The sequence below is a fragment of the Pseudonocardia cypriaca genome, assembly GCF_006717045.1.
Lineage (GTDB): Bacteria > Actinomycetota > Actinomycetes > Mycobacteriales > Pseudonocardiaceae > Pseudonocardia > Pseudonocardia cypriaca.
The window spans coordinates 57278-283070 of sequence record NZ_VFPH01000003.1 but is presented as its reverse complement, the minus strand read 5'-3'; the positions used below and the strand labels follow the sequence as shown (position 1 = coordinate 283070).

At 72.7% G+C, this 225793-nt stretch carries 223 protein-coding genes, 3 tRNA genes and 2 pseudogenes (2 of these 228 cut by a window edge); 159 read left to right on the top strand and 69 right to left on the bottom strand.

Annotated features, from left to right (window positions below):
• The 7 genes from rpsN to FB388_RS33265 all read left to right on the top strand — a co-directional run.
• Positions 1 to 236, top strand: the 3' portion of a protein-coding gene (rpsN, locus tag FB388_RS33295; protein ID WP_142106669.1) for a 30S ribosomal protein S14. 70 nt of this gene lie to the left of the window's left edge; 236 of the gene's 306 nt are visible here — the last part of the coding sequence; its start codon lies beyond the left edge, outside the window; it ends in the stop codon at positions 234 to 236.
• 83 nt (positions 237 to 319) lie between these two features.
• A tRNA-Thr gene (locus tag FB388_RS33290) sits at positions 320 to 392 on the top strand.
• Between the two features lie 29 nt (positions 393 to 421).
• Positions 422 to 494, top strand: a tRNA-Met gene (locus tag FB388_RS33285).
• Positions 495 to 541: 47 nt separating this feature from the next.
• Positions 542 to 709: a 50S ribosomal protein L33 gene (gene rpmG / locus FB388_RS33280; protein ID WP_028929141.1), complete on the top strand. Its 168-nt coding sequence runs from the start codon at positions 542 to 544 to the stop codon at positions 707 to 709.
• Positions 710 to 711: 2 nt separating this feature from the next.
• Positions 712 to 1161, top strand: coding sequence for an FAS1-like dehydratase domain-containing protein (locus FB388_RS33275; RefSeq protein ID WP_211362405.1), 450 nt, complete (start codon positions 712 to 714; stop codon positions 1159 to 1161).
• The gene (locus tag FB388_RS33270; protein ID WP_142106668.1) at positions 1158 to 1580 is read left to right on the top strand and encodes a MaoC family dehydratase; all 423 of its coding nucleotides are present in this window, start codon (positions 1158 to 1160) and stop codon (positions 1578 to 1580) included. Before FB388_RS33275 ends, FB388_RS33270 begins: the two co-directional genes overlap by 4 nt.
• A 79-nt stretch (positions 1581 to 1659) precedes the next feature.
• Positions 1660 to 1869, top strand: a complete 210-nt coding sequence (locus FB388_RS33265; RefSeq protein WP_142106667.1) for a hypothetical protein — start codon at positions 1660 to 1662, stop codon at positions 1867 to 1869.
• Between the two features lie 37 nt (positions 1870 to 1906).
• On the opposite strand, the gene FB388_RS33260 is transcribed toward FB388_RS33265, so the two are convergent.
• A complete protein-coding gene (locus FB388_RS33260; protein ID WP_142106666.1) occupies positions 1907 to 3142 on the bottom strand; it encodes a pyridoxal phosphate-dependent aminotransferase in 1236 nt (411 codons plus the stop codon).
• A 153-nt stretch (positions 3143 to 3295) separates the two neighbouring features.
• Here FB388_RS33260 and FB388_RS33255 point away from each other — a divergent pair.
• From FB388_RS33255 to rplA, 5 genes are all read left to right on the top strand, one after another.
• Positions 3296 to 3371 (top strand) — tRNA-Trp (locus tag FB388_RS33255).
• 71 nt (positions 3372 to 3442) lie between these two features.
• The gene (gene secE, locus FB388_RS33250; RefSeq protein WP_142106665.1) at positions 3443 to 3781 is read left to right on the top strand and encodes a preprotein translocase subunit SecE; all 339 of its coding nucleotides are present in this window, start codon (positions 3443 to 3445) and stop codon (positions 3779 to 3781) included.
• Positions 3782 to 3828: 47 nt separating this feature from the next.
• Positions 3829 to 4653, top strand: a complete 825-nt coding sequence (nusG, locus tag FB388_RS33245) for a transcription termination/antitermination protein NusG (protein ID WP_142106664.1) — start codon at positions 3829 to 3831, stop codon at positions 4651 to 4653.
• Between the two features lie 57 nt (positions 4654 to 4710).
• Entirely contained in the window at positions 4711 to 5145 is a 435-nt protein-coding gene (gene rplK / locus FB388_RS33240) for a 50S ribosomal protein L11 (protein ID WP_142106663.1), read from the top strand.
• A 76-nt stretch (positions 5146 to 5221) separates the two neighbouring features.
• Complete coding sequence (rplA, locus tag FB388_RS33235; RefSeq protein WP_142106662.1) at positions 5222 to 5944, top strand: 50S ribosomal protein L1; 723 nt, start codon at positions 5222 to 5224, stop codon at positions 5942 to 5944.
• 115 nt (positions 5945 to 6059) lie between these two features.
• On the opposite strand, the gene FB388_RS33230 is transcribed toward rplA, so the two are convergent.
• The 5 genes from FB388_RS33230 to FB388_RS33210 form a co-directional block, all read right to left on the bottom strand.
• Positions 6060 to 7157 (bottom strand): CaiB/BaiF CoA transferase family protein, encoded by a 1098-nt coding sequence (locus FB388_RS33230; RefSeq protein WP_142106661.1) that lies wholly within the window; start codon positions 7155 to 7157, stop codon positions 6060 to 6062.
• Between the two features lie 143 nt (positions 7158 to 7300).
• Positions 7301 to 8782 (bottom strand): MocR-like transcription factor YczR, encoded by a 1482-nt coding sequence (gene yczR, locus FB388_RS33225; RefSeq protein ID WP_246122665.1) that lies wholly within the window; start codon positions 8780 to 8782, stop codon positions 7301 to 7303.
• Between the two features lie 59 nt (positions 8783 to 8841).
• Positions 8842 to 9111 carry a hypothetical protein gene (locus tag FB388_RS33220; protein WP_142106660.1) on the bottom strand — a complete coding sequence of 90 codons (270 nt, stop codon included), beginning with the start codon at positions 9109 to 9111 and terminating at the stop codon, positions 8842 to 8844.
• 63 nt (positions 9112 to 9174) lie between these two features.
• The gene (locus tag FB388_RS33215; protein WP_142106659.1) at positions 9175 to 9585 is read right to left on the bottom strand and encodes a sterol carrier protein; all 411 of its coding nucleotides are present in this window, start codon (positions 9583 to 9585) and stop codon (positions 9175 to 9177) included.
• 173 nt (positions 9586 to 9758) lie between these two features.
• Positions 9759 to 10427 (bottom strand): response regulator transcription factor, encoded by a 669-nt coding sequence (locus tag FB388_RS33210; RefSeq protein ID WP_142106658.1) that lies wholly within the window; start codon positions 10425 to 10427, stop codon positions 9759 to 9761.
• Between the two features lie 103 nt (positions 10428 to 10530).
• Between FB388_RS33210 and FB388_RS33205 the strand changes: the two genes are divergently transcribed.
• Both FB388_RS33205 and FB388_RS33200 read left to right on the top strand, forming a co-directional pair.
• Positions 10531 to 11811 carry a sensor histidine kinase gene (locus FB388_RS33205; protein ID WP_142106657.1) on the top strand — a complete coding sequence of 427 codons (1281 nt, stop codon included), beginning with the start codon at positions 10531 to 10533 and terminating at the stop codon, positions 11809 to 11811.
• A 185-nt stretch (positions 11812 to 11996) separates the two neighbouring features.
• Positions 11997 to 14765 (top strand): SdrD B-like domain-containing protein, encoded by a 2769-nt coding sequence (locus FB388_RS33200; protein ID WP_170225960.1) that lies wholly within the window; start codon positions 11997 to 11999, stop codon positions 14763 to 14765.
• A 171-nt stretch (positions 14766 to 14936) separates the two neighbouring features.
• On the opposite strand, the gene FB388_RS33195 is transcribed toward FB388_RS33200, so the two are convergent.
• Both FB388_RS33195 and FB388_RS33190 read right to left on the bottom strand, forming a co-directional pair.
• The gene (locus FB388_RS33195) at positions 14937 to 15539 is read right to left on the bottom strand and encodes a TetR/AcrR family transcriptional regulator (RefSeq protein WP_142106655.1); all 603 of its coding nucleotides are present in this window, start codon (positions 15537 to 15539) and stop codon (positions 14937 to 14939) included.
• Between the two features lie 159 nt (positions 15540 to 15698).
• Entirely contained in the window at positions 15699 to 16067 is a 369-nt protein-coding gene (locus tag FB388_RS33190; RefSeq protein WP_170225959.1) for an MmoB/DmpM family protein, read from the bottom strand.
• 250 nt (positions 16068 to 16317) lie between these two features.
• Between FB388_RS33190 and FB388_RS33185 the strand changes: the two genes are divergently transcribed.
• Both FB388_RS33185 and FB388_RS33180 read left to right on the top strand, forming a co-directional pair.
• The gene (locus tag FB388_RS33185; RefSeq protein WP_142106653.1) at positions 16318 to 17424 is read left to right on the top strand and encodes an NDMA-dependent alcohol dehydrogenase; all 1107 of its coding nucleotides are present in this window, start codon (positions 16318 to 16320) and stop codon (positions 17422 to 17424) included.
• An 11-nt stretch (positions 17425 to 17435) separates the two neighbouring features.
• Entirely contained in the window at positions 17436 to 18392 is a 957-nt protein-coding gene (locus FB388_RS33180) for a R2-like ligand-binding oxidase (RefSeq protein WP_142106652.1), read from the top strand.
• Between the two features lie 6 nt (positions 18393 to 18398).
• On the opposite strand, the gene FB388_RS33175 is transcribed toward FB388_RS33180, so the two are convergent.
• On the bottom strand, positions 18399 to 19727 hold the full coding sequence (locus FB388_RS33175; RefSeq protein ID WP_142106651.1) for an FAD-binding oxidoreductase: 1329 nt from the start codon (positions 19725 to 19727) through the stop codon (positions 18399 to 18401).
• A gap of 70 nt (positions 19728 to 19797) precedes the next feature.
• On the opposite strand from FB388_RS33175, the gene FB388_RS33170 reads away from it, so the two are divergent.
• A complete protein-coding gene (locus FB388_RS33170) occupies positions 19798 to 20631 on the top strand; it encodes a LysR family transcriptional regulator (protein WP_142106650.1) in 834 nt (277 codons plus the stop codon).
• Positions 20632 to 21418: 787 nt separating this feature from the next.
• Here FB388_RS33170 and FB388_RS33165 read toward each other — a convergent pair.
• Positions 21419 to 21922: an SRPBCC family protein gene (locus tag FB388_RS33165; RefSeq protein ID WP_142106649.1), complete on the bottom strand. Its 504-nt coding sequence runs from the start codon at positions 21920 to 21922 to the stop codon at positions 21419 to 21421.
• The gene (locus FB388_RS33160) at positions 21915 to 22229 is read right to left on the bottom strand and encodes an ArsR/SmtB family transcription factor (RefSeq protein WP_142106648.1); all 315 of its coding nucleotides are present in this window, start codon (positions 22227 to 22229) and stop codon (positions 21915 to 21917) included. The genes FB388_RS33165 and FB388_RS33160 overlap by 8 nt, the downstream gene beginning before the upstream one ends.
• Before the next feature lie 269 nt (positions 22230 to 22498).
• Here FB388_RS33160 and FB388_RS33155 point away from each other — a divergent pair, with 269 nt between their 5' ends.
• From FB388_RS33155 to rplL, 13 genes are all read left to right on the top strand, one after another.
• Positions 22499 to 23620 (top strand): ABC transporter ATP-binding protein, encoded by a 1122-nt coding sequence (locus tag FB388_RS33155; protein WP_281290515.1) that lies wholly within the window; start codon positions 22499 to 22501, stop codon positions 23618 to 23620.
• Between the two features lie 8 nt (positions 23621 to 23628).
• Positions 23629 to 24408, top strand: a complete 780-nt coding sequence (locus FB388_RS33150) for an MlaE family ABC transporter permease (protein WP_142106647.1) — start codon at positions 23629 to 23631, stop codon at positions 24406 to 24408.
• A gap of 2 nt (positions 24409 to 24410) precedes the next feature.
• Positions 24411 to 25250, top strand: a complete 840-nt coding sequence (locus FB388_RS33145) for an MlaE family ABC transporter permease (RefSeq protein ID WP_142107675.1) — start codon at positions 24411 to 24413, stop codon at positions 25248 to 25250.
• A complete protein-coding gene (locus FB388_RS33140) occupies positions 25247 to 26554 on the top strand; it encodes an MCE family protein (RefSeq protein ID WP_142106646.1) in 1308 nt (435 codons plus the stop codon). The genes FB388_RS33145 and FB388_RS33140 overlap by 4 nt, the downstream gene beginning before the upstream one ends.
• Complete coding sequence (locus tag FB388_RS33135) at positions 26551 to 27753, top strand: MCE family protein (RefSeq protein ID WP_142106645.1); 1203 nt, start codon at positions 26551 to 26553, stop codon at positions 27751 to 27753. Before FB388_RS33140 ends, FB388_RS33135 begins: the two co-directional genes overlap by 4 nt.
• On the top strand, positions 27753 to 28718 hold the full coding sequence (locus tag FB388_RS33130) for an MCE family protein (protein WP_142106644.1): 966 nt from the start codon (positions 27753 to 27755) through the stop codon (positions 28716 to 28718). The genes FB388_RS33135 and FB388_RS33130 overlap by 1 nt, the downstream gene beginning before the upstream one ends.
• Entirely contained in the window at positions 28718 to 30106 is a 1389-nt protein-coding gene (locus FB388_RS33125; RefSeq protein WP_142106643.1) for an MCE family protein, read from the top strand. The genes FB388_RS33130 and FB388_RS33125 overlap by 1 nt, the downstream gene beginning before the upstream one ends.
• A complete protein-coding gene (locus FB388_RS33120; protein ID WP_142106642.1) occupies positions 30103 to 31356 on the top strand; it encodes an MCE family protein in 1254 nt (417 codons plus the stop codon). The genes FB388_RS33125 and FB388_RS33120 overlap by 4 nt, the downstream gene beginning before the upstream one ends.
• On the top strand, positions 31353 to 32594 hold the full coding sequence (locus FB388_RS33115; protein WP_142106641.1) for an MCE family protein: 1242 nt from the start codon (positions 31353 to 31355) through the stop codon (positions 32592 to 32594). The genes FB388_RS33120 and FB388_RS33115 overlap by 4 nt, the downstream gene beginning before the upstream one ends.
• Positions 32595 to 32637: 43 nt before the next feature.
• Entirely contained in the window at positions 32638 to 33207 is a 570-nt protein-coding gene (locus FB388_RS33110; RefSeq protein WP_142106640.1) for a hypothetical protein, read from the top strand.
• A gap of 71 nt (positions 33208 to 33278) precedes the next feature.
• Positions 33279 to 34193 (top strand): hypothetical protein, encoded by a 915-nt coding sequence (locus FB388_RS33105; protein ID WP_142106639.1) that lies wholly within the window; start codon positions 33279 to 33281, stop codon positions 34191 to 34193.
• Between the two features lie 276 nt (positions 34194 to 34469).
• Complete coding sequence (rplJ, locus tag FB388_RS33100) at positions 34470 to 35030, top strand: 50S ribosomal protein L10 (RefSeq protein WP_142106638.1); 561 nt, start codon at positions 34470 to 34472, stop codon at positions 35028 to 35030.
• A gap of 39 nt (positions 35031 to 35069) precedes the next feature.
• A complete protein-coding gene (gene rplL / locus FB388_RS33095; RefSeq protein ID WP_142106637.1) occupies positions 35070 to 35459 on the top strand; it encodes a 50S ribosomal protein L7/L12 in 390 nt (129 codons plus the stop codon).
• 61 nt (positions 35460 to 35520) lie between these two features.
• On the opposite strand, the gene FB388_RS33090 is transcribed toward rplL, so the two are convergent.
• Positions 35521 to 37200, bottom strand: coding sequence for a long-chain-fatty-acid--CoA ligase (locus tag FB388_RS33090; RefSeq protein WP_142106636.1), 1680 nt, complete (start codon positions 37198 to 37200; stop codon positions 35521 to 35523).
• Positions 37201 to 37800: 600 nt separating this feature from the next.
• On the opposite strand from FB388_RS33090, the gene rpoB reads away from it, so the two are divergent.
• Positions 37801 to 41319 (top strand): DNA-directed RNA polymerase subunit beta, encoded by a 3519-nt coding sequence (rpoB, locus tag FB388_RS33085; RefSeq protein WP_142106635.1) that lies wholly within the window; start codon positions 37801 to 37803, stop codon positions 41317 to 41319.
• A gap of 38 nt (positions 41320 to 41357) precedes the next feature.
• Positions 41358 to 45281 (top strand): DNA-directed RNA polymerase subunit beta', encoded by a 3924-nt coding sequence (locus tag FB388_RS33080; RefSeq protein ID WP_142106634.1) that lies wholly within the window; start codon positions 41358 to 41360, stop codon positions 45279 to 45281.
• 309 nt (positions 45282 to 45590) lie between these two features.
• Here FB388_RS33080 and FB388_RS41105 read toward each other — a convergent pair whose 3' ends face one another.
• A complete protein-coding gene (locus FB388_RS41105; protein ID WP_142106633.1) occupies positions 45591 to 47990 on the bottom strand; it encodes an alpha/beta hydrolase fold domain-containing protein in 2400 nt (799 codons plus the stop codon).
• 422 nt (positions 47991 to 48412) lie between these two features.
• On the opposite strand from FB388_RS41105, the gene rpsL reads away from it, so the two are divergent.
• The 31 genes from rpsL (at position 48413) to FB388_RS32920 (ending at position 68780) form a co-directional block, all read left to right on the top strand.
• Positions 48413 to 48787, top strand: coding sequence for a 30S ribosomal protein S12 (rpsL, locus tag FB388_RS33070; RefSeq protein ID WP_094926672.1), 375 nt, complete (start codon positions 48413 to 48415; stop codon positions 48785 to 48787).
• Positions 48787 to 49257, top strand: coding sequence for a 30S ribosomal protein S7 (gene rpsG, locus FB388_RS33065; protein ID WP_075952035.1), 471 nt, complete (start codon positions 48787 to 48789; stop codon positions 49255 to 49257). Before rpsL ends, rpsG begins: the two co-directional genes overlap by 1 nt.
• Before the next feature lie 39 nt (positions 49258 to 49296).
• Positions 49297 to 51396: an elongation factor G gene (fusA, locus tag FB388_RS33060; RefSeq protein ID WP_142106632.1), complete on the top strand. Its 2100-nt coding sequence runs from the start codon at positions 49297 to 49299 to the stop codon at positions 51394 to 51396.
• A gap of 108 nt (positions 51397 to 51504) precedes the next feature.
• Positions 51505 to 52698: an elongation factor Tu gene (gene tuf / locus FB388_RS33055; RefSeq protein WP_142106631.1), complete on the top strand. Its 1194-nt coding sequence runs from the start codon at positions 51505 to 51507 to the stop codon at positions 52696 to 52698.
• A gap of 305 nt (positions 52699 to 53003) precedes the next feature.
• The gene (gene rpsJ, locus FB388_RS33050; RefSeq protein WP_040804197.1) at positions 53004 to 53309 is read left to right on the top strand and encodes a 30S ribosomal protein S10; all 306 of its coding nucleotides are present in this window, start codon (positions 53004 to 53006) and stop codon (positions 53307 to 53309) included.
• Positions 53310 to 53320: 11 nt separating this feature from the next.
• Positions 53321 to 53974, top strand: a complete 654-nt coding sequence (gene rplC, locus FB388_RS33045; RefSeq protein WP_142106630.1) for a 50S ribosomal protein L3 — start codon at positions 53321 to 53323, stop codon at positions 53972 to 53974.
• Positions 53971 to 54888 carry a 50S ribosomal protein L4, sunset domain variant gene (gene rplD / locus FB388_RS33040; RefSeq protein ID WP_142106629.1) on the top strand — a complete coding sequence of 306 codons (918 nt, stop codon included), beginning with the start codon at positions 53971 to 53973 and terminating at the stop codon, positions 54886 to 54888. Before rplC ends, rplD begins: the two co-directional genes overlap by 4 nt.
• Positions 54885 to 55184, top strand: coding sequence for a 50S ribosomal protein L23 (gene rplW / locus FB388_RS33035; protein WP_142106628.1), 300 nt, complete (start codon positions 54885 to 54887; stop codon positions 55182 to 55184). The genes rplD and rplW overlap by 4 nt, the downstream gene beginning before the upstream one ends.
• Positions 55185 to 55200: 16 nt before the next feature.
• Positions 55201 to 56034, top strand: a complete 834-nt coding sequence (gene rplB / locus FB388_RS33030; RefSeq protein ID WP_142106627.1) for a 50S ribosomal protein L2 — start codon at positions 55201 to 55203, stop codon at positions 56032 to 56034.
• A gap of 15 nt (positions 56035 to 56049) precedes the next feature.
• Positions 56050 to 56331, top strand: a complete 282-nt coding sequence (gene rpsS, locus FB388_RS33025; RefSeq protein WP_013677461.1) for a 30S ribosomal protein S19 — start codon at positions 56050 to 56052, stop codon at positions 56329 to 56331.
• 28 nt (positions 56332 to 56359) lie between these two features.
• Positions 56360 to 56776, top strand: a complete 417-nt coding sequence (gene rplV / locus FB388_RS33020; RefSeq protein WP_142106626.1) for a 50S ribosomal protein L22 — start codon at positions 56360 to 56362, stop codon at positions 56774 to 56776.
• Positions 56776 to 57594, top strand: coding sequence for a 30S ribosomal protein S3 (rpsC, locus tag FB388_RS33015; RefSeq protein ID WP_142106625.1), 819 nt, complete (start codon positions 56776 to 56778; stop codon positions 57592 to 57594). The genes rplV and rpsC overlap by 1 nt, the downstream gene beginning before the upstream one ends.
• Positions 57595 to 57597: 3 nt before the next feature.
• Positions 57598 to 58017 (top strand): 50S ribosomal protein L16, encoded by a 420-nt coding sequence (gene rplP, locus FB388_RS33010; RefSeq protein WP_075952029.1) that lies wholly within the window; start codon positions 57598 to 57600, stop codon positions 58015 to 58017.
• Positions 58017 to 58262: a 50S ribosomal protein L29 gene (gene rpmC, locus FB388_RS33005; RefSeq protein ID WP_142106624.1), complete on the top strand. Its 246-nt coding sequence runs from the start codon at positions 58017 to 58019 to the stop codon at positions 58260 to 58262. The genes rplP and rpmC overlap by 1 nt, the downstream gene beginning before the upstream one ends.
• Positions 58259 to 58534: a 30S ribosomal protein S17 gene (gene rpsQ, locus FB388_RS33000; protein ID WP_142106623.1), complete on the top strand. Its 276-nt coding sequence runs from the start codon at positions 58259 to 58261 to the stop codon at positions 58532 to 58534. The genes rpmC and rpsQ overlap by 4 nt, the downstream gene beginning before the upstream one ends.
• Positions 58531 to 58899, top strand: a complete 369-nt coding sequence (rplN, locus tag FB388_RS32995) for a 50S ribosomal protein L14 (protein ID WP_142106622.1) — start codon at positions 58531 to 58533, stop codon at positions 58897 to 58899. Before rpsQ ends, rplN begins: the two co-directional genes overlap by 4 nt.
• 1 nt (position 58900) lies before the next feature.
• Positions 58901 to 59215 (top strand): 50S ribosomal protein L24, encoded by a 315-nt coding sequence (gene rplX / locus FB388_RS32990; RefSeq protein WP_142106621.1) that lies wholly within the window; start codon positions 58901 to 58903, stop codon positions 59213 to 59215.
• Positions 59215 to 59778, top strand: a complete 564-nt coding sequence (gene rplE / locus FB388_RS32985) for a 50S ribosomal protein L5 (RefSeq protein WP_142106620.1) — start codon at positions 59215 to 59217, stop codon at positions 59776 to 59778. The genes rplX and rplE overlap by 1 nt, the downstream gene beginning before the upstream one ends.
• A gap of 1 nt (position 59779) precedes the next feature.
• Positions 59780 to 59965 carry a type Z 30S ribosomal protein S14 gene (locus FB388_RS32980; RefSeq protein WP_142106619.1) on the top strand — a complete coding sequence of 62 codons (186 nt, stop codon included), beginning with the start codon at positions 59780 to 59782 and terminating at the stop codon, positions 59963 to 59965.
• A gap of 57 nt (positions 59966 to 60022) precedes the next feature.
• On the top strand, positions 60023 to 60421 hold the full coding sequence (rpsH, locus tag FB388_RS32975; protein ID WP_142106618.1) for a 30S ribosomal protein S8: 399 nt from the start codon (positions 60023 to 60025) through the stop codon (positions 60419 to 60421).
• Positions 60422 to 60434: 13 nt separating this feature from the next.
• The gene (gene rplF / locus FB388_RS32970) at positions 60435 to 60974 is read left to right on the top strand and encodes a 50S ribosomal protein L6 (protein ID WP_142106617.1); all 540 of its coding nucleotides are present in this window, start codon (positions 60435 to 60437) and stop codon (positions 60972 to 60974) included.
• A gap of 2 nt (positions 60975 to 60976) precedes the next feature.
• On the top strand, positions 60977 to 61381 hold the full coding sequence (gene rplR, locus FB388_RS32965; protein ID WP_142106616.1) for a 50S ribosomal protein L18: 405 nt from the start codon (positions 60977 to 60979) through the stop codon (positions 61379 to 61381).
• A 31-nt stretch (positions 61382 to 61412) separates the two neighbouring features.
• Positions 61413 to 62042, top strand: a complete 630-nt coding sequence (gene rpsE / locus FB388_RS32960) for a 30S ribosomal protein S5 (protein WP_142106615.1) — start codon at positions 61413 to 61415, stop codon at positions 62040 to 62042.
• A complete protein-coding gene (rpmD, locus tag FB388_RS32955; RefSeq protein ID WP_142106614.1) occupies positions 62042 to 62245 on the top strand; it encodes a 50S ribosomal protein L30 in 204 nt (67 codons plus the stop codon). The genes rpsE and rpmD overlap by 1 nt, the downstream gene beginning before the upstream one ends.
• On the top strand, positions 62245 to 62691 hold the full coding sequence (rplO, locus tag FB388_RS32950; RefSeq protein ID WP_142106613.1) for a 50S ribosomal protein L15: 447 nt from the start codon (positions 62245 to 62247) through the stop codon (positions 62689 to 62691). The genes rpmD and rplO overlap by 1 nt, the downstream gene beginning before the upstream one ends.
• A gap of 190 nt (positions 62692 to 62881) precedes the next feature.
• Positions 62882 to 64189: a preprotein translocase subunit SecY gene (gene secY, locus FB388_RS32945; RefSeq protein ID WP_142106612.1), complete on the top strand. Its 1308-nt coding sequence runs from the start codon at positions 62882 to 62884 to the stop codon at positions 64187 to 64189.
• A gap of 55 nt (positions 64190 to 64244) precedes the next feature.
• The gene (locus FB388_RS32940; protein WP_142106611.1) at positions 64245 to 64799 is read left to right on the top strand and encodes an adenylate kinase; all 555 of its coding nucleotides are present in this window, start codon (positions 64245 to 64247) and stop codon (positions 64797 to 64799) included.
• A gap of 26 nt (positions 64800 to 64825) precedes the next feature.
• On the top strand, positions 64826 to 65617 hold the full coding sequence (map, locus tag FB388_RS32935; RefSeq protein WP_142106610.1) for a type I methionyl aminopeptidase: 792 nt from the start codon (positions 64826 to 64828) through the stop codon (positions 65615 to 65617).
• Positions 65618 to 65992: 375 nt separating this feature from the next.
• Complete coding sequence (locus FB388_RS32930; RefSeq protein WP_342787951.1) at positions 65993 to 67060, top strand: Re/Si-specific NAD(P)(+) transhydrogenase subunit alpha; 1068 nt, start codon at positions 65993 to 65995, stop codon at positions 67058 to 67060.
• Complete coding sequence (locus FB388_RS32925) at positions 67060 to 67398, top strand: NAD(P) transhydrogenase subunit alpha part 2 (RefSeq protein WP_142106608.1); 339 nt, start codon at positions 67060 to 67062, stop codon at positions 67396 to 67398. The genes FB388_RS32930 and FB388_RS32925 overlap by 1 nt, the downstream gene beginning before the upstream one ends.
• On the top strand, positions 67398 to 68780 hold the full coding sequence (locus FB388_RS32920; RefSeq protein WP_142106607.1) for an NAD(P)(+) transhydrogenase (Re/Si-specific) subunit beta: 1383 nt from the start codon (positions 67398 to 67400) through the stop codon (positions 68778 to 68780). Before FB388_RS32925 ends, FB388_RS32920 begins: the two co-directional genes overlap by 1 nt.
• Before the next feature lie 54 nt (positions 68781 to 68834).
• On the opposite strand, the gene FB388_RS32915 is transcribed toward FB388_RS32920, so the two are convergent.
• Complete coding sequence (locus FB388_RS32915; RefSeq protein WP_142106606.1) at positions 68835 to 69026, bottom strand: YbdD/YjiX family protein; 192 nt, start codon at positions 69024 to 69026, stop codon at positions 68835 to 68837.
• Positions 69023 to 71173 carry a carbon starvation CstA family protein gene (locus FB388_RS32910; RefSeq protein WP_281290513.1) on the bottom strand — a complete coding sequence of 717 codons (2151 nt, stop codon included), beginning with the start codon at positions 71171 to 71173 and terminating at the stop codon, positions 69023 to 69025. Before FB388_RS32910 ends, FB388_RS32915 begins: the two co-directional genes overlap by 4 nt.
• Before the next feature lie 186 nt (positions 71174 to 71359).
• Here FB388_RS32910 and FB388_RS32905 point away from each other — a divergent pair, with 186 nt between their 5' ends.
• Genes FB388_RS32905 through FB388_RS32895 form a run of 3 tightly spaced genes read left to right on the top strand, consistent with a single transcriptional unit; the run spans position 71360 to position 73667 of the window.
• Positions 71360 to 72835, top strand: coding sequence for a sodium:solute symporter family protein (locus FB388_RS32905; RefSeq protein ID WP_142106605.1), 1476 nt, complete (start codon positions 71360 to 71362; stop codon positions 72833 to 72835).
• A complete protein-coding gene (locus FB388_RS32900) occupies positions 72832 to 73383 on the top strand; it encodes an RNA polymerase sigma factor (protein ID WP_142106604.1) in 552 nt (183 codons plus the stop codon). The genes FB388_RS32905 and FB388_RS32900 overlap by 4 nt, the downstream gene beginning before the upstream one ends.
• Positions 73380 to 73667, top strand: a complete 288-nt coding sequence (locus FB388_RS32895; protein WP_142106603.1) for a hypothetical protein — start codon at positions 73380 to 73382, stop codon at positions 73665 to 73667. Before FB388_RS32900 ends, FB388_RS32895 begins: the two co-directional genes overlap by 4 nt.
• Before the next feature lie 24 nt (positions 73668 to 73691).
• Here FB388_RS32895 and FB388_RS32890 read toward each other — a convergent pair whose 3' ends face one another.
• A complete protein-coding gene (locus FB388_RS32890; protein ID WP_142106602.1) occupies positions 73692 to 74711 on the bottom strand; it encodes a saccharopine dehydrogenase family protein in 1020 nt (339 codons plus the stop codon).
• A gap of 125 nt (positions 74712 to 74836) precedes the next feature.
• On the opposite strand from FB388_RS32890, the gene FB388_RS32885 reads away from it, so the two are divergent.
• Positions 74837 to 75778 carry an AraC family transcriptional regulator gene (locus FB388_RS32885; RefSeq protein ID WP_142106601.1) on the top strand — a complete coding sequence of 314 codons (942 nt, stop codon included), beginning with the start codon at positions 74837 to 74839 and terminating at the stop codon, positions 75776 to 75778.
• Here the strand turns inward: FB388_RS32885 and FB388_RS32880 are convergent.
• The 3 genes from FB388_RS32880 to FB388_RS32870 all read right to left on the bottom strand — a co-directional run bounded on the left by FB388_RS32880 (position 75747) and on the right by FB388_RS32870 (position 79017).
• Entirely contained in the window at positions 75747 to 76676 is a 930-nt protein-coding gene (locus FB388_RS32880) for an RNA polymerase sigma-70 factor (protein ID WP_142106600.1), read from the bottom strand. The two genes, FB388_RS32885 and FB388_RS32880, sit on opposite strands and share 32 nt — an antisense overlap.
• The gene (locus FB388_RS32875; protein WP_142106599.1) at positions 76673 to 77620 is read right to left on the bottom strand and encodes an NAD-dependent epimerase/dehydratase family protein; all 948 of its coding nucleotides are present in this window, start codon (positions 77618 to 77620) and stop codon (positions 76673 to 76675) included. The genes FB388_RS32880 and FB388_RS32875 overlap by 4 nt, the downstream gene beginning before the upstream one ends.
• A 104-nt stretch (positions 77621 to 77724) precedes the next feature.
• The gene (locus FB388_RS32870) at positions 77725 to 79017 is read right to left on the bottom strand and encodes an MFS transporter (protein WP_142106598.1); all 1293 of its coding nucleotides are present in this window, start codon (positions 79015 to 79017) and stop codon (positions 77725 to 77727) included.
• A gap of 263 nt (positions 79018 to 79280) precedes the next feature.
• Between FB388_RS32870 and infA the strand changes: the two genes are divergently transcribed.
• The 11 genes from infA to FB388_RS32815 all read left to right on the top strand — a co-directional run bounded on the left by infA (position 79281) and on the right by FB388_RS32815 (position 86846).
• Positions 79281 to 79502 carry a translation initiation factor IF-1 gene (gene infA, locus FB388_RS32865; protein ID WP_028929190.1) on the top strand — a complete coding sequence of 74 codons (222 nt, stop codon included), beginning with the start codon at positions 79281 to 79283 and terminating at the stop codon, positions 79500 to 79502.
• Between the two features lie 28 nt (positions 79503 to 79530).
• Positions 79531 to 79644: a 50S ribosomal protein L36 gene (rpmJ, locus tag FB388_RS32860; protein ID WP_010148647.1), complete on the top strand. Its 114-nt coding sequence runs from the start codon at positions 79531 to 79533 to the stop codon at positions 79642 to 79644.
• Positions 79645 to 79802: 158 nt separating this feature from the next.
• The gene (gene rpsM, locus FB388_RS32855; protein WP_142106597.1) at positions 79803 to 80183 is read left to right on the top strand and encodes a 30S ribosomal protein S13; all 381 of its coding nucleotides are present in this window, start codon (positions 79803 to 79805) and stop codon (positions 80181 to 80183) included.
• Positions 80183 to 80590 (top strand): 30S ribosomal protein S11, encoded by a 408-nt coding sequence (rpsK, locus tag FB388_RS32850; protein ID WP_142106596.1) that lies wholly within the window; start codon positions 80183 to 80185, stop codon positions 80588 to 80590. Before rpsM ends, rpsK begins: the two co-directional genes overlap by 1 nt.
• 19 nt (positions 80591 to 80609) lie before the next feature.
• On the top strand, positions 80610 to 81215 hold the full coding sequence (rpsD, locus tag FB388_RS32845; protein WP_142106595.1) for a 30S ribosomal protein S4: 606 nt from the start codon (positions 80610 to 80612) through the stop codon (positions 81213 to 81215).
• A 91-nt stretch (positions 81216 to 81306) separates the two neighbouring features.
• Positions 81307 to 82353 carry a DNA-directed RNA polymerase subunit alpha gene (locus tag FB388_RS32840; protein WP_142106594.1) on the top strand — a complete coding sequence of 349 codons (1047 nt, stop codon included), beginning with the start codon at positions 81307 to 81309 and terminating at the stop codon, positions 82351 to 82353.
• 2 nt (positions 82354 to 82355) lie between these two features.
• The gene (rplQ, locus tag FB388_RS40650) at positions 82356 to 83081 is read left to right on the top strand and encodes a 50S ribosomal protein L17, sunset domain variant (RefSeq protein WP_142106593.1); all 726 of its coding nucleotides are present in this window, start codon (positions 82356 to 82358) and stop codon (positions 83079 to 83081) included.
• 65 nt (positions 83082 to 83146) lie between these two features.
• On the top strand, positions 83147 to 83947 hold the full coding sequence (gene truA / locus FB388_RS32830) for a tRNA pseudouridine(38-40) synthase TruA (protein WP_142106592.1): 801 nt from the start codon (positions 83147 to 83149) through the stop codon (positions 83945 to 83947).
• Positions 83948 to 84025: 78 nt separating this feature from the next.
• Positions 84026 to 85444 (top strand): purine-cytosine permease family protein, encoded by a 1419-nt coding sequence (locus tag FB388_RS32825; RefSeq protein ID WP_142106591.1) that lies wholly within the window; start codon positions 84026 to 84028, stop codon positions 85442 to 85444.
• Positions 85445 to 85449: 5 nt separating this feature from the next.
• Complete coding sequence (locus tag FB388_RS32820) at positions 85450 to 85905, top strand: nucleoside deaminase (protein ID WP_211362403.1); 456 nt, start codon at positions 85450 to 85452, stop codon at positions 85903 to 85905.
• Complete coding sequence (locus tag FB388_RS32815; protein ID WP_142106590.1) at positions 85902 to 86846, top strand: isopenicillin N synthase family dioxygenase; 945 nt, start codon at positions 85902 to 85904, stop codon at positions 86844 to 86846. Before FB388_RS32820 ends, FB388_RS32815 begins: the two co-directional genes overlap by 4 nt.
• Positions 86847 to 86883: 37 nt before the next feature.
• On the opposite strand, the gene FB388_RS32810 is transcribed toward FB388_RS32815, so the two are convergent.
• Complete coding sequence (locus FB388_RS32810) at positions 86884 to 87588, bottom strand: hypothetical protein (RefSeq protein ID WP_142106589.1); 705 nt, start codon at positions 87586 to 87588, stop codon at positions 86884 to 86886.
• Positions 87589 to 87714: 126 nt separating this feature from the next.
• Here FB388_RS32810 and eccB point away from each other — a divergent pair, with 126 nt between their 5' ends.
• Positions 87715 to 89151 carry a type VII secretion protein EccB gene (gene eccB, locus FB388_RS32805; protein WP_142106588.1) on the top strand — a complete coding sequence of 479 codons (1437 nt, stop codon included), beginning with the start codon at positions 87715 to 87717 and terminating at the stop codon, positions 89149 to 89151.
• A gap of 85 nt (positions 89152 to 89236) precedes the next feature.
• Here eccB and mycP read toward each other — a convergent pair whose 3' ends face one another.
• On the bottom strand, positions 89237 to 90616 hold the full coding sequence (gene mycP / locus FB388_RS32800; protein ID WP_142106587.1) for a type VII secretion-associated serine protease mycosin: 1380 nt from the start codon (positions 90614 to 90616) through the stop codon (positions 89237 to 89239).
• Positions 90613 to 91995 (bottom strand): type VII secretion integral membrane protein EccD, encoded by a 1383-nt coding sequence (eccD, locus tag FB388_RS32795; protein WP_142106586.1) that lies wholly within the window; start codon positions 91993 to 91995, stop codon positions 90613 to 90615. Before eccD ends, mycP begins: the two co-directional genes overlap by 4 nt.
• Positions 91996 to 92123: 128 nt before the next feature.
• Here eccD and eccCa point away from each other — a divergent pair, with 128 nt between their 5' ends.
• The 7 genes from eccCa (at position 92124) to glmM (ending at position 100550) form a co-directional block, all read left to right on the top strand.
• Complete coding sequence (gene eccCa, locus FB388_RS32790; protein WP_142106585.1) at positions 92124 to 95954, top strand: type VII secretion protein EccCa; 3831 nt, start codon at positions 92124 to 92126, stop codon at positions 95952 to 95954.
• Positions 95954 to 97267, top strand: coding sequence for a type VII secretion-associated protein (locus FB388_RS32785; RefSeq protein WP_142106584.1), 1314 nt, complete (start codon positions 95954 to 95956; stop codon positions 97265 to 97267). Before eccCa ends, FB388_RS32785 begins: the two co-directional genes overlap by 1 nt.
• Before the next feature lie 91 nt (positions 97268 to 97358).
• A complete protein-coding gene (locus tag FB388_RS32780; protein ID WP_211362402.1) occupies positions 97359 to 97670 on the top strand; it encodes a WXG100 family type VII secretion target in 312 nt (103 codons plus the stop codon).
• A 9-nt stretch (positions 97671 to 97679) separates the two neighbouring features.
• Positions 97680 to 97970, top strand: coding sequence for a WXG100 family type VII secretion target (locus tag FB388_RS32775; RefSeq protein ID WP_142106583.1), 291 nt, complete (start codon positions 97680 to 97682; stop codon positions 97968 to 97970).
• A 201-nt stretch (positions 97971 to 98171) separates the two neighbouring features.
• Positions 98172 to 98615 (top strand): 50S ribosomal protein L13, encoded by a 444-nt coding sequence (gene rplM / locus FB388_RS32770; protein WP_142106582.1) that lies wholly within the window; start codon positions 98172 to 98174, stop codon positions 98613 to 98615.
• A 38-nt stretch (positions 98616 to 98653) separates the two neighbouring features.
• Positions 98654 to 99202 carry a 30S ribosomal protein S9 gene (gene rpsI, locus FB388_RS32765; protein ID WP_211362401.1) on the top strand — a complete coding sequence of 183 codons (549 nt, stop codon included), beginning with the start codon at positions 98654 to 98656 and terminating at the stop codon, positions 99200 to 99202.
• Between the two features lie 4 nt (positions 99203 to 99206).
• Complete coding sequence (gene glmM, locus FB388_RS32760) at positions 99207 to 100550, top strand: phosphoglucosamine mutase (RefSeq protein ID WP_142106580.1); 1344 nt, start codon at positions 99207 to 99209, stop codon at positions 100548 to 100550.
• Between the two features lie 43 nt (positions 100551 to 100593).
• On the opposite strand, the gene FB388_RS32755 is transcribed toward glmM, so the two are convergent.
• Positions 100594 to 101787, bottom strand: a complete 1194-nt coding sequence (locus FB388_RS32755) for an FAD-dependent monooxygenase (RefSeq protein WP_170225957.1) — start codon at positions 101785 to 101787, stop codon at positions 100594 to 100596.
• Between the two features lie 78 nt (positions 101788 to 101865).
• Between FB388_RS32755 and FB388_RS32750 the strand changes: the two genes are divergently transcribed.
• A complete protein-coding gene (locus FB388_RS32750; RefSeq protein ID WP_142106578.1) occupies positions 101866 to 102120 on the top strand; it encodes a hypothetical protein in 255 nt (84 codons plus the stop codon).
• A complete protein-coding gene (locus tag FB388_RS32745) occupies positions 102117 to 102485 on the top strand; it encodes a hypothetical protein (protein WP_142106577.1) in 369 nt (122 codons plus the stop codon). The genes FB388_RS32750 and FB388_RS32745 overlap by 4 nt, the downstream gene beginning before the upstream one ends.
• A gap of 68 nt (positions 102486 to 102553) precedes the next feature.
• Here FB388_RS32745 and FB388_RS32740 read toward each other — a convergent pair whose 3' ends face one another.
• Positions 102554 to 103381 carry a poly(ethylene terephthalate) hydrolase family protein gene (locus FB388_RS32740; protein ID WP_142106576.1) on the bottom strand — a complete coding sequence of 276 codons (828 nt, stop codon included), beginning with the start codon at positions 103379 to 103381 and terminating at the stop codon, positions 102554 to 102556.
• Between the two features lie 78 nt (positions 103382 to 103459).
• On the opposite strand from FB388_RS32740, the gene FB388_RS32735 reads away from it, so the two are divergent.
• Positions 103460 to 104905 carry an NAD(P)H-hydrate epimerase gene (locus tag FB388_RS32735; protein WP_142106575.1) on the top strand — a complete coding sequence of 482 codons (1446 nt, stop codon included), beginning with the start codon at positions 103460 to 103462 and terminating at the stop codon, positions 104903 to 104905.
• Here FB388_RS32735 and FB388_RS32730 read toward each other — a convergent pair.
• Complete coding sequence (locus FB388_RS32730; protein WP_142106574.1) at positions 104902 to 105393, bottom strand: hypothetical protein; 492 nt, start codon at positions 105391 to 105393, stop codon at positions 104902 to 104904. The genes FB388_RS32735 and FB388_RS32730 overlap by 4 nt on opposite strands.
• Positions 105394 to 105464: 71 nt before the next feature.
• Here FB388_RS32730 and FB388_RS32725 point away from each other — a divergent pair, with 71 nt between their 5' ends.
• The 8 genes from FB388_RS32725 (at position 105465) to tsaD (ending at position 111769) form a co-directional block, all read left to right on the top strand.
• Positions 105465 to 106043, top strand: coding sequence for a CGNR zinc finger domain-containing protein (locus tag FB388_RS32725; protein ID WP_142106573.1), 579 nt, complete (start codon positions 105465 to 105467; stop codon positions 106041 to 106043).
• A gap of 92 nt (positions 106044 to 106135) precedes the next feature.
• Positions 106136 to 107293 carry an alanine racemase gene (gene alr / locus FB388_RS32720; protein WP_142106572.1) on the top strand — a complete coding sequence of 386 codons (1158 nt, stop codon included), beginning with the start codon at positions 106136 to 106138 and terminating at the stop codon, positions 107291 to 107293.
• Positions 107290 to 108393 carry an alpha/beta fold hydrolase gene (locus tag FB388_RS32715; protein WP_142106571.1) on the top strand — a complete coding sequence of 368 codons (1104 nt, stop codon included), beginning with the start codon at positions 107290 to 107292 and terminating at the stop codon, positions 108391 to 108393. Before alr ends, FB388_RS32715 begins: the two co-directional genes overlap by 4 nt.
• On the top strand, positions 108390 to 108848 hold the full coding sequence (tsaE, locus tag FB388_RS32710) for a tRNA (adenosine(37)-N6)-threonylcarbamoyltransferase complex ATPase subunit type 1 TsaE (protein ID WP_142106570.1): 459 nt from the start codon (positions 108390 to 108392) through the stop codon (positions 108846 to 108848). The genes FB388_RS32715 and tsaE overlap by 4 nt, the downstream gene beginning before the upstream one ends.
• Positions 108845 to 109567, top strand: coding sequence for an HAD family hydrolase (locus tag FB388_RS32705; RefSeq protein ID WP_246122664.1), 723 nt, complete (start codon positions 108845 to 108847; stop codon positions 109565 to 109567). Before tsaE ends, FB388_RS32705 begins: the two co-directional genes overlap by 4 nt.
• Positions 109568 to 109590: 23 nt before the next feature.
• Complete coding sequence (gene tsaB, locus FB388_RS32700; protein ID WP_142106569.1) at positions 109591 to 110253, top strand: tRNA (adenosine(37)-N6)-threonylcarbamoyltransferase complex dimerization subunit type 1 TsaB; 663 nt, start codon at positions 109591 to 109593, stop codon at positions 110251 to 110253.
• A complete protein-coding gene (rimI, locus tag FB388_RS32695; protein ID WP_142106568.1) occupies positions 110253 to 110732 on the top strand; it encodes a ribosomal protein S18-alanine N-acetyltransferase in 480 nt (159 codons plus the stop codon). Before tsaB ends, rimI begins: the two co-directional genes overlap by 1 nt.
• Complete coding sequence (gene tsaD / locus FB388_RS32690; protein ID WP_142106567.1) at positions 110729 to 111769, top strand: tRNA (adenosine(37)-N6)-threonylcarbamoyltransferase complex transferase subunit TsaD; 1041 nt, start codon at positions 110729 to 110731, stop codon at positions 111767 to 111769. The genes rimI and tsaD overlap by 4 nt, the downstream gene beginning before the upstream one ends.
• Here the strand turns inward: tsaD and FB388_RS32685 are convergent.
• Both FB388_RS32685 and FB388_RS32680 read right to left on the bottom strand, forming a co-directional pair.
• Positions 111747 to 112226, bottom strand: coding sequence for an HPP family protein (locus tag FB388_RS32685; protein WP_142106566.1), 480 nt, complete (start codon positions 112224 to 112226; stop codon positions 111747 to 111749). The two genes, tsaD and FB388_RS32685, sit on opposite strands and share 23 nt — an antisense overlap.
• Positions 112223 to 112777: a carboxymuconolactone decarboxylase family protein gene (locus FB388_RS32680; protein ID WP_142106565.1), complete on the bottom strand. Its 555-nt coding sequence runs from the start codon at positions 112775 to 112777 to the stop codon at positions 112223 to 112225. Before FB388_RS32680 ends, FB388_RS32685 begins: the two co-directional genes overlap by 4 nt.
• A 95-nt stretch (positions 112778 to 112872) precedes the next feature.
• Here FB388_RS32680 and FB388_RS32675 point away from each other — a divergent pair, with 95 nt between their 5' ends.
• Entirely contained in the window at positions 112873 to 113427 is a 555-nt protein-coding gene (locus tag FB388_RS32675; RefSeq protein WP_142106564.1) for a TetR/AcrR family transcriptional regulator, read from the top strand.
• Between the two features lie 10 nt (positions 113428 to 113437).
• Here the strand turns inward: FB388_RS32675 and FB388_RS32670 are convergent, their stop codons facing one another.
• A complete protein-coding gene (locus FB388_RS32670) occupies positions 113438 to 113995 on the bottom strand; it encodes a CGNR zinc finger domain-containing protein (protein WP_142106563.1) in 558 nt (185 codons plus the stop codon).
• Positions 113996 to 114075: 80 nt separating this feature from the next.
• Here FB388_RS32670 and FB388_RS32665 point away from each other — a divergent pair, with 80 nt between their 5' ends.
• Positions 114076 to 115059: a DMT family transporter gene (locus FB388_RS32665; protein ID WP_142106562.1), complete on the top strand. Its 984-nt coding sequence runs from the start codon at positions 114076 to 114078 to the stop codon at positions 115057 to 115059.
• Here FB388_RS32665 and FB388_RS32660 read toward each other — a convergent pair.
• The gene (locus FB388_RS32660; RefSeq protein WP_211362400.1) at positions 114944 to 115876 is read right to left on the bottom strand and encodes an aldo/keto reductase; all 933 of its coding nucleotides are present in this window, start codon (positions 115874 to 115876) and stop codon (positions 114944 to 114946) included. The genes FB388_RS32665 and FB388_RS32660 overlap by 116 nt on opposite strands.
• 198 nt (positions 115877 to 116074) lie before the next feature.
• Between FB388_RS32660 and groES the strand changes: the two genes are divergently transcribed.
• The 7 genes from groES to FB388_RS32625 all read left to right on the top strand — a co-directional run bounded on the left by groES (position 116075) and on the right by FB388_RS32625 (position 122960).
• Positions 116075 to 116365: a co-chaperone GroES gene (groES, locus tag FB388_RS32655; protein ID WP_142106560.1), complete on the top strand. Its 291-nt coding sequence runs from the start codon at positions 116075 to 116077 to the stop codon at positions 116363 to 116365.
• A gap of 98 nt (positions 116366 to 116463) precedes the next feature.
• Entirely contained in the window at positions 116464 to 118086 is a 1623-nt protein-coding gene (groL, locus tag FB388_RS32650; RefSeq protein ID WP_142106559.1) for a chaperonin GroEL, read from the top strand.
• A 115-nt stretch (positions 118087 to 118201) separates the two neighbouring features.
• Positions 118202 to 119137, top strand: coding sequence for a MerR family transcriptional regulator (locus FB388_RS32645; RefSeq protein ID WP_170225955.1), 936 nt, complete (start codon positions 118202 to 118204; stop codon positions 119135 to 119137).
• Positions 119134 to 120075 carry a hypothetical protein gene (locus FB388_RS39730; protein WP_170225954.1) on the top strand — a complete coding sequence of 314 codons (942 nt, stop codon included), beginning with the start codon at positions 119134 to 119136 and terminating at the stop codon, positions 120073 to 120075. The genes FB388_RS32645 and FB388_RS39730 overlap by 4 nt, the downstream gene beginning before the upstream one ends.
• A gap of 165 nt (positions 120076 to 120240) precedes the next feature.
• Positions 120241 to 120837: a response regulator transcription factor gene (locus FB388_RS32635; RefSeq protein WP_075942692.1), complete on the top strand. Its 597-nt coding sequence runs from the start codon at positions 120241 to 120243 to the stop codon at positions 120835 to 120837.
• A gap of 392 nt (positions 120838 to 121229) precedes the next feature.
• Positions 121230 to 121802, top strand: coding sequence for a sigma-70 family RNA polymerase sigma factor (locus FB388_RS32630; RefSeq protein WP_142106557.1), 573 nt, complete (start codon positions 121230 to 121232; stop codon positions 121800 to 121802).
• Positions 121803 to 122960 carry an anti-sigma-D factor RsdA gene (locus FB388_RS32625; RefSeq protein WP_142106556.1) on the top strand — a complete coding sequence of 386 codons (1158 nt, stop codon included), beginning with the start codon at positions 121803 to 121805 and terminating at the stop codon, positions 122958 to 122960. It begins immediately after the preceding gene.
• Positions 122961 to 123027: 67 nt separating this feature from the next.
• Here FB388_RS32625 and FB388_RS32620 read toward each other — a convergent pair whose 3' ends face one another.
• Positions 123028 to 123414, bottom strand: coding sequence for a DUF5319 domain-containing protein (locus FB388_RS32620; RefSeq protein ID WP_170225953.1), 387 nt, complete (start codon positions 123412 to 123414; stop codon positions 123028 to 123030).
• Between the two features lie 160 nt (positions 123415 to 123574).
• Here FB388_RS32620 and guaB point away from each other — a divergent pair, with 160 nt between their 5' ends.
• Both guaB and FB388_RS32610 read left to right on the top strand, forming a co-directional pair.
• A complete protein-coding gene (gene guaB / locus FB388_RS32615; RefSeq protein ID WP_142106554.1) occupies positions 123575 to 125086 on the top strand; it encodes an IMP dehydrogenase in 1512 nt (503 codons plus the stop codon).
• Positions 125087 to 125107: 21 nt separating this feature from the next.
• A complete protein-coding gene (locus FB388_RS32610; RefSeq protein ID WP_142106553.1) occupies positions 125108 to 126232 on the top strand; it encodes a GuaB3 family IMP dehydrogenase-related protein in 1125 nt (374 codons plus the stop codon).
• A gap of 129 nt (positions 126233 to 126361) precedes the next feature.
• On the opposite strand, the gene FB388_RS32605 is transcribed toward FB388_RS32610, so the two are convergent.
• Complete coding sequence (locus FB388_RS32605; RefSeq protein WP_170225952.1) at positions 126362 to 127240, bottom strand: endonuclease domain-containing protein; 879 nt, start codon at positions 127238 to 127240, stop codon at positions 126362 to 126364.
• A 290-nt stretch (positions 127241 to 127530) separates the two neighbouring features.
• On the opposite strand from FB388_RS32605, the gene guaA reads away from it, so the two are divergent.
• Positions 127531 to 129078 (top strand): glutamine-hydrolyzing GMP synthase, encoded by a 1548-nt coding sequence (guaA, locus tag FB388_RS32600; protein WP_142106551.1) that lies wholly within the window; start codon positions 127531 to 127533, stop codon positions 129076 to 129078.
• 49 nt (positions 129079 to 129127) lie between these two features.
• Here guaA and FB388_RS32595 read toward each other — a convergent pair whose 3' ends face one another.
• Both FB388_RS32595 and FB388_RS32590 read right to left on the bottom strand, forming a co-directional pair.
• Complete coding sequence (locus FB388_RS32595; RefSeq protein WP_142106550.1) at positions 129128 to 129337, bottom strand: hypothetical protein; 210 nt, start codon at positions 129335 to 129337, stop codon at positions 129128 to 129130.
• Complete coding sequence (locus tag FB388_RS32590; protein WP_170225951.1) at positions 129330 to 130565, bottom strand: PspC domain-containing protein; 1236 nt, start codon at positions 130563 to 130565, stop codon at positions 129330 to 129332. Before FB388_RS32590 ends, FB388_RS32595 begins: the two co-directional genes overlap by 8 nt.
• A 111-nt stretch (positions 130566 to 130676) precedes the next feature.
• Here FB388_RS32590 and FB388_RS32585 point away from each other — a divergent pair, with 111 nt between their 5' ends.
• Both FB388_RS32585 and FB388_RS32580 read left to right on the top strand, forming a co-directional pair.
• Complete coding sequence (locus FB388_RS32585) at positions 130677 to 131996, top strand: ATP-binding protein (RefSeq protein ID WP_246122663.1); 1320 nt, start codon at positions 130677 to 130679, stop codon at positions 131994 to 131996.
• Entirely contained in the window at positions 131993 to 132664 is a 672-nt protein-coding gene (locus tag FB388_RS32580; RefSeq protein WP_142106547.1) for a response regulator, read from the top strand. Before FB388_RS32585 ends, FB388_RS32580 begins: the two co-directional genes overlap by 4 nt.
• Before the next feature lie 27 nt (positions 132665 to 132691).
• Here FB388_RS32580 and FB388_RS32575 read toward each other — a convergent pair whose 3' ends face one another.
• From FB388_RS32575 to FB388_RS32565, 3 genes are all read right to left on the bottom strand, one after another.
• Positions 132692 to 133690 carry a hypothetical protein gene (locus FB388_RS32575; protein ID WP_142106546.1) on the bottom strand — a complete coding sequence of 333 codons (999 nt, stop codon included), beginning with the start codon at positions 133688 to 133690 and terminating at the stop codon, positions 132692 to 132694.
• Between the two features lie 368 nt (positions 133691 to 134058).
• Positions 134059 to 134379 carry a hypothetical protein gene (locus tag FB388_RS32570; RefSeq protein WP_142106545.1) on the bottom strand — a complete coding sequence of 107 codons (321 nt, stop codon included), beginning with the start codon at positions 134377 to 134379 and terminating at the stop codon, positions 134059 to 134061.
• A 53-nt stretch (positions 134380 to 134432) separates the two neighbouring features.
• Positions 134433 to 134729 carry a chorismate mutase gene (locus FB388_RS32565; protein WP_142107670.1) on the bottom strand — a complete coding sequence of 99 codons (297 nt, stop codon included), beginning with the start codon at positions 134727 to 134729 and terminating at the stop codon, positions 134433 to 134435.
• Between the two features lie 209 nt (positions 134730 to 134938).
• Between FB388_RS32565 and pcrA the strand changes: the two genes are divergently transcribed.
• Complete coding sequence (pcrA, locus tag FB388_RS32560) at positions 134939 to 137269, top strand: DNA helicase PcrA (protein WP_142106544.1); 2331 nt, start codon at positions 134939 to 134941, stop codon at positions 137267 to 137269.
• Positions 137270 to 137786: 517 nt separating this feature from the next.
• On the opposite strand, the gene FB388_RS32555 is transcribed toward pcrA, so the two are convergent.
• Together FB388_RS32555 and FB388_RS32550 are read right to left on the bottom strand one after the other, a co-directional pair.
• A complete protein-coding gene (locus FB388_RS32555) occupies positions 137787 to 138500 on the bottom strand; it encodes a M23 family metallopeptidase (protein WP_246122662.1) in 714 nt (237 codons plus the stop codon).
• 280 nt (positions 138501 to 138780) lie between these two features.
• Complete coding sequence (locus FB388_RS32550) at positions 138781 to 139785, bottom strand: lipase family alpha/beta hydrolase (protein ID WP_142106543.1); 1005 nt, start codon at positions 139783 to 139785, stop codon at positions 138781 to 138783.
• A gap of 193 nt (positions 139786 to 139978) precedes the next feature.
• Here FB388_RS32550 and sucC point away from each other — a divergent pair, with 193 nt between their 5' ends.
• The 8 genes from sucC (at position 139979) to FB388_RS32510 (ending at position 149055) form a co-directional block, all read left to right on the top strand.
• Positions 139979 to 141148: an ADP-forming succinate--CoA ligase subunit beta gene (gene sucC / locus FB388_RS32545; RefSeq protein WP_142106542.1), complete on the top strand. Its 1170-nt coding sequence runs from the start codon at positions 139979 to 139981 to the stop codon at positions 141146 to 141148.
• 1 nt (position 141149) lies between these two features.
• Positions 141150 to 142037, top strand: coding sequence for a succinate--CoA ligase subunit alpha (gene sucD, locus FB388_RS32540; RefSeq protein WP_142106541.1), 888 nt, complete (start codon positions 141150 to 141152; stop codon positions 142035 to 142037).
• Positions 142038 to 142248: 211 nt separating this feature from the next.
• Complete coding sequence (locus FB388_RS32535) at positions 142249 to 143787, top strand: ABC-F family ATP-binding cassette domain-containing protein (RefSeq protein WP_142106540.1); 1539 nt, start codon at positions 142249 to 142251, stop codon at positions 143785 to 143787.
• A gap of 93 nt (positions 143788 to 143880) precedes the next feature.
• Positions 143881 to 144846, top strand: coding sequence for a DUF5336 domain-containing protein (locus FB388_RS32530; protein WP_142106539.1), 966 nt, complete (start codon positions 143881 to 143883; stop codon positions 144844 to 144846).
• A 54-nt stretch (positions 144847 to 144900) separates the two neighbouring features.
• On the top strand, positions 144901 to 146580 hold the full coding sequence (locus FB388_RS32525) for a cell division protein PerM (RefSeq protein ID WP_142106538.1): 1680 nt from the start codon (positions 144901 to 144903) through the stop codon (positions 146578 to 146580).
• A gap of 86 nt (positions 146581 to 146666) precedes the next feature.
• The gene (gene purN / locus FB388_RS32520; RefSeq protein ID WP_142106537.1) at positions 146667 to 147314 is read left to right on the top strand and encodes a phosphoribosylglycinamide formyltransferase; all 648 of its coding nucleotides are present in this window, start codon (positions 146667 to 146669) and stop codon (positions 147312 to 147314) included.
• Positions 147311 to 148867 (top strand): bifunctional phosphoribosylaminoimidazolecarboxamide formyltransferase/IMP cyclohydrolase, encoded by a 1557-nt coding sequence (gene purH, locus FB388_RS32515; protein ID WP_142106536.1) that lies wholly within the window; start codon positions 147311 to 147313, stop codon positions 148865 to 148867. The genes purN and purH overlap by 4 nt, the downstream gene beginning before the upstream one ends.
• A gap of 38 nt (positions 148868 to 148905) precedes the next feature.
• On the top strand, positions 148906 to 149055 hold the full coding sequence (locus tag FB388_RS32510) for a hypothetical protein (protein ID WP_211362399.1): 150 nt from the start codon (positions 148906 to 148908) through the stop codon (positions 149053 to 149055).
• A 762-nt stretch (positions 149056 to 149817) separates the two neighbouring features.
• Here FB388_RS32510 and FB388_RS40645 read toward each other — a convergent pair.
• A pseudogene (locus FB388_RS40645) lies at positions 149818 to 150053 on the bottom strand (NAD(P)-dependent oxidoreductase); the annotation flags it as partial.
• A 176-nt stretch (positions 150054 to 150229) separates the two neighbouring features.
• Between FB388_RS40645 and FB388_RS32500 the strand changes: the two are divergent.
• The 3 genes from FB388_RS32500 (at position 150230) to FB388_RS32490 (ending at position 153724) form a co-directional block, all read left to right on the top strand.
• Entirely contained in the window at positions 150230 to 150985 is a 756-nt protein-coding gene (locus tag FB388_RS32500) for a ribosomal RNA small subunit methyltransferase A (RefSeq protein WP_142106535.1), read from the top strand.
• A 91-nt stretch (positions 150986 to 151076) separates the two neighbouring features.
• Entirely contained in the window at positions 151077 to 151847 is a 771-nt protein-coding gene (locus tag FB388_RS32495; protein WP_211362398.1) for a hypothetical protein, read from the top strand.
• 116 nt (positions 151848 to 151963) lie between these two features.
• Complete coding sequence (locus tag FB388_RS32490; protein ID WP_246122848.1) at positions 151964 to 153724, top strand: DNA polymerase Y family protein; 1761 nt, start codon at positions 151964 to 151966, stop codon at positions 153722 to 153724.
• Between the two features lie 90 nt (positions 153725 to 153814).
• On the opposite strand, the gene FB388_RS32485 is transcribed toward FB388_RS32490, so the two are convergent.
• Genes FB388_RS32485 through FB388_RS32470 form a run of 4 tightly spaced genes read right to left on the bottom strand, consistent with a single transcriptional unit; the run spans position 153815 to position 158171 of the window.
• On the bottom strand, positions 153815 to 155236 hold the full coding sequence (locus tag FB388_RS32485) for a M20/M25/M40 family metallo-hydrolase (RefSeq protein ID WP_211362397.1): 1422 nt from the start codon (positions 155234 to 155236) through the stop codon (positions 153815 to 153817).
• 19 nt (positions 155237 to 155255) lie between these two features.
• On the bottom strand, positions 155256 to 156041 hold the full coding sequence (locus FB388_RS32480; RefSeq protein WP_142106533.1) for an ATP-binding cassette domain-containing protein: 786 nt from the start codon (positions 156039 to 156041) through the stop codon (positions 155256 to 155258).
• Complete coding sequence (locus FB388_RS32475) at positions 156038 to 157087, bottom strand: ABC transporter permease (protein WP_142106532.1); 1050 nt, start codon at positions 157085 to 157087, stop codon at positions 156038 to 156040. The genes FB388_RS32480 and FB388_RS32475 overlap by 4 nt, the downstream gene beginning before the upstream one ends.
• Positions 157088 to 157091: 4 nt before the next feature.
• Positions 157092 to 158171, bottom strand: a complete 1080-nt coding sequence (locus FB388_RS32470; protein ID WP_142106531.1) for a sugar ABC transporter substrate-binding protein — start codon at positions 158169 to 158171, stop codon at positions 157092 to 157094.
• A gap of 142 nt (positions 158172 to 158313) precedes the next feature.
• Here FB388_RS32470 and FB388_RS32465 point away from each other — a divergent pair, with 142 nt between their 5' ends.
• The 4 genes from FB388_RS32465 (at position 158314) to FB388_RS32450 (ending at position 161100) form a co-directional block, all read left to right on the top strand.
• The gene (locus tag FB388_RS32465; RefSeq protein WP_142106530.1) at positions 158314 to 159351 is read left to right on the top strand and encodes a LacI family DNA-binding transcriptional regulator; all 1038 of its coding nucleotides are present in this window, start codon (positions 158314 to 158316) and stop codon (positions 159349 to 159351) included.
• Positions 159352 to 159464: 113 nt separating this feature from the next.
• Positions 159465 to 159845 (top strand): MerR family transcriptional regulator, encoded by a 381-nt coding sequence (locus tag FB388_RS32460; RefSeq protein ID WP_142106529.1) that lies wholly within the window; start codon positions 159465 to 159467, stop codon positions 159843 to 159845.
• Positions 159842 to 160174 (top strand): thioredoxin family protein, encoded by a 333-nt coding sequence (locus FB388_RS32455; RefSeq protein ID WP_142106528.1) that lies wholly within the window; start codon positions 159842 to 159844, stop codon positions 160172 to 160174. Before FB388_RS32460 ends, FB388_RS32455 begins: the two co-directional genes overlap by 4 nt.
• A gap of 35 nt (positions 160175 to 160209) precedes the next feature.
• Positions 160210 to 161100 (top strand): aminoglycoside phosphotransferase family protein, encoded by an 891-nt coding sequence (locus FB388_RS32450; protein ID WP_211362396.1) that lies wholly within the window; start codon positions 160210 to 160212, stop codon positions 161098 to 161100.
• Positions 161101 to 161106: 6 nt separating this feature from the next.
• On the opposite strand, the gene aspS is transcribed toward FB388_RS32450, so the two are convergent.
• Positions 161107 to 162378 (bottom strand): aspartate--tRNA(Asn) ligase, encoded by a 1272-nt coding sequence (gene aspS, locus FB388_RS32445; protein ID WP_142106527.1) that lies wholly within the window; start codon positions 162376 to 162378, stop codon positions 161107 to 161109.
• Positions 162379 to 162665: 287 nt separating this feature from the next.
• On the opposite strand from aspS, the gene FB388_RS32440 reads away from it, so the two are divergent.
• Positions 162666 to 166007, top strand: coding sequence for an error-prone DNA polymerase (locus tag FB388_RS32440; protein ID WP_142106526.1), 3342 nt, complete (start codon positions 162666 to 162668; stop codon positions 166005 to 166007).
• On the opposite strand, the gene FB388_RS32435 is transcribed toward FB388_RS32440, so the two are convergent.
• On the bottom strand, positions 165973 to 166905 hold the full coding sequence (locus tag FB388_RS32435; protein WP_142106525.1) for a TIGR03620 family F420-dependent LLM class oxidoreductase: 933 nt from the start codon (positions 166903 to 166905) through the stop codon (positions 165973 to 165975). The genes FB388_RS32440 and FB388_RS32435 overlap by 35 nt on opposite strands.
• 77 nt (positions 166906 to 166982) lie before the next feature.
• Between FB388_RS32435 and FB388_RS32430 the strand changes: the two genes are divergently transcribed.
• Together FB388_RS32430 and FB388_RS32425 are read left to right on the top strand one after the other, a co-directional pair.
• Positions 166983 to 167564, top strand: coding sequence for a TetR/AcrR family transcriptional regulator (locus FB388_RS32430; RefSeq protein ID WP_142106524.1), 582 nt, complete (start codon positions 166983 to 166985; stop codon positions 167562 to 167564).
• Positions 167565 to 167629: 65 nt separating this feature from the next.
• Positions 167630 to 168235 carry a pentapeptide repeat-containing protein gene (locus tag FB388_RS32425; RefSeq protein WP_246122661.1) on the top strand — a complete coding sequence of 202 codons (606 nt, stop codon included), beginning with the start codon at positions 167630 to 167632 and terminating at the stop codon, positions 168233 to 168235.
• Positions 168236 to 168243: 8 nt separating this feature from the next.
• Here the strand turns inward: FB388_RS32425 and FB388_RS32420 are convergent, their stop codons facing one another.
• Positions 168244 to 169464 carry an MFS transporter gene (locus FB388_RS32420; protein WP_142106523.1) on the bottom strand — a complete coding sequence of 407 codons (1221 nt, stop codon included), beginning with the start codon at positions 169462 to 169464 and terminating at the stop codon, positions 168244 to 168246.
• 217 nt (positions 169465 to 169681) lie between these two features.
• Entirely contained in the window at positions 169682 to 171082 is a 1401-nt protein-coding gene (locus FB388_RS32415) for a sensor histidine kinase (protein WP_246122660.1), read from the bottom strand.
• 175 nt (positions 171083 to 171257) lie between these two features.
• Here FB388_RS32415 and FB388_RS32410 point away from each other — a divergent pair, with 175 nt between their 5' ends.
• From FB388_RS32410 to FB388_RS32395, 4 genes are read left to right on the top strand one after another with little or no spacing between them, the layout of a single operon-like run.
• Positions 171258 to 172118, top strand: a complete 861-nt coding sequence (locus tag FB388_RS32410) for a bifunctional methylenetetrahydrofolate dehydrogenase/methenyltetrahydrofolate cyclohydrolase (protein WP_142106522.1) — start codon at positions 171258 to 171260, stop codon at positions 172116 to 172118.
• On the top strand, positions 172115 to 172405 hold the full coding sequence (locus tag FB388_RS32405) for a DUF3017 domain-containing protein (protein WP_425468597.1): 291 nt from the start codon (positions 172115 to 172117) through the stop codon (positions 172403 to 172405). The genes FB388_RS32410 and FB388_RS32405 overlap by 4 nt, the downstream gene beginning before the upstream one ends.
• Before the next feature lie 2 nt (positions 172406 to 172407).
• Positions 172408 to 172989, top strand: a complete 582-nt coding sequence (locus FB388_RS32400; RefSeq protein ID WP_142106521.1) for a carboxymuconolactone decarboxylase family protein — start codon at positions 172408 to 172410, stop codon at positions 172987 to 172989.
• A gap of 44 nt (positions 172990 to 173033) precedes the next feature.
• Complete coding sequence (locus FB388_RS32395) at positions 173034 to 174347, top strand: DUF2252 domain-containing protein (protein ID WP_142106520.1); 1314 nt, start codon at positions 173034 to 173036, stop codon at positions 174345 to 174347.
• 26 nt (positions 174348 to 174373) lie between these two features.
• On the opposite strand, the gene FB388_RS32390 is transcribed toward FB388_RS32395, so the two are convergent.
• From FB388_RS32390 to FB388_RS32375, 4 genes are all read right to left on the bottom strand, one after another.
• The gene (locus tag FB388_RS32390; protein ID WP_142106519.1) at positions 174374 to 175336 is read right to left on the bottom strand and encodes an ABC transporter ATP-binding protein; all 963 of its coding nucleotides are present in this window, start codon (positions 175334 to 175336) and stop codon (positions 174374 to 174376) included.
• Positions 175333 to 176133, bottom strand: coding sequence for an ABC transporter permease (locus FB388_RS32385; protein ID WP_142106518.1), 801 nt, complete (start codon positions 176131 to 176133; stop codon positions 175333 to 175335). The genes FB388_RS32390 and FB388_RS32385 overlap by 4 nt, the downstream gene beginning before the upstream one ends.
• Positions 176126 to 176911, bottom strand: coding sequence for an ABC transporter permease (locus tag FB388_RS32380; RefSeq protein WP_246122659.1), 786 nt, complete (start codon positions 176909 to 176911; stop codon positions 176126 to 176128). The genes FB388_RS32385 and FB388_RS32380 overlap by 8 nt, the downstream gene beginning before the upstream one ends.
• 761 nt (positions 176912 to 177672) lie before the next feature.
• Positions 177673 to 178290, bottom strand: a complete 618-nt coding sequence (locus tag FB388_RS32375; protein WP_142106516.1) for a TetR/AcrR family transcriptional regulator — start codon at positions 178288 to 178290, stop codon at positions 177673 to 177675.
• 52 nt (positions 178291 to 178342) lie between these two features.
• On the opposite strand from FB388_RS32375, the gene FB388_RS32370 reads away from it, so the two are divergent.
• Complete coding sequence (locus FB388_RS32370) at positions 178343 to 179071, top strand: SDR family NAD(P)-dependent oxidoreductase (RefSeq protein WP_142106515.1); 729 nt, start codon at positions 178343 to 178345, stop codon at positions 179069 to 179071.
• A gap of 48 nt (positions 179072 to 179119) precedes the next feature.
• Here the strand turns inward: FB388_RS32370 and FB388_RS32365 are convergent, their stop codons facing one another.
• The gene (locus FB388_RS32365; protein WP_246122658.1) at positions 179120 to 181369 is read right to left on the bottom strand and encodes an NADP-dependent isocitrate dehydrogenase; all 2250 of its coding nucleotides are present in this window, start codon (positions 181367 to 181369) and stop codon (positions 179120 to 179122) included.
• Positions 181370 to 181463: 94 nt separating this feature from the next.
• Between FB388_RS32365 and FB388_RS32360 the strand changes: the two genes are divergently transcribed.
• The 3 genes from FB388_RS32360 to FB388_RS32350 are packed head-to-tail and all read left to right on the top strand — an operon-like array spanning position 181464 to position 183599.
• Positions 181464 to 181808: an SH3 domain-containing protein gene (locus FB388_RS32360; RefSeq protein WP_246122657.1), complete on the top strand. Its 345-nt coding sequence runs from the start codon at positions 181464 to 181466 to the stop codon at positions 181806 to 181808.
• A 38-nt stretch (positions 181809 to 181846) separates the two neighbouring features.
• A complete protein-coding gene (locus FB388_RS32355; RefSeq protein WP_142106514.1) occupies positions 181847 to 183088 on the top strand; it encodes a protein kinase domain-containing protein in 1242 nt (413 codons plus the stop codon).
• Positions 183089 to 183110: 22 nt separating this feature from the next.
• Positions 183111 to 183599, top strand: a complete 489-nt coding sequence (locus FB388_RS32350; RefSeq protein ID WP_425468596.1) for a YbaK/EbsC family protein — start codon at positions 183111 to 183113, stop codon at positions 183597 to 183599.
• 42 nt (positions 183600 to 183641) lie between these two features.
• Here the strand turns inward: FB388_RS32350 and FB388_RS32345 are convergent, their stop codons facing one another.
• Both FB388_RS32345 and FB388_RS32340 read right to left on the bottom strand, forming a co-directional pair.
• Positions 183642 to 185051, bottom strand: coding sequence for an alpha/beta hydrolase family protein (locus FB388_RS32345; protein ID WP_246122656.1), 1410 nt, complete (start codon positions 185049 to 185051; stop codon positions 183642 to 183644).
• Positions 185052 to 185204: 153 nt separating this feature from the next.
• Positions 185205 to 185591: a PPOX class F420-dependent oxidoreductase gene (locus tag FB388_RS32340; protein ID WP_142106512.1), complete on the bottom strand. Its 387-nt coding sequence runs from the start codon at positions 185589 to 185591 to the stop codon at positions 185205 to 185207.
• A 512-nt stretch (positions 185592 to 186103) separates the two neighbouring features.
• Between FB388_RS32340 and FB388_RS32335 the strand changes: the two genes are divergently transcribed.
• From FB388_RS32335 to FB388_RS32325, 3 genes are all read left to right on the top strand, one after another.
• A complete protein-coding gene (locus tag FB388_RS32335) occupies positions 186104 to 187252 on the top strand; it encodes a hypothetical protein (RefSeq protein WP_142106511.1) in 1149 nt (382 codons plus the stop codon).
• 74 nt (positions 187253 to 187326) lie between these two features.
• Complete coding sequence (locus FB388_RS32330) at positions 187327 to 187905, top strand: hypothetical protein (protein WP_142106510.1); 579 nt, start codon at positions 187327 to 187329, stop codon at positions 187903 to 187905.
• 49 nt (positions 187906 to 187954) lie between these two features.
• Positions 187955 to 189001 (top strand): iron-siderophore ABC transporter substrate-binding protein, encoded by a 1047-nt coding sequence (locus tag FB388_RS32325; protein WP_142106509.1) that lies wholly within the window; start codon positions 187955 to 187957, stop codon positions 188999 to 189001.
• Here FB388_RS32325 and FB388_RS32320 read toward each other — a convergent pair whose 3' ends face one another.
• Positions 189002 to 189850, bottom strand: coding sequence for a CE1 family esterase (locus tag FB388_RS32320; RefSeq protein WP_170225947.1), 849 nt, complete (start codon positions 189848 to 189850; stop codon positions 189002 to 189004).
• 105 nt (positions 189851 to 189955) lie between these two features.
• On the opposite strand from FB388_RS32320, the gene FB388_RS32315 reads away from it, so the two are divergent.
• Positions 189956 to 192541: a bifunctional FO biosynthesis protein CofGH gene (locus FB388_RS32315; protein WP_142106507.1), complete on the top strand. Its 2586-nt coding sequence runs from the start codon at positions 189956 to 189958 to the stop codon at positions 192539 to 192541.
• Positions 192542 to 192561: 20 nt separating this feature from the next.
• The gene (locus FB388_RS32310; RefSeq protein ID WP_142106506.1) at positions 192562 to 193602 is read left to right on the top strand and encodes a zinc-dependent alcohol dehydrogenase family protein; all 1041 of its coding nucleotides are present in this window, start codon (positions 192562 to 192564) and stop codon (positions 193600 to 193602) included.
• A gap of 43 nt (positions 193603 to 193645) precedes the next feature.
• Here FB388_RS32310 and FB388_RS32305 read toward each other — a convergent pair whose 3' ends face one another.
• Both FB388_RS32305 and FB388_RS32300 read right to left on the bottom strand, forming a co-directional pair.
• On the bottom strand, positions 193646 to 194677 hold the full coding sequence (locus FB388_RS32305) for an NAD(P)/FAD-dependent oxidoreductase (protein WP_142106505.1): 1032 nt from the start codon (positions 194675 to 194677) through the stop codon (positions 193646 to 193648).
• 52 nt (positions 194678 to 194729) lie between these two features.
• Positions 194730 to 195776, bottom strand: a complete 1047-nt coding sequence (locus tag FB388_RS32300) for an alcohol dehydrogenase catalytic domain-containing protein (protein ID WP_142106504.1) — start codon at positions 195774 to 195776, stop codon at positions 194730 to 194732.
• A 100-nt stretch (positions 195777 to 195876) separates the two neighbouring features.
• Here FB388_RS32300 and FB388_RS39725 point away from each other — a divergent pair, with 100 nt between their 5' ends.
• The 3 genes from FB388_RS39725 (at position 195877) to yhjD (ending at position 198287) form a co-directional block, all read left to right on the top strand.
• On the top strand, positions 195877 to 196050 hold the full coding sequence (locus FB388_RS39725) for a hypothetical protein (protein WP_170225946.1): 174 nt from the start codon (positions 195877 to 195879) through the stop codon (positions 196048 to 196050).
• A 195-nt stretch (positions 196051 to 196245) separates the two neighbouring features.
• The gene (trpS, locus tag FB388_RS32295; protein WP_142106503.1) at positions 196246 to 197265 is read left to right on the top strand and encodes a tryptophan--tRNA ligase; all 1020 of its coding nucleotides are present in this window, start codon (positions 196246 to 196248) and stop codon (positions 197263 to 197265) included.
• Positions 197266 to 197276: 11 nt separating this feature from the next.
• Positions 197277 to 198287: an inner membrane protein YhjD gene (gene yhjD / locus FB388_RS32290; protein WP_246122655.1), complete on the top strand. Its 1011-nt coding sequence runs from the start codon at positions 197277 to 197279 to the stop codon at positions 198285 to 198287.
• Here yhjD and FB388_RS32285 read toward each other — a convergent pair.
• Positions 198256 to 199179: a GntR family transcriptional regulator gene (locus FB388_RS32285; RefSeq protein ID WP_142106502.1), complete on the bottom strand. Its 924-nt coding sequence runs from the start codon at positions 199177 to 199179 to the stop codon at positions 198256 to 198258. The genes yhjD and FB388_RS32285 overlap by 32 nt on opposite strands.
• Before the next feature lie 79 nt (positions 199180 to 199258).
• Here FB388_RS32285 and FB388_RS32280 point away from each other — a divergent pair, with 79 nt between their 5' ends.
• Both FB388_RS32280 and FB388_RS32275 read left to right on the top strand, forming a co-directional pair.
• A complete protein-coding gene (locus FB388_RS32280) occupies positions 199259 to 199789 on the top strand; it encodes a GNAT family N-acetyltransferase (RefSeq protein WP_142106501.1) in 531 nt (176 codons plus the stop codon).
• Positions 199790 to 199801: 12 nt separating this feature from the next.
• Positions 199802 to 200896 carry a carcinine hydrolase/isopenicillin-N N-acyltransferase family protein gene (locus FB388_RS32275; RefSeq protein ID WP_246122654.1) on the top strand — a complete coding sequence of 365 codons (1095 nt, stop codon included), beginning with the start codon at positions 199802 to 199804 and terminating at the stop codon, positions 200894 to 200896.
• A 245-nt stretch (positions 200897 to 201141) separates the two neighbouring features.
• Here the strand turns inward: FB388_RS32275 and FB388_RS32270 are convergent, their stop codons facing one another.
• Positions 201142 to 202299, bottom strand: coding sequence for a D-alanyl-D-alanine carboxypeptidase family protein (locus FB388_RS32270; RefSeq protein ID WP_142106500.1), 1158 nt, complete (start codon positions 202297 to 202299; stop codon positions 201142 to 201144).
• Positions 202300 to 202534: 235 nt separating this feature from the next.
• On the opposite strand from FB388_RS32270, the gene FB388_RS32265 reads away from it, so the two are divergent.
• From FB388_RS32265 to FB388_RS32240, 6 genes and pseudogenes are all read left to right on the top strand, one after another.
• Positions 202535 to 203653, top strand: a complete 1119-nt coding sequence (locus tag FB388_RS32265; RefSeq protein ID WP_246122846.1) for a BMP family lipoprotein — start codon at positions 202535 to 202537, stop codon at positions 203651 to 203653.
• Positions 203654 to 203741: 88 nt separating this feature from the next.
• A complete protein-coding gene (locus tag FB388_RS32260; protein ID WP_142106498.1) occupies positions 203742 to 205295 on the top strand; it encodes an ABC transporter ATP-binding protein in 1554 nt (517 codons plus the stop codon).
• Positions 205292 to 206380 carry an ABC transporter permease gene (locus FB388_RS32255; protein WP_142106497.1) on the top strand — a complete coding sequence of 363 codons (1089 nt, stop codon included), beginning with the start codon at positions 205292 to 205294 and terminating at the stop codon, positions 206378 to 206380. Before FB388_RS32260 ends, FB388_RS32255 begins: the two co-directional genes overlap by 4 nt.
• Entirely contained in the window at positions 206377 to 207642 is a 1266-nt protein-coding gene (locus tag FB388_RS32250) for an ABC transporter permease (RefSeq protein ID WP_142106496.1), read from the top strand. The genes FB388_RS32255 and FB388_RS32250 overlap by 4 nt, the downstream gene beginning before the upstream one ends.
• A gap of 106 nt (positions 207643 to 207748) precedes the next feature.
• A pseudogene (locus FB388_RS32245) lies at positions 207749 to 208129 on the top strand (cytidine deaminase); the annotation flags it as partial.
• 76 nt (positions 208130 to 208205) lie between these two features.
• Positions 208206 to 209480 carry a thymidine phosphorylase gene (locus FB388_RS32240; RefSeq protein ID WP_246122653.1) on the top strand — a complete coding sequence of 425 codons (1275 nt, stop codon included), beginning with the start codon at positions 208206 to 208208 and terminating at the stop codon, positions 209478 to 209480.
• A 123-nt stretch (positions 209481 to 209603) separates the two neighbouring features.
• On the opposite strand, the gene FB388_RS32235 is transcribed toward FB388_RS32240, so the two are convergent.
• A complete protein-coding gene (locus tag FB388_RS32235; RefSeq protein ID WP_246122652.1) occupies positions 209604 to 210620 on the bottom strand; it encodes a PA containing protein in 1017 nt (338 codons plus the stop codon).
• Positions 210621 to 210825: 205 nt separating this feature from the next.
• Here FB388_RS32235 and FB388_RS32230 point away from each other — a divergent pair, with 205 nt between their 5' ends.
• Positions 210826 to 211914 carry an adenosine deaminase gene (locus tag FB388_RS32230; RefSeq protein WP_142106493.1) on the top strand — a complete coding sequence of 363 codons (1089 nt, stop codon included), beginning with the start codon at positions 210826 to 210828 and terminating at the stop codon, positions 211912 to 211914.
• Here FB388_RS32230 and FB388_RS32225 read toward each other — a convergent pair.
• Both FB388_RS32225 and FB388_RS32220 read right to left on the bottom strand, forming a co-directional pair.
• Complete coding sequence (locus FB388_RS32225; protein ID WP_142106492.1) at positions 211904 to 212860, bottom strand: ABC transporter substrate-binding protein; 957 nt, start codon at positions 212858 to 212860, stop codon at positions 211904 to 211906. The two genes, FB388_RS32230 and FB388_RS32225, sit on opposite strands and share 11 nt — an antisense overlap.
• A 28-nt stretch (positions 212861 to 212888) precedes the next feature.
• Positions 212889 to 214364: a glycosyltransferase family 39 protein gene (locus tag FB388_RS32220; RefSeq protein WP_142106491.1), complete on the bottom strand. Its 1476-nt coding sequence runs from the start codon at positions 214362 to 214364 to the stop codon at positions 212889 to 212891.
• A 123-nt stretch (positions 214365 to 214487) separates the two neighbouring features.
• On the opposite strand from FB388_RS32220, the gene FB388_RS32215 reads away from it, so the two are divergent.
• Together FB388_RS32215 and FB388_RS32210 are read left to right on the top strand one after the other, a co-directional pair.
• Positions 214488 to 215678 (top strand): sensor histidine kinase, encoded by a 1191-nt coding sequence (locus FB388_RS32215; RefSeq protein ID WP_142106490.1) that lies wholly within the window; start codon positions 214488 to 214490, stop codon positions 215676 to 215678.
• Entirely contained in the window at positions 215675 to 216343 is a 669-nt protein-coding gene (locus tag FB388_RS32210; RefSeq protein WP_142106489.1) for a response regulator transcription factor, read from the top strand. Before FB388_RS32215 ends, FB388_RS32210 begins: the two co-directional genes overlap by 4 nt.
• Before the next feature lie 4 nt (positions 216344 to 216347).
• On the opposite strand, the gene FB388_RS32205 is transcribed toward FB388_RS32210, so the two are convergent.
• Entirely contained in the window at positions 216348 to 217568 is a 1221-nt protein-coding gene (locus FB388_RS32205) for a primosomal protein (protein WP_142106488.1), read from the bottom strand.
• Positions 217569 to 217773: 205 nt separating this feature from the next.
• On the opposite strand from FB388_RS32205, the gene FB388_RS32200 reads away from it, so the two are divergent.
• The gene (locus FB388_RS32200; protein ID WP_142106487.1) at positions 217774 to 218658 is read left to right on the top strand and encodes an alpha/beta hydrolase family protein; all 885 of its coding nucleotides are present in this window, start codon (positions 217774 to 217776) and stop codon (positions 218656 to 218658) included.
• Between the two features lie 18 nt (positions 218659 to 218676).
• Here the strand turns inward: FB388_RS32200 and FB388_RS32195 are convergent, their stop codons facing one another.
• The 5 genes from FB388_RS32195 to FB388_RS32175 form a co-directional block, all read right to left on the bottom strand.
• On the bottom strand, positions 218677 to 219549 hold the full coding sequence (locus FB388_RS32195) for an aldehyde dehydrogenase family protein (RefSeq protein WP_142106486.1): 873 nt from the start codon (positions 219547 to 219549) through the stop codon (positions 218677 to 218679).
• Between the two features lie 9 nt (positions 219550 to 219558).
• Positions 219559 to 222324 carry a helix-turn-helix transcriptional regulator gene (locus FB388_RS32190; protein WP_246122650.1) on the bottom strand — a complete coding sequence of 922 codons (2766 nt, stop codon included), beginning with the start codon at positions 222322 to 222324 and terminating at the stop codon, positions 219559 to 219561.
• Complete coding sequence (locus FB388_RS32185; RefSeq protein WP_142106484.1) at positions 222321 to 223670, bottom strand: MFS transporter; 1350 nt, start codon at positions 223668 to 223670, stop codon at positions 222321 to 222323. Before FB388_RS32185 ends, FB388_RS32190 begins: the two co-directional genes overlap by 4 nt.
• A 60-nt stretch (positions 223671 to 223730) precedes the next feature.
• On the bottom strand, positions 223731 to 224315 hold the full coding sequence (locus tag FB388_RS32180) for an NADPH-dependent FMN reductase (RefSeq protein WP_142106483.1): 585 nt from the start codon (positions 224313 to 224315) through the stop codon (positions 223731 to 223733).
• Positions 224316 to 224409: 94 nt separating this feature from the next.
• Positions 224410 to 224910 (bottom strand): pyridoxamine 5'-phosphate oxidase family protein, encoded by a 501-nt coding sequence (locus FB388_RS32175; RefSeq protein WP_142106482.1) that lies wholly within the window; start codon positions 224908 to 224910, stop codon positions 224410 to 224412.
• A 104-nt stretch (positions 224911 to 225014) separates the two neighbouring features.
• Between FB388_RS32175 and FB388_RS32170 the strand changes: the two genes are divergently transcribed.
• Entirely contained in the window at positions 225015 to 225527 is a 513-nt protein-coding gene (locus tag FB388_RS32170; RefSeq protein ID WP_246122649.1) for an NUDIX hydrolase, read from the top strand.
• A 194-nt stretch (positions 225528 to 225721) separates the two neighbouring features.
• Here the strand turns inward: FB388_RS32170 and FB388_RS32165 are convergent, their stop codons facing one another.
• Positions 225722 to 225793: the 3' portion of an aldehyde dehydrogenase family protein gene (locus FB388_RS32165; RefSeq protein ID WP_142107657.1), read on the bottom strand. It continues 1362 nt past the right edge of the window; 72 of the gene's 1434 nt are visible here — the last part of the coding sequence; the start codon falls outside the window, past its right edge; the stop codon is at positions 225722 to 225724.

Below are 225793 nucleotides of genomic sequence, written 5' to 3'. Positions count from 1 at the left end.
GGGCGGAGCTGAAGGCGGTGATCGCGCGGCCGACCGCCACACCGGAGGAGAAGGCGGAGGCGCAGCGGGACCTCGCCCGGCAGCCCCGCGACGCGAGCGCCACCCGCGTGCGCAACCGCGACTCCGTGGACGGCCGCCCGCGCGGCCACCTGCGCGCCTTCGGGGTGTCCCGCGTGCGGCTGCGCGGGCTCGTGCACGAGGGCTACCTGCCGGGGGTGCGGAAGTCGAGCTGGTGACGAGGTACCCGTTTCCGGCCCCGCTGCAGGGTTGTGTAGCATCGTCTGCGGCCGTGCGGGAGTGACCGCCTGCTCGGTCTGCCGCCCCTTTAGCTCAGTCGGCAGAGCGTCTCCATGGTAAGGAGAAGGTCTACGGTTCGATTCCGTAAAGGGGCTCTGCGGAACGGCATGGTCCGGCTCCGCGAAGCGGCGTAGCTCAGTCGGTAGAGCAAGCGGCTCATAATCGCTGTGTCGCCGGTTCAAGTCCGGCCGCCGCTACCGGCTCTACACAGATCCACCAGACAGCTCAGCAGGAGGCACCCGCGATGGCGAAGGCCACGGACGTCCGGCCGAAGATCACGCTGGCGTGCGAGCAGTGCAAGCACCGCAACTACATCACCAAGAAGAACCGGCGCAACGACCCCGACCGGCTCACCATCAAGAAGTTCTGCCCCAACTGCGGCACCCACCGCGAGCACCGCGAGACGCGCTGAGCGTGCCCGACGTCTCGTACGTCGGGAAGGCGCTGCCCCCGACAGCTCCCTACCGGGTCGGCCGTGAGAAGGTCCGGGAGTTCGCCCTCGCCATCGGCGAGGGCGCTTCCGTGTGTCTGGACGTCGACGCGGCTCGCGCTGCCGGTCACCCCGACGTCGTCGCGCCGCCGACCTTCGCGGTGACGTTCACCATGCCGGTGATCGAGGCGTTCCTGCGGGACCCGGCGTTCGGCTGGGACTACCTCCGCATGGTCCACGGCGACCAGTCGATCACGCTGTACCGCCCGATCTGCGGCGGCGACGACCTGGTCACCACGATCCACGTCGACGACCTCAGGACCCGGGGTGGCAGCCACATGCTGACCCTGCGCTGCGAGGTCGCCGACACCGACGGCGAGCGGGTCGCCACCACGAAGCTCCTGCTCGTCACGGCAGCCGAGGGGGAGTCGTGACGGCCGTCGGGGACGAGCTGCCGCCGCTGTCGCTGCGGGTCACGCGCGCCGACCTCGTGCGGTACGCGGGCGCGTCCGGCGACTTCAACCCGATCCATTGGAGCGACCGCGTCGCCACCTCGGCCGGCCTTCCCGGCGTCATCGCCCACGGCATGCTGACGATGGCGCTCGCCGGCAGGCTCGTCACCGACTGGGCCGGAAGCCCGGCCGCCGTGCGCAGCTACGGCGTGCGCTTCACCCGCCCCGTGGTCGTGCCCGACGACGACGATGGCGCCCTCGTCGAGATCAGCGGCAAGGTCACCGGCATCAGCGAGAACGACGGCGGCGAGCGCATCGCGAAGGTCGCCATCACGGCCGCGTTCGAGGGCAAGACGGTCCTGGGCCGCGCGATCGCCGAGGTCGCCGTCCGGTCCGAGTGACCCCTCCGAGTTGCCCGCCGCGGCGCTACGGGTCGATCCTGCCCGGGTCGACATCGGCTTGACCCGGAGGGAGCACGACGTGCAGTTCGGCAAGCTCGTGGACAAGGCGTGGGAGGACAAGACGGCCGCCGAGATCCTCAAGGCGCCGCCGTCGGCGCTCGAAGGACTCACCGAGAGGCACGACGAGGCGCTGAAGACGCTCGGCATCAAGACCGTGGGTGACCTCGGCAAGTGGAAGTACGCCGGCCGCGCCGCGGCGCTCGTCGCGCTGGCGGAGCTCGACAAGTGAGACAGGGCCGGACGGGCGCAGCAGCCCGTCCGGTCCCTCACCTCGCTTCGGCCAGCAGGGCGCCCATGCGCTCCACGCCCGTGCGCAGGTCGTCGTCGCCGAGGGCGTAGGACAGCCGGAAGAAGCCGGGCGTCCCGAACGCCTCGCCGGGAACCACCGCCACCTCTGCGTGCTCCAGCACCGCGGCGGCCAGCTCCACGCTCGTCGCCGGACGCGCTCCGCGCAGCTCCTTGCCCAGCAGCGCCTGCACCGAGGGGTAGGCGTAGAACGCCCCGCGCGGCGTCGGGCACTCGACGCCTGGGATGGCCTGCAGCAGCTCGACCATCGTGCGGCGCCTGCGGTCGAACGCCGCGCGCATCTCGACGACCGCGTCGAGCGGGCCGGAGATCGCCGCGAGCGCCGCCCGCTGGGAGACGTTGGCGACGTTCGACGACAGGTGCGACTGGAGGTTGGCCGCCGCCTTGACGACATCGGCCGGGCCGGCCAGCCAGCCCACCCGCCAACCTGTCATCGCGTACGTCTTGGCGACGCCGTTGATCACCACGCACGTGTCGGCGAGCTCCGGCACGACGACCGGCATCGAGACGGCCTCCGCGCCGTCGTAGACCAGGTGCTCGTAGATCTCGTCGGTGACCACCCAGACGCCGTGCTCGACGGCCCAGCGCCCGACGGCCTCCGTGAGCTCCCGCGATGCGACCGCACCCGTCGGGTTCGACGGCGAGCACCACAGCAGCACCTTCGTGCGCTCCGTGCGCGCCTCCTCGAGCTGCTCCACCGACGGCAGGTAGTTCGCCTCCGGGCCGCACACCACCGGCACGGCCACCCCTCCGGCGAGCGCCACCGCCTCCGGGTAGGTGGTCCAGTACGGAGTGGGCAGCAGCACCTCGTCGCCCGGGTCGAGCAGGGTGGCGAACGCCTGGTAGACGGCCTGCTTGCCGCCGTTGGTCACGAGCACCTGCGACGGGGCGATCTCGAGCCCGGAGTCGCGGAGCGTCTTCGCGGCGATCGCCTCACGCAGCTCGGGCAGGCCCGCGGCGGGGGTGTAGCGGTGGTTGCGCTGGTCGGCGCAGGCCGCCTCGGCCGCGGCCACCACGGCGGGCGGCGTCGGGAAGTCGGGCTCTCCGGCACCGAAACCGATGACCGGACGCCCCGCGGCCTTCAACGCCTTCGCCTTCGCGTCCACCGCCATCGTCGCCGACTCGGCGATGCCGCCGATGCGGGCGGAGACGCGGCGGGTTGCGGGGACGGTGCTCGTCGAGGTGCTGGGAGCCATGCGACCATCCTCCTCCAGCGGGTCGCATGGAACCGTCGTGCCCCCACCGGGGGTGTGCGGTGACGGACGCCGGTGTGGGGTGCCGTACACTCGACGTGCTGGGTGCGCCGCTACGCGGTGCGCCCCTCCGCCTCCATGGGGCGGAGCTGGTCTAGGGGTGTAGCTCAATTGGCAGAGCAGCGGTCTCCAAAACCGCAGGTTGCAGGTTCAAGTCCTGTCACCCCTGCCACTGCAGGATGTGCTGGATCGGAGTAAGGGACTAACGGCGACCGGGCCGCGGGTGAGCTGGAGGATGCGGGCGTGACTGAGGAACGCGAGGCGCGCGGAGACGGGCAGGAACGCCCGAGCACCGCCGCCGACCGTCGGGGTCGGCGCTCCGGTCCCGCGCCCACCGGCGAGACCCGGGGCGGGCGGTCCGCGGTTCGCGAGGCCCGCCCGGCACGCGTCTCGCTGTTCGCCCGGCTCGCCAGGTTCCTGCGCGAGGTGGTCGCCGAGCTGCGGAAGGTCATCTGGCCCACCCGCAACCAGCTGGTCACCTACACGATCGTCGTGCTGGTCTTCGTGTCGTTCATGGTCGCGCTGGTCTGGCTGTTTGACCTGGTGTTCGCGCAGGGCGTGCAGTACGTGTTCGGCACGTGACCACGGCCGCCAGCACGCACGACACGGACGAAGGAAGCGAGAGGCACGTGACCGAGCGCGAGGCTGACCAGCTCGATGGCGCGGCGGACGCCGTGGACACCGTCGAGGAGCCGGCCGCGGCCGCCGACGCCGAGCCCACGGACGCGGACGACGCCACCGAGGCCGAAGACACCGACATCGACGGCGCCGACGCCGACGACACCGCGGTCGAGGCCGCCGAGCCCGAGGCCGACGTGGCCGAGGAGGAGGTCGACCCGGTCGAGGAGATGCGGGCCGCGCTGCGGCGCGCCCCTGGCGACTGGTACGTCGTGCACTCCTACGCGGGTTACGAGAACAAGGTGAAGACCAACCTCGAGACCCGCATCCAGACCCTGGACGTCGAGGACTACATCTTCCAGGTCGAGGTGCCCACCGAAGAGGTCACCGAGATCAAGAACGGGCAGCGCAAGCAGGTGCAGCGCAAGGTGCTGCCCGGCTACATCCTCGTTCGGATGGAGCTCAACGACCAGTCGTGGGGCGCCGTGCGCAACACCCCCGGCGTCACCGGCTTCGTGGGCGCCACGTCGCGCCCGTCGCCGCTGTCGCACGACGACGTCATCAAGTTCCTCCTCCCGAAGGTCGAGCCCAAGCAGCCCGCGGCCGCGGGTGCCGGGGGCAAGGCCGACGTCGCGTCCGGCGGAGCCGGCAAGGCGGCCGTCGAGGTCGACTTCGAGGTGGGCGAGTCGGTCACCGTCATGGACGGCCCGTTCGCCACGCTCCCGGCCACCATCAGCGAAGTCAACATCGACGCCCAGAAGCTCAAGGTCCTCGTGTCCATCTTCGGCCGCGAGACCCCCGTCGAGCTGGCGTTCAGCCAGGTCTCGAAGATCTGACCCCCGCCGCGGCAGGCAGGTCCGCGGCGCGCAGGAAAACCACGACAGGGAAACGACATGCCTCCCAAGAAGCGGAAGCTCTCCGCGATCATCAAGCTCCAGATCAAGGCAGGCGCCGCGACGCCGGCCCCGCCGGTCGGCCCCGCGCTCGGCCAGCACGGCGTCAACATCATGGAGTTCTGCAAGGCCTACAACGCCGCCACCGAGTCGCAGCGCGGCGACGTGGTGCCCGTCGAGATCTCGGTGTACGAGGACCGCTCGTTCACCTTCGAGCTCAAGACGCCGCCCGCCGCCAGGCTGCTGCTCAAGGCCGCCGGTGTGGACAAGGGCAGCGGCGAGCCGCACAAGACCAAGGTCGCCTCGGTGACCATGGAGCAGGTGCGGCAGATCGCGCAGGCCAAGATGCGCGACCTCAACGCCAACGACCTCGACCAGGCCGCCAAGATCATCGCCGGTACGGCGCGGTCGATGGGCATCACGGTCAACGGCTGAGCGTTATACCGACTCGTAAGCGTGGGAGAGCCGGGCGCGGCTCGTACCACAACTGATCCGACAAGAGGACAGAGCAATGGCACAGCGCAGCAAGATCTACCGCCAGGCCGCCGAGAAGATCGAGAGCAGCCGGCTCTACAGCCCGCTCGAGGCCGCCGCACTGGCGAAGGAGACCTCGAGCAGCAAGATGGACGCCACCGTCGAGGTGGCCATGCGGCTCGGCGTCGACCCCCGCAAGGCCGACCAGATGGTCCGCGGCACCGTGAACCTGCCTCACGGCACCGGCAAGACGGCGCGCGTCATCGTGTTCGCCACCGGTGACAAGGCCGCAGAGGCCGAGGCCGCAGGCGCCGACGTGGTGGGCGCCGAGGACCTGATCGAGCGCATCCAGGGCGGCTGGCTGGACTTCGACGCGGCGATCGCCACGCCGGACCAGATGGCCAAGGTCGGCCGGATCGCCCGTATCCTCGGCCCGCGTGGCCTGATGCCGAACCCGAAGACCGGCACCGTCACCCCGGACGTCACCAAGGCCATCCAGGACATCAAGGGTGGCAAGATCAACTTCCGGGTGGACAAGCAGGCGAACCTGCACATCGTCATCGGCAAGGCCTCGTTCGACACCGAGAAGCTGGTGGAGAACTACGGCGCCGCCCTCGATGAGATCCTGCGGGCCAAGCCCTCGGCCGCCAAGGGCCGGTACCTGAAGAAGGTCACGATCTCCACGACCACGGGCCCCGGCATCCCGGTCGACCCGAACCGCACCCGCAACCTGCTGGTGGACGACACCGCGTCCGCCTGACGCACAGCCGTCCCCCGAAGCCCCCGGCGCCTCCCGCGCCGGGGGCTTCGTCGCATCCCCGCGAGTCGCGCTCTGGGTGCACGCGAGTCGCGAAGTTGGCGTGCGCGAGTCGGGGTCAGCGGGACCAGTCGGCCAGCACCTGCTCGACCGGCTCCGGAGCGCCCGGGGCGTCGGGCACCGTGGTCGGGGTGCGCGAGAACCTCGGGGCGGGGGCTGCCTGCGCCACCCCGTCGCGTTCGACGATCGTGCCGCGCGCGGCCAGGTGCGGGTGTGCCGGCACCTCGGCGAAGGACAGCACCGGCGTGACGCACGCGTCGGTGCCGGCGAACACCTCGGCCCACTCGTCCCGGCTGCGCGTGGCGAAGACCTCGGTGAAGCGGGCCCGCAGCTTCGGCCAGCCGGAGGGGTCGTGCTGGTCGGGCAGCTCCTCGCCGTCGAGCCCGAGCCCGGCCAGCAGCGCGGCGTAGAACTGCCCCTCGATCGCCCCGACGGCCACGTGCCTGCCGTCCGCGCAGGTGTACGTGTCGTAGAACGGCGCGTGGCCGTCGAGGAGGTTCGACTCGCGCGCGTCGCCCCACAAACCCTGCCCGCGCAGGCCCCACACGATCTGGACGAGGAGCGAGGAGCCGTCCACCATCGCGGCGTCCACCACCTGCCCCTGCCCGGAGCGCTGCGCCTCCCAGAGCGCGGCCAGCACGCCGACGACGAGCAGCATCGAGCCGCCGCCGAAGTCACCGACGAGGTTCAGCGGCGGAACGGGCCGCTCCCCGGCCCGGCCGATCGCGTGCAGGGCACCGGTGAGGGAGATGTAGTTGATGTCGTGGCCCGCGCGGGCGGCGAGCGGCCCGTCCTGCCCCCAGCCGGTCATCCGGCCGTATACGAGGCGCGGGTTGCGCGCGTGGCAGTCGGCGGGGCCGACGCCCAGCCGCTCGGTGACGCCCGGCCGGTAGCCCTCGAGCAGGACGTCCGCGTGCTCGACGAGGCGCAGCACCGTCTCCCGGCCCGCCGGGTCCTTCAGGTCGGCGGCCACCCGGCGCCTGCCGCGCAGCGTCGGGTCCGGTGCGTCCGGGTCGCCGATCCGGAGGCCGCCCGACGGTCGGTCGACCCGCACGACCTCGGCGCCGAGATCGGCCAGCACCATTGCGGCGTGCGGCCCCGGCCCGATGCCGGCGAGCTCCACGACCTTCAGCCCGGCCAACGGCCCTGTGTTCACGTGCCTCCGCTCCGCTCCGTCGGCTCGCGGGGTCCCGCTCCGCCGGTGCTCGGTCGCTCGTTCCTCGCTCCCTGCGCGCCCTCCCCGCGGGACGGCGCCGGCCCCCTCGCTCGAGGCCGAGGCCACCCTATTCGCAGGTGTGATCACGCCACCGCGATCGGCTCGCTCTCGACGGCGGGGCCCGGGCGGTCGAGGTCGGCCCACGCCGCGGCGAGCCGATCGAGGGCCTCGTCCATCCGGTCCTGCCGCAGCGTGTACGGCAGCCGCAGGTACCGCTCGAACGCCCCGTCCAGGCCGAACCGGGGGCCGGCCGCGAGCAGGACGTCGTGCCGCCGCGCGGCGCTCGTCAGGCGGCTCGACTCGGCCCGGCCGAGATCCACCCACAGGCTCAGCCCGCCGTCGGGCCGCGACGGTCGCCAGCCCGGGAAGGTGCGCGCGATGCGGCCGAGCAGGTGATCGCGCGCCCCGACCAGCTCGCGGCGCCTGTTCGCGACGACGGGGCCGTGTTCGGCGAGCAGCCGGGCGACGGTGAGCTGCTCCAGCACCGGCCCGCCGAGGTCCACGCCCGCTCGGGCGGCGGCGAGCCTGCGCACCATCGCAGCGGACGTGCGGATCCAGCCGATCCGCAGCCCGCCCCAGAACGTCTTGCTCGCCGACCCGATGCTCAGCACGAGCGGTGAGTCCGCGGCGCCGTGCGCGGCGACCGGCGCCACGGTCCGGCCGTCCAGCGCGAGCTCGGCGAGGGTCTCGTCGACCAGGAGGGTGGTGCCCGTCCGCCGGGCCAGCTCCACGAGCCGGGCCCGGTCGGCCTCGTCGAGCAGTGCCCCGGTGGGGTTCTGGAAGTCCGGGATGACGTAGGCGAGCCGCGGCGCGGCGTCGCGCACCGCCGAGGTGAGCAGGTCGAGGTCCCACCGGCTGCCGCCGTCGCCGTCGGGGGCCATCGGTACCGGGACGGGGCGCGCACCACGCGTGGTCACGGCGCCGAGAGCGTTGGGGTAGGTCGGGTGCTCGACGAGAACGCGGTCGCCCGGCCCGGCCAGCACCATGAGGGCGAGGTGGATCCCGTGCACCCCGCCGGCCGTGACCAGCACCTGGTCGGGCGTGGTGGGGAGCCCGCGCGCGGTGTACCGGTCGGCGATCGCGGCGCGCAGCGCGGGCTGGCCGCTGAGGTCGTAGCCGTGGCCGGCCAGCAGGGCGTCGAGGTCCCGGACCGCGGCGGCGGCCGCGGCGCGCAGCTCGGCGCACGGCGCGGGGAGTGCGGCGTGCGCGAGGTCGTACAGCGCGTTGTCGCCCAGTGGGGAGAACGGCGAGGGACCCGCGTCGTCCGGCGGACCTGCGGGCAGCTGCGTCCAGCTGCCGGCACCGCGCCTGCTGCGGAGCACGCCCCCGCCGCGCAGGGTCTCGTAGGAGGTGGCCACCGTGGTGCGGCTGACCCCGATCGCCGCCGCGAGCTCCCGCTCGGCGGGCAGCCGGGTCTGCAGCGGCAGCCTGCCGTCGAGGACCAGCAGCCGGATCCGGTCGGCCAGCGCGTCGGCCAGGCCCTTCCCGTCCGGTGGTCGCCAGTCGCCGAGCATCCGGGCGAAGCTGCGGGCACCGATCCGGCGTTCGATGTCGGTACGGTCCACGCGATCCACTCCGCAGGATTGGCATTGTCGGGGCAGGCCAATCCTAGTGCCCGTGCCGGTCAGCTCGCGGTGACGGCCGGTTTCCACTCCCACTGGCCCCGCGTCAGGACCTCGACCGCGTGGCCACCGTCGTCGCGGCGCTCCACGCGGTAGGCGTAGCGACCGGCCTGCCAGCCCTCCTGCTGGGCGACCGCGCCGAGGGAGGAGCTGGCCCACTGCTGCCACTCGCCGGGATCGGCGGGAGGTGGGTCCGGCACCTCGCAGGCGATGTCCATGAACGGGTGGAAGTTGCCGCGAAGTCCGGTCCACATGCTGACGTCCAGCCACACCGTATCCACAGTGGAGTATCGGCATCAGCCGGTCGGCGTAACCAGCCGTTCACCCGGTCGGCCCTACGCACTCAGCAGATCCGTTCGTCCGGCCGACTCCAGCTGCTCCCGGTAGGGGCCGAACAAGCCCTTCGCCATCGGCAGCACGGTGAGCAGCTTCGCGACCGGCCCCTTGGCCCGGACCTGCCCCTTCGCGAGCGCGACCGGGAGGATCACCTTGCCGAGCCAGAACCGGTTCCCGGTGTCGGCGGTCATGAACAGCTCGACGTTCGGCTCCGGTCCGACGCCGGCGCCCTCGTGGATCTGCGTGTTCGGCATGTCCACGGTGAGCACGGCGTCCGGGTCGGTGTAGGTGATCCGCAGGACGATCCCGGTTGGCCGCAGCTTCTCCACCAGCACCGGGTCCTGCATCCCGCGCCGGAAGACGCCGCCGAGGTACTCGTAGACCTCCGCCTCCTCGCGAAAAGCCGCCACCGCCGCCTCCTCCTACGTCGCCGCCGTGAGGAGTCTTGCCGAGCCTCGGCCGAAGAGGCGAGCCCACGACCGGGCCACGCACGGCCCGTGCGGGCCAACCCCCGTTCCGACGAACGGCGCCTTCGTCGGTACCTATCCGACGAACGAGCCGTTCGTCGGAACGGGGTCGAGGCTCAGCGGGGGAGGCGCGGAGCGTCGTCGAGCAGGCCGTAGCGGCCGGCGAGGGCGGCGGCCTCGATCCGGTTGGCCGCGCCCAGCCTGTGCAGCAGGCTCGCGATCAACCGCTTGGCCGTCCGCTCGCTCACGAGCATCACCTTGGCGATCTCGCTGGTCTCCATGCCGCGCGCGAGCAACGCCCACAGCTGCAGCTCCCGCTCCTCCAGACGCTCCACGATCCCCCGGCCCGCTCGGTCGGCCGCGGCGAGCAGCGCGTCGAGCAGGTCGGCCGGCACGACCCGGACGCCCGCCGCGATCGTCAGCAGCGGCGCGACCAGCACCTCGGGATCGGCCGACTTGGCGAGGAAACCGGCGGCCCCGGCGCGCAGCGCGGCGGTGGCCAGGCCGAGGTCCTCGGTGCCGGAGAGGGCGAGGATCCGGGTGCGCGGATACGCCGCGGCGATCCGCCGGATCGTCTCCACCCCACCGAGCGGTGGGAGCGCGAGGTCGACGATCGCGATGTCCGCGGCCTCGCGCCCGACCAGCGCGACGGCCTGCTCGCCCGCCGTCGTCGATCCCGCCACGACGAAGGTGCTGCCTGCGCGTGACTCGAGCAGCAGTGCGAGGCCCTGCGAGAACAGGGCATGGTCGTCCACGATGATCACCACGTACCGGCCCTCGCGCACGAGAGGACGGTAGTGGCCGCGCCGCCCGCGGCTCGCGTTCCGACCGGGCGAATCGCCGTGTCCGGACGCCGGACTCGCCGACCGGGTGGGAGATGCTGGCGCGATGGACGCCGACGGTCGGGACGTGGCGCTGCGGTCCCTCGAGGAGCGCACCGCCGTCGTCATCCGGCTGCTGGTCGTCTGCTCGGTCGGGCTGGCGCTCGTCGTTGCGCCCGGGCTCGCACGCGGCCGCGCCCCGCTGCTCGGGGCGCTCGTGCTCGCCACGCTCGGGTACGCGCTGGTGCTCGCCGTGGCGGAGTGGCGTGGGCGGCGGCTGGTCCCGCCGCGGCTCGCGACCTCGATCGACGCGGTGCTCGCCCTCGTGGCCTGCGGCCTCACCGGTGGCGCGGAAAGCGTGCTGGTCGCGATCCTGCCGCTCGTCGTGATCGCCGGAGCGGTGCGCGGCGGCGTGGTGCTGGGGCGGCTCGGGGCGCTCGGGCTCGGTGCGGGGTTCACGGTCGCCGCCCTGGTGGGCTCCGACCCGCAGGTGCCGGTCGTCGACCGGTCGCTGGCCGGCGCGTGGTGGACCGGCTACCTCGTCGCGGCCGCCGTGCTCGTCGGGGTGCTGCTGCGGATGCTGGAACGCCAGTACGAGGACGCCGCTGAGTCGCGGGCACAGGCGCGCGCCGAGCACGAGGCGTTCCTGGAGGAGCGCGACCTGCGGGCCCGGCTGCTCGCCGCCCAGCAGGCGCGGCTGGACGGTGTGCGCGTCGTGCTGCACGAGTTCCGAACGCCGGTGGCGTCGCTCACCGCCCTGTCGGCGGACCTCGCCGCCGACCGGCTCTCCGGCGCCGCCCGGGAGACGGCCACCCGCCTGCTCGCCGAGCACGCCCGGCACCTGCGCGACATGCTCGACGGCCTCGCCGACGTCGCGGTGCAGGAGGGGAGCCCGCTCGGGCGGGTTCGCGAGCGCACGGTGCGGCTCGGCGACCTGGCGGTCGCCGTCCTCGACGCGGCGGGCGTCCCCCCGGAACGGCGGGTGGCGCACGTCGAGCCGCCGGACGCCGCTGTGCGGTGCGACCCGCAGCGGCTGCGGCGGGTGCTCACCAACCTCGTCGAGAACGCCGCCCGGATGGGCGGCGACGCCCCTGTCGAGCTGGACCTGCGGCACGCCGACGGGCGGCTGGTCGTGGAGGTGCGCGATCGCGGCCCCGGGCTGCCGCCGGGCCAGGAGGGCCTCGTGACGGCGAAGGGCGTGGCACTCGGCGAGCGGCGCGGCACCGCGGGACTGGGCCTGTGGATCGTCGAGGCGCTGGTGGCGGCGATGGACGGCGAGCTGCGCCTCGTCGCGCGCGAGGGCGGCGGCCTCGTCGCGCACCTCGAGCTCGGCCTGCCCGCTTCCTGACGGCCCGCTCCGCCGGCGCGGTTCCACCCGGGCGGGGGCTCGCCCGATGGTGTTCCGGGCGTTCGCCATTACCAAACGCGACGTACCGTTTTGCAAATTGACCATGCTCCGCCTGAGGGGACATCTTCGTGCCATCGGTCGGCCTGCTGAGGCCTGCGGTTGTCGGTCCCTGCGTGTTGGGCGTAATGCTGCTGGTCCTGGGCGGAGCGGCGCCCGGCGACGCGACCACCGACGTCATGACCAGGGGTGCGTCCTCGCCCTGCACACCCGCGACAGCGACGGATCCGGGTGGGGAGGCGCTGGTCGGCGGGATGGTGCTCGCCGACCGCGGCGGCGACGGCGCGCTGGACCCGGCAGAGGGGGACACCCCCATCGGCGGTGCGCCGGTCGTGCTCACCGGGACCAGCGCGTGCGGTTGCCCGATCGATGAGAGGACCAGCACCGGGCCGGACGGGCGGTACGCGTTCAACGTGCCCGCAGGTACCTACCGGGTCGTCGCCCCGCAGCCGCCGGGGTTCGACGACGGCCCCGACGTCCCCGGCTCGGGCTCGACCGTCGACGGCAACGACGCCTTCCTCGTCGAGGTGGCTGCCGGCGGCACCAGTGACGGCAACTCGTTCGCGGAACTGCCGAGCTCCGGGCTGGGAGGTTCGGTGTTCGACGACGCCGACGGCGACGGCGCGCGCGCCGGGACGGAGCCGGGGATCGCCGATCTCCAGGTGACGCTCACCGGTACCGACGAGGCCGGCAACCCCGTCAGCCTGACCACCACGACGGCGGGGGACGGGGCCTACCTGTTCCCCCGTCTCCGTTCCGGCGAGTACGACCTCACCACGGAGCAGCCATCCGGTTTCCTGGGCGTCACGGCCGTCCCGGGTACCTCCGGTGGCTCGCCTGCCGGCCCGACGGCGATCACCGGTATCCCCCTCGGTCGCGACACCACGGGCACCGGTTACGACTTCGCCGCAGCACGTCCGGCCGGTCTGGCCGGGGCCGTCCTCGACGACGCGGGTGGCGGGGTCGCGGACGTACCGGTCACGGTGAGCGGCCGCACCCCTGGTGGCACGGCGGTCGAGCGTGCGACCAGCACCGCGGCGGACGGCAGCTGGGCGGTGCCCGACCTCCCGGCCGGCACCTACACCGTGCAGGTCCCGCTGCCGCCCGGCTTCGGCGACGGCCCGGCCACCCCCGGCTCCGCAGGCGGTACGCCCAGCGGGCCGAACTCCATCAGCGGCATCAGGCTCGACGGAGGGGAGCAGGCCGACGGCTACGTCTTCACGGTTGCCAGGGCCGCGATCACGGGCAACGTGTTCGTCGACGTCGACGGCGACGGGTCCCGCGACCCGGCGGAGCCCGGGCTCGCGGGCGTGGTGATGACGCTGTCGGGCACGGACGTCGTCGGTCGCCCGGTCGACCGGGAGACGTCGACCGGACCGGACGGTGCCTACCGCCTCGACGGGCTCCTCGCCGGCGATTACTCGATCGCGCAGGCGCAGCCCGCCGGCTACGGCGACGGTGTCGACAGCCCCGGTTCGGCGGGTGGCACGCCGACCGCCGCCGACACCATCGAGGGCATCACGCTCACCGGCGGATCCGTCGCGACGGGCTACGACTTCGGTGAGAGCGGAGCGGAGCTCACCGGTCTGGTCGCGGACCAGGACGGTGGCGGGCTTCCCGGGCTCGCCGTGACGGTGACCGGCACCGACGTCGCGGGATCACCCGTCCACCACGCGACCTCGACGGGCCCGGACGGCACGTGGACGGTGATCGGGCTACCCGCCGGCAGCTACACCGTGTCCGCCGATCGGCCCCCGGGTCACGGCGGGGGGCCCGCCACGCCGGGCACGGCCGGCGGGGAACCCGTCGACGCCAACACGATCTCCGGCGTCGACCTCGGCCCGGGCGAGCGGGCCACGGGCTACCGGTTCGTACGGACCCTGGCGAGCATCGCCGGCAGCGTCTACCTCGACCGGGACCGCGACGGCGTGAAGGACCCCGGCGAGGCCGGGGTCGAGGCCGCCACCGTGCAGCTGACCGGCACCGACGTCACGGGCGCCGATGTCGACCGCACGGTCATGACCGACGCGAGCGGGACCTACCGGGTGGATCGCCTGCTCGCAGGGGAGTACCGGATCACCGAGGTCGGGACGGACGAGTTCGCCGGGGCGCCGGACCAGGGCGGTGAGGTGACCGTGCCGGCAGGCGAGTCCGTCCGGGGGCCGGACGCCGCCGTCCACGGCGCGACGCTGAGCGGGCGCGTCGTCGACGAGGCCGGCGCGGGCGTGCCGGGGCTGACGGTGACCGCCTCCGGCTCGTCCGTGCGGGGACGGGCGGTCGAGGGCAGCGCGACGACCACCTTGGACGGCAGCTTCGTGGTGTCGGACCTGCCGGCAGGCCGCTACACGCTCACGGCGGAGCAGCCGCCCGGACACGGTGACGGCCCGGACGAGCCGGGCGCCGCGGGCGGCGCGACCTCGGGGCCGAACAGCATCTCCGGGATCGTCCTCGCTCCGGGCCAGGACGCCGACGGGTACCGGTTCACGACCACGTTCGCCTCGATCGGCGGCAGCGTGTTCTCCGACCTGAACGGCGACGGGACGCGCGGCGGCAACGAGCCCGCGATCGCGGACGTCGTCGTCACCATCACCGGGACGGACGTCACCGGCGCGGCCGTCGAGAGACGGGTGACGACCGACCCGGACGGCGGCTACCTCGTCGACCGGCTCCTCGCCGGTACCTACACCGTCACCGAGACGCCTCCACCCGGGTACATCGGCGGCGCCGCCCGGCCCGGCACGGCCGGTGGGGTGGCCGCCGGTCCCGACACGATCACCGATGTCGAGTTGCCCGGCGGCGCCGACGCGCGCGGCTACGAGTTCCACGAGCGGTGCGCGTGCCCCGTCGCGGCATCGGCCGCACCGCCCCCCGGAACGGGGCCGGTGAGCGCGCGTTAGCTAGTGCCCCGCCCCGAAAGGTTCACCACGTAACTCAGCGGCCCAGACGCCCGCTGGCCGCGTTGCCGCACGAGCCGAGTACGCCCGGTACGAGGCTCGTGCGGCGCCTTGCCAGCGAACGCCTGGATCCACCGATTTACGCGCCAACCTTCCGGGGCGGGGCACTAGCGGTCAGCGCGGCACCCCGCGGCGGCCCGGCAGCCCGTCGAGGAGTAGCCCGACGAGCTCCTCGGCGACGTCGCCGCTCATCCGCCTGCCGAGCAGCACCCGGTAGAAGAGCGCGCCGGCGACCACCTCGTGGAGCAGCTCGGTGTCCACGTCGTGGCCGATCTCGCCGCGGTCCGCCGCGTCGCGCACGATCCGCTGCAGCGCATCGCGGTGCGGGTGCAGGAGTGCGTCGAGCAGTTCCCCGGCCGTCCCGTCCTGGACGAGGTCGGCCACCACTCCGGGGAGCGCCGCGCCGACCGCGGACCGGGCGTAGCAGTCGACGACCGCCTGGACCGCGGCGCGGACGTCCGTGCGCAGGTCGCCGGTGGGCTCCACGGGGGCAGGCGTCGACCCGGAGCGGATGGCCTCCACGGTCAGCGCGCTCTTCGTGGGCCACCAGCGGTAGATGGTCGTCTTCGAGACGCCGGCCCGGGCGGCGATCCCCTCGACCGTGAGCCGCGTGTACCCGACCTCGGTGAGCAGGTGGAGGGTGGCGTCCAGGATGGCCGCGTGCGCGTGCGTGCTGCGGGGCCGGCCACGGCGGTCCTCGGCAGGGTCGGTGGACATCGGGGTCCCTCTCCTCCGGTCGCCGGGCCGATGCTCGCTGCGCGTAGCAGGTCACCGACCTGTGGCCGACCCGGTCGTGGTGGGTTGGCCCGACAGGCCGTCCCGGGTCGGCCATCGCCTGTGCCCGGCGTGAACGCTAGGCGCTATAGCGCAGCGTCATCATACGGATGCGCTACGCAACGACGTGGAGGTCGTGCCGGTCGGGTCGCCGACCACCTCGCCTGGATCGGTCCAGCCGCCCGGGATCGCGGGGTCCGGCGCCCAGGTGATCGCCTCGGCGGTGCGGCGCATGAGGCCGACCGACGAGACGACGATCGCCTCCAACGCGCACAGCCCGAACCGCGGGCCCAGGTGCCAGCGCAGGCTCCGTTCGGTGGCGAGCAGGCAGCGCGGGGCCAGCACGTACACGTGGCTGCCGCAGTCGACCACCTGGACGGGGGCGGCCGGGTTGTCGTCCCGGATCGCGGACACGACGAGATCCACCCGTCCGCCGGCGGCCGAGAGCGCAGGACCGACCAGGTTCCCCACCGTCTTCCTTTCGTCGCCGTGCTGTCGCGGGAAGGTGCCCGTCGGTCGAGGGGTTGCCGCGGGATGGCCGGGAGGGTTGCACGCCATGGCGCATCGGCACGGAACGCACGCCGGGATGCCGCTCGATCGGGTCGGCTCATGCAGCCGTCCGCCGGCTCGCGACGCTCGGACGGGTGCTCTGGCACCCGCGGGCCAGTGCAGGAACCCGTGGGCCCCTGTGCGCGGACGTGATCGCGGTCATGCTCGTCCCATGAAGACCACGGCAGCGGTGCTCTGGGAACTCGGCGGCAAGTGGGAGGTCGACGAGGTCGACCTCGACGGCCCGCGCGCGGGCGAGGTGCTCGTGGAGCTCGCCGCGAGCGGCCTGTGCCACTCCGACGAGCACCTGGTCACCGGTGACCTGCCGGTCGCGTACCCGATGGTCGGCGGCCACGAGGGCGCCGGCCGGATCGCCGAGGTCGGGCCGGGCGTCACCGAGGTCGAGGTCGGCGACCCGGTCGTCATGACGTTCCTGCCCAGCTGCGGGCGCTGCAGCTACTGCGTGCGCGGGTACACGGCCCTCTGCGACGACGGCGCGGGCGCGACGCTCGGCCCGCAGCTGGACGGCACGTACCGCTTCCACGCCCGAGGCGAGGACGTCGGGCAGATGTGCCTGCTCGGCACGTTCGCCAAGCACACGGTGGTGCCGGTCAAGTCGGTCGTGAAGATCGACGAGGGGTTCCCGCTGCACCTGGCCGCGCTCGTCGGCTGCGGGGTCACCACCGGCTTCGGCTCCGCTGTCCGCACCGCCGACCTGCGCGCGGGCGACACGGCCGTCGTGATCGGGGTCGGTGGCATCGGCGCCAACGCGGTGCAGGGCGCGCGGATCGCCGGTTGCCGCTACGTCGTGGCGGTCGACCCGGTGGCGTTCAAGCGGGAGAAGGCCCTCGAGCTGGGCGCCACGCACGTCGCGGCGAGCATGGACGAGGCCTGGAACACCGTCTCGTCGATCACCCGTGGCCAGCTGGCCGACGCCGCGATCCTCACGACCGGCGTCGCGGAGGGCACGCAGCTGCAGCCCGCGCTGCAGCTCGTCGGCAAGCGGGGCCGGGTCGTCGTCACGGCGCTGGGACACCCCGGCGAGGACACGGTGTCGATGTCGCTGCTGGACCTCACGCTCTACGAGAAGCAGGTGCGCGGCGCGCTCTTCGGCAGCTCCAACGGCCAGCACGACGTGCCCCGGCTGCTGGAGATGCACAACCTCGGCCAGCTCAAGCTCGCCGAGCTGATCACGCGCGAGTACGCGCTCGAGGAGATCAACACCGGCTACCAGGACATGCGCGAGGGCCGCAACATCCGCGGCCTCATCCGATTCTGAGGAGGACGACGATGTCCCGAGCGGTTTCCCAGCGCACCGGCTTCACCAGCCTGCGGAAGGGCGGGATCAACTTCGACTCGTTCCCGATGCGGCTGTTCACCAAGGGCAACGGCCGCCACTGGAACCCGGCGGACATCGACCTGAGCCAGGACGCCGCCGACGTCGCGGCCATGACCGACGACGAGCGCTGGTGGACCTGCTCGCTCGCCGCGCAGTTCATGGCGGGCGAGGAGTCGGTCACCCAGGACCTGCAGCCGTTCCTCGCCGCGATGGCCGCCGAGGGCCGGCTCGCCGACGAGATGTACCTGACCCAGTTCGTGTACGAGGAGGCCAAGCACACCGAGGCGTTCCGCCGCTGGTTCGACGCGGTCGGCATCACCGAGGACCTGCACTCCTACATCGCCGACAACGAGCCCTACCAGCAGATCTTCACCAAGGAGCTGCCGGAGAGCCTGCAGACGCTGGCGCACGACCCGTCTCCGCGCAACCAGATCCGCGCCTCGGTGACCTACAACCACATCGTCGAGGGCACGCTCGCCCTCACCGGCTACTTCTCGTGGCAGAAGATCTGCGCGAGCCGCGGGATCCTGCCCGGGATGCAGCAGATCATCAAGCACATCGGCGACGACGAGCGCCGCCACATGGCGTGGGGCACGTTCACCTGCCGCCGCCACGTCGCGGCCGACGACGCCCTGTGGGACGCCGTCGACGAGCGGATGCAGGAGCTGCTGGTGCCGGCGATGGGCGTGGTGACCGCGACGTTCGAGGGGTGGGACGGCCCGCCGCCGTTCGACGTCGACATGAACGAGATGGCGGAGTACGCGATGGACAAGGTCGGCCGCCGCCTCGGCGCGATCGAGACGGCCCGGGGCGCGGACCTGCGCGTGATCGACCTGGACGCCAGCCCCGAGGCCCTCGAGGAGCGGTTCCACGCCGAGGACGCCGCCCAGCTGCAGGCCGTCGGCTGACGCGGGTCACGCGGCGCGCCCGTGGTGGGTGCGGAACACGTCGCCGGGGTCGACGGCGCGCTTGACCGCCGCGAGCCGGGCGACGTCCGCCGGCAGGTAGCCGGTGGCCAGCTGCTCGGCGGTCACGTCCGGGCCGGACAGGAAGTTCACGCACACCCCGCCGGTGCTCCACGGCGCCATCGCCGTGAACAGCCGGTCCAGCGCCGCGTGCACGGCAGGCGCCCGGTCCGGCTCCGCCACCCCGCCCGCGTACAGCACGAACTCGCCGTCCCGCCGGGCCAGCGCGCTCGGCACCGCGCCGGGCCGGGCGAGCGCGCCACCCATGAGCCGCAGCTCGACGAGGTACGGCGCGTCCGCGCCGGGCCCGGCGTGGCGCAGCAGCTCCGCGACCGCGGCGGCGTCGAGGGACGCGAGCATCGTGTTGCGGCCGTGGAACGGCACCGGCGTCGTCGGCTCGGCGTGGATCGAGCCGACCGCCGAGTACGGCATCTCCGCGACGGTGTCGGTCACCGGCCCGAGGTCGCGGAACGGCCGCACGAGTCGTTCCCCGTCGGCCGCACTGCCGGTGAACGCGAACCGGACGTGGACCACGTACCGGCCGCGCAGCGCGTCGGGCAGGAAGGGCAGGTCCGGCATCCGGATCAGCAGGACCGACGAGCCCATGGCCTCGGGCGCGGTCCGCGTCCACTTCGCCCAGGTGGTGAGCGCCCGCTCCGCGTCGGCGGCGGCGAAGTGCATCCCGCCCCCGTACAGCCGCGCGACCGGGTGCAGGTCGATCTCGATCGCGACGACGACGCCGAGCGTGCCCTTGCCGCCCCCGCGCAGCGCCCAGAACAGCTCGGTCTCCTCGGTGGCCGTCGCCCGGCGCAGCACGCCGTCGGCCGTGACGACCTCGAGCGCCCGGACGTGGTCGACGGCCCAGCCCAGGCTGCGCCCGAGCATCCCGATACCGCCGCCGAGGTGGTAGGAGACCACCCCGACCTCCGGCGATGAACCGTTGACGGGAGCCAAGCCGTGCTCGGCGGCCGCGCGGACCAGCGCGCCGCCGCGGACGCCCGCCTCGACCCGTGCGGTGCGGGCGACCGGGTCGATCGTGATGCCGTCCATCCGGGAGGTGTTGACCAGGACGACACCGTCGGCGCTGCGCGACGGGCCGTGACCGGTCGCCTGCACGGCGACCCCGAGCCCGCGTCGGGTGGCGTAGCGGACCGCTGCGACGACGTCGTCGACGGAGGTGGCGGGAACGACGACCTCCGGCTTGTGGCCGACGGCGAGGTTGTAGCCGGTGCGCTCGCTGTCGTAGCCGGGGTGGGCGGCGGTGAAGAAGTTCGTCATGCCCCGACTATCTGCGCGCTGACCTGCGCGAACAACGACGAGATCGGCATGGACTGATAACGTGGAGGTTATGGAACGGCGAGAGATCGAGATCTTCCTGACCCTCGCCGACGAGCTGCACTTCGGGCGCACGGCCGAGCGGTTGCTCGTCTCGCAGGCCCGGGTGAGCCAGACGATCGCGAAGCTGGAACGGCGGTTCGGGGTCGCCCTCTTCGAACGCACCAGCCGGCGCGTCGCCCTCACGCCCGTCGGCGCCGCGCTCCGCGCCGAGGTCCGCGCCGGCCACGACCGCATCGAGAAGGGCATCGCGGCGGCGGTCGCCGCGGGACGCGGAGTCACCGGCACGCTCGCGGTCGGACTGGAGGCACCCGCGGTGGCCGAGCTCGCCGCGGACGTGTTCGCCCGGTTCCGGGCCCGGCACCCCGGCGTCGAGGTCGTGTTCCGCGAGGCCGGTTTCACCGATCCGCTCGACCTGCTGCGCGCCGGCGAGGTCGACGTCACCGTCACGAACGCGCCGGTGGACGAGGAGGGGTTCGAGCAGGGCCCCGAGGTCTACCGCGAGCCCGTCGTGCTCGCGATGGCACGCGGGCACCGGCTGGCGGGCCGGGAGACCGTGACACCGGCCGATCTCGACGGCGAGACCGTGTTCCGCGCCGGCCGCCGCGCCGCCCCGTACCGGCGGGAGCCCGACCGCACCGCCGCCACCCTCCTGGAGCTCATGGCGCTGCTCGCGGCAGGCGAGGGGGTCTGTCCGCTCGCCGCGCACGCCGCCGACTACTTCGCCCGCCCGAGCCTGGTCATGGTGCCGTTCGCGCCCGGCTCGCCGCCGGTGAGCTGGGTGCTGTGCTGGCGACGTGGGCAGCGCACCGCCCGCGTCGCGTCGCTGGTGGCGGTGGTCGAGTAGCGAGTGCGTGTGTGCCCCGGGCCGCCGGGTCGTCGCGGGCGAGGTCTCCTGGCTCCAGGTCTGCCTTGTCAGGGCCTCCTGTCTCGAGGTCTGCCTTTCGAGGGCCTCCTGGCGGCGCCGCGCATTGTGCGGGGCCGCCCCTCACAGCTCAAGGGCGCCTTCGGCGTCGCTGCGCGATCGCTGCGCGACCCTTGACCTGCGAGCCTCTGCGGCCCCTGAGGGCAAGCAGTGCGGGCAGGCCCAAGGGCCTGCCCTCTTGGTGCGCGGCGCCGCCAGGAGGCCGGTGTCGGGCATCTTCCTGCGCTCGCACACCGACTTCTGCGCTGACACACCGATTGCAGTCGGTGTGTGAGCACCGAAGTCGCTGTGTGACCGACTTCCTCGGCCGTTTTGCCCGTTTCTGTGTGGGAGGGAATCCTCGATCATGGTGGTGAGACCGCCTTCGGTGGCGCCGCGCGCCGAAGGGGCTGGCCGTGGGCCTGCCCGCGAAGCGGGCCTTCAGGGGTCGTAGAGGCTCGCGGGTCAAGGGTCGCGTAGCGATCGCGGCAGCGACGCGCAGCGCCCTTGAGGCGTGAGGGGCGGCCCGCACGATGCGCGGCGCCATCGAAGGCCCGGCGGGGGGTTGCCAGGATGGTGCGCGACGCCATCGAAGGCCTGGCGGGGGATTGCCTGGACGGGCGTGCCGCCACCGCAGGCCTGGTGGGAGGTGGCCTGGCGAGGCGTGCCGCCACCGCAGGCCTGGTGGGAGTGGACCTGGATGATGCGCCGGCCTACTCGACCACCGGTGCTAGGCCCAGCTCGGGTAGGCCGGGGCCGCTTCGGCGTACCGCTCACCCCAGTTCGGGAGCGGGGCGTCGCCGAGGTGGGCTTCGAGGCGGTCGAGGAACGCGTGGGTGCCGGGGATGAACCCCTGCGCGTTGCGCACGGACAGGCCGCGGTGGGTGAACGTGAGCAGCGTGCCGGTGCCGTCCTCGGCGAGCTCGTAGCGGACGACCCCGTCCTCGACGATGCGCTGGCGCCACTCGTGCTCGAGCACGTGCGGTGGGTCCCAGACGAGGATCCGGCCGGTCATGCGCTTCGCCTCGACGGCGGCGGGCGGATCGGTGGCGACCATCTCGATGGTCCCGCCTGCCCTGGCGTCGATGGTGGTCTCGCCGAACCAGGCCGCGCGCTCGGCCGGGTCGGTGAGCGCGGCCCAGACCGCGGCGACGGGGTGGGGCAGGTGGCGGCGGAAGGTGATGGTGGCGTGGTCGCCGTCGATCTCGAGGTCTCCGTAGCGCTGGTCAGTCATCTCTGCTCCGTTCTGCGAGGTGTTGCTCCAGGGCGTCGAGGTGGTCGCTCCAGTACCTGCGGTACCGGCTGAGCCAGCTGTCGATCTCGATCAGCCGGTCGGCGCGCAGCGAGTAGATCCGGCGCTGCCCGTCCGGCCGGACCTCGACGAGGCCGACCTCGCGCAGGATCCGGAGGTGCCGGGACACGGCGGGCTGGGTGAGCGCGGGGAGGCTCGCCACGAGCTCGCCAGCGGGCCGCTCGCGCTCGACCAGCAGGTCCAGCAGTACCCGCCGATGGGGCTCGGCCACGGCCTCGAACACGTCCACGCCAGAAGTATCACATCAAACGTATATACGTGTCAACGGATATCTCTGGGAGTGAAGATCGCTGCCGGTCAGGCGCGTTCTGAGCACCGACAGCTACCGAGTACTGCGCCTGGACGCCCTGCTACGGTCCGATCGGAGCAACTGTTGCTCGGTCCCTGACTCGCGAGTAACCCACCTCGGCGGGTGTCGTTGTCCCGTTGTGGGCCGCCGCCGCCCCAGTTCAACGCCAGCGTCGGCACGGCTCACCGGAAAGGTTTCAGGAGGCGTCGGTGGCGGGTGTCGAGGTGAAGGTCGAAGGGCTGTCCAAGTCCTTCGGGCGCGCCAACATCTGGTCCGACGTCACGCTCACGCTCCCGCCCGGCGAGGTGTCGGTGCTGCTCGGCCCGTCGGGCACGGGCAAGTCGGTGTTCCTGAAGACGCTGATCGGCCTGTTGAAGCCGGAGCGGGGCTCGATCGTCATCCACGACACCGACCTGGTGCGCTGCTCCGAGTCGCGGCTGTACGAGCTGCGGAAGCTCTTCGGCGTGCTGTTCCAGGACGGCGCCCTGTTCGGCTCCATGAACCTCTACGACAACATCGCGTTCCCGCTGCGCGAGCACACGAAGAAGTCCGAGTCGGAGATCCGGGACATCGTCGAGGAGAAGATGGCGATGGTCGGGCTCACCGGTGACGAGGACAAGCTGCCCGGCGAGATCTCCGGCGGCATGCGCAAGCGGGCCGGGCTGGCGAGGGCGCTAGTGCTCGACCCCGAGATCATCCTGTTCGACGAGCCGGACTCCGGCCTCGACCCGGTGCGCACCGCCTATCTCAACCAGCTGATCATCGACCTGAACGCGCAGACCGACGCCACGTTCCTGATCGTCACCCACGACATCAACACGGCGCAGACGGTGCCGGACAACATCGGGATGCTCTACCGCAAGCACCTGGCGATGTTCGGGCCGCGCGAGGTGCTGCTGACCTCGGAGGAACCGGTCGTCGCGCAGTTCCTCAACGGGCGCCGCGAGGGCCCGATCGGCATGTCGGAGGAGAAGGACACCGCCCAGGCGGCCCGCGAGATGGCGGAGGCGGGTGAGCTGGAGGGCCTGCCCCCGCTCAAGCCGCAGCTGCAGCCGAGTACCGGGGTGGGGGAGCGCCGGGCGGTCGGGCGCAGGCGCGAGCGGGTGCTGCAGATGCTGCACACCCTCCCGCCCGCGGCGCAGCAGGCGATTCGCAACAGCTACGCGCAGGACGACATGTCCGCCGACCCGCCGACCGGCCCGATCCCGCGGCCCGTGCCGCGGCCGCGGTACGCCTCCGGGGACCACGTCCCGGACCAGCCGACCGAGGTGATCGGCGGCTTCGACCCCGGCTACGACGACCCGGCGTCCCGCGACCGGGATCGGTCCTGAGGCAGCCGATGACCGCTCCCGCCCCGATCACCCGTGCCCTCACCCCGGTCGGCCGGCTCTTCGGCCTGGGCATCGCCGTGGTGCGCAACACCTTCCGACCGCCCTTCCAGCTGGCCGAGTTCATCGAGCAGACCTGGTTCGTCACCAAGGTCTCCGCGCTGCCGACGGCACTGTTCACGATCCCGTTCGGTGCCACGATCGCCCTGCTGCTCGCCGAGCTCACCCGCCAGTTCGGCGCGCAGAGCCAGACCGGAGCGGGCAGCGTGCTCGCGATCGTGCAGCAGGCGGCCCCGATCGTCACGGCGCTGCTGATCTCGGGTGCGGGCGGTAGCGCGGTCTGCGCAGACCTGGGCGCGCGCACGATCCGCGAGGAGATCGCCGCCATGGAGGTGCTGGGCATCTCCCCGATCCAGCGCCTCGTGGTGCCCCGCGTGCTCGCGATGGCCACCACGGCGGTTGTGCTCAACGGGCTGGCCAGTGTGGTCGGCGTGGCGGGCGGCTACTACTTCAACGTCATCGTGCAGGGCGGCACGCCCGGGGCGTACATCGCGAGCTTCTCCGCGGTGGCCCAGGTCTCCGACATCCTCGTGAGCGAGTTCAAGGCGTTCCTGTTCGGCTTCACGGCCGGCGTCGTGGCGGCCTACCGGGGCCTCAACCCGCCGCCGGGGCCCAAGGGCGTCGGCGACGCGGTGAACCAGTCCGTCGTGATCTCGTTCGTGCTGGTGTTCCTGATCAACCTGGTGCTGACGGGCCTGTACCTCGAGCTCGTCCCCCCGAAGGGGTCGTGACGTTGGCACTGCTGAACGGCCGGGCGCGGCGTGCGGTGAACGCCCCGTTGGACGTCCTCGACCAGCTGGGCGACCAGCTCTCCCTCTACGTGCGCGCGATCGCGTGGACACCGCGGACGCTGCGCCGCTACCGGGGCGAGATCGGGCGCCTGCTCGCCGAGGTCAGCTTCGGGTCCGGCGCGCTCATCGTCATCCTCGGCACGGCGGGCGTGATGCTGTCGCTGTCGCTGTTCGTCGGCAGCCTCGTGGGCCTGCAGGGCTTCCGGGCGCTCGACTCGCTCGGCGTCGAGGCGCTCACCGGCTTCATCACGGCCTACTTCAACACCCGGGACATCGCCCCTCTCGTGGCCGCGGCCGCGCTGACGGCCACGCTCGGCGCGGGCTTCACCGCACAGCTGGGCGCGATGCGGATCTCGGAGGAGGTCGACGCGCTGGAGGTGATGGCGGTGCCCAGCGTGCCGTTCCTCATCACCACCCGCATGATCGCCGGCGTCATCGCGATCATCCCGATGTACACGATCGGCCTGCTGGCGAGCTTCGCCGCCTCCCGGCTGAACGTCACGTTGATCAACGGCCTCGCCGGCGGCACGTACGACCACTACTTCAACCTGTTCCTGCCGGTCACCGACGTCCTGTACTCGTACCTCAAGGTGATCATCTTCGCGATCGTGATCATCCTGATCCACTGCCACTACGGGTACACCGCGCGCGGTGGCCCCGCGGGCGTCGGCATCGCTGTGGGCCGCTCGGTGCGGCTGTCGATCGTGAGCACCGCGATCCTCGACTTCTTCCTCACGCTGGTGCTGTTCGGCACCGAGACCTCGGTGCGGGTGGCGGGATGAGACGTCGCTTGCAGGGGCTGCTGTTCGTCGTCGTGCTGCTGGCACTGGTCGCGCTGTCGATCGGCGAGTACGCCGGTGCGTTCGACCGCGGGGTGCCGGTCACGCTGCAGGTGGACCGCGTCGGCAACCAGCTCGCCGAGAAGGCCGACGTCAAGGTGCGCGGGCTGGACGTCGGGCGCGTCACGTCCGTCACCACCAACGGCGCCGCGGCCACGGTCGAGCTGTCCATCGACCCGGACAAGGTCGACCTGATCCCGTCGAACGTCTCCGCGCGGCTGGTCCCCAAGACGCTCTTCGGCGAGCGGTACGTCTCGCTCGTGCTGCCCGACGGCCCGAAGGCGCAGCCCCTCTCGGCCGGCGACGTGATCCCGATGGACCGCAGCGCGTCCGCCCGCGAGCTGGAGCGGGTCCTCGACGGCCTGCTGCCGCTGCTCACTGCCGTCGAGCCGCAGGATCTGGCCGTCACGCTCGGCTCGATGTCGCAGGCCCTCGAAGGGCGCGGCGAGAACCTGGGGCAGACGCTGGTGAACCTGCAGCAGCTGACGTCGGGGCTGCGCCCGTCGATCCCGGACCTGCAGGCCGACATCACCGAGCTCGCCGACTTCGCCGCCAACGTGGACGAGGCCGCTCCCGACCTGCTCGACGCGCTGGAGGACTTCACCGTCACCAGCCGCACCGTGGTGGAGCAGCGCGCCCAGCTGCGCGAGCTGCTGACCAGCGTCACCGAGGCGTCGGACGACCTGCGCGGGTTCCTCGACGCGAACGGCGACAACATCGTCGCGCTGGCCGACTCGGCCCGCCCCACGCTCGCGACGCTCGCCCGGTACGCGCCCGAGTTCCCGTGCCTGTTCAACCAGCTGGCCGGGCTCGTCCCGCGGCTCGACGAGGCGTTCGGCGCCGGCAGCGACAGCCCGGGCCTGCGCGCCACGATCGAGATCGTCGCCAGCCAGGGCAAGTACATCCCCGACCAGGACGAGCCGCGCTACCTCGACGACCGCGGCCCGCGCTGCTACCCGATCATGATCCCCGGCCAGGACCAGCCGCCGGACGGCCCGTTCGAGGACGGCACCGAGCCGCACGACAACCCGCCGGTCGGCACCCAGTTCGGCGACGCCGAGGACTTCGACGCGGTCCCGTCCTCCTACTCCGGCGCCGACATGGGTGTGCCGAACTCGCCGGGTGAGGTCCAGGTCGTGAACGAGCTGCTCGCGCTCCAGCAGGGCACCTCCCCCGAGGCGGTGCCGGCGTGGAGCACGATGCTCGTCGGGCCGCTCTACCGCGGGACCGAGGTGAAGCTGACGTGACCCGGCTCCCGGTCGGCCCGCTGGTCAAGTTCCTGTCGCTCGCGGTGGTGGTGGCGCTGTGCACCACCGTGCTCGCCCTGACCATCGCCAACGCCTCCGGCGGCGCGCGCACCAGCTACACCGCGCGCTTCACCGACGCCAGCGGCCTGCTGCCCGGCGACGACGTCCGGATCGCGGGCGTGATCGTCGGCAGCGTCGACGACGTCCGGATCGTCGACCGGCGGTTCGCCGAGGTCGAGTTCAGCGTGGCGCAGGACCAGCCGCTGCCGGCCTCGGTGGGGGCGTCGATCCTCTACCGCAACCTCATCGGGCAGCGCTACCTGGCGCTCGAGCAGGGCGCGGGCCCGGCGGGCCGGACGCTGCCCGCGGGCGGCACGATCCCGGTCGAGCGCACGCGCCCGCCGCTCAACCTCACCGTCCTGTTCAACGGGTTCAAGCCGCTGCTCACCGCGCTCGACCCGGAGCAGGTCAACCAGCTCTCGTTCGAGATCATCCAGGTGCTGCAGGGCCAGGGCGGCACCGTCAAGAGCCTGCTCGCCCACACCGCGTCGCTCACCAACACCCTCGCCGACCGCGACGAGGTGATCGGCCAGGTGATCAACAACCTGAACGCGGTGCTCGAGACCGTGAACGCCCGCGACGGGCAGCTGTCGGAGCTCATCAGCTCGCTGCAGGCGCTGGTGTCCGGGCTCGCCGAGGACCGCGAGCCGATCGGCGACGCGATCGTGTCCATCGGGGAGCTCACCGACGTGACGGCCGGGTTCCTGGAGGACGCGCGGCCCGCGCTGCGCGACGACATCGGGCACCTCGGCGACCTCGCCGAGAACCTCAACGCGCAGGACGAGCGGCTCGAGCAGACGATCAAGAACCTGCCGCCGAAGCTCAAGAAGGTCATCCGCGCGGGCAGCTACGGCAGCTGGTTCAACTTCTACCTGTGCGGGGCCAGCGGCAAGCTCGGGCTCTCGCCGTACATCCTGCAGTTCGAGGTCCCGGTGTTCACCAGCGGCCAACCCCGGTGCGGCGCCGACCCCGACGGCGGGGACAGCGGCAACACGGACTCGCTCGCCGGGCTGCCCCTGCCCGACCTGCCCCTGCCCGACCTGCCGCTGCCGGTCGGCGGCTCCGGCGAGTCCGGCGTCCCGAACCTCCCCGCCCCCGACCTGCCCCTGCTGCCCGACCTGTCCCTCGGGGGTGGCTGATGCCGGGCACCCGCAACCCCGTCGCGACGGCGGTCATCGGCCTGCTGGTGATCGGGCTCGTCGTGGTGCTCGCGTTCAACGGGCCCGCGCTCTTCGGCGGCGGCACCACGTACAAGGCCCAGTTCCGGGAGGCGGCCGGCCTCTCGGCGGGCGACATGGTCACCGTGGCCGGCGTCGAGGCGGGCCGCGTGCAGGACGTGGAGCTCGAGGGCGACCACGTGCTGGTCACGTTCAAGGTCACCGACGCGTGGGTGGGCGACCGCACGTCGGCGTCCATCCAGATCCGCACCCTGCTCGGCGCCAAGACGCTCGCCCTCGACCCGCAGGGTGACGACGAGCTGCGGCCCGACCGGACCATCCCGCTCTCGCGCACCTCGTCGCCGTTCGACGTGGTCGAGGCGTTCGACAGCCTGTCCGGCACCCTCGACCAGGTCGACACCGGGCAGCTCGCGCAGAGCCTGAACACGCTCTCCGACACGTTCCGCGACACCCCGCCAGAGATCCGGGGTGCGCTCGACGGGCTCTCGCGCCTGTCCACCACGATCGCCAGCCGGGACGAGGAGATCCGCAGGCTGCTCGCGGGCACCCACCAGCTCGCGGGCGTGCTGGCCGACCGCAACGACGAGATCGAGAAGCTGTTGGAGGACGGCAACCTCCTCCTCGGCGAGCTCCAGCGCCGCCGCGAGGCGATCAGCAAGCTCCTCGACGGCACGATCGCGCTGTCCGAACAGCTGCGCGGGCTCGTCGCCGACAACGAGGAGCAGCTGCGGCCGACGCTCGAACAGCTCGACCGGGTGGCCGCGCTGCTGCAGCGCAACCGCGACTCGCTCGGTGCCGGCATCCGCGACCTCGCGGTCTTCGTGCGGCTCTTCGCGAACGCAACCGGCAACGGCGAGTGGTTCGACAACTACGTCTGCGCGCTGCTCCCGCCCTCGGTGGGCCCGATCAACCCCGGCGGCTGCTGATGGCTCTCAACCCGACCGACCGCAGGCAGCTGCAGCTCACCGGGCTCGTCGCCGTGATCGCCGTGCTGGTGGCGAGCGGCCTCTACCTCGTGATGCAGGGCCCGACCCGGATGGTCACCGCCTACTTCACGTCCGCGACCGGCGTGTTCGAGGACAACTCCGTGCGCGTGCTCGGCGTGCCGGTCGGCGACATCGTCAGCATCAACCCCGAGGGCACCCGCGTGCGCGTGGAGATGCGCATCGACGACCCCGACCTCAAGCTCCCGGCCGACGCGAAGGCCATCGTCGTCTCGCCGAGCCTGGTGACCGGCCGCTACGTCCAGCTCGCCCCCACCTGGTCCGGTGGCCCGGAGCTGCAGGACGGCGCCGTGATCCCGGTCGAGCGCACCGCGGTGCCGCTGGGCGTCGACGACCTCGCGCGCACGGCCGACCAGCTGGCCAGGGCGCTCGGGCCGGACGGCGTCAACTCCCAGGGGGCGCTGTCGAACGCGCTCGACGTCGGTGCCGCCAACCTCGACGGCAACGGCCGGGCGCTGAACGACACGATCCGCAACCTCGGCGAGCTCTCCGGGACCCTCGCCGACTCCCGCGAGGACCTGTTCGGCACGGTGCGGGAGCTGCAGTCCTTCACGTCCATGCTCGCCTCGAACGACAGCGAGGTGCGCGAGTTCAACAAGCGGCTCGCGGACGTCGCCGGGTTCCTCGCCGACGAGCGCGGCGACCTGGCCACCGCTGTGCGGGAGCTGTCCATCGCGCTCGGCGAGGTGGCCGACTTCGTCCGCGACAACCGGGAGCTGGTGGAGTCGAACGTCGACCGGCTCACCGACGTCACCGAGGTGGTCGTCGACCAGCGCAAGGCCCTCGCCGAGGTCCTCGACGTCGCGCCGACCGCGCTCGGCAACCTGGCGCTCGCCTACAACGGCTCGTCCGGCACCCTCGACACCCGGGCGAACCTGAACGAGCTCTCGATGCCGATCCCGGCGCTGGTCTGCGAGCTGCTGCGGCGCAGCGGCCCGGTGCCGCCCGAGCTCGCCACCGCGTGCGGGAAGCTCGCCCCCGTCCTGGACGGCCTCGTCCCGTTGCCCACCGCGGCCGAGGTGATCACGTCGTTGCAGAACGGCCAGCTGCCGCCCGTGCCAGGGCTCGCGCTGCCCACCGAGAAGGGTGCCTCGGTGGCCCCGCAGCCGGCGCTCCCACTGCCCGGCCTGCCCACCCCGAGCGCGCACCCGGAGGGGGAGCGGGCGGAGCCGACCGCCGAGAAGACCGGGGAGAAGCCACGGCCGGAGTCGACCCGGCGGGCCGAGCCGGACGACGACCAGGACACCGAGCAGGACGAGCCCGACGAGCGGTCGGGCGGTCTCTCGGGGCTGTTCGGGGGTGGCCGGTGACCCGCCGCGTGCTCGCCGTCGCCACCACCGCCGTGCTGCTCACGAGCGGCTGCGGCGTGCTGTCCGGCGGCCTGCGGGGCGCCGACCTGCCGGGTGGCGCGAACCTCGGGGACGACCCGTACCGGCTGACGATCGAGTTCACCGACGTCGTCGACCTGGTGCCGCAGTCGCTGGTGAAGGTCGCCGACGTGCCGGTTGGCACCGTCGGCGACATCAAGGTGGGCCCCGACTGGACTGCGGAGGTCACCGTGTTCGTCAACGGTGACGTCGCCCTGCCGCCCGACGCCGAGGCCCGCGTGCGCACCACGAGCCTGCTCGGCGAGAAGTTCGTCGAGCTGCTGGCGCCGGAGAACGCCGCGGCCGGCCGGATCGCCGACGGCGCAACCATCCCGCTGCTGCGCACCAGCAGGGCAGCGGAGGTGGAGGAGGTGCTCGGCGCGCTGTCGCTGCTGCTCAATGGCGGGGGCATCGCGCAGATCCGGACCATCGCGAACGAGCTGAACAAGGCGCTCACCGGCAACGAGCCGGAGATCCGCGCGCTACTCGACGACCTGAACGCGCTCGTCGGGGCGCTCGACGACCACAAGTCCGAGATCACCCGGGCCATCGACGAGATCAACCGCCTCGCCGGCACCTTGCGCGACCGCAAGGGGCAGATCGAGACGGCGCTCGAGGACCTGCCGCCGGGCCTGCGCGAGCTGGAGAACCAGCGCGCGCAGCTCGTGGACATGCTGCAGGCGCTCGACCGGCTCTCGGGGGTCGCCACCGACGTGGTCAACCGCAGCCAGGAGGACGTGGTCGCCGACCTCGAGCTGCTGAGGCCGGTGCTGGCGAAGCTCGTCGAGTCCGGGCCCGACCTGGTGAACTCGCTGAGCCTGCTGCCCACCTTCCCGTTCAGCGACGGGACGGTCGACGCCTTCGCGGGCGACTACTCCAACCTGTACGCCAAGCTCGACCTCGACCTGAGCGACCTGCTGCAGAACATGGCCCGCTCCGGTGAGCCGTTCCCCGGCCCGGACGGGCCGCTCGGGATGCTGCCGCCCACATCGCAGCTGCTCGGACCGCTGCTCGGCCCGACGAGCCCTTCGCTGCCGGACTTCCCGCTCCTCGGCGAGGGCGACCTGCTGCCGTTGCCCGGTGAGATCCCGGCGACCCCGAGCCGCGACCCCGATGCACCCGAACGGTCCACCACCCCCGAGCCGACCCGCGGCGGGCTGCTCGGCGGCCTGTTCGGAGGTGGTGAGGGATGATCACCAAGGTCATTCGGCTGCAGCTGGTGGCGTTCCTGCTGATCACCGTCATCGGGGTCGGCTACGCAGGCTTCCGGTACGCCGGCTTCGGCAACCTGTTCGGCACCACGACCTACCCGGTGCGGGTGCAGCTCGCCCAGTCCGGGGGGATCTTCACCGGCGCCGACGTGACGTACCGGGGCGTGAGCGTGGGCCGGGTCGGCCCACTGACGATCATCCCCGAGGGCGTCGAGGCGCAGCTCGACATCGATCGCGACGCCCCGGCGATCCCCGCAGACGTCGACGCGGCCGTCCACAACCTCTCTGCGATCGGCGAGCAGTACGTCGACCTGACGCCGAAGAGCGACGGGGGACCGTACCTCCGCGACGGCTCGGTGATCCCGGTGGCGCGCACGAGCACGCCGGTGCCGGTCGAGCAGCTGGTCGTGAGCCTCGACGACTTCGTCCGGTCGGTGCCGCTCGACTCCCTGCGCACCGTCGTCGACGAGCTCGGCGACGCCTTCTCCAACACGGCGCTGCCGCTGCAGAAGCTCCTCGACACCACCAACGCGTTCACCGGGGACGCCGTGGACGCGCTGCCGGAGACGACCCGCCTCATCGAGGACGGCCGCACGGTGCTCACCACGCAGAACGAGGTCTCCGGTTCCTTCCGCAGCTTCAGCGAGGACCTCTCACTGCTCGCCGCCCAGCTGAAGGAGTCCGACCCGGACCTGCGCAGGCTCCTGGAGACGGGCCCCGAGGCGTCCACCCAGATCAGGGGCCTGCTGCGGGAGAGCGGCAGCGGCCTCGGGCAGCTCGTCGCCGACCTGCTCACGATCTCCCGCGTGGCCGAGCCGCGCCAGGCCGCGCTCCGGCAGATCCTCGTGACCTACCCCGGCGTCACCACGACGACCTACACCGTGGTGCCCGGCGACGGCACCGCCCACCTCGGGCTCGTGCTCTCGAACCTGTTCGACCCGCCGCCCTGCACCCGGGGGTACGAGGGCACCGACCGCCGTCCCGGCAGCGACGTGTCGGACGCGCCGATCAACCGCAAGGCATACTGCGCCGAACCCCCGGGCAGCCCGATCGACGTCCGCGGGGCGCAGAACGTCCCGCACGCCAAGACCCCGACGCCGCCGGCCGACGCCCCGTCCGGGCCACCGCGAGGTGGCCTGCCCGCCGGCTCCGCGCCGATCATCCCCGACCGCGTCGGTTCGCTCCCCCCGCTCAGCTCCCTGGCCCAGATCCTCGACTGACCCCCTGGACACCGCGCCGACCCGACCCCCGACGGAGAGCCGCATGACCGTCCTCGAGAAGCCCCCCACGCAGGACAAGGACACCGAGCCGGCATCGGCGCGGCGCCGCATGCGGATCACGCCCGTCCGCGCGCTCGCCGCGCTGGTGGCGCTCGCCGCCGTCGCCGCGCTGTTCTTCGGCGGCGCGTTGCTGCTCGCGCTGAACGACGAGGGCCTCGAGCTCGCGGCCGAGCGCGAGGCCGTGCTGGTGGACGCCCGGCAGGCCGCGATCAACCTCAACACCCTCGACTACCGGAACGTCGCACCCGGGCTCGACCTCTGGGAGCAGACCTCCACAGGCACGCTGCTCGACGAGTTCCGCGCCAACCGCGCCGAGTACGAGCAGGTCGTCACGCAGGCCAAGCGGGTCACCGTCGCCACCGTGCCGGACGCGGCCGTAGCCGAGCTGGACGTGCGCGCCGGAACCGCCCGCGTGCTGGTGGCCGTCGACGTCGAGGTCCGGCCGGAGGGCCAGAACCCCGTGGTCACCCGCCAGCGGCTCGAGCTGGAGATGACCCGCACCGACCAGGGCTGGAAGGCGAGCCGGGTGGCCCCGGTCCGCACGCCGAGCTGACAGGAGCACCCCGAATGCCGCCTCGTCCGCGTTCCCCCCGCCCCCGACCGACCCCGTCCCGCCGCCCCCGCGTGGCCGGAACGGCACCCACCGCGCCCCGCCCCTCCGAGCGCATCGAGGAGCGGCCGGGCGAGGCCGCCGAGACCACCGAGACCACCGTGGTCGCCGCGCCCGCACCGCCCGACCCGAAGGCGAAGCCGAAGCGCCCGCGTCCGAAGCCCGCGCCCGCGGCGGAGCCCGAGGGCGGGGCGGAGCCCGGCCCCGAGCCCGGAGGACGGACCGAGCGGCTGCCGGTCGTCGCCGCGGAGGATGCCGCCGGGAAGACCGGCGAGGAGGTCGTCGAGGAGCAGGCGAAGCCGGCTGGGAAGCCCCGCCGGAAGCCGGCCCGGTCCGGCGACGACGACCCGGCGGAGCCGACGGCGACCGCCGGCGCGGACGCCGAGGCCCCGGCCGCGGGCGGCCTCGGCGCGTTCGTGCGTCGCCGGGCCGTGCCGCTGCTCTCGGCGGCCGTGGTCCTGCTCGCCACCGTCGCCGTCGTCGCAGGCATGCAGGACGCGCGGCTGCGCGGCACCGCGGCGGCCGAGAACACGGCGCTCGTGGACGTCGGAACCACGGCCGACGTGGCGAGCCAGCTGTCCGATGCGATCGAGACCGTCTACTCGTTCGACTTCGCCCGGCTCGACGAGAACGAGAAGGCCGCCCGCGACGTGATCACGCCGGAGTTCGCCGCCGAGTTCGACCGGCTCTTCGGCGAGGTCAGGGCCCGCGCCCCGCAGCAGCAGGCCGTGGTGTCGGCGACGGTCACCCGCACGGCGGTCAAGGAGATCACCGGCGACCGGGCCGTGCTGATCGCGTTCGTCGACCAGCAGGCCACCCGCGCCGCCCCGGACGCGCAGTCGCAGCAGCTCGCCGCGGCCGGCCGGCTCGCGGTCACGGGCCAGCGCGTCGACGGCCACTGGAAGATCGCCGCCGTCACCCCGCTATGACGACCGGCCACCGTCTCGCGGGGCGGCGGACACCGTCGCGTATGCTGGTCGACGGTTCCACCGAAGACCGCAGGTCTGTGCCCCTCACGGGGCACACGAAGGCCCCGCATCCGCGGGCGGCCCGCGCAGGAGGACGAGGTCATCGCGGGCTGTGCGATCGTGCGCAGCCGTGTCACGCCCCGTGCGCTCCTGCGCCGGGGCGTTCGTCGTTTCCGAGGTCGTCGGTGGGTGCGAACCGCAGTAGATCCACACCGACCACGACGAGAGGAGGCGAGGATGGCCCGACCCGACAAGGTCGCGGCGGTCGAGGAGATCGCCGAGAACTTCCGGGGCGCGTCCGCCTCGGTGGTCACCGAGTACCGCGGCCTGACGATGTCCCAGCTGACGACGCTGCGCCGGTCGCTCGGCGACGGCGCGAGCTACCGCGTCGCCAAGAACACGCTGGTCAAGCGCGCCGCCGAGCACGCGGGCGTCGAGGGCCTCGACGAGCTGCTCGTCGGCCCCACGGCGATCACCTTCATCACGGGCGAGCCCGTCGACGCAGCCAAGGCGCTGCGTGACTTCGCCAGGACCAACCAGGGTCTGGTGATCAAGGGCGGCTTCATGGACGGTCGCGCGCTGACCGTCGCCGAGGTCAACCAGCTCGCCGACCTGGAGTCCCGCGAGGTGCTGCTGGCCAAGCTGGCCGGCGCGATGAAGGGCACCATGGCGAAGGCCGCAGGCCTGTTCGCCGCCCCCGCCTCGCAGGTGGCCCGCCTGGCACAGGCGCTGGCCGACAAGCGTGCCGAGGAGGGTGGCGCGGCTCCGGCCGAGGCCGCCACCGACTCCGAGAGCTGACCACCCCCCACGTACCGCACCACTGGAAGAGGAACCACCATGGCGAAGCTGTCCACCGACGAGCTGCTCGAGGCCTTCAAGGACCTCACCCTGATCGAGCTCTCGGAGTTCGTGAAGAAGTTCGAGGAGACCTTCGACGTCACCGCGGCCGCCCCGGTCGCCGTCGCCGCCGGTCCGGCCGCTGCCGGCCCCGCCGCCGAGGCCCCCGAGGAGAAGGACGAGTTCAACGTCGTCCTCGAGGCAGCCGGTGACAAGAAGATCCAGGTCATCAAGGTCGTCCGCGAGCTCGTCTCGGGCCTGGGCCTCAAGGAGGCCAAGGACCTCGTCGAGAGCGCCCCGAAGCCGATCCTGGAGGGCGTGGCCAAGGACGCGGCCGACGCCGCCAAGGCCAAGCTCGAGGACGCCGGCGCCAAGGTCAGCCTGAGCTGACACCCGGCACCGACCGACGAAGCGGCATCCCCTCCGGGGGGTGCCGCTTCGTGCTTCCTGGTCAGCCGGGCTGCTCGCGCGCGCGCAGCTCGCGGCGCAGCAGCTTGCCCGTCACCGTCTTCGGGATCTCGTCCAGGAACTCGACCTGCCGCGGGTACTTGTAGGCCGCCATCCGCTCCTTGCAGAACGCGATCAGCTCCGCCTCGTCGGCGCTGCGGCCGGGCCGCAGGCTGACGAACGCCTTGACGGTCTCGCCGCGGTAGGGGTCGGGGACGCCGACCACGGCGGCCTCCCGCACGGCCTCGTGCTCGTAGAGCACGTCCTCCACCTCGCGCGGCCACACCTTGAAGCCGCCCGCGTTGATCTGGTCCTTCTTCCGGTCGACGATGTAGAACCAGCCGTCGGCGTCCATGTACCCGACATCGCCGGTGTGCAGGGCCCCGCCCGGGATCGCCCGTTCGGTCTCCTCCGGCTTGTTCCAGTACCCGGGCACCACCTGCGGCCCGGACGTGACGATCTCGCCGATCTCACCGGGCGGCACGTCCTGCCCGTCGTCGCCGACGATCCGCACCACCGTGTTGTAGACGGGCACGCCGACCGAGAGGGCCCCGGACGCCTCGTCCACCGGCGCCCTGGCGTGCGCCGGCACGCCGTGCGACGGCGACGTCGTCTCGGTGAGGCCGTACGCGTTGTGGATGTAGTGGCCGAAGACGTCCTCGAAGGCGGTGACCGTGGACGGTGGGATGGGCGCACCGCCGGACCAGATCTTCGTGAGGGACTCCAGGGCCGCCCGCTCGGCGTTCGGCGCGTTCATCAGCGCGATGAACACCGTGATCGACCCGATCGTGAAGGTCGGGCGCGCCTCCCGGACCACCTCGACGGCCAGGCTCGGCTCGAACCGGTGGAACAGCACGAGCGGCGCCCCGAGCAGCATCGCGATCCCGATGTGCCCGATCAGGCCGGTGATGTGGAACAGCGGGGCGACGCCGAGCACGACGTCGTCCGGGCCGAGCTCGCACAGGTGCCGGTAGGTCTGGCTGTTGAACACGACGTTGCGGTGCGTGTTCATCGCGCCCTTCGGCGGGCCGGTGGTGCCGGAGGTGTAGGTGAGGAACGCCACGTCGTCGGGCGCGAGCTCCACCGGCGGTGGCACCTGCCCGCGGAACCGCTCGACCAGTGCCGCCAGGTCGAGGATCCCGGGAGCCTCCACGCGGCCGGCGCCTGCGCCGAACGCGCGCTTGTCCCCGCGGGCCTGGTGCTCCAGCTCGGACGTGGTGATCACCGTGTGCACGGCGGTGCGCCCGACCACCTCGGCCGCGACGTCGCGGTACAGGCTCTGCAGGCAGACCAGCACCCGTGCGCCCGAGTCGGTGAGCAGCAGCTCGAGCTCGCGCCCGCGGTTCATCGGGTTGACCGCCACCGCGATGCCGCCCGCCTTCCACGCGGAGAGCAGCCCGATCACGAACTGCGGGACGTTCTGCAGGTACAGCGCCACCCGGTCGCCTGCCGCGAACCCGGCGTCGAGCAGGCCGACGGCGAGTGCGTCGGAGAGCTCGTCGAGCTCCCGGTAGGTGATCCGCCCGTCGAAGTAGCGCAGGGCGTCCCCGTCGGGGTTGCGCCGTACGGCGGCGCGGAACATCGCGAGGGCGTCGGGGTGTTCCAGCTCGAGGTCGGGTGGCTGGCCGGGGTCGTAGCGGGCCAGCCACGGCCGCTCGTCGTACGCGCTCGTGGTGTGGGACATCGGCGTCCTCCTCCGGCCTCGCGGCGCTCCCCGGGGGATGCTCGGACCGGCAGGAGGGGGTGTCAAGGCGCGCACCAGCGGCTCCGCCGGACGCTCCGGAGGTGACGGTCATGACACAGCTCGGCGACGTGTGCGTGACACGCGGTGCCCACGCCGGTCGCTCGATGGACGGTCATCCGGTTGTGTCGGCGAGCGGTCGCACGTCCCGGAGCTGCAGGTCTGCACCGTTCGTCCCGCGAAAAGGACCACTTACCGGCGCGTAGAGTCTTGACGGGATGCGTCCGTCAAGTCACTCTTAGGTCTCGATGGTTGTCTCGGCGACCTGTCTCGACAGCGGCTGCATTTGCAGCTAGACTGCCTCTTTGCGCTGCCCTCGTCCAGCTGCGCGCGCGCTCAGAGGAGTCCTCCCGCTCCAGGGTGTCCCTTCCGGGCCCACGTGCGTCTGGCCGATGGCTGTGCCATGACAACAGACGGCGTGCATCACTTCCCGCGCCCGTGTGCCGCTCGGCCCGGACCTCCCGCCCGGGGCGGACGAGCAGACGGTATCGCGTGGAGCCGGTGCCCGCCAGAACGAGAGCGCAGTTCTCGGAAGGACGCATCTTGGCTTCGTCCCGCGCCACCAGCCCCCTCGCGACCACCGCGCCCGCTGCCGTCTCGGCCAACCCGAACTTCCCCGGTGCGCCCACCCGGGTCACCTTCGCGAAGATCCGTGAGCCGCTCGAGGTGCCCGACCTCCTCGACCTGCAGATCCAGTCGTTCCAGTGGCTGGTCGGCGACGAGGCCTGGTTCCAGCGCCGGATCGACGCCGGCGACGAGAACCCGGTCGGCGGTCTCGAGGAGATCCTCACGGAGATCTCCCCGATCGAGGACTTCTCCGGCTCGATGTCCCTGTCGTTCTCCGACCCGCGCTTCGACGAGGTCAAGGCCTCCGAGGAGGAGTGCCGCGACAAGGACATGACGTTCGCGGCCCCGCTGTTCGTCACGGCGGAGTTCACCAACAACACCACCGGCGAGATCAAGAGCCAGACGGTGTTCATGGGTGACTTCCCGGTGATGACGAGCAAGGGCACGTTCATCATCAACGGCACCGAGCGTGTCGTCGTGTCGCAGCTCGTGCGGTCGCCCGGCATCTACTACGACCACACGATCGACAAGACCACCGAGAAGGACGTCTACTCGGTCAAGATCATCCCGAGTCGGGGTGCGTGGCTGGAGTTCGACGTCGACAAGCGCGACACGGTCGGCGTCCGCATCGACCGCAAGCGCCGGCAGCCGGTCACCGTGCTGCTCAAGGCCCTCGGGTGGACCGCCGAGCAGATCCGGGAGCGGTTCGGGTTCTCCGAGACCGTCATCGCCACGCTCGAGAAGGACCACACGGCGGGTCAGGACGAGGCGCTGCTCGACATCTACCGCAAGCTGCGCCCGGGCGAGCCGCCCACCCGCGAGAGCGCCCAGACGCTGCTCGAGAACCTCTTCTTCAAGGACAAGCGCTACGACCTGGCGAAGGTCGGCCGCTACAAGGCCAACAAGAAGCTGGGCCTGTCGATCGACATGTCGGTGGGCACGCTCACCGAGGAGGACATCGCCACCACCATCGAGTACCTCGTCCGGCTGCACGCCGGCGAGACCACGATGGCGGTCGGCGAGGGTGAGAACGCCACCGAGATCCCGGTCGAGGTCGACGACATCGACCACTTCGGCAACCGGCGCATCCGCACGGTCGGCGAGCTGATCCAGAACCAGGTCCGCGTCGGTCTGTCCCGCATGGAGCGCGTCGTCCGCGAGCGCATGACCACGCAGGACGTCGAGGCCATCACGCCGCAGACCCTGATCAACATCCGCCCGGTCGTGGCGGCGATCAAGGAGTTCTTCGGCACCTCGCAGCTCTCGCAGTTCATGGACCAGCACAACCCCCTCGCAGGGCTGACGCACAAGCGGCGGCTCAACGCGCTGGGTCCGGGCGGTCTGTCCCGGGAGCGGGCCGGCATGGAGGTGCGCGACGTGCACCACAGCCACTACGGCCGCATGTGCCCGATCGAGACCCCCGAGGGTCCGAACATCGGCCTGATCGGGTCGCTCTCCACGTACGCGCAGGTCAACCCGTTCGGCTTCATCCAGACGCCGTACCGCAAGGTGGTCAACGGTCAGGTCACCGACCAGATCGACTACCTCACCGCCGACGAGGAGGACCGCTACGTCGTCGCGCAGGCCAACGCGCCGCTCGACGACGACGGGCACTTCCAGGAGGACCGGGTCCTCGTCCGCCGCAAGGGCGGCGAGCTCGACTACATCCCGCCGACGGGCGTCGACTACATCGACGTCTCGCCGCGGCAGATGGTGTCGGTGGCCACCGCGCTGATCCCGTTCCTCGAGCACGACGACGCCAACCGCGCGCTCATGGGTGCCAACATGCAGCGCCAGGCGGTGCCGCTGCTGCGCAGCGAGGCCCCGCTGGTCGGCACGGGCATGGAGCTGCGTGCCGCGGTCGACGCGGGCGACGTGCTCGTGGCCGACAAGCCGGGCGTGGTCGAGGAGCTGTGCGCCGACTACATCACGGTGATGGCCGACGACGGCACGCGCACCACGTACCGGCTGAACAAGTTCCGCCGGTCCAACCAGGGCACGTGCAACAACCAGAAACCGATCGTCGACGAGGGCGACCGCGTCGAGGCCGGCCAGGTCATCGCCGACGGGCCGTGCACCGAGGACGGCGAGATGGCCCTCGGCAAGAACCTGCTCGTGGCGATCATGCCGTGGGAGGGCCACAACTACGAGGACGCGATCATCCTCTCGCAGCGCCTGGTGCAGGACGACGTGCTCACGTCGATCCACATCGAGGAGCACGAGATCGACGCCCGCGACACCAAGCTGGGCGCCGAGGAGATCACCCGGGACATCCCGAACGTCTCCGAGGAGGTTCTCGCCGACCTCGACGAGCGCGGCATCATCCGCATCGGCGCCGAGGTCCAGCCGGGCGACATCCTGGTCGGCAAGGTCACGCCGAAGGGCGAGACCGAGCTGACCCCGGAGGAGCGCCTGCTGCGCGCGATCTTCGGTGAGAAGGCCCGCGAGGTGCGCGACACCTCGCTGAAGGTGCCGCACGGCGAGAACGGCAAGGTCATCGGCATCCGCGTCTTCTCGCGCGACGACGAGGACGAGCTGGCGCCCGGCGTCAACGAGCTGGTCCGCGTCTACGTCGCCCAGAAGCGCAAGATCCAGGACGGCGACAAGCTCGCCGGCCGCCACGGCAACAAGGGCGTCATCGGCAAGATCCTGCCCGCCGAGGACATGCCGTTCCTGCCGGACGGCACGCCGGTCGACATCATCCTCAACACGCACGGCGTGCCGCGTCGTATGAACATCGGCCAGGTCCTGGAGACCCACCTCGGGTGGATCGCCAAGTCGGGCTGGGAGATCGAGGGCAAGCCGGACTGGGCGTCGAAGATGCCCGAGGAGCTCTACTCGGTGCCGCCGGGCACGAGGACCGCAACGCCGGTCTTCGACGGCGCGCGCGAGCACGAGATCACCGGGCTGCTCGGCTCCACCCGGCGCAACCGCGACGGCGAGCGCATGGTCGGCCCCGACGGGAAGGCCACGCTGCTCGACGGCCGTTCCGGCGAGCCGTACCCGTTCCCGGTGGCGGTCGGCTACATGTACATCCTGAAGCTGGCCCACCTCGTGGACGACAAGATCCACGCTCGGTCCACGGGTCCGTACTCGATGATCACGCAGCAGCCGCTGGGCGGTAAGGCCCAGTTCGGTGGCCAGCGGTTCGGCGAGATGGAGTGCTGGGCCATGCAGGCGTACGGCGCCGCCTACACCCTGCAGGAGCTGCTCACCATCAAGTCCGACGACGTGGTGGGCCGCGTGAAGGTGTACGAGGCCATCGTCAAGGGCGAGAACATCCCCGAGCCGGGCATCCCGGAGTCGTTCAAGGTGCTCCTGAAGGAGCTCCAGTCGTTGTGCCTGAACGTCGAGGTGCTCTCCAGCGACGGTGCGGCGATCGAGATGCGCGACACCGACGACGAGGACCTCGAGCGGGCCGCGGCGAACCTGGGCATCAACCTGTCCAGCCGTCCCGGTTCCGACTCGATGACCGTCGACGACGTCGTCAACTGATCCCGCCCAGAGCCGAATAACGAACGAAGGACACGATTTTGCTCGACGTCAACTTCTTCGACGAGCTGCGCATCGGCCTGGCCACCGCTGAGGACATCCGCCAGTGGTCGCACGGCGAGGTCAAGAAGCCGGAGACCATCAACTACCGCACCCTCAAGCCGGAGAAGGACGGGCTCTTCTGCGAGAAGATCTTCGGTCCCACCCGCGACTGGGAGTGCTACTGCGGCAAGTACAAGCGCGTCCGGTTCAAGGGCATCATCTGTGAGCGCTGCGGCGTGGAGGTCACCCGCGCCAAGGTGCGGCGCGAGCGGATGGGCCACATCGAGCTGGCCGCCCCGGTCACGCACATCTGGTACTTCAAGGGCGTCCCGAGCCGGCTGGGCTACCTGCTCGACCTGGCTCCCAAGGACCTCGAGAAGATCATCTACTTCGCCGCGTACGTGATCACCTCGGTGAACACGGAGCTGCGCCACAACGACCTGTCCACGCTCGAGAACGAGATGAGCGTGGAGCGCAAGCGGGTCGAGAACCGGCGTGACGCCGACCTGGAGGCCCGGGCCCAGAAGCTCGAGGCCGACCTGGCCGAGCTGGAGGCGGAGGGCGCCAAGAGCGACGTCCGCCGCAAGGTCAAGGAGGGTGGCGAGCGCGAGATGCGCCAGCTCCGCGACCGCGCCCAGCGCGAGCTGGACCGGCTCGACGAGATCTGGACCACCTTCACCAAGCTCGACGTCCAGCAGCTGATCGCCGACGAGGGGCTCTACCGCGAGCTCTACGACCGCTACGGCGACTACTTCACCGGGGCGATGGGCGCGGAGGCGATCCAGACCCTGCTGCAGAACTTCGACATCCCGGCTGAGGCCGAGAACCTGCGGGAGACCATCCGCAGCGGCAAGGGGCAGAAGAAGCTCCGCGCACTCAAGCGCCTCAAGGTCGTCGCGGCGTTCCAGACCACGGGCAACAGCCCGATGGGCATGGTGCTCGACTGCGTGCCGGTCATCCCGCCGGACCTGCGCCCGATGGTGCAGCTCGACGGTGGCCGCTTCGCCACCTCGGACCTGAACGACCTGTACCGCCGGGTCATCAACCGCAACAACCGCCTCAAGAGGCTGATCGACCTCGGCGCGCCCGAGATCATCGTCAACAACGAGAAGCGGATGCTGCAGGAGGCCGTCGACGCGCTGTTCGACAACGGCCGCCGCGGCCGGCCGGTCACGGGTCCGGGCAACCGCCCGCTCAAGTCGCTGTCCGACCTGCTCAAGGGCAAGCAGGGCCGGTTCCGCCAGAACCTGCTCGGCAAGCGCGTCGACTACTCGGGCCGTTCGGTCATCGTCGTCGGCCCGCAGCTCAAGCTGCACCAGTGCGGCCTGCCCAAGGGCATGGCGCTGGAGCTGTTCAAGCCGTTCGTGATGAAGCGGCTGGTCGACCTCAACCACGCGCAGAACATCAAGTCCGCGAAGCGCATGGTCGAGCGTGGCCGCTCGCAGGTGTGGGACGTGCTCGAGGAGGTCATCTCCGAGCACCCGGTGCTGCTCAACCGCGCACCCACCCTGCACCGCCTCGGTATCCAGGCCTTCGAGCCGCAGCTGGTGGAGGGCAAGGCCATCCAGCTGCACCCGCTGGTCTGCGAGGCGTTCAACGCCGACTTCGACGGTGACCAGATGGCGGTGCACCTGCCGCTGTCCGCCGAGGCGCAGTCCGAGGCCAGGGTGCTGATGCTCTCGAGCAACAACATCCTGTCGCCCGCGTCGGGTCGTCCGCTGGCCATGCCCCGTCTGGACATGGTCACCGGGCTGTTCCACCTCTCCCGGCAGCGCGACGACGCCACCGGTGCGGGCCAGGTGTACTCCTCGCCCGCCGAGGCGATCATGGCCTACGACCGGAAGGCGCTGCACCTGCAGGCCCCGATCAAGATCCGCCTCGTCGGTGTGGTCCCGCCGGCCGACGTCGCCGCCTCGCTCGAGGCCGACGGCTGGCAGCCGGGCGACCCGTGGCTCGCCGACACCACCCTCGGCCGGGTCATGTTCAACGAGCTGCTGCCGTCGGACTACCCGTACGTCAACGAGCCGCTGCCCAAGAAGCGCCAGGCCACGATCATCAACGACCTGGCCGAGCGGTACTCGATGACCGAGGTCGCGCAGGTCCTCGACCGGCTCAAGGAGGCCGGGTTCTACTGGGCCACGCGTTCGGGGGTCACCATGGCGATCTCCGACGTCGTGGTGCCGCCGAACAAGCAGGAGATCCTCGACGGCTACGAGGCCAAGGCCGACCAGATCAACAAGCGCTACCAGCGCGGTGCCCTCTCGCACCAGGAGCGCAACGACGAGATGGTCAAGATCTGGACCCAGGCCACCGAAGAGGTGGCCAAGGCCATGGAGGACAACTTCCCCGAGGACAACCCGATCCCGACGATCGTGAAGTCGGGCGCGGCGGGCAACATGACCCAGGTCCGGCAGCTCGCCGGTATGCGTGGTCTGGTGGCCAACCCGAAGGGCGAGTACATCCCCCGGCCGATCAAGTCCAACTTCCGCGAGGGCCTGTCGGTGGGTGAGTACTTCATCTCCACCCACGGCACCCGCAAGGGTCTGGCCGACACGGCGCTGCGCACCGCCGACTCCGGTTACCTCACCCGGCGTCTGGTGGACGTGTCGCAGGACGTCATCGTCCGCGAGGTCGACTGCGGCACCGAGCGCAGCATCACGATGCCGGTCACCGAGGAGCTGTCGGACGGGCGCCTGATCCCGCACCGCTACCTGCGCACCTCGGTGTACGCCCGGTCGTCCGCCGAGGACGTCACGGGTCCCGACGGGCAGCTCATCGTCCGCCGCGGCGACGACCTCGGCGACCCGGCGCTCGACGCGCTGGTCGCCGCGGGTGTGCGGCAGATCAAGGTGCGCAGCGCCCTGACCTGCACGTCGGGCACCGGTATCTGCGGCATGTGCTATGGCCGCTCGATGGCCACCGGAAAGCTGGTGGACGTCGGCGAGGCCGTCGGCATCGTCGCAGCGCAGTCCATCGGTGAGCCCGGCACGCAGCTGACGATGCGTACGTTCCACCAGGGCGGCGTCGCCGGTGACGACATCACCACCGGTCTTCCCCGCGTCACGGAGCTGTTCGAGGCTCGCGTGCCGAAGGGCAAGGCGCCGATCGCCGACGTCGACGGCCGGATCTCCATCGAGGACGGCGACCGCTTCTGGAAGATCACCCTCACGCCGGACGACGGCAGCGAGGAGATCGTCTACGAGAAGCTGTCGAAGCGGCAGTGGCTGGCGATGACCGTCGTCGACGGCGTCGAGCGGCCGCTCGCCGACGGCGACCACGTGCACGTGGGCCAGCTGCTCCTCGAGGGCACGGCCGACCCGCACGAGGTGCTGCGCGTCATGGGTCCGCGCGAGGTGCAGCTGCACCTGGTGCGTGAGGTGCAGAAGGTGTACCGCACGCAGAGCGTGGACATCCACGACAAGCACATCGAGGTCATCGTTCGGCAGATGCTCCGCCGGGTCACGATCATCGACTCGGGTTCCACGGAGTTCCTGCCGGGTGCACTGGCGGAGCGGTCCGAGTTCGAGGTCGCCAACCGCCAGGCGGTGGCCGAGGGCGGCGAGCCAGCCTCCGGTCGTCCGGTGCTGATGGGGATCACGAAGGCCTCGCTGGCCACGGAGTCGTGGCTGTCCGCGGCTTCGTTCCAGGAGACCACGAAGATCCTCACCGATGCCGCGATCAACGGAAAGCGCGACAAGCTCGTCGGGCTCAAGGAGAACGTGATCATCGGCAAGCTGATCCCGGCGGGCACCGGCATCAACCGGTACCGCAACATCCAGGTCCAGCCCACGGAGGAGGCCCGCGCGGCCGCCTACGCGCTGCCGAGCTACGACGACGGCTACTACAGCCCCGACGTGTTCGGCACGGGCACCGGCGCTGCGGTGCCGCTGGACGACTACGACTTCGGGCGCGACTACCGGTAGGTAGCGCGATCCGGCACGGGGGCGACGGCTCCCGCGCCGGATGCCCGATGCCCATGAACGGGGCCGGACACCTCTCTCCCGTGGAGGTGGCCGGCCCCGTTCGTGCTTTCCCGGGAACGGTGCGCCAAGCCCGCTTCGAAAGCACGCTGAGCGCCCTCGTGAGGGCCAACTCCTGCATCTCGGATCGATCAACAGTGCGCCGGAGGTCGGGTGAGCAGGGCGGCGCACCCCTCCTCCGGTGGCCCACACCGAGTCGGCTGACGCAGACCGTCGACGGGTAGCGCGAGCTGACTTCCGGTGCGTGCGCGGCTAAGCGCCGACCTCGTACTCCGCGACCTCGAAGCGACGGGTGCGCTTCGCGTACTCGCGCATCGTGCCCGGCCAGTTGTTCACCACCCGACCGCCGGCCGTGCGGTACCAGTTGCGGCAGCCGGTCCACACCGTGCGGGCGAGGCGTTGCTGGATCTCCGCGTCGTGGCGCGTGGCGACCTCGGGGCGCACGGTCAGGGTGCGCACCCCGGAACGGAGCAGCTCCAGGGCCTGGCGCACGTATCCGATCTGGCACTCCAGCATGTGCACAATGGAGCCGGAGCCGAGGTTGGTGTTCGGGCCGTAGAGCAGGAACAGGTTGGGGAAGCCGGGCACGGCGATCCCGAGGTGGGCGCTCGCGCCGTCGCGCCACCGCTCCGAGAGCTCCTGGCCGCCCGCGCCGAACACCTTCATCGGGGCCAGGAACTCGGTCGCGGCGAAGCCCGTGCCCAGGATCACCACGTCGGCCGGGTGCTCGGTGCCGTCGGCCGTGCGCACGCCGGTGGCGGTGACCTCGGTGATCCGGTCGGTCACGACGTCCACGTGGGGACGGCGCAACGCGGGGTAGTAGTCCGACGAGATCAGGATGCGTTTGCAGCCGATCGGGTGGTCGGGGGTGATGCGGGCGCGCAGGGTCGGGTCGGGGACCTGACTGCGGCGCAGTGCTGCGGACGCGATCCGCAAGGGCATCGCGGCGGCGCGCACCGAGGTCAGTCCGAGCGCGCCCATTTCGAAGAACGCCGTCCAGACGGCACGGGCAGCTGCGCGGCTGCCCCGCCGCCGGCCCCCGTAGGCCCGGTCGGGCTTCGGGATCACGTGGGGCGCCGAGCGCTGGAACACCGTCAGGGCCGCCACCCGGTCGACGATCGCGGGGACGAACTGGATGGCGCTCGCACCCGTCCCGATCACGGCGACCCGCTTGCCTTCCAGGTCGACGCCGTGGTCCCACTCGGCGGAGTGGAAGACCGGCCCTGTGAAGCGGTCCAGGCCGGGGATCGCCGGGCGGACCGGCCGGGACAGCTGGCCGCACGCGGGCACCAGCACGTCTGTCTCGAGGGACTCGCCGCCTGCGAGCGAGAGCCGCCAGACGGAGCGGGCCTCGTCCCAGCGGGCCTCCGTGACCTCGGTCCGCAGGCGCAGGTGTTCGGTGAGCCCGCGCTCCCGCGTGAGCCGCTCCAGGTAGCGCAGGATGTCGGGCTGCGGGGCGAACCGGCGGCTCCACTCCGTGCCCGGCTCGCCCGCGAACGAGTAGAGGTGCGACGGGACGTCGCAGGCCGCGCCGGGGTACGTGTTGGCCCGCCACACGCCGCCGACCCCTTCGGCGCGGTCGAGGATCGTGAGCTCGCCGGGGTCGGTCCAGCCGGCCGCACGTAGTGCCATGCCCAGGCCGATCCCGCCGAACCCGGCGCCGACCACCGCCACGCGGGGACCGGGCGCATCCCCGCAGTCCCGCCGGATCGCCGCGCCGAGCGCGGCCACCGCCTCGTCCGCCTCGCGCAGCATCCCGGCGAACACCGGGTAGGCGTGCCACAGACCGTCGGCCCGCCGGTAGTCAACGGGTCCGCCGGCTTCGCGGATCCGCGCCACCAGTGCGTCGGAGTCGCCGAGCAGGATCTCGTCGCCGCCCGCGATCACGTGCACCGGCGGCAGGCCGGCGAGGTCGGCCTGGAGCGGCCGGAGCTCTGTGTTCGATCGCCTCCGCTGCGCTCCGTCTCGCAAGCCGGTTCTCCGGGTGCCTCCCCGATCGGAGGGTGCCGGCGCGCTTGCCTCACCCAGGTACCTGGCCACGGCGTCGGCGAGCCAGTCCGGGTCGAGCATCGCGTCGGTGGCGGCGTTGGCCCGGAGCAGGGGTGACCCGAGGTCGAGGTCCAGCCACGGGGAGATCAGCCCGATCGAGCCGGGCAGCTCCTCACCGGCGGCGCGCAGCCGCAGGACGAGCGCCATGACGAGTCCGCCACCGGCGGAATCACCGGCCACCGCGATGCGTTGTGCTGGGTGTCCTGCGTCGCGCAGGGCCTTGTAGGCCGCTTCCACGTCGTCCACGGCGGCGGGGTGGGGGTGCTCCGGAGCCAGCCGGTAGACCGGCAGGTGCACGGGCGCCGCGGCGGCCCTGCTCAGCTGCGCGGCGAGCGCGCGGTGCGAGGTCGGTGATCCGGTCTGGTAGCCGCCGCCGTGCACGTACAGCACCTGGTGCGGCCCGGTGGCCCCTCGTGTCACCACTCGTTCGGTGGGTACCCCGCCGAGCGTGCCGCGGCTGCGCCGGGTGCCGCGCGGAAGGGGCACGACACGACCGGTGGCGTCCAGCAACGGACGCCGCAGGGCAAGTGGCAGGCGAGGGGAGAGCAGTGGACGCACGACGCCGCGGGTGAGCTGCCGGACGACGGAACGGGGCAACCGCATACCGGACGGTAACTTGCGCCGGGCATGGAGGGGAACGCCCTGATCACCTGCGACGAGCGGGGGTCCTAGTGCGGCGAGCGGGCGCGTCCTCTTGCGATGACGGGCTCGGTCAGGCACTCTGCCGGTACCGACAGGCGCTGACCAGGACCCGTTTTGACCCCTCTCCGACGGGGCGGGTAACCTGTTGTCTTGCGCTCGGCCACGGTCGGGCCGATCTGCGTGCCCGGTGGTCGCCGGCCTCGGGGCGCGCGGGCCCTGGTCCCCGTGAGGTCCCCCGATCTCATCGCTCGGTGCCCGGGTAGCAGAACGCCCGACCCGGGGACACGCCCGACCTCGGGGGCCGGGCGGCCCGCACGAGCACCAGAACTACGGCCAGTACGACGAAGCTCCAAGCAACACCGACGGGAAGAAGCAGACGGTTCATGCCCACGATCCAGCAGCTGGTCCGCAAGGGCCGTCAGGACAAGGTCGGCAAGACCAAGACCGCAGCGCTCAAGGGGAGCCCGCAGCGGCGCGGCGTGTGCACCCGCGTGTACACCACCACGCCCAAGAAGCCGAACTCCGCGCTGCGCAAGGTCGCACGCGTGCGGCTCTCCAGTGAGATCGAGGTCACGGCCTACATCCCTGGTGAGGGGCACAACCTCCAGGAGCACTCGATCGTGCTGGTCCGCGGTGGCCGGGTGAAGGACCTGCCGGGCGTCCGCTACAAGATCATCCGCGGCTCGCTCGACACCCAGGGTGTCCGCAACCGCAAGCAGTCCCGGAGCCGCTACGGCGCGAAGAAGGAGAAGAGCTGATGCCGCGCAAGGGAGCTGCGCCGAAGCGCCCGCTGGTCTCGGACCCGGTCTTCGGTTCGCCGCTGGTCACCCAGCTGGTCAACAAGGTCCTCAAGGACGGCAAGCGGTCGCTCGCGGAGCGCATCGTCTACGCCGCCCTGGAGGGCACCCGGGAGAAGACCGGCACCGACCCGGTCGTCACGCTCAAGCGCGCCATGGACAACGTGAAGCCGGCTCTCGAGGTCAAGAGCCGCCGCGTGGGTGGTGCCACCTACCAGGTCCCCGTCGAGGTGCGCGCCGTCCGGCAGACCACCCTCGCCCTGCGCTGGATCGTCTCGTACGCCGGCCAGCGCCGCGAGAAGACGATGGTCGACCGGCTGATGAACGAGCTGCTCGACGCGAGCAACGGTCTGGGCGCCAGCGTCAAGAGGCGCGAGGACATGCACAAGATGGCGGAGTCCAACAAGGCCTTCGCCCACTACCGCTGGTGACGGGCCGATCGTCCGCGCCAATCCGAGGGAGAATCTGAAGTGGCACGGGACGTGCTGACGGACCTGGGCAAGGTCCGCAACATCGGCATCATGGCGCACATCGACGCCGGCAAGACCACCACCACCGAGCGGATCCTGTTCTACACCGGGATCAACTACAAGATCGGTGAGGTCCACGACGGCGCGGCCACCATGGACTGGATGGAGGAGGAGCAGAAGCGCGGCATCACGATCACGTCTGCTGCGACCACCTGCTTCTGGAAAGACCACCAGATCAACCTGATCGACACCCCGGGGCACGTCGACTTCACCGTCGAGGTGGAGCGCAACCTGCGGGTGCTCGACGGGGCCGTGGCCGTGTTCGACGGCAAGGAGGGGGTCGAGCCGCAGTCCGAGCAGGTCTGGCGGCAGGCCACCAAGTACGACGTCCCGCGCATCTGCTTCGTCAACAAGATGGACAAGCTGGGCGCGGACTTCTACTTCACGGTCGGCACCATCCAGGACCGCCTGGCTGCCAAGCCGCTCCCGATCCAGCTGCCCATCGGCTCGGAGAACGACTTCATCGGCGTCATCGACCTGGTCGAGATGCGCGCGCTGACCTGGCGTGGCGAGGTCCAGAAGGGCGAGGACTACACGGTCGAGGAGATCCCGGCCGACCTGCGTGAGCGGGCCGAGGAGTACCGCACGGCGCTCGTCGAGGCCGTCGCCGAGACCGACGACGACCTGATGGAGCTGTACCTCGGTGGCGAGGAGCTCACGGTCGAGCAGATCAAGCACGGCATCCGCAGCATCGTGAAGAACCGCAGCGCCTACCCCGTGCTGTGCGGCTCGGCGTTCAAGAACAAGGGCGTGCAGCCCCTGCTCGACGCCGTGATCGACTACCTGCCGTCGCCGATCGAGCTGCCGCCGGTCGAGGGCACGCTGCAGGACGGGGAGACCCCCGCCTTCCGCAAGCCCGAGAAGGAGGAGCCGTTCTCGGCGCTCGCCTTCAAGATCGCCGCGCACCCGTTCTTCGGCAAGCTGACCTACATCCGGGTCTACTCGGGTCGGGTCGCCGCTGGTTCCCAGGTCATCAACTCGACCAAGGACCGCAAGGAGCGCATCGGGAAGATCTTCCAGATGCACGCCAACAAGGAGAACCCGGTCGACGAGGCCCTTGTCGGTCACATCTACGCGGTCATCGGGCTGAAGGACACCACCACCGGCGACACGCTGAGCGACGCGCAGGCGCCGATCGTGCTGGAGTCGATGACCTTCCCCGACCCGGTCATCCAGGTCGCGGTCGAGCCGAAGACCAAGGCCGACCAGGAGAAGCTCTCCACGGCGATCCAGAAGCTGGCCGAGGAGGACCCGACGTTCCAGGTCTCCCTGGACGACGAGACCGGCCAGACCATCCTCGCCGGCATGGGTGAGCTGCACCTCGAGGTGCTGGTCAACCGCATGAAGAGCGAGTTCAAGGTCGAGGCCAACATCGGCAAGCCGCAGGTGGCCTACCGCGAGACGATCCGTCGGACGGTCGACAAGTACGAGTACACGCACAAGAAGCAGACCGGTGGCTCGGGGCAGTTCGCCCGCGTCATCATCAAGCTCGAGCCGCTCGACACGGCCGACGGTGCGCTGTACGAGTTCGACAACAAGGTCACCGGTGGCCGGATCCCGCGGGAGTACATCCCGTCCGTGGACGCCGGTGCGCAGGACGCCATGCAGTACGGCGTGCTGGCCGGCTACCCGCTGACCGGCATCAAGCTGACGCTGCTCGACGGCCAGTACCACGAGGTCGACTCCTCCGAGATGGCGTTCAAGGTTGCCGGCTCGATGGCCCTCAAGGAGGCTGCGCGCAAGGCCGATCCGGCCCTGCTCGAGCCGATGATGGCCGTCGAGGTCACCACGCCCGAGGACTACATGGGCGATGTGATCGGCGACCTCAACTCCCGCCGTGGCCAGATCCAGGCCATGGAGGAGCGGGCCGGTGCGCGCATCGTCAAGGCGCTCGTGCCGCTCTCGGAGATGTTCGGCTACGTCGGCGACCTGCGGTCGCGGACCCAGGGCCGGGCGAACTACACCATGGTCTTCGACTCCTACGCGGAGGTCCCGACCAACGTGGCCAAGGAGATCATCGCCAAGGCCACGGGCGAGTAAATGGGGTGTGCCGCGGGCCGGTAAGGTCCGCGGCTCATTCCGAGCACCACCCCAAGACCTGCCGTCAGCACGGCGGACAAGAAGAAACCAGTCCAGGAGGACCCTGCAGTGGCGAAGGCGAAGTTCGAGCGGACCAAGCCGCACGTCAACATCGGCACGATCGGTCACATCGACCACGGCAAGACCACGCTGACGGCGGCCATCACCAAGGTTCTGCACGACAAGTACCCGAACCTCAACGAGGCGTCGGCGTTCGACCAGATCGACAAGGCTCCCGAGGAGCGTCAGCGCGGTATCACCATCTCGATCGCGCACGTCGAGTACCAGACCGAGAAGCGGCACTACGCGCACGTCGACTGCCCCGGTCACGCCGACTACATCAAGAACATGATCACCGGTGCCGCCCAGATGGACGGCGCGATCCTGGTGGTCGCCGCCACCGACGGCCCGATGCCCCAGACGCGTGAGCACGTGCTGCTCGCCCGCCAGGTCGGCGTGCCGTACATCGTGGTGGCGCTGAACAAGGCCGACATGGTCGACGACGAGGAGATCCTCGAGCTCGTCGAGCTGGAGGTCCGGGAGCTGCTGTCCACGCAGGAGTACCCGGGCGACGACCTGCCCATCGTCCGCGTCTCGGCGCTCAAGGCGCTCGAGGGCGACAAGGAGTGGGGCGACAAGCTGCTCGAGCTCATGGACGCGGTCGACGAGTCGATCCCGCAGCCGGAGCGCGACACCGACAAGCCGTTCCTCATGCCCGTCGAGGACGTCTTCACGATCACGGGCCGCGGCACCGTGGTCACCGGCCGCATCGAGCGCGGCATCGTCAAGGTGAACGAGACCGTCGAGATCGTGGGTATCCGCGAGAAGTCGACCTCGACCACCGTCACCGGTGTCGAGATGTTCCGCAAGATCCTCGACGAGGGTCGTGCGGGCGAGAACGTCGGTCTGCTGCTGCGCGGTGTCAAGCGCGAGGACGTCGAGCGCGGCCAGGTCGTCTGCAAGCCGGGTTCGATCACCCCGCACACCGAGTTCGAGGGCCAGGTCTACATCCTGTCCAAGGACGAGGGTGGCCGTCACACGCCGTTCTTCAACAACTACCGTCCGCAGTTCTACTTCCGGACCACGGACGTGACGGGCGTCGTGACGCTGCCTTCGGGCACCGAGATGGTCATGCCCGGCGACAACACCTCGATGAGCGTTCAGCTGATCCAGCCGATCGCCATGGAGGAGGGCCTGCAGTTCGCCATCCGCGAGGGTGGTCGGACCGTCGGCGCCGGCCAGGTCACCAAGATCAACAAGTAGCACCCCCCGGTCGAGGGCGCCACACACCCGTGTGGCATCCTTGACGGGTTGCGCGTAGGGCTGCGGCGCGCCCGGACCTCGTCCCCGGACTGAAGTTCGAGTGCGCCGCAGTCACGCCCAGCCCCTGAGCCAGAGCCACCCCCCAGGGGGACGCCGATCGCCCGGGGACCGGTATGAGGTCAGGCCGCGACACGCCCGACCTCGTGGACCGGACAAGCCACGAGTGAGACCGCACAGGGCTCCTTGGGGCGCCACCCCGGAAATGCGTACGACAAGCGGCAGGAAGAGAAGGACGACCGACGACCATGGCGGGACAAAAGATCCGCATCAGGCTCAAGGCCTATGACCACGAGGCCATCGACGCCTCCGCGCGCAAGATCGTCGAGACGGTCACGCGCACGGGCGCTCGGGTCGTCGGGCCAGTGCCTCTGCCGACGGAGAAGAACATCTACTGCGTCATCCGTTCGCCGCACAAGTACAAGGACTCGCGCGAGCACTTCGAGATGCGCACGCACAAGCGGCTGATCGACATCCTCGACCCGACGCCGAAGACGGTCGACGCGCTCATGCGCATCGACCTTCCGGCCAGCGTCGACGTCAACATCCAGTAGGGCTTGGACCGATGACCGAACGAAAGATCACCGGGATCCTGGGCACGAAGCTCGGGATGACCCAGGTCTTCGACGAGAACAACCGGGTGGTCCCGGTCACCGTGGTCCAGGCGGGCCCGAACGTGGTGACGCAGGTCCGCACGCCGGAGACCGATGGCTACAAGGCGGTGCAGCTCGCCTACGGCGCGATCGACCCGCGCAAGGTGAACAAGCCGCGCACCGGCCACTTCACCAAGGCGGGCACCACGCCGCGTCGCCACGTCGTCGAGCTGCGCACGGCCGACGCGGGTGAGTACACGGTCGGGCAGGAGATCACCGCAGAGGTGTTCGACGCCGGCGCCGTCGTGGACGTGGTGGGCACCAGCAAGGGCAAGGGCACCGCGGGTGTCATGAAGCGCCACGGCTTCAAGGGCCTCGGCAACAGCCACGGCACCCAGCGCAAGCACCGCTCGCCGGGCTCCATCGGCGGCTGCGCCACCCCGGGCCGGGTCTTCAAGGGCCTGCGGATGGCCGGCCGGATGGGCCACGCGCGCACCACCACGCAGAACCTCACGGTGCACCGCGTCGACTCCGACAACGGACTGCTGCTGATCAAGGGCGCCGTTCCCGGGCCCCGCGGCGGCCTCCTCCTCGTCAAGACGGCCGCGAAGGGTGGTGTCAAGTGAGCTCCGTCGACGTCCTCTCCCCCGAGGGCAAGAAGGGCGGCACCGTCGAGCTGCCCGACCACGTCTTCGACGTCACGGCCAACGTGCCGCTGATGCACCAGGTCGTGGTGGCCCAGCTGGCGGCCGCCCGCCAGGGCACCCACGACACGAAGACCCGTGGCGAGGTGCGCGGTGGCGGCAAGAAGCCGTACCGCCAGAAGGGCACCGGCCGCGCCCGCCAGGGTTCGACCCGCGCCCCGCAGTTCGCAGGCGGCGGTGTGGTCCACGGCCCGACGCCGCGGGACTACACGCAGAAGACCCCGAAGAAGATGAAGGCCGCCGCTCTGCGCGGTGCGCTGTCGGACCGGGCCCGCGCCGGGCTGGTCCACGTCGTCTCCTCGGTGGTCACGGGCGACACCCCGTCCACGAAGTCCGCGCGCAAGGCGATCGAGACCGTCGCGGGCGATGCGACGCGCGTGCTGGTGGTGCTCGGTCGCGACGACGAGACCAGCTGGCTGTCGCTGCGGAACCTGCCGACGGTGCACCTGATCGCGCCCGACCAGCTCAACACGTACGACGTGCTGGTCAACGACGCCGTGGTGTTCACCCAGGAGGCGCTCGACGCCTTCCTCGCCGGCCCGGTCGCCACGCCGAAGGCGGCGGTCGCCAGGGCCATCGCGCGGGAGAGCGAGGCCGCGTCGCTCGAGAAGGGCGCCGAGGCCGGGCCGTACGGGCCGCAGAGCCACGCTCCGCTGGCCGACGGCTCGCAGCCGGAGGGCTTCCCGGTGAAGGGCAACGCCGACTCGATGCTCTACCACGTGCCGGGCAGCTCGTTCTACGCCCGCACGGAGGCCGAGGTCTGGTTCGCCTCCGCCGAGGCGGCCGAGGCGGCAGGGTTCTCCGCCCCGTCGCAGCGCAAGGAGGCAGACAAGTGATCCCCGATCCGCGGGACATCCTGCTCGCGCCGGTGGTGTCGGAGAAGAGCTACGGGCTGCTCGAGGAGCGCCAGTACACCTTCGTCGTCGCCCCGGACGCGAACAAGACCGAGATCAAGATCGCCGTGGAGAAGGTGTTCGGGGTCAAGGTGCTCAGCGTCAACACGCTGAACCGCCCGGGCAAGCGCAAGCGCACCCGCACCGGCTACGGCAAGCGCAAGGACACCAAGCGCGCCATCGTCACGCTCTCCGAGGAGAGCCGGACGATCGACGTGTTCGGCGGCCGGGCGAGCTGAGGGGCTGACGACACATATGGGCATCCGCAAGTACAAGCCGACGACCCCGGGTCGTCGTGGGTCGAGCGTCTCGGACTTCGCCGAGATCACGCGCTCGACGCCCGAGAAGTCGCTGATCCGCCCGCTGCACAGCAAGGGCGGCCGCAACGTGCACGGGCGGGTCACCACCCGGCACCAGGGCGGCGGCCACAAGCGCGCCTACCGCCTGATCGACTTCCGACGCAACGACAAGGACGGCATCCCGGCCAAGGTCGCTCACATCGAGTACGACCCGAACCGCACCAGCCGCATCGCACTGCTGCACTACGCCGACGGCGAGAAGCGCTACATCATCGCGCCGGCGAAGCTCAAGCAGGGCGACACGGTGGAGGCCGGTCCGCGCGCCGACATCAAGGTCGGCAACAACCTGCCGCTGCGCAACATCCCCACCGGCACCGTGGTGCACGCGATCGAGCTCCGCCCCGGTGGCGGCGCGAAGATCGCCCGTTCCGCGGGCTCCAGCGTCCAGCTGGTCGCCAAGGACGGTCCGTACGCGCAGCTGCGCATGCCGTCCGGGGAGATCCGCAACGTCGACGTGCGCTGCCGCGCCACTGTCGGCGAGGTCGGCAACTCCGAGCACTCCAACATCAACTGGGGCAAGGCGGGCCGCATGCGGTGGAAGGGCAAGCGCCCGACCGTCCGCGGTGTCGCGATGAACCCGGTCGACCACCCCCACGGTGGTGGTGAGGGCAAGACCTCCGGTGGTCGCCACCCGGTCAACCCCGCGGGCAAGCCCGAGGGCCGCACCCGCCGCACCAAGCCGTCCGACAAGATGATCGTCCGCCGGCGTCGCACCGGCAAGAAGCGCTGAGCAGGGAGGTAAGAGATGCCGCGCAGCCTGAAGAAGGGCCCGTTCGTGGACGACCACCTGCTCAAGAAGGTGGACGCCCTCAACGAGTCGGGCAAGAAGACGGTGATCAGGACCTGGTCCCGTAGGTCAACCATCATCCCGGACATGATCGGCCACACGATCGCGGTGCACGACGGCCGCAAGCACGTGCCGGTCTTCGTCTCCGACGCGATGGTGGGGCACAAGCTCGGGGAGTTCGCGCCCACGCGCACCTTCCGGGGCCACATCAAGGACGACCGCAAGGCGCGCAGGCGCTGAGCGGGCTGACGGAGACAGAGGAGTAGACGTGGCTGAGACCACCGAGACCCCTGCCGCCGCGCCCGCACGGGCGCGCGCGGTGGCGCGGTACGTGCACATGTCGCCCACCAAGGTGCGGCGGGTCGTGGCGCTGATCAAGGACCGCCCGGTCCAGGAGGCACTCGACATCCTGCGGTTCTCGCCGCAGGCAGCGGCCCAGCCGCTGTTCAAGGTCGTGGCGAGCGCCGCGGCCAACGCCGAGAACAACCTCGACCTGGACCCCGACACCCTCGTGGTGGCGGCGGCCTTTGCCGACGAGGGCCCGACGCTCAAGCGCATCCGGCCGCGGGCCCAGGGCCGCGCCTACCGGATCCGCAAGCGCACGAGCCACATCACCGTCGAGGTCGAGTCCCAGCCGGCGAAGTCCGGCCGGGGCGCCCGCGGTGCGAAGGGGAGGACCCGCTGATGGGTCAGAAGATCAACCCGCACGGGTTCCGGCTCGGCATCACCACCGACTGGAAGTCGCGCTGGTATGCCGACAAGCAGTACGCCGAGTACGTCAAGGAGGACGTCGAGATCCGCCGCATGCTCTCCAAGGGCATGGAGCGGGCCGGCATCTCCAAGGTCGAGATCGAGCGCACCCGGGACCGCGTGCGGGTGGACATCCACACCGCGCGCCCGGGCATCGTGATCGGCCGGCGTGGCGCCGAGGCCGACCGCATCCGCGGCCAGCTCGAGAAGCTGACCAAGAAGCAGGTCCAGCTCAACATCCTCGAGGTCAAGAACTCGGAGTCGGACGCGCAGCTCGTGGCCCAGGCGGTCGCCGAGCAGCTGTCCAACCGCGTGGCCTTCCGCCGTGCGATGCGCAAGGGCATCCAGTCCGCCATGCGAAGCCCGCAGGTGAAGGGCATCCGGATCCAGTGCTCCGGCCGCCTCGGTGGCGCGGAGATGTCGCGTTCGGAGTTCTACCGCGAGGGTCGCGTGCCGCTGCACACGCTGCGCGCCGACATCGACTACGGCCTGTTCGAGGCCCGCACCACGTTCGGCCGCATCGGCGTCAAGGTGTGGATCTACAAGGGTGACGTCGTCGGTGGCCGTCGTGAGGGCGTCGCCGCAGCGGCGGCCGCCCCGGAGCGTCCGCGCCGCGACCGTCCGCAGCGCCGCCGCTCGGGTGCGTCGGGCACCACCGGCACGAGCACCGAGGCCGGGCGCGCCGCAGCCGAGCAGTCGTCGGGTGGCGGCACCGCCACCGCCACCGTCGAGAACGAGCAGGGTGGGAGCTGACCCATGCTGATCCCACGCAAGGTCAAGCACCGCAAGCAGCACCGTCCGCACCGCACCGGCATGGCCACCGGCGGCACGCGGGTGACCTTCGGCGACTACGGCATCCAGGCGCTCGAGCCTGCCTACATCACCAACCGGCAGATCGAGTCCGCGCGTATCGCCATCAACCGGCACATCCGTCGTGGCGGCAAGGTCTGGATCAACGTGTTCCCGGACCGCCCGCTCACCAAGAAGCCCGCCGAGACCCGCATGGGTTCCGGTAAGGGTTCGCCGGAGAAGTGGGTCGCCAACATCAAGCCCGGCCGGGTCGTGTTCGAGATGAGCTACCCGAACGAGCAGACCGCTCGCGAGGCGCTGCGTCGCGCGATCCACAAGCTGCCCATGAAGTGCCGGATCGTTACCCGTGAAGGTGGTGACATCTGATGGCCGCAGGCACGACCACCGCTGCCGAGCTGCGTGAGCTCTCCGACGAGGAGCTCGTGCTGCGCGTGCGGGAGGCCAAGGAGGAGCTGTTCAACCTCCGCTTCCAGATGGCCACCGGGCAGCTGGACAACAACCGGCGGCTGCGTACCGTCCGGCACGACATCGCGCGGATCTACACGATCATGCGCGAGCGCGAGCTGGGCCTCTCGGCCGCCCCCGATGAAAGCGACGAGGGCGCGGCATGAGTGAGCAGCAGACTCAGAAGACCCGCGGGGAGCGCAAGGTCCGTGAGGGCCTGGTCGTGTCCGACAAGATGGACAAGACCATCGTGGTCGAGCTCGAGGACCGCGTGAAGCACCCGCTGTACGCGAAGGTCATCCGCCGGACGAGCAAGGTCAAGGCGCACGACGAGGCCAACACGGCCGGCATCGGCGACCGCGTCCGGTTGATGGAGACCCGCCCGCTGTCCGCCACGAAGCGCTGGCGGCTGGTGGAGATCCTGGAGAAGGCGAAGTGATCCAGCAGGAGTCGCGGCTGCGCGTCGCCGACAACACCGGTGCCAAGGAGATCCTGTGCATCCGGGTGCTGGGCGGCTCGGGCCGGCGCTACGCAGGAATCGGCGACACGATCGTCGCCACGGTGAAGGACGCCATCCCCGGCGCCGGCGTGAAGCGCGGTGACGTGGTCAAGGCCGTCATCGTTCGCACCGTCAAGGAGCGCAGGCGGCCCGACGGGTCCTACATCCGGTTCGACGAGAACGCCGCCGTGCTCATCAAGCAGGACGGCGAGCCGCGGGGGACCCGCATCTTCGGCCCGGTCGGGCGCGAGCTGCGCGACAAGCGGTTCATGAAGATCATCTCCCTCGCTCCGGAGGTGCTCTGACATGAAGATCAAGAAGGGCGACACCGTGCTGGTGATCGCCGGCAAGGACAAGGGCGCGAAGGGCAAGGTCATCCAGGCCTACCCGGACAAGCAGCGCGTGCTGGTCGAGGGCGTGAACCGGATCAAAAAGCACACCCGGATCACCCAGAACCAGCGTGGCGCGCAGTCCGGCGGGATCATCACCACGGAGGCCGCCATCCACGTCTCGAACGTGATGCTGGTCGACGGTGACGGCAAGCCCAGCCGGGTCGGCAAGAAGACCACCGACGAGGGCAAGCGCGTCCGGATCTCCCGGCGTTCCGGGAAGGAGATCTGATGACGACGGCTGAGCGCGTGGCGCCGCGGTTGAAGCAGCGCTACCTCGACGAGATCAAGGGCGAGCTGCGGGAGCAGTTCTCCTACGCCAACGTCATGCAGATCCCCGGCGTCGTGAAGGTCGTCGTCAACATGGGTGTCGGCGACGCCGCCCGCGACGCGAAGCTGATCGACGGCGCGGTCCGCGACCTGGCCACCATCACCGGTCAGAAGCCGCAGATCCGCCGGGCCACCAAGTCCATCGCGCAGTTCAAGCTGCGCGAGGGCATGCCGATCGGCGCGAAGGTCACCCTCCGCGGCGACCGGATGTGGGAGTTCCTCGACCGCCTGCTGACGATCGCGCTCCCGCGTATCCGCGACTTCCGTGGCCTCTCGGGCACGCAGTTCGACGGGCGGGGCAACTACACGTTCGGGCTCACGGAGCAGTCGATGTTCCACGAGATCGACCCGGACTCGATCGACCGGCCGCGTGGCATGGACATCACGGTCGTCACCACGGCCACGACCGACGAGGAAGGCCGCGCGCTCCTGCGCAAGCTCGGCTTCCCTTTCAAGGAGGCATGAGATGGCCAAGAAGGCCCTCATCATCAAGGCCGCGGCGAAGCCGAAGTTCAAGGTGCGCGGGTACACCCGCTGCCAGAAGTGCGGCCGGCCGCGCGCCGTTCTCCGCAAGTTCGGCCTCTGCCGCATCTGCGTCCGGGACATGGCACACGCGGGCGAGCTGCCCGGCGTGAACAAGTCCTCCTGGTAATCCTGTTCGCCGAAGGCCCCGCGAGGGGAACCACGGCGGGAAAGTGACTCTCGATCCATGACGATGACCGATCCCATCGCAGACATGCTCACGCGTCTGCGTAATGCCAACTCGGCGTACCACGACCGCGTGGTCATGCCGCACTCGAAGCTCAAGGTCTCGATCGCGGAGATCCTCCAGAAGGAGGGTTACATCGCCTCCCACCACGTGGAGGACGCCGAGGTCGGCAAGAACCTGGTCATCGAGCTGAAGTACGGGCGCAACCGGGAGCGCAGCATCGCCGGTCTCCGGCGCGTGTCGAAGCCCGGCCTGCGCGTGTACGCGAAGAACACCAACCTGCCCCGGGTCCTCGGCGGCCTCGGCGTCGCGATCATCTCGACGTCGAGCGGTCTGCAGACCGACCAGCAGGCCAAGAAGAACGGCGTGGGCGGGGAAGTCCTCGCCTACGTCTGGTGAGGGGGTAGGAGACATGTCCCGTATCGGGAAGCTGCCCGTCACCGTGCCATCCGGGGTGGACGTCACCATCGACGGCCGCACGGTGACCGTGAAGGGCCCCAAGGGCACCCTGTCGCACACCGTCGTCGAGCCGATCACGGTCGAGCGCGGCGACGACGGCGCCATCCTCGTGAAGCGCCCTGACGACGAGCGTCGTAGCAAGGCCTACCACGGTCTCACCCGCTCGCTGGTCAACAACCTGGTGGTCGGCGTCACGTCGGGCTACGAGAAGAAGCTCGAGATCGTCGGCGTCGGTTACCGCGTGGCGCTGAAGGGCTCCAACCTGGAGTTCGCGCTCGGCTTCAGCCACCCCGTCGTGGTCGAGCCGCCGGAGGGCATCACCTTCACGGTGGAGACGCCCACCCGGTTCTCCGTCAGCGGCATCGACAAGCAGCTGGTCGGCGAGACCGCAGCCAACATCCGCAAGATCCGCAAGCCCGAGCCGTACAAGGGCAAGGGTGTGCGGTACGCGGGCGAGAACGTCCGCCGCAAGGTCGGGAAGACGGGTAAGTGACCATGGCTGACACGATTTCCGCGAACGCCCGGAAGCGCACCGCTTCCCAGGTGTCGGCGAAGCGGCGCACCGCGATCGGCCGCCGGCACGCCCGACTCCGCAAGAGGGTCGTCGGCAGTGCCGAGCGTCCGCGCCTCGCCGTCAAGCGCAGCTCGCGGCACATCCTCGTGCAGGTGATCGACGACGTCGCCGGCCACACGCTGGCGTCGGCGTCCTCGCTCGAGGCCGACGTCCGCGCCCTCGACGGCGACAAGAAGGCCCGCGCGGCGAAGGTCGGCGAGCTCGTCGCCGCCCGCGCCAAGGAGGCAGGCGTCTCCGCTGTGGTGTTCGACCGGGGTGGCAACGACTACCACGGCCGGATCGCCGCGCTGGCGGATGCCGCCCGTGAGGGCGGGCTGGAGTTCTGATGTACACGACGAAGATGGAAGGGAACGTCTGATGCCGGGACGCGCACGGCGTGACGGCGGGGGCCCTGGGGGCGGCGACAACCGCGACCGCCGGGACCGCCGGGACGGAGGCCGTGGCGGGGCGGCCCAGGACAAGACCCCGTACATCGAGCGCCTGGTCACGATCAACCGCGTGGCCAAGGTGGTCAAGGGTGGTCGGCGCTTCAGCTTCACCGCCCTGATGATCGTGGGTGACGGCGACGGCATGGTCGGCGTCGGCTACGGCAAGGCCAAGGAAGTGCCGGCCGCGATCGCCAAGGGCGTCGAGGAGGCGAAGAAGAACTTCTTCCGCGTCCCGCGCATCGGCGGCACGATCGTGCACCGCGTGCAGGGCGAGGCGGCCGCTGGTGTCGTCATGCTCCGCCCGGCCAGCCCCGGTACCGGCGTCATCGCCGGTGGCCCGGTGCGTGCCGTGCTGGAGTGCGCCGGCATCCACGACGTCCTCTCGAAGTCGCTCGGCAGCGACAACGCGATCAACATCGTGCACGCCACGGTGGCCGCGCTGAAGGCGATCCAGCGTCCGGAGGAGGTGGCGGCCCGTCGCGGCCTGCCGCTCGAGGACGTCGCCCCGGCCGAGATGCTGCGGGCCCGTGCGGCCGCCGCGCAGGGTGCGAGGTCGTGATGGCCGAGACGACCGGCGCGACGAAGCTCGCGATCACCCAGGTTCGTAGCAGCATCGGCTGCAAGCAGAACCAGCGCGCCACGCTGCTGTCGCTGGGCCTGCGCAAGATCCGCCAGCGGGTCGAGCGGGACGACACCCCGCAGATCCGCGGCATGATCCACACCGTCCGTCACCTGGTGACGGTCGAGGAGGTCGGCTCCTGATGACCACCATCAAGATCCACCACCTTCGCCCCGCCCCGGGTGCCAAGACCGAGAAGACCCGGGTCGGACGCGGTGAGGGCAGCAAGGGCAAGACGGCGGGCCGCGGTACCAAGGGCACCAAGGCACGCAAGACCGTCTCGCCCGCCTTCGAGGGTGGCCAGATGCCGCTGCACATGCGGCTGCCGAAGCTCAAGGGCTTCAAGAACCGGTTCCGCGTCGAGTACCAGGTGGTGAACGTGGGCGACCTCGCCCAGCTGTTCCCCGAGGGTGGCAACGTCGGCCCCGACGAGCTCGTCGCGGCCGGCGCGGTGCGGCGCAACCAGCCCGTCAAGGTCCTCGGCAACGGCGACCTGGACGGCGTCACGCTGACTGTCAGCGCGCACGCGTTCTCCGGCAGTGCCCGTGACAAGATCACGGCCGCAGGCGGGACCGCGACCGAACTCTGAGAGTTCACGTCCGTACGGTGCGGACCGGGGCGCATCCGCCCCGGTCCGTGCCGTACGGGTGGAGCGGCCGCTGTTAGAGTCGTTCCTGCCCGGGCTCGTCGAAGTCCAGCGGGAACCCGGCGCACGTCGCATTCCCTCGCGACGCACAGGCCCGCCGTGGAGCGGCCACCCAGTACAGGAGGATCACCGAGTGCTCAGGGCTTTTCGGTCGGCACTGACCACGCCGGACCTGCGGAAGAAGATCCTCTTCACGCTGGGGATCATCGCGGTGTACCGCCTCGGGTGCTCGATCCCGTCGCCCGGGGTGTCGTACCCGAACATCCAGGAATGCCTCGAGCAGGTCCAGGAAAGCGACAACGCGAGCATCTACTCGCTGATCAACCTGTTCTCCGGCGGGGCGCTGCTGCAGCTGTCGATCTTCGCGCTCGGCATCATGCCGTACATCACCGCGAGCATCATCGTCCAGCTGCTCACGGTGGTCATCCCGCGCTTCGAGCAGCTCAAGAAGGAAGGGCAGTCGGGTCAGAACAAGCTGACCCAGTACACCCGCTACCTCACGATCGCGCTCGCCGTCCTGCAGGCCACCGGCATCGTCGCGCTCGCCGACCGCGGGCAGCTGTTCACCAACTGCTCCCTCCCCGTGATCCCCGAGTCCAACGTCTTCACGCTCACGGTCATCGTGATCGTGATGACGGCCGGCACCGCGGTCATCATGTGGCTGGGCGAGCAGGTCACCGAGCGCGGCATCGGCAACGGCATGTCGCTGCTGATCTTCACCTCGATCGCGGCCCGGATCCCCGGCGAGGGCGCCAACATCCTGCAGAGCGGCGGCCTCGTGTTCGCCGGTGTCTGCTTCTTCGGCCTGGCGATCATCGCGAGCGTGGTGTTCGTCGAGCAGGGCCAGCGCCGCATCCCGGTGCAGTACGCCAAGCGGATGGTCGGGCGCCGCATGTACGGCGGCACCTCCACGTACCTGCCGCTGAAGGTCAACCAGGCCGGTGTCATCCCGGTCATCTTCGGTTCGTCGCTGCTGTACCTGCCGGACCTGATCTCCCGGCTGGCCGGCACCACCGGCGGCGGGTTCCAGCAGTTCGTGCAGACCTACCTGGTCGACCAGTCGAACTGGGTGCACATCACGCTCTACATCGCGTTGATCATCTTCTTCACGTACTTCTACGTCGGCATCACGTTCAACCCCGAGGAACGGGCCGACGAGATGAAGAAGTTCGGCGGGTTCATCCCCGGCATCCGCCCGGGCCGGCCGACCGCGGAGTACCTGCAGTTCGTCCTCTCCCGCATCACGCTGCCCGGATCGCTGTACCTCGGCATCATCGCCGTGCTGCCGAACTTCTTCCTCGGCATCACCGGCTCGGGACAGAACCAGAACTTCCCCTTCGGGGGCACGGCTGTGCTGATCATGGTCGGAGTGGGCCTCGACACCGTCAAGCAGATCGAGAGCCAGCTCATGCAGCGCAAGTACGACGGTTTCTTGCGTTAACGTCCAGCAGTCGGTCGGGTTGGTTCGTCGTCGAGTTTCAGGAGGTCGGTGTCGCGTGCGTCTTCTTCTGGTCGGTCCACCAGGCGCGGGCAAGGGCACCCAGGCGGTGCGTCTCGCGGAACGTCTGGACGTGCCGCACATCTCGAGCGGCGACCTGTTCCGCGCCAACCTCCAGCCCGGCGCCGAGACGCCGATCGGGCTCGAGGCCAAGCGGTACATCGACGCCGGTGAGCTCGTCCCGGACAGCGTCACCATCGCGATGATGCGGGAGCGCCTCGCCGAGGACGACGCGGCCAAGGGCTTCGTCCTCGACGGCTTCCCGCGCAACCTGAGCCAGGCGTTCTCGCTCGAGCGGCTGCTGGCCGAGCGCGGCGAGGACATCGACACGGTCGTCGAGTTCCGGGTGCCCGAGGACGAGCTGGTGCGTCGGCTGCTCGGCCGGGGCCGCACCGACGACACCGAGGACGTCATCCGTCGCCGCCAGCAGGTCTACCGGGACGAGACCGCCCCGCTGCTGGAGCACTACCGCGACAGGCTCGTCACGGTCGACGCCGTCGGTGCGGTCGAGGAGATCACCGACCGGGTGTCCGACGCGCTGCGGAACCGATGAGTTCGGGGCGCGGTGGAGTCCGCGGCATGATCGCGCGCTGGCGGGGCCGGGACATCGAGCTGAAGACCCCCGGTGAGCTGGACGCGATGCGCGCCGCGGGTTCTCTCGTCGCCCGCACTCTCGCAGCGGTCGTCGAGGCGGCGAAGGCCGGGGTGAGCACCGGGGAGCTGGACGCCCTCGCCGAGCAGACCATCAGGGACGGTGGTGGCGTTCCGTCGTTCCTCGGTTACCACGGCTACCCGGCGTCGATCTGCGCATCGGTGAACGAGCAGATCGTGCACGGCATCCCGGCGGCCACCCAGATCCTCGCCGACGGCGACCTGATCTCCGTCGACTGCGGCGCGATCCTCGACGGCTGGCACGGCGACGCCGCGGTGACCATCCCGATCGGCGCGGTCTCGCCCGCCGACCTCGCCCTGTCGGCCGCGTGCGAGGAAGCACTGCACGCCGGCATCGCCGCCGTGCGCCCCGGCGGCCGGCTCACCGACATCTCGCACGCCGTGCAGGTGGCCGCCGAGGCCGCCGGAGAGCGCGACGGCGTGCAGTACGGCATCGTCGCCGAGTACGGCGGGCACGGCATCGGCACCTCGATGCACATGGACCCGTTCCTGCCCAACTACGGCGACCCCGGCCAGGGCCCGCGGCTCGTCCCCGGCATGGCCCTCGCGGTGGAGCCCATGCTCACCGCGGGCGACCCGGAGACCCGCGAGCTGGAGGACGGCTGGACCGTCGTCACGGCCGACGGCAGCCGGGCGGTGCACTGGGAGCACAGCGTCGCCATCACGGACGACGGCCCGAGGATCCTGACCCTCCCCTGACGTTCAGGCCTCCTGGCGGCGCCGCGCGCTCCCCCCCGGCCGATCACCACCACTTCACACACCCAGTGGCCACTTCACACAGGGCCGGCCTTGTGCGAAGTCCGTACTGGGTGTGTGAAGTCGCCTGCCGGCGAAGCGGCCCCGCACGATGCGCGGCGCCACTGAAGGCCTGGTGGGAGGTGGCCTGGACAATGCGAACCGCCACCTGTGTCGGCTCCCAGAGCCGCTAGCCGATCTTCGAAGCAGGACACACAGGGCGCGAAGTGCGCGTTCGGGCCGCGCACGTCACACTCGTCCCCTGATCGGGCGTGCCGTGGGCTAGGCTCCGGTCTTGTGAATACAGAATCCACAGTACCGCGACGGACCACCGTCGGGGTGCCGCGCGAGACTGCCGCCGGGGAGCGCCGTGTCGCCCTGGTGCCCAAGGTCATCGAGAAGCTCCGGTCGCGGGGTGTGGAGGTCGTGGTCGAGGCCGGGGCCGGGCTCGGCGCGCTGATCCCCGACGAGCTGTTCACGCAGGCGGGCGCCACCATCGGTGATCCGTGGCCGTGTGACGTCGTGGCGAAGGTCAACCCACCGACGGCCGAGGAGATCGGGAAGCTGCGCGAGGGCAGCACGTTGATCGGGTTCCTCGCGCCGCTGACCTCGCCGGAGACGGTCGAGAGCCTGGCCAAGGCGGACGTGCAGGCGTTCGCGATGGAGGCGATCCCGCGCATCTCCCGGGCCCAGTCGATGGACGCGCTGTCGTCGCAGGCGAACGTCGCCGGCTACAAGGCCGTGCTGCTCGCCGCGGAGCACAGCACCCGCTTCTTCCCGATGCTCACCACGGCAGCCGGCACGGTGAAGCCGGCCACCGCGCTCGTGCTCGGCGTCGGCGTGGCGGGGCTGCAGGCCCTGGCCACCGCGAAGCGGCTGGGCGCCCGCACCACCGGCTACGACGTGCGTCCTGAGGTGGCCGACCAGGTGCGTTCCCTCGGGGCGCAGTGGCTCGACCTCGGGATCGAGGCCGCGGGGGAGGGCGGCTACGCCCGCGAGCTCACGGCCGAGGAGCGGGCCGAGCAGCAGAAGCGCCTCGAGGAGGCGATCACCGGCTTCGACGTCGTCATCACCACGGCGAACGTGCCCGGTCGCACGGCGCCCACGCTGGTCACCGCCGCGGCCGTGAAGGGCATGCGCCCCGGCAGCGTGGTCGTGGACCTGGCGGGGGAGAGCGGCGGCAACTGCGAGCTCACCGAGCCGGGGAAGGTGGTCGTCAAGCACGACGTGACGATCGCGTCCCCGCTGAACCTGCCGGCCACGATGCCCGAGCACGCGTCGGAGCTGTACGCCCGCAACGTCTCGGCGCTGCTCGAACTGATGCTGGTCGACGCCGGCGCCGTCGCGCCGAACTGGGAAGACGAGGTGCTCGCGAAGTCCTGCGTCACCCGAGGGAGGAACGACTGATGGAGACCGGGTTGCTCGCCAACCTCGCGATCCTCGTGCTCGCCGGTTTCGTCGGCTTCGCGGTGATCTCGAAGGTGCCCAACACGCTGCACACGCCGCTGATGTCGGGCACCAACGCGATCCACGGCATCGTGCTGCTCGGCGGCCTGATCGTGCTCGGGCACCTGGAGAACCCGTCGGTGGTCGACGCGATCCTCCTGGTCGTCGCCATCGCGTTCGGCATGATCAACGTGATCGGTGGCTTCCTCGTGACCGACCGGATGCTCGGCATGTTCAAGGCCAAGCCGCAGGCCCCGGCCGCGGAGAAGATCGCGTCGAACGGGAAGGGCGACTCCTGATGGACGCTCTCGTCGCGATCCTCTACATCATCGCGTTCTCGCTCTTCATCTACGGCCTGATGGGCCTCACCGGTCCGAAGACCGCGGTGCGCGGCAACTGGATCGCCGCCGCCGGCATGGCACTCGCCGTGGTGGCCACGCTCCTGCAGGTCCAGCACAACTGGCTGCTGATCGTCATCGGCCTCGTCGTCGGCACGGCGCTCGGCGTGCCGTCCGCCCGGCAGGTCAAGATGACGGCGATGCCGCAGATGGTGGCGCTGTTCAACGGCGTCGGCGGCGGGGCGGTGGCGCTCATCGCGTGGTCGGAGTTCCGCACCACGGACGGCTTCCTCGCCGAGCCCGGCCACGTGATCGTGGCGTCGATGTTCGCGGCGATCGTCGGGTCGATCTCCTTCTGGGGCTCCCTGATCGCCTTCGGCAAGCTGCAGGAGATCCTCCCGGGGCGGCCCATCGGGCTGGGCAAGGCGCAGCAGTTCGTCAACGGCCTCCTGCTGCTCGGCGCGGTCGTCTGCGCCGTCGTGGCCGGTGTGGGCGGGGCACCGCAGATCTGGATCGTCGCCCTGCTGGTGCTGGCCGCCGTGCTCGGTGTGCTGGTGGTGCTGCCGATCGGCGGCGCCGACATGCCGGTGGTGATCTCGCTGCTCAACGCCCTCACCGGGCTATCGGCCGCGGCCGCGGGCCTCGCGCTGGACAACACCGCGATGATCGTCGCCGGCATGATCGTCGGGGCGTCCGGCTCGATCCTGACCAACCTGATGGCCAAGGCGATGAACCGGTCGATCCCGGCGATCGTCGCGGGCGGGTTCGGTGGCACCACCACGCTGCCCGGGGCCGACGACGGTGTGGAGCGCACCGTGAAGTCCACGTCCGCGGCCGACGCGGCGATCCAGATGGCGTACGCGTCGCAGGTGATCGTCGTGCCCGGCTACGGGATGGCGGTCGCACAGGCGCAGCACGCCGTGAAGGAGATGGCCGACCTCCTCGAGGCCAAGGGCATCGAGGTCAAGTACGCCATCCATCCCGTGGCGGGCCGGATGCCGGGGCACATGAACGTGCTGCTCGCCGAGGCCGACGTCTCCTACGACGCGCTCAAGGAGATGGACGAGATCAACGGCGAGTTCACCCGCACCGACGTCACGCTGGTGATCGGGGCGAACGACGTCACCAACCCGGCGGCACGCAAGGACGCCAGCTCACCCATCTACGGGATGCCGATCCTCAACGTCGACGAGAGCCACTCGGTGATCGTGCTCAAGCGCTCGATGAGCAGCGGCTTCGCGGGCATCGACAACCCGCTGTTCTACGCCGACAACACCTCGATGCTCTTCGGTGACGCGAAGAAGAGCGTCAGCGAGGTGACCGAGGAGCTGAAGGCCCTCTGACCGGAAGTCGTGAGCGGTAACGCGGGCCATGGCCCGCGTTACCGCTCACGAGGCTCAGCAGCAGCGGCTGCCGGGCTTCGGGTCCTGCCCGTCGATCCGGCGGCGCTCGAACTCCCGCCTGGACAGCGGCGGCGTGCCCGGGTGCTCCTGCTCGTGCCGCTCGAGGTAGCGGTCGTACTGGGTCTCGCCGGTGAGCTCGGCGAGGTACCAGCGCACGCCCTGCCACGCCCTCGCGAGGGTGGTCATCCCCGGTCCCCGGCCGTGGCGAGCGCCCGCTTCTCCTCAGCGGTGGGGATGAACCCGGACGGTGCCACGATGTGCGACGGCACCGCGGGCACCTCCGTGCTCGGCAGCGTCTCGGACGAGGTGAGCGCCCGGTACCAGACGAACATCGCGTTCACGATCACGATGATGATCAGCACCGCGAACAGCACGGACAGGACGCCGTCGACCGTGGAGTTCAGCACGACGGTGTTCATCTGGCCGATGTCCTTCGCGGGTGCCAGCACCTGCCCCTGCTCCAGCGCCGCCGCGTAGCGGTCGCGCTGGGCGAAGAAGCCGAGCGACGGAACGGGCGAGAACACCTTCTGCCAGCTCGCCGTGAGCGTGACCGCGGCGTCCCACGCGAGCGGCACGAGCGTGACCCATGCGTACTTCGCGCGGCCCGTCTTGATCAGGATCGTCGTGGCGACCGTGAGCGCGACGGCTGCCAGCAGCTGGTTGGCGATGCCGAACAGCGGGAAGAGCTGGTTGATGCCGCCCAGCGGGTCGGTGACGCCCGCGTAGAGGAAGTAGCCCCACGCCAGCACGACGACCGCGCTGGTGATCCACAGGCCCGGCTTCCAGTTCACGTTCGAGAACGGCTTGTAGACGTTGCCGAGGGTGTCCTGCAGCATGTAGCGCCCGACGCGGGTGCCCGCGTCCACCGTGGTGAGGATGAACAGCGCCTCGAACATGATCGCGAAGTGGTACCAGAACGCCTTGAGGGCGTCGCCGCCGAAGGCGCCGGAGAAGATCTCCGACATGCCGACGGCGAGGGTGGGCGCACCGCCGGTACGGGCGACGAGGGTGCTCTCCTGCACCGCGGCGGCGGCGCCTGCGAGCGCCTCCGGCGTGATCGTGAAGCCGAGCCTGTTGACGGCCTCCGACGCGGACTCGACCGTGGTGCCCAGCACTCCGGCGGGCGCGTTCATCGCGAAGTAGAGCCCGGGGTCCAGGATGCAGGCCGCGATCAGGGCCATGATCGCGACGAAGGACTCCATGAGCATCGCGCCGTAGCCGATGAGCCGGACCTGCGACTCCTTCTGGATCAGCTTCGGCGTGGTGCCCGACGAGACGAGCGAGTGGAAGCCGGAGAGCGCACCGCACGCGATCGTGATGAACACGAACGGGAACAGCGACCCGGCGAACACCGGCCCGGTGCCGGTGAAGGCGAAGTCCGTGAACGCCGCGGTCTGCAGCGTCGGCGCCGTGAAGATCACGCCGATCGCGAGCAGCACGATCGTGCCGATCTTCATGAAGGTCGAGAGGTAGTCGCGCGGGGCGAGCAGCATCCACACCGGCAGCACGGAGGCCGCGAAGCCGTAGATGACCAGGCAGATCACCAGAGTGCGCGGGTCGAGCGTGAAGGCGTCGGCCCAGCTCGAGTTCTGCACCCAGCCGCCCGCGACGATCGCGAGCAGCAGCAGCGCAACGCCGATGACGCTCGTCTCCACGACGCGGCCGGGCCGGATGTTGCGCATGTAGAAGCCCATGAACAGCGCGATGGGGATCGTCATCGCGATGGAGAACGTGCCCCACGGCGAGTGCGAGAGGGCGTTCACGACGACGAGCGCGAGCACCGCCAGCAGGATGATCATGATGGCGAACACGGCGATGAGGGCGGCGACGCCGCCGACCACGCCGATCTCGTCGCGCGCCATCTGGCCCAGGCTGCGGCCGTCGCGGCGCATCGAGAAGAACAGCACGACCATGTCCTGCACGGCGCCGGCGAAGATGACGCCGACGATGATCCAGATCGTGCCGGGCAGGTACCCCATCTGCGCGGCCAGCACCGGGCCGACGAGCGGGCCTGCGCCCGCGATCGCCGCGAAGTGGTGACCGAAGAGCACCCGGCGGTCCATCGGTTGGAAGTCGGTGCCGTTGTCCAGGCGCTCGCCCGGTGTGGCGCGGCTGTCGTCGGCCTTCAGCACACGGCGGACGATGAACCGCGCGTAGAAGCGGTAGGCGATCGCGTACGAGCCGAGCGCGGCCGCGACCAGCCAGATCGCGGAGACGTTCTCCCCGCGGGATATGGCCAGCACGCCCCACGCCACGGCGCCGATGATCGCGACGACGGACCAGATCAGCACCGAGCGCGGGTTCATCCGCTGCCGTGCCTCGGTGAGCGTCATGCGGTGCCTCCCGGGAAGAGCCGGGATCCCAGCCTCTGCAACATCACATCTCCTCGCCATCCACGGCGCCGTCGCCGCGGTCCGAGCAGTAGTTGCGGATATTGTGCATCCGGTTGACAGCCGGCGCCGCACTTTCTGAAAGCGGGCATGGACACGGGCCGACCAGCCTGCTGAAGTGGTTGGGCCATGGACGAACCGCTGGCCACCTTCGCGTTCATCGCCGTTCTCGGCGTGACGTCGATGCTGGCGTTCTCCGCCCGCTGGTTCCACCGCCGTGACGTGCTGCCCCACCTCGAGGGGTGGGCGCTGGGCGACCGGGGGTTCGGCACCGGGGTCACCTGGTTCCTGCTCGGCGGATCGATCTTCACCGCCTACACGTTCGCCGCCGTGCCCGGCCTCGCGTACGGCACGGGCGCGCTCGGGTTCTTCCCGCTCACCTACACCGTGATCCTCTGCCCGGTCCTGTTCGTGCTGCTGCCCCGCCTGTGGTCGGCGGCGCGGGAGACCGGCGCCGTGACGGTGGCCGACTACGTGCGGGCCCGGTACGACTCGCCCGCGCTCATGCTGGTGGTCGCGCTCACCGGCGTGCTGGCGACGATGCCGTACATCGCGCTGCAGCTGATCGGGGTGCGCGCGGTGCTCGCCGCCGGTGGGCTGTACCCGGAGGGGCCGGCGGGCGACCTCGCCCTCACGGCCGTCTTCGCGGTGCTCGCGGGCGCCACGTTCCGCAGCGGGCTGCGGGTGCCCGCAGTGATCTCGCTGGTCAAGGGTGTGCTCATCTTCGGGGCGGCGTTCGGTGTGATGGCCGTGGTGCTCGGGCGCCTCGGCGGGTTCGGCGCCGTCTTCGACGGTGCCGACCGCGAGCTGCGCACCGGTGCGGGCGGCGGGCTGCTGCTCGATCCCGCGCAGCACCCCGCGTTCGCCACCCTCGCGCTGGGCTCCGCGCTCGCCCTCCCGATGTACCCGCACGTGCTCACCGCGGCCTTCGCCGCCGACAGCCCCAACACCCTGCGCCGCAGCATCGTCGCGATGCCCGCCTGGACGTTCGTGCTCGGCCTCTTCGGACTGCTCGGCGTGGCCGCCCTGGCCGCGGGGGTCGTCGCACCGGTCGGCAACGCGGAGGTCGCCGTCCCGTTGCTGGTACGGGAGCTCCTGCCCGAGCTGGCGAGCGGGGCCGTGTTCGGGGCGCTCGCCGTGGGCGCGCTGGTGCCGGCTGCTGTGATGTCGGTGGCGGTGGGCGCGCTCTTCACCCGCAACGTCTACGCCGAGTTCTTCCTGCCGCACGCCACGCCCAAGCACGAGGTGCGGGTGGCGAGCTGGGTGTCGCTGCTGGCGAAGGTGGCGGCGCTGGCGTTCGTGTTCGGCCTGCGCGAGCAGGACGCGATCAACCTGCAGCTGCTCGGCGGCATCTGGATCCTGCAGACGTTCCCGGCCGTCGCGCTCGGGCTGTTCACCCGCTGGTGGCACCGTTCGGCGCTGCTCGCCGGATGGGCTGTGGGGATGGTCGTCGGCACGGTGCTGGCCGTGGCGGGCGGGTTCAGCTCGGTGGTGGCGATCGGGCCCGCGCTGCTCTACGTCGCCGTCGTCGCGCTGGCCACCAACCTCGCGGTGGCTGCGGTGCTCACGCCCGTGTTCGCCGGGCGGGCGGAGGTGGCGTCGTGAAGGAGACCACCGGCACGGCCGTGCGCGGCATCGCTGCGCGCACCGAGGCCGACACGGGCCGGGAGGCGGCCGTCGCCGAGCTCTTCGAGATCCACCACCTGCCGCTCGTGCGGCTGGCGGTGCTGCTGGGCGCCGACGACGCCGAGGACGTCGTCGCGGAGGCGTTCTACCAGCTCTACCGCCGGTGGCCGCGGCTGCGCTCACCGGAGGCGGCGGCCACCTACCTGCGTTCGGTCGTGGTGAACCTGACCCGGATGCGAATCCGGCACCTGCAGGTGGTGCGCAAGCACGCGGCGCGCTCCGGCGACGACCATGCGTACGTCGCCTCCGGTGAGGAGCGCGCCGTGCTCCGAGACGATCAGAAGGCGCTGGTGGACGCGGTGCGCGCGCTACCGGCCCGGCAGCGGGAGGCCTTGGTGTTACGGTTCTGGCTGGACCTGCGCGAGAGCGAGATCGCTGATGCGATGGGCATCACCGCGGGGTCGGTCAAGGTGCACGTCTCCCGCGGGATGGCGGCGCTGTCGCGGGTGCTCGAGGAGCGCAGATGACCACACCGGGCGCTGACGAGCGGCTGCGTGAGGCGTTGGGTGCCCTCGCCGCGGGTGTGCGGGCCGACCCGGACGCGTACCGGCGGGCCAGCTCCGGGTGGCGGCGGCGCTACCGCCGCAGGCGGCTCGTGCTCGCGATCCTCGCCGCCGTCGTGTTCGCCGCGGCCGACGCCGTCGGGCTCTGGGCGCTCAGCCAGGCCGACCCGAACACGCACGTGATCTTCTCCGACCCGGTGCCCCGGCCCGCCGTGCCGGAACAGGTGGACCGGATCGGCCAGCCCTGAGCGAGCGCCGCGGACCGCGGATCGTCAGCTGACCTCCCAGGTGACGCCGTGGGGCGCGAGGGCGTCGAGGAAGTCGAGGGCGTCGAACGCCTGGGCCGGTGTGCGCGCTCCGGCCGGGGCGCCGCCGGTCACCAGCCGGTAGACACCTTCGACGGCGATCACCGCGGTGAGGCCGTACGCGTCGGGGCCGGTCACCCAGCCCCTGGTCCGCCGTCCGGTGTCGTCGGCGGCCTCGACCAGCATCAGCCAGCGGGTGCTGCGCCGGGCCTCCTCGTCCAGCACCTCCGGAACCGAGTCGACCACGTCCGGCGTGAGCGAGCCGAACAGCTGCGCCACCTCGGTCCGGATGCCGCTGCGCACCCGCCCGGCCCGGACGTGCCGCGGCACGGTCACCACCCCGGGCAGGGCGAACGGGGTCAGCGCGACCTCGTCGTCCTCGCCGGGAACCGTGATCGCCGGAGCGTCGCCGGTCGCCGGTCGCCACCTGCCGCCGACGTACTCGAGCGGCCCGGCCGCGAAGACGGCCGCCATCGAGCGGGCCGTTCCGCGGGAAGCCGCCCCGGGCAGGCGTGCGTCGACGACGAGCACGTCGGCCACCCCCGGGAGCTCCCTTGCGACCAGGCCGGCGATCAGGTCGCCGGGCCCGCCGTCGTCGGCCATGGCCGGGACGACCGTCACGCCTGCCCGCTCCGCGTCGGGTCCGAAGGTGTCGAGGATCCGCTGGATGTAGCCCTGCTCGCCTGCGGTGTCGACGTAGTGGCAGCCGGCCGCGATCGCCGCCCGCACCACCGGCTCGCCCCATAGCTCGAACGGGCCGGCGGCGTTGACGACCGCGTCGCAGCCCGCGAAGGCATCGGCCAGCGCCGCGGGGTCGTCCAGACCCGCTACGCGGACCTCGGCGTCGGCCACCCCCGCGTCGACGGCCGCCTTGTGCAGCCGTTCCGCGTCGCGTCCCACGAGCACGGGGGAGATGCCCCGGCGCCCCAGCTCCGCCACCGCGAGCCCCCCGGTGAACCCCGTCGCGCCGTACACGGCGATCCTCATGTCGATTCCCTCCGTCGTCCGTCGGGTCGACGCTAGGAAGCCGGCGCCCGGCGCCCCATGCCCGAGGATCCGGCGGCCATGCCCGATCGTCTCGGCGGTGCCCCTCGCCGCCATACGCTGCAGGGGTGGACGTACTCAGCGATGCGATCGCGGTGATGCGAACCGGGCACCCGCACGCCGCGCGCACGCAGCCGGCGGCGCCGTGGGGTGTGCGGTTCCCGGCACAGGACGGGGCGGGGTTCCACGCGGTCCTGCACGGCGCCGCGTTCCTCATCCCGGCGAACGGTGCACCGGTGGCGATCGCCGCAGGCGACGTCGTGTTCCTCCCCCACGGGCTCGGCCACGCGATCGCCGACACACCCACCACACCACTGGTCGAGTTCGGCCGGGTGGTCGCCGGTTCGGGAACCGGCTCGCGCACGGAGGTCTCTCGCACGGAGATGCTGTGCGGCGCGTACCGGCTCGACCGGTCCCGCACGCACCCGCTGGTGGCGGAGCTCCCCGACGTCGTGCACCTGCGGGCCGGGCGGCACCCGGCCCTGAGAGGCGCTCTCGACCTGCTCTCCGCGGAGGCCGGCACGGCTCCCGGCGCCGACGCGGCGGCGTCGGCGCTGCTCGACCTCCTGCTCGTGTACATCGTGCGCGCCTGGTACGACGAGCAGCCCGCCGGAACGGCCACGGGCTGGAGCGCCGCCCTCGGCGACCCGCCGGTGGCGGAGGCGCTGCGCGCCATCCACAGCCATCCCGAGCGGCCGTGGACGGTGCAGTCGCTCGCGGCGCTGGTCGGGCTCTCCCGGGCCCCGTTCGCCCGCCGGTTCACCGAGACCGTCGGATCGCCCCCGCTGACCTACCTCACGTGGTGGCGGATGACCACCGCCGCGCGGCTCCTGCGCGAGTCCGACCGCCCGCTGCGCGCGGTGGCGGCCCGCACCGGCTACGTCTCGGAGTTCGCGTTCGCGAAGGCGTTCAAGCGGGAGTTCGGGGTGGCGCCCGGCCGGTATCGCGAGCGGCCCTCACCGTCCGCTTTCGACGGTGTCACTCCGGCCGCGAGCGGAGCTCGCGCATGAGGGCGCGCACGTCGGCGACCGGCCCGAGGTGGTGCAGCTTGTCGGGGTTGATGACCGATCGGACGGTCTGCACGGCGCCTTCGGCCACGTCGAGCACGAACACGTTGGTGATCCGGCCGTCCGAGTCGAGCACGAGCGCCCCCGGCTGCCCGTTGACCTCCCGCGGCTGCAGCCGGATGCCCAGCTCCCGCATCTGGCGGCCCACCGCGGCGAACAGCCGCGACACCTTGTCGACGCCCGCGATCGGCACCATCCACTGAGGGGCCTTGCCGCCCCCGTCCCCGTAGACCACGACGTCGGCGGCGAGGGTCTCGACCAGCCGGTCCACGTCGCCGTCGGCGACGGCGGCGAAGAACTTCTCGGCGAGCTCCTGCTGCTCCTGCCGGGAGGCGTCGAACCGCCGCCTGCTCTCCTCCAGGTGCCGGCGGGCACGGGAGGCGAGCTGGCGGCTGTTCGCCTCGCTCTTCCCGACGATCCCGGCCACCTCGTCGTAGCCGTAGCCGAACACGTCGTGGAGTAGGAAGACGGCCCGCTCCACGGGGTTGAGCCGCTCCAGCACGAGGAGGAAGGCCATCGACAGGGAGTCGGCCTGCTCGGCGTGCGCGGCCGGGTCCTCCTTCCCGTCGTCGGTGAGCAGCGGCTCGGGGAGCCACTGCCCGACGTAGGACTCGCGGCGCACGCGGGCCGAGCGCAGGTGGTCGATCGCGAGGCGCGTGGTCACCGCGGAGAGGTAGGCCTTCGTCGACTCGATCCGGGTGCCGTCGGCGAGCGCCCGCTGGTAGCGGAGGAAGGTCTCCTGGACGATGTCCTCCGCATCGCTGACCGTGCCGAGCATCCGGTAGGCGATCGAGAACAGCAGCGGGCGCAACGCATCCGCCGGCTCGTCGGGCTCGGTCACCTGTCCGCCTCCACCGCGGCGGTCAGCCCGTGGCGGAAGCCGTCCCGCCAGCTGCTCCAGACGGGCCGCCAGTCCAGCTCGCGCTTCGCCTTCTCGTTGGACGCGCCGCGGCCCTCCGCCATCCACCGCACGACGACCTCGCCCGCCGCCACCCTGGCGAGCCACACCGGGAGCCGCATCGGCGGCTTCGCGCCCACCGCCTCGGCGAGGTGCGGCAGCCACTCCGCAACCGGCGCCGGGTCGTCGTCCACGACGTTGTAGACGCCCGCAGCGCCCCGTTCCACGGCGGCGACCGTAGCGCTCGCCGCGTCGTCGAGGTGGATGAACGACCACACCCCGCTGCCCGTGCCGACGATCGGCATCTTGCGGGCGCGGACCAGCTCGACCATCGACTCCGACGCCCCCGGCCCGTAGAAGTTGCCGTAGCGCAGCACGATGCCGGTGAGCGGCGCCTCCACCACCGCCTTCTCCAGGAACCTGATGGCGGCCATCGACTCCTGCTGCGCCTTCGCCGGCTCGGGGTCGAGCGGGTCGTCCTCGGTCTTCACCGGTCCGCCCGTCCGGCTGTTGGTCCACCCGGTGTAGCTCTGCGCGACGACCTTCTCCACACCGCTCGCCTGTGCCGCCGCGAGCAGGTGCCTGGTCCCAGCCGTGCGCAGCTCGTTGGTGGTGGTGAACCAGCGGTCGAAGTGGCGCAGATCCGGTGCCCCGCCCAGCGCGGTCATCTGGTGCACGATGGCGTTCGGCTGCGCCTCGGCGACCACCCGTCCGACCGCCACGGCGTCCAACCCGTCCACGACCACGGGGCGTGCGCCGAGGGCCCGCAGCTCACCGGCCTTGCCCGTGCTCCGGGTTGTGGCGGTCACCTCGTGCCCGCGCGCCACCAGCTGCGGCACCAGCCGCCTGCCCAGTGCGCCTGCCCCACCTGCAACGAATACGCGCATCCTGCTCTCCTTCGTCTCAGGAATCCTTCGCCACCTGAGACGACGCACCCGGAGAGCTGTGACAGTGACCCGGGTCGCACTCGTTCGTGATCACCATCTGGTGATCACGAAGGTCCCGGCGATGCTCCCGGATCCACTGGGGCGTCGAGGGGGTGGGCGATCTCGTCGGCCGGGAGCCGCCAGCCGAGGATCGCGGCGACGGCGAGGAAGACCGGCACGAGCCCGGCCAGCACGAACGTCATCGGCACGCCGAGCTGCTCGCCGACCGGGCCGGCCAGGGCCATCGACACCGGCATGAGGGCGAGCGACACGAAGAAGTCGAGGCTGGAGACGCGGCCCAGCAGGTGTGGCGGGACGCGCCGCTGCAGCAGCGTGCCCCAGATGACCATCGCGGCCGCGCCCGTGAAGCCCACGACGAACGTGGCGGCCGCCATGACCCACAGCTGGTCGGTGACGCCGATGAGGGCGAGCGGGGCGGCGCCCGCGCCCCACAGCAGGTTCATGACGGTGAGGTAGCGCCGGGGGAGCCGGAACGACGACACCAGGAGCGACCCGATCGCCCCGCCCAGCCCGAACGCGCCGAGCACGAGCGCGAAGCTGCTGGCCCCGCCGCCGGTCTGCTCCCGGACCGCGAAGGGCAGGAGGACCTCGATCGGGCCCAACAGCACGAGCACGTAGAGGGTGGCGAATGCGAGCGTCGCGAACAGCCAGCCGGTGCGGAACAGGTAGCGGAAGCCCTCACCCAGGTCGCCGAGCACGGACGTGCGCTCGGCGGGAGGTGGCACGGCGACCCGCCGCATCGCCACCAGCGTGACCGCTGCGAGCGCGTAGATGCCGCCCGCGAGCAGCAGCGCTGCGCCGGGCGCGAACGCGCCGACCAGCACACCGGCCAGCGCAGGCCCGAGCGCCTGCTGGGCGACGGGCCGCAGGGTGCCCTCGACGCCGTTGGCGGCGAGCAGCTCGTCCGGGGGCAGGAGGGTGGGCAGGATCGCCGAGTAGGCGGGGAAGAAGAAGGCCTCCGCCGCCCCGAGCGCGAACGAGATGACGGCGAGGTGCCACAGCTGCAGCAGGCCGGTGACGGCCAGCACGCCCGCTGCGGTGGCCGCGACGACGCGGGCGGCCTCGACGCCGAGCAGGAGGGCCCGTTTCGGCAGCCGGTCGGCGGCGACCCCACCGCCGAGCGCGCTGACCAGCAGGCCGACGGCGGTGGCCGTGGCCACGACCGACAGCTCGGACGGGCCGCCGCCGAGTGCGATGACCTGGTACACGCCTGCGACGAGCCACAGCCCGCTCGCGAACAGCGAAGCGGCCATGGACGTGGCCAGTAGCCGGTACTCGCGGTGGCGGAACGGCCGAAGGGGTCGGGGCAGGCGAGCGGCGAAGGCTTGTACGGTCATCACCGTTCCCACGGGACTACATGAAGGCGGGTCGAACGCAAGCGACCGTAGCGCCGCACCCCGACAGGATCATCCCGTTTCGGACACGACCGCCCGTGGAAGCAACCCCGCCTGCGAGCAGGCGAGCAACGGTCGTACACTGGTCTTTCGGCGCGCCCACTGGCGCCGGTTCCGTCGTGCCTCCCGCACCTCACGGTCCCGGAGCGACGACGTGCCCAAGCACGGAACAAGAGTACGTCCACCTGTCACGGAACGCGGAGGACATGGCCAAGAAGGACGGGGCGATCGAGGTCGAAGGCCGGGTCGTCGAGCCCCTGCCGAACGCGATGTTCCGCGTGGAGCTGGAGAACGGACACCGGGTCCTCGCACACATCAGCGGCAAGATGCGTCAGCACTACATCCGGATCCTCCCCGAGGACCGGGTCGTGGTCGAGCTGTCGCCGTACGACCTGACCCGCGGCCGCATCGTCTACCGCTACAAGTGACGAACAGACCAACGAGAGAGCGACGGACGTGAAGGTCCAGCCGAGCGTCAAGAAGATCTGCGACAAGTGCAAGGTGATCCGCCGTCACGGGCGGGTCATGGTGATCTGCGAGAACCTGCGCCACAAGCAGCGCCAGGGCTGATCACCATCTAGTCGCGGCACCACAGAGGAACCCAGCGCACCTACCGCGCCACACGGGCGCCACCACCCCCGGAACCAGGCCGGGGCCCGGGTGAACCACCCCCACCCGGGACGGGCGCTGGGCAGACCTGGCGAAACCACAGAGGAGAACCCCGCCGCATGGCACGCCTGTCCGGCGTCGACCTCCCCCGCGAGAAGCGGATGGAGATCGCGCTGACCTACATCTACGGGATCGGGCGCACCCGGTCCAAGGAGATCCTGCAGGCCACCGGCATCAGCCCGGACCTGCGCTCCCGGGACCTGACCGACGAGGACGTCGCAGCCCTCCGCGAGTACATCGAGACCAACTACCGCGTCGAGGGTGACCTGCGCCGCGAGGTGCAGGCCGATATCCGTCGCAAGATCGAGATCGGCTGCTACCAGGGGATCCGGCACCGCCGGGGCCTGCCGGTGCGCGGCCAGCGCACCAAGACCAACGCCCGTAGCCGCAAGGGTCCGAAGAAGACCGTGGCCGGCAAGAAGAAGGCAGGTAAGAAGTAATGCCGCCCCGCAGCCGCGCTGCGGCCGGGCCCAAGAAGGTCCGCCGCAAGGAGAAGAAGAACGTCGCCGTGGGCCAGGCCCACATCAAGAGCACGTTCAACAACACGATCGTCTCGATCACCGACCCCAACGGCGCCGTGATCGCGTGGGCCTCCGCCGGCCACGTCGGTTTCAAGGGCTCGCGCAAGTCCACGCCGTTCGCGGCGCAGATGGCCGCCGAGAACGCCGCCCGCAAGGCCGCCGAGCACGGCATGAAGAAGGTCGACGTGTTCGTGAAGGGCCCCGGCTCCGGCCGGGAGACCGCGATCCGTTCACTGCAGGCAGCCGGCCTCGAGGTCGGCACGATCTCCGACGTCACCCCGCAGCCGCACAACGGCTGCCGTCCGCCCAAGCGGCGCCGGGTCTAGGGGAAGGGAGTAACCAGACATGGCTCGTTACACCGGCCCCATGACCCGCAAGTCCCGCCGGCTGAAGGTCGACCTCGTCGGCGGCGACCAGGCGTTCGAGCGCCGTCCCTACCCGCCCGGCCAGCACGGCCGGATCCGGATCAAGGAGACCGAGTACCTCCTGCAGATGCAGGAGAAGCAGAAGGCGAAGTTCGCCTACGGCGTCCTCGAGAAGCAGTTCAGCCGCTACTACGAGGAAGCCAACCGTCGCCAGGGCAAGACCGGTGACAACCTGCTGCAGATCCTCGAGACCCGGCTGGACAACGTCGTGTACCGGGCGGGTCTCGCCCGTACCCGGCGGATGGCCCGCCAGCTGGTGAGCCACGGCCACTTCCTCGTCAACGGCGAGAAGGTCAACATCCCCAGCTACCGGGTGTCGAAGTTCGACATCATCGACGTGCGGCCCAAGTCGGTCAACACGGACCCGTTCATCATCGCCAAGGAGCTCCTCGGCGACCGTCCGGTTCCGGCCTGGCTGCAGGTCGTCCCCTCCAACCTGCGCATCCTGGTGCACCAGCTCCCCGAGCGGGCCCAGATCGACACGCAGGTCAACGAGCAGCTGATCGTCGAGCTCTACTCGAAGTAGGCCCGACACCCCCGGCCCCGCAGGGAGGGGCCGGGGTTCGCTGCGGCATCAAATAGCGGTTGCCGCAGGCCAGAAGGAGGCACCACACCCCATGCTGATCTCTCAGCGCCCCACCCTCACCGAGGAAACGGTCGTCGACACCCGTTCCCGGTTCGTCATCGAGCCGCTGGAGCCGGGCTTCGGCTACACGCTGGGCAACTCGCTCCGGCGCACGCTGCTCTCCTCCATCCCCGGCGCCGCCGTCACGAGCATCCGCATCGACGGCGTCCTGCACGAGTTCACCACCGTGCCCGGGGTCAAGGAGGACGTCACCGACATCATCCTCAACCTCAAGGAGCTCGTCGTCAGCTCCGAGGAGGACGAGCCGGTCACGATGTACCTGCGCAAGCAGGGCCCCGGCACCGTCACCGCGGGCGACATCGTCCCGCCGGCCGGTGTCACCGTGCACAACCCGGACCTGCACATCGCCACCCTGAACGACAAGGGCCGCCTCGAGGTGGAGCTCGTCGTCGAGCGGGGCCGCGGCTACGTGCCGGCCATGCAGAACAAGGCCACCGGCGCCGAGATCGGCCGCATCCCGGTCGACTCGATCTACTCGCCGGTCATGAAGGTCACCTACAAGGTCGAGGCCACCCGCGTCGAGCAGCGCACCGACTTCGACAAGCTGGTGCTGGACGTCGAGACCAAGCCGTCGATCACCCCGCGGGACGCGCTGGCCTCGGCCGGCAAGACCCTCGTGGAGCTGTTCGGGCTCGCCCGCGAGCTCAACGTCGACGCCGAGGGCATCGAGATCGGCCCGTCGCCGCAGGAGGCCGACACCATCGCGGCCTTCGCGATGCCGATCGAGGAGCTGGACCTCACCGTCCGCTCCTACAACTGCCTCAAGCGCGAGGGCATCCACACGGTGGGTGAGCTGGTGGGCCGCAGCGAGGCCGACCTGCTCGACATCCGCAACTTCGGTGCCAAGTCGATCGACGAGGTCAAGATGAAGCTCGTCGGCCTCGGCCTGGCCCTGAAGGACAGCCCGCCCGGATTCGACCCGTCGGCCGCCGCCGTCGAGTACGGGTCCGACACCCCGTTCGACCCCGACCGCTTCGGGGACGACGGCCAGGACTACGCAGAAACGGAGCAGCTGTAGCCATGCCTCAGCCCACCAAGGGCCCCCGTCTCGGCGGGTCGCCCGCGCACCAGCGGCTGATCCTGGCCAACCTGGCCACGGCGCTCTTCGAGCACGGTCGGATCACCACCACCGAGGCGAAGGCGCGCCGGCTGCGGCCGTACGCGGAGCGGCTGATCACCAAGGCGAAGCGGGGCGACCTGCACAACCGCCGCGAGATCCTCAAGGTGATCCGGCGCAAGGACATCGTGCACCGGCTCGTCGAAGAGATCGGTCCGTTCTTCTCCGACCGCAACGGTGGCTACACGCGGATCACCAAGACGCTGCCGCGCAAGGGCGACAACGCCCCCATGGCCGTGATCGAGCTGGTCGCGCAGAAGACCGTCACCGACGAGGCCGACCGCGCCCGCCGCGTCGCGGCGTCGCAGCAGCAGAAGTCCGCTGCTCCGGCGCCCGCCGAGGAGGCCGCACCCGTGGCCGAGTCCACCGAGGCCGTCGAGGAGAGCACCTCCACCGAGGCCGCGCCGTACGGCGAGGGCAGCCACGCCCCGTTGGACGACCCGAACGAGGCCCCGGAGGGCTTCCCGGTCAAGGGCAACGAGGACTCGAAGCTGTACCACGTGCCCGGGTCGGTGCACTACGACCGCACCGTGGCCGAGGTCTGGTTCGCCACGCCGGAGGCCGCAGAGGCCGCCGGTTTCGAGCTGCCCGCCTCCCAGCGTGAGGACGGCGACTCCGAGGAGTCCTGATCACGCAGCCGCATCCCGTCGAGCCCGCCGCCCACCCGGACGGCGGGCTCGTCGGCGTTCCACCGGTGTCCCGGTTCCGGCTCGACATCTCCTACGACGGCACCGACTTCTCCGGGTGGGCTCGCCAGCCCGGCCGCCGCACGGTTTGCGGGGTGCTCGAGGAGGCCCTCGGCGTGGTCCTGCGGTACCCGGTGTCGCTCACCGTGGCCGGCCGCACCGACGCCGGCGTACACGCGAGCGGCCAGGTCGCCCACGCCGACATGGCGGAGGACCTCGATCCGGGGTGGCTGGTGCGCAGGCTGGCACGGCTGCTGCCACCGGACGTGCGCGTGCGGGCCGTGACCCCCGCGCTCGACGAGTTCGACGCCCGCTTCTCCGCGCTGCGCCGCCACTACCGCTACCGGGTCGCCACGGCCCCGTACGGCGCCGAGCCGCTGCGCGCCCGGGACACGCTCTCCTGGCCCCACCCGCTCGACCTCGAGGCGGTGCAGGCGGCATCGGACGGGCTGCTCGGGGAGCACGACTTCGCCGCGTTCTGCAAGCGCAGGGAGGGCGCCACCACGGTGCGGGCGTTGCAGGAGCTGACCTGGACGCGCGATGCCGACGGTGTGGTGCAGGCAGCGGTGTCGGCCGACGCGTTCTGCCACTCGATGGTGCGCAGCCTCGTCGGTGCGCTGCTGGACGTCGGGCGGGGCAGGCGGGCGGCGGGCTGGCCCGCGGACCTGCTGCGGCGCGTGGAGCGCGCCAGCGAGGTGCCGGTGGCACCCGCCCACGGGCTCACCCTCGTCGCGGTGGACTACCCGCCCGACGCCGAGCTCGCTGCTCGCGCCGAGGCCACGCGGCGGCTGCGCGTCCCCCGGAGCTGAGCGCTCGGCAAGGAACATCACTGTTAACCAACTGGCCGGGCCGTTGCACCGGCGACGGCCGCCGTCGAGAGTGATCCGGTGACCGCCGAGCAATCACCCGCTGCCACCGCAGCCGACCGCAACTACGGCGACCGGGTGGCGGCCGTCGAGCCGGGTGGCAACGAGCCGATCCCCGCCGCCGAGCGGCACGGGCGGCCCCGCCAGCTGTTCTGGACGTGGACGTCGCCGAACCTCGAGTTCGCGACGATCTTCGTCGGTGTCCTGTCCGTGTCCGCGTTCGGGTTGACGTTCCCGCAGGCCGTCGCGGCCATCCTGCTCGGCAACGCGATCTCCGCGCTGGCCCACGGGGCCCTGTCGGCGCGGGCCCCTTCGGTCGGGGTGCCGCAGATGGTCCTCGGCAGGGCGGCGTTCGGCTACCGCGGCAACGCCGTGCCGTCGGCGCTGATGACGATCACGTCCGGCTTCGGCTGGTTCGCCGTGAACAGCGTCAGCGCCGCGTTCGCGCTGGAGTCGCTGACCGGCATGCCCGCCGCGGTGTGGCTGGTCGTCGTCGTGCTGGTGCAGATGGGCGTCGCCTTCTTCGGGCACAACCTCGTGCAGGCGTTCGAGCGGTTCGCGTTCCCGGTGCTCGCGGTCGTGTTCGCGATCGGCGCGGTGATCGTGCTCGCCCGCTCAGACCCGGGCTACCTGCCGGCGGACGGCGGCACGGGAGGTGTCGGCGGGTTCCTGCTCACCGTCGGGGCGGTCGTCGGCTACACCGCGGGCTGGACGCCGTACGCGGCCGACTACGCGCGCTACCTGCCCGCCGACGCGCCGCCGCTGCGCACCGGCCTCGCCGCGGGGCTGGGGCTGTTCGGGTCGACGAGCGTGCTGATGATCGTCGGCGCCGCCTCGCTCAGCGCCACGGCGGCCGCCGGGGTGTCGTCGGACAACCCCGCAACGGCGTTCGTCGGCGTGCTGCCCGGCGCGCTCGCGGCGCTCACCCTGCTCGCGATCGCGCTCGGCGCGGTGGCCGCCAACGTGCTGAACGTCTACTCGGGCGCGATGGCGTTCCTCAGCCTCGGCGTCGACGTGCCGCTGCGCTGGGCGCGCGCCGTCGTGGCGCTGGCGTTCGGCGTGGTCGGGTTCGTGATCGCGCTGGTCGCGCTCGCCGATGCGGCACACAGCTACGAGGCGTTCCTGCTCGTCATCGTCTACTGGGTCGGGCCGTGGCTCGGGGTGGTGCTCACCGACCAGTACCTGCGCCGCCGCGGGCTGCCGGTCGGGATGCTCTACGACCGCGGCTACCGCAACCACGCAGGCGTCGTCGCGCTGCTGGTGGGCATCCTGGTCTCGGTGCCCCTGTTCGCCAACCAGGCGCTGTTCACCGGCCTGGTGCCGGCGCTCGTGCCCGGCGTCGGTGACCTGGCGTTCGTCGTCGGCTTCTTGCTGTCCGCCGCGGTGTACGCGCTCCTCTTCCCGAGGCTTGCGGGGGGCACCGCGGGGACCGCAGAGTGACGCCCGTGGCTCCCGATCCCGCTCTGTTGCTCGACGTCGCGCTCGACGAGGCGAAGGCCGGCCTCGACGAGGGTGGCATCCCCATCGGGGCGGCCCTGTTCGCCGCCGACGGCACCCTGCTCGGCCGCGGGCACAACCGCCGCGTGCAGGACGGCGACCCGTCGATGCACGCCGAGACCGCGGCTTTCCGGGCCGCCGGCCGGCAGCGGGACTACCGCAGCACGATCATGGTCACCACGCTCTCGCCGTGCTGGTACTGCTCGGGGCTGGTGCGCCAGTTCGGGATCGGGGCCGTGGTGGTCGGGGAGGCGCAGACGTTCTCGGGCGGGCACGACTGGCTCGCCGAGCACGGCGTGCAGATCACCGTGCTCGACGACGAGCGCTGCGTAGCGCTCATGACCGACTTCATCACCGCCCGCCCCGAGCTCTGGTACGAGGACATCGGAGAGGTCCCTTCATGATCCCAACCGTCGACCTGTCCGCCTGGCGCGCGGGCGACCCGACCGTCGGCCCGACCGTGGACGAGGGCCTGCAGAAGGCCGGGTTCCTGCTCGCGGCCGGCCACGGCGTGGACGACGCCCTGCGTGCGGACGTCCGGGCCGCCGCGCGGCGGTTCTTCGCACTTCCCACCGAGGTCAAGCAGAAGTACGCCGTGCGGATCGGCGGGCGGGGCTGGCTCGCGCCCGGCGTGGAGGCCAACGGCAACGTCGAGGGGGTGGAGACCCCGCCCGACCTCAAGGAGTCGTTCGCCGTCGGCCCGGAGACACCAACCGGAGACCCCGCGGTGGACGCGGTGTGGTTCCCGCCGAACGTGTGGCCGGCCGAGGTGCCGGAGCTGCGGGAGGCGGTCGCCCGCTACGTCGCGGCGATGACGACGGTGTCGCTCGAGCTACTGGAGGTGTGCGCCGACGCGCTCGGCCTGCCGCGCGACACCCTGACCGCGCTCGCGGGGAACCCGACCTGGACATTCAACATCAATCGCTACCCGCCGCTCACCGAGGTCGGCGAGCCGGAGCCGGGCCAGTTCCGGATCGGCGCTCACACCGACTTCGGCACGGTCACCGTGCTCGACCGGGAGCCGGGCGCGGGCGGTCTGCAGGTCGACGTCGACGGCACCGGATGGGCCGACGCCCCGTACGACCCGGCCGCGTTCACCGTCAACGCGGGCGACCTGCTCGCCCACTGGAGCGGGCTGCGCTGGCGCTCGGGCCGGCACCGCGTGCTCCCACCCCAGCCCGACGCCCCGAACGAGGAGCTCGTCTCGCTGGTGTTCTTCTTCGAGCTCGACCACGACGCGCTGGTCACGCCCCTCGCGCCACCGGTCGGGCGGCACGCGGACCTGGAGCCGGTGGTCTCCGCGCCGTTCCTGCGGGAGCGGCTGGACGCCATCTCGGTCGGCTAGGGCTGGGTACTGGACGAGCAAGTTCGGAATCACTCGGCTAGACGGTCGTGAAGGTGAGCTTGCCGGCCACGATTTCCTGGACCTGGTTCAACACCCGCTCGTCGCTCGCCAAGCCGACCGACTCGATCCCGACCAGGTGCCGCGGCAGCTCGAGGAACCGGAACAGGTCGACGATCGGCCTGCCCCTCCGATCGATGAACTCGATGCGCACGTCGAGCCCCCGGTAGCCGTGCGCGGCGACCGGCTCGGCGCTGACGATCCGGCCGCCCCTCGACCTTGCCGTGTCCGCCGCGGCCTGCTCGGCGTCGAGGGCACGGCCGGCGGGGATCGGTACGACCCCGAACCAGTTGACGACGTGCGCGGGAGCGCCGGCAGACTGGTACCGGATGCCCGGGGTGCCTGCGTCGACGCGTTCAGCCGGGCCGAACAGCCAGGCCCTCACCCCGGTGGCCGGGTCGGTCACCGACAGCAGCGGGCTCGGCTTCCAGCCGTTCGACACCCACTCCGCGTACACGGCGGCATCCCGGTCGAGGTCCGACAGCGACGACACACCCGGCCGGCTCGGCGTCGCGGTGCTCGGCGGAGTGGGCGAGGCCGCCTGCGACTGGGCATGGGGGACCCCCTCGACGCTCACGGCGCAACCCCCGAGCGTGGCGGTGGCGACGATCGCGGCGGCGACGGCACGGGCGATCCGCCATGCGGTCGTGGGTCTCGGCTCATGGGTGCTCTGGCGCCGGCGCATCGGAACCTCCCGGATCGTGGGTGCGGACACCTGGGAGGACCACGTCCGTGGAGATGCGGTTGGGGGCGTCGCGCGGATTCCTCCGAACGCCCACGCCGGAACCGGTCCCGCCGCTAACGTCGGCCCGTGTCCCGCCGAGCGACCGTCGTCCCGGCACCGGCCACCCGCGACCAGGCCGACGCCTACCGCTTCGGCCTGCGGCGGCTCGAGGCTGCGCTGGTGCGCGGCGACCCGGTGCCGCTGCACGAGCAGATCCGGTCGCAGCGGCGCGCCGCGCTGGCAGGCGTCGTGCTCGGGATGCTCGGGCTGTGCGGGGCCGCCGTGCTCGCCGCGGTGTCGCCGCAGCCGGACTGGACGCGCCAGGCCGTGGTGGTCGGCGCGGGCTCCGGCGCCATGTACGCGGTGGCCCACGGCCCCGACCGGCTCGTCCCGGTGGCCAACCTGCCCGCTGCCCGGCTCGTGCTCGCCGCTCTGCGCGCAGGTGGGAGCACCGATGCGGACCCGGCGTCGGCCACCCCCGTCCCAGTGCCGGACGCCCTCCTCGACGGGGCCCCGCGCACGCCGGCCGCCGCCGTCCCGGGCGCGCTGGCCGTGCGGCCCGACGGCCCCCCGGTGCCGCCGAGCTGGGCGGTCTGCGACTCCGTCACGTCCGACGGCGCCCTCGTGGACACCACGGTGATCGGCGGCGCCCCGCCGCTCGCGCCCGACCCGGCCGAGGCGGGTGTGCTGCTCGCCGCGGACGACGCCACCTGGCTCGTCATGGCGGGCCGGCGGCACCGCGTCGACGCCGAGGACGGCCGCCTCGCCGCGGCGCTCGGCATCACCGGGCGGGTGCCGCGAGCGGTGGCCCCTGCGCTGCTGTCGCTGCTGCCCGAGGGGCCGCCGCTGGTCAACCCGGCCGTGCCCGGGCGCGGCAGGCGGGCCCCTGACGGGCTGCCCGGCCGGATCGGCGACGTCCTCGTCGCCCGCCCACCCGGCGGGGCGGCGCAGCACTACGTCGTGCTCGGCGGCGGGGTGCAGGAGGTGCCCGCGGTGCTGGCCGAGCTGCTGACGGCCGCCTCCGGGGCGCGCGAGCCGCGACCGGTCGGGGCCGCGGAGCTGGCGGACGCCGCCGTCGTCGACGAGCTGCCCGTCGCGGGTTGGCCTGAGGTCGCCCCGCGGCTGGCGGAGGCGCCGGAAGCGCCGGTGCTGTGCTGGGCGTGGGGGGCCGGCGGCGACCCGATCGGCGCCGTCTGGACCGGCGCGGCGCCGCCGCTCGCGGGTCGGGTCCCGGTGCGGCTCGCGCAGGCCGACGGGCCCGGCGACCGCCTCGACGCCGTGGCGGTCGGCCCGGGCGGGGCCGTCCGCGGCACCGGACCGGGGCGAGACCCCGCCACCGGGCCGCTGTGGCTGGTATCGGGCAGCGGCGTCGCCCACGCGGTGGCCGACGAGGACACGGCGGCCGCGCTGGGCATAACCGCCGCCGGTCCAGCCCCGGAGGCGGCGCTGCGCCTGCTACCGACAGGACCGACCCTGGATCTGGCCGCGGCCGGTCAGGTGGTCGACGTGCTCAAGGAGCCGTAGCCCCTCCGACGAACGGCGCGTTCGTCGGTACCTATCCGACGAACGCGCCGTTCGTCGGAAAGGGGCTCCGGTTGAGAGCTGAGCCCTAACCGCGCCTCGGCCGGCGGCGCATCACCAGCACCGAGATCCCGGCCGCCGCGAGAAGGACCGCCGCGGCCATCAGGTCCACGGGGGGAGCGGGGGAAGGGGGCTCACCTGCGGCGGGACGCGTGCCGGGAAGGTCGGCCACCAGCGCGGCGATGTTCGCCAGCCCTTCCGGGGCGGGGGTGAGGCGGGCGGGAAGGGCGGTGAGAGCGGCGACCGGGTCCACCACGCCGTGTCCGATGGCGCCGCCGTCCGCCGGGGCCCTGCGCGCGGTGGCCAGGATGCGGTCCACCACCTCGGCGGCCGTGAGCTCGGGGAACCGCTCGCGGACCAGCGCGGCGAGCCCCGCCACCCACGGCGCCGCGAAGCTGGTGCCGTCGAGGCCGCCGGTGGTGCCGCCACCCACCGCCAGCGACCGCAACCCCGTACCTGGGGCCGCCACGTCGACCCACGGGCCGGGCATCGTGAACGGAGCCGGGGCGTCGTCCGGCCCGACCGCCCCGACCGTCAGCACGTCGGCGTCGTACCAGCCGGGGAGGGCGACCTGGCCCGGGCCGTCGGCCGTGCAGGAGCCGGATCCGATGTTGCCGGCTGCGGCGACCACCACGACGTCCGCCGTGGCGGCGGCGCGCAACGCCGCCTGCAGCGCCGCCCCCGCCTGCGCCGCCCGGGCGGCGGGCAGGCAGACCGCCTCGGAGATGTTGATGACGTCCGCACCGGAGCGAACCCCGAGTACCACGGCGTCGGCGAGGGTGCCGGTGTCGCCCGCCGCGCGGCGCCCGCCGTCGGGGGCGGGCACGTCGAACGACGGGCTGGACTGGCGGATCGCGAGCAGCTGCGCCTGCGGGGCGATCCCGACGGGCGTGTCGGAGCGCTCGCCGCGGACCGGCCCGCCCGCGAGCAGCCCCGCGACGGCGGTGCCGTGGCCGTCGCAGTCGTCGAGGCCCTCGCCGCCGATGAGGTAGTCGCCGCCACCACGCAGCCGGGAGCCCAGGAGCGGGTGCGGGGCGATCCCCGTGTCGATCACGGCGACGACCTGGCCGCGTCCCGTGGCGAGCTGGTGCACGTCGTCGAGGCGCAGCCGGGCCGAGACGCTGCCCGGGCCCGATGGGACGTCCGGTGCGTCGGCGCGTGGCGGGGCGCAGCGCGTGGTGGCCCGGATCCCCGCGGCCGGGCCGGGCCGCAGGCCCCGGGGAGGTGCCACCGTCACGCGGGGCGGCCCGGGCGGCGCCGGCTCGGCGAGCGGGCCCGGCTGCGCCACGGAGGCGAGGGCGACCGCGGCCGGCACGCCGGGCACGTCCGGGACGGCGACGATCGGGGCGACCCCCACGAGGGCCGCCGCCGCGATGCCGATCCCGGTGCGCGACCGCCGGGTGCTCACAGCCCGCGCACCAGGCGGAACAGGTCCATCGCGGCGAGCGCCAGCGGCACCGCCACTGCGACGAGGACCACGTCGACCAGGTCGATCGCCCGCCGCGAGACCGGCGACCCGGCCTGGGTACTCCGGCCGATGGCGACGAGGTCCAGCCCCGTCGCCGCGAGCAGGACCCCGATCGCGACCAGCCGGGGCAGCGGTTCGGGGTGGGCCGCCGTGAGGACCGCGAGCCCGGCCAGGCCGACGACCGCGCAGCCGAGCAGCGTGCGCGACGGCGCCGGGTCGGCGAAACCGCGGGCGCGCAGGCCGAGCACCGCGATGATCACGCAGGCCAGCGCGGGCCCGGCCCAGCCGCCCGCGGCCGCGGCCGGGAGCGCCCCGGCGACGGCGAGAGCGGCGCACCCGCCTGCGAGCCCGGCGAGGTAGCCGCGGGCGAGTGCGGAGCGCTCCGCGAACTCGTCGGGCGGCAGGATGTCGGGACCGCGGTCGGCGTCGATGAGCTCGGAGCTGTCGGCAGGCACCAGCGGGCGCGGCAGCCCGGACAGCCGCAGCGCGACGCGGGGCAGCAGCGGCCCCGCGGCGACGGCGAGCGCACCGACGGCAGCGGCGACGGACGAGGGCGGGCTGCCGAACCGCAACACCACGAGCGCGCCCAGCCCCACCGGTACGGCAGCCACCACGACGGCGACGAGCGCCGGTGCCACCACCCTGAGGGCGATCTGGGCGCCCGCGGCGACCGTGCCGGCAGCGGCGGTGGCGAGCAGCAGCTGCGCCGCGGCGGACGACCCGGGTAGCGCCGCCCAACCCGCCGCGGCGGCGAACGGCACGGCCGCGAGAGCGGCGGTGGACCCGGCGAGATGGGTGTGGGCATCCGGCTCCACCCGGGCCGACCGCGCCGCCAGGCCGACCGCGGCCCCGGCCGCGAGCGTGGCGACCACCGCCCGCACCACCGCGGTGCCGGGCGGGCCCATCGCGAGCAGCACAGCAGCCGTCGCGGCGACCACCAGCACCGCAGCGGCGGCGAAGCGCCTGCCGTCGGCCGCGGCGCCGCCCGCGCCGGAGGCGAGCGCGTCGACGGGGTCGTCGAAGACCGGTGGCGGCGGTGGCGGGACGTCCGGCACGAGCCGCAGCAGCTCGCCGTCCGGCACGCCCAGCTCGGCGAGCGACGCTCCGGGCGGGAGCGGCGCGCCTGCGGCCCCGGCGAGCCGCCACGGCACCGGCCGCACGCCGAACACGGGCTCGCCGACGAGGTCGAGCATCATCGGGACCAGCTCGGCCACCGGCACGTCCGCGGGCAGCGCCACGTCCACGGTGGCCCGTGGCGCCAGCACGGTGACGCGGCAGTACGGCGCGCGGAACGGCGCCTCCTGACCTGCGGTGAGCATGTGGTCCCTTCCGCGGCACCGGGTGGACGAGTTCTTCCAAACGGCCCCGGCGCCGCCCGTCGGCTGCCTAGCATCGCAGCGCTCGGGGCCCCCGCGGGGCCGATCCGCAGAACTCGTGGAGTCCGAACATGAGCACCGGCCGGTCGCGTACCGCACCACCCCGGATGCCGGGCGGCGAGCTCACGCTGGAACCGCCGCCCGAGCCGGAGCGGGTCGTCCCGGCGGGGGTGCTGCAGCGGATGCTCCCGCTGGTCATGCTCGTCGGCTCGGTGGGCTTCATCGCCGTGCTCGGCGTGCGCGAACCGACGTCGTGGCTGTTCGGCGGGATGTTCGCGATCTCCTCGCTCGGCATGCTGCTCGCCGGCGGCGGTCGCGGGGGAGGCAGCCGCGCGGCCGACATCGACGAGGACCGCCGCGACTACCTGCGGTACCTGTCCGTGCTGCGGGAGCGGGTCCGGGGCATCGCGGCCGAGCAGCGGGCGGCCCTGGAGTGGTCGCACCCGGAACCGTCGGCATGGCCTGCTGTGTTGCGGGCGGGCCGGATGTGGGAGCGCAGGCCGTCCGATCCCGACTTCGCCCACGTCCGCGTCGGCCGGGGTGCTCAGCGCATCGCCACCCGGCTGGTGCCGCCGCAGACCGGGCCCGTCGACGGTCTCGAACCGATCACCGCGCTCGCGCTGCGCCGCTTCCTGCTGAACCACGCGGTCGTGCCCGACCTGCCGGTCGCGCTGTCGTTGCGGGCGAGCGGCACGGTGTGGTTGGAGCCGGCGGGGGCCGGGATCGACCGCGTCCGCGCGCTGGCTCGCGCCGTCGTCGTCCAGTACGCGCTGTGGCACGCGCCGGCCGACGCGCTGCTCGCCGTGGTGGCGCCGCCGTCGCTGGCGCACGAGTGGGAGTGGGTGAAGTGGCTGCCGCACGCCGGGCACCCGCGCCGCCACGACGTGGTCGGGCCGCTGCGGATGATCACCGCGGAGGCGGGCGACGTGCGGCACTGGTGGCTCGCCGAGCTCGCGGGCCGCCCACCCGGCCCCGGCCTCGGGGAGCCACACCTGCTGGTGGTGGTCGACGACGTGGCGGAGGGGCCGGGGGCGTGGGCCGGGGTCGCGGGCGTCACCGTGCTGCGCGTAGGGGCACCGACGGGCAGGCGCCCGGCGCCGTCGGTGGTGCGGCTGCTGGTCGCGCCGGACCTCCTGCTGCGCGGCGGTGGTGACGACCAGCCCCTCGTGATCGGGCGTCCCGACGCTCTCACCGTCGCGGAGGCCACGGCACTGGCCCGCAGGCTCGCGCGGCACCGCGCGGCGGAGGTCACGACCGCGGGTGACCCGGCTCCGGCGGCACCGACCGGGCTGCGCGCGCTGCTCGGCCTCGCGCCCGGCCCGGACGGGATCGCCGCGCTGCGCGCCCGCTGGGCGCGCTCGGAGGCCGACCGGCTGCGGGTGCCGATCGGCGTCGACGAGAGCGGTGTACCGGTCGCCCTCGACCTCAAGGAGGCGGCGCTCGGCGGCAGCGGGCCGCACGGCCTCTGCATCGGCGCCACCGGTTCGGGCAAGAGCGAGCTGCTGCGCACGCTCGTGCTCGGCCTGGCCGCCGCGCACTCGTCCGAGGAGCTGAACCTCGTACTCGTCGACTTCAAGGGCGGCGCCACGTTCCTCGGGCTCTCGGGCCTCCCGCACGTCTCCGCGGTGATCACGAACCTCGCCGACGAGCTCGGCCTCGTCGACCGGATGGCCGACGCGCTCGCCGGTGAGATCAACCGCAGGCAGGAGCTGCTGAGGGCGGCGGGCAACCTCGCCGGGATCACCGAGTACGCCGCGGCCCGGCGCGCAGGCGCCGACCTGCCACCGCTGCCGGCCCTGTTCGTCGTGGTCGACGAGTTCTCCGAGCTGCTCGCGCAGCGGCCGGAGCTGATCGACCTGCTCGTCACGATCGGACGGCTCGGGCGCTCGCTCGGGCTGCACCTGCTGCTCGCCTCGCAGCGCCTCGACGAGGGACGGCTGCGCGGGCTCGAGTCGCACCTGTCGTACCGGATCGCCCTGCGCACGTTCTCCGCAGCGGAGTCCCGCGCCGTCCTCGGGGTGCCGGACGCGCACCAGCTGCCGTCCGCGCCCGGATCGGCGTTCCTCGCCACCGGCACCGGGGAGCTGGTCCGGTTCCGCTCGGCGTACGTGTCCGGTCCGGACACGGCGCCCCGATCGCCCGGCCCGGCCCCGCAGCGGCCGCGGGCGCACCCGTTCGTCGTGGCGCCGGTACGGGTGCCCGACGCACCACCGCCCGACGAGGACACCGCCGACGGGCCGAGCGTCCTCGACACCGTCATCGGGGCGATGGCCGGCAGCGGTCCGCCCGCCCACCGGGTCTGGCTCCCCCCGCTAGCCGACCCGCCGACGCTGGACGAGGTGGGCGGGCCGACCGGCCCGTTGCGGGTGGCGGTCGGGCTCGTCGACCGGCCCTACCAGCAGCGTCGCGACGCGCTCCTCGTCGACCTGGCCGGTGGGTCCGGGCACCTCGCCGTGGTCGGCGCCCCGCGCAGCGGGAAGTCGTCCGCGCTCGCCACCACCGTGCTGGCGCTGGCGCTCACCAGCACCCCCGACGAGCTCGCCGTGCACGTCCTCGACTTCGGCGGCGGGGCCCTGTCGGCGCTGGCCGGGCTCCCGCACGTCGGCACCGTGGCCGACCGGCAGCAACCGGACCTCGTGCGCCGGGTGGTCGCCGCGTTCGCGGCCGTGCTCGCGCGGCGCGAGCAGCTCTTCCGCGAGCACGGGATCGCATCGGTGGAGGCCTTCCGCGCTCGCCGCGCCGCAGGCGAGTTCCCCGGCGAACCGGCCACCGACGTCCTGCTCGTCGTCGACGGGTACCTCGTCCTGCGGGGCGAGTTCGACGACCTGGAGGCGCGGCTGGTGCCACTGGCAGCGCAAGGCCTCTCCTACGGGCTGCACGTCGCGCTGTCGGCCACCCGCTGGAGCGAGCTGCGGCCAGCGCTGAAGGACCTGGTCGGCGGGCGCATCGAGCTGCGGCTGGGGGAGGCTGCCGAATCCGAGGTCGACCGGCGCCGGGCCGCCGCCGTGCCCGCCCGGCCCGGGCACGGGCTCGCTGCCGACGGCGCGCCCGCCGTGGTCGCGGCACCCCGCACCTCCTCAGCCGACCTACCGGCGCTCGTGGCCCGGATCGCGGGTGGCTGGCCGGGTGAGGGGGTCGCCCCGGTGCGGCTGCTGCCCGACCGCATCGACCTGGACCGGCTGCCGCCCGGCGCCGCGGGGATCCCGCTCGGGGTGGACGAGGAGCGGCTCGCGCGGGTTGTGCTCGACCCCGCCGCCGACCCCCACCTGCTGTGCTTCGCCGACGCGGAGAGCGGCAAGACCGCACTGCTGCGGCTGATCGCGCACGGCGTCGTCACCGCGTTCGCGCCGGAACAGGCGCGCATCGTGGTGGTCGACCACCGCCGCACCCTCCTCGGCGTGGTCCCGGACTCCCACCTGATCGGCTACACCAGCACCCCGGACGCCACGGCCACGGCTGCCCGCGACGTGGCCGCATCGCTGCGCAGGCGGCTGCCCGGCCCGGACGTCACCCCCCGTGAGCTGCGGGAACGCAGCTGGTGGACCGGGCCCGACGTGTACGTGCTCGTCGACGACTACGACCTCGTCGCCCCCGGCGGTGGCACCGCGAACCCGCTGCTCCCGCTCGTCGAGTTCCTCGCGCAGGCCAAGGACGTCGGCCTGCACCTGGTGGTCGCCCGGCGGTGCGGTGGCGCCGCGCGGGCCCTTTACGACCCGGTGCTCGGGCGGCTGCGCGAGCTCGCCGCGCCCGGCCTCGTCATGAACGGCAGCCCCGACGAGGGGGCCCTGCTCGGCACCTCGAAGCCCGCCTCCGAGCCGCCGGGGCGCGGGGTGCTGGTCGACCGGCGCCGCACCGCCCGGCGCGTCCAGCTCGCGTGGCTGGCGCCGGACGAGGACGCCTAGTGCGGCCCGTTCGCGTCGCCGTCCAGGAGGGCGCCGGCTTCGTGCGGGTCGCGGGCGCGGAGGTGGACGGCCCGCCGTGGCTGATCGCCGAGCTGCCCGCGCCGGGCCCCGGGGTGGCCACGTTGCTCGCCGAGCTGGTGGGGCCACCGCCGGAGGAGCTGGTGCTCGTCCACCCCGCGCGGTGGCCGCCCGCCCGCGCGGCGTGGTGGGCGCGGGAGTGTGCCGGGCTGGCCGCCCGGGTCAGCGCCGTGCCCGCCCCGCTCGCGGCCGCAGGCCCGGGGGAGGTAGCCGTGCTCGACGTCGGTGCGTCCCTCGCGGAGGCCACGCTGCTGTCCCCGGACGGCCACCTGCTGGCCGTCGCCGCGGCGGAGGTGGGCGGGCGGCTCCTCGACGAGCTGGTGGCCACACGCACCGGCCGGAACCCGGTGGCGGTGCGGGAGGCGTTGTCGCTGCTCCCGGCCGTGGACGGCGTAGCAGCCGCGGCAGTGCGGCCGCTGCTCGCCGAGCCGTTGACGGCCGCGGTCGGTGTGCTGCGCGAGGTGCTGGCGGGCGCCCCGCGGGTGCTGCTCATCGGTGGCCTCGCCCGGATGCCGTTGCTGGCCCGCGTGGTGGACGAGTCGGGTGTCGCGGGGGCGGAGGTGGCCCCGAGGCCGGAGGCCGCAGCGGTGCTGGGCGCACTGCGGTGCCCGATGGAGCCGGGGGTTCGGACCCCGGCAGCGCGCATCGACGGCCCGTCGTACCTGCCGCCGCTGCCCGCCCGTCCCCGGCGACCGCTGCGGGTGGCACTCCTCGGGACCGCTGCTGCCGTCGCCGTCGTCGTGTTGCTCCTGGTCGGACGGCTCCTCGTGCCGCCCGCCGCCGAGGCGCTGCCGGCCGGCGTCCTCGTGCAGTACGGCTACCGGCTCGCCGTTCCCGCGGGCTGGGAGCACACCGGCGGGCTGCCGGAGCGGCGCAGGGTGCTGCTCAGCCCGGTGGCCGCCCCGGAGGGCAGCGACCTGATCGCGGTCGAGCACTCCCGGCTCGGCTACGACACGGCCGCCGAGCCGCAGCGGGCGCAGGCCGAGCTGCGGTCCGCGTACGACGCCGCGGTGGCGGGAGGCTCCACGTTCTCCGGCTACGACCCCAGCGACCACCTCGCCGGGCGCCCGGTCACCTCCTACCGCCAGGAGGAGCCGGGCGGCACGGTCGTCGACTGGTTCGTCGTGCTCGACCGCGACGCGCAGCTCAGCGTGGGCTGCCGCCACACGCAGGCGGGCGCGGAGGCGGTGCGGGCGGCCTGCGCCGTCGTCGTGGCGTCGGTTCGCACCGACTGATGTTCACACCTGTGAACGATCTACCGCGTTCCGCCCCGCGGGGCCCGGTGCCGGTGCGAGCGTGACGGAAACCGCACGGAAGGGGACCGGCATGACCCAGGGATTCGGCACGACAGTCGAGGAGATGCAGGCGGCCGCGAAGCACGTGCTCACCGTGAACGACACGGTGCAGTCCGACCTCGCCGCACTGCGATCCCGGCTCGCTCCGCTCGCCGGGGCGTGGCGTGGCGACGCGTCCGCGGCGTTCATCTCGCTGATGGCGCGGTGGGACGCGGAGGCCAAGTCGCTGAACGACGCCCTGCGCGGCATCGGCGAGTCGATCCAGGGCTCCGGGGTGAGCTACCAGACGCAGGAGGAGCAGCACACGAGCGACATGTCCGCGATCCGCGCGGCGCTGGGCTGAGGGGGAGACATGGGCGAGATCAAGGTCACGTTCGGGGCGCTCGAGGCCGCGCAGTCCGACGTCTCCGGCGTCGCGGGCCGGATGACGAACCAGCTGGAGGACCTGAAGCGGTTCCTGGCGCCGATGGTCGCCACCTGGGAGGGGCAGGCCGCCACCGAGTACCAGGCAAAACAGCGCCAGTGGGACACCGCGGCAGCCGGCCTCGCCAACGTTCTGGGGCAGATCGGAGTGGCGCTCGGCACGGCCAACGAGAGCTACCGTCACGTCGAACAGGTGAACGCTTCGCGCTGGCGGGCCTGACCTCGGGCGTCGGGGGAGGGGGCGTTTTGACCCTCCTCCGACGCGGCGGGTACCCTCGTTCTTCGATGTGCGGCGGGTGGACACCCGCGGCCGTGCCACCACGGCCCGCACGGCCCGGCCCACGGGCCCGGCGCCCCAGCATGCCGCACTCGCGCACCAGAGGCAGCTCCCACGAGCAGACGACAGCGACGAGGTAGGTCCGTGCCCACGTACAGCCCCAAGCCCGGCGAGATCAACCGCGCCTGGCACGTGATCGACGCCACGGACGTGGTGCTCGGCCGCCTCGCCACGCACGCCGCCACCCTGCTGCGCGGCAAGCACAAGCCGACCTACGCCCCGCACATGGACACCGGCGACTTCGTCGTCATCGTCAACGCCGAGAAGATCGCCGTCTCCGGCACCAAGCGGGACAACAAGTTCGTCTACCGCCACAGCGGCTTCCCCGGCGGCCTCAAGCAGCGCTCGGTCGGCGAGATGATCGAGAAGCACCCGGACCGGCTCGTCGAGAAGGCGATCAAGGGCATGCTCCCGAAGAACCGCCTCGGCCGGGCGATGGCCAAGAAGCTCAAGGTCTACGCCGGCCCCGAGCACCCGCACGCCGCGCAGAAGCCGGCCGCGTTCGAGATCACCCAGGTCGCCCAGTGACCACGCCAGACGCGACCACACCAGAAGAGGGACAGCCCGTGAGCACCCCCGAGTCCGAGATCGAGGCCGTCGAGGAGGCCGCGGTCGACGCAGAGGCCACCGAGATCGCCGACTCCGCCGAGGAGTACGACACCGAGTTCGCAGGCGACACCGACGTCGACGTCGACGTCGCGCTGCCCGAGGTTCCGGCCGTCTACTCCGACCGCCCGATCCAGACCGTCGGCCGCCGCAAGGAGGCCGTCGTCCGCGTGCGGCTCATGCCCGGGTCCGGCGCCTTCCGGCTCAACGGCAAGTCGCTCGAGGAGTACTTCCCGAACAAGCTGCACCAGCAGCTGATCCGGGAGCCGCTGGTCACGGTCGAGAAGACCGAGCGCTTCGACATCTTCGCCAACCTCAAGGGCGGCGGCACGTCCGGTCAGGCGGGTGCGCTGCGCCTGGCCATCGCCCGTGCGCTGATCGAGGCCGACTCCGAGGACCGCCCGCCGCTGAAGAAGGCCGGCTTCCTCACCCGCGACCCGCGGGTCATCGAGCGCAAGAAGTACGGCCTCAAGAAGGCCCGCAAGGCGCCCCAGTACAGCAAGCGCTGACGCGTTGACCGCACGGCGTCTGTTCGGCACCGACGGCGTTCGCGGACTGGCCAACGGCGAGCTCCTCACCCCGGAGCTCGCCGTGGCGCTTTCCGCGTCCGCCGCACGCGTGCTGGCCGAGCGGGATCGCTCGCACCGCCCGGTCGCCGTCGTCGGCCGCGACCCGCGTGCGAGCGGTGAGATGCTCGAAGCCGCGGTCGTCGCCGGTCTCACCTCGGCCGGTGCCGATGCGGTTCGCGTCGGGGTCCTCCCCACGCCCGCGGTGGCGTTCCTGGTCGGTGAGCTCGGAGCCGACCTCGGCGTGATGATCTCCGCGTCGCACAACCCGATGCCGGACAACGGCATCAAGCTGTTCGCGGCGGGCGGCCACAAGCTCCCCGACTCCGTGGAGAGCGCGGTCGAGGAGGGCATCGGCGCCGCGGCGGACCGGCCCACGGGGGCGGCGATCGGGCGCGTGCGCGACCTCGCCGACGCCGTCGACCGCTACCGCGACCACCTGCTCGCCGTCACGCCGGTCCCGCTGTCCGGGCTGCGCGTCGTGGTCGACTGCGCGCACGGGGCCGCGTCCACGGTGGCGCCGGAGGCGTACCGGCGCGCCGGCGCCGAGGTCGTGGCACTGCACGCCGAGCCGGACGGGCTCAACATCAACGACGGCGTCGGCTCCACCCACCTCGGGTCGCTGCGCGACGCCGTACGCGCCCACGGGGCCGACCTGGGCATCGCCCACGACGGCGACGCCGACCGCTGCCTCGCCGTCGACGCCACCGGCGCGGAGATCGACGGCGACCAGATCATGGCCGTGCTGGCCGTCGCCATGCGCGATGCGGGCGAGCTGGCCGAGAACACCCTCGTCGCCACCGTGATGAGCAACCTGGGCCTGCACCTCGCGATGCGCGAGGCCGGCATCACGGTGCGCACCACGGCCGTCGGCGACCGGTACGTGCTCGAGGAGCTGCGCGACGGCGGGTTCAGCCTCGGCGGTGAGCAGTCGGGGCACGTGGTCCTGCCGCGCTACTCCACCACCGGTGACGGCCTGCTCACCGCGTTGCGGTTGATGGCGCGCATGGCGGCCACCGGCCGCTCCCTCGCCGATCTCGCCGCGGTCGTCACCCCGCTTCCGCAGGTGCTGCGGAACGTGCAGGTGGCCGACAAGGCCGCCGTGGCCGGGTCCGCGGCCGTCCGCGAGGCCGTGGAGAAGGCCGAGGTCGAGCTCGGCGGCTCCGGCCGCGTGCTGCTGCGGCCGTCGGGCACGGAGCAGCTGGTCCGCGTGATGGTCGAGGCGCCCACCGCCGAGCAGGCGCAGGCCACCGCGGGGCGCCTGGCCGAGGTCGTCGCCGCGGTCCACTGATCGCCATTCCGTCGATCATGAGCCCGCGGTCTGCCGCACGCGCCTAGGGCGAGGTGTCGACCCCGGCGTAGGCGTGCGCGAACCAGCGCGCCAGCAGCGGGTCGCCGAGCAGCGCCGCGAGCCAACCCTCCCGCACACCGTTCGTGAACCCGCCCGGTACCGCGCCGGCCGGCTCCGAGCCGTTGCGCAGTCCGGAGAGGAGGACGCGCAGGTACCACATCGAGAACGCCTCGGTCCGCCAGATCGCGGGCAGCCGGGTCGCGGTGTAGTCGGCGAGCCGGCCGCCGTCCCGGGCCGGGCCGAACCTGTCGACCAGCCCGGCGGCCAGCTCGACCGCGTCCTGGATCGCCAGGTTCATGCCCTTGCCCGCCGCGGACGTGATGAGGTGGGCCGCGTCGCCCGCGAGGAAGAGCCTGCCGTCCTGCATCGGCTCGTTGACCCGCACGCGGAGCTCGACCACGGTCGGCTCGCCGAGCGGCACGTCGTCGAGCTTGCCGTGGATGTCGAGCCGGCGCGCCAGCTCCGAGCGGATCCGCTCCTCCGGCCAGTCGGCGGCCGTGTCCGTGGCCGGTGCCTCCAGGTAGTAGCGGGTCTGGTGCGGCCCGCGGCGCATCTGACCCGCGAAGCCGCGCGGATGCAGGCCGTAGAGCGTGTGCCCCTCGAGCGGCGGGGCGTCGGCGATCACCGCGATCAGGCGGGCCGGCAGGTCCTCCCGGTTCGTGCGCAGCCCCGTCATCGCGGTGGCGACCACGCTGCGCGAGCCCTCGCACCCGACCACCACCTGCGCGTCGACCTCGCTGCCGTCCGCCAGCGTGACGACGGCACCGTCCGCGTCCTGGCGCACCGCGCCGACCGCGGTGGAGAACCGCACGTCGGCCCCCTCCGCGACCAGCGCATCGCTCAGAGCGCCGACCAGCTGGTGCTGCGGATAGATGTAGTTCGGGCGGTCGCCGGTCAGCCGCCCGTAGTCGAACACGGTCGACGCGGTCGGCGTCCGGAACTCCATGCGCCCGTTCCGCAGCGTGAACTCGAGATCCACGTCCGCGATCCCGACGCTCCGCAGCAGCTCGACGGTCCGGTACTCGATCAGGCCTGCCCCCGGCTTCGCGGTGAGCTCGGCCCGCGACCGGCGTTCGAACACCGTGACCGGGATCCCGGCCCGATGGAGCAGGCGAGCGAGCACCAGGCCGGCCGGACCGGCACCTATGACGACAACATCCCCCGTGACATCCCCCACGGCAACGACAACACATTCCGCTCCGCGGTATTTCCGTGTTCGCCCTCGGCGGATGAGCGGTTCCGGCACGATCGACGCATGCCGCCCCAGCTGCACCTGCATCCCGACCGGTTGCACGGCCACGCCCGTTCTGCCTCGGGGCTGGCGGACGAGCTGCACGCTGCGCTGCGCGGCGCACCCGCGGGCCTCGACATCGAGCGGCTGCGCCGCGCCGCAGGGGAGCTCGTGGAGCTGAGCGACGCGCTCCGCGGTGCCGCGGCGGCCGGGAGCGCGGCCGACGCGGAGCTGTCGACGGCGCTCACCCGCCTCCGGGACGCCCTGGACCTGCGGTGAGCGACGACGCGCTCCGGGACGCGGCGCGGTGGTGCGCGCAGCTCGCGGAAGTGCTCGGCGACGTCGGGCGCCGGGTCGCGGTGCTCGGGGAGCAGGTCGCCCGCGACTGGCCGGACGTCCGGGGCCGGGAGTGGGCGGAGCGCACGTCGCTGCTGGGCGCCCTGCTCGGGCGGGAGGCGACCGCCGCGGCCGAGCAGAGCGACGCGTACGCGCGGCAGGCCGCCGACGCCGTCGTCCCACCGCTCCCCGCTGGCGGCGGAGGAGGCCGGCGGACCGGCATGCGGCTCGGCGGCACGGACGCCCAGCGAGTCGACGACGAGCGAGGCATGCGGATCGCCGAGCTCGACCCACCTCGGCCCGGCTGACGCGCCGCACCCAGGCCGCGACTCGCGTACACCCAGACCGCGACTCGCGGGCACCGGAACCGGGCGGGTCAGGGGCGGGAGATGAGGGTGGTGCGGGGGACCTGGCCGTCGACGAGGACGTCGACGCGGTCCTCGTCGAGCAGGTGGTGCATCAGGAACGCGGTGACCAGGGCGCGGGTGAGGCGGCGGGTCTTGGCGTCGGGGCTGCCGGAGAGCACGAAGTCGCTCCAGTGCGTGCCCTCGAGGAAGCCGGTGTGGGAGGCCTTGTCGATGGTCCGGAGCCACACCGGTCCGCCGGCCGCGGCCGCGACCGGCTCGGCGTTGCCGGCGGGCGGGGTGACGGTGTCGCGGCCGGCGGCGATGTGCAGTGCCGGCACGGTGACCGCGCTCGCCGCGTCGTGGACGGCCACGTGGGTGTGCGCCACCGCGATCGTGACGACGGCAGCGACCCGCGGGTGGCCCTGCGCGGCGATGAGCGCGGCCGCGCCGCCGATCCCGTGGCCGGCGAAGGCGGTGCGGCGGGCGTCCACGCTGATGCGGCCGTCGCCGAGGCGGACTCCGGCGCACACGTCGAGGGTGGTGCGCAGGTCGGCGGCGAACCCGGCGTGACTGGGCAGGGGGCCGCGGTGGCTGCCGGGGGCGGCCGCGACGATGCCCCATGACGCGAGGTGGCGCAGCAGGTCGGCGTAGCGCTGCGGGGGCTGCAGCCAGTCGTGCCCGAACGCGACGGCCGGCAGTCCAAGGCCCTCCTCGGGCGCGAAGACCACGCCCGGGAGGCCGACCATGCCGAGGTCGCCGCGGAGCACGGTGTGGGGGCCGGGCCGCGACAGCCGCTCGACGGCGTCCTTGGCGCCGCGCACCTCGGGCGGTCGGGCGGCGGAGCGGGTGCGGGTCACAGGGCGCACGTTAGCGGCCCCGGTAGGAGGTCTGCGACGGGACGCGCGGAACGCGGGAGCGGGTCCTACGCTCCTCCCATGCGGGGGGTATGGACTGCTCAGCAGGTGCGGGACGCCGAGGCCGTGCTGCTGGGGCGCACCCCGGACGGTGCGTTGATGCGGCGGGCCGCGTTCGGGCTCGCGGTGCACGCCCGACGGTTGCTCGCCGCGGACGGGCGCGTGGCGGGGCGGCGGGTCGTGCTGCTCGTCGGGGCGGGCAACAACGGTGGCGACGCGCTGTGGGCCGGCATGGAGCTGCGCAGGCGCGGGGTGGGCGTCACGGCCGTGCTGCTCGATCCGGCGCGGGCGCATCCGGAAGGGCTCACGGCGCTGCTGCGTGCGGGCGGGCGCATCGTCGACGCCGGGGCCGGGCTCGTGGCCGTTCCCGGAGCCGACCTCGTGATCGACGGCGTCGTCGGCATCTCCGGCCGGGGCCCGCTGCGCGAGCCGGCCGCCCGCCTCGTGGCGGCCGCCGACGCGGCGGGCGTGCCGGTGCTGGCCGTGGACCTGCCCAGCGGGGTCGACCCGGACACCGGCGCCGTCGACGGGCCCGCCGTCACCGCCGCAGCGACCGTGACCTTCGGTGCGCTCAAGCCGGTGCACGTCCTCGCGGCGGCCCGTTGCGGGTCGGTGCACCTGGTGGACATCGGGCTCGGCCCGCTCCTGCCGGAGCCGCACGCCCACGTGCTCGACGCCCCCGACGTGGCCGCGCGTTGGCCCGTGCCCGGCCCGACCGACGACAAGTACACGCAGGGTGTCACGGGGATCGCGGCCGGCTCGGCGACCTACCCCGGTGCGGCCGTGCTGGCCAGCGGCGCCGCCGCGCTCGCGACGAGCGGGATGGTGCGGTTCGCCGGGAGCGCAGCGCCCGGCGTGCGCGACCGGTGGCCGGAGGTCGTGGCCACCGGTTCGATCGAGGAGGCGGGGCGGGTGCAGGCCTGGGCGGTCGGGCCCGGCATCGGCACCGACGACGCGGGCCGCGCGGTGCTGGCCGCGGCCGTCGCCGACGAGGTGCCGCTCTGCGTGGACGCCGACGCCATCACACTGCTGGCGACCCACAAGGACCTCAGGGACGCGCTGCGCGGACGACCGGTCGTGCTCACCCCGCACGACCGCGAGTTCGCGCGGGTGGCGGGTGAGGTGGGCACGGACCGGATCGGCGCGGCCCGCCGGGCAGCGGCCGACCTGGGGGTATCCGTGCTCCTCAAGGGCAACGCCACGGTCGTCGCCGATCCGCACGGGCGGGCGCTCGTGCACCCCTCGACGTCCTCGTGGGCGGCCACTGCGGGGTCCGGTGACGTCCTCACCGGGACGATCGGCGCGCTGCTCGCCGCGGGTCTCGAGCCGTGGTGGGCCGCGGGATGCGCCGCCTACGTGCACGGGCTGGCAGCAGGCCTGGCCGCCCGTGGCGCCCCGGCCCCTGCGTCCCGCCTGCAGGCCGCCCTCCCGGCCGCGATCCGCTCCGTACGGGCCGCTTTGCGCTAGCGGGGCATCGGGCCGAAGGCGTCCAGCGCCGCCCGCACCTCGCGCAACCGGGCAGCGAGGTCGTCGGGACAACGCCGGTGGTAGACCGGCCCGCTGCCATCGGCCAGCAGGGCCCTCAGCTGCGCGACACCGCACGCCGACACCGGGCCGCCCGCGAGGAGCCGGTCGACGAGTCCCTGCAGTTCCGGGGCAGCGGCACGGACGTGGCGCCGGCTGACCCGCACCGCCGTGATCGCCCGCGGTTGCCCGTCCGTCAGTGCGAGCACCCGCTGCAGCGTGCCGGCCAGTCCCCTGCAAGCGGCCGGTCGCACCAGCCACTGGGCCCGCACGGCCAGCACGGCGCTGTTCTCCGGCGGTTCGCCCGCGCCGAGCCTGCGGTCCAGCCGCGATGCGCACAGGCGGGCCGCCCACACGTCGCGCGCCCGGATCTTCCGCTCGGCGAGCCCGCCGCCGCTCCCGGTCACCAGCACCGCCTTCGGCGTGACCATGAAACACAGCTTGCCGGTCACGGCATGACCTGTCAACGGGCTTTACTGGTCACGACGCATAGGATGGCCGGATGCCCCTCCCCGCCTGGGTCGCTCCGGACGAGACGAAGCCGGCCCCGATGCCGCTGCTGCTGGTCCAGGCGTTCGTGAACACGTTCGAGGCGGACAGCGACACCGATCTCCTCCGCGAGCCGGACAGCGCCCGCCACTGGTTGACTGCTGCCGGTCTCGCGGACGCCGCAACCGTCCTGGGCTACGAAGAGCTGCGAGTTGCACGCGAGGTGCGGGAGAGCGTCCGGGCGGTACTGGCGGCGAACGCAGGCGGCCCGCCTCCCGGTGCAGCCGTTCTGGCACCGCTGCGCGCCGCGGCTCGGGCGAGCACGCCCTTGTTCGAGATCGATCCGATCGGTCGCGTGCACATCGAGCCCTCGCCGCGTTCTGGGTCCGAGATCGCCTGGACGGGACTCCTGATCGTGATCCGCGACGCCCAGGCCGACGGGACCTGGCAGCGCCTCAAAGCGTGTGAGAACCACGAGTGCGGCTGGGCGTTCTACGACCGATCGCACGGGCGGCGTGGGAGGTGGTGTGAGATGTCCGGCTGCGGGAACCGCGTGAAGAACCGCAACCTGCGCGCGCGGCGGCGTGCCTAGCGTGCCCGCACGACCCGCTGCCGTGGGGTTTCCCCGCTCGCGGGTGCCCGGGAGGTCGGGCCAGCCGGGATGCGCGATCCACGGCGAATGCGATGATTGACTACGTGGAGTCTCCGTCGAGTGCGCCGCGGGCCGAAGCCCTCGTCGACCTCGCGGCCATCCGCCACAACGTCGAGGTGCTCCGTGCGGCGGCCCCGACCGCCCGGCTGATGGCCGTGGTCAAGGCCGACGGGTACGGGCACGGCGCGGTGCCGGTCGCGGAGGCGGCGCTGGTGGCGGGCGCGTCCTGGCTGGGCGTCTGCACCCTCGACGAGGCCGCGGAGCTGAGGGGCGCCGGGATCACGGCGCCGCTGCTGTCGTGGCTGCACCTGCCGGACGACGACTTCACCGAGGCAGTGGCCACCGACGTCGATCTGTCCGTCGCGTCGCGGGCGCACCTCGCCGCCGTCACCGCGGGTGCCCGGCGCGCCGGCCGCCCGGCCCGGGTGCACCTGAAGGTCGACACCGGCCTCTCCCGGGGCGGGGTGCAACCCGCCGACTGGGACGCCCTGCTCGACGACGTCGAGAAGGCGGCCGCCGACGGGCACGTGGAGGTCGTGGCGGTCTGGTCGCACCTCGCCAACGCCGACATCCCGGACCACCCCAGCCTCGACCTGCAGGCGGCCCGGCTCACGGCGGCGTGGGAGGCGGCCTGCGAGCGCGGGTTCACCCCGATCCGCCACCTGGCGAACGCCGCGGCCACGCTCACGCGTCCCGACCTGCACTTCGACCTGGTCCGGCCGGGGATCGCGGTGTACGGGCTCGACCCGCTCGGTCGCCCGCCCGCCGAGACGTCCCTGAAGCCGGCGATGACGCTGCGCGGTCGCGTGGCGCTGGTCAAGCGGGTACCGGCCGGTGAGGGCGTGTCGTACGGGCACGAGTGGACCACCCGGAGCGACACGATCCTTGCGCTCGTCCCGGTTGGGTACGCCGACGGTGTGCCGCGCAGGTTGAGCGGGCGGATGCGGGTGCTGCTGGGCGGCGCGCTGCGCCCGGTCGTCGGCCGGGTGAGCATGGACCAGGTGGTGGTGGACTGCGAGGACGGCGCGGGCGTCCGGGAAGGTGACACAGCGGTGTTCTTCGGCCCCGGTGACGATGGGGAGCCGACCGCCCAGGACTGGGCGGACGAGCTCGGCACCATCCACTACGAGATCGTCACGGGCGTGCACAGCAGGCGCGTGACCCGTACGCACACCGGGATCGCCCGGTGAGACGAGGACAGATCTGGGGAGCCGTGGCAGGAGCAGCGGGCGCGGCGGTCACCGGCGTCGCCGTCGGCGTGGCCGCCCACAAGCATTCGCAGGTCGCGGCGGAGCGCAGGCGGCTGGCCGCGCAGCTGTCGGAGAAGCCTCCGCAGCTGGCCGGGCTGCCGGTGAGCGAGCCGTCGTCGGTCACCGCCGATGACGGGGTGCGCCTCTCCTGCGAGGAGATCGAGGCGAAGGACGGGAACCCGGCGCTCACCGTGGTGCTCGTCCACGGCTTCGCGCTGGACCGGGGAACCTGGCACTTCCAGCGCCAGTCGCTGCCCGCGCTCTCCGACCCGTCGATCCGGGTGGTGCTCTACGACCAGCGCAGCCACGGTCGTTCCGAGCGCGCCCCGCAGGAGAGCTGCACCCTCGAGCAGCTCGGCCACGACCTCGACGCCGTGATCAGGGCGCTCGCCCCCGAGGGGCCGCTGGTGCTCGTCGGCCACTCCATGGGCGGCATGACGATCATGGCGATGGCCGAGCAGAACCCGGAGCTGTTCGCCGAGCGGGTGGTGGGCGTCGCGCTCATCTCGACCTCGGCGGGCGAGGTGGCCAGCGGTGGCCTGCCGGGCACCCTGCTGTCCCGGCACAACCCGCTCACCCGCGGCGTCGGTCTGCTCGCACGGCTGCAGCCCACGCTCGTGGAGACCGCCCGCAAGGCCCTTGGCGACGTGATCTGGTCGCTCACCCGCAAGTTCGCCTACGGCGACCGCCACGTCGCCCCCTGGCTGGTCGACCTCGTCGACACGATGATCAGCACCAACGCCGTCGACGCGCTCATCGACTTCGCCGACACCGTCAACAGCCACAACCGGGTGGCCGCGCTGCCCTCGCTCGCCCGCTGCGAGGTGCTCGTCGCCGCGGGCACGGCCGACCGCGTGATCCCGGCCACGCACAGCGACGTCATCGCCGCCGAGCTGCCGGACGCCCGGCTGGTGCACTTCGACGGGGTCGGGCACCTGCCCATGCTGGAACGGCCCGCCGAGATGGACGAGGCGCTCGTCGACCTCATCCGGCGCAGCGCCGACCGCGTCCGCCCGCGCCGGTTCCGGTGGCGCGCATGACCGCGGGGCTGGAGCTGGACGTCGAGCTGGTGCTGCCGGAGCCTGCCGACACGGAGGCGCTCGGCGAGCGGCTCGCCGCCGAGCTCGGACCGGGCGACCTCGTGGTGCTGTCCGGGCCGCTGGGCGCCGGCAAGACCGTGCTCGTGCGCGGCATCGCCCGCGGCCTCGGGGTGGCCGGGCCGGTCACCTCGCCGACGTTCGTGATCGCGCGCGAGCACCGGCCGCTCCCCGGCGGCCGCGGGGTTCCGCTCGTGCACGTCGACGCCTACCGCCTCGGCGGTGCCGCGGAGCTCGACGACCTCGACCTCGACACCGACCTCTCCGAGGCCGTCGTCGTGGTCGAGTGGGGCGAGGGGGTGGCCGAGCGGCTGGCCTCCCGGCACCTGCTCGTGCGGCTGCAACGGCAGCCCGACGACGTGCGCACGGCCACCGTGTCCGTCATGGAGGACGCGTGATCGAGGCCGTCATCTTCGACTGGGGCGGCACGCTCACCCCCTGGAACCGGATCGACAACCTCGAGGGCTGGCGCCTGCTCGCCGACGTCCTGCACGACGGCGACGCGGAGCGCGCGGCCGCGCTCGCCGATGCGCTGCTGGCCGCCGAGGACGCCCGGTGGGCCGCCGTCCGCGACGAGCACCGGGCCTTCACCCTCGAGCAGGTGCTGGCCGACGCGGCGCACCACCACCCGGCCGACGTACCAGCCCAGGTGCGCGAGTCGGCCCTGGCCCTGCACCGCGACTTCTGGTTCGGGCAGATGCCGACCGACCCGCAGGCCGCCCCCACGCTGCAGGCGCTGCGCGAGCGCGGGCTGAAGCTCGGCGTGCTGTCGTCCACCTCGTGGCCGCGGGAGTGGCACGAGGCCCGGTTCCGCTCCGACGGCGTCCTCGACCTGTTCGACGCCTGCGTGTGGTCGAGCGACCTGGAGTGGACCAAGCCGCACCCGGAGGCGTTCCGGGCCGCCATGGACGCGGTGGGCGTCGACGACCCGGGTGCGTGCGTCTACGTGGGCGATCGCCCGTACGACGACATCAGCGGTGCCAAGGCGGTGGGCATGCGGGCGGTGTTCGTGCCGCACTCGGACATCCCGGCCGCCCAGCAGGTGCCGGTGGACGTGCACCCCGACGCCGTGCTGCACCGCCTCGCGGATCTGCCGGACCTCATCGCGGCCTGGTGACCGGGCGCTCGTAGGCTCGACACGTGCAGGTCCTGGCCATCGACACCGCCACGCCCGCCGTCACCGCGGGTGTCGTCGAGCTGACCGACGACGCCGTCCTGCTGCGGGCCGCGCGGGTGGAGCACGACGCCCGCAAGCACGCCGAGCTGTTGATGCCGGCCGTCCAGGCGGTCTGCGCGGATGCCGGCACACCGTTGCGCGAGATCGACGCCGTGGTCGTCGGGGCGGGGCCGGGGCCGTTCACCGGGCTGCGGGTCGGCATGGTCACCGCCGCCGCGCTGGGTGATGCGCTCGGCGTACCGGTGCACGGCGTGTGCTCGCTCGACGCGATCGCGGTGGACGCGGCCGGGGAAGGCCCGCTCCTCGTCGTCACCGACGCGCGGCGCCGCGAGGTCTACTGGGCCGCCTACGACGAGTCGGGGGTGCGGGTCGACGGACCGCACGTCCACGCGCCAGCCGTGGTGGTCGAGCGGGCGCGCGAGCTGGGGGCGGTGGCTGCGGCAGGCGGCTCGGCTGCGCTCGTCGGGCTGCCGGCGCGGCCGCCGGAGTCGCCGTCGCCGACGGGGCTCGTCACGGTGGCGGCTGCGGTCCTGCGCGCGGGCACGGCGCCGGACCCGCTCGTGCCGCTCTACCTGCGCCGCCCCGATGCCGTGGAGCCCGGCACCCGCAAGCGGGTGAGCGCCTGATGCCCGCCCCGGCGTCCCGAAGCTCGGTGCAGATCGACGTGCTGCGCGAGTCGGACGCGGCGCGCTGCGCCGAGCTGGAACGGCTCCTCTTCCCGGGCGACGACCCGTGGAGCGAGCGCGCGTTCCGCGACGAGCTGCGGGCGGGCCATCCGTACCTGGCCGCCCGGGACGGCGAGCTGCTGGTCGGGTACGCGGGGCTCGGGTTCGTCGCCGGGCCGCCGCAGGCGGAGGCGGAGATCCACACGATCGGCGTCGACCCCGCCCACCAGCGCCGCGGGATCGGCCGCGCGCTGTTGCGCGGGCTGCTCACGGTGGCCGACGAGCTGGGCGCCACCGTGTTCCTAGAGGTCCGCACCGACAACGAGGCCGCGCAGGCGCTCTACGAGGCCGAGGGGTTCACGGTCGTGGGGCTGCGCAAGCGCTACTACCGGCCGAGCGGCGCGGACGCGTACACCATGCGGCGGGAGCGCACATCATGATCGTCCTGGGCATCGAGACCTCGTGCGACGAGACGGGCGTCGGCGTCGTGCGCCTCGACGACGCGGGCGGGGTGGAGCTGCTCGCCAACGAGGTGGCCTCCTCGGTGGACGAGCACGCCCGGTTCGGCGGTGTGGTGCCCGAGGTGGCGTCGCGGGCGCACCTGCAGGCGATGGTGCCCGCCGTGCACCGCGCGCTCGGCACCGCAGGCGTCTCCGGCCGGGACGTCCAGGCGGTCGCGGTCACCGCCGGTCCCGGGCTCACCGGTGCGCTGCTCGTCGGGGTCGCCGCGGCCAAGGCCTACGCGGCCGCCTGGGACGTGCCGCTGTACGGGGTGAACCACCTCGCCGCGCACGTCGCCGTCGACACGCTGCAGCACGGCCCGCTGCCGCCGTGCCTCGCGCTGCTGGTCTCCGGCGGGCACTCGAGCCTCCTCGACGTGCCCGACATCGCAGGCCCCGTCACCCCGCTCGGCGCCACGATCGACGACGCGGCGGGCGAGGCGTTCGACAAGGTCGCGCGCCTGCTCGGGCTGCCGTTCCCCGGTGGCCCGCACATCGACCGGGTCGCCCGCGACGGCGACCCGGCCGCGATCGCGTTCCCCCGGGGCCTCACCGGTCCGCGGGACGCGCCGTTCGACTTCTCCTTCTCCGGCCTGAAGACGGCCGTCGCCCGCCACGTCGAGGCCCTGGAGCGGGCCGGCACCCCGGTCCCGCTGGCGGACGTGGCCGCGAGCTTCCAGGAGGCCGTCGTCGACGTGCTGACGGCCAAGGCGGTGCGCGCGGCCCGGGAGCGCGGGATGGAGACGCTGCTGCTCGGCGGCGGTGTGGCGGCGAACTCGCGGCTGCGCGCGCTCGCCGAGGAGCGCTGCACCGCCGCCGGCATCCGGCTGCGGGTGCCCCGCCCCGGTCTGTGCACGGACAACGGGGCGATGGTGGCCGCGTTGGGTGCCCACCTGTTCGCGGCGGGGGCGAAGCCCAGCCCGGCCGACCTGCCGGCCGACTCCTCGCTGCCCGTCACCGAGGTCCTCGTCGGCTGACGGGGTCCGGCTGCCGGTGGCGGGCGCGGACCGCGACCGCACCGGCCACGGCCGCGCCCCCTGCCAGTACGACCAGTGCCACCGGCGAGTGCAGCACCGGCTGCAGCGCGACCACGCAGCCGGCGGCCGCGGCCGGTGGGTGCAGCGCATCGAACCCCGCCATGAGCGCGACGGCCAGCCCTGCGCCCAGTGCGATCGCCGCGGCCGCGTGCCACCAGGGGGCCGGCGTCGTGGCGAGGCCGAGCGCCCCGCTCGCCAGCGCCCCGCCCAGCGTCGAGAGCGCGTAGCCGGCGAGCACCACGCGCGGACGCGCCGCCGGTGCCGCCGGGGTGGCGACGACGAGGGCGAGCGTCGCGGCGAGCGGGGCCGCGGGCCCCGGGCCGGCGTCGAGCAGGGTGCCGGCCACGGCGACCACCCCCGCTCCCGCCGCCACGGCTGTCGCCAGGAGCCACCTCACGCCGCGGCCTCGTCCACCGTCGTGCTGACGCGGGGGAAGTCGAGCGGTGGGCGGGCCACGTGGTTGACGTAGTTGGAGAGGGCGTTCAGCGCGACGTGCGCGACGACTTCGAGCACCTCGGCGTCGGTGACGCCGGCTGCGCTGGCCTCCGCCAGCTCGTCGTCGGCCACCCGTCCGCGCTGCGCCAGTACGGAGCGCGCGAGCCGGAGCACGGCCCGGGTGTGCGGGTTCTGGCTGTCCGCGCGTCGGGCCCGGATCAGGTCCTCCTCGCTGATCCGCATCCGGTCGCCGCGGAAGGAGTGTGCGGAGACGCAGTATTCGCAGTCGTTGTCCTGCGCCACGAGGAGGGCGAGGAGCTCGCGTTCGACGGGGCCGAGCGCGCCACCCGCCAGGGCGTCGCGCAGGCCGAGGTACCCGCGCAGCGCGGCGGGTGAGTGCGCCATCGACGCGTAGAGGTTGGGCACGCGGCCGAGCTGCCGCTGGGTGTCGGACAGCAGCCGGCGCTGCTCGTCGTCGGCGTGGTCGACCGTCAGCGGCGGGATGCGAGTCATAACAGCGCTCCAATCGGTACAGATCTGTTCCGTCTTCCGGACGGTACAGATCTGTACCGTCTGGGGTCAACGGAACAGAGCTGTACCGTTGTGAGGTGGCCCGGAACGCAAGGGAGCGATTGCTCGACACCGCGGAACGGCTCTTCTACGCCGAGGGCATCCGAGCGGTGGGGATCGACCGGATCCTCGCCGAGTCCGGCGTGGGCAAGGCGTCGCTCTACCGGCACTTCCCCACGAAGGACGACCTCGTGCTGGCCGTGCTGCGCAGGCGCGACGGGGAGTGGCGGCAGTGGCTGCGCGACGCCGTCGACGAGCGCGGCGCACCACCCGCCCGGCGTCCGCTCGCGGTGTTCGACGCCCTCGCGGAGCGGTTCGCGTGGGCCGACTTCCGGGGCTGCGCGTTCATCAACACGATCGTGGAGGCCGCGGACCCGGGAAGTCCCGCCCACGCCGTGGCGGACGAGCACAAGCGCAGGCTCACCGGCTACCTGGCCGACCTGCTGACCGACGCGGGCCACTCCGATCCGCAGGCGATGGCTCCGCGGATGACCCTGCTCGTCGACGGCGCCATCGTCACGGCACTGCGCGAGCGCTCCCCGGCCGCCGCGAAGGTGGCCAAGGGCATTGCCGAGGTGCTGCTCGCCTCCTAGGAGCGCCCTCCTAGTCCCGAGCGCGCGCCCGCGCCCGGTGGGCCCGGACCCGAGCGCGGACGCCGCAGCGTTCCGCGGCGCACCAGCGCCGGCGGCCTGCGGGGTCGAGGAAGGCCATCCGGCAGTCGTCGGCGGCGCAGGCGTGCAGGTGCCCGGCCTCCGGGCCGCCGAGGTGTTCGAGGGCCTGCCGGGCCACGCGCGCGAGCGCGACGGCCGGTGTGGCCGGCGGGGCGGGTGCGGGCCGCCCGTCGCGCTCGACCGCGCGCAGCGGGCCGTCCGCGTCGAGCCAGCGCTGGAGCGCTCGCAGCGGCGCGGCCGGGACCGGGGCGCCGTCCAGCACGGCGAGCGCGAGGGGGCGCAGCGTCTCGCGGAGCTCCCGCGCGTTCGCGACATCGGCGTCGGTGGGGGCCTGTTCCGCCGTGAGCCGGTGGTGGGCGAGCCAGCGCTGCAGCACCTTCGGGCCGGCGAGCCGCTCGACGGGTTCCGGCCCGTACGCGCCGCCGACGGTGGCGAGCAGGTCGAGCCATGCGGCGCCGGTGTCGAGGCGCAGCTCCGGTGAAGCGGGCACGAACACGAGTGTAACGACTTGACGCGTTACTCCTCGCCCGTCAGCCTGTAACGGGTCAAGGTGTTACAGAGGGAGGCGATGTGGACCGGGCGCTGGGACCGCTGTTCGTCCTGCTGTGGAGTTCGGGCTTCCTGGCGGGCGCGTTCGCGACGCGCGACGTGCCGGGGCTGTCCCTCGCGGCCGTGCGACTCCTGCTGGCCGGCGGGCTCCTGGTCGCGGTAGCGATGGTCACGCGTGCCCGCTGGCCGCGCGGTCGGCGGGAGTGGCGCGACCTGGTCGTCACGGGCGTGTTGATCCAGGCGGTGCAGTACGGCGCGACCAGCTGCGCGCTCGCTCTCGGGGTGTCGGCCGGGCTCGCCGCGCTGGTGCTCTGCCTGAGCCCGGCGGTGGTCGCCGCACTCGGCGGGCCGGTGCTCGGGGAACGGCTCGGCCCGCTCGGGTGGCTCGGGTCCGCGGTCGCGGTGGCCGGGGCGCTCGTCGCAGGCCTCGACCACCTCGACGACGGCGGCAGCATCGCGGGGCTCGCCCTGCTCGGGCTCGGGCTCGCCGGGTTCGCCGGTGGAACCGTCCACCAGAAGCGCGTGGGTGCCGCGATGGACCTGCGCACCGGCTCGGCCGTTCAGGTACTGGTCGGTGCGGTCGTGCTGGCGCCGCTCGCCCTCCTGGTGGACGGCAGCGTCGTCCTGCCGCACACACCGACCGGTGCCGGCGCGCTCGCATGGCTGGTCGCCGTCAACTCGGGCGCGGCCGTCCTGCTGCTCTTCGTGCTGCTGCGCCGGGGCACGGCGGCCTCGGTCAGCGGGCTGCTCTACCTCGTGCCGCCGGTCACCGCCGTGCTCGCCGTCCCCGTCCTCGGCCAGCCGCTGGAGCCCCGGACGCTGGCCGGACTGGCGGTCACGCTGGTCGGAGTGCTGCTGGTGGTACGCGCGTCACGACGTGGCTCGACGCCTACGCCGACACGTGGGACAGCAGCCTCAGCTCGTCGTCGGTCAGGTGCAGGTCCAGCATCGGCAGCAGCGCGGCCAGCTGCTCGGAGTTCCGGGCGCTGGCGATCGGTGCGGTGACGGTCGGCTGGTCCGCCAGCCAGGCCAGCGCCACGGCGGGGACCGGGACCTCGTGGCCTGCTGCGATCTCGTCCAGCACCGCGAGCACGGCGCGGCCGCGGTCGTCGAGGTAGGCGAGCGCCCCCTCGGAGCGCTGGCTCTCCACCGGCGTGTCCGGCCGGTACTTGCCGGTCAGGAAGCCCTTCGCGAGCGCGTAGTAGGGCATGCAGGCCAGCCCTTCGCTCTGGACGAGCGGGGCGAGCGCGTTCTCGTACTCCTCGCGCTCCATGAGGTTGTAGTGCGGCTGCAACGCCACGTAGGAGGCGAGGCCGTCTCGGGCGGAGATCTCCAGCGCCGACCGCAGCCGCTCCGCGGTGAAGTTGGAGGCCCCGATCGCGCGCACCTTGCCCGCGCGCACGAGCGCGTCGAACGCGTCGGCGGTCTCCTCCTGCGCGGTGTCGGGATCGTCGCGGTGGGCGTAGTAGAGGTCGATGTGGTCGGTGCGCAGTCTCCGCAGCGAGTCGTCGACGGCCTCTGCGATGTTCTTCGCCGAGAGCCCTTTGCGCTCCGGCCACGAGCCCACCTTCGTGGCGACCACGACGGAGTCGCGGTTGCCGCGGGAGGCCATCCACTCCCCGATGAGCGACTCCGACTCGCCACCGGAGTTGCCCGGCGCGCGCCAGAAATAGGAGTCGGCGGTGTCGACGAAGTTCCCGCCGGCGGCGACGTACGCGTCGAGCACCGCGAAGGACGTATCACGGTCTGCCGTCCAGCCGAAGACGTTGCCGCCCAGGCAGAAGCGGGTGACCTCGAGGTCGCTCGAGCCGATCTTCACCATGGTCGCCAAGCCTACGAGCAGCGACGACCGGGCGCTGACGCGGCAGGGGTGCCGATGTTTGAGCGTTGGCACTCTCATGGGTAGAGTGCCAATGGAACGGCCCGGACGTTCCGGCACCCGCGACGACGGGACGCCCGTGCGCTGTCCACCAGAACCCATTCAGCGAGTGCACGCACCCCAGGAAGGGGAGGTCATCAAGTGGCGAACATCAAGCCGCTCGAGGACAAGATCGTCGTCCAGGCCAGTGAGGCCGAGACCACCACCGCGTCCGGCATCGTCATCCCGGACACGGCGAAGGAGAAGCCCCAGGAGGGCAAGGTCCTCGCGGTGGGCCCGGGGCGCATCGACGACAACGGCAACCGCGTCCCGCTCGACGTGAACGTCGGCGACGTCGTCATCTACTCGAAGTACGGCGGCACCGAGGTCAAGTACAACGGCGAGGAGTACCTCATCCTCTCCGCCCGCGACGTGCTCGCGGTCGTCAACTGACCCACCATTCCGTGTCGCCGCCGCCCCGGTGGTCCCTCGACCGAGCGGGCCGCCGGGGCGGCGGTGTTTTCGGCTGAGAGCTGAAGGAAGAGGCAGGTATGCCGAAGCAGATCAGCTTCGACGAGACGGCGCGCCGGGCGCTGGAGCGCGGGGTGAACCAGCTGGCCGACGCGGTCAAGGTGACCCTCGGCCCGCGCGGCCGCCACGTCGTGCTGGACAAGAAGTTCGGTGGGCCGACCGTCACCAACGACGGCGTCACCATCGCGCGCGAGATCGACCTGGACGACCCGTTCGAGAACCTGGGCGCCCAGCTCGCGAAGACCGTCGCCACCAAAACGAACGACGTCGCAGGTGACGGCACCACAACCGCCACCGTGCTCGCCCAGGCCATGGTGGCTGCGGGGCTGCGCAACGTGGCAGCCGGCGCCAACCCCACCGCGCTCGGCAAGGGCCTCTCGCTCGCCGCCGACAAGGTGGCCGAGGTGCTCAAGGAGAAGGCCATCCCCGTCGAGGGCAAGGCCATCGCGCAGGTCGGCACCATCGCCTCCCGCGAGGAGGAGATCGGCGCGCTCATCAGCGAGGCGCTCGAGAGGGTCGGCACCGACGGCGTCATCACCGTCGAGGAGGGCTCCACGCTCGCCACCGAGCTGGAGATCACCGAGGGCCTGCAGTTCGACAAGGGCTACCTCTCGCCGTACTTCGTGACGGACGCCGAGTCGATGGAGGCCGTGCTCGAGGACGCCTACGTCCTCCTGCACCAGGAGAAGATCAGCGCGATCGCCGACCTGCTCCCGCTGCTGGAGAAGGTGCTCGGCGAGGGCAAGCCGCTGCTGATCGTGGCCGAGGACGTCGAGGGCGAGGCGCTGTCCACCCTCGTCGTCAACTCGATCCGCAAGACCATCCGGGTCGCCGCGGTCAAGTCGCCGTTCTTCGGCGACCGCCGCAAGGCGTTCATGGACGACCTCGCGACCGCCACGGGCGGCACGGTCATCAAGCCCGAGGTCGGCCTCAAGCTCTCCGAGGCCGGGGTGGACCTGCTGGGCCGGGTCCGGCGCGTCGTGGTCACCAAGGACAACACCACCCTCGTCGAGGGTGCCGGGTCCAAGGAGGCCATCGAGGGTCGCGTCGCGCAGCTTCGCCGCGAGATCGACGAGACCGACTCCGACTGGGACCGCGAGAAGCTGCAGGAGCGGCTCGCGAAGCTCGCAGGCGGCGTCGCCGTCATCAAGGCCGGTGCCGCCACCGAGACCGCCCTCAAGGAGCGCAAGCACCGCATCGAGGACGCCGTCTCGGCCACGCGGGCCGCGGTCGAGGAGGGCATCGTCCCCGGCGGCGGTTCCGCGCTGGTGCAGGCCGCCAAGGCGCTCGACGGCGGGCTGGGTCTCACCGGTGACGAGGCCACCGGTGTCGCCATCGTGCGCAAGGCGCTCTCCGCGCCGCTGTTCTGGATCGCCGCCAACGGTGGCCAGGAGGGCGCGGTCGTGGTCGGCAAGGTCGCAGACCAGGAGTGGGGTCAGGGCTTCAACGCCGCCACCCTCACCTACGGCGACCTGATGGCCGACGGTGTGATCGACCCGGTCAAGGTCACCCGGTCCGCCGTGGTGAACGCCGCGTCGATCGCCCGGATGGTGCTCACCACCGAGAGCGCGGTCGTCGACAAGCCGGAGGCCCCCGCCCCGGCCGCGGGCGGCCACGGGCACGGCCACGGGCACGGCCACTGAGCGAAGCTCACCGGGCGAACCACCCGACGAACGGCACCCCCATCCGATGGGGGTGCCGTTCGTCGTTTCAGGGCCCGGGTTGCCCGCACCGGGAGGCGGCGTCGACGATGGGGCGGTGGTCCATACCGCGCCCGCGCCGGGTCTCACGGTGGCCGCGACCGCCCGCCGGCTCGGAGTGGCGCCCGGCACCCTGCGCACCTGGGACCGCCGCTACGGGATCGGGCCGAGCGACCACGCGCCCGGCCGGCACCGCCGCTACTCGATGGCCGACGTCGCCCGCCTCGAGCTGATGCAGCGCGCGCTCGTGCGCGGGGTGTCCCCCGGCGACGCGGCGCGCTACGCGATGTCCGTCCCCGAGCCCGAGCTCGCGCGGCTGCCGCCGGACGCGGACGAGGCGCGTCCCCGGGTCGGGGGCCGCGTGCTGCGGCTTCCCGGTGTCGGTGGCCGGGCCCGCGGGCTGGGGCGCGCCGCGCTGGCGCTCGACTCCGTCGCGGTCTCCGACCTGCTCGCCGACTCCGTGCGCAGCGACGGGATCGAGACCACGTGGGACGAGGTCGTGCGGCCGGTGCTCGGGGCCGTCGGCACGCGGTGGGCGGACACCGCGACGGGCGTGGAGGTCGAGCACCTCGTCACCGCGTGTGTGAGCGCCGTGTTCGGGGCGCTCCTCGGCGGGGCGGATCGGTCCGCGGGCGACGTGCGCCCCGTGCTGCTGGCCGCCATGCCGGGGGAGCAGCACGCCCTCCCGATCCTGGCCCTCGCCGCGGCGCTGCGCGCGCACGGCGTCGCCCACCGCTACCTCGGCGCGGACCTGCCGGCCGGCGCCCTCGCGGCGGCGACCCGGCGCACGGCGCCCGTCGCGGTGGTGCTCTGGTCGCTGATGCCGCAGACCGCCGACCCGGAAATGCTCTCCGCCATGCCTCGTACGCGCCCGCGCTACCGCACTTTCGCCGCAGGCCCCGGCTGGGACGGTGCTGCGCTCCCGCAGCGCACCGGCCGGCTGACGTCGCTCCGCTCCGCCGTGGCGACGATCAGCGCCGCGGTCCTCGTGTGACGGCGGATCTCCGGGCCGCGGCGTTCGGCGCCCACCCGGGTGCCGCCGTGCGTGTGCGGCCGGGCATGCCGGCCGCCGACCGCTGGCTGGTGGCGGTGACCCTCGGCGCCCAGGGCCGGTACGCGGCGGCCGCCGCCGTCCTCGAGGACCTGCTGACCGCGCCCGGGACACCTCCAGCTGTCGCGGCGCACGCCGCCGTCACGCTGGCCGCCCACCGCCGGCAGCTCGGCGGGCACGCCGCGGCCAGCAGGCTCGACGCGATGGGGCTGCGGCTGGCGTCCGCTGCGCCGCACGGGCCGCCCGACGCCGACGGGACCGACGCGCTCGCTGCACGCGTCGACGCGCTGGTCGGGCTCGCAGCGGACGCGGTCGGGACGGGTGCGGCGGGCCGGGCCCAGCGGCTGCTCGACGCCGCGGACGACGTGGTGCGCGGGCACCCCGCCCGGCGCCCCGTGGTCCGGCTGGGTTGGGTTCGCGCCGAGCTGGCCCTACTGCGCGGCGACGCGACCGCGGCCGTGGCACCGGCCGAGGCCGCGCTCGACCTCGCGCTCGCGAGCGGGTCGGTGCGGCACGTGCTCAAGTCGCGGATCGTCCACGCGGTCGCGCGGGCGGTCGCGGGCGCCGACCCGCGGGAGGTGCTCGCCGAGCTGGATGCCGCCGCCGACGACGCGGATGCGCTCGGGCTGCCGACCATCCTCTGGCCCGCCCGCTACGCCGCCGCCGATCTGGCCGAACTGGCCCCGAACGGAGTCTCGACAGCAAACGACACCGCCGCTCGAACGGCGGATCGGTCGGTGAACGGCCGGCCGAGCGACGCGGCGCGCCGACGACACGCCGGAATGGCCACGGTGAGCGTCATCCTGGGCCGATGTGACCCGGTTGGTAGGCGCCTGATGAGGGAGGGTCTGGGGTTGGGTGCTCGGCACCCGGTAACCTAATTACTCCGTTCGGTCCTACGTCACCCACATGACGAGTGCCACTTGGCGCAACACTCCCGAATGGAGGGCACAACCGGCCCTGATCGTGTCAAGGTGAACTTGTCACCCGCCGATGAGGGGGGTGACACATCACCCGGCTGCAGGAAGCTGCAGGAAGGAATCGTCGTGACGACGGTACTCATCTGCGACGATCGTCGCAGCGTCCGCGAAGGCCTGACCCGCGTGATGTCCGCGGTGCCGGGGGTGCACCGGATCGATTGCGTTGCGCACGGGGACGAGCTGCTGGCGAGGTTCTCCCGGCAGCCGGTGGACGTGGTTCTGGTCGGTACGCAGCGTGCGGTGCCCACCGGGGTCGAGGCCACGCGGCGGCTGGTCGCCGCCCATCCGCAAGCCAACGTCATCGTCTTCGGCGCCCCCGACGACGCGGGCAGCATCGCCGCCGCGATCGCCGGTGGTGCGCGCGGCTACTTGCGTTGGGACGCGTCGCGCCCCGAGCTGGTGGCCGCGCTCGCGCACACGCTTGCGAGCACGGCCGTGCCGACACCCCGTGCGCCAACGGATCCCGGCGTGCAGCTCACCGAGCGCGAGCTCCAGGTGCTGCGCGGCATGAGCCAGGGCAAGAGCAACGGCCAGATCGGCCGCGAGCTCTACCTGTCGGAGGACACGGTCAAGACCCACGCCCGCCGGCTGTTCCGCAAGCTCGGCGTGCGCGACCGCGCCCAGGCCGTCGCCCACGGCTTCCGCCGGGGCCTCGTCTCCTGATCCGGGAGGCGACGAGCGCGGGGAGCGGCGCCCACCGAGGTGCCGCTCCCGCTCGCGCTGCGTGCCTGTCGCCCGCTTTCCGACCGGCACGCCCCTGAGCTACTCCTCCGACACGCAGCTGTTCGCTCGCTGTGTGCAACGACGCAACACGCGCCCCGCGGTGTAACCTTCCCGGGGGTGCTTGAGCACCCGATCGGGTGGTCGTCGTCCGGAATCGGCAACCCATGGCCTCCATCGTGCGTCTACCTCTGGAGACGAAGTAGCCCATCCCGGTCCGCCGAGCGGCTTCGCTACGGTGGTCCGTAATGAGGCACGGTTGAACACTCTCCGTGGTCAGCCTCACGAACGGATGATGCCGAAGATGTTCCGTAACGCGCGTCCCACGGCCCGCGATGAGTGAGCAGACAGACGTACCCGACGAACTGGTGGCCCGTGCCATGACGGGCGACCACCAGGCCGTCGGGACACTGATCGCGCTCATCCGGCCCATGGTCGTGCGCTACTGCAGGGCACGCCTGGGCCGAGTGGACAGGTCGTCGGTCTCCGCCGACGACGTTGCACAGGAGGTGTGTTTGGCCGTGCTCACGGCCTTGCCCGGGTACCGCGTGCAGGGACGCCCGTTCCTCGCGTTCGTGTACGGGATCGCCTCTCACAAGGTGATCGACGCACACCGGGCAGCCACTCGGAACCGGTCGGAGCCGGTCGCGGACATCCCGGACTCGGTCGAGGTGGCCGACGGGCCCGAACAGCGCGCGCTGCGGATCGAACTGTCGAGCGAGATGGGCAAGCTGCTCGACACGCTCCCCGACAAGCAGCGGGAGATCCTCGTGCTGCGCGTCGTCGTTGGACTGTCTGCGGAGGAGACGGCCGAGGCCGTCGGCTCCACCCCGGGAGCCGTCCGGGTGGCACAGCACAGGGCGCTAGCGCGCCTGCGGAAGTCGATGCCCGAGGAGGAGGTGGTCTGAGTGCCCGATGACACGCGCCACCCCTTCGGCGCCGGTCGCAACGGCCACAGCGGCACGAACGGGTCGCGGCCCCCCGGTATGCGGTCGCAGCCCGTCGCCTTCGACGAGCTCGCCGATCCGGTCGACCTGGTCGCAGTACAGGCCGACGACGAGCTCATCAACGCCCTCGCCGCCGGTATGTCCGTCTCGTCGCCCGGTGTGGGCGGCTACGACGCCGACGATCGCGTCGCCGCGATCCTCGCCGCGTGGAAGGCGGACGTCGACGCCGAGCCGATGCCGGAGCTCGTCGACGTCGACACGGCCGTGTCCACCGTGCTCGCCGCGCGCCAACCGTCCGGGCGTTCCCGGCACCTGGTGCCGGTCGCCGCGGCGGCCGCGTTCCTGGTGCTCGCGATCGGCGGTGTGTCGGTCACCTCGTACAACGCCCAGCCGGACGACGCCCTGTGGGGCATCTCGAAGGTGCTCTACAGCGAGCGGGCCGAGTCGGTGGAGGCGGCGGCCCGCGTCGAGGAGCGGATCGAGAACGCCAAGGATGCGCTCGCGTCCGGGCAGCCGGTGCGCGCCGCGCAGGAGCTCGCCCAGGCGGAGAAGGACCTCCAGACCGTGCGTCCCCAGGAGGGGCAGGGCGAGCTGGCGGAGGCGCAGGACTTCCTCCAGGCCAAGGCCGCGGAGACCCCGGAGGGCACCAAGGTCAACCCGGCATCGCCGCTCGCCACGCAGCCGTCGCGGCCGGTCCCGGACAGCGTGCGCGGGTCGCGGCCGTCGGAGTCCGATGACCCCAGCACCCCCACCCGTCGGCCGGACTCCTCGTCCGCGGCAGGCGAGGGTGAGCCCGACCCCGACGTCGCAACCACCCCCGACGAGAACACCGGCAACCCCACCACCCAGCCCACGAACGACCCGCGGCGGGCGGTTGCCCCCGAGCAGGGTGGCCCGGCGCACACGAGCGAGCCGGCAGCTCCGCCACCCGGCAACGGCGAGGGCGGACCGGACAAGCCGGCGACGGGCGGGAGCAACCCGCCTGCCACCACGGAGGGCGGTCCCGACCACACCACCTCGCCCGCGCCACCGCCGCGGCAGGACGAGGGCGATGGCGAAGCACCCGACACCGGCGGCCCCAGCGCCTCCGGCGAGGAAGCACCCGCCACCAGCAACTGACCACGAGCACGACGAAGCCCCCCGATCGCAGTCGGATCGGGGGGCTTCGTCGTGCTCGGTCCTGATCTCAGGAGTCGGACAGCACCGCGTCGGCGTAGCCGCGGCAGTACTCCCAGGTGACGTAGTTGGTGGGGTCGGGGTCGAAGGCAGGCTCGTGGGGACGCATCTGACCCTCGTCGAGCAACTGCTGGAGGCTGGAACGCAGGAGGCTCCACTCGTGGAAGTGCTGCTCGCCGCAGTCGCCGCAGTCGACGACGATGCCGCGAACGCCACGAGCCTCGAGGAGTGCCTGGTAGACGGCGAGATCTGCGAGGTCGGCCACCACTTCGTCGCGCTCGGCCTCGCTCAGCGACTCCTGCTCGACGGTTTCCGGGCCGTCGAGCGACAGCGCGGGGTCGTGCGGATCTCCGGCGAACGGGTCCGGCGGCAGAGCATCACGTGACACGAACCTCACGATACTCGCACGTGAGACGGTCTTGCCGGGCCACACGGCGCTCGCAGCCACCAGCGGATGATGGTGCAAGGCAACGACCGCGTACGACCCGCGCGATCGGTGGGACACCCGCCGATACGATGGGTGGGAGGGGTCGGAAAGGCGAGACGGGATGGTGGCGATGACGACCGAGGCCGCGAGCCATGAACTGCCCCCCAAGTTCGCGATGCTTGGCCTGACGTTCGACGACGTGCTGCTGCTGCCCGCCGAGTCCGACGTGGTGCCGAGCTCCGTCGACACGAGCACGCAGGTCACCCGACGCGTCCGGCTGAAGGTGCCGATCGTGTCCTCGCCGATGGACACGGTCACCGAGTCCCGGATGGCGATCGCGATGGCGCGCGCCGGCGGCCTGGGGGTGCTGCACCGCAACCTGTCGCCGGCTGAGCAGGCGGCGCAGGTCGAGGTCGTGAAGCGGTCGGAGGCCGGGATGGTCACCGACCCGGTCACGTGCTCCCCGGACGACACACTGGCCGACGTCGACGCGCTGTGCGCCAAGTTCCGGATCTCCGGCGTGCCGGTCACCGACGCGGGCGGGCACCTCGTCGGGATCATCACCAACCGGGACATGCGGTTCGAGATGGACCACTCCCGGCCGGTCCACGAGGTCATGACGCACGCCCCGCTGATCACCGCGCGGGTCGGCGTCACCGCGGAGGCCGCGCTGGGGCTGCTGCGCCGCCACAAGCTGGAGAAGCTGCCGATCATCGACGGCGACGGCATCCTGCGCGGCCTCATCACTATCAAGGACTTCAACAAGACGGAGAAGTACCCGCTCGCCACCAAGGACCCGGACGGGCGCCTCGTCGTGGCGGCCGCCGTCGGCGTCGGGGACGACGGGTACGCGCGCGCGATGAACCTGGTCGACGCCGGTGTCGACGTGCTGATCGTCGACACCGCACACGGCCACTCCCGCCGCGTGCTGGAGACCGTCGCGAAGCTCAAGGCCGAGGTGGGGCACAGCGTCGACGTGGTCGGCGGCAACGTCGCCACCCGGGCGGGCGCAGCCGCGCTCGTCGAGGCGGGCGCCGACGCGGTGAAGGTCGGCGTCGGCCCGGGGTCGATCTGCACCACGCGCGTGGTGGCAGGCGTCGGTGCGCCGCAGATCACGGCGATCTACGAGGCCGCGCAGGCGTGCGCGGCCGCCGGCGTCCCGGTGATCGGCGACGGCGGCATCCAGTACTCCGGCGACATCACCAAGGCGATCGTGGCCGGCGCGTCCACCGTCATGCTCGGGAGCCTGCTCGCGGGCACGGCCGAGTCGCCGGGTGAGGTGATCCTCGTCGGCGGCAAGCAGTTCAAGACCTACCGCGGCATGGGCTCGCTCGGCGCCATGCGGTCCCGCGGCGACACCAAGTCCTACTCCAAGGACCGGTACGCCCAGGACGACGTGCTCAGCGAGGACAAGCTCGTGCCGGAGGGCATCGAGGGCCGCATCCCGTTCCGCGGGCCGCTCGCGCTGGTCGTGCACCAGCTCGTCGGCGGACTGCGGTCGGGCATGGGCTACGCGGGCGCCCAGACGATCGAGCAGCTCCAGCAGGCGCAGCTCGTCCGGATCACCGCGGCGGGGCTCAAGGAGAGCCACCCGCACGACATCACGATGACGGTCGAGGCGCCCAACTACTCGGCGCGCTGACGGGCGCTAGGGTGGTCACCCGTGCGTGACCTCGTGGAGATCGGGATGGGCCGGGAGGCCCGTCGCAGCTACGACCTGAACCAGGTCGAGATCGTGCCGTCCCGGCGGACGCGCAGCTCCCAGGAGGTGTCGACCGCCTGGCAGCTGGACGCGTACCACTTCGGGATCCCGCTCGTCACCCATCCGACCGACGCGATCGTGTCGCCGGCGACGGCGGTGCGGATCGGCCAGCTCGGTGGCCTCCCGGTGCTCAACGCGGAGGGCCTGTGGGCCCGGCACGCCGACGCGGAGGGCGCGCTGGAGAAGGTCGTCGAGGCGGTGGAGGACGACGACCCGCTGGCTGCCATCCGGCTGCTGCAGGAGCTGCACTCGGCCCCGATCCAGCCGGGCCTGCTCACCGAGGCGCTCAAGGCCGTGCGCGAGGCCGGCGTCACGGTCGCCGCCCGGGTGAGCCCGCAGCGCGCCCGCGAGCTCACCCCCGACCTCCTCGCGGGCGGCGTCGAGATCCTGTTCGTGCAGGGCACGATCATCTCCGCCGAGCACGTGTCCGGCGGGGAGCCGCTGAACCTCAAGGAGTTCATCAACTCCCTCGACGTCCCGGTGGTCGCGGGCGGCTGTGGCGACTACCGCACGGCGATGCACCTCATGCGCACCGGCGCGGCAGGCGTGATCGTCGGGTACGGCGAGTCCTCGGCCACCACCACCGACGACGTGCTCGGCATCGGCGTGCCGATGGCCACCGCCATCGTCGACGCGGCCGCCGCCCGCCGCGACTACCTCGACGAGACCGGCGGCCGGTACGTCCACGTGATCGCCGACGGCGGGATGACCGGCTCGGGAGACATGGCCAAGGCGATCGCGTGCGGCGCCGACGCCGTGATGCTGGGCGAGCAGCTCGCGGGAGCGTCCGAGAGCCCGGGTCAGGGCCTCTACTGGACCTCGGCCGTGGCACACCCATCGCTGCCCCGCTCCGAGATCTCCGGCTTCCTCCAGGGCGACATCGACCTGGAGACCCTCCTCCTCGGCCCCACCCGCAGCCCCTACGGCACGGTGAACCTCTTCGGTGCGCTGCGGCGGGCGATGGCGAAGACGGGCTACTCGGACCTGAAGGAGTTCCAGCGCGTCGGCCTGACGGTCCGCGGCTGATCCTCCGAGCCGCACACTGCCGTCGCCGCGGCAGCCCCGGCGTGCTCCTCGAACCGATCAAGCGCCGATGATCGCCGCGGGTCGTGCGGCACGGTCGACGGGACTGCGCTGGCGTGCGGCCCGTCCCGATCAGGCCGCGGCGAGGGCGTCCAGCGGCAGTCCTGCCGAGCGGGCGGCGGCGGCGAGGCGGTCGCGGACCCGGGCCGCCACCAGGTCCGGGCGCCGAAGGACGAGGTAGGCGCCGAACCTGAGCACGATCCAGCCCGCCGCGGTCAGGTACGCCTCGCGCTCGAGATCGTGCAGCGCGCGGTCGGGGGCGAGATGGTCGCGCCCGTTGTACTCGACCGCGATGCGGACCGCGGGATAGGCGAGGTCCAGCTCGTACGGCCCGACCGGGTGCTGCAGGGCGGGCAGCGGCAGCCCGTGGAAGCGGAGGGCCAGCCGGAGCCGCGTCTCCATCGGCGAGTCGGCGCGGCGGTCGGAGAGCTCCACGACCTGCGGCAGCTGGGCGCTGCCGCGAGCTCCCAGGTGTCGCCGGGCCAGGACCAGCACTTCCCGCGCGTCGAATCCGTGTACGTGAGTCAGAGCGTCGACGGCGACGACGGCCTCGACGAGCGGCGTGCGCCGGCCGAGGTCGTATGCGGTGCGCTGCGGTGTGGTGACCACGAGACCGTTCAGATGCTGGAGCTCGTCCGGCGGGATCCGGTCCTGCCGGACGAGTAGCCCGGCGTGCGAGCGCACCCGGTAGGGGGAGACGACCTCGGCCGGTGCGCTGAGCCCGGCGCAGCTGGCACCGAGCAGCTCGGCGGCCGAGAACCCGCCAAGCGCGCCGTGACCGGCGACGAGCAGGTACGCCGCACGGGAGAGCAGCTCGAGGTCGACGTCGGTGCCGGCTCGCACGTAGACGTCGGGGAAGAGGCGGCGGAACCGCGGGCCGCGCAGCACGCCCGGGGTGAGGAGGCCGGTGGCGGTCGCGTGAGAACCGCGGAAGGGTTCGGAGAGATCCATGGCCGGCACTGACGGCGCGCACGGCCGCCTGGTTCCGCGACGTTCGCACCCGCACACGCTGCACCGCGAAAAGCGCGCCACTGCCGCCCTCGGCACCTCCATGTGTGGCTCGCATTGACCAACCCGGCATGATCGGTGTGGGCAGCACGCCCCTGCGGAGCGGGCAGCGTTCGTGTGCGGGTGGCATGGATCAATGGCGGTGAGCGCTCCGGGTGCAGCGGGGGTGTGCTCCTCGCCGCGATCCCGGGCGGGCGGGCGGCCGCGGCGGGAGCGCCGATTACCCTGGTGAGGTGCAGCCCCCCACCGTCCTCGTCGTCGACTACGGCGCGCAGTACGCCCAGCTGATCGCCCGCCGGGTGCGCGAGGCGCAGGTCTACTCGGAGATCGTGCCGGGTGACACGCCGGTGGCCGAGATCGTCGCGCGCAAGCCGGCAGGGCTGATCCTGTCCGGCGGGCCGTCGAGCGTGTACGAGACGGGTGCGCCGAGCGTCGATCCCGAGCTGTTCCGCACCGGTATTCCGGTGCTGGGGCTCTGCTACGGGTTCCAGGCGATGGCGCAGGCGCTCGGCGGGGAGGTGGCGCCCGACGGCACCCGGGAGTACGGGCGCACCGAGCTCGCGCTGTGCGGCGGGAGCGTGCTGCACGACGGGCTGCCCCAGCGGCACCCGGTGTGGATGAGCCACGGCGACTCGGTCGTGCGGGCGCCGGAGGGCTTCACGGTCACGGCCTCGTCGGAGCGTGCGAAGGTGGCGGCGTTCGAGGACCCGGTGCGCCGGCTCGCCGGCGTGCAGTACCACCCCGAGGTCGGGCACTCCCCGCACGGCCAGGAGGTGCTGCGCCGGTTCCTGCACGAGGTCGCGGGCATCACCCCCGGCTGGACCACCTCGTCGATCATCGACGACACGGTCGAGGCGGTGCGGGCCCAGGTCGGGGAGGGGCGCGCCATCTGCGGCCTGTCCGGCGGGGTCGACTCCGCCGTGGCGGCCGCCCTCGTCCAGCGGGCCATCGGCGACCGGCTCACGTGCGTGTTCGTCGACCACGGCCTCCTGCGCTCCGGCGAGCGCGAGCAGGTGGAGCGCGACTTCGTCGCGGCCACGGGCGCGAAGCTGCACACCGTCGACGCCCGCGACCGCTTCCTCGACGCGCTCGCCGGGGTCAGCGACCCCGAGCAGAAGCGCAAGATCATCGGCCGGGAGTTCATCCGGGTCTTCGAGGCCGCCACGGCGGAGGTCGCGGAGAGCGAGCACGTCGGCTACCTGGTTCAGGGCACGCTCTACCCGGACGTCGTCGAGTCCGGTGGCGGGTCCGGCACGGCCACGATCAAGAGCCACCACAACGTCGGCGGGCTGCCGGACGACCTCGAGTTCGAGCTGGTCGAGCCGCTGCGGGCGCTGTTCAAGGACGAGGTGCGCCGGGTGGGGGCCGAACTGGGCCTGCCCGAGACGATCGTGCACCGCCAGCCGTTCCCCGGGCCCGGCCTGGGGATCCGGATCATCGGTGAGGTCACGGCCGACCGGCTGGCCACGCTGCGGGCCGCTGACGCGATCGCCCGCGAGGAGCTCACCTACGCGGGGCTCGACCGCGACATCTGGCAGTGCCCGGTGGTGCTGCTGGCCGACGTCCGCAGCGTCGGCGTGCAGGGTGACGGGCGCACGTACGGCCACCCCGTGGTGCTGCGGCCGGTCTCCAGCGAGGACGCGATGACGGCCGACTGGACCCGCCTGCCCTACGACCTGCTCGAGCGCATATCCACGCGCATCACCAACGAGGTGGCCGAGGTCAACCGGGTCGTCCTGGACGTCACGAGCAAGCCCCCGGGCACCATCGAGTGGGAATGACCGTGAGCGGATGCGCGTGCTCCGGCACGCGCATCCGCTCACGGCCCTGCTAGCGGCGCCGCCCCCGCAGGCTCCCCACCAGCAGCAGCAGCCCGATCGCGGCGGCCCCCGCCGCCAGCAGCCACCGGGCGTCGAAGCCGGCCAGCGACGGCACCTCGCCGACGAACGCGCTCGTGGCCATCGCCAGCGTGAGCAGCCCGACGACCAGCGCCAGCGAGTCGGGTCCGCGCCTCGTCCCCTTCTTCGTGAGCTCAGCCACGGCGCACCTCCACGTCTGCCAGACCTGCATCGATGTCGATCACGAGTGCTCGGCCGCTGCGGACACCGTCCGTGCCGAGGTCGTCGATCACCTGCACGTGCGCGTCCGGCCCGCCGTCCTCCTGGTCGCCGAACCGGACGTCGCCGAACCCGGCGCGCGCGGTGAGGGTGAGGTCGGCCGTGGGCGGCACCCGCACCGTCACGTCACCCGCACCCATCGAGATCCGCGTCCGGACGGGGTTCGTGTTGCCGTCCGGCTGCACTGCGAGGTCGAGCTTGCTCAGGTCGAGGTCGATCTCGCCTGCGCCGCGCTCGTAGCTGGTCTGCATCGCCCCCACGGTGGCGGGCGCCGCGACCAGCTCGCCGTACCCGTCGCCCTGCCAGCGGTCCACGGGCGCGGCGACAAGCGTCCATGTGAGAGCGCTCAGCAGCAGCGCGAACGGGATGAGGCCACGCCCGCTCCGCAGGAACGCCCCGACGACGAGCCCCGCGCCGAGCACCGTGAGCACCACACCGCACAGCACGGCCACGTTCGCCAGCGTCAAGGTGCCGCTGACCATCATGATCACGGCGGTGGCGCTGCCCGCGATCAGGGCGAGGCCGAGCGTCACCGGGGTGACGGGCAGCCGCCGCGGTGGCGGCTCGGCCGGGGGCGATGGCTCCGGCAGGTCCCACGCGAAGGGCGCGGCGCCGAGCGGGTCCCACGCAGGCGGGTTCACGGGCGGCTCGGTGCTGCCGGCCGCGCCGGTGGGCTCCTTCACGAGCGACGGCCCGGCCGCCATCGGCGCGGCCATGGGCGCGGCGACGGTCGGCGCTTCGGCTGCCCGTGCGTGGCGGTCGCCGCGGCTGCGGTGCAGCAGGTACAGCAGCCCGGCCACGGCCAGCAGCGGGAGGATCCAGTCGGGCCCGTTGCCCCCGAAGACGCTCCCCATCGTCACCGCGGCGGCGATGGCGAGCGCGACGACGAGCCAGGTGCGCGGCCGGTTCGGCCGCGGGCCAGCCGGATCGACGGGCGTGTCGGGCAGGAGGATCCAGCCCGCGATGTAGAGCGCAGCTCCGATCCCGGAGAACGCCGCCACCACGAACCCGACCCGCACCAGTACCGGATCGATGTCGTAGCGGCGCGCGATCGCCGCCGCCACCCCCGCCACCTGGCGGTCGTCCCGCGGCCGGGAGGGGCGTGTCTCCCACATCTCCCGCAGTGTCTCGCCGACGTCCGTACGACTCATGAGGCTCAGAGTGCCTCTCGCCGCCGCCGTCGAGGATGGGGGATGGCCCGGAGCCGTCCCGGAGGTTTCCCCGATGTCCTCCCTTCCCACGCGTGTGACCATGGGCGTGTGATGGAAGTTCCTGCCGCCGGCGTGCCTGCGCCGCTGCCTCCCGGCGCGCCGCCTCTCGTGCGCAGGCGCAGCGCCCGCCTCGTGGCGGGCGTCGCGGGGGGTGTGGCCGACCACCTCGGCGTCAACGTGCTCTGGGTGCGCACGGCGTTCGTCGTGCTCGCCGCGATCAACGGCGCCGGTGTCATCGCCTACGGCCTGCTGTGGATCTTCGTGCGGCAGGAGCCCACGGAGGTCGCGCGCCCGCTCGGCCGTGCCGAGCGCCAGCAGGCACTCGGACTGGCCGCGCTGGGCATCGGGGCCGGGCTCGCGGCCGCGGCGCTGGGCAACACCGTGGTGGGTTGGATCGTCGGCCCGCTCGGGGTGGCGGCCGTCGGTGCCGCGGTGGTCTGGCGGGAGGCCGACGAGTCGCAGCGCAGGCGCTGGACGGCAGGGGCGCGGTCGGGCGTCAACGGCGTGACGGGTGGTGGCCGGGCCGCGCTCTGGCGGGTGCTGGCCGGTGCGCTGTTCGTCGCCACCGGGATCGGGGTGTTCCTGCTGGGCAACCTGGACCTCTCCCAGGTGCAGTTCGGGATGCTCGCGGTGCTGGCCACCCTGCTCGGCGTCGGCGTGCTCACCATCCCTTGGTGGGTGCGGCTGATGCGCGAGCTCTCCGAGGAGCGCCGCGAGCGCATCATCGAGACCGAGCGCGCCGAGATCGCCGCCCACCTGCACGACTCCGTGCTGCAGACCCTGGCGCTCATCCAGCGCCAGTCCGACCAGCCGCGCGAGGTGCTGAGGCTCGCCCGCGGCCAGGAGCGCGAGCTGCGCCACTGGCTGTACGGCCCCACCGGGTACGGCCGTTCCGGGCGCGCGTCCGGTGACCCGGCGCTCTCGGAGGGGCTGGCCGACGCGATCACGGCGGCCGCGGCCGAGGTGGAGGACACCTACGCGATCGACGTGCGCCCCGTCGTGGTCGGTGACCGCCCCCTCGACGACGGGCTGCGCGCGCTCGTGCTCGCCGCCCGGGAGGCGATGGTCAACGCCGCCAAGCACGCGCAGGTCGGTGAGGTGAGCGTCTACGTCGAGGTCGAGCCCGAGGAGGTGCACGTGTTCGTGCGCGACCGCGGCGTCGGCTTCGACCCGGACGCCGTGCCCACCGACCGGCACGGCCTCGCCGACTCGGTGCACGGCAGGATGGAGCGGCACGGCGGGGCCGTGCGGCTGCGCAGCACGCCCGGTGAGGGCACCGAGGTGCACCTCTCCATCCCGGTCGACGGGCGCACCGCCGAGCAGGACGAACCCGCACCAGCGGTGCGGGTGCAGGAGGAATCCAACTCATGACCACCGAATCGACCGACGCGCCCATCCGCGTCTTCCTCGTCGACGACCACGGCCTGTTCCGGTCGGGCGTGCGGGCCGAGCTCGACCGGCACGTCCCGGACGTCACCGTGGTGGGGGAGGCAGGCTCCGTCGACGAGGCGGTGGCCGCCATCCGCCACCTGCGACCGGACGTGGTGCTGCTGGACGTCCACATGCCCGACGGCGGCGGTGCCGAGGTGCTGCGCCAGCTGCGCCCCGAGCTGCCGGACGTCGTGTTCCTGGCGCTGTCGGTCTCGGACGCGGCGGAGGACGTCATCGCGGTGATCCGCGCGGGCGCCCGCGGCTACGTCACGAAGACGATCTCGGGGCGGGAGCTCGCCGACGCGGTGCGGCGGGTGAAGTCGGGCGACGCGGTGTTCTCGCCGCGGCTGGCCGGTTTCGTGCTCGACGTGTTCTCCGACCGGCCCGGCGCGGCTCCTCCTGGCGACCCGGAGCTGGACCTGCTCACCCGCCGCGAGCGCGACGTGCTGCGCCTGCTCGCGCGGGGCTACGCGTACAAGGAGATCGCGGGCGAGCTGTTCATCTCCGTCAAGACCGTGGAGACCCACGTCTCGAGCGTGCTGCGCAAGACGCAGCTGTCGAACCGCTACGAGCTCTCGCGATGGGCGTCGGACCGGCGCCTCGTATAGGCACCGGTCCGACGCCGAGCGACGGCGTCAGCCGAGCAGGCTGCCGACGGTGTCGGTGACGCTGCGGACGAGGCCACGGTCGCCGTCGTCGTCGCTGTCACCGCCGTCGTCGCTGTCGCGGTCCTCGGAGTCGTCGCTGTCGCTGCTCTCGGCGGAGCTGCGGGACTCCGAGTCATCCTCGTCGCGGGGAGCGGACGAGTCTTCATCATCATCGGCGGAGAACAGGCTCATGGAGCGGGAGCTCTTCCTGTCCTCGTCGTCGCCGTCGTTCTTCTCGCTGTCGTCGTCGTCGCCGTCGAGGACGTCACCGACCGTGCCGAGGAGCCCGCCGACGAGGCCGCGGCCCTGGCGGTCGTCGGACTTCTCCTCGTCGCTGTTGTCGCCGCTGTCCTTCGAGCTGGAGGAGTCGCTTGCGCTGGAGCTGCGGCTCGAGTCGCTGCTCGAGGACGATTCGCTCGAGTCGGAGGTCGACTTCTCCGCGGGCTCGTCGTCATCATCGTCGCCGGTGGTGGCGGCGGTACGGGAGCTCTCGTCCCCGGAGCTGTCGCCGGAAGCGCCGTTGGCGGGCGGGTCGCCGCCGTCGTCGTCGCCGGGCAGCGCGCCGGGGAAGGCCACCGGAACCCAGTTGGACGGGGCGGCGGTGCCGGGGTCGAGCGGGTCGCGGGCCGCGGCCTGGTCGATCACGACGCTGTCCTGGGGCGCGGCGACCGGGCCCTCGGGGTCGAGCAGGCCCTGGCCCGCGTAGGGGCCGTCGTCCTCGGCGCCACCGGTGGCCGGGCTCTGGTTGGCGGTCGGCGCGACGTCGGCGAGCATCGCGGCCCCGAGCACCGAGCCGGCGGCCAGGAGTGTGCCGGCGGCGATCGCGCCCCGACGGACCAGGACGCGTCGGTCGCTGCGGCTCTCGTCGCTCGAGGGGGCCTGCTGCTGCGGGCGCAGCTGGAGGCGGTCGGAGTGGGGAGCGCGGCCCTCGCGGCGCAGGAGGGCGCCGACCGAGATCCCGCCGGTGTCCGGCTCCTGTCTCTGCACGGGGACGGGCGCGTGGCGGCTCAGTAGATCAGCGACGGTGATCACTTCCGTCGCGGGAGCATCTGATCCATCACCGGACAGGATCTGAGCCACAGCGGGACGTCCTCCCTTGGAGTGAACGGACGCTCGAATGTCTACCGGATGCCGATGACCCGCACCAAGTGTCATTCATCCGCTCGTCGCACGTCACACGAATGGTCTATTTTCCGCTCGACGATGCTTACCGACCGCTCGACCGATCGAGGTGCCGCCTGGCGCTTACTTGATCCGCTCGTCGGGTCCATCCGGGCCGCTCGGCTCGTGAGCGGCATGCGCCGGATGGATCGCTTCGTGATCTTCCCGAGATCGGGGACGGACGATTTCTTCGATCAGGGCAGCGTGCGGAAGCGCGAACGGGTGGAGTCGAGCGCCTGCTTCGCGTAGATGCCGGCGCCGCCGCCGAGCAGCAGGCCGACGACGTCGACCGGTACGGAGTCGGCACCGGTGAGCAGCAGGCCCAGCAGGGCGACCCCCGCGGCGCCGCCCGCGACCTTCCACCGGCTGTTGACGTAGTCGGTGGTGGTGCCGCCGGAGAGCCCGCGCTTCTTCGCCGCGTTGCCGAGCAACGCCAGGTAGCCGACGTGCCCGAGCGCGACGACGAGGCCGACCAGGGCGATCACTGCTGCCACGATCCCGAACACCGCACCCATGGCACCAGAGTGCCACGGAAGGCGGGCTCCGCGTCGGGAAACCCGCTGTTTCCTCAGCTGCTGCCGAGGCGTCCCCTGCCCAGTCGCAGCAGGAGCAGTGCGAGGTCGCGGCCCTCGCTGCCGAGCTCGCGGAAGCGGGCGAGCACGGCCATCTCCCGGCTGTAGACGATCCGCGGCCCTCCGGCCGCCATGCGGGCCTTGCCGATCGTCTTCGACACCTCGGTGCGGCGTTTGACCAGACGCAGGATCTCCGCGTCGAGGTGGTCGATCTCGACCCGCAGCGCGTCGATGTCGTCCGCGGTGGCGGCGCCGTCGTTCCGGCCGGTGTCGTCGATCTTGTCGGTGGTCACGCTCACGGTCTCCTCCTGGGTGCCCCGCCCTGGCCCGTGACGCGAGAACGCCCCGGGTCCTAAGGACTCCGGGGCGTCGTGGGGGCTGGTCAGCAGGCCACGGGCACCGGTGTCCGGTACCCGTAGAAAAATCGGCAGCTGATCAGTGGCACGGGAGCAGTGTGCCACACCGGGGGCTGTCGGAGAGCGGCGGTACCCTTTCGAACACGATGAGTGCGCTGTTCGAACTGCCAACTGATGCCCCTGTCCGGCCCCGCACGGAGCGCGGTGCGGCGCTGCTGGAGGGGCTCAACCCGCGCCAGCGCGAGGCCGTGGTCCACGCCGGTTCGCCGCTGCTGATCGTCGCGGGGGCGGGCTCGGGCAAGACCCGCGTGCTCACCCACCGCATCGCGTGGCTGCTCGCCGAGCGTGGGGTCCACCCCGGCGAGATCATGTCGATCACCTTCACCAACAAGGCAGCCGCCGAGATGAAGGAGCGGGTCGACGCGCTGGTGGGCAGGCGCGGCAACGCGATGTGGGTGTCCACGTTCCACTCGATGTGCGTGCGCATCCTGCGGCGCGAGGCCAAGCACATGGGCGTGCGCAGCGCGTTCTCCGTCTACGACGCCGACGACACGCGCCGGCTCGTCGGCCTGGTGCTGCGCGACCTCGAGCTCGACCCGAAGAAGTTCGCCGCCCGCGGCGTCGCCGCGCAGATCTCCAACCTCAAGAACGAGCTGCTGTCGGCCGATGACGCCGCCGAGCGGGCCGCCAACGAGTTCGAGCGCAAGGTCGCCGAGGTCTACGGGGTGTACCAGGCCCGGCTGCGCACGGCCAACGCGTTCGACTTCGACGACCTGATCATGGAGACGGTGGCGCTGCTGCAGCGGCTCCCGGCCGTTGCTGAGTACTACCGGCGGCGGTTCCGCCACGTGCTGGTCGACGAGTACCAGGACACCAACCACGCGCAGTACGTGCTGGTGCGCGAGCTCGTCGCTCCCGCGGCCGAGGGCGTCGAGCCGGGTGAGCTGTGCGTGGTCGGCGACTCCGACCAGTCGATCTACGCGTTCCGCGGCGCGAGCATCCGCAACATCGTCGAGTTCGAGCAGGACTTCCCGAACGCGCGCACGATCATGCTGGAGCAGAACTACCGCTCGACGCAGCGCATCCTGTCGGCGGCCAACGCGGTCATCGCGCGCAACCCGAACCGGCGCGACAAGCGGCTGTGGTCCGATCAGGGCGACGGCGCGAAGGTGATCGGTTACGTCGCCGACAACGAGCACGACGAGGCCGCTTTCGTCGCGCAGGAGATCGACCGGCTCGTCGATTCCGGTGAGATCCGCAATTCCGACGTGGCGGTGTTCTACCGCACCAACTCCCAGTCGCGGGTGTTCGAGGACGTGTTCCTGCGGGTCGGCCTGCCCTACAAGGTCGTCGGCGGGGTGCGCTTCTACGAACGCAAGGAGGTGCGCGACGCGCTGGCGTACCTGCGGGTGCTGTCCAACCCGGAGGACACCGTCAGCCTGCGGCGCATCCTCAACGTGCCCAAGCGCGGCATCGGTGAGCGCGCCGAGGAGCTGGTGGCCACGTACGCCGACCGGCAGCGGATCTCGTTCGCCGCGGCGCTGCGGATCGCGGCCGAGCAGCCGGAGCGGATCCCCGGGCTGGTCACGCGGTCGCAGCGGTGCATCGCCTCGTTCGTCCAGCTGCTCGACGAGCTGAACGAGCTGGTGGAGCGCGGTGAGGACACGGCGGAGATCCTCGAGGCCGTCTACGCGCGCACCGGCTACACGGCCGAGCTGGAGGCGAGCGACGACCCGCAGGACGGCTCGCGCCGCGAGAACCTCGCCGAGCTCGTCACGGTGGCGCGCGAGTTCGCGGGCGACGCCGCGGTGGCCGACCTGGACGACTCCGACGTCGAGGTGGGTGCGCCCGCGCCCGGCTCGCTCGCGGCGTTCCTCGAACGGGTCGCGCTCGTGGCCGATGCCGACTCCATCCCCGACAACGACGAGGGCATGGTCACCCTGATGACCCTGCACACCGCGAAGGGCCTGGAGTTCCCGGTCGTGTTCCTCACCGGCTGGGAGGACGGCGTGTTCCCGCACATGCGCGCCATGGGCGACCCGGCCGAGCTGGCCGAGGAGCGGCGCCTGGCCTACGTCGGGATCACGCGCGCGCAGAACCGGCTGTACCTGTCCAGGGCGATGATCCGCTCGTCGTTCGGGCAGCCCAACGCCAACCCCGCGTCCCGGTTCCTCGCCGAGGTGCCCGACGACCTGGTCGAGTGGCGGCGCGCCGAGCCGGAGCGCTCGGCCCCGGTCGGGCGGTTCGGGTTCGGGCGCCGCCCCAACGCAACCGACCGCGGCAGCTGGAACGTCCCGAAGGCCGCGCTCAAGGCGTCGATCTCCCTCGACGTCGGCGACCGGGTCAACCACGACAAGTACGGCCTCGGCACCGTCGTCGAGTCCGACAAGGCCACCCACCGGGTGCTGATCGACTTCGGCAGCGCGGGCACGGTCCGGCTGATGCTCATCGGCGGGGTGCCGCTGCAGAAGCTGTGAGAGCCGGCCTCAGGATTGTCGAGGGCTCGCTCCCACCGGGCCTTCGGTGGCGCCACGCCCGTCCAGGCACCTCCCACTGGGCCTTCGGTGGCGCCGCGCATCGTGCGGGGCCGCCCCTCACGCCTCAAGGGCGCTCCGCGATCGCTACGCGACCCTTGACCCGCGAGCCTCTACGACCCCTCCGGGCCCGCTTCGCGGGCAGGCCCGGGCCTGCCCCTTCGGCGCGCGGCGCCACCGAAGGCCGGTCTCACCACCATGATCAAGGCTTCGGTGCGAAAACGGCGAAAACAAGCCGGGAACGCGCCGAAACACCGATCATGGGGCGGGAGCGAGGTCGCGGGCCAGGCTGATCGGCGCGAGGAGCACACCGGCGTCGTCGGCGAGGCCGTCGTGTACTGCTCGGGGCTGATCGCAGGGTTCCTGCAGCCGTTCTCGGCCCACGCTGCCCGTCGACGGTCGCGTGGACCGGCAAGAGGTGCGCGAGCACGAAATCCCGGCGCTACTCGACAGCCGGGGGTCAGTACTCGATGCCGCGCTTGCGCAGCCAGGTCAACGGGTTGATCTTCGTCCCGTCCGAGCTCCAGATCTCCAGGTGCAGGTGCGGGCCGGTGGAGTAGCCCCGGTTGCCGATCTCGGCGATCTCCTCGCCAGCCTTCACCTTCTCGCCCTCTTTGACGAACGTGCGGTTGACGTGCCCGTACACGCTCTGGGTGCCGTCGGTGTGGCGCAGCACCACCCACAGGCCGTAGCCGGTGGCGGGGCCGGACTCCTCGACAACGGCGTCGGTGAGCGCGTAGATCGGGGTGCCGATGGAGCCTGCGATGTCGATGCCCTCGTGGGCCCTGCCCCAGCGGCTTCCGAACAGGGACGTGAGGTGGCCGAGGGTGGGCTTGACGAACGCGGTCTCGCCGTAGAGGAAGGCCTCGGGGGCGCCGTCGGACAGCGCCGCTTCGATCTTCGCGGCCTGACGGGCCAGATCGCGGCCGATGTCCACGGCCTTGGCGAGGTTCTGGACGTCCACCTGGGATGCCGGGTCGAGCGCGTCGACCGCGAGCGGGTCGGGCAGCAGCTGGTCGCCGCCGATCGCCCCCGTGAACGTGGCGGCGGTGGTTTCGGCAGGCGCATCCTTCGTCACCTGGGCGACGGGCTGCAGGGCGGCTACGGCCTGCGTGCTGTCGAAGAACGTCGTGGCGACGGTCTGGCCGCCGGCCACCACCGCACCAGCTGCCACCGCCGCAACGGTGGCGCGTCCGCGCACCGAAGCAACAGGGGGCGCCGGGAGACGGTGCACGCCCGGGACGTCGGCGACGCGCAGGGGCGTCGTGCGTCCCGGATCGTCCGTCTGGGCGCCGCTGGGGGAGCGGTGGCGCGCCAAGACCTGCCCTTCTCGACTGACCGGGGTGCCGCGCCGTGACCGGGGTGCGGGCTGGGGATCCCGCGGTGGTGGCTTTCGGGGCGCCACCGTGACCGGCCTGTGACACGGACCGGGGGACGGTAGCGAGGCTGGTCCGCTAGGGGCAACTTCTCGCTCGGTGTGGCGGAGTGATCGACGCAGCGTCAGGATGTGGGTGACGCGCGGTCGCGGAACGTTCGGAAGTGACCCGTGGGTAGGTCTGACCTGGGCGCAACGGGTGAATGGCCCGCGCCGTTCGGCCGAGTGCGTTGGCTACCCAGCGCACTGTCCGGGGATCGATCGGCAGCGCCAAGTGACCGACGTCACGTATTCCGAGCTCCTCGACGTCCAGGTCAGGGTGCCGCAGTCGCCCGTTGCGCTGCGGCAGCACCATCTGGTCCATCCGGCTCCACACCACCAGGAAGCGCGTGTCGCACCCGGGCGCGGGCTGCGCGAGCTCGGCGATCACATCCGATCCGGGGCGGAGCTGGCGCGCGAGCGGCGTGGGGAGCAGGTGGGCGGCGAGGGTGCCGCCGTGCGGGCTGCCGAGCGTGACGAGCGTGTCGACGGCAGCGGTGCCGCCCATCCGCTGGACGTAGTAGCGGGCGATCATCCCGCCGAGCGAGTGACCGACGATGTGGATCCGCTCCGCGCCTGCGAGCTCGCGCAGCTCGTCGACCTGCTGGCCGAGCCGGTGCGCCGCGGTCCGGATGTCGTCGGTGAACAAGCTGTAGTTCACCGCGTGCACCACGCCGAAGCCACGGCGTCGCAACGCCCGCCGGAACACGGTGAACACCGAGCGGTTGTCCATGATCCCGTGCAGCAGCAGTATCGGGGTGCCGGCCGCCTCGACGTCCGTGACCACCAGGCTCCGGTGCAACGGGGGCAGCGGGTCGGTGCGGTGGCCGGTGGGGGCCTGCAGCTGCTCGCGAGCGAACCCCGCGGGGTAGACGGCGAGGTGGGCGGTGAGCCACGCCCACTCCACGGCGATGCCCCGGATACCGGCCGCGCTGCCGAAGGTCCGGGCGGCGTACGCACCGGCGCGCGTGACGTCGGCCGCAGCGGCCTGCGCCGCCCCGGCCACCCGGGCCAGGCGGTCCACCCCTGTATGGACCAGCGCCATACGAGAACGGTAGGTGAGGTACGCGTTTTCCGCGCGTTCTGAGACCGGCTCTGCAACCGTGGTGATGCAGGGTGACTGTCGTCACCGGACCAGGTCAGAGCGGGTGCGGGGCGCGTCGCTAGGGTCGGCGAGGCAGCGGATTTCGCGGGCCGGGCGGCCCGCGACGCACAGCGGAGTGGGCGAGGAGACCCGAGTGGACCTCTACGAGTACCAGGCGAAGGAGCTCTTCGCCGCGCACGGAGTGCCGGTCCTGGCGGGCCGCACGGTCGAGACGGCGGAGGAGGCGGGCGCCGCCGCCGCCGAGCTCGGCACAGCCGTGGTGGTGAAGGCCCAGGTGAAGACCGGTGGGCGGGGCAAGGCCGGCGGCGTGAAGCTGGCCGAGACGCCCGAGGAGGCGCGGGAGAAGGCCGCCGCGATCCTCGGGATGGACATCAAGGGCCACACGGTCCACCAGGTGCTGGTCACCGAGGCCAGCGACATCGCCGAGGAGTACTACTTCTCGTTCCTGCTGGACCGCTCGAACCGCACGTTCCTCGCGATGTGCTCGGCAGAGGGCGGCATGGAGATCGAGCAGCTGGCCGTCGAGCGCCCCGAGGCGTTGGCACGGGTGCCGATCGACCCGATCGCGGGCGTCGACCGCGCGAAGGCCGCCGACATCGTCGCGCAGGGGAAGATCCCTGCCGCCGTCGCCGACCAGGCCGCTGACGTGATCGTCAAGCTGTGGGAGACGTTCGTCTCGGAGGACGCCACGCTGGTCGAGGTCAACCCGCTGGTGCGCGACCCGCAGGACAAGGTCGTCGCCCTGGACGGGAAGGTCACGCTCGACGGCAACGCGGACTTCCGGCACCCGGGGCACGCGGACCTGGTGGACCAGCGCACCGAGGACCCGCTGGAGGCCAAGGCGAAGGCGAAGGACCTCAACTACGTCAAGCTCGACGGCGAGGTCGGCATCATCGGCAACGGTGCCGGGCTGGTCATGTCCACCCTGGACGTGGTGGCCTACGCCGGTGAGAAGCACGGCGGGGTGAAGCCGGCGAACTTCCTCGACATCGGCGGTGGCGCCTCGGCCGAGGTGATGGCGGCGGGCCTGGACGTCATCCTCGGCGACCCGGACGTCAAGAGCGTGTTCGTCAACGTGTTCGGCGGCATCACCGCGTGCGACGCGGTCGCAACCGGCATCGTCGAGGCGCTGAAGATCCTCGGCGACTCGGCCACCAAGCCGCTCGTGGTCCGGCTGGACGGCAACAACGTCCTGGAGGGCCGCCGGATCCTCGACGAGGCGAACCACCCGCTGGTCACCCAGGTGGACACGATGGACAACGCGGCCGACAAGGCCGCCGAGCTGGCCGCGGCAGGAGCCTGAAATGTCGATCTTCCTCAACGAGAACAGCAGGGTCATCGTCCAGGGCATGACCGGTGGTGAGGGCACCAAGCACACCACCAAGATGCTGGCGGCCGGTACCAACATCGTCGGCGGCGTCAACGCTCGCAAGGCCGGCACGAGCGTGACCATCGGCGGCAAGGACCTCACGGTCTTCGGCACCGTCGAGGAGGCCATCAAGGAGACCGGCGCGGACGTGTCCGTCGTCTTCGTGCCGCCGAAGTTCGCCAAGGACGCGGTGATCGAGGCGGTCGACGCCGAGATCCCGCTGTGCGTGGTGATCACCGAGGGCATCCCGGTGCACGACTCCGCCTACTTCTGGGCGCACGCGAGCGCCAAGGGCAACAAGACGCGGATCATCGGCCCGAACTGCCCCGGGATCATCTCCCCCGGCAAGTCCAACGCCGGGATCATCCCGGCCGACATCGCGGGTGCGGGCCCGATCGGGCTGGTGTCGAAGTCGGGCACGCTGACCTACCAGATGATGTACGAGCTGCGGGAGTTCGGGTTCTCCACCGCGATCGGCATCGGTGGCGACCCGGTGATCGGCACCACGCACATCGACGCGCTGGCGGCGTTCGAGGAGGACCCGGACACCAAGGCGATCGTGATGATCGGCGAGATCGGCGGCGACGCCGAGGAGCGGGCGGCCGAGTTCATCAAGGCCAACGTCACCAAGCCGGTGGTCGGGTACGTGGCCGGGTTCACCGCCCCGGAGGGCAAGACGATGGGCCACGCGGGCGCCATCGTCTCCGGCTCCGCGGGCACCGCCCAGGCCAAGAAGGACGCCCTGGAAGCGGCGGGGGTCAAGGTCGGCAAGACCCCCAGCGAGACCGCGCAGCTGATGAAGGACATCCTGGCCGCGCAGTAGCTCCCGGCCCGGCTTGCAGCAAAGCCACTTCCCCGCCGCCACCTTGCGGGGAGGTGGCTTTGCTGCATGAGGGCACCCGCCGGTTAATGCGACAGCTGTTGCAATTGGCGCTCGAGCGGGGTACCGTCGAGCTCGTGCGCAGCTGACACCTCCCCACCCGCGTCCGCGGCTCAGCCCGGCGGGTTCCGGTTCGTCCGCGAGGTGTCCGCCCATGTCGAGTCCTGCCATCGTCTGCTCCGGCCTGTCCTTCTCATGGCCGGACGGCACCCCCGTCCTCCGCGACCTCGACGTCGCGATCGGCGCCGGCCGCACCGGCCTGATCGGGCTGAACGGATCCGGCAAGTCCACCCTGCTCCGCCTCGTCGCGGGCCGGCTCGCCCCGACCGCGGGGACGATCAGCACGGCGGGCGACGTCGGCTACCTGGCGCAGGACGTCGCCCTCGACACCGGGCGCACCGTCGCCGAGCTGCTCGGGATCGCCGAGCAGCGGGCCGCGCTGCACGCCGTCGAGGCGGGGGACACCACGGCGATCGCGGCCGTCGGGGACGGGTGGGACGTCGAGGAACGCGCGGTCGCGGAGCTCGCGCGCCTCGGCCTGCCGGCGGATCTCGACCGCGGCGTCGGCACGCTCTCCGGCGGCGAGGCGGTGCTCACGGGGCTCGCCGGCCTGCTCGTGCGCCGCCCGGCGATCGCGCTGCTCGACGAGCCGACCAACAACCTCGACCGCCGGGCCCGCGAGCTGCTCCACGCGGCCGTCGCGGCGTGGCCGGGTGTGCTGCTCGTCGTGAGCCACGACCGGGAGCTGCTCGAGCTCGTCGACACCGTCGCCGAACTGCGTGGCGGCGCGGTGCGGCTGTTCGGGGGCACGCTCTCGGCGTACGAGGCGCAGCTCGCGGCCGAGCAGGAGACGGCGCGGCGCCTCGTCCGCGTGGCCGAGGCCGACCTCCGGCGCGAGCGGCGGCAGCTCGTGGAGGCGCGGGTCAAGCTCGACCGGCGCGTCCGCTACGCCAACACCGACTACGTCAACAAGCGCCGGCCCAAGGTCGTCATGAACATGCGCAGGCAGGAGGCGCAGGTCTCGGCGGGCAAGCACCGGATCATGCACGAGGAGCGGCTCGCGGACGCCCGCCGCGAGCTGCGCACCGCCGAGACGGCCGTGCGCGACGACGACCGGATCCGCGTCGACCTGCCGCGTACGGCGGTGCCGGCCGGGCGCACGGTGCTCGAGGTCGGCGGGCTGACCGTGCGGGGTCCGGAGCGGATCGCGTTGCTCGGGCCGAACGGCAGCGGCAAGACCACGCTGCTGCGCAGCCTCGCGCCCGCCGTCCCGGCCGCGTACCTGCCGCAGCGGCTCGATGTGCTCGACGACGCGGCGTCGGTGCTCGACAACGTGCGCGCCGCCGCTCCGTCGCTCCCACCGCAGCGGGTGCGGGCCGGGCTCGCCCGGTTCCGCGTGCACGGCCGCACCGTCGACCAGCGGGCGGGCACGCTGTCGGGCGGGGAGCGGTTCCGCGTCGTGCTGGCCCGGCTGCTGCTCGCCGAGCCGCCGCCGCAGCTCCTGCTGCTCGACGAGCCGACGAACAACCTCGACCTGGACAGTGTCGAACGCCTCACCGAGGCGCTGGCCGCGTTCCGCGGGACGCTCGTCGTCGCGAGCCACGACCACCCGTTCCTGCGGAAGGTCGGGTGCACCAGGTGGTGGAGCGTGGACGGCGGGTTGCGGGAGGTCGCCGAACCGGGGCACGGCTGATCGCCCGTCGAGGCCGCAACCCCGTGGATGGACTACGTTCGGTAGCACCGCCTGCACGTGTACCGCGGGAGGCCGCACGGAGGGAGATTCCTCATGAGCCAGCAACCGGGACACCAGGGGCCTGGGCAGCCCACACCGTCCGCAACGCCGTCCCCGTCGTCGGCTCCGCAGGCGTCCGGATCGCCGGCAGGCGCCCCCTCGCCCGCCGAACCCGCGCCCACCGCGTCGGAGGCACCGCAGCTCGCTCCCGGCCCCGCCCGGTTGCTGGTGCTCGCCGCCGCCGGCCTCGGCGTGGTGCTCTACCTGCTCGGCTTCGTCGAGGCGGGGCTCTCGGGCAGCTTCCTCGGTTTCCTGCTGCTCGGCGGCGGGTTGCTCGCAGGCGCGGCCCTGCTGCCCAGGGCGGGGCGGGTGCTCGTACCCGCCACGGTGATCGTGCTCACCGGTGCGCTGTTCCTGCTGCAGGCCGTCGCCCAGGGCGGGGCGTCCAGCACCGCGATCATCGCGCTGGTGCTGGCGCTCCTGCAGGCGGTGGCCGCGCTCGGTGCCGTGCTGCTCGACGCAGGCCTGGTCAAGGCGCCCGCGCCGCGGCCACGCGAGCCGCAGGGGTACGGCCAGCAGGGCGGCTACGGGCAGTACCCGCCGGGGTACGGCCAGCAGGGCGGCTACGGCCAGTACCCGCCGGGGTACGGCCAGCCGGGCTACGGCGGGCCGGGTTACGGCCAGCCGGGGCAGTACGGCCCGCAGCCGGGTTACGGGCAGCCGGGTTACGGCGCCCCCGGCGGCTACGGGCAGCAGCAGCAACCGTGGGGGCAGACGGAACCCGGCGCACGCTCCGCGAGCGGCCCTCCGAGCTGGTACGGCGGCGGGGGCGACGGCGGCGACACCCCGAGCGCGGGCACGCCCGTGTCGGGCGAACCGACCACGGCGATCCCGCAGGCGTCGGCACGGCCCGAGGGTGGCGACGCCGAGCAGACCAGCGGCGACCACACCCGGATCATCAAGCAGCCCGGCGAGCACCAGCCCGGTCAGAACGGGCCCTCGAACAGCCCGCCGGGGTAGGCCGCCTCGGCGAGCCTGCTCCACCCGAGCGGGTAGCGCTGCAACCCTGGGTGGGTGACGCGCACCCTCGCCGGCACCGACCACGAACCGACACCCGATCCCGAGCCTGCGACGAGCGGGACGGAGAGCGGGGTCGAGGGCCTCGACCGGCTGCGGCTGCTGCTGGCCGGGGCGATGGGCACCGTCCTGCTCAGCTACGCCCTGCTCGTGCCCGCCGCCGCCGTGGTGATCTTCACGGCGGGTGGCGCCGTCTCGGTCGACGGCGCGTTCGCCGCCGCGATCCCGCTCTGGCTCGCCGCGCACCAGATCCCGCTCGTGCTGGAGGGGCAGCCGCTCAGCGTGCTGCCGCTGCTGCCGACCGCAGGCGTCAGCGTGGTGGTCGCGCTCGGTGCGGCGTGGACGGTGCGCCGCCTGGGCGGCCGGTCCCGCCACGACGCGGGCGCGGTGCTCGTGGCGGTGGCCGGGGCCCACGCCGCGGTCGCGGTACTGGGCAGCGCGCTCCTGCCGCGGGCGGCCGAGGTCGCCGTGGCGCCCTGGTCGGCGATGGTCGGTGGTGGGCTGGTGTCGGGGCTGGCGGGCGCCGTCGGCGTGCTGCGGGTGTGCGGGCTCCCGCCGGATCGGGCGGCCCGGCTGCCCGGCTGGCTGCGTCCGGCGATGCGTGGAACGGCGGTCGCGCTCACCGGGCTCGCCTGCGTCGGATCGGCGGTCCTGGTGGCGGGGCTGGCCGTGCAGGCGGGCGCGGTCGCATCTGCGTACTCCCGGCTGGCTCCCGGCTTCGGGTCAGCGGTCGGTGTCACGTTCCTGGCGATCGCCTACCTGCCCAACGCCGTGGTCAGCGGTGCCAGCTGGGCCCTCGGTCCGGGGATCACGGTCGGCGCCGCGACGGCGTCACCGTTCGTCACGAGCACCACGGCGCCGTCGAGCTTCCCGCTGCTCGCCGCGCTGCCCACCGGTGTGCCGCCCGCGTGGGCGCTCACCGTGTTCCTGCTGCCGATCGGCGTCGGCCTGCTCACCGGCATCGCATGCCGCCGCGCGGCGCCCCCGAATCACCGGTTCTCGGCGGCCCTCGCCACCGCCTGTTCCACCGCGGTCGTGATCGGGCTGCTCGCGTTCCTGACGGGCGGCAGGCTCGCCACGGGCCCCTTCGACCCGGTGCGGCTGCCCGTCGAGCTGCTGGTGCCGGCCGTGCTGCTGTGGGTCGGGGTGCCCATCATGCTGGTCGCGGTGCTGCGGCCGGGTGTGGAAGCCGCGCCGGACAGCGCGCAACCGTCCGGCGGCGACGTGGTGGAGGTGGAGGACGACGCTCCGGGCGAGGCGACCGAGGCCGCCGACGAGGAGCAGGACGCAGCGAACCCCGACCTCCCGCGGGCGGACCAGGCCGAGCCCGAGGCCGCGGAGGATGCGCCTGAGGAAGACCGGGATGCCGGGGAGCGTGCCGATGCGCCGGGGTCCCGGGGCGCCCGCAGGCGGCGCGATGCCGGTGCACAGCGGCGCCCGGACCGGAAGGTCGACGAGCGGGCCGCCCCGCGCCGCATCCCCGCCACCCGCCGCTCGCCGGACCAGACCGAGCGGCCGCCGCGCCGCCGCTGGTGGCAACGACCGGAGGCGAAGGTGGAGGAACCGCCCGCGCCCGTACCGGAGCAGCGCGGTCCGCAGACCGTGGCCGAGCTCGTCGCGCAGCGCGCCGAGGAGGCCGAGGATCGGGACGCGGGCGAGCACCCCGACCGCGGGTAACGGGTCCGAAGGCGGTGTGACCTGCACCGCCGCCTACGCTGAACGGCGTCAGAGGCGAATCCCCGACCCCTCGAGGAGCTTCCCGCGTGCCCGCGTCGCCGAGCCGTTCCTACCGGGTCGAGATCCCCGTTCCGGCCCGGGTGGTCGTGCTCGTGTCCGGGTCGGGCACGCTGCTGCAGGCGCTCCTCGACGCCGCCGCCGAGCCCGGGTACCCGGCGCGGGTGGTGGCCGTCGGGGCCGACCGCGACGACATCGAGGGCCTCGCGCGCGCCCGCCGCGCCGGCGTCCCGGCCTTCACCGTGCGGGTCGCCGACCACGCCGACCGCGCGGCATGGGACGCCGCCATGGCCAAGGCCGTTGCCGAGCACCGCCCTGACCTCGTGGTGAGCGCGGGCTTCATGAAGATCCTCGGCCCGGGCTTCCTCGCGAGCGTCGGCAGCCCGATGATCAACACACATCCCGCGCTGCTGCCGGCGTTCCCCGGCGTCCGCGGGGTGGCCGACGCGCTCGCGTACGGGGTGAAGGTCACCGGAGCCACGGTGCACATCGTCGACGACGGCGTGGACACCGGCCCGGTGCTCGCCCAGAGCGCGGTGCCCGTCGAGCCCGGTGACACCGTCGACACGCTGCACGAACGCATCAAGATCGAGGAGCGGCGGCTGCTGGTCGGCACCGTCGCGGCGCTGGCCCGGGAAGGGGCCACCGTGACCGGACGAGAGGTGACCATCCCGTGAGTCAGCGCCGCCCCGTACGCCGGGCCCTGATCAGCGTGTACGACAAGACCGGGCTGGCGGATCTCGCCGCGGGCCTGCACGGCCTCGGCGTCGAGATCGTGTCCACCGGCTCCACCGCGCAGCGGATCGCCGACGCCGGGGTGCCGGTCACCCCCGTCGAGGAGCTCACCGGGTTCCCCGAGTGCCTCGACGGGCGCGTGAAGACGCTGCACCCGCGCGTGCACGCGGGCCTCCTCGCCGACACGCACAACCCGGCGCACGTCGCCCAGCTCGAGGAGCTGGACATCGCTCCCTTCGACCTGCTCGTGTCGAACCTCTACCCGTTCACCGAGACGGTGGCCTCCGGTGCCACGCCCGCCGAGTGCGTCGAGCAGATCGACATCGGCGGGCCCGCGATGGTCCGCGCATCGGCGAAGAACCACGACAGCGTGGCCGTCGTCGTCGAGCCCGCGCGGTACGAGTGGGTGCTGGAGCAGGTGAAGAACGGCGGGTTCGCGCTGGAGGACCGCAGGCTGCTGGCCGCGGCCGCGTTCCGGCACACCGCCACGTACGACGTGGCCGTGGCGTCGTGGATGGGCAGCGTGCTGGCCCCCGAAGCGGACGCCGGGGTGTTCCCGTCCTGGGTGGGCGCCACCTGGGACCGCGCCGCGACCCTGCGCTACGGCGAGAACCCGCACCAGCAGGCCGCGCTGTACGTCTCCGGGCGGCCCGGGCTCGCGGCGGCCGAGCAGCTGCACGGCAAGGAGATGTCCTACAACAACTACGTCGACGCCGACGCCGCATGGCGCGCCGCGCACGACCACGACGGGCCGTGCGTCGCGGTCATCAAGCACGCCAACCCGTGCGGTATCGCGGTCGGCGCCGACGTCGCCGAGGCCCACCGGCTGGCCCACGCCACCGACCCGGTCAGCGCGTTCGGCGGCGTGATCGCCACGAACACCGAGGTGAGCATCGCGATGGCCGAGCAGGTGGCGGAGGTGTTCACCGAGGTCGTGGTGGCGCCCGGCTACGCGGACGGCGCGCTCGACGTGCTCACGCAGAAGAAGAACATCCGCGTGCTGCGGCTGCCGGACGCCGTGGAGCGGCGCGGCGCCGAGCTGCGGCCGATCTCGGGAGGGCTGCTGCTCCAGCAGCGCGACGCGCTCGACGCCGCAGGCGACGACCCGGCCACCTGGACCCTCGCCACCGGCGACCCGGTGCCGGACGACGTGCTCGCCGACCTCGCCTTCGCCTGGCGGGCCTGCCGGTCGGTGAAGTCGAACGCGATCCTGCTGGCGTCCGGTGGCGCCGCGGTCGGGATCGGGATGGGGCAGGTCAACCGGGTCGACTCGTGCCGGCTCGCGGTGCAGCGCGCCGGTGACCGCGCCCGCGGCTCGGTCGCGGCGTCCGACGCGTACTTCCCGTTCGCCGACGGGCTCGAGGTGCTGCTCGAGGCGGGTGTGCGGGCCGTCGTGCAGCCGGGTGGCTCGGTGCGCGACCAGCTGTCGATCGATGCGGCCGCGGCCGCAGGCGTGCCGATGTACTTCACGGGCACCCGCCACTTCGCGCACTGAGCTCCGCGCGCCGCAACGGCAGGTGAGCTGCTGGCGGTGTGCGTTCACCGCGGAACGCGGGAATCGCGCAGGCCGGCCGCCCCGACCTGGCCCGGCGCATCGCGAAGGCCGGCCGGACGGACGTGGCCTGGCGCAACCTGGCCCTCGGCGCGGTGACGTTGCACCGCGCCACTCGGCCGGTGGTCTGAGCCGCTCACCGGCCAGGTCTCCAGCGGCGCCACGTGCCGCCCGGGTCTCATCCCCACCAGGCCTCGAGCGGTGCCCCATCTCGCACAGGCGTACCCCTCACCGGGCCTTCGGTGGCGCCGCGCATTGTGCGGGGCCGCCCCTCACGCCTCAAGGGCGCTGCGCGTCGCTCCGCGATCGCTTCGCGACCCTTGACCCGCGAGCCTCTACGGCCCCTCCGGGCCCGCTTCGCGGGCAGGCCACAGGCCAGCCCCTTCGGCGCGCGGCGCCACCGAAGGCGGTCTGACCACCATGATCACGGCTTCGGCGCAAAACCGGCGGGAACAAGCCGGGAACGCACCGAATCGCTGATCATGGGGTGGGAGCGAGGTCGCGGTCAGGTTGATCGGCGCGAGGAGCACGCCAGGGTCGCGGGCGAGGCCGTTGTGTACTGCTCGCGGTGATCCGCAAGGTTCACGCACCCGTTCTCGGCCCACGCTGCCCGTCGACCGGCAGCGTGACCCGACAAGGGGTGCGCGAGCCCAAACCCGGTGCGCGAAGGCAACCAGATGCGCGACACCGGCCTCCTGGCGGCGTCGCGCACCAAGAGGGCAGGCCCCTGGCCTGCCCGCACTGCTTGCCCTCAGGGGTCGCAGAGGCTCGCAGTTCAAGGGGCGCGCAGCGCTCGCGAAGCGACGCCGCAGGCGCCCTTGAGCTGTGAGGGGCGGCCCCGCACAATGCGCGGCGCCGCCAGGAGGCCCTGGGGCTGCCGCGGGCGAATGCGCTCAGTAACCGTCCCGCACGAGGTTCGGCGGCTTCTCGCCCCGCACGAACGCGGCGATCTGGTCGGCCGCGATCCGGTATGACCGCTCCAGCCGCCCGGGCACGCTGCCCCCGGCGTGTGGGCACAGGAACAGCCCCGGCGCGGTCCACAGCGGGTGGTCGGCGGGCAGCGGCTCGGGCTCGGTTAGGCCAGCGCGGCCAGCAGTCGGCCGCTCGTCAGCTCGGCGGTGAGCGCGTCGCCGATGGGCGCGAAAACCGGTCGCGGCCGGCGGTAGCGTGGTCGTCATGTGCGCATGCATACGGCCGTGGTGCTTCGTTCGGGCGCCGCGCAGCTGATCTTCGTAGCAGGCCTGCTCCGCTGCGCGCGCCCGATCCGGATTCCCGTCCCGATCGATGCGAAGCGCAGGTTCCCGCATGTCCTCGTCGTCCCGCCGTACCGTCGGCGGCCGGCCGGAACTCGGCCAGAACTTCCTCGTCGACCGTCGCGTGGTCGCGCGCATCGCCGCGCTGGTGCCACCCGGTCCCGTCCTGGAGCTGGGCGCCGGTGACGGCGCTCTGACCCGGCAGCTCGCCGTGCGCTCGGACGCCGTCACCGCGGTCGAGCTCGACCCCGCCCGGGTCGCCGGGCTGCGCCGGACCCTCGGCGGCCGCGTCCGCGTCGTGCACGCCGACATGCTGCGGGTCCGGGCCGACGTCCCGAACGTCGTCTCCAACGTCCCGTTCGGGATCACGACGCCGGTGCTGCGCCACCTGCTCCGGCAACGCGCGTGGGCCACCGCGGTGCTCCTGCTGCAGTGGGAGGTCGCCCGCAAGCGTGCGGCCGTCGGCGGTACCACGCTGCTCACCGCGAGCTGGTGGCCCTGGTACGAGTTCGACCTCGGCGGCCGCGTGCCCGCGTCGGCGTTCCGGCCGCGGCCGAGCGTCGACGGCGGCATCCTCGTGATCCGCAGGCGGCCGGAGCCGCTCGTCCTTCCCGCGGAACGCGCTGCCTACCAGCGGATGGTCCGGGAGGCGTTCACCGGTGACCGGCTGCTGCCCGTCCTCGGGCGGGTGCTGCCCGCGCCGAAGCGATGGCTGTCGGCCCGCGGCCTGGCCGTGGACGTCCGTGCGCGCGACCTGGACGCACTCGGCTGGGTGGATCTGTACGGCGAGGTGGCGAGCCGGGTCTGAGTGGCGTTGCGGGGCTTCGGACGCCCTGATACCGTCGAACACACGTTCGAACGTGCCGTCTTCCCCGCGGCCGTCCATCGGGGAGGCATGCGTGGGTGGAACTGCTGTCGCCGCCGGGCACCGCGCCGACGTCACCGGTCGGCTCGAGCTCGCCCGCGGGCTGCTGCGCCGCATGGAGGACCGGTCCGTGGGGGTGCGGCCGGCACCCGAGTCCGACGGCCGGGTGCTCCCGGTCGCCGAGCCGCTGGCCCGGTTGCTGCCCGCGGGCGGGTTGCGCCGCGGGTCCACGGTCGCGCTCCCGCACGCCCCCGGGGCCACGTCGTTGCTGCTCGCGCTGCTCGCGGAGGCGTCGGCCGGGGGAGCGTGGGCGGCCGTGGTGGGCCGGCCGGACCTCGGGGTGGTGGCGGCCGCGGAGGCCGGGGTGCGGCTGGAGCGGCTCGCGCTGGTCCCCGAGCCGGGGGCGGACCTGATGGCCGTCACCGTCGCCCTGCTCGACGGGATCGACGTCGTGGCGGTGGCGGGCGCCGAGCGGGCCGGGGTGCGCGCCGCCGATCGGCAGCGGCTCGCGGCGCGGGCCCGGCAGCGCGGTGCGGTGCTGGTGGCGCTCGGGGCGTGGCCGGGCGCCGACCTCGAGCTGAGCTGCACCGACGCCTCGTGGCAAGGGCTCGGCACCGGGGCGGGCCGGCTCGTGGCCCGGCAGGCCCGGGTGCGGGCGCGCGGGCGGGGCGTGGCTCCCGGCGGGCGGTCGGCCGGGCTGTTGCTGCCGGCCGCGGGTGGGGCGGCAGCGCAGGCGAGCCCAGTGCCGATGAACCCAATGCCGATGAACCCAGTGCCGATGAGCAGGGAACGGGTGGCGGGATGAGGGCGGTCGGCGCGCCGGATGAGGTCCTCGCAGAGTCCCCTGACCCTGTGACGACCTCGTCGGGCGCGCGCGTGCTCGCGCTGTGGTCGCCCGACTGGCCCGTCACCGCGGCGGCCATGGCGGAGCACGTCCCGCCCCACCGGCCGGCGGCGGTCGTCGTGGCCAACCGGGTGCTGGCGTGCTCGGCCGTGGCGAGGGCACAGGGGGTGCGGCGCGGGCTGCGCAGGCGGGAGGCGCAGGCGCGGTGTCCTGACCTCGCGGTGCTCACCCGCGACCCCGACCGCGACGCCCGCGCTTTCGAGCCGGTCGTCGCCGCCGTCGAGGAGCTGGCGCCGGGGGTGGAGGTGGTCCGGCCAGGGCTGGTGGCGATGGTCGCGCAGGGGCCGGTGGGCTGGTTCGGCGGGGAGCAGGAGGCAGCGGAGGCCCTCGTCGACCAGGTCGCCGCCCGCACCGGCGTCGAGAGCCAGGTGGGGGTGGCCGACGGGCTGTTCGCCGCGGTGCTCGCGGCCAGGAGGGCCGTCGCCGTCGCGCCGGGCGACACACCGGCCTTCCTGGCCCCGCTCGGCGTCGAGGAGCTCGACCGCGAACCCGACGTCGACCGTTCCGAGCTGGTCGGGCTGCTGCGCAGGCTCGGGCTGCGCAGCTTGGGGGCGTTCGCCGCGCTCGCAGCCGAGGACGTCGCCTCCCGGTTCGGCGCCGACGCCGTGCACTGCCACCGGCTCGCCCGCGGCCTCGACCCGCGCCCCCCGGTGCGGCGCACCCCGCCGGAGGAGCTCGCCGTCGAGGTCGAGCTGGACCCACCCGTCGACCGGGTCGACGCCGCCGCCTTCGCCGCCCGCGGGCTCGCCGAGCGGCTGCACCACACGCTTGCCTCGCACGGCCTCTCGTGCACGCGGCTCGGCGTCGCCGCTCGCACGGTGGGCGGGGAGGAGCTGCACCGGATCTGGCGATGCGCCGAGCCGCTCACCCCGGCCGGCACCGTCGACCGGGTCCGCTGGCAGCTCGACGCCTGGCTCACCCGCCGCAGGCGTTCCGGGGACGTGCCGGACGAGGGGGACGACGGCGCGGTCGCCCGCCTCCGGCTCGTGCCGGAGGAGACCGTCACCGCGGGGGCCCTGCAGCTCGGCCTGTGGGGCGACGTCGGAGAGGCGGGAGAACGCGCCGGGCGCGCGCTGGTGCGGGTGCAGGCGCTGCTGGGGCCGGAGTCGGTGGTCACCGCTGTGCTGGTGGGCGGGCGCGACCCCGCCGAGCAGGTCCATCTCGTCCCGTGGGGCGACGACCGCGGCGACGTGGGATCGGACGAGCGCCGCTCTCGTCCGGTGGATCCGGACGGGAACGCCGTTCGCCCCGCGGGCGAGGAGCAGGAGCGCACCTGGGCGAGCTCCGGGCCGCTCGTCGCCCCGGCCGGGTGGCCGGAGGACGTCGTGCGCCGGGCGGGCCGGGTCTCCGCCGCCGACCTGCCCGAGGCGGAGCGCCTGCGCACCACCAACCGGCGCAGGCGCGTCCCGGCCCCGCGCCGCCCCACCGGCCGCTCCGTGCCCCGCGACCCACCGCCGTCGTGGCCGGGCCGGCTTCCCGCGCCCTCGCCGGCCACGGTGCCACCGCGACCCCTCCCGGCCGAGCTCACCGCAGCCGACGGGAGCCCCATCCTGCTCGGCGCGCCGGACCTGCTCTTCGGGCTGCCGGCGTCCGTCGCGGTCGACGGCGGCGAGCCGCGCCGGGTGGAGGGGTGGGCCGGGCCGTGGCCGGTGCAGCAACGGTGGTGGGCAACGGGCAGCGCGGAGGCGAGCCGGCTGCAGGTCACCCTGAACGACGGTGAGGCCTTGCTGCTCCTCTTCCGGGAGGGGAGGTGGTGGGTGATCGGCGAGTACGACTGACCCGTGTCGGCCGGTGCGCCCCGCCGACGGGGCGCGTGGCGGAGTGGGGTGCGCTAACGCGCCGCCGGGCGCGGCGGTGGCTGGGTGGGCTCAGCCTGCGGCCAGCTCGTCCGTCGAGAGGGCGAAGCGGGCCAGCGCGGCGGCGAATGCGTCGGCGTTGCGGTCGACGGCGGTGCGGTCGATCGTGTCCAGGCGGTCGCAGGCCTGGTGGTAGCAGCGGTCGTACGCCTCGCCCGCGGTGCCGCCCCAGCGTTGCGCCTCCTCGGCCGACTTGACCTCCTCGGCGCCGGTGAACAGGCCGCCGGAGGGGATGCCGCGCGCGATGAAGGGGCCGTAGTCGGAGCGGCCGCTGAAGTCGGTGCCGGCACCCTGCACACCCGCGGCGGCCAGGCCTTCGACGAGCGCGCGCTCGATGGCGGCCGAGCCGCGGGGCCCGGGGCCGTCGCCCTCCTGGTCGGAGTCGTCACCGTCGTACACGAGGTAGCCGGCGTTGGGTGAGCCGACCATGTCGAGGTTGATGTAGAGCGCGATCCGGTTGCGGTCCTCCTCCGAGAGCCCCTGCACGTACGTGGTGGAGCCCACCAGGCCGGTCTCCTCGGCGCCCCAGAAGGCGAACCGCACGGCATTCGTCACCGGTGGGTTCGCGCCGAGCCGCACGGCCGTCTCCAGCAGCGTGGCCACACCGGAGCCGTTGTCGTTGACGCCCGGCCCCTCGGGCACGGAGTCGAGGTGCGCGCCCGCGACGACCACCTCGTCCGGGTTGCCGGACCGGGTCTGGGCGAGCACGTTGCGGCTCGGGGTCAGCTCCACCGTGGTCACCAGCGTCAGCGTGACGGCCGCCCCGGCCCGGCCGGCCAGCGCGTCGCCCGCCGAGCGGCTCACGCCGCCGGTGGGCACCACGCCGGTCGCGGCCTCGCCGAGGGTGCCGTCGTCAAGCGGTTCGTCCGCAGTGTTGATCACGATCAGGCCGAGGGCGCCTGCGCCCGCGGCATGCGTCGCCTTCTGCGCGAACGGGCACGTGCCCCGCCGGACGAGGGCGACCGACCCGGGTGTGACGGCGCCCGCGTCGGCCGGGTTGCAGCCCTCGCCGGCCATGACGGTGAGCGGCCCGGTGACACCGGCGTCGGGAGTGGTGGGTGAGAACCCCAGCGCTGACACCGGCACCGGTCCGCCGTCCACCGTGAGCTGCTCCTGCCGCACCTCGAACCGCCGGGCGTCGAAGGTGGGTGTCTGCACCTCGTACCCGGCACCGCGCAACACCCCCACCACGTAGTCGACGCTCGCGTCGTAGCCCGGGGTGCCGAGCGCCCGGTTGCCGCCGTTGGCGTCGGCGATGCGCTGCAGCTCGGCGAGGTGCGCGAACGCGCCCTCCCCGGTGACCTCCTCGACCAGCCGGGACGGCAACCCCGGATCGGGAGCGGGCGGGGCCGGTTGCGGGGGCGGCGCGACGGCCGGTGCCCCGCAGGCCATCGCCGTGACTGCAACCAGCAGCAGCGTGCGCACTCTCCGCATGCGCTGAAGTCTGCCCCTTTCAGGCCACCGGTGGGGGAGGTTCCGCCGCCCCCGTCATGATCGCCACGGCTTCGGTCATCGAGTGCGACTTCGGCGTGATCACCGTGGCCCGGCGGCCGAGCCGCTGGATGTGGATCCGGTCGGCGAGCTCGAACACGTGCGGCATGTTGTGGCTGATGAGGATCACCGGAAGGCCGCGGTCGCGGACGTCGCGGATGAGCTGCAGCACCCGGTTGCCCTCCTTGACGCCCAGCGCTGCCGTGGGCTCGTCGAGGATCACGACCTTGCTTCCGAACGCCGCGGACCGCGCCACCGCCACGCCCTGCCGCTGCCCACCGGACAGGCTCTCCACGGCCTGGCCGATGTTCTGCAATGTGGTGATGCCGAGGTCGGTCATGTGCCGCTTCGCCTCCGACCGCATGTGCTTGCGGTCGAGCATCCGGAACACCGAGCCGAGGATCCCCGGCTTGCGCTCCTCGCGGCCGAGGAACAGGTTGTCGGCGATGTCGAGCCCCGGCGCGACGGCGAGCGTCTGGTAGACGGTCTCGATGCCGGCGAGCCGGGCGTCCATCGGGCTGCGGAAGTGCACCGGCTTGCCGTCCAGCAGGATCTCGCCCGCGTCCGGGATGAGTGCCCCGCACAGCGCCTTGATCAGGCTGGTCTTGCCGGCGCCGTTGTCGCCGATGATCGCGAGGATCTCGCCTGGGTACAGCTCGAGGTCGCCGCTGGCGATCGCCGTGACCGGCCCGTACCTCTTGACGAGCCCGCGCGCCTCGAGCACGGGCGTCCGAACGGTTGTCGTCATGCGCGGACCTTCCTGATCCACTGGTCGATGGACACGGCGACGAGCACCAGCAGGCCGATCGCGAAGCCCTGCCAGACGACGTCGACGCCACCGAGCTGCAGGCCGTTCTGGAACACGCCGACGATGAGCGCGCCGACCAGCGTGCCGAGCACGAGACCGCGGCCGCCGAACAGGCTCGTGCCGCCGAGCACGACGGCGGTGATCGAGTTGAGGTTGTACTCGATGCCCACGTTCGGGCTGGCCGACGCGAGCCTGCCGATCAGGATCCACGCGCCGATCGCGTACACCAGCCCGGCCACCAGGTAGACCGAGAACAGCACCCGGCCCGTCCGGATGCCGGCGAGGCGGGCGGCCTCGATGTCGTCACCGGTGGCGTACACGTGCCGCCCCCATGCCGTGTAGCCCAGCGCGTAGTAGAAGAACCCGAAGAGCAGCAGCATGATGATCGACCCGTAGGTGATCCGGAGGTCGCCGATCGAGAACGCGGTGCCGGTCCACGTCATGATCGACGGCATGTCCGTGCCACGGACGGTCTCGCTGCGCGATACCACCGAGTTCAGCGAGAAGAAGATCGAGAGCGTCCCCAGCGTGACGATGAACGGGGGTAGCGCGACCCGCGTCACCAGGAAGCCGTTGAAGGCCCCCATCGCGGTGCCGCACACGATCCCGGCCAGCAGGGCGGGCACGCCGGGAAGGCCCAGGTCGGTGGCCAGGTTGGCCATGATGATCGACGAGAACACGGCGATCGCGCCGACCGAGAGGTCGATGCCCGCGGTGAGGATCACCAGCGTCTGACCGAGTGCGAGCACGGCGATCACCGTGACCTGCTGCATCACGAGGCCCAGGTTGGCCGCGGTCAGGAAGCGGTCGCTCACGAACGAGAACGCGATGATCGCGAGCACGAGCACAGCCAGTGGGCCGAGGATGGGGCGGGCGTGCAGGACGTGCTGCAGCCGCTGCAGCGGTGTCTCGGCCCGCCGCTCGTCGAAGCCGTGGGGCGGCGGCCCGGCCGCCGTGGCGACCGAGCCCCGGGTGTCGTCCGTCATCCGATCATCCCCAGCAGTTCTGCAGTCCGAACGCGGTGTCCTCGGACTCGACGCCCGGTTGCGGCTCGTCGGTGACGAGCGTGACGCCGGTGTCGGTGAAGTCCTTGCCCGCGGTGGCCGCCGGCTTGGCGCCGTCCTTCGCGAACTGGGAGAGGGCCTCGACGCCTTGCGACGCCATCTTCAGCGGGTACTGCTGCGAGGTGGCGCCGATGATGCCGGCCTTGACGTTCTCGACGCCGGGGCAGCCGCCGTCGACGGACACGATCTCGATGTCGTTCTGCCGGCCGGCGGCCTTGATCGCCTCGTACGCGCCTGCGGCGGCCGGCTCGTTGATCGTGTAGACGAGGTTGATCGAGGGATCCTTCTGCAGCAGGTTCTCCATCGCCGTTCGGCCGCCCTCCTCGGCGCCGTCGGTGACGTCGTGGCCGACGATGCGCGGGTCGGACTCGTCGCCGATCTGGGTGGGGTCGCCCACCTCGATGCCGAAGCCCTGCAGGAAGCCCTGGTCGCGCTGGACGTCGACGGTCGGCCGGTTCGGCGACAGATCGAGCATCGCGATCTTGGCCTGCTTGCCTTCCGCCTCGAACTTCGCCTTCGCCCACTGGCCGATGAGCAGGCCCGCCTGGAAGTTGTCGGTGGCGAAGGTGGCGTCGGCGGCGTCCGGGGGCTCGGTCTGGGTGTCGAGCGCGATCACCAGCAGGCCGGCCTGCCGCGCTCGGTCCAGCGTCGGCACGATCGCAGCCGAGTCGCTGGGCGTGATCATGAAGCCGGCCGCGCCCGCGGAGATCAGCGACTCGATGGCCTGCACCTGCGACTCGTTGTCGCCGTCCTGCTTCCCGGCGAAGCTCTGCAGCTCGACGCCTGCCGAGTCGGCGGCCTGCTGGGCGCCTTCCTTCATCTTGACGAAGAACGGGTTGGTGTCGGTCTTGGTGATGAGGCCGACGATCGGCTTGTCGCCGCCGCCGCCACCACCGCCGCCGCCTGCCGGCTCGGTCCCGCCACCGCACGCGGTGAGCGCGAGGGCCGCACTGGCCCCGATGGCGAGCGCGGTGGCCCGCCTGCGGGCCTTCCCTGCCTGGTTCATCCCACGACCTCTCGTCAGCATCGACGTGGAGACAACGTTGTCGGAACTCTGGTACGCAAAGACGCCGGTCCACAAGGCCGTACCGGACATCGATTCGTAACGAAGTGGTCACGGTGACAACGATGTCAGGCATCGGAGGACGATGCTGACGATCGTGCAGAGCGTCCCGGCCCGGCGCCGACCGACCATGCGTGACGTCGCCCAGCTGGCCGACGTCAGCCTGAAGACGGTCTCGCGGGTGGTCAACGACGAGCCGGGGGTCTCGACGGCGCTCGCCGTCAGGGTGCAGCGGGCGATCGACGAGCTCGGCTTCCGCCCGCATCCCGGCGCCCGGCTGCTGCGCACCGACGGCCGGACGGCTGCGATCGCCCTGCTGCTCGAGGACGTCGCCAACCCGTTCTCGGCTGCCGTGCAGCGGGCCGTGGAGAACGAGGCGCGCGAGCGCGGGATGGTCGTGTTCTCCGCGAGCATCGACGAGGACCCGGCCCGGGAGCGCGCGCTGGCCCGCGAGTTCGGCGCGCGGCGGGCCGACGGGTTGCTGCTCGCACCGTGCGGCGACGACCAGTCCTACCTCACCGACGAGCTCCCGGCGGGCACCCCGGTCGTCTGCGTGGACCGGGAGGCGAGCAACCTCGCCGTCGACGCCGTGATCACGACCAACGCCCTGGGCGCCGCGGAGGGCGTGCGGCACCTCGCCGCGGCGGGGCACCGGCGGATCGCGTTCCTCGGCGACCGGCGCTCGATCCGGACGGCCGAGCAGCGCTACGCGGGCTACTGCGACGCCCTCGGGTCGCTCGGCCTGCCCGTCGACCCCGGTCTCGTGGTGCACGACCTGCGGAAGCCCGGCGACGCCGACGGAGCGGTCACCGCCCTGCTTGCCAGGCCCGACCCGCCCACCGCCCTGTTCACCGCGCAGAACCTGATCACGATCGGCGCGGTGCGGGCGCTGCGCAGGCTCGGCGCGGAGTGGTCGGTCGCGCTCGTGGGGTTCGACGACGTGCTGCTCGCCGACCTGCTCTCGCCCGGCATCACGGTGGTGGCGCAGGACCCGGCCGCGATCGGGCGGACCGCGGCGACCCTGCTGTTCGCCCGCATCGCGGGCGACCCGAGTCCCCCCGGAGTGCGCCTGGTCCCGACGACGCTGGTCCGCCGGGGCTCGGGGGAGCTCCCGCCCCGCTGATTCCGACGAACGGCGCGTTCGTCGGATAGGTTCCGACGAAAGCGCCGCTCGTCGGATCAGTGGCGGTCCTCACGCTGGCGTTTCCGTGGGCGGCAAGGTTTAGCGTCGTACGCGTGCGGATCGGTGAGCTGGGGCGGCGGGCCGGGGTGAGCACCCGGACGCTGCGGCACTACGAGGAGCTCGGCCTGCTCGATGCGCGGCGCCGGGCCAACGGCTACCGCGACTACGACGAGCGCGACCTGCGGCTCGTCACCGAGATCCGGTCGCTCGTCGACCTCGGGTTCGCGCTCGAGGAGACGCGCCCGTTCGTCGAGTGCCTGCGGGCCGGCCACCCCTCCGGTGCGAGCTGCGCGGCTTCCCGTGCGGTCCAGCGCCGCAAGCTGGCCGAGGTGGACGAGTGGCTCGCCCGGATGCACGCCGTGCGCCGCGAGCTCGTGGCCCAGCTCGGCGATCCGCCCGCCCCCCGCTGCTGCTTCTCGGAGGAGAACCCATGATCGTCAAGGTGTCCGACGCCACCTTCGAGGAGCTCGTGCTGCGCGCCGAGCTGCCCGTGCTGCTGGACTTCACCGCCGACTGGTGCCCGCCGTGCAAGATGATCAAGCCGGTGCTCGCCGAGCTCGCCGACGAGCTGGCCGGGCGGCTGGTCGTCGCCGAGATGGACGTCGACGTCAACCCGCGCACCGCGCAGGCAGCAGGCGTGCTCGGGATGCCCACCCTGAACCTCTACCTCGGCGGGAAGGTCGCCACGCAGGTCGTCGGCGCGCGGCCGAAGGTGGCGATCATGCGTGCGATCGAGGCCCACCTCCCGGTCACGACCGGGTAGTCACACCTTCGGTGAAGGCCGCTACCGTCCGTGACGTGGAGCTGCCGGACGTCGTGCGGGCGAAGGCGGAGCAGGCGGGCGCGGGCGCGTGGGTGGCCGGGCTCGCCGCCCTGGTGGCCGGGCTGGAGCGCGACTGGGGCATCACGGTCGGCCGGGCGTATCCCGACCCGACCGAGGCCTACGTCGCCGAGGCGCAGCTCGCCGACGGAACGCCCGCCGTGCTGAAGCTGCTCGTCCCGCGCCCCGGGCAGGCCGCCGACGAGATCACCGTGCTGCGGCTCGCCGACGGCGCGGGGTGCGTGCGGCTCCTCGCGTCGGACGTCGCGCGCAGCGCCCTGCTGCTCGACCGGCTCGGCCCGTCGATGTACGAGCTGGGCTTGCCGATCGAGCGCCGGCTGGAGATCATGTGCGCCCTCGCGGCGCGGCTGTGGCGGCCGGCCCCGGACGCGGGCCTGCGCACCGGCGCGGAGAAGGGCCGGTGGCTCGTCGAGCACATCCTTCGCACGTGGCGCGACCTCGGCGGGCCGTGCTCCCGCGCTGCCGTCGACCACGCGCTCGTCTGCGCGGACCGGCGTGTCGCCGCGCACCGGCCGGAGCGGGCGGTGCTGGTGCACGGCGACGTCCACCAGTGGAACACCCTGCAGACCCGCGACGGCGGGTTCGCCCTCGTCGACCCGGACGGCCTGCTCGCCGAGCCCGAGTACGACCTCGGGATCCTGATGCGCGAGGACCCAGTCGAGCTCATGGAGGGCGACCCCCGCGAGCGCGCCCGCCGGCTCGCGGAGCGCACCGGCTGCGACCCCGTGGCGATCTGGGAGTGGGGTGTCGTCGAGCGGGTCTCGACGGGCCTGCTCGCCACGGCGATCGGCCTCCAGCCGGTGGGTTCGCAGATGCTGGCTGCGGCCGACGCGATCGCCCGCACCTGAGCCGCCTCAGGGGGTCAGCCGGTGCAGGTCGCGGGGGAACAGCGTCGTGCGCCGGATGTTGTCCGCTCCGACCAGCCGCGCGGTCCAGCGCTCCAGCCCGATCGCGAACCCGCCGTGCGGCGGCATGCCGTGGCGGAACGCCTGCAGGTACGGCTCGTACGCGTCGGTGGGTTCGCCCCGGTCGGCCAGCGCACGCGCGTAGTCGGCGTACTCGTGCAGCCGCTGGCCACCGGTCACGAGCTCCAAGCCCCGGAACAGCAGGTCGAATGAGTTCGTCCAGCCGGCGTCGCCGGGCTCGGGGTGCGTGTAGAAGGGGCGCTTGCGCGCCGGGAACCCCTCGACGGCGACGAAGTCCGATCCGAACTCCCGGACCGCCCACCGCCCGATGCGCCGCTCGTGTTCGGGCGCCAGGTCGGGCTCGTCCGGGTCGGCGCCCACGAGCGCGAGGGCGTCCCGGAAGTGGATCACCGGTATCCGCTCGGGCACCTCGGGTAGGCGCGCGCCCGCCTCGGCGGCTCCGCCGCGAACGGCGTCGATCATCCCGGCGAGCACGTCGCGCAGCACGGCGAGGACGTCGCGGTGGTCGTCGATGAAGCCCAGCTCCACGTCGAGCGACACGTACTCGGCCAGGTGCCGGACCGTGTCGTGGGGCTCGGCGCGGAAGACCGGGCCGACCTCGTAGACCCGCTCGAACACCCCCACCATCATCTGCTTGTAGAACTGCGGGGACTGCGCGAGGTAGGCGGGTCGGCCGAAGTAGTCGACGGTGAACACCGTCGCGCCCGACTCGGTCGAGCCGCCCACCAGTTTCGGTGAGTGGATCTCGGTGAAGCCGCGCTCGTCCAGCGCGCGGCGGAACCCGCGCAGTGACGCGGCTGCCACCTGCCACACCGCCGCCCGGGCCGGGTGGCGCCAGGCGATCGGGGCGTGGTCGAGCAGCGCGGGCAGCCCGGCGGTCAGGGCCGGGCGCCACAGTTCCACGGGCGGCGGGGTGGCCGAACCGAGCACCGTGATCCGCGGGTCGGTCAGCTCCGCGCCGCCGGGCGCCTTCGGGTTGGCCACCACGGTGCCCTCGACGGAAACGACGGTCTCCTCGCCGAGTGCGTCGAGCTGCCGGCGCCCCGTCCCGTCGCCGATCACGACCTGGGCGAGCCCGCTGCGGTCGCGGACCACGAGGAACGCCACCTGGGACAGGCGCCTTCGGCGGTGGACCCACCCCTGCACCGTGACGCGCTGTCCGGTGTGCTGAGGCAGTTGTGCGGTGAGCGTGCGGGACATCGGCACCTCCTCGGTCGGTCTCCCGGGAGGTGTGGGCGATCGGGTCGCTCGCGGTGCCACCACACCTTCACCGACCGCACGGCCGGCCTCGTCGCGGTCGATGACGGTGACCGGCCGAGCGGCTCGGGGGTCGTCACGCCCGTCGTCACCGCTGGGTCGGAAGGTAGTTGGCGGGGCTCCGCGGAGCACCGGGATTTCGTCGTGACGAGGGCGCCACCCACCGTGGTGTGACCGATTCGCCTGGTCGGGCGGTTGAGATGATCTCGAACACCTGTTCGACTTGAGTCGTGGGCTGGAACAACCCGGACGTCCCGTGGCACGAGCTGGAGGCCGCGCTGTCGGGGCGTGCCTGGAACGGCGGGAACCTCTCCGGCGGGCCGGAGGCCGACGGCGGCGACAGCCCGGCGTGGTCGCGCAAGCGGGAGCCGTACGTCGCCCCGCCGGTGGGCACGCCGGGTGCCCGCGTGCCGTACGCCGAGCTGCACTGCCACTCCAACTTCAGCTTCCTCGACGGCGCGAGCCACCCCGAGGAGCTGGTGGAGGAGGCGGCGCGGCTGGGGCTGGACGCGATCGCGCTCACCGACCACGACGGCATGTACGGCGTGGTCCGGTTCGCCGAGGCGGCCGCCGAGCTGGGCGTCCGCACGGTCTTCGGCGCCGAGCTGTCCCTCGGCCTCACCGCCCCGCAGAACGGGGTGGCCGACCCGGAGGGCAACCACCTGCTGCTGCTCGCCCGCGGGCCGGAGGGCTACCGCGCGCTGTGCCGCACGATCAGCACCGCCCAGCTGCGTGGGCAGGAGAAGGGGCGGCCGATCTACGACGTCGACGAGGTGGTCGCCGACACCGCGGGCCAGGTCCTGGTGCTCACCGGCTGCCGCAAGGGCAGCGTGCAGCAGGCGTTGCGCGCCGGTGGGCGCGACGCCGCCGGCAAGGAGCTGCGCAGGCTCGTCGAGCGGTTCGGGGCCGACCACGTGGCCGTCGAGCTCACCCACGCCGCGCTGCCCACCGACACCGAGCTGAACGACGTGCTCGCCGAGCTGGCCCTCGACGCCGGGCTGCCCACGGTGGCCACCACCGCGGCCCACTACGCCACCCCGCGCCGGTTCCCGCTGGCCACGGCGCTGGCCGCGGTGCGGGCGCGGCGCAGCCTCGACGAGGTCGACGGCTGGCTGCCGCCCGCCGGCACCGCCCACCTGCGCTCCGGCGCTGAGATGGCGGCCCGGTTCGACACCCGCTACCCGGGCGCGGTCGCGCGGGCCGCGGAGATCGGCACCGCCTGCGCGTTCCCGATCCGCCTCGTCGCGCCGGACCTGCCGCCGTTCGACGTCCCGGCGGGTCACACCGAGGCGAGCTGGCTGTGGGAGCTGGTCCAGCGCGGGATGATGCTCCGCTACGGCAGCCACGCCGAGCACCCGGAAGCCGTCGAGACGATCCGGCGCGAGTTCGAGATCATCAAGAAGAAGAACTTCCCCGGCTACTTCCTGATCGTCCACGACATCGTCGAGTTCTGCCGCAAGGCCGACATCCTCTGCCAGGGCCGCGGCTCGGCGGCCAACTCCGCCGTCTGCTACGCGCTGGGCATCACCAACGTCGACGCCGTGGCGATGGGGCTGCTCTTCGAGCGCTTCCTCTCCCCGGCGCGCGAGGGCTACCCGGACATCGACCTCGACATCGAGTCCGGCCGCCGCGAGGAGGTCATCCAGTACGTCTACGCCAAGTACGGGCGCGGGTGCGCCGCCCAGGTGGCCAACGTCATCACCTACCGGCCGCGCTCGGCCGTCCGCGACATGGCGAAGGCGTTCGGTTTCTCGCCGGGCCAGCAGGACGCGTGGAGCAAGCAGATCGAGCGCTGGGGCGGCCCGGTCGCCGACGTGCCCGTCGAGATACCCGACCAGGTGGTCGGGCTGGCCAACGAGCTGCTCGGCTTCCCGCGCCACCTCGGCATCCACTCCGGGGGCATGGTCATCTGCGACCGGCCGGTGTCGGAGGTGGTGCCCGTCGAGTGGGCGCGCATGCCCGGCCGCACCGTCGTGCAGTGGGACAAGGACGACTGCGCGTACGCGGGGCTCGTCAAGTTCGACCTGCTCGGGCTGGGCATGCTCACCGCGCTGCACCTCATGCTCGACCTGGTCGAGGAGCACCACGGGAAGAAGATCCAGCTGCACGAGCTGCAGCCCACCGACCCGGACGTCTTCGCGATGCTCGCGCGCGCCGACTCGGTCGGGGTGTTCCAGGTGGAGTCGCGGGCGCAGATGGCCACGCTGCCCCGGCTCAAGCCGCGGGTGTTCTACGACCTCGTCGTGGAGGTCGCGCTGATCCGGCCCGGCCCGATCCAGGGCGGTTCGGTGCACCCCTACGTGCGGCGGCGCAACAAGCTGGAGGAGTGGGACTACGACCACCCCCTCCTCAAGGGCGCGCTGGAGAAGACGCTCGGCGTACCGCTGTTCCAGGAGCAGCTCATGCAGATCGCCGTGGACGTCGCAGGCTTCTCCGCGGGCGACGCCGACGAGCTGCGCCGCGCGATGGGCGCCAAGCGGTCGGAGGAGAAGATGGAGCGGTTGCGCGACCGCTTCTTCGCCGGCATGACGGCCAACGGCATCACCGGCGAGGTGGCGATAAGGATCTTCCGCAAGATGATCGCGTTCGCCAACTTCGGCTTCCCGGAGAGCCACGCGATCAGCTTCGCGTCGCTCGTCTACTACAGCGCCTGGTTCAAGCTCTACTACCCGGCCGCGTTCTGCGCGGCGCTGCTCAACGCGCAGCCGATGGGCTTCTACTCGCCGCAGTCGCTGGTGGCCGACGCGCGCAGGCACGGCGTGCTCACCCGCGGCGCCGATGTCAACCTCGGGCGGGCCGAGGCGATCCTGCAACCCGACCCGCTCTCCACCGGCGGGCAGGCCGTCCGGCTCGGGCTCGCCGAGGTGCGGGGCATCGGCCTCGAGCTGGCCGAGCAGATCGACGCCGAGCGCGACCGGGGCGGGCCCTACCGCGACCTCGCCGACCTCGCCCGCCGCGTCCGGCTCACCGTCCCGCAGGCCGAGGCGCTCGCCACCGCCGGCGCGTTCGGCAGCTTCGGGATCGACCGGCGCTCGGCGCTGTGGGCGGCCGGGGTGGTCGCGGCGGTGCGTCCCGAGCAGTTGCCCGGCACCGCCGTCGGGCTGGAGGCGCCCGCCCTGCCCGGGCTCACCGACGTCGAGCTCACCGCAGCCGATGTCTGGGCCACCGGCGTCTCGCCCGGCACGCACCCCATGCAGCACCTGCGGGAGAAGCTCGAGGCCCTCGGCGCTGTCCGCATCGACGCCCTCGACGCCATCGGCCGCGCCGTCCCGCCCGGCGACCCGGAACACGACATGCCGCGGGTGCTGGTCGGCGGGCTCGTCACCCACCGGCAGCGGCCGGCCACCGCCCGCGGCGTCACCTTCCTGAACCTGGAGGACGAGGGCGGCATGCTCAACGTCACCTGCTCGGAGGGGCTGTGGGCGCGCTACCGCACGGTGGCGCTCAGCAGCACCGCCCTGCTCGTGCGCGGGCGGCTGGAACGCAGCCCGGAGGGCGTGCTCAACCTGGTGGCCGACCGGCTGCAGAAGCTGGCGCTCACGGTGCCGGTGAAGTCGCGCGACTTCCGCTGAGCAGTGCCGGGGCCAGCTCGCGCCACTCGGGTAGCGGCAGCGCCGCCGGGTCGGCGGTGAGCGCCTGGACGCAGACGTGGTCCGCTCCGGCGTCGAGGTGCTCCTGCACGCGCTTCTGGATCGACTCGACGTCGCCGTGGGCCACGATCGCGTCCACCAGCCGCCTGCTCGGGCCGGCGAGGATGTCCTCGTCGCCGAAGCCCAGCCGGCGCACGTTGGCCTCCTGGTGCGGGGCCATCGAGACGTAGCCGGCGACGTGCGCCGTGGCGATCTCGCGGGCCCGGGTGGCGTCGGCGTCGAGCACCACGCCCTGTTCCACGGCCAGGAACGCGTCCGGGCCCATGATCTCGCGTGCTCGCGCGGTGTGGTCGACGGACACGAAGTACGGGTGGGCGCCCTGGGCGCGTTCGGCGGCGAGCGCCAACATCTTCGGGCCGAGTGCGGCGAGCACCCGGAGTGGTGCCGGATCCGGGACCGGGCTGTGCGCGGGGACGGCGTCCATCGCGTCCAGGTAGGCGCGCATCGCCGCTGCGGCGTTCCCCAGCGCCGGCATCGGGTAGCCGGCGAACTCCCGCACGGTGTCGTCGACGCGATGGCCGCCGAGGCCGAGGACGTAGCGGCCGGGGAACGCCTCACCCAGCGCCCGCTCGGCACCTGCCAAGGCCATCGGGTCCCGCAGCGCGACGTTGGCGATCCCGGAGGCGACGGTGAGGCGCCGCGTGGCCGACAGCAGCAGCCATCCCTGGCTCACCGTGTCGCGCCCGAACGCCTCGCCGTACCAGATCGCGCCGTAGCCGAGCTCCTCGATCTCGGCGGCCGCCTCCCGTACCCGGCCGGCGGGCTCGCCGTCGAAGGCGAAGGTCCAGATACCGACCTCGCTCCGTGTCACGTCTGTCATGTCCACTCCTTTCCGGAGAACTTCTCCGGTACGTGGGCGCTACCATAGCGGAGAAGTTCTCCGGAAAGTCGGGAGGGATGACCGTGGACCGGCCGCTGCGGGCCCACGCACGCCGCAACCAGGCGCGCGTCGTCGCCGCCGCCCGCGAGGTGTTCGCCGAAGCGGGCCCGGAGGCGTCCCTCAACGAGATCGCCCGCAGGGCCGAGGTCGGACCGGGCACGCTCTACCGGCACTTCCCCACTCGCCGTGCCCTGCAGATCGCGGTGCTCCGCGACCGGATCGAGGCGCTGTGCGGCCGGGGTGACGAGCTGCTGACCTCCGCCTCACCGGATGACGCGCTGGCCGAGTGGCTGCGTGCCTTCCTCGCGCATGCGCGCAGCGGCCAGGGCCTCGGCGGGGCGGTGATGACCGTCGCGCCGGACGAGCTGGGCTTCGACTGCCACGAGCGGATCATGGACACGGCCGCCCGGCTGCTCGGCAACGCCCAGCGCTCGGGTTCGGCTCGCGCCGATCTCTCACCCGGCGATCTCCTGCAGCTCGTGGTCGGGATCGCGCTGGCGACTGCTCAGACCGACGACGCGGACGAGCCGGACCGGCTGCTGGGGATCGTGCTCGACGCCGTGTCCCAGCGGCGTCGCGGGGGAGGGTCTGCCCAGTAGGCGCCTCATCGCCCGGCGGGTGCGGTCCGGTGCGCGTGAAGTCAGGGGCGTGGGAGGGTGCGCTCGTGGATCAGGGGGACGACCGCGAGTACATCGATCTCGACCTGTCGGAGGTGCGTCCGGGCGACGAGCCGTGGCGGCGGCGCAGGTTCGTGCGCTGCAGCTTCGCGGAGGCGGACCTGCGGGGGCTCGCCACCGAGTCGTGCACCTTCGACGACTGCGACTTCACTGGCGCCGATCTCGGTGAGTCCGTCCACCGGGGCGGCGCCTTCCGGTCCTGCCGGATGGTGCGGGCCACGCTCGGCGGCTCGGCGTTCCGCGGGTGCTCGCTGCTCGGCACGTCGCTGATCGACTCGCGGCTGCGGCCGATCACCTTCAGCGACTGCGACCTCACACTCGCCGCCCTCGGCCGCGCCGACCTGCGGGACACGGACCTGTCGGGGCTGCGGCTGCGCGAGGCGAACCTGGTGGAGGCCGACCTGCGGGGCGCGGACCTGCAGGGCGCCGACCTGACCGGTGCCCGCCTGCTGCGAGCCCGGCTGGACGGCGCCGATCTGCGCGGAGCACGCATCGATCCCGACGGCCTCGTGCAGGCGCGGCTGGCCGGGGCCGCGGTGGACGTCGAGCAGGCGATCGCGTTCGCGGCCGCCCACGGACTCCGAGTCGCCTGACACACCGATCACCGCCTCGCCCCGGTTGTCGTGACTCGTGCACGACGTCCCAGCGAGATCACGAGCATGCTGGCGCCGAAAAGGGCCGCCGTGAAGATGAACGCCCCAGCGGAACCGAGGACGCCGGACAGGGCCGCCAGGAGCCCGGCGCAGAGGATCTCGCCCCCGTACTCCGCCTGGGCCAGGAAGGAGTGGACGGTCGCGCGGACGTCGCTCGACGTGCGGCGGTTGACCCAGATCGTCGTGACCGTGCGCACCAGCGGCATGGCGACCCCGGATGCGACGAGCACCGCGACCAGCGCGGTGGTGAGGTCCGGGGCGAGCCCGAGCATGCCCAGGCCGAGGACGCCCGCGGCGCAGGCCAGGAGCATGGCGCCCCGGGCGCCTCGCTCGCCGTAGATCCGCTGTTCCACGGCGCGGAGCGACAGGGCGCCGATGACGAGGGCACCGATGCCCAGAACGGTGGACCACACCGTTCCCGGACCGCCGGCGGGGAAGCCGAGGGCGTGCAGCTGGAGCGGGTAGATGCGCCCGAAGGAGTCGGCGGCGCCGTTGACGAGCACGGTGACGACGACGAGGGCGAGGATCGTCCGGTCGCGGACGGCGAGCCGGGCCCCGCGCCGGGCGATGTCGAGCGACACGCGCAGGCGACCTGTGCGGATCGGCGTGAAGTTGCGTTCCGGGAAGGCGAACGCGACCGCTGCTCCCAGGGCGAGCATCAGGACTCCGGCGGCCACGATCGCGGACTGCCGCCCCACCAGGGCAGCGAGACCGCCGACGCCGAGCATGCCGACGACCGCCCCGAGGAGCTGCCGGCGCGCCTGTCGGGCGAGCACCCGGTCGATGAGCTCCGGCCGGTCCAGCTCGTCGGTGATCCACGCGATGTCGGCTCCGCTGGAGAACGTCCAGGAGATCCCCCACAGCATCTGCGCGAGCAGCAGCGGCACGAAGTCCGGGAACAGGCCGGTCGTGATCATCGCGACCGCCATCAGGGGATGGGCGACCACGATCGCCCACTTGCGGCTCACCGCGTCCGCGAGCACCCCGGCCGGCACCTCGAAGATCATGGAGGCGATGCCCTGGGCCGCGGCGATCACCAGCAGCTGCGCGGGTGACAGCTGCGCGTCGACGACCATGTAGAAGCTCGTGACGAGCCACCAGCCGTTGTGCAGCACGGCTCGGACGCCGACCCATCCGAGGAACAGGGTGACGAGCCTGTCGCCGCTCATGGGCGGACCGCCGAGTGGGAGCAGCCAGGCAGGACGGTATGACGCATGCGTGCGGGAACTCCGAGGAGTACTGCGGGCAGGGGCCGGCGGACATCTCAGGAGCTCATGGCCGCGAAGGTAGCGAGCTGCCGTCCGGACGGCTACCGACTTCCGGGCCCGAGCTACCGCACGGTGGCGCTCAGCAGCTCCGCCCTGAAGGAGGAACCGGTCGGAGGGATCACGACCCGGCTGCGACACCCGAGCGAGGTAGCCGGACGTGCAGGGTGGTCGCGCCCGGGCGGGAGTCGATCGTGATGGTGCCGCCGTGGCGCTCCACGACGATGCGCCGCGCGATGTCGAGGCCGAGGCCCGTGCCCTTGCCGACGTCCTTGGTCGAGAAGAACGCGTCGAACGCGCGCTCCGCCACCTGCGGCGACATGCCCGGCCCGGTGTCGGCGATCGACACCGCCACGGCGTCGCCGTCGGCGCGCACCGTCAGCCGGAGCGTTCCCGAGCCGTCCATCGCGTCGAGCGCGTTGTCGATCAGGTTGGTCCAGACCTGGTTCAGCTCGCTCGCATAGGCGTCGATCGGACGCACGTCGGACCCGTAGTCGCGGACGACGGTGACGCCGCCGCCGATCCGGTCGCCGAGCATCGCGACCGTGCTGTCGAGCCCACTCGTCACGTCGACGCGCTGCAGCGACGCGCGGTCCATCTGGGAGTAGGACTTCACGGTGGCGACCAGCTCGGAGATCCGGGCGGTCGACTCCTTGAGCTCGGCGAGCAGCGCGGTGGCCGACAGCGTGCTCGCCACCCACTCCAGGCCGGGCCCGAGTGCCGGTCCGCCGATCGCGGCGGCCACCCGCTCGCACCAGGCGATGTCGGCGCCCGCCGCGGCGAGCGCCGGGGCGAGGAGCCACTCCCGCTCGACACCGTGGTCGGCGAGCCAGACCTCGAGGTCGCCCTCCAGGTCGGACACGGTGAGCGGGTCCGAGGCGGCCGGGCGGGAGCCGAGCTCGGCGCGAAGGGCGTCCAGCGCGGCGAACTGCCGGGCGGAGAGCTCGTCGCCGGCGAGCAGGACCTGCGACGACACGAGGGTCCGGTACGTCGCATCGAGCTCGTCGATCGCCCTGGTGGCGGCCGCGGCCGGGTTGTTGATCTGATGGGCGATACCCGCGGCGAGCGTGCCCAGTGCCACCAGCGACTGGTGCTGGCGCGCGGTCGACTCGATCGAGCGCGCCGTGCGGTAGAGCCCGCTGATCAGGTGGCTGCCGAAGGGGAACCAGGCCCTCGCAAGCTCGGCCAGCGCCGCGGCGGGCACCCGGAGCACCCGCCCGGCGACCTGTCCGCGGCCCGTCGCGAGGTAGACGCCGCCCTCGTCCCAGGCGCGGAACCCGCCCGCCCACCTGCCGGGCACGTCCATCCGGCCGACCACCGTCTCCTCGCGGTCGGCGCGACGGCTCAGCTCGATCGCGCCGTCCACCAGCGCCCACCAGGCGTCCGCAGGCTCGCCCTCGTGGAACAGCTCGACACCGGGCTCGATCCGGACGACGGTGCCGGCCGCGACCAGCTGCGTGATCTGGTCGTCGGACAGGTCGCCGAACAACGGCAGCGAGCGGAGGTCCTCGACGCGCAGCACAGGACACAGTAGACACGCACCCCGTTTCGACCGGCGCACCCTGTCGTAGCGCGGGCGGCGAACAGGTGCGTGAGCGGGAGGCGGGTGCGCGAGCCCCCACACCGAGACAGTTGTCGGACCGGTCTCGGCGCACCGGCCGATGGCGGGCGCCCGCCCGGCTGGGAGGATGGTGTCCGTGACGGCGACGGTGATGGACGGAAGAGCCACGCTGCAGGAACTGCTCGGCGAGCTGGCGGGGCGGGTGGAGAAGCTGCAGGCGAGCGGCGTGACACCGGGGCTCGGCACGCTCCTCGTCGGCGACGACCCGGGCTCGCACTCCTACGTCCGGGGCAAGCACCGCGACTGCGCCAAGGTCGGCATCACCTCGATCCAGCGGGAGCTGCCGGCCGATGCCACCCAGGCCGAGGTCGAGCGGGCCGTCGACGAGCTGAACGCCGACCCGGCCTGCACCGGGTTCATCGTGCAGCTTCCGCTGCCGAAGGGGCTCGACGCGGGCGCGGCGCTGGGGCGGATCGACCCGATGAAGGACGCCGACGGGCTCGCCCCGGTGAGCCTCGGGCGGCTCGTGCTCGGCGAGCCGGGCCCGCTGCCGTGCACGCCGCGGGGAATCGTCGAGCTGTGCCGCCGCTACGGCGTGGAGCTGAACGGCGCGCGCGTCACCGTGGTCGGCCGCGGCGTCACGGTCGGAAGGCCGCTCGGCCTGCTGCTCACCCGCCGGTCCGAGAACGCCACCGTGACGCTGTGCCACACGGGCACGAAGGACCTCGCCGCCGAGGTCCGCCGCGCCGACATCGTCGTCGCGGCCGCGGGCGTGCAAGGCCTGATCACCGCCGACATGGTGCGGCCGGGAGCCACCGTCCTCGACGTCGGTGTGACGCGAACGGACACCGGGCTGGTGGGCGACGTCGCGCCCGAGGTGGCCGAGGTGGCCGGGCTGCTCGCGCCGATGCCCGGTGGGGTCGGTCCGATGACGCGGGCGATGCTGCTGACCAACGTGGTGGAAGCAGCCGAGCGGGCGGTCGGCGAACCGTCGTGACCGGCCTCCGCTCCCGCCTGCCGGTGCACGCGCCGATGACGTTCGTGCTGCTGATCGCGGGTGCGGGCATGGTCAGGACGCTCACCCAGCACTGGCGCGAGGGGGCGGTGCTGCTCGGCGGTGCCCTGATCGTGGCCGCTGTGCTGCGGGTGCTGCTGCCGACGGACCGGGTCGGGCTGCTCGCGATCCGCAGCCGTCCGATCGACGTGCTCGCCTACGGCGGGCTGGGCACCGTGATCGCCGTGCTGGCCATGACGATCACCGCCAGCCTGCTGAACGGCGGGTGAGGGTGGGCGAGCGACGGCTGCGCCCCCTGCGCCCCGACGAGCTCGACGCCGAGCAGCGCGCGGTGTACGACGCGCTCGCCGACCCGCCGGGCCGGGTGGGGCTGAGCTCGGACGGCAGCCTGCACGGCCCGTTCGACGCGATGCTGCGCGCCCCGAGATCGGGCGCGGCGCTGCAGGCGCTGGGCGCTGCGCTGCGATACGGCAGCGTGCTGCCCGAGCGGGTTCGCGAGCTCGCGACGCTGCAGGTCGCCGCGCACCACCGTTCGGACTTCGAGTGGTACGCCCACGCACCGCTCGCCGCATTGGCCGGACTGCCGGCAGCGCTGCTGGAGGCGGTCCGCACAGGAGGACCGGTCGAGCCGGACGACCCGGCCGAGCGCGCCGCCGCCGCCGTCGTCGGGCAGCTGCTCGCCACCGGCGACGTCGACGACGCCGCGTGGGCGAGCGTCGTCGGGCAACTCGGCGAGGCCGGCGCCGTCGAGCTCACCACGCTCGTGGGCTACTACGGCCTCCTCGCGATGCAGATGCGTGTGCTGCGCGTGCCGCTGCCCCCGGATGCACCGGCCGTCGGCTGGGATCGATAGCGCGCTGAGACGTCGATGAAGGCCCGGCGCGGCATCATCGGGGAATGACCGACCGCTCGGAACGAATCGTCGACACGCTGGTGGAGGCGTTCGCCGACCTCATGACGGCCGATCCCGGCGCATTTCGGACGAAGTTCCGGAAAATGGCGGCGGACCCGTTCGCATTCTACCGCGGCAGCGCCTGCCTCTTCTACGCGGACGTGGCCGAGCGGGACGATCCGTGGGCCGACGAGCGGACGAGCCGGGTGTGGATCCAGGGCGACCTGCACGCGGAGAACTTCGGCACCTACATGGACGGCGACGGGGTGCTGATCTTCGACGTGAACGACTTCGACGAGGCGTACGTCGGGCACTTCACCTGGGACGTCACCCGCTTCGCCGCCAGCATGGCGCTGCTGGGCTGGCGCAAGGCGATCTCGGACGCCGACATCTCCCGGCTGGTCGAGCGGTACGTGCGGGCCTACCTCGACCAGGTGCGGTGGTTCGTCGACCAGGCCGACGATCGCAGCTTCGCGCTGCGGCTCGACACCACCGATGGTGCCGTCCACCAGGTGCTGCAGCTGGCGAAGCTGCGCACCCGGGTGGCCCTGCTCGACGGGATCACCGAGACCGAGGGCTTCGACCGGGTGCTGCGTGAGGTGCCGGGCCTGCGCAGGCTGGAGGACGGTGAGCGCGCGGCGGTGCTCGACGCGTTCGAGCGCTACCTCGAGTCGATCCCGCAGGCGAAGCGGCTCCGCGGGGTGGCCTACCGGGTCAAGGACGTGGCCGGGCGCTCCGGCTTCGGGATCGGTAGCGCCGGGCTCCCGGCCTACACGGTGCTGATCGAGGGCTACAACCAGGCGCTCGACAACGACGTCGTGCTGTCGATGAAGCAGGGCAACGTCGCCTCGCCGTCCCGCGTGGTCACCGACCCGGCGATCTCGGGCGCCTTCCGGCACCACGGCCACCGCACCGCGGTGTCGCAGCGGGCGCTGCAGGCGCACGCCGACCCGCTGCTGGGCTGGACCGACCTGAACGGCGTCGGATTCGTGGTGAGCGAGGTGTCGCCGTACGAGGCGGACCTGGACTGGTCGGAGCTCACCGAACCGGCCGAGATCGCCCCGGTGGTGGACAACCTCGGCCGGGCAACGGCGAAGGTGCACTGCGTGGCCGACTCCGACGCCGACCACTCGCTGGTGCCGTTCCAGACCGAGGAGGCGATCGCCGAGGTCGTTGGCGGCCGCGAGGACGAGTTCGTGGGATGGGTGGTGGAGTTCGCCCACGACTACGCCGCGCGGGTGCGGGAGGACCACGCCCTCTTCGTCGACGCGTTCCGGCACGGCCGCATCCCGGGTGTGGCCGCTTCCGCGGAGTCCTGATTCGGCGCGATCGGGTCCGACCGCGATCAGTCCTGTGCGTAGAGCCGGCGGACGAGGTCCTCGATCGACGGTTCGACCACCGTGACGTCGCGCAGCTCAGCGCGTGCCGCGACGGCCGAGATCAAGGCGGCCGCTGTGGTGTCGCCGGGCGTGAACGCGAGCCGCTGGCGCAGGCCGTCCGCCTCGACCCGGACTTCCCGCACTCCCGGCAGGCCCTCGAGCGGTGCGGCCGGTGCCGTCAGCTCGACGACGACCTCCCGTGCACCGCCGGAACGGGCGCGCAGCGCGTCGATGGCGTCGTCGGCCACCACCCGGCCCTGGTCGATCACGACGACGCGGCGGCAGAGCCGCTCGACGTCGGGCAGGTCGTGCGTGGTGAGCAGGATCGTCACCCCGTCGACGATGTTGACCTCCTGCAGGAACGCGCGCAGCCGCTCCTTGCTCACCAGGTCGAGCCCGACGGTCGGCTCGTCCAGCACGAGCAGCTGCGGGCCGTGCAGCAGAGCCGCGGTGACCTCGCCGCGCATCCGCTGGCCCAGCGACAGCTGCCGCACCGGCACGTCGAGGAACCCGTCGAGCCCCAGCACCTCGGTGCACCGCTCCAGCCGTGTGCGCTGCTCCGGTTCGGAGACGCGGTGGATCGCTCCGAGCAGCTCGAAGCTGTCGCGCAGCGGCAGGTCCCACCACAGCTGGCTGCGCTGGCCGAACACCACGCCGAGCCGGCGGGCGAGCTCGCGCCGCTGCCGCGTGGGGTCCAGGCCGCAGACCTGCAGCCGGCCCGCGGTGGGCACGAGGATGCCGATCAGCATCTTGATCGTCGTCGACTTGCCCGCGCCGTTCGGGCCGAGGAAACCCACGGCTTCACCGGGCGCGATGCGCAGGTCCACGTCGCTCACCGCGACCACGCGGCGCCGCGCGCGCCTGCGGCCGACCGTGAACTCCCGACGCAGCCCTTCCGTCTCGATGATGGTGTCCGGGACGGCGCTCATGATCCGGCTCCCTGGTAGTGGCGGACGGCGGTGCGCCACACGAGCGCCGCGACGAGCACGGCGGCGACGGCGACGAGCGGTGCGGCGTAGCGCAGGAAGTGCGGCAGCCCGAGCGGGTCGGGGCGGTCCAGCAGCGCGAGGGCCGGGAAGTAGGCGACGAACGCACCCGGCACGGCGTAGCAGAGCAGGCGGCGCAGCCACGGTCCGAAGACGGTGATCGGGTACGCGGTGGTGAGCTGCGAGCCGTAGGTGAACGCGTTGGCCAGCTCGCGGCCCTCGATGACCCAGAACGACACCGAGCAGGTGACCACCCAGATCGAGCTGATGATCGTGGTGCCGATCAGCGGCGTGCCGATGACGAGCAGCGCGTTCAGCGGGGTGGGCTCCACCTGGCCCTGAGCCAGGACGATGGCGAGCACGACCACGCCCACCGCCGAGCGGCCCAGGCGCCGCAGCTGCAGGTCGCTCGTCACGAGCTGGGGGAGCACCCCGAGCGGCCGGGCGAGCAGCACGTCCAGCTCGCCGGTGCGGATCCAGCGCGGCAGATCGTCGAGCTGGCCGACGGCGAGGTCGGCGAGACCGAACGAGATCGCGGCGAGCCCGAAGATCAGCAGCACCTCGTCGCGGGCGAAGCCGCCGAGCGCGTCGACGTGTGCGAACACCGCGAGGATCACGACGAGCTCCGCGGCGTGGCCGAGCGCCTGCCCGAGGGTGTCGAGGGTGAACGAGACGGGGTAGGCCAGCTGGCTGCGCACCCGCGAACCGAGGATCCGCAGGTGGATCCGGACCCTATCCACCCTGCACCACCAGCTTCCGGGTCGCCCGAGCGAGTACGAACCGCCCCGCGGCGATCAGCAGCACTGCCCACACCACCTGGTGGGCGAGCAGGGCGGCCGCCGAGCCCCGTTCGCCGAACACGTCGATCGGCGTCTGCAGCATCGCCGGGAACGGGGTGGTGTACAGCGCCACCCGGAGGGTGTCGGGGAAGAAGGCGATCGGGACGGTCAGCCCGCACAGCAACCCGGTCGTCGCGGCGTAGACGGTGACGACGCCGCGGTTGTCCATCAGCCAGAACGCGGTCAGGTCCAACAGGAAGCGGATCGAGAAGCTGATCACCACCGCGAGCACGGTGGACACCGCGAAGACCAGCACCGTCCACGGGCTCTGCGGCCACCGGAACGGCAGCACGAGCGCGCCGAACAGCACCGGCGGCGCGAACCGGACCAGCATGGCGTGCGCGGCGCGGCCGAGGTCCTGCGCCAGCAACGCCGGCTGAAGGTCCCACGGCCGGGCGAGGTCGATCGCGACGTCGCCCGACCGCACCCGAAGGGCGAGCTCCCGCTCCGGCCACAGGATCACGACCGCGAGCAGGCCCTGACCCAGCCACACGAACGTGCTCGTGTCGGCGGCGTCGTAGGCCGCAGCACGGCCGGTCTGCTCGACGACGGCGAGCAGCACGGCGACCCGCAGGAGCCCGAACACGGTGTTCGTGAACAGGCCGGCGAGGCTCGCTGCGAGGTAGATGGAGTGGCGCCGGAAGCCCGCCCTGACCAGGTGGAGGTAGGGCCTGAGCACGTCTGTCCACGCTACGGCCGGGTGCAACTGGTTTTCTGAGTCAGGCCTCTCTCGCTCAAGGCCTTCTGGCTCAAGGCCTTCTGGCTGAAGGTCTGCCTTCCCAGGCCTCCTGGCGGCGCCGCGCATTGTGCGGGGCCGCCCCTCACAGCTCAAGGGCGCTTCGCGTCGCTTCGCGATCGCTGCGCGCCCCTTGACCTGCGAGCCTCTGCGGCCCCTTGAGGGCAAGCAGTGCGGGCAGGCCCAAGGGCCTGCCCTCTTGGTGCGCGGCGCCGCCAGGAGGCCGGTGTCGGGCATCCCCTTGTCCCTTGCGCACCCGGTTTCCGCGCACGCGCCGCGTTTCGGTCCACGCGACCGGTCGACGGGGTGCATCAGCCGAGAAGGGGTGCGTGAGCTGCGAAGATCACCAGCTGGGTGCGTTTCCCGACGCAGGGCGTCGGGTTTCGCGCCGAAACGCTGATCATGCCCGTGAGACCGGCCTTCGGTGGCGCCGCGCGCAGGAAGGGGCAGGCCCGTGGCCTGCCCGCGAAGCGGGCCCGGAGGGGTCGCGGAGGCTCGCGGGTCAAGGGTCGCGTAGCGATCGCGGCAGCGACGCGGAGCGCCCTTGAGGCGTGAGGGGCGGCCCCGCATGATGCGCGGCGCCACCGAAGGCCTGGTGGAGGTCGGCCTGGACGGGGCGTGGCGCCACCGAAGGCCCGGCGGGGGGCTGGGCCTGAACGTTGCGCGGCCACCGAAGGCCGCGGCAGGAGCTGGTGCCGCGTCCGTCAGCAGCTGCGCATGATGCGCATGACCTGCTCGTCGGTGAGCGCGGGTACGGGCAGGGGGTGCGCGGCCGGGGCGCGCAGGCCGTCCAGGACGAAGCCGAGGTGGCGGCGCCACGCGTCCGGGTCGACGTCGGCGGTGGCCTCGATGGTGCGGGTGATCGCCCAGGTCACGAACGCCATGTCGGCCAGCACGAAGTCCGGCCGCAGTGCCCCGCTGCGCTTCGCGCGCTCGACCACCTCGCCCATCAGCTCGCGCCCGCGGAGGTGGTCCGGGGTGGGCGCGGCCTGCGGGATGCTGCGCGCCGACAGGTCGTTGTAGCCGCGGTCGGCCGCCTGCATCCGGCAGACCTGCTCCACGAAGTGGGCGAACCCCGCCCACGCGTCGTCCATCGCCAGCGCGTGCTCGGCGACCTCGATCAGGGTCTCGCGGCGGTCGGCGAAGACCGCGGCCACCAGGTCGGCCCTGGTCGGGAAGCGGTTGTAGAGCGTCCCGATGCTCACGCCCGCCCGGCGCGCGACCTCGTCGAGGGGCACGTCGAGGCCGCGCTCGGCGAACACCGCGCGCGCTGCTTCGACGAGCCGCTCCAGGTTGCGTTGGGCGTCCTTGCGCAGGGGCATGTTCCATCCACGAAGTTGACGGTGGCCTCAGGTTACCGGTATGAAGTTGAGCATGACCTCAACTTCTAGCAAAGTGATCGCGATCCTCGGGGCTGGACCGGGGCTGGGGATGTCGATGGCCCGGCGGTTCGGGCGGGAGGGCTTCGCCGTGGCGCTCGTGTCCCGCACCGACGCGCGGCATGCCGCGTACGTGGCCGAGCTGGCGACCGGTGGCGTCGAGTCGCACAGCTTCACGGCGGACGTCACCGACGCCGAGCAGGTGCGCGACGTGCTGACGCGGATCGCGGCCGATCTCGGCGAGGTCGACACCGTGTACTACGGCCCGGCGTCTGCGAGCTTCGGTTCGGGCATCGTCCCGCTTCCCGAGGCGGATGCGGCGGCCGTGCGGGCCCCGCTCGAGGCGGTGCTGCTGCCGGCCGTGGGACTCGTCGCCGCCGCGCTGCCGCCGATGCTGCGGCGCGGCGACGGCGCGTTGTTCTTCGGCGGCGGGCTCAGCGGCCTGCGCCCGGTGCCGATGCTGGGCAACCTCGCACCCGCGTCCGCCGCCCTGCGCATGTACGTCCTCACGCTCGCCGCGGCCGTGCGGGAGCAGGGCGTGTACGCGGCGACGCTCACGATCGGCGGGCTGATCGAGCGCGGCGACATCCACCGGATGCTCAGCGAGCAGGGCGCGTCGCTGCCCACGCTCGACCCCGACCAGATCGCCGACACGGCGTGGCGGATGTACGTCGCCCGGGACGAGGCGGAGGCGGTCTTCGACGTGCTCACCCCGGCGCTCTGACCCCTGTGAGTGGATACGAGTGCTCCAGCACTCGCATCCACTCACGGGTCAGAACTCCGCGAGCGCCGCGTTGAACGTCGCGCTGGGGCGCATCACCTCGTCGGCCTTCGCCTTGTCGACGAAGTAGTAGCCGCCCAGGTCGACCGGGTTGCCCTGCACCCCGTTCAGCTCACCGACGATCTTCTCCTCGTCGGCGGCGAGCCGCTCCGCGAGCGGGGCGAAGGTCGCCGCGAGCTCGGCGTCCTCGGTCTGCCGCGAGAGGGCCTGGGCCCAGTAGAGGGCGAGGTAGAAGTGGCTGCCGCGGTTGTCGAGCTCGCCCGCCCGCCGCGACGGCGACTTCCCGGTCTCCAACAGCGTGCCGGTGGCGTCGTCGAGGGCCTTGCCGAGCACGGCGGCGCGCGGGTTGTCGGTCTTCTCGGCGAGGAACTCGAAGGAGACGGCCAGCGCGAGGAACTCGCCGAGGGAGTCCCACCGCAGGTGGTTCTCCTTGACGAGCTGCTGCACGTGCTTGGGGGCCGACCCGCCTGCGCCGGTCTCGAACAGCCCGCCGCCGTTCATCAGCGGCACGATCGAGAGCATCTTCGCGCTGGTGCCCAGCTCGAGGATCGGGAACAGGTCGGTGAGGTAGTCGCGCAGGACGTTGCCGGTGACGGAGATCGTGTCCTCGCCGCGCTTCGCCCGCTCCAGGGTGTAGCGGGTGGCCTCGGCCACCGGGAGGATCTCGATCGTCAGGCCGTCGGTGTCCTCCTCGGCGAGGTACGCGCGCACCTTCTCGATCACCTGGGCGTCGTGGGCGCGGGTCTCGTCCAGCCAGAACACGGCAGGCCAGCCGGTGGCGCGGGCGCGCGAGACGGCCAGCTGCACCCAGTTGCGGATCGGGGCGTCCTTGGTCTGGCAGGCGCGCCAGATGTCGCCGGCCGCGACCTCGTGCTCGAGCAGCGTGGCGCCGGAGCCGTCCACCACGCGGACGGTGCCGGGCGCGCTGATCTCGAAGGTCTTGTCGTGGCTGCCGTACTCCTCGGCCTTCTGCGCCATCAGCCCGACGTTGGGAACGGTGCCCATCGTGGTGGGGTCGAACGCGCCGTGCTCGCGGCAGAAGGCGACGGCCTCGGCGTAGAGCGCCGCGTACGAGGAGTCCGGGATGACGAACTTCGCGTCCTGCAGCTCGCCCTTCGCGTTCCACATCTGCCCGGAGGACCGGATCGCGGCGGGCATCGAGGCGTCGATGATGACGTCGCTCGGGACGTGCAGGTTGGTGATGCCGCGGTCGGAGTCGACCATCGCGAGCCCCGGCCCGCTGTCGTAGGCGGCGCTGATCGCCTTCTCGATCGCCTCCCGCTTCGCGGCGGGCAGCTTCTCGAGGGCGGTGAGGATGCTCGCGACGCCGTCGTCCGGGTCGGCGCCCACGCTCCTGAGCTCGTCGCCGTACTGCGCGAAGACGTCGGCGAAGTAGGTCTGCACGGCGTGCCCGAACAGCACCGGGTCGGAGACCTTCATCATCGTGGCCTTGAGGTGCACGGAGAACAGCACGCCCTTGGCCTTGGCGTCGGCGACCTGCTCGGCGAGGAACGCGCGCAGCGCCTCGACCCGCATCACCGCGGCGTCGACGACCTCGCCCGGCTGCACCGGCACCGACGGCTTGAGCACGGTGACGGTGCCGTCCGCGGCCACGTGCTCGATGCGCAGCTCGCCGGCCTCGGCCATCGTGACCGAGCGCTCGGAGTGCCGGAAGTCGCCGTCGCTCATCGTCGCGACGTGCGAGGTGGAGTCGGCCGACCACGCGCCCATCGAGTGCGGGTGCTTCTTCGCGTAGTTCTTCACCGAGGCGGGCGCCCTGCGGTCCGAGTTGCCCTCGCGCAGCACGGGGTTCACCGCGCTGCCCTTGACCGCGTCGTACGCCGCCCGCGCGGCGCGCTCGTCGTCGGTGCTCGGCTCGTCCGGGAAGTCCGGCACGGCGTGCCCGGCGGCCTGCAGCTCCTTGATCGCCGCCTTGAGCTGCGGGATCGAGGCGCTGATGTTGGGCAGCTTGATGATGTTGGCGGCCGGGGTCTTGGCGAGCTCGCCGAGCTCGGCGAGCGAGTCCGGCGCCAGGTCGAACGCGGCGAGGATGCGTCCGGCCAGCGAGATGTCGCGGGTCTCGACCTCGACGCCCGCCTCGCCGGCGTACGCCTCGATGATCGGCAGGAACGAGTGCGTGGCCAGCGCGGGCGCCTCGTCGGTGTAGGTGTAGATGACCTTCATCTTCTGCTTCGGCCTGCCTCGGGACGGGTGGTCGGACTGGTGGTCGGACGCGAACACGCTATCCCGAACCGGGAGTGGACGGCGTCATGAGGCGCGGGAGGCCACATGCCCGCTACCGTGGGTTTCCACACGTTCTCGGGGAGGCACGGTCGTGGCCAGGATCACGGTTCCCAAGTTGGAGGCCTCCAGCTTCAAGGGGTGGACGTTCGTGTTGGTCGCGGGCGTCGTGCTGGCGTTGCTCGCCATCATCGATCGCGGTGGGCTCGGGGAGATCACGACCGCCAACGGCTCCACGGGCTGCGAGCTCGAGGTGATGACCGACCAGCTGAACGTCCGTAGCGGGCCGAGCCCGGGCGCCGCGCTCGTCGAGACGTTGACGCGGGGCATGCGCGTCGACGGCACCAAGGTGGTCACCGACGGCTTCCGGGAGCTGGAGGCGGGCCGGTGGGCGGCCGACGCGTTCCTGTCCCCGCTGCCCGGCTCGGACTGTGCCTGAGTCGTGATCATGGTCCGCCCTCCGGTGGGTGACGCTGCATGACCGGATTCAGCCCGACCCGGATGATCGGCGGACGGTACGTCGTACTGGGGAGCATCGGCAGCACGAGCGTCGGCGCGGTGTGGCGCGCCGCCGACCGCGTGACCGGCCTCCAGGTGGCGGTGGCCGAGCTGCACCTGCCGTCCGATCCCGACGAACGGCGGCTGGCACGCGAGCGGTTGCTGCGCGTTGCCAGGGCCGCGGGAAGGCTCCGCCACGCCGGTTTCATCGCCATTCACGACGTGGTCACCGACGACGACGTCGACCACGTCGTGACCGAGCTGGTGGAGGCACCGACGCTCGCAGAGCGGGTGGCGAGCGACGGCCCCCTGGACGAGCGGTCGGCCGCCCCGATGGCGCGGCAGCTGGCCGCGGCGCTGCACGCGGCGCACAGCGCCGGGATCGTGCACGGCGACATCAGTCCGCGCACCGTGCTGCTCGGACCGGACGGGAAGGTGCACCTGGCGGGCGTCGGCGTCGCAGACGCGGCCGATCCGCTGCGCACGACGCGCGATCCCGCGTACGTGGCTCCTGAGCTGCGTGCTGGTGGGCAGGCGACCACCGAGTCGGACCTCTGGGCCTTCGGCGCCACGCTGCACTTCGCGTTGCTCGGCCGTCCGCCTGCCGAGGACGTCGTGCCGGAGTCCGGGGGCGGCGGCGTACTGCCGAACCTGGTCGTCGGGTTGATGCAGCCCGCGGCGCGGGACCGGCCGGCGGCCCGGCAGGTGGTCGGCGCGCTCGACGCCGCGCGGCTGGCCGGCGCGGCCCCCGTCCGTACGCGCGGCTGGATGTGGGCGGTCGGGGGTGTGGTGCTCGGCCTGCTGATCGGGCTCGCCGCGGGTTTCGCGCTCGCGGGACCGCGGATCGAGACGTTCGGCTACGGGCCGGACGGCGACGTGCGCCTCGGTGCGACGTCCGGTTGCCTCGACGCGACGGCGGCCGGCGGCGTCGTGCTCGGCTCCGCGGACTGCGCCGGTCCGCACGGCGCCGAGATCGTCGCGTCCCTCGACCCGTTCGGCGAGCGCGACGCGCGCTTCCCCGGACGGGACGCGCTCGTCCGGCTCGCGGCGAGCGCGTGCGAACCGGCGTTCCACGCGGTGGTCGAGCCGCCCCGGCGCGCGGATCTGGAGCTCGTGGCGCTGGTCCCGACGGAGGCCGCGTTCGACACCGGCGAGCACGCCGTGCACTGCGTCGTGCAGGCCGCCGACGGGAGCGCGCTCACCGGCGCGAAAGTGGGATGACGGGCGTGGTCTGATTCTCCGGGTGAGCACCGCAACACACCGCAACATCGACCTCGTGGTCGCCGCCCTCACCGCGGGCGGTGCCGACCCCTCCCGCGTGGCGCGCATGCAGGTGCTGCCCGACGCCGTCACCACTGCCGCCGCCGCTGCGGCCGCGCTGGGCGTCGAGGTCGGGCAGATCGCGAACTCGCTGGTCTTCGACGCCGACGGTGACCCGTTGCTCGTGCTGACCTCAGGCGCCCACCGGGTGGACACCACCAAGGTGGCGCAGCTGGTCGGCGCGCAGCGGGTGCGGCGGGCGTCGCCGGAGTTCGTGCGCGCCGCCACCGGGCAGGCGATCGGCGGGGTGGCCCCGGTCGGGCACCCGGCGCCGCTGCGGACGCTCGTCGACCGGGCGCTCGAGTCCTACGACGAGGTGTGGGCGGCAGGCGGCATCCCACACGCCGTCTTCCCCACCACGTACGGCGAGTTGGTGGCGGTCACGGGCGGCACGCCCGCGGACGTGGCGTAGCGAACCTCGTTCCCGGCTCGGCCGGACCTACGTGCGCCACCGTCAACCGGCGCCGTACACGGTCAGCTCGCCGTGCTCGGAGAAGAGGCCGGGAAGGTCCGTCGGTCGGTCCCGGAGCTCGGCGTCGAGGAAGCCCATCGTCACCTCCGTGATGATGCGGTTGCCTTCGGTGCGCCCGAGGGAGCCGACCAGCGACGGCAGCGGCGGCATCCACAGTGGCGCGTCGGTGAAGGTCGGGTGGGCGGTGCCGGGGATGGTGAGCAGGTAGCCGGTCGTCGTGCTGCGCTCGAGCATCCGTCCCAGCTCGGGGAGGTAGGTGGGATTGTCCTCCAGCCCGAACTGGTTGGTCAGCGCCAGCGCCGGCTGGTCGTACGGTCCGGGGTCGCCGTCGTAGGGACGGCCGTCGAGGGCGAGCACCGCGGAGAAGCGCCCGTCGGTGCGGGCCGCCTGGAAGGCGCCGCCCACGCCGGCCGACATGCCGACGACCGCGGCGCGGTCGGTGTCGAGCCTCCCGGCGAGGACGCTCTGCACCTCGCCGCTGTCGAGACGGCCGAGGTGGGTGAGGGCCGAACCGAGATCGCGGGACTTCACCGCCGCCAACTCCTCGCTCAACCGGCGGGCGTCGCCGTCGGACCTGACGGTGAACCTCGCCCTGTGCACCGTCCGGCCGTCGGCGAACACGACCGCGGTCGAGTCGTAGGGGTGGTCGAGCGCGGCGACCACGTAGCCGTGGCTGGCCAGCTCCTCGGCCCAGGCGGCGTTCGTGAAACGTCCCATGCCCCCACCCGGCGAGAACACCACCACCGGGAACCGCTCGGTGCCGGAGGCGACCGGCGCGTCGGGCACCGAGTTGGTGCGGGCCATCACCTGGCCGTCGAAGATGAACCGGGGGATCCCGAGGAAGTCTCCGACGCCCTCGGCGACGGCGTTCGCCTCGGCCTCCGAACGGCCCAGGTAGGGCGCCCGCTCCACCTCGTCCGGGCTCGCCTCGGCCGGGTACCAGATCTGGGTCTGCAGCGCACGGACGTCGTCGGGGTCGGTCGTCCACGTCTCGGGCCGATCGGGCTCGGTCCACTCGACGACGGTCGTGCCGACCGCGTACTCGCCGGTCGGCGTGGGGAAGTCCGGGACTGGGAAGGCGATCGCCGCGCCCACACCGGCGACGATCGCCAGGACGCAGGCCGCCGAACCCGGTCCGGCCAGCCACCAGCGGGCGCGCCGACCGCCGGGCTTCCCCATGATGGTCCGGGCCGTGAACGGCAGCACCACCACGACCGCCACCAGCACCGGGACCATCTGCCAGCGAGGACCGACCACCGCGAGCACCGCCGCCGACGCCACCGACACCGCTGCGGCGCCGATCGCGACCCGGCGCCGGAACCGCGGTGGCAGCCAGCGGGCCGACACCAGCGCGAATGCGCCCACCACCAGCACTGCTTCGATCGGAGTCAAGCCGATCCCACTGATCACCTCGTGCACAGAGGCGATCGTCAGCGGGTTCGGGTCGGGCGGCCTCGGCCACATTGCCGGTTCTTCGGCCGCCACGTCGGCCGAAAGGTTGGTGTCGTCGGGCCGCCCTGCCGGCCGGGGATCTGGTGAACCCGGTCAGGCGATGACCTTGTCGGCCGTCACCCTGGCGACGACCCATTGCGCGTTCGGTCCGGCGAACCCGGGGTACGGCCCGTCCAGGTACTTGTGCGAGAGCTCGTCGACCAGCACCGCGTCCGGGTCGTCCTCGAGGCGGGCGGTCCCCTGCACCTGGGCGCTGTCGTAGGGGTTGGCAGCGTCGAAGACCACCACGGTCGCCCGCGGATCGCGGTACAGGTTGGCGGTCTTGCGGCGGCTCTTGGGCAGCGCGAACAGGAGGTCGTCCTCGTCGCGCTTCACCCACACCACCGTCGAATGCGGTCTGCCGTCGGGTTCGAGCGTCGACAGCACAGCGAAGTTCTTGCCATCGAACAGCGTTCGCGCCTTGTCATTGAGCTGCACCATCGGAGTCCTCGATCCATCGCGGTTCCTTCGAGCGCGACGAGGAGGTCCGGGGCTGCGAGGCGCCGACGACCTTGCCGGTCGCGAGTTAGTTAGGTGACTAACCTACAACCACGACCGAGACCTGTCTACGGGTTGAGAGGGGTCGGGGCTGCCCCGACGGACGTTCGTCGACTGCCGCCGCTCGTCGCGATGTGGCCGGTGCGGGCTCGCGTCGGATCAGGACCGCGAAGGGCGCTGCGAGCCCACCCCGAATGATTCAGGCCGGATCGGATCGGATATGTTGTCCCGTTTCGTTGTCGCCGAATGAACGGCGCGTGGCAAGAACAGGGCGATCCTTGTCCATTCTCCGCCTTCCGGCCGGAAGATCTTCGTTGATAGCGTCCGCACGCCCGGAGATCTTCCCTCCGGCCTGATTCGCGCATTCGCCGACACCTCGGCTCGAATTTGCGCGTCAGCGGCCGAAGGATGGGAACGAATCGGGTCCGAACGCATCTCGTAACAGTGGGGGACATATGTCGATCAGGCCGAGACGTGTCGGGTTGCGGGCCGGGGCGGCCGCCGTCGCGACCGCCGCGGTGTTCGCGGGCTCGATCCTGACCACCGCGGGCACCGCCTTGGCGGGTCAGCCGGTGGGAGCGGCGAGCGCAGCGTCGGCGGCCGCGACGAGCGGGGTGCTGAAGTCCGGGGAGAAGCTGGAGGGCGGCCAGGAGGTCAAGTCCGCCAACGGGACGTTCACCCTGCGCATGCAGACGGACGGGAACCTCGTTTTCCTGAACGACAAGGGTGAGGTGAAGTTCCACACGGGTACGGCCCCGAACGAGGGCGCCGTGGCCACCATGCAGACCGACGGGAACTTCACGGTCACGAAGAACGGCAAGGCGCTCTTCCACACCGGCACCACGGGCGCCGGTGTGAACATGCACATCCAGAACGACGGCAATCTGACCGTCCGCACGCCCGACGGCAAGGTCCTCTGGGCGCTCAGCGACGTGAACCAGTCGAAGGCCGAGCTCCGGACCGGGCAGGCCCTGAAGGGCGGCGAGGAGCGCAGGTCGTTCAACGGCAAGAACACGCTGCGCATGCAGACGGACGGCAACCTCGTCCTGATCAACGATGCGGGCAAGGTGCTGTTCCACACCGGCACGGCCCCGAACGAGGGTGCTGTGACCACCATGCAGACCGACGGGAACCTCACGGTCACGAAGAACGGCAAGGCGCTGTTCCACACCGGCACCCAGGGCAAGAACGTGACCCTGCACGTCCAGGACGACGGCAACCTCACTCTGCGGACGCCCGACGGCAAGGTTCTCTGGGCGCTCAGCGACGTGAACCAGTCGAAGGCCGAGCTCCGGACCGGGCAGGCCCTGAAGGGCGGCGAGGAGCGCAAGTCGTTCAACGGCAAGAACACGCTGCGCATGCAGACGGACGGCAACCTCGTCCTGACCAACGCCGCGGGCAAGGTGTTGTGGCACACGGCTACGGCCCCGAACGCGGGCGCCGTGGCCACGATGCAGGCCGACGGGAACCTCACGGTCACGAAGAACGGCAAGGCGCTGTTCCACACCGGCACCAAGGGCAAGAACGTGATCCTGCACGTCCAGGACGACGAGAACCTGACCCTGCGTACGCCCGACGGAAAGGTCCTCTGGGCCCGGCGGTAGCAGATACGCCTTGAATCGTTCATCTGCGTAACGGAGCTGCGGTGACTGCTTTCCTGAGGATGACCTTTGTAGGCATGGCTGTGGTCGCGCTGTCGTCCATCCTGTCGGTCGCGACGAGCACGGTGGAGCCGGCGCGGGCGGCGGAGCCTGCGACCCTGCTGCGGGTCCTCGACACCCCGCCGGAGCCGGATGCACCCGTACCGCCGTCGTCCGAGGACGACCGCGCCGGGACTCGCGAACCGAGCCAGGCCCCGGACGACGACTCGGATGAGAACTCGACGACGGCCGGCAGCTGCGCGGAGGTCAGTGGTGGCCGGCTCGAGTGCATTCGCCGGTGGTGGCCCGGCGGCACCCCGGATCCCGGCGAGAGCACCACCGACATCGGGAGCCTGGAATACGTCGAGGGAAAATCCTGGACGATCTTCGCGGCCTGCGACTTCAACCGGGACGGCACATCGATCGGCATTCAGATCGACCCCACGGACGGAAGGGACGACTTCTACACCCGGCGTCCGGCGACCCCGTCCTGTCGGGGCGAGACCGAGTCCAGGACGATCCACCGGTTCCGATTCATCGCTGTCGACGGGTCGGGAACCCCGGTGGGTACCGCCACCGCCTGGGAGACGCCGCCCCGGGGATCGGGGCCGGCATGAACGGCACCGGCGCGACGCTGGCCGTTAAGGGAGGCTAACCTCAGGCACCGTGCCTGCCGTTCCCCGCCGCCTCGGTCACCTCAGCCGCCGCCAGTTGCTCGCCGGCGCCGGAGCACTCGGGGCCGTGGGCCTGCTGACCGCCTGCGGGGGCGGTTCCACGCCGCCGCCGCCTGCGGCCGGGCCGGCCCCGGCGGGCGCGTTCCCGCTCAGCGTCGAGCACAGCAAGGGCGCCACCCAGATCCCGAGCGCCCCGCAGCGCGTCGTGACGGTCGGGTTCAGCGACCAGGACCCCGTGCTCGCGATGGGCGTCCGGCCGGTCGGGGTCACGGACTGGTACGGCAACCACCCGTACGCCACCTGGCCGTGGGCGCAGGACGAGCTCGGCGACGCCCGGCCGGTGGTGCTGAACAGAGGTGCGTTCACCGGCACCCCCGACTACCGGTACGAGGAGATCGCCGCCCTCGACCCGGACCTGATCATCGGGCTGTACACGTCGATGGACGACACGCAGTACCAGACGCTCTCGCAGATCGCGCCCACCGTCGCCCCGCCGGCCGGCTACCCGGAGTGGGGCGCGCCGTGGGACGAGTACGCCCGCCTCGCCGGCCGCGCTCTCGGCAACCCGGACCGGGCCGAGCAGCTGGTCGCCGGGGTCAACGCGCAGCTCGAGGCCGCGGCCGCGGCGAACCCCCGGTTCGAGGGGCGAACCGCGGTGATCGCGGAGCGGCTCGAGAGGGGCGTCTCCTTCGTCCGCTCGCCGAACGACCCCCGCTCGCAGCTGGTGGCGGCGCTCGGCTTCACGATCCCGCCCGAGATCGGTGAGCTCGCGGGCGACGCGGACGGCGCGCCGATCAGCGACGAGCAGATGGCTCTGCTCGACCGCGACGTCCTGCTCTGGAACATCGGTTTCTCCCCTGAGGTGCGCCGGGACGTCGAGCGGGCCCCGCTGTACTCGCGGCTGGAGGTCGTGCAGGCCGGGCGTTCCGTGTTCGTCGACCACCCGCTCGTCTCCGCCGCCTGGACGTGGGGCACGGTGCTCAGCATCCCGACCGTGGTCGACGCGCTGGTCACGAAGATCTCCGCCGTCCTGACCTGATCACCGAGCCGTCAGGCGGGCCCAGAGGAAGCCGGTGGCGTCCAGGGGTGCGTCCGTGGTGCCCGCCTCGGGGCCCGCGCCCGGCCACCCGTGCCCGCCGTCCGTGACGACGTCGCGCACCACGTCGTGGCCGGAGGTGCACGTCCACGTGCCGACCCTGGCCGGCGGGTCTTCCACGAGCGTCGGGTCGGGGGAACAGCCGTCCGCGGACAGGAAGGGCGCGAGCGAACCGTCCACCGTCGGGTACTGCGCCCCGCCGGCACCGGCGCCACCGTCGAACGGGACGCGGTCGTCCGCGCTGCCGTGGACCGCGACGACGGTGAGCGGGGCCGGCGCGGCGCAGGGTACGAGCACGGCGCCCGCCACGGGCCCGATCCCGGCCAGCTCGCCGGGCCGGCCGCAGGCCCACGCGTAGGCGAGGATCGCCCCGTTGGAGAACCCGACGGCGTACACGCGGTGCGGGTCCGTCTCGTCCTCCGCGGCGATCCGGCCCACCATGGCGCCGAGGAAGCCGAGGTCGTCGACGCCGCGGGAGCGGGCCTGCCCGCAGCAGCCGCCGCCGTTCCACGTGCCGTCGAGGCCGTCGGGATATGCGACGACGAACCCCTCGCGGTCGGCGAGGGCGTCCCAGCCGAGGTCGGCCTCGACCTGGCTGCCCGAGCCGCCCGCGCCGTGCAGCACGACGACGAGGGGCGCACCCGGCGGCGCGCTCTCCGGGTGGTGGACGTGGGTGGTGCGGTCGCCGTCGGCCGTGGCCACCACGATGCTGCGGTCGGTCGTCGGCGTGGCCGCGCATCCGGCCAGCGTGAGCAGGCATGCGAGGCCGGCCGCGAGCGATCGCGTGAGCACCGGGCCATGGTGGCGAGCGGCGCGTCGTATTCCCGTGTGCGCTGTGATGTGTCCGGGCGGCGTCGTGGTCGACCGTGCCCGCTCCGTCGACCTACTGTTCACCTCATGGTCGAGGTGACCCCCGAGCCCGCGCCGTCCGATAACGCCCTCCGTCGCGCGCTGCGGCGGGCGAGGGACGGCGTCACGATCGATGTCGCGGAGGCGTCGGTCCTGTTGGCGGCCCGGGGGGAGGCCCTGGACGACCTGCTGGCGGTGGCGTCGCGGGTGCGGGACGCGGGCCTGGTGGCCGAGGGCCGGCCGGGTGTGGTCACGTACTCGAAGAACGTGTTCATCCCGCTCACGCGGTTGTGCCGCGACCGTTGCCACTACTGCACGTTCGCCACGGTGCCGCACCGGTTGCCTGCGGCGTTCCTGGAGCGCGACGAGGTACTGGAGATCGCCCGCGCGGGCGCCGCCGCCGGGTGCAAGGAAGCGCTGTTCACCCTCGGCGACCGGCCGGAGGACCGCTGGCCCGCGGCGCGGGAGTGGCTGGAGGAGCGCGGGTACTCGTCCACGCTGGACTACGTCCGCGCGTCGGCCATCGCGGTGCTGGAGGAGACCGGCCTGCTGCCGCACCTCAACCCGGGCGTGCTGTCGTGGGACGAGCTCACGCGGCTCAAGCCGGTGGCCGCGAGCATGGGGATGATGCTGGAGACCACGGCCGAGCGGCTGTGGAGCGAGCCGGGCGGGCCGCACTTCGGCAGCCCGGACAAGGAACCGGCGGTCCGGCTGCGCGCGATCACCGACGCCGGGCGGGTCGGCGTCCCGTACACCACCGGGATCCTGATCGGGATCGGGGAGAACCGCACCGAGCGGGCCGAGTCGCTGTTCGCGATCCGCTCTGCCGCGCGGGCCCACGGCCACATCCAGGAAGTGATCATCCAGAACTTCCGGGCCAAGCCGGACACCGCCATGGCCAACGACCCGGACGCCGACCTGCACGACCTGGCCGCCACGATCGCCGTCGCGCGCATCGTGCTCGGCCCGAAGATGCGGATCCAGGCGCCGCCGAACCTGATCGGCGACGAGTTCGCGCTGATGCTGCGCGCCGGGATCGACGACTGGGGCGGCGTATCCCCGGTCACCGCCGACCACGTCAGCCCGGAGCTGCCCTGGCCCGCGATCGACGAGCTCGCCACCCGCTCGGCCGCGGCCGGGTTCACCATCCGCGAGCGGCTCGCCGTCTACCCGAAGTACGTGCTGGCCGGCTCGCCGTGGATCGACTCCCGCGTATCCGCGCACGTCGCCGCGCTCGCCGACCCGGCAACCGGGCTCGCCGACGAGAGCGCCGACGTGGTCGGGCGGCCGTGGCAGGAGCCGGACGGCGGGTTCGCCTCCACCGGCCGGATCGACCTGAACACGTCGATCGACACCGATGGCCGCACCGCCGACCGGCGGGGAGACTTCGCGTCGGTCTACGGCGACTGGGATGCGGTCGCCGAGGAGCTGGCGGCCACGCAACGGTCCGCCCCCGAGCGGCTGGACTCCGACGTGCGCGCCGGACTCGACCTGGCGGCATCGGATCCGGCGGCGCTGCTCGACCCGGCGCACGAGGCCGCGGCGATGGCCGTGCTCACCTGCTCGGGGGAGGCACTGGAGGAGCTGGCCCGCCTCGCCGACGCGGTGCGCGCGGACGTGGTGGGCGACGAGGTCACCTACGTCGTCAACCGCAACATCAACTTCTCGAACGTCTGCTACGTCGGCTGCCGGTTCTGCGCGTTCGCGCAGCGGGAGCGCGACACCGATGCGTTCCGGCTCTCCCTCGACGAGGTGGCGTCCCGGGCGGTGGAGGCGGCGGAGGCCGGCGCCACCGAGGTGTGCATGCAGGGCGGGATCGACCCGCAGCTGCCGGTCACCTTCTACGCCGACCTCGTGCGCGCGGTGAAGGCCGCCGTGCCGGGCATGCACGTCCACGCCTTCTCCCCGATGGAGATCGTGTCCGCATCGGCCAAGGCGGGCGTGTCGATCGAGGAGTGGCTCACCGAGCTGCGCGACGCCGGGCTGGGGTCGATCCCCGGCACGGCCGCGGAGATCCTCGACGACGAGGTGCGCTGGGTCCTCACCAAGGGCAAGCTGCCGGCCGCGCAGTGGCTGGAGGTGGTGGGCACCGCGCACCGGCTGGGCATCCCCTCGTCGTCCACGATGATGTACGGGCACGTCGACGAGCCGCGGCACTGGCTGGGCCACCTGCGCACCCTCGGCGCACTGCAGGACGAGACCGGCGGGTTCACCGAGTTCGTGCCGCTGCCGTTCGTGCACCACAACGCGCCGATCTACCTCGCGGGCATCGCCCGCCCCGGCCCCACCGTGCGCGACAACCGGGCCGTGCACGCGTTCGCCCGGCTCGCCCTGCACGGACGGATCGACCACATCCAGTGCTCGTGGGTGAAGCTCGGCGACGACCTCGCCGCCGACATCCTCCGCGGCGGCGCCGACGACATGGGCGGCACCCTCATGGAGGAGACCATCAGCCGGATGGCCGGATCCGAGAACGGCTCCGCCCGCACCGTCACCGAGCTGGCGGCGATCGCCACCGCGGCCGGGCGCCCGGTGCGGCAGCGCAGCACCACGTACCGCGAACCGGTCGAGCGCCTCGTCCCGGCCCAGCGCCCTGGGCCGAGGCTGCTCCCGCTGGCTCCCGCCCGGACATGACCGGCCGGCCGGGTCGCTGAGTGCGAGCGGTCGTCTTCGACACCGTCGGCGGGCCGCTGACCGTTCGGGACGTGCCGGAGCCGGAGTGCCTCCCGGACGCCGTGGTGCTCGACGTGCGCGCCACCGGGGTCTGCCGGTCGGACTGGCACGCCTGGCGCGGGCACGACCCGGTGGCGCTGCCGCACGTGCCCGGCCACGAGTTCGCCGGGGTCGTCGCGCGGGTGGGCGCGGACGTCGAGTCGTGGCGACCGGGCGACCGGGTCACGGCCCCGTTCGTGTGCGGGTGCGGGGTGTGCGAGCTCTGCCGGGCGGGCGACCCGCAGGTGTGTCCCGACCAGACGCAACCCGGCTTCACCCACCACGGGTCCTTCGCCGAGCAGGTGCTCGTGCGGGCCGCGGAGTTCAACCTGGTGCGGCTGCCGGACTCGATGTCGTTCGTCGCAGCGGCCGGGCTCGGCTGCCGGGTGGCCACCGCCTACCGGGCCCTCACCGCGCACGGCGGGCTCGCCGCGGGGGAGTGGCTCGCCGTCCACGGCTGCGGCGGCGTTGGCCTGTCGGCCGTGCTGCTCGGGACGGCGCTCGGAGCGCGGGTGGTCGCCGTCGACGTCTCGGCCGACGCGCTCGCGCTCGCACGGGCCCGCGGGGCGGAGGCCGTCCTCGACGCCTCCGCGTCGAACGACGTCCCGGCCGCGATCCGCGAGATCACCGGCGGAGGCGCGCACGTCTCGCTCGACGCGCTCGGCTCGCCCGCCACCGCCGTGGCGTCGGTCCTGTCGCTGCGTCGCCGGGGCCGGCACGTGCAGGTCGGCCTGCTGCTCGGGGAGGCCGCCACCCCACCGCTGCCGATGGACCGCGTGCTCGCATGGGAGCTGTCGCTGCACGGCTCCCACGGGATCGCGGCGCACGAGTACGCCGCGCTGCTCGACCTCCTCACGACCGCCGGCCTCGACCCGGCGACCCTGGTGGGGCGCGTCGTCCCGCTCGAGGAAGCCGGTGCCGCGCTGGCCGCGATGGACGGCGCGACCCCCGCGGGCATGACGGTGGTCTCGCTCGACGCCTGACCGCGCGTCCACCCCGCGAGTCAGTGCGCGCGAGTCGGGCCGTTCACCCCGGGCGGCAGCCGCGTAGTTCAGGGGCCTCGATGCCATGGACCAGCTCCTCGGCGACCAGGCGCCCGACGACCGCGGCGAGGGTGATACCGGAGTGCATCACCGCGAGGTAGGCGCCGCGGGCGGCGGGGAGCGGGCCGACCAGCGGGTGCCCGCCGAGCGGCATCGGGCGCATCCCGACCCGCGCACCCAGCAGCCGAACGTCCGCACCGCCGCGGAACAACTCGGCGATCCGGTCGCGGGTGCGGCCCGCGGAACGCGCGAGCTCAGCGGCGGTGGTCTCCCCGGCGTACGCGACGGCCGCGACCAGCTCGCCGTCGCCCGTGTCGCGCACGTCCGCGCCGGGTGCGGCCACGATGGTCCGCACGAGGTCCGGCGGACCGGCGAGCCGCAGCAGGATCGCCGGTGACGGCTCGACCGGAACCGCGACGCCCAGCGGTGCGCAGAGCAGGGAGACGTCGGCGCCGTTCGCCAGCACCACACGGGCGGCTCCGATGAAGCCGCTCGTCGACTCGACGCCGGCGACCCGGTCCTTCCCGATCCGCAGTCCGGTCACCGCCGTGCCCGCGACGAGCCGGGCGCCGCGCTCGCAGGCCGCGCTGATCAGGGCGTCGGTGGTGGCGACCGGATCCAGGGCCCCGTCGCCGGGGATGTGAACGGCCCGGCTCGGCGGCGTGCGCAGGTTCGGCTCGAGGGCGGCGATCTGTTCGGCGTCCACGACGTGCCGTCCGGGTTCGAGGTCGTCCAGCGGCTCCCGCCCGCCCCACTGCAGCGAGCCCGCCCACCGCACCCGAACGGCGGGGACCTCGGCCGCCAACCGCCGGTACTCGCGCGTCGCGGCGGCGCGCAGGGCGCCGCCCGGACCGGGCTCGCGCTCCGAATCGCCGATCCATGCGAACGACTCGCCGGTGGCGCCCGAGCCCGGAAGCGCCTTGTCCACGAGCGTGACGTCCGCCCCGAGCCCGGCAGCGTGGTAGGCCACCGATGCCCCGACGATCCCGGCGCCCACCACGACGACGTCAGCCATCGGCGCGATCGTAGGTGGGCGCCTCGTCGGCGTCGATCGAGTACCGAGTCCCTCAGCTCGGCGTGATGACGACCTTGAGCGCCTGGTTGGCGGCTGCGTTCGCGAACACGTCGTAGGCCTGGTCGATCTGGTCGAACGTGAACGAGTGGGTGCCCATCTTCTCCGCCGGGATGCGCCCGCCGGCGACCATCTTGAGCAGGGTCGGGATGGAGACGGTGTCGACCAAGCCCATCGTCAGGGTGACGTTGCGGATCCACATGTCCTGCATGGGGATCTCCACCGGGGTTCCGTGCACGCCGATGTTGGCGATCGTGCCACCCGGCCGGACCAGGGCGGCGGCGGTGAGCAAGGTCTCCGGGTAGCCGACGGCCTCGATCGCGACGTCCACGCCGAGGCCGTCGGTCAGCGAGGTGACCTCGTCGACCGTGCCGGGGCCGACCTCCACGGTGTCGGTGGCGCCGAACTCGATCGCCTTCTCCAACCGGAACTTGTTGGTGTCGACGGCGATGACCTTGGACGCGCCCCACAAACCGGTCGTGAGCACCGCGGCGAGCCCGACGGCCCCGGCACCGACGATGGCGACGGTGTTCCCGGGCCGGACGTTCCCGGCGAGCACGCCGACCTCGTACCCGGTGGGCAGCGAGTCGGCCAGGAAGATCGCCTGCTGGTCGGTCACGCCTCCGGGAACCACGTACAGGGAGGTGTCGGCGTACGGGACGCGGACGTACTCGGCCTGGGTGCCGTCGATCAGGTGCCCGAAGATCCAGCCGATCCCGCCGACGGTCTGGCAGTGCGACGGCATCCCGCGCCCGCAGTACTCGCAGCGGCCGCATTTGGTGATCGCCGGTACGAGTACCCGGTCGTCGACGGAGAACCCCCGTACCGCGTCTCCGACCTCCACGACGGTTCCCACGGCTTCGTGGCCGAGGATCCGCCCGTCGGTGACCGCGGGGACGTCGCCGTGCAGGATGTGCAGGTCGGTGCCGCAGATCGTGGTGGTGTCGACCCTGACGACGACGTCGGTCGGTTCCCGCACGGCGGCGTCCGGGACGTCCTCCCAGGCCTTGTTGCCCGAACCGTGGTAGACGAGTGCCTTCATCTGCTGCCTCCGCTGGTCGCGTGCCGGACTCGGCTCAGGCGACGCTAGTGACGGAGGTCACCTCCGGTTGTCTCATCCTGCGACGCGTACCGTGGCGCGCATGGGTGTGCTTGGCGAGATGTTCCCCGGGCGGAAGATCACGGACGAGTCGGCAGAGTCCGGCGACGGCCAGGAGCACTTCCAGCTCGGGCCGATCGACCTGGACAACCGCACCGTTCAGGTGCAGCGGGTCGTCGCGGACGAGCCCGAGCAGGACGGAACCGCCCCGGCCTAGGAGCGCCCTGGACAACTCCGACCTACTGCGCGGCGCCCAGGCCGGCGCCTCGCTGCGTTGTCGTCGTCGCCGATACAACAGCGGTATCGGACTCCTCCTCCGCCCTGCGATGCACCGACCTGGACGCCGCTCGCTACGGCCGGAGTTGTCCAGGACCCTCCAAGCCCGATCGCGGGAGCTGCGAGAATCGGGGGTATGACCGCCCCCACCGACCGTCGCCAGCGGGTGCTCTCCGGCATCCAGCCGACCGCGGACTCGTTCCACCTGGGCAACTACCTCGGCGCGGTCCGCCAGTGGGTGGCGATGCAGGACTCCTACGACGCGTTCTACTTCATCCCGGACCTGCACGCGATCACCGTCGAGCACGATCCGAAGACGCTCGCCGACCGCACCCGCAACGCCGTGGCGCAGCTGCTGGCGCTCGGCCTGGACGCGGAACGTTGCACGCTGTTCGTGCAGTCCCACGTGCCCGAGCACGCGCAGCTCGAGTGGGTGCTGGGGTGTCTCACGGGCTTCGGCGAGGCGAGCCGGATGACCCAGTTCAAGGACAAGGCAGCCCGTCAGGGCGCCGACCGCGCCACCGTCGGCCTCTTCACCTACCCGATCCTCCAGGCCGCCGACATCCTGCTCTACCAGGCCGACGGCGTGCCGGTCGGCGAGGACCAGCGCCAGCACCTGGAGCTCACCCGCGACCTCGCGCAGCGGTTCAACACCCGCTTCGGCAAGGCGTTCACGGTGCCGGAGCCGTTCATCCCCAGCGGGAACGCGAAGATCCAGGACCTGCAGGACCCCAGCGCCAAGATGAGCAAGTCGGCCTCCAGCCCGGCCGGCATCATCGAGCTGCTCGACGAGCCCAAGGTCAGCGCCAAGAAGATCCGCTCGGCGGTCACCGACACCGAGCGGGAGATCCGGTTCGACCCGGAGGCCAAGCCGGGCATCTCCAACCTGCTCACGATCTACTCGGCGCTCACCGACCGGAAGGTCTCCGAGATCGAGGCCGACTATGCGGGCAAGGGCTACGGCGACCTGAAGAAAGATCTTGCCGAGGTCGTGGCGCAGTTCGTCGAACCGCTGCGGGAACGGGTACGTACCTACCGGGACGATCCGGCCGAGCTGGACCGCGTGCTCGCCCGTGGAGCCACCCGGGCGCGTGAGGTCGCCGGTGCCACGCTCGCCGTCGTCCACGAGAAGATCGGTTTTCTGCCGCCGACCTGATGGGATGACGCGTGGCCGCTGACGAGACGCCATCGAAGCTGGAGCGGCTGCGCGCGCGGTACGGGTGGCTCGACCACATGGTGCGGGCCGGCGTGCGCTACACCGAGCGCCACGGTGACCACTACGCCGCGGCGATCACGTTCTTCAGCGTGCTGTCGGTGGTGCCGCTGCTGATGATCGCGTTCGCCGCCGCCGGGTACGTGCTGTTCTTCAACCCGGAGTTGCTGAACGAGCTGCTGGCCGCGATCACGGAGAACGTCCCGCCCGGACTGAGCGACACCATCGATCAGGTCATCCAGCAGGCGATCGACCAGCGGGGGACCGTCGGGTTCCTGGGTCTGCTCGCGGCCCTGTACTCCGGAATCGGATGGATGTCGAACCTGCGCGAGGCGCTCTCGGAGCAGTGGGCGCAGGTGCCGGCCGTTCCTGCCCTGCCGAAGCGGATCCTGTTCGACCTGCTCACGCTCGGCGGGCTCGGCCTGGCGCTGGTCGGATCCTTCGCCATCACGGGTGCGGTCGCCGGGTTCGCCGAGACCCTGCTCGGGCTCGTCGGGCTCGGAGACCAGGGCTGGGCCCTGTTCCTGCTCGGCCTGTTCGGTTTCCTGCTCGGCATCGTCGCGAACTGGCTGATCTTCCTGTGGGTGATCGCCCGGCTCCCGCGCGAGCACGCCACTCTGCGCAGCGCGGCCAAGGCCGCTCTGCTGGGTGCCGTGGGGTTCGAGGTCCTGAAGATCATCATGACCTACTACCTGGCGAGCGTGACGTCGTCGCCGAGCGGGGCGGTTTTCGGCTCGTTCCTCGGTCTGCTGGTCTTCGTGTTCTTCGCGTCCCGCTTCGTCCTCTTCGTCACGGCGTGGGCCGCCACCGCCCGGGAGAACGAGCAGGAGGAGCCGGTGCCCGTTCCGGAGCCGCCGGTGCTGCGCACGGAGGTGGTGCTGCGGAAGGGACCGACGGCCACGACCGCGCTGAGCCTCCTGGGTGCAGGCGCGCTCACCGGCTGGTTGATCCACCGGCGGAGGTAGCGCGCAGGAGGCGCATCTCCAGGCCGTCGAGGTGGCGGGCCACGGCGTGCTCCAGCAGCCCGTCCATGTCCCCGGGCATCCCGTCCTGGACCGCGGCCAGGTGCGGGAAGCGGCCCGAGCCCAGCAGCGTCCGCACCTCGCCGTCGAGGGTGGCCCACCACTCGTCGTTGTCCTGACCGGTCTCGCGTTCGGCCCGGGTCTCCGCCGCGAGGCTGGCGGCCAGGCCCCGTACCAGCGCGGGCAGCGTGAGCGCCTCGCGCACCCGCTCGGCCTCGGTCAGGGCAAGGCCGGCGAGTGCCTGCAGCGTCCACTCCGTGTGCGCCATCGCCTCGGGGATCAGCACGGGCCTCGTCATGGAGATCAGCTCGGCCAGCCACGGGTGGGCGCGGAAGACGCGCCACTGCAGGCGGCACACCAGCTCCAGCTTCGCCCGCCAGCCGGGCGGCCCCGGCTCGGGCAACGGGTGCGCCCGGAACACGGCGCGGACGAGGAGCAGTTCCAGCGCGTCGCGCCCGGCCACGTGGCGGTACAGCGACATCGGGCCGACCCCGAGCTCGGCGGCGAGCCTGCGCATCGAGACGGCATCCAAGCCCTCGTCGTCGGCCACGGCCATCGCGGTGGCCACGATCCGCTCCGTGTCGAGCTCCTGGTCCGGCAGCCGCCTGCGGGACGGCGGCGTGGGGGCGCGCACGACGGTGCCCGATCCGGGACGCGTGACCACGAGGCCCTCGTCCCGCAGGACCGCGAGGGCGCGGCTCGCGGTGGCCATCGCCACTCCGAAATCGCGGACCACCTGCCGCGTGGAGGGCACCCGGTCCCCAGGGCGCAGCGCGCCGGTCGCGATCCGCCGGCGGATGGCCGCGGCCACGTGCAGGTACGGCGGTTCCGTCATGGCGAAACCGTACTAGTGCGCAAGCAAAGCACACTGCGCGGTGTAGCCCATGATCTGATCGTCTGATTACGGTGTACGCATGACGTCGACCGAGACCGTGGTATGGGTGCTGGCTGCGGCCTTCGCCGACGATCCCCTGGCCCGGTGGCTGCTTCCCGCCGACCTGGCCGCCGAGATCGTCTTCGGCCCGCTCGTGGAGGCCTCGGCGGCGGCCGGCGAGCTCGCCGTCGCACCGGACCGCACGGCGGCCGCGGTGTGGCTGCCGCGCCCGACCGAACCGGTGGGTGAACGGCAGCCGATCCCGGACGCGTTCGCCCACCTCCGCACCTTCATGGAGCTGACCGAGGCGCGGCACCCGACCGGCACAGCGCACCTGTACCTGGTGCTGCTCGGCGTCCTGCCGGAGGCGCAGGGGCGCGGGCTCGGCGGCGCGCTGCTGCGCGAGCGCCTCGATCGCGCCGACGCCGAGGGCCTGCCCGCGTACCTGGAGGCCACCTCGCAGCGCAGTCGAGCCCTCTACGAGCGGCACGGCTTCCGCGACACCGGCGACCCCGTTCACCTGCCAGACGGCCCCACCCTGTGGCCGATGTGGCGCCCCGTCCATCCCTGATCAGGAGGAACTATGCCCGTCACCACCCGGGTCGTCGCCGGCGGAGCCGCCGACTTCATGACCGTCCGGCACGTCACAGCGTCCGGCAGCGAGGCCGGTATCGGGCGTGCGCTCGCCGCGGAGGCGCAGCGCACGTACGGCTGGACACCCGCACCGGCCGACCCCGTCAAGGCCCGCGCGCGCCGGGCCTGGTTCGCCCGCCACTGGCCGCAGCACCTGGCCCGGATGCGGGGCGCGGGCGAGGAGCTGGGCCTCGACCCGGACACCGACGAGGTGTACCTGGACGGCGCAGGCGGGATCCCGCTGGGATCGGCCTGCTCCGCGACCTTCTACCCGCCACCGGCCACGGTCGACGGTCGCGGCGTGCTCGGCCGCAACTACGACTTCTTCACCACCAGCACGACGGAGCTCTTCGCGATGCTCGCAGGGGAGGACGCCCCGGCCAGCGGCGAGATGCCGATGAGCGCGCGGCCCTACGTGATCACGAGCGTCCCCGACGACGGACCCGCCACCACCGTGCTCACGATGAACGAGCTCGACGGCTGCATGGAGGGGATCAACGAGCACGGCCTCGCGGTGGTCCTGCTGTTGGCCGACGCGGAGAACGCGAGTCCGCCGGTCGACGCCGGCCCGCAGGTGGGGCTGTCGAGCAGCCAGATCCCGCGCTTCCTGCTCGACACGTGCGCGTCGGCGGCCGATGCGGTCGACGCGCTGTACGCCGCCAAGCAATACGACATGGGCACGCCGTTGCACTACCTGGTGGCCGACGCCCGCGGGGACGCCTTCGTCTGGGAACGGGGGCCCGGGGGCGACGAGCACGTGGTGCGCGCCGACGGCGGGGGCCCTCTGCGTGACGAACCACCTGCTCCACCGGTACTCGGGGCCGCTGCCCGAGGACACCGACGAGACGATGCTGACCTACCACCGCCACCGGACGATCGCCGAACGCTCGGCGGGCACCCGCCTCTCCGCCGACCGGATGCGCGAGGCCCTCGACTCCGTCCGCGTGGACGCCTCGACCGACACGCCCTACCCCGTCCGAACGCTGTGGCGCACCGTCTTCGACGTCGAACACCTCACGATGGCTACCCACTTCTACCTGGGTGACGCCCCGGACGGAGCCCCGCGCTACAGCCCCGAGCTCGAGTTCCCGCTCCCCGCGCTGCAGCCGGCCTGAGGCGGAACGCGGAACTCGGCGCGTTCGAACGTCGGACTCGCCGTGCTGGAACGTCGGACTCGCCCCGTCGCGCGAGTCCTGCGTCCGAGCCGGCGGGTCCGGCGTTCTTCCGGGCGAGTCTGACGAATGGGCCCGCGCGTCTGCCGTTCGGGTCGGGCGAGTCTTGCGAATCCGGTCAGTGGCGCCGGCGCAGGGCGATGCCGCCGATGACCATCCCGGTGACCGCGAGGACGCCGAGGCCGACCGGGAGCAGCGGGGGGACGGGCTTGAGGGCGAGGGTCTGGCTGGTCGCCGGGTCCGCCACGGGCGGCGGGGGTGGGGCCGGGGCGGCGTCCACGAGCTCGCCGACCGCGGGCGTCGTCGCGGGGAGGTCGAACCCCCAGTCGAGCAGGCGGGCGCCCTGCCTCCACATCGGGGTCGGGGACTGCTCGCCCCGCATCAGCGCCACGACGAGGCGTCGCCCGCCCCGCTCGGCCGCGGCGACGAGCGTGTGCCGGGCGGCTTCGGTGAATCCGGTCTTGCCGCCGATCGTGCCTTCGTAGTGGGCGAGCAGCTTGCTGCTGTTGTAGAGCACGAACCCGGGGTGGTCGCCGTAGCCGGGGAACGGGATCGAGTGCAGCCCGGTCGTCTCGGCGAACAGGGGTTCGCGCATCGCCGCCCGGAAGATCAGGGCGAGGTCGTACGCCGAGCTGGCCATGCCCGGCCCGTCGAGCCCGGACGGGGTGGCGGGGCGGGTGTCGAGGGCGCCCAGCTCGTGCGCCGTGACGGTCATCTTGGCGATCGTGGGGCCGTCACCGCCCATGGTGCGGGCCAGCGCCTCCGCGGTGTCGTTGCCCGAGTTGAGCAGGAGGCCGGCGAGCAGCTGGCGCACCGTGTACTGCCCGCCGGGGCCGATGCCGGCCTTGCTGCCGTCGATCGCCTGGTCCTCGGCGGTGCCCTGGACCACCCGGTCGGGGTTCAGCTCCCGCACGGCGGTGAGCGCGGTGAGCACCTTCAGCGTCGACGCGGGGCGGTGCCGGGCGTGCGGGGCGCGCGCGGCGAGCACAGCGCCGGTGTCGAGGTCGGCGAGCACCCACGAGGCGGCGGTCAGATCGGGAGCGCCGTCCGGGCCGATCCGGTCGCACGTGCCCATCTGCGGCCCGCCCACCGGTTCGGGCGGCCAGGGCAGCGGGGCGGATGCCGGGGCGGCCTTCTCCTCCTCGACCGGCGGGCCGGGTGGGACCTGCTGGCTCGCGCAGCCGACCGTCACGCTCGCCACCGGCTGCGGTTTCGCGACCGTGACGGCCGGGCACGCCAGTGCGAGCAGCACCGTCACCGTTGCGACCCATCGCACGCCATCGACTGTAGATCGAGCCCGACCGCATCCGCCGAGCGAAAGCGACGATGATCATCGAATGGGGGACGCGCTCAGCCCGTCACGCTCCGGAGTCGACGATTCGGTCACGCCCCGCGGTCGATCATGTGAACACCGGCGGCCCTCGGATACGGTTCCCCACCGTCGTCCCAGGCCGGAACAGGAGAGGTCTCCCTTGCGGATCAGTCGAGGATTCGTTCTGGCAGCCGCCGTGCTGACCAGCGCACTGGTGGTGACGGGCTGCGCTCGCGACACGGGCGGCCAGCAGCAGGGCGGTGGCGGCGCGGCCGGCACCGAGTGCACCCGCAACCCCGCTCCGGCGGCAGCCGGTGGCGCCGCCGCGACCCCGGCACCGATCGCCCCCAACGCCGACGCAAGCGCGTTGAAGGTGGGAATGGCCTATGACATCGGGGGCCGCGGCGACCTGTCGTTCAACGACTCGGCGGCCGCCGGGCTCGAGAAGGCGATCAGCGACCTCGGCCTGGTGCAGACCAACACGCGCGAGCTCGCCGCTGCCGAGAACGAGAGCGAGGACGCGGCGGCCACCCGCCTGCGCCAGCTCGTCGCCGACGGCTTCAACCCGATCATCGCGGTGGGCTTCAAGTACGCGACTGCGCTGAAGGCCGTCGCCACGGAGAACCCGCAGGTGCAGTTCGCGATCGTCGACGACTCCACGGTCGAGCTGCCGAACGTCACCCCGCTGGTCTTCGCGGAGGAGCAGGGCTCGTTCCTCGTGGGCGCAGCTGCCGCGTTGAAGACGAAGTCCTGCCAGATCGGCTTCGTGGGTGGCGTCGACACCCCGCTGATCCACAAGTTCGAGGCGGGCTACGTGGCAGGCGCGAAGGCAGTGGCGCCGAACATCGAGGTCGACGTCGACTACATCAGCCCGGCCGGTGACTTCTCCGGCTTCAACGACTCGGCCCGCGGCACCGAGGTGGCCCGCGGCCAGCTCGACGGCGGAGCCGACATCGTCTACCAGGCGGCGGGCGCCTCCGGCCAGGGCGTGTTCGAGGCCGTCAACACGGCGACGAAGCCGGACGCGCAGAAGCTCGCGATCGGCGTCGACTCCGACCAGTACAACACGGTCGCGCCGCCGGTCAACGAGGTGATCATGACCTCGATGCTCAAGCGCGTCGACGTCGCGGTGTTCAACTACATCAACGCGGTGGCAGCCGGCGCAACTGGCTCGCTGCCGAAGGCGTTCGACCTCTCCGTCGACGGTGTCGGCTACTCCACCTCCGGCGGCAAGGTCGACGACATCGCCGACCAGCTGGACGCCTACAAGGCCGCGATCATCAAGGGCGACATCAAGGTGCCCAGCGAGCGGCAGTAGCGCACGGCACCTCACGCGTGGGGCACCATCGGGGGCCGGGTCCACACGGATCCCGGCCCCCGCGTACATCCCCGAAAGGCTGGAGGGAATGGCCGTAGCCGATACCGCGCCACCGCGCGGCGAGTACGCCGTGGAGCTCGCGGGGATCACCAAACGCTTCCCCGGTGTCGTCGCCAACAGCGACATCTCGTTGCGCGTGCGCCGCGGCGAGGTGCACGCCCTGTGCGGGGAGAACGGCGCAGGCAAGTCGACGCTGATGAAGATCCTCTACGGGATGCAGCAGCCCGACGAGGGCACCATCTCCGTGGACGGGGAGGTGGTGCACTTCCGGTCGCCCGCCGACGCGATCAAGGCCGGCATCGGCATGGTGCACCAGCACTTCATGCTGGCCGACAACCTCACCGTCGCCGAGAACATCCTGCTCGGAGCGGAGGGGCTGCACGGCATGGGTGCCACGGCCCGGCAGCGCATCGCCGAGCTGGAGGGCACGGTCGGGCTGCGCGCCCGGCCGGACGTCCTCGTCGAGCGGCTCGGGGTGGCCGACCGGCAGCGCGTCGAGATCCTCAAGGTGCTCTACCGCGGAGCCCGCACCGTGATCCTCGACGAGCCGACCGCGGTCCTGGTCCCGCAGGAGGTCGAGGAGCTGTTCGCCACCCTGCGCAGGATGCGCGAGGAGGGCTTCACGTTCGTCTTCATCTCCCACAAGCTCGACGAGGTGCGGGCCATCGCCGACACCGTCACCGTGATCCGTCGCGGGGCGTGCGTCGGCAGCGCCGACCCGAAGGCGGTGACGAGCCGCCAGCTCGCGGAGATGATGGTCGGCAGCGAGCTCCCGAGCCCGGAGACGCGCGAGTCGACGGTGACCGACCGCGACGTGCTGCGGGTCACCGGGCTCACCCTCGACGCCGAGGGCGGCGGCCGCCCGGTGCTCGACGGGGTGGACCTCGTGGTGCGGGCGGGCGAGGTGCTCGGGATCGCGGGCGTCGAGGGCAACGGGCAGACCGAGCTCGTCGAGACGATCATGGGGATGCGACGCGCGAGCGGCGGCACGATCGTGCTCGACGGCAAGGACATCACCCGGGCCCACACGCTGCAGCGCCGCGAGGCGGGCATCGGGTACGTGCCGGAGGACCGCACGCGCCACGGGCTGCTCGCCACCCAGCCGCTGTGGGTCAACCGGATCCTCGGTTACCAGAGCCGCAGGCCGGTGGCCTCCGGCGGGCTGCTCGGCGTGCTCGACCGGGCGGCCGCGCGGCGCGACACCGAGCGCATCGTCGAGGAGTTCGACGTGCGGACGCCCGGTGTCGACGTGCCGGCCGCGGCCCTGTCCGGCGGTAACCAGCAGAAGCTGGTGGTCGGCCGCGAGCTCTCCGGCGACCCGGTGCTGCTGATCGCCGCCCACCCGACCCGCGGCGTGGACGTCGGCGCGCAGGCCGGGATCTGGGACGTGCTGCGGCGCGCCCGTGCGGAAGGCCTCGCGGTGCTCCTCGTGAGCGCCGACCTGGACGAGCTGATCGGGCTGTCCGACACGATCAAGGTGATGCTGCGGGGACGGCTCGTCGCCGACGCCGACCCGGCCACCGTCACACCCGAGGAGCTGGGGGCCGCGATGACCGGCGCCGATGCGGAGGGAGCCGCGTGACGCGCATCCGGACCGTACTGCTGCCACCCGTACTGGCGATCGTGTTCGCCGCCCTGCTGTGCGCGGTGGCCCTGCTGATCAACGGCGACTCGCCGCTCACGGCCCTGCGGGTGATGGTCACCCAGGTCGGCGAGGGCACCACCGCCGTCGACATCATCAACACCGGGGCGATCTACTACGTCGCCGGGCTCGCCGTGGCCATCGGCTTCCAGATGAAGCTGTTCAACATCGGCGTCGAGGGCCAGTTCCGGCTCGCCGCGTGCGTGGCCGCGATCGCGGGCGGCGCGCTGTCGCTCCCACCGGGGCTGCACACGCTGGTGATCATCCTGGTCGGCGCGGCCGTGGGCGCGCTCTGGGCCTCGGTGCCGGCTCTGCTCAAGGCCTACCGCGGCGTGCACGAGGTCATCTCGTCGATCATGATGAACTTCATCGCCACCGGCGTGATCGCCTACCTGATCAGCACCGAGGGGTTCGGCGTGCTGCGGGGCAACAACATCTCGACCGACCCCATCGAGCCCACGGGGCACTTCCCAGGCATCTCCTTCGGGGCCAGTGGGACGATCTTCGGGTTCGTGTTCCTGGCAGCGGCGCTCGGGCTCGCCTACGGCTTCATGCTCAACCGGACGCGGTTCGGGTTCGAGCTGAAGGCGTCGGGCGAGTCGCCGACAGCGGCCGCGGCGGGTGGGGTGGACGCGCGCCGGATGGTGATCGTGGCGCTGCTGCTCTCGGGTGCGATGGCCGGCCTCGTCGGCCTGCCCGAGCTGCTCGGTCGCGACCACGCCTACACGCTCACCTCGCCCGCCGGCTACGGCTTCACCGGGATCGCGGTGGCCCTGCTCGGGCGCAACCACCCGGTGGGCATCGCCCTCGGCGCGCTGCTCTGGGCGTTCCTGGACAAGTCGGCGCTGGCCCTGGACAACGTCGGGGTGCCACGCGAGATCGTGCTGATCATGCAGGGATCGATCGTGCTATCGGTGGTCATCGCTTACGAGATCGTCCGCCGTTACGAGCTCGCAGCCGAGCAGCGGCGGGTCGCCGCCCAGCTGCGCGCCGTGACGGGCGTGCCGGCGGAGGTGGGGTCGTGACCGCGGTCGAGACGAAGCCGGCCGCGCCGGTCCCCCAGGCGCGCAACGGGCGGCGGCTGCCCGGCTGGGCCCGCGCCGCGATCGTCGTCGCGATCGGGGTCGGCATCCTGGCGATCACCACGACGCTGACCGGGCAGTACCAGCTCACCTCGAGCGGCACCACCCAGGCCGCGGTCCGGCTGCTCCTGCCGATCCTGTTCGCCGCGCTCGGCGGGCTCTGGGCGGAGCGCTCCGGCGTGATCAACATCGGGCTCGAGGGCATGATGATCCTCGGCACCTGGGGCGCGGCGTGGGCCGGCTTCTACTGGGGGCCGTGGGCGGCCGTGATCGGCGGTCTCGTGTTCGGCGCGCTCGGCGGCGTGCTGCACGCGATCGCCACGGTGACGTTCGGCGTCAACCACATCGTGTCCGGCGTCGCGATCACGCTGCTCGGGATGGGTATCACGCAGTACCTGGCCCAGCTGATCTTCGTGCCGCTCTCCCGGAACCCGCGGCAGTCGCCGCGCATCGAGGGCTTCGAGACGTTCTCGATCCAGCCGCTCGCCGACTGGCTCGCCGAACTGGAGGGCCAGCAACGCGTGCTGCTCTCCGACGCGGCCGGGCTGCTCGGCGGCGTCGTCTCCGGCCTCACCCCGCTCGTCGTGCTCGGGTTCCTGTTCGTGCCCGTGAGCTACTACGTGCTGTGGCGCTCGCGATTCGGGCTGCGGCTGCGCTCGTGCGGGGAGAACCCGGTGGCGGCCGCGTCGCTCGGCGTGAACGTGTTCACCTACAAGTACCTCGCCGTGATCATCTCGGGCGGGTTCGCCGGGCTCGGTGGCGCGGCGCTCACGCTCAACCCGGGCCAGCTCGGCTACCTGGAGGGCCAGACCGGCGGGCGCGGCTACATCGGCCTCGCCGCGATGATCTTCGGCAACTGGCGACCGGGTGGGCTGCTCGCCGGCGCCGCCCTGTTCGGGTACGTCGACGGCGTGCAGCTGCGCGCGGGCGGGGAGGCGGTGCACGCGCTGCTCTACGCCACCTCGATCCTCGCGGTGATCCTCGCGATCTTCTGGGCGGCACGGCGGCACTGGCGCTCGGCCGCGGTGGCGCTCGCCGCGGGTCTGGTCGTCTACGCCGTGTACTGGGTGATCCCCGAGGTGCCGCGGGAGTTCGCCTCCTACGCGCCGCAGCTGGTGACGCTGCTCGTGCTCGCGGTGGCGTCGCAACGGCTGCGGCCGCCTGCCGCGGTCGGGCTCGAGTACCGGCGAGGCGAAGGTGACTGAGAATGTGTTCGAGAAGCGCGGAGCGGGCAGCGAGGGACAGTCGGAACCTGTTGGATCACCGGCGTCCGCGGCCCACGTTCGGGCTTCTCGAACACATTCTGATCCAGACTGGCCTGCCCTCCGGCACGCCGCGATCGCGGCCGCCGGATCGGCCTACGCGCCGTACTCCCGGCTGAACGTGGGCGCCGCCGCGCTGTGCGACGACGGGCGCGTCGTCACCGGGTGCAACGTCGAGAACGCCTCCTACGGCCTCGGGATGTGCGCCGAGTGCACGATGGCCGGGCAGCTGCGCCTCACCGGCGGCGGCCGGTTCACCGCCGTCGCCTGCCGCTCCGGCACCGGTGACCTCCTCATGCCGTGCGGCCGGTGCCGCCAGGTGCTCTACGAGTTCGGCGGCCCCGACTGCCTCCTGGACACGCCCCGGGGCATCCTCCCGCTGAGCGAGGTCCTCCCGGATGCGTTCGGTCCGGAGGATCTACCCGCCTGATTCCGACGAACGGCGCGCTCGTCGGTACCTATCCGACGAACGCGCCGTTCGTCGGAATCGGAATAGGGTCGGGCTCGTGAACGTGATCGACGTGATCGTCACCAAGCGCGACCGTGCCCGGCTCAGCGACGAGCAGATCGACTGGGTCGTCGACGCCTACACCCGCGGGTCCGTCGCGGACGAGCAGATGGCGGCGCTCGCGATGGCGATCCTGCTCAACGGGATGGATGCGGGCGAGATCGCCCGCTGGACCCAGGCGATGATCGACTCCGGCGAGGTGCTCGAGCTGGGCGACGTCGGGCGCCCGCTGGTGGACAAGCACTCCACCGGCGGCGTGGGCGACAAGATCACCTTGCCGCTCGCCCCGTTGGTGGCCGCGTGCGGGGCGGCGGTGCCGCAGCTGTCCGGGCGCGGGCTCGGCCACACCGGCGGCACGCTCGACAAGCTGGAGGCGATCCCCGGCTGGCGGGCCTCGCTCAGCACGGAGGAGATCGCGGCGCAGCTCGCCGACGTGGGCGCCGTGATCTGCGCGACCACCCCGACGCTCGCCCCCGCCGACCGCAAGCTGTACGCCCTGCGCGACGTCACCGGCACCGTCGAGTCGATCCCGCTGATCGCCAGCTCGATCATGAGCAAGAAGATCGCGGAGGGCACCGGCGGCCTGGTGCTCGACGTGAAGTTCGGCTCGGGGGCCTTCATGAAGACGCCCGAGCGCGCGCGGGAGCTCGGCGAGACGATGGTCGCGATCGGTGCAGCCCACGGCCTGGCGACCACAGCCCTCCTGACCGACATGTCGGTGCCCCTCGGCCGGGCGGTGGGCAACGCGCTGGAGGTGGAGGAGTCCGTCGAGGTGCTGCGCGGCGGCGGGCCGGCCGACATCGTGGAGCTGACCGTGGCGCTGGCCCGCGAGATGCTCGCGCTCGCCGGCATCGAGGACGTCGACCCGGCACAGGTGCTCGCCTCCGGCAAGGCCCACGCGGTGTGGGAGCGGATGATCGCTGCCCAGGGCGGCGACCCAGGCGCCCCGATGCCGGTCGCAGGCCACGTGGAGGAGCTGGTGGCCGACCGGTCCGGGGTGCTCACCCGAATGGACGCCTACGCCGTCGGTGTAGCGGCCTGGCGGCTCGGAGCAGGCCGGGCCCGCAAGGAGGACGCGGTGCAGGCCGCAGCGGGCGTCCGCCTGCTGGTGGACATCGGCGACGAGGTCGAGGCCGGGCAGCCCCTGCTGGAGCTGCACACCGACACCCCGGACGCGGTCGCGGGCGCCCGAGCGGCGCTGGACGGTGGCGTCGTGGTGTCCGATGGACCCGCTGTCCGCCCGGCCCTGCTCAGCGAGACGATCCGCGCCTGACGAGCTGCAACTGGCGTGCATCGAGACCGCGACTCGCGTGCATCGAGAGCGCGACTCGCGGAGGTGGGGCTCTGCACTTCCGCGACTCGCGCCGTGAGTGCGGGCGAGTCGAGCTGTCGCCGGTCAGTCGTCCGGGTCGTCCGTCACCGTGTCGTGGGCGGAGGCGCCGTTCGGGCTCTTCACCGTGACCTTGCTGCGGTTGCGGCGCGGGGTCTGGCGGGGCGGGGGCGGCGGCATCTGGTGCACCGACGGGCCGCGGCCGAGGATGAGCTCGGCGAACGTGGCCATGGCCTCGTCCAGCTGGCCGGCGTTGCGCCGCTCCGACTCGGCGTTGGCGCGCTCCACGAGCGAGCGCAGGGAGCTGGTGTCGGGCCGCTCCACGATCGCGGCGTCGAGCTTGCCGAGCCGCTCGTCGATGGTGCCGCCGAGGTTGCCGAGGCGCCCGGACATGCTGTCCTCGATGGCGTCGAGGCGGGCGGCGAGGTTCTCGAGGCGCTTCTCGAGGTTGTTGAGCGGCTCCGTCGGGTCGACGGCGGGGCGGGCGGCCAGGTCCTCCAGCCTGCGGTGCAGGCCGACGCTGGTGTCGCCGAGCAGGTTGCGCAGGCCCTCGCCGGACTCGTCCACCGAGCGGAGCGCGTTGTCGAGCTGCTCGCGGACCATGCGCTCGATCCCGTCGACGCGCTCCTTGATCGGCGCACCCACCGACGACGGCATCGCGTCGAGGCGCATCTCGTGCCGGTCGAGGCGGTTGTCCAGGTCGTCGAGGCGCTTGTGCAGGCCGCCGAGCCGGTCGTCGAGGCCGTCCATCCGCCCGGAGACACCCTCTAGGCGGCCGGCCATCCCGTCGAGGCGGCCGTCGAGCTGGGCGATCGGCTTCGCGAGCTTGTCCGGCATCGCCTCGACCGCTCTCAGGACGGACGCGATCGAGGCGTCCTGAGCGTCGAGCTTGGCGACCGTCTCGTCGAGGCGCTCGGCGAGGACGCTCACCTCGGTGCGGTCGGGCAGCTCGGTGAGGCGCTTGCGCACCGTGCCGAGCGCGTCGAGGGCCGCGAGCCGAGCGTGGATCTCGTCGAGCGAGTCGAAGATCTGCTGCTGCTCGCTGTCGCGGATCTCCGCTGCGCGCATCAGCATTCCGCGCATGCGGTCGAACGAGAGATTGGAGTCATTGCTCATGGCGGCGGGGAGCTTCCTCTGAGCCGGACATCGAGTGTGGTGCGGCAATGAGGGTAGCGACCCGGGTGGATCACCCTTCCGCGGCTCCCCGATCGGAGGTGTCGTGCCCCGTTCGGAGCAGTGCACCGCGCCCAGACACCCCAGGTTAGGGGGCGTGTTCTAGCGTGGCCGGGTGCATGCGCCGTTGACCGTCGACACCATCCGCGACGCACCGAAGGTGCTCCTGCACGACCATCTGGACGGCGGGCTCCGCCCCGCCACGGTCATCGAGCTCGCCGACGCCGCCGGTTACCGCGGCCTTCCGTCGACGGACGCGGCCGAGCTGGGCGGGTGGTTCCTCGCCGCGGCGCACTCGGGGTCGCTGGTGCGCTACCTGGAGACGTTCGGGCACACCGTCGGCGTGATGCAGACGGCCGACGCCCTGGTCCGCGTGGCCGCCGAGTGCGCGGAGGACCTCGCGGCCGACGGTGTCGTGTACGCGGAGGTGCGGTTCGCCCCGGAGCTGCACGTGGAGGCAGGCCTGGAGCTGCCCGCCGTGGTGGAGGCGGTGCTCGAGGGGTTCAAGGTGGGCACGGCCCGCGCGGCGGAGCGCGGCAGGCACATCCGGGTGGGCTGCCTGCTCACCGCCATGCGGCACGCGGCGCGGTCGCGCGAGATCGCCGAGCTGGCGGTGCGCTACCGCGACCTGGGCGTCGTCGGGTTCGACATCGCGGGTGCCGAGGCCGGTTTCCCGCCCACGCGGCACCTGGACGCCTTCGAGTACATGCGCCAGCAGAACGCGCACTTCACGATCCACGCAGGTGAGGCGTTCGGGCTGCCGTCGATCTGGGAGGCGCTGCAGTGGTGTGGCGCCGACCGGCTCGGCCACGGTGTCCGCATCGTCGACGACATCACCCTCGGTGCCGACGGAACCCCTCGATTGGGGCTTCTTGCCGCCTATGTGCGTGACAAGCGGATCCCGCTGGAAATGTGCCCCACGTCGAACGTGCACACCGGTGCGGCGAAATCACTGGCGGACCACCCGATCGGGCTGCTGACGCAGTTGCGGTTCCGGGTCACGGTCAACACCGACAACCGGCTGATGTCCGACGTGTCGATGACGAGCGAGATGACCGCGCTCGCCGACACGTTCGGTTACAGCTGGGCGGATCTGCAGTGGTTCACCGTGAACGCGATGAAGTCGGCCTTCATCGGCTTCGACGAGCGGCTCGCCCTGATCAACGACGTGATCAAGCCCGGCTACGCGGCGCTCATGGCCTGAACAGGTCGACGGAGAAGGTCTCGGCGACGTCGTCGAGCAGCGTGTGCGCGCCCTGGAGGCCCACGGCGCTCATCCACGTCAGGTCGTCGACCTCGTGCTGGGCGCCGGTGAGCCGGCTCCACAGCGGGTTGCTGGTGAACTGCGCCTTCGGCCCGGTGGCGGTCGGGTCGGCCCAGGTCGCGACGAAGATCCGGTCGGCGTCGAGGTCGAGGATGCGTTCCTGCGAGACGTCGACCGCGATCTTGTCCGTGGTGGGCTGCGTGGGCGGGCGCGGGAACCCGACGTCGCGCAGGACGATCCCGGCGTAGGACTTCTCGGTGTAGAGGCGGACGGTGTCCTCGCCGGCGAAGCGGACGATCGAGACGGTGGGCAGGGTGCCACCGGACCCGGCGGCGATCTCCCGGCCGATCCCGGCGGCGCGCTGCTCGTACTCGGCGATCTCGGCCTCCGCGAGGTCCTCCTTGCCGAGGGCCCGGCCCGCCAGGCGGAGGTTCTCCTTCCAGGTGGGGCCGGTCGTCTCGCTGAAGACGGTGGGCGCGATCTGGGACAGCTGCCCGTACAGCGCCTCGTGGCGCACCTTGGCCGACAGGATCAGGTCGGGCTTCAGAGCGGCGATCTGCTCGAGGCTCGGTTCCTCCAGCCGGCCGACCGGGACGGCGTCCGTGCCGTACGTCGCCGCGAGCGGGCCGAGGTACGTCGGTAGTCCGCCCTCTATCGCCCGGTAGGTGGTGTAGCCCGCGAGCTGGGTCTCCAGCGTCAGCACCGCGTCGACGAAGCTCTGGTCGAGCGCGACGACCCGCTTCGGCTGCGCGGGGATCGCGGTCTCGCCCATGGCGTGCTGGACGACGCGGAAGGGCGCCTCCGCCGGTGCGGTTTGCTGGGGTGAGCCGCACGCTGTGACCAGGGTGAGCAGCGCGGTTAGCGCGATGGCGGGCAAGTGCTTCACCGCGTGAGGTTAACCTGCCCTAACGGCATCAACCGACACTCAGGGTACGTAGCCGTGGCCACAGTTGCGCCCACGGCTCCTGCCGGCCGGTGCACGACCACACGCTCGCGTTCTCCCCGCCGTCCGCCACCATGCGCACGTCCGCGAAGTACGGCCTCAGCGCATCTGGGGAGCCGCCGACGAAGAGCACCGCCGTGTCGTCCTCCGGCGGGGGCGGGAACCAGCCGTAGCCGCGGTTGGTGCTGTGGGCCTGCGGGAGGTCGTACTGCGTCGAGTAGCCGTCGAGGTACGCGGCGATGATGTAGGACTCGCCCATGAGCGCCGTGTGCTCGCGCGCCTCCGGTGGGAGCGCCTGGACCGCGGCGGCAGCGGTGCGGGCGATCGTCTCACCGACCTCGTCCGACGTGGCCGTGATCGTCGTGGCGGAGAAGAAGAGGAGCCAGCCCGCCGCGGCGGCGCTCAGCGCGTAGCCGGGCCAGGCGACCCAGCGGAACCGGCGCCGTCCCGCTTCCCGGCGCCGCTGCAGCCCCAGCGCGCCTGCCGCTGCGATGACACCGTACAGCCCGCCCAGGTAGTAGGGACGGCCCGGGGCCGCGACGAACACGGCGAACAGCACGACGAACGTCACCGCGAGGAAGCGGTACGGACGCATCTCCCCGGCGCGCAGCAGGATCCACAGGCCGTGGAACAGGAGCGCGGTGCCGGCCACTCCGGCGAAGATGATCAGCGTCACCGCCACGCCGGGACGTCCGCCGTACAGCACGTCGGCCTCCGCCGCCACCACGGCGCTCATCCGCAGCTGGGGCCAGCCGTTCACCGCCTGCCAGACCAGGGTGGGCAGCGCGATCAGCGCGCCGATCCCGGCGCCCGCCCACAGCAGGGGCCTGCGCAGCAGCTCCCGGGGACCGCAGACGAGGACGGTGGCGAGCAGCACGGCGGCGAGCAGCAGCACCTGGAACTTGGTCTCGGCGGCGATGCCGGCCGTCACGCCGAGCGCCAGCAGGATCCGGTCGTCGCGCAGCCGGATCCAGCGGACCAGGAGCCAGCAGAGCACCAGCCACTGCACCGGTTCGAGGGTGTACGGGGTGAGCCAGTGCCCGGCCAGCGTGATCCACACCGCGGTGGCCTGTGCGCCCGCGGTCAGGATCTGCGCGCGGCGGTCACCACCGAGCTCGCGGGCGACCAGCGCCGCGACGACGACCGCGGCGGCGGTCGCGAGCACGGCCGGGAGTCGCAGCACGACGATCGAGCCCGGCGCGATCGCGTCCATCAGCGCGGCCAGCAGCGGCGTGAGCGGCGGCTGGTCCGCCGAGCCCCAGTCGAGGTGGTGGCGGCCGATGGCCAGCATGTACACCTCGTCGAACCAGTACCCGCGGCCCACGCTCGCGGCCAGCTGAGCCACCCCGACGACCGCCGCGATCGTCAGGACGGGCAGGCGGGCGAAGGGCACCGCGTGCGGTGCGCGCTGCGTCAGACGGGTCTCGACGGTGGTCACGATCGTCATCAGACCGTCGCCGGACCGGCGCTGACCAGGGCCGACGGATGGCCAGGCCCCCTACCGAAGTAGGTGTGGCGCCCCACTGGACGACGGTGATCGCGAGGCCGGGGGCGCGGTTACCGTGTTCCGGTGCGCCAGCAGGCGGGTCCGCGAGACCACTCGACCGGGGCCGTGGTCTTCCTCGTCGCCGCCGTGCTGCTCTTCGCCGCGCTCGACGTGCTGTACACCGTGCTCGGGTCCCGGACCAGCGGCCCGGCCGGTCCATATGCCGGGCTCGCCCTGCGACTCGTTCTCGACACGGCCGTGCTCGCGGTCCTGCGCGCCCCGCTCCTGGTCACGTGGCTGACGATCGCAGGCGCGGTCGCGCTCCAGCTCTCCGAGCTGCTGAGCCCCGGCCTGCTCGTCGCGACGCCCGTGCTCTCCGGCGACCCGCTGACGCTCTCCGCGACACCGGTCGTCGTCAACGTCGTGGTCCAGGTGCGGAACCGGCGCTCCACGTGGGTGCTCGTCGGGATCCTCACACTGCTCGCGACCCGGCCGTGGGACCCGTCTTGGCTCACCGTCTCGCTCGGGCTGCTGACCACGGCGTTCCCCGCGCTGCTCGGCCGCTACGTCGCGGCGCGGCGCAACCTGATGGCGAGCCTGCGCGAGCGCGCCGAGCGCACCGACCGGGAGCAGCGCCTGCTCGCCGAGCAGGCCCGCGCCGAGGAACGGGCCCGGCTCGCGGCCGAGATGCACGACGTCGTCACCCACCGGGTGAGCCTGATGGTGCTGCAGGCCGGCGCCATCGAGGTCACGGCGACCGACCCGGGGACCCGCCGCGCCGCGGAAGGGCTGCGGGACGCCGGCATGCAGGCGCTCGACGAGCTGCGCGAGCTGGTCGGCGTGTTCGGCGGCGAGCGGACCGGGGAGTCGCCGTCGGTCGGGCCGCCCGCGCCGCGGGCCGACCTGCGCGAGCTCGTCGACGCCTCCGTCGCCGCCGGTGTGGACGTTCGGCTGGAGTGCGGCGGGGACACCGACGCCGTGCCGTCGGCGGTGCTGCGCACGGTCCACCGGGTGGTGCAGGAGGCGCTGACGAACGTGCACAAGCACGCGCCGGGCGGCCGGGTGCTCGTCGACGTGCGCTACGGGGCCGACGCCGTGAGCGTCGCGGTGACCAACACGTCGTCCACCGCCGACGCGGCGCTCGCGCCGACCGGCTCGGGGAGCGGGCTGCGCGGCCTGCGGGAGCGCGTGTCGATCATCGGTGGGACGCTCGAGGCCGGGCCGTGCGCCGACGGCGGGTTCGCGGTTCGGGCCGAGCTCCCGGTGGGCCGATGAGGGAGGGAACGGTGCCGGTACGCGTGCTCGTGGTCGACGACGAGCCGATGGTGTGCGCGCACCTGCGCACGATCCTCGGCGCCGCCGACGGGATCGAGGTCGTCGCCAGCGCGGCCGACGGCGCGGAGGCCGTCGAGGCCGTCGTGCTGCACGAGCCGGACGTCGTGCTCATGGACCTGCGGATGCCCGGCGTCGACGGGATCACCGCGACCGCCCGGATCGTCGAGCTCCCCGCCGCGCCCCCGGTCGTCGCGCTCACCACGTTCGACGGCGACGAGCACGTGCACCGGGCACTGCGCGCCGGAGCTGCCGGCTACCTGCTCAAGTCCACACCACCCGAGGAGCTGGCCGCGCTGGTGCGGGTGGCCGCTCAGGGCCACACCGTGCTGTCCCGGTCGGCGGCGCGCCGCCTGGTGGGCGACGCGGGCGACGCCCACGTGGCCCGACGTCGCGCAGCGGCCCGCCTCGCCCGGCTGACCGACCGGGAACGCGACGTCGTGGCCCTGCTGGGCGAGGGGTGCTCCAACGCCGAGGTGGCGCGGCGGCTGCACCTCACCGAGGCGACGGTGAAGGGCTACGTCTCCAACGCGCTCGACAAGCTCGGCTGCACCAACCGCACCCAGCTGGGCCTGCTGGCGAGGGAGGCCGGCCTCCGGACGGAGTGAGCGGTCAGTGCGTGCGGAAGCGGTTGGTCACGTCCTCGACCAGCTCGCGGAAGCGCGCCGACTCCGCGTCGAACGGCGGGCTGGGGGCGAGGCGGGTGGGGTCGGGCTTGGTGATGTAGTTGACCAGCCAGCCGAGGGCCTGCGACTCGGCGAGGCCGCGACGGGCCTCGTCGTCGCCCGCCCAGTCGCCGACGTCGAGCATCAGCTCGGTGGCCAGCTCCAGCTGGGAGGGGTCGACGCCGAGCGGGCCTTCGGCGAGGTCATCGGCCAGCCCGGTGAGCGTGTAGGCGTTGAGGTCGTCGACGCGCACGTCCAGCTCGCCCACGCCGGCCCGCTCGACGATCTCCGGCCAGGTGGAGGCGGCCGCCAGGTCGTGCCCGGCGGCGCCGTCCTCGCCGAGCCAGCGGGCCAGCGCCCGCTCGGACCGGAAGACGTCGATCCGGCCGTCGGAGCCGAGGAAGACGGCCTTGTCGTCGAGGTAGCAGCGCAGCGTGTAGTGGTCGCCCTCGCGCGTGGTGATCCGGATGGGGTCGATCCCGACCTCCTCCCAGAACCCGGGCTCCTCGTCGTCCTCCTCCGCGGTGCCGTCCTCGTCGGCCTCGGTGACCGTCGGCTCGTCGGTGTCCTCGACGACCAGGACCTCCTTCTCCGCGGCCGCGAGCGCTGCGGGGTCGACCTCGGGGGTCTCGACGATGTCGTCGAGCGCGTCGATCACCTCGTCCCAGCGCTCGGCGATCGTCTCGACCATCTGGGTCCACAGCCGCTGGCCCTCGCGCCCGGCGAACGGCAGCGTGCCCTGGCGCAGCAGGCCGAACGCGGGAGCCGACCCGAGCACGTCCGTGACCGCGTCCAGCTCGCAGACGTCCGCGATCGAGCGGATCATCTCCGTGATCTCGGCGAGCTCGCCGACCGTCCAGGTGTCGGGGTCCTCGGCGACGAGCTCCGGGACGCCGACGATGTCGTACCGCTGGGTGTCGTCGGGTGTCAGCTCCTGCACCGTGAGATCGGGCACCAGGGGCCACGCGGGGTGGTCGACCAGGTCGTGCTCGGTGGCGGTGCGGACGAACGCCGCGAGCTGGGGGACCTCCGGGAAGGCGAACAACGAGTCGTCGTCGCCGAGGAAGGCCTCCCACTCCTCGCCGTCCTCGCGCCACCGCGGGGCCCACAGCGTGACGAGGTCGCCCTCCGTCAGGGAGAGCTGGATCGGGACGATGTCGCTGGCCACGCGGGCAGCCTAGGACCACGCCTCGACCCGCCCGGCCGGTGGTGTGGCATACGGTGCGGGAGGGACGCGCGTCACCGGCGGTTCGTCCCGCCGTCGTTGACGCGCTCAGGGGCACGTTGCATCATCTCTGCACATTTCGCTCCCCCAACCGGTCGATCCGGCTCCCCCGATCGTCCGGGGTGCACTGCCTCGAAAGGCGGCAGGAATGTTCAGGAACACCCGTGTCCCCGCCGCGGGCGCGCTCGCGGCGCTCGCGTTGGTGCTGGCACCCGCAACGGCCGCGGCCCAGCCGGCGCCGAACCCGTTCGAACGCGGTCCCGACCCGACCACGCAGAGCATCGAGGCCAGCCGCGGGCCGTACGCCACGGAGGACCTCGAGGTGTCCGACCTGCGGACCCCGGGCTTCGGATCGGCCGTCATCACGTACCCGACGACCACCGCGGACGGGACGTTCGGCGCCGTCGCGATCGTCCCCGGCTACACCGCGCGGGAGTCGTCGATCGCCTGGCTGCGGCCGCGCATCGCATCCCAGGGGTTCGTGGTGATCAGCTTCAACACGAACTCGACCTCGGACCAGCCCGCCGCCCGGGGCGAACAGCTGCTCGCGGCGCTGGACTACCTCACGCAGGAGTCCGCGGTCCGCGACCGGGTGGACCCGGACCGGCTCGCCGTCATGGGCCATTCGATGGGTGGAGGCGGGACCCTGGAGGCGGCCGCCGAGCGCACCTCGATCGAGGCCGCCATTCCGCTCACCGGGTGGAACGCCGACAAGACGTGGCCGGGGGTGCAGGCGGCGACGCTGGTCGTCGGGGCGGAGAACGACTCGACCGCGCCGGTGGCGCGGCACTCGATCCCGTTCTACGAGAGCCTGACGAACGCCGAGGAGCGGGCCTACCTCGAGCTCAACGGGGCGAGCCACTTCGCGCCCAACAGCCCGAACACCACCATCGCCAGCTACAGCATCGCGTGGCTCAAGCGGTTCGTCGACGACGACACCCGCTACACGCAGTTCCTCTGTCCCGCGCCCCGGACCGGGACCGCGCTGTCCGACGTGCGGACCAGCTGCCCGATCGACGAGTCGCAGGCGTGATCGGGCCGGAGTGCGGGGTCAGCGCCCCACGGGGTGCCACACGGTCTTGATCTCGGTCCAGGCCCGCAGCCGGGTGAGGTCCGGGACCGGGGTCCAGTCGGGCTCGGCGGCTGGCCTCGGCAGCACCCGCTTGACCCCTTCGGCCGCGGCGCGCTCCAGGTCGGCGGCCAGCTCGGCGGGCGCCCCCACCAGGTCGAGGGCCTGCACCTCGCCGTGCGCGGCGAGCCACGGCGCCAGCTCCGCGGTGCGCCCGGTGAGCACGTTGACGACCCCGCCGGGCACGTCGGACGTGGCGAGCACCTCGGCCAGCTCCACCGCAGGCAGCGGCCTGGCCTCGGAGGCCACGACGACGGCCGTGCAGCCGGTGGCCAGCACGGGCGCGAGCACGTCGACCAGCCCGAGCAGCGACGACCCCTGCGGCGCCAGCACCCCGACCACGCCGGTGGGCTCCGGGGTCGACCAGTTCACCAGCGGCCCGGCCACCGGGTTCACCGAACCGAGCACGGAAGCGATCTTGTCGGTCCACCCCGCGTACCAGACCCAGCGGTCGACGGCGGCGTCCACGAGCGCCGCGGCCTGCCCCTTGCGCACACCCTCGGCCGCCACGACGTCGCCGACGAACTGCCCGCGCCGGCCCTGCAGCATCTCGGCCACCCGGTAGAGCACCTGGCCGCGGTTGTACGCGGTGGCGCCGGACCAGCCGGGGAACGCCGCCCGGGCCGCGCTCACCGCGTCGCGCACGTCCTTGCGGGAGGCGAGCGCGGCGTGGGCGAGCAGCGTGCCGTCGGTGCTCGTGACCGGATAGCTGCGGCCCGACTCCGATCGCGGGAACGCGCCGCCGACGTACAGCTTGTAGGTCTTGGCGACGGTGAGCCGGTCGGTGGACGTCACAGGCGCAGGTTACGCGGGGAGATCCAGGCGGACCAGCTGCGCGCGCGAGGCCACGCCGAGCTTGGGGAACGCCTTGTAGAGGTGGTAGCCGACCGTGCGCGGCGACAGGAACAGCTGCGCGGCGATGTCGCGGTTGGACAGTCCCGCCGCGGCGAGCCGGACGACCTGCAGCTCCTGCGGGGTGAGCTCGGCGAGCTGGTCCGGGGCGGGCCCGGTCGCCATCGTCGATGTCGATCGGGTCTCGCCGGTGGCCCGCAGCTCGGCGCGCGCCCGCTCGGCCCACGGCCCGGCGCCCAGCTCGTCGAACGCGTCAGCGGCTGCCCGGAGCGGGCCGCGAGCCTCGCTCCGGCGGCGCGCGCGGCGCAGCCACTCGCCGTGCAGGAGGTCGGTGCGGGCGCGTTCGAACGGGTGCGTGCCGTCGGTCCGGTGCATCGCTGCGGCCTTCGCGAAGAGCTCGGCCGCCCCGTCGTCGGACGCGACGAGGGCCCCACAGCGCGCCGCGATCGCCCGCGGCCACTCCTGCCCGGTGTGCTCGGCCCACCGGGCGTACCGGTCGGCGGCGCGCCGCGCCTCCGCGGTGCGGCCGGCCCGGGCCGCCGCCTCCACGAGGTCGGGCAGCCCGCGCCACCAACCCCGCGACGCCGCCGCCTCGGCGAGCCGGTCCGCGGCCGCGTCGAACCGGCCGAGGCCCAGGTCGAGCAGCCCGCGGGCCGAACCGATGATCCCTGCGGAGCGCCCCGTGGGGCGCTGCCCGTCCAGCTCGCCGAGGGCGGCGGCGAACCGCACCTCGTCCCCGCTCGCCGCAGCGAGGTGGGCGAGGACGCCGGCCAGCTGGTCGACGACCTGGAGCTGCCCGACGTCGCGGGCGATGCGCAGGCCGTCGGTGGCTGCCGCGGCCGCATCGCGCCAGTGGCCGAGGTGCCAGCGGCCGGTCGCGAGCACGGCGAGCACGCGGGGCAGGGCACCCAGCGCCCCGGTGGCGCGGGCCTCTCGCTCCGCGGCTGCCGCCACCGCGAGCGCTGTGGTGTCGTCGCCCGCCACCATGTACCAGGCGGCGAGGCTCGCGGTGGCACGCGGTTCGCCCTCGCCGCGGCAGTCGGCCATCCGCGCGAACGCGGCACTGGCCGGTGGCAGCGGGGCGTCCGGGTCGTCCGGGAGCTGGGCCGCGGCCAGCGCGGCGTACGCGCGGATGTGGTCCGCCCCGGGTGCCCCGAGCCCGCTCGCCGCGGTCGCCACCTGCTCGACCATCCCGCGGTCGCGTGCCGACCAGCCGGCCTCCACGGCCCACAGCAGCATCTCGCCCGCCAGGTCCGGCGCCGCGGGCGCCGCGGACCCGGCCGCGGCCAGCAACAACCGGTGGGTCTCGGCGACGTCGCCCTCCTCGTCGGCGAGCCGGGCCCGCACCAGTGCGAGGCGCGCCCGCAGCTGCGGGTCCTCGGTGAGCGGCTCGCTGCGGCCGGCCAGTTCGGCCGCCCACTCGTGGTGCCCCGCCTCAGCAGCGGCCTCGGCCGCCGCCACCATGCGTCGCGCCCGATCCGGGCCGTACGGCGTGAGCGCGGCGGCGCGTTCGAAGGCAGCGGCCACCGTCTCGTGGCTCCCGCGGTCGCGAGCCCGCAGCCCGCTCTGCTCCAGCGCGCCGGCCACCGCCTCGTCCGGGCCGAGGCTCGACGCCGCGAGGTGCCAGTTGCGCCGATCCTCCTCGTCGCTCTCGTGGAGCACCTCGGCCAGCGCCTGGTGCGCCGCCCGCTTCGCCGCCATGGTCGCGGCGCCGTAGACGGCCGTGCGGATCAGCGGGTGGTGGAACCCCATGCAGCCGTCGAAGAACAGCAGCAGCCGTTCGCGTTCCAGGACCTCCAGGTCGGCCGGCCCGGCCCCGAGCCGCTCGGCCGCGGCGAGCACCACCCGGGCGTTGCACGTCCCGTCGGCGGCGGCAACGAGGAGCGCGGTGCGGGCCGCCGCGGGAAGGGCGGCGATGCGCGCCGCGAACTCCCGCTCCACCGGGCTGTTCGTCGGCGGGACCCCGCCGCGGCCTGCGTCGGGCGGCGCGAGCGGGTACACCGGCGCGCGGCCCATCCGGTGGGCCGCGGGCAGCTCGTGCAGGGCGAGCGGGTTGCCGGCCGCCTCGCGCAGGAGCTGGTCGCGCACCGGGCGGGGCAGGTCGCCCACCTCGGCGTCCAGCACCTCGCGGGCGCTCGCGTCGTCGAGCCGAGGGAGGTCGAGCGACTCCACACCAGGGGCCGGGAAGTCCGGAGCGAGCCCGGTGCGCGCGGCGAAGAGCAGCACGACGGACTCGCTCCCCAGCCGGCGAGCCGCGAAGAGCAACGCCTGGGCCGACGCCCGGTCGACCCAGTGCGCGTCGTCGACGACGCAGAGCAGCGGACGCTCGGCGGCCAGCTCGGCGAGCAGGCTCAGCACGGCGAGCCCGACGAGGAAGCGGTCGGGCGGTGGCCCGGCGGCCAGCCCGAGCGCGACGCGCAACGCGCCCGCCTGCACCTCGGGGAGCCGGTCGAGCGCCTCGCACGCGTCGGCGAACAGCGCGTGCAGCGTGGCGTACGGCAGCTCCACCTCCGTCTCGACGCCGACCTGGAGCAGCACCTGCATGCCGGTCGCCCGCCTCGCCGCGTGCAGGAGGAGCGCCGACTTCCCGATCCCCGCCTCACCGCGCACCACGAGGGCCGCGCTGCTCCCGCGGCGGGCCGCTGCGAGCAGGCGGTCCACGACCTCCAGCTCGGCGTCGCGGCCGCGCAGCGGAGGCGCCTCCGGCAGCGTGATCACGGCCGCCGCACCGGGACGAGCAGGACCGCCAGCCCGACCGCGACGGCCACCGTGATCATGAGGATGCCGCTGCGGAAGCCGGCGATGCCGCCGCCGGCCATCGTCCATGCGAGCGCGGACGCCGCGGACCCCACCGTCACCGCGACCGTCCGGACCGTCATGCCGACGCCGCCCGCCACGCCCTCCGAGCCCGCCGGTGCGGCCGTGAGCATCGCAGCGTTGACGGCCGGGTTGAACAGGGCGGCCCCGATCCCGAGCACCACGAGCCGCCAGGCCATGTCGACCAGGCCTGCGTCGCCGTCGAGCGTCAGCATCAGGAGCACCCCCGCGAGGGACACCGCGCTGCCGGCGGCCGCCACCACCCGGTTGCCGAGACGGTCGGCCAGTGCGCCCGCCGCCGCCGAGAGCGGCGCCATCGCGCCGACGAAGAACAGCAGCGCAACCCCGGTGAGGTCCGGGCCGCCGTGCAGCACGTCGGCCACGAAGTACGGCAGCAGGAACGAGACGAGGCCCGCGGTGGACGAGACCGCCAGCAGCGAGATCATCATGAACCCGAACGCCGGGTTCCGGACGAGCCGGAGCACCGGGCCGGAGGCCGCCAGGCGCGACCACCACACGGCCAGCCCGATCGCGGCCACGGCGAGCGCCCCGGCGAGGAGCGGCCGCCCGCCCACCTCCTCGAAGGCGAGCAGCAGCACCGCCACCGCCCCGCCCAGCAGCAGCGCCTCACGCAGGAGGGCCGCGCCGGGCCGCGGCAACCCACGACCCGGGATGCGGGTGATCGTGCTCAACCCCACCCACAGCACCGCGACCACCACCGGCAGCTTCACCAGGAACACCGCGCGCCAGCCCCACATGTCGGCGATGAGGCCGCCGAGCGGGACACCGGCCATCGCGCCCACCGTCATGATCGTGATGACGAAGCCGATCGCGCGTCCGCGCTGCGCGGGCAACACGCTCGCGGTGATGATCGGCATGTAGACCGCGACGATCAGCGCACCGGCCGCGCCCTGGAGCAGTCGCCCCACCACGACCAGCCAGAACGCCGGCGCCAGACCGACGAGCACGCTCGCGACCGCGATCCCGACCATCGAGAGCGCGAACGCAGCCCGCACGTCCGCGCCGTCGGCCCAGCGCCCGGCCGGGATGGCGAGCGCGGCCATCGGCAGGGCGTAGGCGAGCAGCACCCAGGCCGTCGCCGCGGGCGAGACCAGCAGGTCCGCCCCGATCCCGGGCAGCGTCACCGCCGCGATGGTCATCTCCGACGTGACCACCAGCATCGCGAGCCCGAGCGCCGCCACCGGGGCCCACTTGGTGCGCTGGAGCGTCACCGCGTCCGTGGTCATGATCTTCCTACCTCTCCTGGATGCTTCGAGGCGACGTTAAGAGTTGAAGTCAGGTCGAGGTCAACCCGTGACGTACGGCCGTGCCGCGCGCGCCTCGCGCAGGGCGTGGGCCCACCAGGAGAGCTGGTCGAGCATCGTCTTCGCCGCCGCGGCGCACTCGGCCGGATCCACGGGGCGCGCATCCGACCCGAAGCGGTCCCACGCCCCGTGGAAGCTGACGGTGTCGCGCACCGTCACGGCGTGCAGCTCGGCGAGGACGCCCCGCAGGTGCTCCACGGCACGCAGACCCCCGGACATGCCGCCGTAGGACACGAACGCCACCGGCTTGGCCTGCCACTCGGTGAAGTGCCAGTCGATCAGCGTCTTCACGGGCGCCGGGTAGCTGTGGTTGTACTCCGGCGTCACGATCACGAACGCGTCGGCGGCCGCCAGCCGGGGCGTCACTGCCGCGACCGCTGCCGGCGGCGGCGTCCCCCACCCCGTGAGGCGGTCGGGCAGCTCGGCCTCGGCCAGGTCCAGCACGTCGATGTCCAGGTCGGCCCGCGCGCGGGCCTCCTCCACGAACCAGTTCGCCACGTTCGGTGCGAACCGGCCCTCCCGCGTGCTGGCGATGACGACCACCAGTCGAAACGGCGTCGCGTCCATCGGTCGCTCCTCTCGTCGATCGGACGCAACCGACGCTAGGAACGGGAGGGGGCGGCTCGAATCAGTCAGGTGACCGGGCTTGCCGGAGCGCTGCTCAGGTGGCGCGCTGCGCCAGCTTCGCGTTGATGATCTCCTCGACCGCCTTGGGGAGGGTGGTCTCGAAGTCCAGCAGCTTCGCCCAGTCCGGCTCGATCGTGATGCGCACCATCCGGTCGTACAGCCCGCGCACCCCGGCCTCCCAGTCCTCGAAGACCTCGACCGGTGTGACCTTGCGGGACGCCTCGACGTACTCCTGCGGCACGCCGTCGACGGGCTCGACGCTCGCAGCGCCGCGGACCAGCAGCACCCGCGGCGGCCACTGCTCCTGCGTGTCGATGGTGATCGCCACGCGCGGGTTCTTCTTCAGCGCCGGCACCTTCGCCGCGTTCGGAATCGTGAAGACCAACAGCTGCGCGCCGTCCCACCAGAAGCTGACCGGGACCACCCGCGGGTCCCCGTCCACCCCGGTGTACGCCAGCCGGGCCGGGATCGACGAGCCCAGCAGCTCCTGGGAGATCGGCTTGTTCAGCACCTCGGTGACGTCGTTGCGGTCCATGGTGTCCTCCTGTCGTTCCGGCCTCTGTGCGGGTGAGACGGAGCCGACCACCGGTCCTCGACAGTCAGGAATGTGCTCTGAGTCACAGGCGTAGCGTCCGAAGCGTGGGGGAGTCGATCGACGAGCTGGGCCCTCGCCCGGGCGTGCGGGTGTCCGCGCGCGTGCTCCTGGTCGACCCGGCGGGGCGGCTGCTGCTGTTCGAGGGCTTCGACCCGCACGTGCCCGACGAGTCGTTCTGGTTCACCGCCGGCGGCGGGCTCGAACCGGGGGAGGAGCTGCTCGCCGGGGCCCGGCGAGAGCTGCGCGAGGAGACGGGCCTGCTGCTGCCACCGGACGGGCTGGTCGGGCCGGTGTGGCTGCGCCGGGTGCAGTTCACCTTCGAGAGCGTCGCGTACGACAGCGACGAATGGTTCTTCCTGGCCGCGCTGACCGACGCCGCCGACGTCGACACGGCAGGCTTCACCGACCTGGAGAACCGGACCGTGCGCGGCCACCGCTGGTGGAGCGCCGACGACCTGCGCGCCACGACCGAGACCATCTACCCGCTCCAACTCGCCGAACTGCTGCCCGGGCTGCTGGCCGGCGGCTGGGACGGGCGGCTGCGGCTGGTCGACTGATCCCAGGGCCGATCCGTGACGGCCGGGCACTCGACCGCGGGCCCCTGAGCGAGCGATGATCGCCGCGAGAAGTACCTCCTCGCTGGATGCACCGCTCTGGCGTACGGCTCGCCGTGACCAGCCGCAGCGAAGTAGCGGCAGCCATGGACAGCTTCGAAAGGTTGCCGCCACAACGGCATCAGCCCGGTCCGGGCTCACGCCTGCAGGTACGCCTCCAGCCCCACCCGGCCGCCCTCGCGCCCGAACCCGCTCTCCCGGTACCCCCC

What these genes read in the sequence shown, in the direction of transcription:
- rpmG (WP_028929141.1), top strand. Translation starts at nt 542, where the DNA reads ATGGCGAAGGCCACGGACGTCCGGCCGAAGATCACGCTGGCGTGCGAG.
- FB388_RS33260 (WP_142106666.1), bottom strand. Translation starts at nt 3,142, where the DNA reads ATGGCTCCCAGCACCTCGACGAGCACCGTCCCCGCAACCCGCCGCGTC.
- rplK (WP_142106663.1), top strand. Translation starts at nt 4,711, where the DNA reads ATGCCTCCCAAGAAGCGGAAGCTCTCCGCGATCATCAAGCTCCAGATC.
- rplA (WP_142106662.1), top strand. Translation starts at nt 5,222, where the DNA reads ATGGCACAGCGCAGCAAGATCTACCGCCAGGCCGCCGAGAAGATCGAG.
- FB388_RS33205 (WP_142106657.1), top strand. Translation starts at nt 10,531, where the DNA reads ATGGACGCCGACGGTCGGGACGTGGCGCTGCGGTCCCTCGAGGAGCGC.
- FB388_RS33200 (WP_170225960.1), top strand. Translation starts at nt 11,997, where the DNA reads ATGCTGCTGGTCCTGGGCGGAGCGGCGCCCGGCGACGCGACCACCGAC.
- FB388_RS33195 (WP_142106655.1), bottom strand. Translation starts at nt 15,539, where the DNA reads ATGTCCACCGACCCTGCCGAGGACCGCCGTGGCCGGCCCCGCAGCACG.
- FB388_RS33185 (WP_142106653.1), top strand. Translation starts at nt 16,318, where the DNA reads ATGAAGACCACGGCAGCGGTGCTCTGGGAACTCGGCGGCAAGTGGGAG.
- FB388_RS33180 (WP_142106652.1), top strand. Translation starts at nt 17,436, where the DNA reads ATGTCCCGAGCGGTTTCCCAGCGCACCGGCTTCACCAGCCTGCGGAAG.
- FB388_RS33175 (WP_142106651.1), bottom strand. Translation starts at nt 19,727, where the DNA reads ATGACGAACTTCTTCACCGCCGCCCACCCCGGCTACGACAGCGAGCGC.
- FB388_RS33170 (WP_142106650.1), top strand. Translation starts at nt 19,798, where the DNA reads ATGGAACGGCGAGAGATCGAGATCTTCCTGACCCTCGCCGACGAGCTG.
- FB388_RS33165 (WP_142106649.1), bottom strand. Translation starts at nt 21,922, where the DNA reads ATGACTGACCAGCGCTACGGAGACCTCGAGATCGACGGCGACCACGCC.
- FB388_RS33150 (WP_142106647.1), top strand. Translation starts at nt 23,629, where the DNA reads ATGACCGCTCCCGCCCCGATCACCCGTGCCCTCACCCCGGTCGGCCGG.
- FB388_RS33140 (WP_142106646.1), top strand. Translation starts at nt 25,247, where the DNA reads ATGAGACGTCGCTTGCAGGGGCTGCTGTTCGTCGTCGTGCTGCTGGCA.
- FB388_RS33130 (WP_142106644.1), top strand. Translation starts at nt 27,753, where the DNA reads ATGCCGGGCACCCGCAACCCCGTCGCGACGGCGGTCATCGGCCTGCTG.
- FB388_RS33125 (WP_142106643.1), top strand. Translation starts at nt 28,718, where the DNA reads ATGGCTCTCAACCCGACCGACCGCAGGCAGCTGCAGCTCACCGGGCTC.
- FB388_RS33115 (WP_142106641.1), top strand. Translation starts at nt 31,353, where the DNA reads ATGATCACCAAGGTCATTCGGCTGCAGCTGGTGGCGTTCCTGCTGATC.
- FB388_RS33110 (WP_142106640.1), top strand. Translation starts at nt 32,638, where the DNA reads ATGACCGTCCTCGAGAAGCCCCCCACGCAGGACAAGGACACCGAGCCG.
- rplJ (WP_142106638.1), top strand. Translation starts at nt 34,470, where the DNA reads ATGGCCCGACCCGACAAGGTCGCGGCGGTCGAGGAGATCGCCGAGAAC.
- rplL (WP_142106637.1), top strand. Translation starts at nt 35,070, where the DNA reads ATGGCGAAGCTGTCCACCGACGAGCTGCTCGAGGCCTTCAAGGACCTC.
- FB388_RS33090 (WP_142106636.1), bottom strand. Translation starts at nt 37,200, where the DNA reads ATGTCCCACACCACGAGCGCGTACGACGAGCGGCCGTGGCTGGCCCGC.
- FB388_RS41105 (WP_142106633.1), bottom strand. Translation starts at nt 47,990, where the DNA reads ATGCGGTTGCCCCGTTCCGTCGTCCGGCAGCTCACCCGCGGCGTCGTG.
- rpsL (WP_094926672.1), top strand. Translation starts at nt 48,413, where the DNA reads ATGCCCACGATCCAGCAGCTGGTCCGCAAGGGCCGTCAGGACAAGGTC.
- rpsG (WP_075952035.1), top strand. Translation starts at nt 48,787, where the DNA reads ATGCCGCGCAAGGGAGCTGCGCCGAAGCGCCCGCTGGTCTCGGACCCG.
- rpsJ (WP_040804197.1), top strand. Translation starts at nt 53,004, where the DNA reads ATGGCGGGACAAAAGATCCGCATCAGGCTCAAGGCCTATGACCACGAG.
- rplC (WP_142106630.1), top strand. Translation starts at nt 53,321, where the DNA reads ATGACCGAACGAAAGATCACCGGGATCCTGGGCACGAAGCTCGGGATG.
- rplB (WP_142106627.1), top strand. Translation starts at nt 55,201, where the DNA reads ATGGGCATCCGCAAGTACAAGCCGACGACCCCGGGTCGTCGTGGGTCG.
- rpsS (WP_013677461.1), top strand. Translation starts at nt 56,050, where the DNA reads ATGCCGCGCAGCCTGAAGAAGGGCCCGTTCGTGGACGACCACCTGCTC.
- rpsC (WP_142106625.1), top strand. Translation starts at nt 56,776, where the DNA reads ATGGGTCAGAAGATCAACCCGCACGGGTTCCGGCTCGGCATCACCACC.
- rplP (WP_075952029.1), top strand. Translation starts at nt 57,598, where the DNA reads ATGCTGATCCCACGCAAGGTCAAGCACCGCAAGCAGCACCGTCCGCAC.
- rpmC (WP_142106624.1), top strand. Translation starts at nt 58,017, where the DNA reads ATGGCCGCAGGCACGACCACCGCTGCCGAGCTGCGTGAGCTCTCCGAC.
- rpsQ (WP_142106623.1), top strand. Translation starts at nt 58,259, where the DNA reads ATGAGTGAGCAGCAGACTCAGAAGACCCGCGGGGAGCGCAAGGTCCGT.
- rplX (WP_142106621.1), top strand. Translation starts at nt 58,901, where the DNA reads ATGAAGATCAAGAAGGGCGACACCGTGCTGGTGATCGCCGGCAAGGAC.
- rplE (WP_142106620.1), top strand. Translation starts at nt 59,215, where the DNA reads ATGACGACGGCTGAGCGCGTGGCGCCGCGGTTGAAGCAGCGCTACCTC.
- FB388_RS32980 (WP_142106619.1), top strand. Translation starts at nt 59,780, where the DNA reads ATGGCCAAGAAGGCCCTCATCATCAAGGCCGCGGCGAAGCCGAAGTTC.
- rpsH (WP_142106618.1), top strand. Translation starts at nt 60,023, where the DNA reads ATGACGATGACCGATCCCATCGCAGACATGCTCACGCGTCTGCGTAAT.
- rplF (WP_142106617.1), top strand. Translation starts at nt 60,435, where the DNA reads ATGTCCCGTATCGGGAAGCTGCCCGTCACCGTGCCATCCGGGGTGGAC.
- rplR (WP_142106616.1), top strand. Translation starts at nt 60,977, where the DNA reads ATGGCTGACACGATTTCCGCGAACGCCCGGAAGCGCACCGCTTCCCAG.
- rpsE (WP_142106615.1), top strand. Translation starts at nt 61,413, where the DNA reads ATGCCGGGACGCGCACGGCGTGACGGCGGGGGCCCTGGGGGCGGCGAC.
- rpmD (WP_142106614.1), top strand. Translation starts at nt 62,042, where the DNA reads ATGGCCGAGACGACCGGCGCGACGAAGCTCGCGATCACCCAGGTTCGT.
- rplO (WP_142106613.1), top strand. Translation starts at nt 62,245, where the DNA reads ATGACCACCATCAAGATCCACCACCTTCGCCCCGCCCCGGGTGCCAAG.
- map (WP_142106610.1), top strand. Translation starts at nt 64,826, where the DNA reads ATGATCGCGCGCTGGCGGGGCCGGGACATCGAGCTGAAGACCCCCGGT.
- FB388_RS32925 (WP_142106608.1), top strand. Translation starts at nt 67,060, where the DNA reads ATGGAGACCGGGTTGCTCGCCAACCTCGCGATCCTCGTGCTCGCCGGT.
- FB388_RS32920 (WP_142106607.1), top strand. Translation starts at nt 67,398, where the DNA reads ATGGACGCTCTCGTCGCGATCCTCTACATCATCGCGTTCTCGCTCTTC.
- FB388_RS32915 (WP_142106606.1), bottom strand. Translation starts at nt 69,026, where the DNA reads ATGACCACCCTCGCGAGGGCGTGGCAGGGCGTGCGCTGGTACCTCGCC.
- FB388_RS32910 (WP_281290513.1), bottom strand. Translation starts at nt 71,173, where the DNA reads ATGACGCTCACCGAGGCACGGCAGCGGATGAACCCGCGCTCGGTGCTG.
- FB388_RS32905 (WP_142106605.1), top strand. Translation starts at nt 71,360, where the DNA reads ATGGACGAACCGCTGGCCACCTTCGCGTTCATCGCCGTTCTCGGCGTG.
- FB388_RS32895 (WP_142106603.1), top strand. Translation starts at nt 73,380, where the DNA reads ATGACCACACCGGGCGCTGACGAGCGGCTGCGTGAGGCGTTGGGTGCC.
- FB388_RS32890 (WP_142106602.1), bottom strand. Translation starts at nt 74,711, where the DNA reads ATGAGGATCGCCGTGTACGGCGCGACGGGGTTCACCGGGGGGCTCGCG.
- FB388_RS32875 (WP_142106599.1), bottom strand. Translation starts at nt 77,620, where the DNA reads ATGCGCGTATTCGTTGCAGGTGGGGCAGGCGCACTGGGCAGGCGGCTG.
- FB388_RS32870 (WP_142106598.1), bottom strand. Translation starts at nt 79,017, where the DNA reads ATGACCGTACAAGCCTTCGCCGCTCGCCTGCCCCGACCCCTTCGGCCG.
- infA (WP_028929190.1), top strand. Translation starts at nt 79,281, where the DNA reads ATGGCCAAGAAGGACGGGGCGATCGAGGTCGAAGGCCGGGTCGTCGAG.
- rpsM (WP_142106597.1), top strand. Translation starts at nt 79,803, where the DNA reads ATGGCACGCCTGTCCGGCGTCGACCTCCCCCGCGAGAAGCGGATGGAG.
- rpsK (WP_142106596.1), top strand. Translation starts at nt 80,183, where the DNA reads ATGCCGCCCCGCAGCCGCGCTGCGGCCGGGCCCAAGAAGGTCCGCCGC.
- rpsD (WP_142106595.1), top strand. Translation starts at nt 80,610, where the DNA reads ATGGCTCGTTACACCGGCCCCATGACCCGCAAGTCCCGCCGGCTGAAG.
- FB388_RS32840 (WP_142106594.1), top strand. Translation starts at nt 81,307, where the DNA reads ATGCTGATCTCTCAGCGCCCCACCCTCACCGAGGAAACGGTCGTCGAC.
- rplQ (WP_142106593.1), top strand. Translation starts at nt 82,356, where the DNA reads ATGCCTCAGCCCACCAAGGGCCCCCGTCTCGGCGGGTCGCCCGCGCAC.
- FB388_RS32815 (WP_142106590.1), top strand. Translation starts at nt 85,902, where the DNA reads ATGATCCCAACCGTCGACCTGTCCGCCTGGCGCGCGGGCGACCCGACC.
- FB388_RS32810 (WP_142106589.1), bottom strand. Translation starts at nt 87,588, where the DNA reads ATGCGCCGGCGCCAGAGCACCCATGAGCCGAGACCCACGACCGCATGG.
- eccD (WP_142106586.1), bottom strand. Translation starts at nt 91,995, where the DNA reads ATGCTCACCGCAGGTCAGGAGGCGCCGTTCCGCGCGCCGTACTGCCGC.
- eccCa (WP_142106585.1), top strand. Translation starts at nt 92,124, where the DNA reads ATGAGCACCGGCCGGTCGCGTACCGCACCACCCCGGATGCCGGGCGGC.
- FB388_RS32780 (WP_211362402.1), top strand. Translation starts at nt 97,359, where the DNA reads ATGACCCAGGGATTCGGCACGACAGTCGAGGAGATGCAGGCGGCCGCG.
- FB388_RS32775 (WP_142106583.1), top strand. Translation starts at nt 97,680, where the DNA reads ATGGGCGAGATCAAGGTCACGTTCGGGGCGCTCGAGGCCGCGCAGTCC.
- FB388_RS32750 (WP_142106578.1), top strand. Translation starts at nt 101,866, where the DNA reads ATGCCGCCCCAGCTGCACCTGCATCCCGACCGGTTGCACGGCCACGCC.
- FB388_RS32735 (WP_142106575.1), top strand. Translation starts at nt 103,460, where the DNA reads ATGCGGGGGGTATGGACTGCTCAGCAGGTGCGGGACGCCGAGGCCGTG.
- FB388_RS32730 (WP_142106574.1), bottom strand. Translation starts at nt 105,393, where the DNA reads ATGGTCACGCCGAAGGCGGTGCTGGTGACCGGGAGCGGCGGCGGGCTC.
- FB388_RS32725 (WP_142106573.1), top strand. Translation starts at nt 105,465, where the DNA reads ATGCCCCTCCCCGCCTGGGTCGCTCCGGACGAGACGAAGCCGGCCCCG.
- alr (WP_142106572.1), top strand. Translation starts at nt 106,136, where the DNA reads ATGATTGACTACGTGGAGTCTCCGTCGAGTGCGCCGCGGGCCGAAGCC.
- tsaE (WP_142106570.1), top strand. Translation starts at nt 108,390, where the DNA reads ATGACCGCGGGGCTGGAGCTGGACGTCGAGCTGGTGCTGCCGGAGCCT.
- rimI (WP_142106568.1), top strand. Translation starts at nt 110,253, where the DNA reads ATGCCCGCCCCGGCGTCCCGAAGCTCGGTGCAGATCGACGTGCTGCGC.
- tsaD (WP_142106567.1), top strand. Translation starts at nt 110,729, where the DNA reads ATGATCGTCCTGGGCATCGAGACCTCGTGCGACGAGACGGGCGTCGGC.
- FB388_RS32680 (WP_142106565.1), bottom strand. Translation starts at nt 112,777, where the DNA reads ATGACTCGCATCCCGCCGCTGACGGTCGACCACGCCGACGACGAGCAG.
- FB388_RS32660 (WP_211362400.1), bottom strand. Translation starts at nt 115,876, where the DNA reads ATGGTGAAGATCGGCTCGAGCGACCTCGAGGTCACCCGCTTCTGCCTG.
- groL (WP_142106559.1), top strand. Translation starts at nt 116,464, where the DNA reads ATGCCGAAGCAGATCAGCTTCGACGAGACGGCGCGCCGGGCGCTGGAG.
- FB388_RS32630 (WP_142106557.1), top strand. Translation starts at nt 121,230, where the DNA reads ATGAGTGAGCAGACAGACGTACCCGACGAACTGGTGGCCCGTGCCATG.
- guaB (WP_142106554.1), top strand. Translation starts at nt 123,575, where the DNA reads ATGACGACCGAGGCCGCGAGCCATGAACTGCCCCCCAAGTTCGCGATG.
- FB388_RS32605 (WP_170225952.1), bottom strand. Translation starts at nt 127,240, where the DNA reads ATGGATCTCTCCGAACCCTTCCGCGGTTCTCACGCGACCGCCACCGGC.
- FB388_RS32590 (WP_170225951.1), bottom strand. Translation starts at nt 130,565, where the DNA reads ATGAGTCGTACGGACGTCGGCGAGACACTGCGGGAGATGTGGGAGACA.
- FB388_RS32585 (WP_246122663.1), top strand. Translation starts at nt 130,677, where the DNA reads ATGGAAGTTCCTGCCGCCGGCGTGCCTGCGCCGCTGCCTCCCGGCGCG.
- FB388_RS32580 (WP_142106547.1), top strand. Translation starts at nt 131,993, where the DNA reads ATGACCACCGAATCGACCGACGCGCCCATCCGCGTCTTCCTCGTCGAC.
- FB388_RS32570 (WP_142106545.1), bottom strand. Translation starts at nt 134,379, where the DNA reads ATGGGTGCGGTGTTCGGGATCGTGGCAGCAGTGATCGCCCTGGTCGGC.
- pcrA (WP_142106544.1), top strand. Translation starts at nt 134,939, where the DNA reads ATGAGTGCGCTGTTCGAACTGCCAACTGATGCCCCTGTCCGGCCCCGC.
- FB388_RS32550 (WP_142106543.1), bottom strand. Translation starts at nt 139,785, where the DNA reads ATGGCGCTGGTCCATACAGGGGTGGACCGCCTGGCCCGGGTGGCCGGG.
- sucD (WP_142106541.1), top strand. Translation starts at nt 141,150, where the DNA reads ATGTCGATCTTCCTCAACGAGAACAGCAGGGTCATCGTCCAGGGCATG.
- FB388_RS32535 (WP_142106540.1), top strand. Translation starts at nt 142,249, where the DNA reads ATGTCGAGTCCTGCCATCGTCTGCTCCGGCCTGTCCTTCTCATGGCCG.
- FB388_RS32530 (WP_142106539.1), top strand. Translation starts at nt 143,881, where the DNA reads ATGAGCCAGCAACCGGGACACCAGGGGCCTGGGCAGCCCACACCGTCC.
- FB388_RS32500 (WP_142106535.1), top strand. Translation starts at nt 150,230, where the DNA reads ATGTCCTCGTCGTCCCGCCGTACCGTCGGCGGCCGGCCGGAACTCGGC.
- FB388_RS32490 (WP_246122848.1), top strand. Translation starts at nt 151,964, where the DNA reads ATGGCGGAGCACGTCCCGCCCCACCGGCCGGCGGCGGTCGTCGTGGCC.
- FB388_RS32485 (WP_211362397.1), bottom strand. Translation starts at nt 155,236, where the DNA reads ATGCGGAGAGTGCGCACGCTGCTGCTGGTTGCAGTCACGGCGATGGCC.
- FB388_RS32480 (WP_142106533.1), bottom strand. Translation starts at nt 156,041, where the DNA reads ATGACGACAACCGTTCGGACGCCCGTGCTCGAGGCGCGCGGGCTCGTC.
- FB388_RS32475 (WP_142106532.1), bottom strand. Translation starts at nt 157,087, where the DNA reads ATGACGGACGACACCCGGGGCTCGGTCGCCACGGCGGCCGGGCCGCCG.
- FB388_RS32470 (WP_142106531.1), bottom strand. Translation starts at nt 158,171, where the DNA reads ATGAACCAGGCAGGGAAGGCCCGCAGGCGGGCCACCGCGCTCGCCATC.
- FB388_RS32465 (WP_142106530.1), top strand. Translation starts at nt 158,314, where the DNA reads ATGCTGACGATCGTGCAGAGCGTCCCGGCCCGGCGCCGACCGACCATG.
- FB388_RS32455 (WP_142106528.1), top strand. Translation starts at nt 159,842, where the DNA reads ATGATCGTCAAGGTGTCCGACGCCACCTTCGAGGAGCTCGTGCTGCGC.
- aspS (WP_142106527.1), bottom strand. Translation starts at nt 162,378, where the DNA reads ATGTCCCGCACGCTCACCGCACAACTGCCTCAGCACACCGGACAGCGC.
- FB388_RS32435 (WP_142106525.1), bottom strand. Translation starts at nt 166,905, where the DNA reads ATGACAGACGTGACACGGAGCGAGGTCGGTATCTGGACCTTCGCCTTC.
- FB388_RS32430 (WP_142106524.1), top strand. Translation starts at nt 166,983, where the DNA reads ATGACCGTGGACCGGCCGCTGCGGGCCCACGCACGCCGCAACCAGGCG.
- FB388_RS32420 (WP_142106523.1), bottom strand. Translation starts at nt 169,464, where the DNA reads ATGAGCGGCGACAGGCTCGTCACCCTGTTCCTCGGATGGGTCGGCGTC.
- FB388_RS32395 (WP_142106520.1), top strand. Translation starts at nt 173,034, where the DNA reads ATGACCGACCGCTCGGAACGAATCGTCGACACGCTGGTGGAGGCGTTC.
- FB388_RS32390 (WP_142106519.1), bottom strand. Translation starts at nt 175,336, where the DNA reads ATGAGCGCCGTCCCGGACACCATCATCGAGACGGAAGGGCTGCGTCGG.
- FB388_RS32375 (WP_142106516.1), bottom strand. Translation starts at nt 178,290, where the DNA reads ATGCCCCTGCGCAAGGACGCCCAACGCAACCTGGAGCGGCTCGTCGAA.
- FB388_RS32370 (WP_142106515.1), top strand. Translation starts at nt 178,343, where the DNA reads ATGACCTCAACTTCTAGCAAAGTGATCGCGATCCTCGGGGCTGGACCG.
- FB388_RS32355 (WP_142106514.1), top strand. Translation starts at nt 181,847, where the DNA reads ATGACCGGATTCAGCCCGACCCGGATGATCGGCGGACGGTACGTCGTA.
- FB388_RS32340 (WP_142106512.1), bottom strand. Translation starts at nt 185,591, where the DNA reads ATGGTGCAGCTCAATGACAAGGCGCGAACGCTGTTCGATGGCAAGAAC.
- FB388_RS32335 (WP_142106511.1), top strand. Translation starts at nt 186,104, where the DNA reads ATGTCGATCAGGCCGAGACGTGTCGGGTTGCGGGCCGGGGCGGCCGCC.
- FB388_RS32330 (WP_142106510.1), top strand. Translation starts at nt 187,327, where the DNA reads ATGGCTGTGGTCGCGCTGTCGTCCATCCTGTCGGTCGCGACGAGCACG.
- FB388_RS32315 (WP_142106507.1), top strand. Translation starts at nt 189,956, where the DNA reads ATGGTCGAGGTGACCCCCGAGCCCGCGCCGTCCGATAACGCCCTCCGT.
- FB388_RS32305 (WP_142106505.1), bottom strand. Translation starts at nt 194,677, where the DNA reads ATGGCTGACGTCGTCGTGGTGGGCGCCGGGATCGTCGGGGCATCGGTG.
- FB388_RS32300 (WP_142106504.1), bottom strand. Translation starts at nt 195,776, where the DNA reads ATGAAGGCACTCGTCTACCACGGTTCGGGCAACAAGGCCTGGGAGGAC.
- FB388_RS39725 (WP_170225946.1), top strand. Translation starts at nt 195,877, where the DNA reads ATGGGTGTGCTTGGCGAGATGTTCCCCGGGCGGAAGATCACGGACGAG.
- trpS (WP_142106503.1), top strand. Translation starts at nt 196,246, where the DNA reads ATGACCGCCCCCACCGACCGTCGCCAGCGGGTGCTCTCCGGCATCCAG.
- FB388_RS32285 (WP_142106502.1), bottom strand. Translation starts at nt 199,179, where the DNA reads ATGACGGAACCGCCGTACCTGCACGTGGCCGCGGCCATCCGCCGGCGG.
- FB388_RS32280 (WP_142106501.1), top strand. Translation starts at nt 199,259, where the DNA reads ATGACGTCGACCGAGACCGTGGTATGGGTGCTGGCTGCGGCCTTCGCC.
- FB388_RS32275 (WP_246122654.1), top strand. Translation starts at nt 199,802, where the DNA reads ATGCCCGTCACCACCCGGGTCGTCGCCGGCGGAGCCGCCGACTTCATG.
- FB388_RS32260 (WP_142106498.1), top strand. Translation starts at nt 203,742, where the DNA reads ATGGCCGTAGCCGATACCGCGCCACCGCGCGGCGAGTACGCCGTGGAG.
- FB388_RS32235 (WP_246122652.1), bottom strand. Translation starts at nt 210,620, where the DNA reads ATGCGCGGAATGCTGATGCGCGCAGCGGAGATCCGCGACAGCGAGCAG.
- FB388_RS32220 (WP_142106491.1), bottom strand. Translation starts at nt 214,364, where the DNA reads ATGACGATCGTGACCACCGTCGAGACCCGTCTGACGCAGCGCGCACCG.
- FB388_RS32210 (WP_142106489.1), top strand. Translation starts at nt 215,675, where the DNA reads ATGAGGGAGGGAACGGTGCCGGTACGCGTGCTCGTGGTCGACGACGAG.
- FB388_RS32200 (WP_142106487.1), top strand. Translation starts at nt 217,774, where the DNA reads ATGTTCAGGAACACCCGTGTCCCCGCCGCGGGCGCGCTCGCGGCGCTC.
- FB388_RS32185 (WP_142106484.1), bottom strand. Translation starts at nt 223,670, where the DNA reads ATGACCACGGACGCGGTGACGCTCCAGCGCACCAAGTGGGCCCCGGTG.
- FB388_RS32180 (WP_142106483.1), bottom strand. Translation starts at nt 224,315, where the DNA reads ATGGACGCGACGCCGTTTCGACTGGTGGTCGTCATCGCCAGCACGCGG.
- FB388_RS32175 (WP_142106482.1), bottom strand. Translation starts at nt 224,910, where the DNA reads ATGGACCGCAACGACGTCACCGAGGTGCTGAACAAGCCGATCTCCCAG.